Source organism: Citrobacter sp. BIDMC107, assembly GCF_001037575.1.
Classification (GTDB): domain Bacteria; phylum Pseudomonadota; class Gammaproteobacteria; order Enterobacterales; family Enterobacteriaceae; genus Citrobacter; species Citrobacter freundii.
The window spans coordinates 3,005,704-3,236,389 of the sequence record NZ_KQ089848.1 but is presented as its reverse complement, the minus strand read 5'-3'; the positions used below and the strand labels follow the sequence as shown (position 1 = coordinate 3,236,389).

The window sequence follows — 230,686 nt, the reverse complement described above, 5'->3', positions numbered from 1 at the left end:
TATGTTTATTGCTGTTGGTGATAATGAGCGGCGCATGGGCATTGAAACTGGCCAGGGCCAAATAATTTGAGCAAAAATAAAAAAACCGAAGCCTGGAAGATGGCTTCGGTTTTTTATGCTTACCACAACTAACGTGGTAATAGTCTATTAGCTGGCTTTGCGCTCGTGCGCCTGACGATAAGCCACTAAATCTTCGATAGTGACTACAGCCATATTATGCTTGCCAGCAAATTCGATACACTCTGGCGCACGCGCCATGGTGCCATCGTCGTTGGTCAGTTCGCACAGCACGCCTGCCGGTTTAAACCCTGCCAGCGTCATCAGGTCGATGGTCGCTTCAGTATGACCACCGCGGGTCAACACGCCGCCAGCCTGAGCACGCAGCGGGAAAACGTGCCCCGGACGGTTAAGATCGGAAGGTTTGGCGCCATCCTTAATTGCCGCACGCACCGTAGTCACACGGTCCGCAGCGGAAACACCGGTGGTCACGCCCTCTGCTGCTTCAATGGTCACGGTAAAACCGGTGCCGTAAGCGCTGGTATTATTTTCCACCATCATTGGCAGATCGAGCTGTTTGCGTCGGTCTTCAGTGATGCACAGGCATACAATACCGCTACCGTGACGGATGGTCAGCGCCATCTGTTCTACGGTCATGGTCTCTGCCGGGAAAATCATATCGCCTTCGTTTTCGCGATCTTCATCATCAAGCACCATCACACCGCGTCCTTCACGCAGCGCAGACAGCGCATGTTCAACACGTTCGAAAGCCGTACCAAAAGAGGAAAGTAGCGTCTGATTCATGGTAAAAAAACCTCACTAAAATTATGGTTACCAGAATCAGGGCAGTCTTAGGAGTACCGTCTAAGCGGCAAAAAAATAACGTGAGCGGGTCCATGCCCGACTGGATCGTTACTCTCTCCCATCCGGACTCTAACCGTCGGCCCCGGAATTACACCGGATCTGCTGACCTTTTTGCCGTAACAAAAAGCGCTCGCGGGCTTTCAACATCAGTTGATTTACCGCCGGTGGGGAATTTCGCCCCGCCCTGAGAATAAGCGGGTTAACTATAACGCTATTGATTACCTTCATCAACGCCTTTACTCGTCTTAGCTTCACACAATTCTGGTTTATGCCTGTGCCAGTTCGCACTACAATAGGCAGCAACACGTACCAGTTCAGGGAAACCACAATGATTGACCCGAAAAAAATTGAGCAGATTGCTCGTCAGGTTCACGAGTCGATGCCGAAAGGGATCCGCGAGTTTGGCGAAGACGTCGAGAAGAAAATTCGTCAAACGCTGCAGTCACAGCTGACCCGTCTGGATCTGGTAAGCCGTGAAGAATTCGATGTACAGACTCAGGTTTTATTGCGCACACGTGAAAAGCTGGCGCTGCTTGAGCAACGTCTGACTGAGCTGGAATCGCGTGAAAAAACGGCAGAAGTTAAACCTGCCCCCGCGATCCCGTCAGTCGATCCGCAAGAGTAAAACGACAACGGGCCGCAAGGCCCGTTTTTCTGTTAGTGTTCCAGTTCTAGCTTCCTGGCTTCCGTCGCCTGCTGGCAGTACAGCGCATAGCGTTTGCAAAACCAGCTTCGATGTTCTTCATCCATGTTCCCGGTTATCGCCTGGATATCAACGGGATGGCCCTCAGCCTGCATTCTGGCAAAACTACGGGCCAGGAAATCGAAATTGTTCATTGAATACATATTGCTGTTCATGAGCATACCCTCCAGTTATTGAATATCTGCTAAGGCCATATGCTTTTTCTAATTTCAGTATTTCCCTGGATACGAAGTTATTCTGTACATATTGTGCGCAAAAAAACCGCCTGCTTCACAGTTTCCTACGAAATCTAAGAGGGGGATGAGCCCCTTTTCGGATTAAAGACCAGGGTAACGCATGTTATTGTAACGTCATGTAAAAGTAAGAGGTAAAACCATTACTTTTGACACGGACAGGGAACGCAGTAACAGGAGGAAACAACTTGGCATTATTCACGGATTACAACAGCCTCTACCTGTTTGCTATTTCATTTGTACTGTTGATTGGCCTACTGGAAATCATCTCTCTTATTTTTGGCCATTTTCTTTCAGGTGCGCTTGATGCTCACCTCGAACATTACGATGCCCTGACTTCCGGCAATATCGGCCAGGCGCTTCACTATCTCAATATCGGGCGGATCCCGGCACTGATCGTGCTGTGTTTACTCGCTGGCTTCTTTGGACTCTTCGGCATCCTCCTTCAGCATGGCTGGGTCACGCTGTGGCAAGCACCGCTCAGCAACCTGCTGCTTGCTCCGGTGAGTTTTATTCTTGCCGTCTTCGCCGTGCATTACAGCGGAAAAATCATTGCTCCCTGGCTGCCGCGGGATGAAACCACCGCCCTCGCTGAAGATGAATTTATCGGCAGCATGGCGATTATTACCGGACATTCCGCAAGTGCCGGAACCCCCTGCGAAGGCAAATTTACCGATAAGTTCGGGCAGACTCACTATGTGCTGCTGGAGCCTGAAGCGGGCAAAGAATTCAAAAAAGGAGACAAGGTGCTGATTATCTGCCGACTCTCCGCAACGCGTTACCTGGCCGAGCTAAACCCCTGGCCGACTGTTTTATAATTTTATACAGAGGGATCTTATAGATGGATGATGTTTTTGGCATGTTACCTTCATGGATGTTTACCGCCATTGTGGCGGTGGTCGTCTTAGTAATTATCGGGATTATTTTTGCCCGCCTGTATCGCCGCGCATCTGCTGAACAGGCGTTTGTGCGTACCGGCCTTGGTGGACAAAAAGTGGTGATGAGCGGCGGCGCAATTGTCATGCCTATCTTCCACGAAATTATTCCTATCAACATGAACACCCTCAAACTTGAGGTGAGCCGTTCAACTGTCGACAGTCTCATCACCAAAGACCGTATGCGCGTGGATGTCGTCGTCGCCTTTTTCGTGCGTGTAAAACCGTCTGTTGAAGGGATTGCTACCGCCGCACAGACGCTGGGACAGCGAACGCTGTCACCAGAGGATTTACGTGTGCTAATAGAAGATAAGTTTGTTGATGCCCTACGCGCCACTGCGTCGCAGATGACCATGCATGAACTGCAGGATACGCGTGAAAACTTCGTTCAGGGCGTACAAAATACCGTCGCGGAAGACCTGTCCAAAAACGGCCTGGAACTGGAGAGCGTTTCACTCACCAACTTTAACCAGACCGAAAAAGTCCATTTCAACCCGAATAACGCCTTTGATGCCGAGGGTCTGACCAAGCTGACCCAGGAAACAGAACGCCGTCGTCGCGAACGTAACGAAGTCGAGCAGGACGTAGAAGTTGCCGTTCGTGAGAAAAACCGTGATGCGCTGGCACGCAAGCTGGAAATCGAACAGCAGGAAGCCTTCATGACTCTCGAGCAGGAGCAGCAGGTGAAGACCCGCACGGCCGAGCAAAACGCCAAAATTGCCGCCTTCGAAGCCGAACGTCATCGTGAAGCTGAGCAGACGCGCATTCTTGCCGAACGGCAGATTCAGGAAACAGAAATCGAGCGCGAACAGGCGGTGCGATCCAGAAAAGTCGAGGCCGAGCGTGAAGTTCGCATCAAAGAGATCGAACAACAGCAGGTAACGGAGATCGCCAACCAGACCAAGTCCATCGCCATTGCCGCCAAGTCTGAACAGCAGTCTCAGGCTGAAGCACGCGCTAACGATGCGCTAGCCGAAGCGGTTCGCGCCCAGCAGAACGTAGAAACCACCCGCCAGACCGCAGAAGCGGATCGTGCCAAACAGGTGGCGTTGATTGCCGCAGCGCAGGATGCAGAAACCCAGGCGGTTGAACTGACCGTCCGGGCAAAAGCGGAAAAAGAAGCCGCAGAATTGCAGGCGGCGGCAATTGTGGAACTGGCCGAAGCCACGCGGAAAAAAGGTCTGGCGGAAGCCGAAGCCCAGCGTGCGCTGAACGATGCTATCAACGTGCTTTCCGACGAACAGACCAGTCTGAAATTTAAGCTGGCCCTGCTGCAGTCCCTGCCAGCAGTCATTGAGAAATCCGTTGAGCCAATGAAGTCTATCGATGGTATCAAGATTATCCAGGTTGATGGTCTGAATCGTGGCGGCGCCGTCGGTGAAGTGACCGCAGGTAACGTAACCGGAGGGAATCTGGCTGAGCAGGCATTATCCGCCGCCCTTGCCTATCGTACACAAGCGCCGCTGATTGACTCGCTGTTAAATGAAATTGGTTTGTCCGGCGGTTCGCTGTCGGCACTGGCCGATCCGCTGAAAAACAGTCCACAGCCTGTTGAGAAAACGACTGAAGAATAAGAAACAGAAATGCCGGATGGCAACGCTTACGCGTTTTATCCGGCCTACAACCTCGTAGGCCGGGCACCGCCATCCGACAAACATTCCAATTGTTATTTATCGCTGTCTTTCTGGATCTTCTTGATGATATTGGTAGTTGAGCAGCCATCTTCGAAGTTCAGCACCAGCACTTCACCGCCGTTCGCCCATACCTCTTTGCTGCCCGCAATATCTTCTGGCTTATAGTCACCGCCTTTGACCAGCAGATCCGGCAGGATGCCGGCGATCAGACGCTGCGGTGTATCTTCTTCAAAAGAGACCACCCAGTCGACGGATTCCAGCGCGCCCAGCACGATCATGCGCTGTTCCAGCGGGTTGACCGGACGCGTTTCGCCTTTCAGACGTTTGGTCGACGCATCGCTGTTTACCGCCACGATCAGGCGATCGCCCAGCTTGCGCGCATTTGCCAGATAGGAAACGTGGCCCGCATGCAGGATGTCGAACACGCCGTTAGTCATCACCACTTTCTCACCGCGCTTGCGGGCGCTGGCAACGGCCTGTTTCAGCTCAGATTCGCTCATCACGCCAAAACCAGTATCAGCCCGACCACGCACCGCGTTTTCCAGTTCAATCGGAGAAACGGTGGAGGTTCCCAGTTTACCAACCACAACACCGGCTGCAGCGTTGGCAAAATAGCACGCCTCTTCCAGTGTGTTACCCGCCGCCAGCGTCGCCGCCAGCACGCCAATTACCGTATCGCCCGCACCGGTCACGTCATACACTTCCTGCGCCTGCGTCGGCATATGCAGTGGCGATTTGCCCGGTTGCAGCAACGTCATCCCCTGTTCTGAACGGGTAATCAGCAGTGCGGAAAGGTCGAAATCAGCAATCAATTTCATGCCGCGCTCAACCAGTTCATCTTCGCTTTTGCATTTACCCACTACCGCTTCAAACTCAGACAGGTTGGGCGTTAGCAGCGTTGCGCCTCGGTAACGTTCAAAATCGGTCCCTTTCGGATCGATAAGTACCGGCACGCCAGCCTTACGCGCCAACGCAATCATCTGCTGCACGCTTGCCAGCGCGCCTTTGGCGTAGTCGGAAAGCACCAGAGCGCCAATAGAACCCAGCGCCTGATTAATACGCTCGTGCAGCGGCTGCGGATCCACGCCTTCAAAACCTTCTTCAAAATCCAGACGAATCAACTGCTGGTTGCGGGAAAGCACGCGCAGTTTGGTGATTGTCGGATGCGTCGGCACGGAAACGAAGTCGCATTTTACGTTCACATCCGCCAGCGTTTTGCTCAGCGCACGCGCCGCGTCGTCGATACCGGTCAAACCCACCAGACGGGAATTTGCGCCCAGAGAGGCAATGTTCATCGCCACGTTTGCTGCGCCACCGGGACGTTCTTCGATGGTATCGACCTTCACCACCGGAACCGGCGCTTCAGGTGAAATACGGCTGGTAGGGCCGTACCAGTAGCGATCCAGCATCACATCACCGACAACCATGACTCCTGCACGTTCAAACTCTGGCAGCGTTACTTTCATTCCTGTCTCCTGAGAGATTCTCTGAGGGTCTTAAAATTTGCGCGCGATAATAGCACACTTCACTCGGCAACCAGCCACTTCTGCCAGCTGTCACGCACCAGTGTACGTTCAGCGTCAAAGTGCTCCAGCGCCACATAGCCCGGAAGTTCCTGCAACGCAAGATGGTGAAGTTCATCACGCAACGTCGTATAAGCACGGGTAAGCGCCAGCGCTTCCTGCTCGTCCATAATGTCGTTTTGCGCCAGTAATTCCAGAATGCGCACATTATCCGACCAGCGCGTCAGCTTCGGTTTTTCATGCGCATAGCGCAACACCAGATACTGCGTAATAAACTCAATGTCTGTGATGCCACCTTCATCCGCTTTAATATCAAAACGATCCCGATGCTTATTGCCCAAATGGGCGCGCATTTTCTCACGCATTTCACGCACGTCGGTCTGCAAGGTTTTTCCATCACGGACGAGGGTCATGATATCGCGACGAATCGCATCAAACTGAGAGGTCAACTGCGGGTCGCCATATACCACACGAGCACGCACCAGCGCCTGATGCTCCCATGTCCAGGCTTCGTTGCGCTGGTAATCGTCGAAAGCGTCGGTTGATGTCACCAGCATTCCCGCCGCGCCGGATGGACGCAGCCGCGCATCCACTTCGTACAAAATACCGGACGAGGTGCGGGTGCTGAAAAGGTGCATAATGCGCTGCGACAGACGCAGATAGAACTGTCGCCCGTCAATCTCACGCTCACCGTCCGTCATCACATCCATCGGGCAATCATGCAGGAAGATCAAATCAAGATCCGAACTGTAACCCAGTTCCCAGCCACCCAGTTTGCCATAGCCGACGACGGCAAAACCGCGCCCCTCACGTTCGCCAAGATGGGTAGGTTGCCCGTAGCGAGCAACCATCTGCGTCCACGCCTGCTGGACTACCGCATCAATAATCGCTTCCGCCAGCCAGGTTAAATGATCGCTCACCTTCATCACCGGCAGCGTACCGGCGATATCAGCCGCGGCAATACGCAGTAGCTGCGTTTGCTTAAACTGGCGCAGTGCCTCCAGTTGCTGCTCTTCGTCATCTTCCGGCACGCGCAGCAAATACTGGCGCAGCTCATCACGGTAGGCGTCCGTCGCGGTAGGTTGATACAGGGTATTCGGATCCAACAGTTCATCGAGCAACAACGGATACCGCGCCAGTTGGCTGGCGACCATCGGCGAGGCCGCACAGAGCGAAATCAAATGCTTCAGCGCCCCGGGGAATTCGCTCAGCAGTTCCAGATAGGTCGTGCGAGTCACAATACCCACCAGCAGCGGTGTAATGCGTGACAGCGGGACTGAGGCGTCGTCACGCGTACAGACATCGCTCAGCAGATGCGGCATTAAATGATCCAGCACCTGGCGTCCGCGTGGGCCAATAGTGCGTTTATCCAGCTCTTTGCGGAAATCAGCAATCAGAGACAGCACGCGCCGCCGATCGTCATCCGCCAGATGCGTCAGCACTGGCGTGGTGTCATCTTCCTGTAAGGCGTCCTGCCACAATTCGCGCCACTGTTCAGAGAGCGACTCTTCCTGGGTTTCAGCTTCGTCATCGCCAATCAGCTCGTTGAAGACCCGGCGCACATTGTCCATATGATTGGTCAGCACATCGGTTAATTGCTGCCAGCCATCAACGTTCATCCCCCACGCCAGCCGCGCGCGATTCAGTTCATCACCCGGCAGCGTCTGGGTCTGCTCATCATTGATACTTTGCAGCAGGTTTTCCAGGCGGCGTAAATAGAGATAGGCTGCGCGCAGTTGTTCCGCGTCGGTATCAGAAAGCAAGTGCAGCGCATTGATGGCGCTAAGCGTTGGTAACAGCGAGCGGGATTGCAGCGATGGCTCGCGCCCACCGCGAATCAGCTGGAATACCTGCACGATAAATTCGATTTCACGAATGCCGCCCGCCCCCAGCTTGATGTTGTCTTTCAGGCCACGACGACGTACTTCACGCGCAATCATCCCTTTCATGTTACGCAGCGACTGGATCACGCTGAAATCAATATAGCGACGGAAGACAAAAGGCCTCAGCATGGCACGAAGCTCGCTGACGTATGTACCGTCGGCATCGCCCATAATGCGGGCTTTAACCATCGCATAGCGTTCCCAGTCGCGCCCTTGTTCCTGGTAATAATCCTCCAGCGCGGAGAAGCTCAGCACCAGCGGGCCGCTGTCGCCAAACGGGCGTAAACGCATATCCACCCGATAGACAAACCCATCCATTGTGGGCTGATCCAGCACTTTGATAAGCCGCTGGCCCATACGGGTAAAGAACTGCGCGTTATCCAGCTCGCGACGCCCACCCTGTGTGCTGCCGTGTTCCGGCCAGGCAAAAATCAGGTCGATATCGGAGGAAAAATTCAGCTCGCCGCCGCCCAGTTTCCCCATGCCTAAAATCAGCAGCGGCTGCGCCACACCTTCAGGATTACACGGCGTTCCCCATTCGCGACAGCAGGCTGCGTACAACCAGTCGCGCGCGGCAACGATCAACGTTTCAGCCAGATGACTTAGCTGCTGCAAAATACTCTCTTCGGTCACCAGCGACAGCGTCTGTGCCCAGGCGATACGCACCATAATGCGACGACGAAACAGGCGTAACTCACGCATCAGTGTGTTTTCGTCACTAACGTCAGCCAATGCTTGCTGTAACCAGTTGGCATAGTGTTGCCATTCATCCGCCAGGGGTGGAGTGCTTTCCAGCTCAGCCAGCCATTCGGGATGGGCAATAATGCTGTCACGGACAAAATCACTGAATGTAAGTACTGACTTCGCCTGAACGCTAAGCGAGGACTCAGATATTGCTGCTGGCAGCCGCTCAACAACGGTCGGCCAGTACTGCTGTAACGGTGAAGAGAGCTGCTTCATTTACGGGTTATCCTTTGAATGGTGCCGGATGCGTCTTTTCGCCTTATCCGACCTACATGACAGTTACACACATCGCGTAGGCCTGATAAGCGCAGCGCCATCAGGCATCCCGGCCTCGGCCCTGATTATCGTTTTCCGCTGTGCAGCCAGAACGGTTCCAGCGCGATCGCCTCGTTGCGGAAGTGTTCAATTTCAATATATTGGTTGGCCGCAATGGCGCGACGTAAGCCCTGCCAAGTAGCGATCCATTCTGATGCGACATTTTCGTCGTAGTATCCCGCCAGCATCAGCATGCTATCAATGTTGCGCGTCAAACGTGGAAGCTGATCGGCGTACTGATCGCCCAACGGCTGCGCAAAAGCGGTTTTCAGCTCAGCGGCATGGCGTGAAAGATGGGTATCAGAGAAGCGCTTAAAGGAGTCGGCAATTTTGCCCTGCGCCTTCGCATCCAGGAACGGCTGCCATCCTTTGGTCACCAGCCATTCGGTCAGCGCCAGCTTGGCCATTGCCGTTTGCGTACTGTAAACCGCCGAAATAGCAGAAACGTCCGACGCAATGATCGCTTCCGATTGGGTCAGTAAATCACGTAAGTGAGCGCTCGCTTTTCGTGGCACATTACCGCCAAACAACATCAGAATGTGACGCACCAACCCCATTGCCGCCAGCACCTCGGCTTTCGCCCCTTTAACGCCGCGTACCCACAGCTCTTCGTGGTACTGCCACTGTGATAATGCCAGCTCCAGCGCCGCTTCCAACCCCTGCTCAATGCTCGCCTTCGCCGGAACCTTCAAAATCCGCGTCGGTTTGAGTTCGCGCGGCGCATTCCCCTGGGCCAAATGATAACCGCGCGCGGCTTTGCTCAAACTGCCCTGGCGTAAACCGGTTTGCGAAACCAGCTGGTTTGCCAGTTTCAGTACCGCACGGGTATCGCCGCTTAGCAGTTCAAGTTCAAGCTCACAGATAGGTTCTGCAAACTCGCCCGCTTTCACTTCCCCCACATCGAGGGCCATTTCAATCCGGCTGCCATCAACATCAACCAACCATTTCTCACGGAAAAAATCGGTGCTGAACAACGGCTGCACTTGAGAAGCAAGTTCAGCGGGCAGTTTGCCATCAGGCCAGACTTCCGTTGGGAACAAGGCGAGATCCAGCTCAGGCGCGTCCAGCGCAACGTTAAACTCCGGTCGCTGATGCAGGCCGCCCGTTACGCGTCCGGCAATTTTCATGGTCATTTCGTAATGACCGTTTTCACCGCGAATACGCAGCCCCATATCGTGACCACGCAACCACGCATCCGGCGTTTCGTAGTAAATATTCAGCAACTGGCTGGGCGCATGATGCTCTCCCCCCAGCGTATTCAGACGTTCACGTAGCGCATCGACAGCGTCACTATTAACGATAAATTTTAATTCGATTTCCTGGGCCATGGTCTTGTGCTTATGGGTTATGTCACAGTTGAGAAAACTGACTGCGAACTAAGTTCGTTCTTTATGGTCAGTAGATAGTATTTTGCGCCAAATTGCCATGCAACGAGCAATTTGACGGGCGTAAAAGTTTCGAGTGGTGGCAAAAAGGACACAGATGATTCCGATTGATGTCGAATGCTTTGCGTAGAGACACTGATGCCACTACTATCGTTCCACTTTCTATGACAATAACGACAGCCTGATGCCAAAATTACGCCTGATTGGATTAACTTTACTCGCACTTAGCGCCACTGCAGTCTCTCATGCCGAAGAAAAGCGCTATGTCTCTGACGAACTGAACACCTGGGTCCGCAGCGGTCCGGGAGATAATTATCGCCTCGTGGGTACGGTTAACGCCGGCGAGGAAGTCACGCTATTACAGACCGATGCCAATACTAATTACGCCCAGGTGAAAGACAGCACCGGACGTACCGCCTGGATCCCACTGAAAGAGCTGAACAGTACGCCGAGCCTGCGTACCCGCGTTCCCGACCTGGAAAACCAGGTTAAGATTTTGACCGATAAGCTCAATAATATCGATACCACATGGAATCAGCGTACCGCCGACATGCAGCAAAAGGTAGCGCAGAGCGACAGCGTTATTGACGGGCTGAAACAAGAAAACCAGAAGCTGAAGAACGAACTTATCGTGGCGCAAAAGAAGGTGAGCGCAGCCAACCTTCAGCTTGATGACAAGCAGCGTACTATCATCATGCAATGGTTTATGTATGGCGGCGGCGTGCTGGGTCTTGGTCTGCTGCTCGGTCTGGTTCTGCCACACATGATCCCAAGCCGTAAACGCAAAGATCGCTGGATGAACTGAATCGCCTTCTCCGCCACACTGACATATGATTAAGGGATGTTTTTTTCAAAAGGAAAGTGGCGTGAAGATTTATCTGGTCGGTGGTGCTGTTCGGGATGCGTTATTAGGGCTACCGATTAAAGATAAAGATTGGGTCGTTGTCGGCGCCACGCCGCAAGGAATGCTCGACGCGGGTTACCAACAGGTAGGCCGCGATTTTCCCGTGTTTCTGCATCCGCAAACCCGGGAAGAGTATGCGTTGGCGCGTACTGAACGCAAATCAGGTTCGGGATATACCGGATTCACCTGCTACGCCGCGCCAGATGTGACGCTGGAGGCCGATCTTCAGCGACGCGACCTGACCATCAACGCAATGGCCCGCGATGACAACGGGGAGATTATCGACCCGTATAACGGACGCGATGATCTGGAAAACCGCCTGCTGCGTCATGTTTCCCCGGCTTTTAGCGAAGATCCACTGCGCGTGCTGCGCGTAGCGCGCTTTGCTGCCCGCTATGCGCACCTTGGCTTTCGTATTGCCGACGAAACCATGACGCTGATGCGCGATATGAACGCCGCTGGCGAGCTGGAACACTTGACGCCAGAGCGCGTGTGGAAAGAAACGGAAAGCGCCTTAACCACCCGCAACCCACAGGTATTTTTTCAGGTCCTGCGCGACTGCGGCGCACTGCACGTTCTGTTTCCTGAAGTGGATGCTCTGTTCGGCGTTCCCGCGCCCGCGCAGTGGCACCCGGAAATTGATACCGGTATTCACACGCTGATGACGCTGTCGATGGCAGCCATGTTAAGCCCGGAGGTCGACGTGCGTTTTGCCACGCTGTGCCACGATCTTGGCAAAGCATTAACGCCTAAAGCGCTATGGCCGCGCCATCATGGCCACGGTCCGGCGGGTGTTAAGCTGGTCGAGCAACTGTGTCAGCGCCTGCGCGTGCCGAATGACATCCGTGATTTAGCCAAACTGGTGGCCGAGTTCCACGACCTGATTCATACCTTCCCGATCCTGCAACCGAAAACCATCGTTAAGCTGTTTGATTCCATCGATGCATGGCGCAAACCGCAGCGCGTGGAGCAAATCGCCCTCACCAGCGAGGCCGACGTGCGTGGGCGAACCGGTTTTGAAGCGGCGGATTACCCGCAAGGCAGGCTGTTGCGTGAAGCCTGGCTGGTTGCGCAGGCGGTTCCCACGAAAGATGTCGTGGAAGCGGGATTCAAAGGTCAGGCAATTCGTGAAGAACTGACCCGGCGTCGCATTGCGGCGGTGGCCAACTGGAAGGAGAAGCGGTGTCCTAAACCTGCCCATTAAACTGACGTTGCCGGATGGCGGCATAAATGCCTTATCCGGCCTACATATTACGCCCGTAGGCCGGATAAGCGCAGCGCCATCCGGCATTTAGTGGCGATCAGAAAAAAACCACATAGACGGCAGCCGCCACAACAAAGCGGTAAATCGCAAACGGAATGAACGAGATACGCTTAATCAGCTGCAGGAAGGTTTTGATCGCGACCAGCGCCACGATAAACGCCGTCACAAAACCGACTGCAAACATTGGGATATCTGATGCGCTAAGGAACGACCAGCTCTTGTAGAGATCCAGCGCCGTCGCGCCCATCATCATCGGCACCGCCAGCAGGAATGAAAACTCAGAAGCCGCATAACGGCTCACGCCCATCAGCATACCGCCAGAAATCGTCGCCCCTGAGCGAGAAAAACCCGGCCACAGCGCCAGACACTGAAAACAGCCAATCATAAACGCCTGGCGATAGGTCATATCATCCAGACCCGGCGCGCGCGGCTCTTTCGGCTTCAGGCATTCTGCGGCAATCAGCAGTACACCACCCACCACCAGCGCATACATCACGTTGATCGGGTTAAACAGCGACTTGATGGTGTCGTGGAACACCAGTCCCAGTACAACCGCCGGAATCATCCCCAACAGGATATGCCCCAGCGTCAGTCGACCTTTGCCAGTACCTTCATGCGGGGCCTTGCCGAAGTGAATGCCGATCAGGCCAAACAAACGTCGCCAGAACATCACCACCACTGCCAGAATAGACCCCAATTGGATCACCACCTCGAATGTTTTTGCGGTATCACCCTCAAAACCCAACAGGTGGCCAACAATAATCATATGGCCGGTACTGGAAACGGGTAAAAATTCCGTCAATCCTTCGACCACACCCAAAATTGCCGCCACCAGCAGCGAGTGCATATCACTCATTAATAAACCCCTAGATAGAGAAAACACGGCAAAAAAGAGCCGACGAAAGGACTCTTTTATACCCGTTTGATTTAGAAATTATTAAATTAATTATTTTCTTTCAGATTATTGCCACGCTCAATGACGACCCCGACGTTTGCCGCACGGGCTACCGCGCCAGGTTTGCTGAGTTTGATCCGCACCCACGGTGAATTAAAGCGGTTAAGTAGCAAATCCGCCACCTCTTCCGCTACACGTTCTACCAGCGCAAAACGCCCACCTTCCACATGATTAACAACCGTTTGAGCAATATCAGCATAGCTCAGGCAATCAGCCACATCATCGCTTTTAGCTGATTTGCGGTTATCCCATGCCATTTCGATATCGAACACCAACCGTTGTTCGATCGTTTGTTCCCAGTCGTAAACACCAATAGTGGTGATTACAGAAAGTTGCTCTATAAATACAATATCCATCACGACCTGCCTGCTTTTTGGCTAACCCGGATACCACTTCCGGCGAAATATGCGTATTATCCACAGAAGTAGCGTTTTACACGACATTTTCAAAACGGAACAGCTTATGAGTGCAATCGCGCCTGGAATGATTATCTTCGCGTACCTCTGCGGCTCTATTTCCAGTGCCATTCTGGTATGCCGCCTCGCTGGATTGCCGGACCCGCGCGACAGCGGCTCTGGGAATCCGGGCGCGACAAACGTGCTGCGCATCGGTGGCAAGGGAGCCGCCGTCGCGGTACTGATTTTCGACGTCCTGAAAGGTATGTTACCCGTCTGGGGTGCCTATGCGCTAGGCGTCAGCCCCTTCTGGCTGGGGTTGATCGCAATCGCCGCCTGTCTGGGACACATTTGGCCGGTATTTTTCGGCTTTAAAGGTGGAAAAGGCGTTGCCACCGCCTTTGGCGCAATTGCGCCGATTGGCTGGGACTTAACCGGCGTGATGGCCGGAACCTGGCTACTAACCGTCCTGTTAAGCGGCTATTCGTCGTTAGGCGCTATCGTCAGTGCGCTGATCGCCCCTTTTTACGTCTGGTGGTTCAATCCCCAGTTCACTTTCCCGGTGTCCATGTTGTCGTGCTTAATTCTGCTTCGTCACCATGACAACATTCAGCGTCTGTGGCGTCGTCAGGAGCCGAAGATCTGGACCAAGCTAAAGAAAAAACGCGAAAAAGACTCCGAGTGATTTTATTGTCGGATAGCGACGCGTCGGCGTCTTATCCGGCCTCGGGGATGTGATACCCCTCCACCGGTTTGCCTAATCGGTTCTGACACCACGTCGCCAGAAACTCCACGCACACGCGAAGCTTCACGCTGCGATACAGCGGCTCCTGATAAACCGCCCAGATATTAGCGCTCTGCGCATAGTCCGGCAGCACCCGCTCCAGTTCACCGCTGGCCAGAAACGGTTGTACGTCCCATTCAGAACGCAGCATGATCCCTTTTCCCTGTAGCGCCCACTGCAGCACAATCTCACCGCTGTTAGAAGAAAGATGTCCCGCCACCTTAACCGACTTTTTCTCCTGACCGTTATCCAGTTCCCACACCCCGTGAGTCATATCCCGTTCTTTGGTGACCAGACAATCATGCCGAATTAATTCCTGTAACGTCGTCGGCTCACCGTATTTTTGTAAATACGTCGGTGCTGCGCATAATATCCTTTTATTTTTCGTTAACAAATGAGCAATATAATAATCAGGAATTTCATCATTAATACGAATATCCAAATCGATATTATCCTGCGCCAAATCAATTTGCCGATCGTAAAGTTCAAAATGTACCTGTAATTCAGGATAGCTGTGCATCAATTCTGTAATTGCCGGTGCAATATAACTGCGCCCAAAACCAAAGCTACAGCCGATACGAATCATCCCTGCCGGACGCGTTTTGAGTTGCGTAACGTCATCGACCAGATGTTGATAACCTGCGAGGATCGCCTGCGCATGTTCATAGCAACGTTGACCACTCTCCGTTAGCGCCACGCCGCGCGCCGAGCGGCTTAGCAACGTAGCCCCTAGCGTGGACTCGAGGATCTGAATGCGCTTCGTCACAAACGCTGGCGTCTGGCCCAGCGTCGCAGCGGCGGCGCTAAAGCTGCCGCTATGGACAATTTCAACCAGCACCTGTAGGTCTTTCGCCAGGGGATACGTATTCAGCATGATCGGTAATCCGTAATGTGATTAACCGCAGTGTAATTCTCCCATACGTATTAAACCCTGCCCTGGCGCAATTTTTATTGCCTTATCTGGACATCATTCACGAACTGTTAATTAGATATTCACAGTGCCAAATAATATAAAACCACATTTTTAGTGGTAGTTTGTGGCGGAGAATTTATTTCCAGACAAATAAAAGAACTGGAGTTAATAAGATGAGCAATCAAAATAACCAACATGCAATAACTACGCTGACGAACATTGTCGCCGACTTTACCGCCATGATTTCTACCCGCATGCCTGACGATGTTGTGGATAAATTAAAACAGCTGCGTGAAGGCGAAACCTCGCCGATGGGTAAAATCATCTACCACACCATGTTTGACAACATGCAGAAAGCTATCGACCTGAACCGCCCAGCCTGTCAGGACACCGGGGAGATTATGTTCTTCGTGAAGGTCGGTTCCCGTTTTCCGCTACTTGGCGAACTGCAAAGCATTCTGAAACAGGCTGTTGAAGATGCCACGGTAAAAGCGCCGCTGCGCCATAACGCGGTTGAGATTTTTGACGAAGTGAATACCGGAAAAAATACCGGTACCGGTGTGCCGTGGGTCACATGGGACATCATCCCTGATAACGATGACGCGGAAATCGAAGTCTACATGGCAGGCGGCGGCTGTACGCTGCCGGGGCGCTCGAAAGTGTTAATGCCTTCTGAAGGCTACGAAGGCGTGGTGAAATTTGTCTTCGAAAATATCTCCACGCTGGCAGTCAACGCTTGTCCGCCAGTGCTGGTGGGCGTAGGTATTGCCACCTCTGTAGAAACCGCTGCCGTGCTTTCTCGTAAAGCGGTGCTGCGCCCAATCGGATCACGCCATCCAAACCCAAAAGCGGCAGAACTGGAACTGCGCCTGGAAGAAGGACTTAACCGTCTGGGCATTGGGCCGCAAGGGTTGACCGGGAATAGCTCAGTGATGGGCGTGCATATCGAATCCGCCGCGCGCCACCCGTCGACTATCGGCGTTGCCGTCTCTACCGGCTGCTGGGCGCACCGTCGCGGCACGCTGTTGGTTCATGCCGACCTCTCCTTCGAAAACCTGTCTCACACCCGGAGCGCGTTATGAAAAAGATCCTCACAACCCCGATCAAAGCCGAAGATCTGGCAGACATTCGCGTTGGCGATGTCATTTACCTGACCGGCACGCTGGTGACCTGCCGTGACGTTTGCCACCGTCGCCTGATCGAACTGAAGCGCCCGATTCCTTATGACCTGAACGGCAAAGCCATTTTCCATGCGGGCCCGATCGTCCGTAAGAACGGTGAAAAATGGGAGATGGTCTCCGTCGGCCCAACTACCAGCATGCGTATGGAAGCGTTTGAGAAAGACTTTATCGAGCAGACGGGCGTCAAGCTGGTGGTCGGCAAAGGCGGCATGGGGCCGCTGACGGAAGAAGGCTGCAAACAGTTCAAAGCGCTGCACGTCATCTTCCCGGCTGGCTGTGCGGTCGTGGCGGCTACTCAGGTTGAAGAAATTGAAGAGGTACACTGGACCGAACTCGGCATGCCGGAATCTCTGTGGGTATGCCGGGTAAAAGAGTTCGGCCCGCTGATCGTTTCCATCGATACTCACGGTAATAACCTGATTGCCGAAAACAAAAAGCTGTTCGCTGAACGTCGCGATCCTATCGTCGAAGAAATCTGCGAGCACGTGCACTACATCAAATAACCCTCCCGGAGGGGCGTAACGCCTCTCCCTCTTTGCAGGGATACAACAATGGCACCTTTAGCTGGTTGGTGGCGATACCTGGCTCCGCTGGTGGTCATCGCCATTATTGCTGTTCTGCCCGTCCCCACCGGTCTTGAGAGTCACACCTGGCTCTATTTTGCCGTCTTTACCGGTGTGATTGTCGGGCTTATTCTGGAACCTGTACCGGGCGCGGTGGTGGCGATGATTGGCATTTCGATCATCGCCGTCCTTTCACCGTGGCTGCTGTTCAGTCCGGAGCAACTCGCGCAGGACGGTTTTAAATTTACTGCCAAATCGCTGTCGTGGGCGGTATCTGGATTCTCAAACTCGGTCATCTGGCTGATCTTCGCGGCCTTTATGTTTGGTACCGGCTATGAGAAAACCGGCCTTGGTCGGCGAATCGCGCTGATGCTGGTGAAAAAGATGGGGCACCGGACGTTATTTCTCGGCTATGCGGTGATGTTCTCCGAACTTATCCTCGCTCCCGTCACGCCTTCCAACTCCGCGCGCGGAGCCGGAATAATCTACCCGATTATCCGCAACCTGCCGCCGCTGTATAACTCGCAGCCCAATAGCGCCAGTTCACGCTCCATTGGCTCGTACATCATGTGGATGGGCATTGTCGCTGACTGCGTTACCAGCGCTATTTTCTTAACGGCGATGGCACCGAATCTGCTGTTGATCGGCCTGATGAAAGGCGCGTCCCACACGGCGCTGAGCTGGGGCGACTGGTTCTTAGGCATGCTGCCGCTGAGCATTTTACTGGTGCTGATCGTGCCGTGGCTGGCGTACCTGCTGTATCCACCGGTACTGAAATCCGGCGATCAGGTTCCACGTTGGGCGGATACAGAGCTAAAAGCGATGGGACCGCTCTGCGCTCGCGAGAAAAAGATGCTGGTACTGATGGTCGGCGCGTTAGTGCTGTGGATCTTCGGCGGCGACTACATTGACGCCGCAATGGTCGGATACAGCGTGGTGGCGTTGATGCTGGTACTACGCATCATTAGCTGGGATGACATCGTCAGCAATAAAGCCGCATGGAACGTCTTTTTCTGGCTGGCCTCGCTGATAACGCTCGCCACCGGGCTCAATAACACCGGTTTTATTACCTGGTTCGGCAAGCTGCTGGCGGGAGGACTGAGCGGCTATTCGCCGATGATGGTGATGGTGGCGCTGATCGTGGTGTTCTATCTGCTGCGCTACTTCTTTGCCAGCGCCACGGCGTATACCTCTGCCCTCGCGCCGATGATGATTGCCGCCGCGCTGGCAATGCCGGAAATCCCGCTACCGGTCTTCTGCCTGATGGTCGGCGCCGCCATTGGCCTGGGCAGCATTCTGACCCCGTACGCCACCGGTCCTAGCCCTATCTACTACGGCAGCGGTTATTTGCCAACGGTGGATTACTGGCGACTCGGCGCTATTTTTGGCCTGATTTTCCTCGTGCTGCTGGTGATCACCGGTCTGATCTGGATGCCCCTCGTTTTACTGTAATCTCCCTTGGGCGGCATATTGTCGCCCCTTAATCCATAAGCTTCTCATATGATCGATTTCCCGATGCGCTGAGGCATACTTTTTTGTATGCAAACACCCTCATGCTGATAGGGGAAACGCTCTGGACACGGTTGCGCACGAGACACTCACACGAGGCTGGCAGGCCGAACTGGAACTGCATTTTTCCTGCACCGGGCACAAAACGGTGCTCCCCTCGGCGCGTCATCATGGTCCATTGACGGTTCAGCGCCCGTTTTACCCGGAAGGGGACGTCTGCCATCTCTATTTGCTGCATCCACCTGCGGGGATCGTTGGCGGGGATGAGCTCCATATTGCCGTCACGCTCGACGAAAACAGCCATGCGTTAATCACCCAGCCCGGCGCGGGCAAGTTTTATCGCAGCCGAGGGCCACAAGCGTTGCTGCGCCAGCATTTTACCCTCGCCTCGCACGCCACGCTGGAGTGGCTGCCGCAGGATACGATCCTCTTTCCCGGCGCCAACGCCGCTATTCAGACCGTCTTTAATCTGACATCCGCAAGCCGCCTGCTGGCCTGGGATCTGCTGTGTCTTGGCCGACCGGTTATGCAGGAAACTTTCAGCCACGGCATGCTGCAAAATCGCCTGGAAGTGTGGCGAGATGGGCTGCCGCTGCTGATAGAACGCTTGATATTGCAGGAGGGGAATCTGAGCGGTGTCGCGCATCATCCTTGGGTCGGCACGTTGCTGTGTTATCCGGCCAACGAACACATGCTGGAGGGCACGCGGGAGCGGCTTATGGCGCTTGGCGATTACGCCGGGGCAACGCTTAACGACTCGCTGCTGACAATCCGTTTTCTTGCTAACGACAACCTGGTTGTTCAGCGCGTTATGCGTGACATCTGGCAATTTTTGCGCCCGCTGCTGACACATAAAACGCCTGTACTACCGAGAATCTGGCAAACCTAAGAGAACCCTTATGGAACTGACCCCCAGAGAAAAAGATAAGTTGTTGCTGTTTACCGCCGCGCTGGTGGCGGAACGTCGCCTGGCCCGCGGGCTGAAGCTGAACTACCCGGAATCGGTGGCGCTGATTAGCGCTTTCATCATGGAAGGGGCGCGCGACGGGCAAACCGTGGCCGCGCTGATGGAGGACGGGCGTCACGTCCTGCGCCGCGATCAGGTGATGGAAGGCGTACCGGAAATGATCCCGGATATTCAGGTTGAAGCCACGTTTCCGGACGGATCGAAGCTGGTCACTGTCCACAACCCGATCGTCTAAGGAGCGGCAATGATCCCAGGTGAATATCAGATCGCAAAAGGCAGTATCGCACTTAATCAGGGGCGAGAGATCTGCACGATCGTGGTGGAAAATCATGGCGACAGGCCCATCCAGGTGGGATCGCACTATCACTTTTTCGAAGTGAACCCGGCGCTGCACTTTGACAGGCTGGCCGCACGCGGCTTTCGTCTGAACATTGCTGCGGGCACAGCGGTGCGTTTTGAGCCAGGACAAAAACGCGAAGTCGAACTGGTGCGCGTTGCTGGCGCACAAAGGATCGTGGGTTTTCGCAGCGAAGTGATGGGCGCGCTGGAGGCAGATAATGAGTGACATTTCCCGGCAGGCGTACGCCGACATGTTTGGCCCAACCACTGGCGATAAAGTGCGCCTGGCGGATACCGACCTGTGGATCGAAGTGGAAAAAGACTTCACCACCTACGGTGAAGAGGTCAAATTCGGCGGCGGAAAAGTGATCCGCGACGGCATGGGCCAGGGGCAAATGCGCGCCGATGCATGTGTGGATCTGGTGATAACCAACGCGCTGATCGTCGATCACTGGGGGATCGTGAAAGCGGATATTGGTATCAAAGCCGGCAGGATCTTCGCCATCGGAAAGGCAGGTAATCCCGATATTCAGCCCAACGTTACGATCCCGATAGGCGTGGGAACTGAAGTCATCGCCGGGGAAGGCAAGATCGTCACCGCAGGCGGCGTGGATACGCATATTCACTGGATCTGCCCACAGCAGGCGCAAGAGGCGCTGGTTTCCGGCGTGACGACGATGATCGGCGGCGGCACCGGTCCGGCCGCGGGCACTCACGCCACCACCTGTACGCCGGGTCCGTGGTACATCGCACGCATGCTGCAGGCAGCAGACACGTTACCGGTTAACATCGGTTTACTGGGCAAAGGTAACGGCTCAAATCCTGACGCCTTGCGCGAGCAAATCACTGCAGGCGCAATTGGCCTGAAAATCCATGAAGACTGGGGCGCCACACCCGCCGCTATCGACTGCGCGCTGACCGTGGCCGACGAAATGGACATCCAGGTAGCGCTGCACAGCGACACGCTCAATGAGTCCGGTTTCGTGGAAGATACGCTGGCGGCGATTGGCGATCGCACCATTCATACTTTTCACACCGAAGGCGCGGGCGGCGGTCATGCGCCGGATATCATCACCGCCTGCGCGCATCCGAATATCCTGCCCTCCTCTACGAACCCGACGCTGCCCTATACCATCAACACCATCGACGAGCATCTCGACATGCTGATGGTTTGCCACCATCTCGATCCGGATATCGCCGAAGACGTGGCCTTTGCCGAATCACGCATTCGCCGGGAAACGATCGCTGCCGAAGATGTGCTGCATGACATTGGCGCCTTTTCCCTGACCTCGTCCGATTCGCAGGCAATGGGGCGCGTGGGCGAAGTGATCCTGCGTACCTGGCAGGTGGCGCACCGCATGAAGGTTCAGCGTGGCCCGTTGGCAGAAGAAACCGGTGACAACGACAACCTGCGCATTAAACGCTACGTCGCCAAATACACCATCAATCCGGCGCTAACCCACGGTATCGCCCATGAAGTCGGCTCCGTTGAACCTGGCAAACTGGCCGATCTGGTGCTGTGGTCACCGGCCTTCTTTGGCGTAAAACCGGCGACGATCGTTAAAGGCGGGATGATCGTCTGTGCGCCGATGGGCGACATCAATGCCTCGATTCCCACCCCGCAGCCGGTGCATTACCGCATGATGTTCGGCGCACTTGGCGCAGCGCGGCATCACACCCGGCTGACCTTTATTTCGCAGGCCGCTGATGCGCAAAACATCGCGCAGCAGCTCAACCTGCAAAGCGCCATCGCCGTCGTTAAAGGCTGCAGAACAGTGAAAAAGGCCAACATGATCCACAACGACCTGCAACCCAATATCACCGTCGATGCTCAGACCTACGAGGTGCGTATTGATGGCGAACTGATTACCAGCGAACCGGCAAACGTTTTGCCGATGGCACAACGCTATTTTCTGTTCTGAGGAGTGACGATGATCTACCTGACCCAACGCCTTGACCACGCTCACCGCGTCACCGCAAGCGTCACACTACCCATTGATATGCGGGTAAAAAGTCGTGCCAGAGTGGCGCTGAACGACGGTCGCGAAGCCGGGCTGATGCTACCGCGCGGTTTGCTGTTACGCGGTGGCGACCTGCTGACCACCGACGATGGCAGCGAGGTGATCGAAGTGATCGCCGCGCCGGAGTCGGTTTCCGTGGTGCGCTGCTCCGATCCTTTCCTGCTCGCCAAAGCCTGTTATCACCTCGGCAATCGCCACGTTCCGCTACAAATTCTGCCGGATGAACTGCGTTACCACCACGATCATGTGCTGGACGCCATGCTGCGCCAGTTCAACCTCGAGGTGACGTTCGCTCAACTACCGTTTGAACCGGAAGCAGGCGCTTATGCCAGTGAATCGCACGGGCATCATCACGGCCATGCGCACTGATGCATAACACCCAACAGTTGCGTCTGATGCAGCTCGCCAGCAGCGCACTCCCGGTGGGATCGTTTACCTGGTCCCAGGGTCTGGAGTGGGCGGTGGAGATTGGCTGGGTGAAAAGCGTCGATGACTTCTCTGACTGGCAAATTCAACAGATGGAGCAGAACTTTTTTACCGTCGACCTACCGCTGCTGGCGAGACTGTATCGCGCCTGCGAGCAGGACGATCTCGATGCCGCGCGCCGCTGGAGCGCTTACCTGTTGGCCTGCCGGGAAACTCGCGAACTGCGGGATGAAGAACGCAGTCGGGGCGCGGCGTTTACGCGGCTGGTCACCGACTGGGAGGCGGATTGCTCGCGAGAGTGGCGCACTCTCTTCACCGACAGCCAACTCTGCGGCATGGCCTGGCTGGCCGTGCGCTGGAGAATTCCCCTGACCGAACTGGCGTTAAGTCTCGGCTACAGCTGGATTGAGAGCGCTGTGATGGCTGGCGTCAAGCTGGTTCCTTTTGGACAACAGGCGGCCCAGCGTTTGATTATTGCGCTCTGCGATCGCTATGCGCAGGGTCTGGCACAGGCGCTGGCGACGCCTGACGCCAGTCTCGGCTCCGCAACGCCGTTGGCCGCTATCGCGTCTGCCCGGCATGAAACCCAATATTCCCGATTATTCCGCTCCTGAGGAGAAAAAATGAGTAACTACAAGCATCCCCTGCGTGTGGGCGTTGGCGGCCCGGTCGGCTCCGGCAAAACGGCGCTGCTGGAAGCGTTATGCAAAGCCATGCGCAGTAGCTATCAACTGGCGGTAGTCACCAACGATATCTACACCAAAGAAGATCAGCGCATTCTCACCGAGGCGGGCGCACTGGAGCCAGACAGGATCGTCGGTGTGGAAACCGGCGGCTGCCCGCATACTGCTATCCGCGAAGATGCATCGATGAATCTGGCTGCCGTAGAGGCGCTGAGCGAGAAATTCGGCAATCTGGATCTGATTTTTGTGGAAAGCGGTGGCGATAACCTGAGCGCCACCTTCAGTCCGGAATTAGCGGATCTGACGATCTATGTGATCGACGTTGCCGAAGGCGAGAAGATCCCGCGTAAAGGCGGTCCTGGGATCACTAAATCCGATTTTCTGGTTATCAATAAAACCGATCTGGCCCCTTACGTCGGCGCCTCGCTGGAGGTGATGGAACGCGATACCCTGCGTATGCGCGGGGAGCGTCCGTGGACGTTCAGTAATTTAAAATCCGGAGAGGGTCTGGAAAAAATTATCGCGTTTCTGGAAGAGAAAGGAATGCTGCGGATGTAGCGTCTTGCCCGGTAACATTGCGCCACCGGGCAAAAAATCACGCCGCCGGTAATTCCGCCAGCGGCCAGCGTGGGCGCACGGTTACGCCAAGATCCGCCGTTGCGCCCGCTTTAAAACGCACCATGCCCGCGTAGGCGATCATCGCCCCGTTGTCGGTACAAAATTCCGGACGCGCGTAAAATACTTCGCCACGACGTTTTTGCATCATCTCGGCCAGTTTTGCGCGTAGCGTACGGTTAGCGCTCACGCCCCCCGCCATCACCAGACGTTTAAAACCGGTTTGATCCAACGCGCGTTTGCACTTGATCATCAGCGTATCAACTACCGCATCTTCAAAGGCACGGGCGATATCTGCGCGCGTCTGATCGTCATTTTCGTTATTACGAATGGTATTCGCGGCAAAGGTTTTCAGCCCGGAGAAGCTGAAATCCAGCCCCGGACGATCGGTCATCGGGCGCGGGAAGACAAAACGTTTTTCAACGCCTTGCGAGGCCAGCTTTGACAACATTGGACCGCCAGGATAATCCAGCCCCAGCAGCTTGGCGGTTTTGTCGAACGCTTCGCCAGCAGCATCATCAATCGATTCGCCGAGTAATTCATACTGACCGATACCGGTGACGCTGATCAGCTGCGTGTGACCGCCGGAAACCAGCAGCGCGACGAACGGGAACGCAGGGGGATTATCTTCCAGCATTGGCGCCAGCAGATGCCCTTCCATGTGGTGCACAGGAATTGCCGGTACGCCCCAGGCGAACGCCAGCGAACGTCCTACGGTTGCGCCAACCAGCAGCGCGCCAACCAGACCAGGACCTGCGGTATACGCCACCGCATCAATCTCTTTTGCAGTCAGTCCCGCCTCTTTCAGCGCGGCCTGGATCAGCGGTACGGTTTTACGTACGTGATCGCGCGAGGCCAGTTCTGGCACTACGCCGCCGTAGTCAGCGTGTAATTTCACCTGACTATACAATTGGTTGGCTAAAAGACCTTTTTCATCGTCGTAAATGGCGATGCCGGTTTCATCGCAGGATGTTTCAATACCCAGTACACGCATGACTTGTTTTACCTCGCTCTATTACCGCGCAGTGTAGGACCAATGCGGGTTGATGTAAAACTTTGTTCGCCCCAGGAGTTCCGCTCGTGTATACTCCTTGTCCTTATAAAAGTCCCTTTCAAAATCGCGTCGGTGCTTTACAAAGCAGCAGCAATTGCAGTAAAATTCCGCACCATTTTGAAATAAGCTGGCGTTGATGCCAGCGGCAAACCGAATTTATTAAAGGTGAGAGTTACATGCCGGTAATTAAAGTACGTGAAAACGAGCCGTTCGACGTAGCACTGCGTCGCTTCAAGCGTTCATGCGAAAAAGCAGGTGTTCTGGCGGAAGTTCGTCGTCGTGAGTTCTATGAAAAACCGACTACCGAACGTAAGCGCGCTAAAGCTTCTGCTGTGAAACGTCACGCGAAGAAACTGGCTCGCGAAAACGCACGCCGTACTCGTCTGTACTAATCTATTGAGAGCCAAAGCTCTCAATTCAGACTGAGTTGTAGTTGTAAGGCCGTGCTTCCGGAAGGAATGCGCGGCTTATTTTCGTTTATACACGTCATCATTCAAGCTGCCTCAGTGTTGGCTGCAGTCGCTCACCCCAGTCACGTACTGATGTACGCTCCTGAGGATTCGCTTCCTTGCCGCCTTGATGCATCCTGAATGATTTTGTGTATATGAGTCATCAAAAAACAGGGGCTTATGGCTGGACGAATTCCTCGCGTTTTTATCAATGACCTGCTGGCAAGAACCGACATCGTCGATCTCATCGACGCGCGGGTAAAGCTGAAAAAGCAGGGCAAAAATTATCACGCGTGCTGTCCGTTCCATAACGAAAAAACCCCCTCTTTCACCGTAAACGGTGAAAAACAGTTTTATCACTGCTTTGGGTGTGGCGCGCATGGCAACGCCGTCGACTTTCTCATGAACTACGACAAGCTCGAGTTTGTGGAAACCGTCGAAGAACTGGCCGCAATGCACAACCTTGAAGTGCCCTATGAAGCAGGCAGTGGCCCCAGTCAGATAGAGCGCCATCAACGGCAAAGCCTTTATCAATTGATGGATGGCCTGAACACTTTTTATCAACAGTCTTTGATGCAACCCGCCGCTACCCCTGCGCGCCAGTACCTGGAAAAGCGAGGATTAAGTAGCGACGTTATCACCCGTTTTGCTATTGGTTTTGCGCCCCCCGGCTGGGACAACGTCCTGAAACGGTTTGGCGGCAATGCTGAAAATCGCAAATCGCTGGTTGATGCGGGGATGTTGGTCACCAACGATCAGGGACGCAGTTACGATCGCTTCCGCGAACGGGTGATGTTCCCCATCCGCGACAAACGTGGTCGGGTCATTGGTTTTGGTGGACGCGTGCTGGGCGATGCCCTGCCGAAGTATCTGAACTCCCCGGAAACCGATATTTTCCATAAAGGTCGCCAGCTGTATGGTCTTTATGAAGCCCAGCAGGATAACGCCGATCCACAGCGCCTGTTAGTGGTAGAAGGCTATATGGATGTGGTGGCGCTGGCGCAATACGGCATTAACTACGCCGTGGCATCCCTTGGGACGTCAACCACCGCCGATCACATCCAACTGTTGTTCCGCGCGACGAACAACGTAATTTGCTGTTACGACGGCGACCGTGCCGGACGCGACGCAGCATGGCGCGCGCTGGAAACCGCACTGCCCTATATGACAGACGGACGCCAGCTACGCTTTATGTTTTTACCTGACGGCGAAGATCCCGATACGCTAGTGCGCAAAGAAGGGAAAGAGGCCTTTGAAGCGCGGATGGAGCAGGCGCTGCCGCTCTCTGCGTTTTTATTTAACAGCCTGTTGCCGCAGGTGGATTTGAGTACCCCAGACGGACGCGCACAGCTCAGCACGCTGGCATTACCGCTGATTACTCAAGTACCAGGCGAAACGTTGCGCATTTACCTGCGACAGGAGTTGGGAAACAAGCTCGGCATTCTGGATGACAGCCAGCTTGAACGTTTAATGCCAAAACTGGCAGAAAATGGGGCTTCCCGCCCTGTTCCACAGCTAAAACGTACGACCATGCGTATACTTATAGGGTTGCTGGTGCAGAACCCGGAGCTCGCCCCGCTGGTTCCACCGTTAGGGGCACTGGATAGCAATAAGCTGCCTGGACTTGGCTTATTCAGAGAACTGGTCAACACTTGTCTGGCTCAGCCAGGTCTGACCACCGGGCAACTTTTAGAACACTATCGTGGCACAAATGATGCTGCGACCCTTGAAAAACTGTCGATGTGGGACGATATAGCAGATAAAGATATCGCAGAAAAAACCTTCACCGACTCACTCAACCATATGTTTGATTCGATGCTTGAACTGCGCCAGGAAGAGTTGATAGCTCGTGAGCGCACACACGGTTTAAGCAGCGAAGAACGCCGGGAACTCTGGACGCTGAACCAGGAACTGGCCAAGAAATAAGAGAAAGACAAAACAAAGACAAAATCATTCGCGTTGTATCAAGGCAGCAAGTGAACGAACGCCTGGGAGTGTACATAAGTACATGACCAGGATGACAAATCCGCCGGAAGCGGATTTGAACGCTGCTTGCGGCGGCCCCGTAAGGGGCGAGGCTCAGGATGAGCCGAGTAACGAACGCAGCTAACGCAGAGACAACGTGAAAGATGAAGTATTTAACGGCTTAACTGCCGAATATCGATCGGGAAGCCCCCGACAGCCGCACGGAGAGGCAGCGGCAAAATATAAGTATGCCCTCGTTTTGCCGTTGGCGGTTTTACCGCCCAACACCAATCAAACGAATTAAGTGTGGATACCGTCTTATGGAGCAAAACCCGCAGTCACAGCTGAAGCTTCTTGTCCAACGTGGTAAGGAGCAAGGCTATCTGACCTATGCCGAGGTCAATGACCATCTGCCGGAAGATATCGTCGATTCAGATCAAATCGAAGACATCATCCAAATGATCAATGACATGGGTATTCAGGTGATGGAAGAAGCACCTGATGCCGATGATCTGCTGCTTGCTGAAACCTCCAACAGCACCGATGAAGACGCGGAAGAAGCGGCTGCCCAGGTTCTGTCCAGCGTTGAGTCCGAAATCGGTCGTACAACTGACCCGGTCCGCATGTACATGCGTGAAATGGGTACCGTTGAACTGTTAACCCGCGAAGGCGAAATCGACATCGCTAAACGCATCGAAGACGGGATTAACCAGGTTCAATGCTCCGTTGCCGAATACCCGGAAGCTATCACCTACCTGCTTGAGCAGTACGATCGCGTAGAAGCTGAAGAAGCACGTCTTTCCGATCTGATCACTGGCTTTGTCGATCCAAACGCGGAAGAAGACATGGCGCCCACGGCGACCCACGTCGGTTCTGAACTCTCTCAGGAAGAGATGGATGACGATGAAGACGAAGATGAAGAAGATGGCGACGACGACAGCAGCGATGACGACAACAGCATCGACCCTGAGTTAGCGCGTGAAAAATTCGGTGAACTGCGTACTCAGTACGAAATCACTCGCGACACCATCAAAGCGAAAGGCCGCAGCCATGCTGCCGCGCAGGAAGAAATTCAGAAGCTGTCCGAAGTGTTCAAACAGTTCCGCCTGGTGCCGAAGCAGTTCGACTACCTGGTAAACAGCATGCGCGTCATGATGGACCGCGTGCGTACTCAGGAACGTCTGATCATGAAGCTCTGCGTTGAGCAGTGCAAAATGCCGAAGAAAAACTTCATCACCCTGTTCACTGGTAACGAAACCAGCGAAACCTGGTTCAACGCGGCAATCGCGATGAACAAACCGTGGTCTGAAAAACTGCACGATGTGGCAGATGACGTTCACCGCGGCCTGCAGAAACTGCAGCAGATTGAAGAAGAAACCGGCCTGACCATCGAGCAGGTTAAAGATATCAACCGTCGCATGTCCATCGGTGAAGCGAAAGCCCGCCGTGCGAAAAAAGAGATGGTTGAAGCGAACTTACGTCTGGTTATCTCTATCGCTAAAAAATACACCAACCGTGGCCTGCAGTTCCTGGATCTGATTCAGGAAGGTAACATCGGTCTGATGAAAGCGGTTGATAAGTTTGAATACCGTCGTGGTTACAAGTTCTCCACCTATGCAACCTGGTGGATCCGTCAGGCGATCACCCGTTCGATCGCGGATCAGGCGCGTACCATCCGTATCCCGGTACATATGATTGAGACCATTAACAAGCTCAACCGTATCTCCCGTCAGATGCTGCAAGAGATGGGCCGCGAGCCAACGCCGGAAGAACTGGCTGAACGCATGCTGATGCCAGAAGACAAGATCCGTAAAGTGCTGAAGATCGCTAAAGAGCCTATCTCCATGGAAACGCCGATCGGCGACGATGAAGATTCGCATCTGGGTGATTTCATCGAGGATACCACCCTCGAGTTGCCGCTGGACTCTGCGACTACCGAGAGCCTGCGTGCCGCAACGCACGACGTTCTGGCTGGCCTGACCGCCCGTGAAGCGAAAGTTCTGCGTATGCGTTTCGGTATCGATATGAACACCGACCACACGCTGGAAGAAGTCGGTAAACAGTTCGACGTTACCCGCGAACGTATCCGTCAGATCGAAGCGAAAGCGCTGCGTAAACTGCGCCACCCGAGCCGCTCTGAAGTACTGCGTAGCTTCCTCGACGATTAATCGTTTCTGTTATTAAGAAGCTCCCTCCGGGGAGCTTTTTTTTTTTGGGATTTTCCGCAGTGTACAAAAATTGGTAGGGGGCATTGCCTATACACGCAATTGTAAATGATATTTATTTTCATTATCATTTTCTTTTCGTAAACAACTGTAAAGAAAAATGACATGAATTTAAAAACATTAAAAAATCAGTCCCTCTGCGCGCTTGCGATTTCACTGGCACTTTATACCGGTTCAGCCCTGGCAAAAGACTTTACTGAGGATCAGTTCGCCTCTCAGACGCTTGGTCATGGCGTTTACGAACTGGCTTATGACGCCGGACAACAGGCTATCTATGCAGCCTCTGCCCCCTCTTTCGACAAAGATAAAACCGCCGGTGAAGTGTTCCTGTTTTCAACTGAATCATTAAAAGTCGATGAGCGGATCGCCACCGAACGCCGTCCTTTTGCGGTCTCACTGGATGAACCTAACCACATTCTCTGGCTAGGTAATGCGCTGGATGGCTCACTGACCCTGCTGGATACCCGCACCCATAAAGAAGTGAAAATGCTTCAGCTTGCAGACGAAGAAAATAAAGCCCACGTTCGTGAAGTGGTGCTCGACAAGAAGCACCACCGTCTGTATGTCTCCGGTATTGGCAGTGAAAATAAAGGTGTGCTGTGGGTTGTCGACACGCATAACCAGAAACTATTACACGCCCTCAAAGGGATGGATCCGGTCGGTTTCGCCGTTGATGAAGCTGGCGATAAAGTTTACGCCGTCACTGGCAAAGGCGAACTGGTTACCCTGGATGGCAAAACGTCGCAGGTTCTGTCGCGTGTGAAGGTTGACCCCTCCGAGCCGAAGCATTACTTCCTGAACATCGCGTTGAACACGGCCAAAGGCATCGGATTTATCGCCGATACCAACACCGCCGACGTGCTGGTAGTCCAACTGGACAGCGGTAAAATTGTTCACCGCGTTCCCACGCCAAACTCTATCGCTGCGGTCTATAACCCTGCCCGCAACGAAGTGTATGTTACCCATCGCAATGCCCGTCAGATTAGCGTTATCGATGCCAACACTTACAGCCTGAAGCACACCATCAAAACGGCGGCAATGCCAAACAGCATGGTGCTTTCTCCTGACAGCAAAACGCTCTTCGTTAGCGTGAAGCAGGATGAAAAAGCCAACAAGGCTGACTATGTACTCAAGCTCGATTTAACCCAGTTCTGAGGAATGCGTTGTGATTAACCAGACTCGTACCGCGCTGGCGATTTCGCTCGCCCTTGCCAGCCTCCCGGCGACCGTTTTCGCCGAAGAAACCACACCAGATAATGAAGATCAACTGGTGGTCACCGCCACCGGTTTCGCACAGGAACGCCGTGAGGCACCGGCGACCATCTCCGTCGTCGGCGAGAAAGAACTGAACACCCGCTCTAACCAGAACGTCACCGAAGCCCTTCGCGAGATGCCCGGCGTATTGGTGGGTAATGGCAACGGTAGCCTTGCCACAGGCGATGTGCAGATGCGCGGCATGGACTCGACCTATACCTCCTACATGGTCAACGGCATCAAACAAGGCACCCGCGAATCGCGTCCTTACGGACACCATATCGGGACAGAGGCTGCCTTTTTACCGCCGCTTGCTGCTATCGAGCGAATCGAGGTGATTCGCGGACCGATGTCCTCACTGTATGGCTCTGACTCCATCGGCGGCGTGGTCAACGTCATCACCAAAAAAGGCTACAACCTCGATAAATGGACAGGTGTGCTGGAAGATAACTACTTCCTGCAAGAGAAGAGCGAGTACGGTAACACCAACCAGACCAATGTCTTCCTGATGGGGCCAATTATCCCCAGCAAGCTCGGAGTGAGCGTAGCGGCGGATTATCTTGATCGCCGTGATGACGACAGCATCTCCGATGAGCGCTTTGTGAAGCACCAGGCTGGCAATCTGGATGCCACCATCAACATGTCGCCGACCGACACCCAACTGTGGGATTTGAACGTCGTCAAAGGGCATCAGGTAAAATCACACAATGATAAAGCCTGGCAATGGGACTTTGACCGCGATGCCGCTTCACTTGCGCAGCATGCCTGGTACGGCGACGATCTGCTGGAAGTGAAGAACTTCATCAGCTACGAGAACGCTAAAACCGAGTATCGTGTGCCGGGCATGAGTTCGCAGTTCATTAAGCAGAAAAACTATGAAGCCAACAGCGCGAACACCTTTACGCTGGGCGACCACAAGCTGACGCTGGGGATCAACTTCACCCGTAATGAGCTGGACGACACTTTCGGCATCGAAAACAAAGAAGTGCCGGGCATAACGCCGGTCAGCAAGATCACCCGTGACGGCTGGGCCATCTTCGCGGAGGATGCCTGGATGATGGTTCCGGACTTCACCCTCACCACCTCGGCGCGTCTCGATCACGACAGCTACTTTGGCTACCACGTCACGCCAAAACTCTACGGTAACTGGACGATTGACGAAAGCTGGGCGCTGAAGGGCGGCGTATCGGCGGGCTATAAAAAACCGGACCTGCGTGAGAACAATGAAGGCTTCACCAGCGTCTACGGTTCGTATCCGTATTCCTTCATTGGGATCGGTAACGATGACCTGAAACCTGAGCAGAGTGTCAACACCGAGCTGGGCGTCTACTGGCAACAGGACACACTGGCACTGGATGCAACCGTGTTCTTCACCAAATTCAAGGACAAGATCAGCGACTACACCATCTGTACCGCAACGGCCACGCAGAAGTGCATTTACAACGGGTATGAAGCGGAAGAAGTCTCGCAGTATTTCAACGTCAGCGACGCGGAAATCTATGGCCTGGAGCTGAACGGCGACTGGCAGGTCACTACCGCGCTGAAAGCGAACGCGAACTACACCTATACCCACAGCGAGCAAAAGAGCGGTCAGTACAAGGGAGAGGCACTGAACGAGTTCCCGACGAGCATGGCCAACCTGTCTCTGACATGGAATGCACTTAACGATCTTGAACTGTGGAGCAAAGCCAGCTGGCGCAGCAATACGCCTGACATCGGCAAATCAACGTCAACCGACGCCTATGCGCTGGTCGATTTAGGGGCACGCTACCATCTCAACAAGAGCATCACATTGATGGCGGGGGTTTATAACCTGTTCGACGTGAACCCAATCTACAAAACGTCCTATAACCAGTCTTCCATCCTGGAAGGACGCCGCTACAACATGGGCGCACGCTTCGAGTTCTGACAGTGACGCCGGAGCCTAAGGCTCCGGCAGTTACAGGCCGCGCGCCTTCAACACCACATTCACTTCCCGATACGCCTCTACCAGTTTATCCAGCGTGATCCGGCTTAACCCGCTGGGATTCGGCAATACCCATATTTGCGTCGCGCCAATGGTCAGCGTCTGTTTTCCCCACTGCGCCCCACGCTGGCTAAGCCCCTGCTCAAATGCCTGCTTCCCGAGGATAGCGAGCGCGGCCGGCTGATACTCTTCTATTTTCTCAACGAGCAGACGACCGCCGTTGCGCATCTCCAGGAGCTTGACTTCATTGGCTTGTACCGTCGGCCTGTCGACAAATTTCGTTACGCCGCAGCGGAAATCCAGCAGATGCTGTGCCTCTTCAGGTTTAAGCTGGCGATCGGTAAATCCTGCCTGATGAATGACTTTCCAGAAGCGATTAGCGGGATGTGCAAAGGGGAATCCTGTACCTGCGGAAGATAACCCCGGATTGATGCCGCAAAATACCACCCGCAGCCCCGGTGCCAGTATGTCCTTAACCATAATTACTCCGAACAATACATCAGAGGAACAAGTATAACGGACTGAAAATACATTGTTTATAAAAACAGCATCCGTACGCTTATGTCTGGATTGCAACGCGGAGTTACTTTATAATCCACCGCCACGGCCCCTTAGCTCAGTGGTTAGAGCAGGCGACTCATAATCGCTTGGTCGCTGGTTCAAGTCCAGCAGGGGCCACCAAACAAAACAAGGAGTTAGATGAAAAATCGTCTGACTCCTTTTTCGTTTTATACGAATTGGGTCAGGTAATGGGTCAGGTAAGGAATTGCCTCCCTGCCCTCTTCATCTCGCAGCCAGCATCCCCGGATAGTGCTTCGCCACAATATCATTCATCTTTTCTGTCAGATCACACCGCTTAAAAATGATGTGCGCTGTTCCTTTCTGGAAGTAACGTATACTGAAAAAATCATCTTCGTAGACATCCTTCGAAGGGTTGTCCCGAATATGCTCCATCAACCGTGTAGTGACATCGCCACGATTGTCAGGTATCGGTTTACCATCGAGCAGAAACAACATTCTCTCCAGGTCCGCTAGTTGATCTCGTCGCCAACCCCAGTTAAGACTGAATCCCCAGCGATTGTGACTCACCAGATTGTTGACGATGATTTTCTTATTGAAGCTACAAGGACTATTGGTTTTGTAATCCCACGACAGCCCTTTGAAGACATTGATAATGCCACGCTCAAATACATCCATTTTGTTCCGATGTAGTTGCTCAAAAGTACTGAGGATATTCGCCTCACTGATGGCAGGCAGATCCCCTTCCTCCAGGTTCTTATGCCACTGGTCACGAGCCTGAGCATCCATCAATGCCATCATGCCAGACTTCAACATCAAGTCTCGCCAGATACTACGGTCGATATTACGGGTGATAGCAGGCAGTGCTTTATCAGTATTTTCAGTCATCCAACTGTCGTAACGGTGCCCAACTTTCATTGCCCAATCTTGCGCTGTACCACCGCCGATTTCTGAGGTTAGCCGGGAAATGCTGTCAAGCTGCTGGATAAGTTGCTCGATCTGTTTTAGTGCTGTATCACGGCCTGTCACTATGCGTTCAATGCTGGTCGAGCAAATTAGCTCGCTATGATCGGTTAATACTTCAGCTTCTGTTTGCATGATAGTTTGTCCGTAAAAAGCAAACGCGCCCACCAGGTAATGGCAGACGCATTATGCAATAAGTAAACAAGGGAGAAAGATCAGGAATGTAATTCAGGAAGGTTGTACGCAATATTTACCGTACTGCATTGTTACGGCTTTGTCGCAACAAGCCAGTTGCCTGTCGCGCTCGCAGAATATCTACAGCCCGAAGATAAGGCGATTGTTCCTGCCAGCGAAACCCCTTGCGATCGATACGCACCAGTTCATATTTTTCCACCAAAAAATTTACGGCATCGGCCAGCGTGATCCCGGCATCAATGTGTTCCTGAATTACGGTTTCATCACTGAACGGGGTATCGTTTAGCGTCAGGCCATAGTGTTTTTCGAACAATCGGGTCAGCAGCATTTGCCAGACTGTCACGGGTGACAGGCAGGGCTTCACCGCCCGCGAAGTTGTTGCAGGTTGAGGTTTCATGTTTGCTCTCGTGAAGGTAATTAACGCTGAGTGGGGTAAATGGCGATGTATACGTAGCCGCAACTGCCAAAGGTATCGGCTTCGCAGGTAAAACCATTGTGATACAGGGCGACACCGTGGGCATGGCGAGGATTCATTTCACCAGTGGTCAGCATCGATTCCATCTGGCTGATAAAGTGCGGGAATGTTTCATCCAGCTTCCGGCATTCGGCGTCACTGAATTTACCGGTGATACTGGCCCGGTCAGCCAGATAATGCAGTTGGTTCCCCTCCTGTACCAGACGGGCTCCAAGACGCGGCGTGGTATCCCGCTGCAGGCCCCATGTAATGTTGCTCATTTATAACCACCTTTATTGTCAGTTCAGAGTGATACTCATCAGACAGGCATAGGGCCCGTTGCAGTCCTGGCGGCGTTCGGCGTATACCGCCAGCACGCCGGGAATGTCAGGAACTACCTTACCGGTGTAATGACAGACACTGCCGTGCCACTGGTATCTGCCGGTGCAGTATCGAAAAATGCGTGAGGCCGGATGCTGACGGTAAATTGTCATCGCCCGGCGTTTACTGATAATTTTCATGTAATACCTCAAAGCAGACCATGCTCAGCGAACGACAATATCTGCGTACCACCGACGATAAGGTGGTCAGGCACACGGATATCAACGAGCTGAAGCGCCTGCACCAAACGCTGCGTTATGGTCTTATCTGCCTGGCTGGGCGTGGTATCGCCGGAGGGGTGGTTATGTGCCAGTATCACTGCTGCTGCATTGAAATACAGGGCGCGTTTGACCACCTCACGGGGATGTATCTCGGTGCTGCTAATGGAACCGACAAACAGGGTTTCATGGGCAATCAATTGGTTCTGCTGATTCAGGTACAGCACCATAAACTCTTCGCGCTCCAGCCCCGCCATTTTCAGTTTCAGCCAGTCACGGGCAGCCTGAGTGGAGGTAAATGCCACGCCTGTTTCGCGCAGGTGTCGGTCAAGCAGGGTTAAGGCGCGTTTTACCGTACGTTGTGCGGTCAGTGGAAGTGCCGGAGCCTGTGGGATAAGTGACTGTTCCATCATGAATATCCTTAATCAATAATGCGAAAAATGGCGTGGGATTCAGGGTGCTGCAGGGCATAGTCCCGCAGGCGGTAATAGTGCTCCGTCATGGCATCGCATTCGGTGCGACAGGCGTGATGGCTGTATTCAATCAGGCAGACAGCAATACCTGCGGCTTCTGCGCTCATTTCCGCACCATTGCCGTTCATGCCGTTGAACAGATGCCATTTATCGTCACTGTCAGCATCAGGGGTCATAAACGCGCCGCCATTGCTGAGCGTGTAAAAGGACCAGATACCACCGCTGTACTCATCACAGAAGCGGTCCATCCAGGCGAAAATACGGGGTTCCAGCGTTATCCACTGAGGGATAGCGCCAAAGTGCAGCGGCCAGAAATGGATGCGCTGCTCGTCAGGTACTGGTGTTGCAGTGAGGTCAAATTGAGGTTCATTAGCGGACATCAATTCGCATTGCGTTTGTGTCGTCATGGATATTATCCGTCAATAAAAACGCCAGCGACGATGGCTGGCGTATGGGAAATAAAGGACATGCAGGGATGATTAATGGGTGTGGTCAGGAGGAGGATGCTCTGAGGATGCCTGACTTGCGGATATAACGGTTAAGCCCTTCACCGGCATCAGGTTCAAAGCACCACGCCCGCCAGACCATTCGACCTTCAGAGTCTCGAACCACCAGGCGGAAGTGGCTGCGCTGGTCATCTTCAATAGCGATATTTTTATACCGGCTGGTAACCGCTTCAGCCTGCTGTCGGGTGAACGGTCCCGGTGGCAACATATGAGATTCAGACATTCGGTGTACCTTAAAAACAAAAGCCCCTGACGCAGATGCGTCAGGGGCTGTGGGAGTTTGCATGTGTAGGGGGATTGTCAGTAACCGGTTTGCACCTTATACAGCCGCAGGGTTTTACTGCCCCGGACAATTTTCACATACAGGGCATTATCTTTCGTGCCTCGCACAAAACCGGCCTGCACATCGCCCTTACAGTCACCACCATCGTAAGGAATATTGACACCGGTCTGGTGCACCAGGTCGATAACCCCGAAGCTTAAGTCCTCACAGGCCGGGCCCGGCAGGTCCTGAATCAGGGTAAATTTATGATCATCGCTGACACCGGTCAGTGAGCACGTGGAGGTGTTGATGTCGTTTCCCTGGCACCAGTACTCTTGTCCGGGATTGTCTTTATCCATCAGGCTTACCGGAAGCTGAGCGGCACCGGCACTGAATGCGGCAAGTGACAGAATGAGGGCGGGTACAGCAGAGGTCATTATTTTCAGCATGGTTTTCTTCCTGAATTAATCCAGCCCGCTGTCGGGCAAAATGAGGGAGGTTGGTATCGGGTATTATCAGAAGCGCCGGTAGCGAAACAGCTCTTTGCCCTGGTAAAGTGCCACCAGGTCGTCATATTCAGGCTTCTTCTGGTTGGGCTTAAAGGTCACTACTGTGCCCGGACGGCACAGGTCTTTTACGGTGAGACCGAATTTCTTGTCCGGAGTAATGGTGAATCCCTTCGACACATCGTTGCGCATGATAGTTATCCAGCCCCACAGGCCGCCTTCGCAGTCTTTAAAAGGTGCTGAACGCACCGTGACCATCCCGCTCTGACGGTCAACAGACATGGCTTCGCATTTTCCGGTAACCTGACGATGCGCATCACACCAGAAAATATTCCCGTTGTTGTCATTGACGACTGCAGGTAGCGTCCGGTTATAGGGTTGGGCCTGAGCCCCTGCACAAAGCAGAAGGCTGCCGGTAATGCCCAGTATTTTAATCAGTGTTTTCATTACGTTGGTCCTTAACAGAGAAAGTATCAGGTAGCGGTGATTCAGGCCCATACAGTCAGTGCCAGCATCACAAGCCATACCCAGAAGTAAGCCGGTTTCTGACCGAGGTTTTTCGCCCGCCGCCACAGATAGAACGGCACCAGCCAGGCCAGTTTGCCGAACGTGGTGGTGTCCACTCCGGCCTTACGAAGGCGTCGTTCATCGAGATACCCCAGAGCGATATTGAGCAGCAGCGTGATAAACCAGTACTGCCCACCCGAGACGGCATCATATGCCTCGTCAAATGACATCCCGCTCAATCCTGCAGTCCACAACTCCAGCGCGTAGCCAATGAAGGGAGCAAATGCCAGCGTCCACACAACGCCACCCGGAATGCGGTTCCCCGGCAGCGCTGGCGGTGTGGTGCTCCGGAGCAGCGCCGAAGAAAGCGGAGTAGCGGAGACCGGCTGCCACCCTGCCATTCCCTGTCGCCACACCAGAGTGGATGCAGTCAGTTCACCGCGCATAATCAGGCTGGTGATGTCGTCTTCAGTCACATTGTCGTGACGTATGCCATTTTTCTCGTAATGCCAGGTCATTGTTTTTCCTTCTTAACAGAGATTATTAAATCAGTGTGTTGCCCGACTCCTCCTCAGAGGCCCCAGGAGACAGGACTTCGTGGATACAGCTGAAGTGCGGAAGAGCCCGGATAAAGCCCGCCTGTGTGGTTAACTGGCTGAGACGTTTTCGCGGGGTGAACGTGGTGTTGAGGACTGTCACCGCATGGATGGTTGCCAGAGGATGCACGGTGATATACCCGTTAAGTTCACCAGTGAGGTACCAGCAGCCGTCGAGTGATATCAGGCGGTATGGGGCCAGCCCGTCACAGCGCTGTCCCTCTGCCAGCAGCAGTACCCGCTTGCAGGCGGTAATGGCACTGACAAGACGGTAGAACACCAGTGAGATAGAGGGTGATATAGTCTGTGGCGGCTGCCACACCAGGCACGGCATCCCTCCTGCAGTGAGCAGCATGCCCGCCAGACGCCGGTCCAGCCCCGGAAAAATATCGGCCAGTCCGGCCCGGTGCGCGAAGGTCAGCGCATCGAGCTCGCCCTGTACGCCCCCACCGGTGCTGCGCAGGCGGCATTGCCCCCGTCGATACTCAAGGTCGAGGTACATTAGCCGTTCACGAAAATCCCGTCGCAGAGTACGGACTGACACACCAAACTCTGCAGCCAGCCGCGTCATGCTCAGCGTTTCACCGGCAACCAAGCGGCTGATTATCAGTGACAGCCTGACAGCCAGCCGGTCATGACGGCGCTCTGCCTGTGTCATCTTGAATCTCCGTAATAGTTAACTGACTGAATATGAAATGATTCTAAAGAGGGGGGCGGACAGGGTATGGACATGGAATGAACTATTTTTTATCTGCCTCCGGAAGCAGGCCCGACGCGGCACACCGTGAAATGCGGTGTTAAAACACTCAATCCAATGAGAGGGAAACGGACAGGGAGTGTCCTTTGTTAACATGGTGATAACAATCTCAGGACTGAAACCCACTCAGCATAGCTTCCGCCATCACCCAGAGAGCCCGATTGAGCTTCACATCTCCGTCGATACCACGCACGGCGCGGGTAAGTGTTCGCCCGCCCTTTGCACTCCGGCCACTGAGTCCACCCTTAATCAGGTTCTCCTGAATACGCTGGTATGTGGTCCACAGATCATTGCTCTCATCCTGCCAACGGCGTGGGAAGAGTATCTGAGGTGCTTTCACCGGGTGGTGGTCCTCACCAAAACGGTACGTCAGTGCAGCCTGTGCCAGAGCCTGTTGTGCAGGTGGCGGCAGCATCAGCGACTGCATGGCATCCCGCTTCTCTTCCACACGGTCAAAAATTCCCAGCACTTCATACGCCCCTTCAATCACCTGACTCACCACATCCCCTTTGTGCGGCACCCGCACCTCGCCAAACGACTCACAGCAGATGAGTCCGTTCTGGCATACCGCACGAAATAATCCCGGCAGCATCTGATACGAGCTGGAGCCGTCGTGAGAATTGAGCAGAATAATTTCCGGGACCTGCTTGCCGGTAATTTGCCCCTCCCTACGCAGGCGCAGCATGTGCTTTGTATGCTCGCGACGCCCAGGGTCACGGACACGGGTCTGGCAGGCAAAGAAAGGCTGAAAGCCTTCACGCTGCAGATTTTCAAGAACAGTAATGGTTGGTATCCAGGTATACCGTGCGCTGCGTGACGCATGCTTCTCCTCGCTGAAGACACTGGGCACCACACGAAACAGCTCTTCGTGGGTTAACGGACGGTCACGACGGATAAGATTTGCTGCGCCAAAGCGCGAAGCCAGACGGGTCATAAGCAGACTCCTCATGATGGAAAATTAAATACAAAAAGCCCCGCCGCAAAATCGCGGCAGGGCTCAGGAAACTACGGGTTAGAAGGGTTAATGTTCAGAAGAAGAAATTCCAGACTGCACGGGCGACTGATACCACGATGTCGCGCACAGACTGGATGACTGCCCGAACCTGGGCCGGTATCAGGGGCATGGAACTTACTGTATCCAGTACCGAGCCGACCGTTTCACCAAAATCGTCACAGGCTTTTTTATTAATGGCATCGGTACGAAGTGGCGCACTGAGTTGTACTGCCACCTGACTGCTGGCCTGGCGTGGCAGGCAACGAATCATCCGTTCAGCCATCACCCTCAGCCCCCACTGCAAACGTACCGACACCGCACAGACAGGGTTTACAGGTTGGAACAGCTCATGCAGCAGACAGATTTTGCGGCTGATATTTTGTTTCTGCTCTGTAGACAGCTTTTCACCACCGCAGGCGGGTTCAACCTTGTCGGACTGGCTGATAACAAACAGCACCTTATACCGGTATGCCTCGCCAATCACCTTGTGATAAAAGTGCTCATCCACTGCCAGCGCCCGGTCATCAGCCTTGATCAACCACAGTACCAAGTCGAGGCGAGGAAGCTGTTCACGGTAAAGAGCAGCATATTCGGTATCACGTGCGCCACTTTCCCCGACTCCAGGCAAATCCATCAGTGTCATAAACCGCCCTCCAACCTGAAAACGAAAACTCAGTGGTTCACGGGTACAGGCTGCTACATCGCTGACCGGCGATACCTCACCGGCAAACAGGGCATTACATAATGACGATTTTCCCGCCCCGGTTTTGCCCATAATGCCGATCATTGGTTCATAACTGGTTAACTGGCTTACCTGGTGCAAAATGCGTTCAGAAACCCATTGCGGCAAGCCAGAGAGTGAGTTCTGCAGCGGCTGCAGGCCTTCAGAATTGTTCATTACTACTCCTATGAAAAATAAAACAAAAACGGCAGAACCGTGAGGTTCTGCCGTTAATCGGGTATGTTCAGAAGAATGATATATATCCGAAGATTTTTTTAATGCACACAGGTGTGGGAATTGGTAGAACCTTTCAGAGCCCGCGAAGCCGCTTACCGGAAAAAGGCATTATCTAACTTGATTATAGATACAGTCGATAAGAACAAATTGCGATAAAATCGCATCAATAGCCGTAATCAAAAATTAATAACAGGATAAAAATGACTAGTCTTCAACAACGTGCAGAGCTACATCGTCAAATCTGGGCAATTGCCAACGATGTCCGTGGGTCGGTCGATGGTTGGGATTTCAAACAATACGTCCTTGGTGCGCTCTTCTATCGCTTTATCAGTGAAAATTTTTCCAGCTACATTGAGGCCGGTGATGATAGCGTCCACTATGCTGCACTGGATGACAGTATCATTACCGATGACATTAAAGACGATGCCATCAAAACCAAAGGCTATTTCATTTACCCAAGCCAGCTTTTCTGCAATGTTGCCGCTAAAGCGAATACCAACGACAGGTTGAACGCCGATTTAAACAGCATCTTCGTCGCCATTGAAAGCTCAGCATACGGTTATCCGTCTGAAGCAGACATCAAAGGTCTGTTTGCCGATTTCGATACCACCAGCAACCGCTTAGGTAACACCGTCAAAGATAAAAACACCCGCCTTGCCGCCGTGCTAAAAGGCGTTGAAGAGTTAAAGCTCGGTGACTTTAACGACCATCAGATAGATCTTTTCGGTGACGCGTATGAATTCCTGATTTCTAACTATGCTGCTAATGCCGGTAAGTCAGGTGGCGAATTCTTCACGCCACAGCACGTTTCAAAACTGATTGCCCAACTGGCAATGCATGGTCAGAGCCACGTCAACAAAATCTACGACCCGGCGGCAGGTTCCGGCTCGCTGCTGTTACAGGCGAAAAAACATTTCGATAATCACATCATCGAAGAAGGCTTCTTTGGTCAGGAGATTAACCATACGACCTTTAACCTTGCGCGTATGAACATGTTCCTGCACAACATCAACTACGACAAATTTAACATCAAGCTGGGAAATACACTGACTGAGCCGCATTTTAGCGATGAGAAACCCTTTGATGCGATTGTCTCCAACCCGCCTTATTCAGTGAAATGGATTGGTAGTGATGATCCGACACTGATTAACGATGAACGTTTTGCTCCGGCAGGTATGCTGGCTCCGAAATCCAAAGCTGACTTTGCCTTTGTGCTGCATGCATTGAACTATCTCTCTGCGAAAGGACGCGCGGCGATTGTCTGCTTCCCAGGGATTTTCTACCGTGGCGGTGCAGAGCAAAAAATCCGGCAGTATTTGGTCGATAACAATTATGTTGAGACGGTGATTTCACTCGCGCCTAACCTGTTCTTCGGCACCACTATAGCCGTTAACATTCTGGTGTTGTCGAAACACAAAACAGATACCAGAGTTCAATTTATTGATGCCAGCGGGTTGTTTAAAAAAGAAACTAATAACAACATCCTCACCGATAAACATATCAAACAGATTATGCAGGCCTTTGAAAGCAAGGCTGACACCGACCATTTGGCGAAATCTGTGCCGTTTGAGTCTGTTGCCGCCAATGACTATAACCTGTCAGTCAGTAGTTATGTCGAAGCCTTTGATACCCGTGAAATCGTCAATATCACGGAACTAAATGCCGAATTGAAAAATACCGTCAGCAAAATCGATCAGTTACGCAAGGATATTGATTCAATTGTGGCTCAAATCGAAGGTAGTGAGGTGCAGGCATGAGTGAGCTGAATTATCTTGAAAAGCTGCTAGATGGGGCTGAGGTTCAGTGGAGGACGCTAGATGGTGTTGGCCAGTTTCTTCGCGGCAAGAGGTTCGTCAAATCAGACCTTATTTCGGAAGGTGTTCCATGCATCCACTATGGAGAAATGTACACACATTATGGAATATCGGCAGAAGAAACCAAGTCATTCCTAGACGAAGGGGTCGCCGAAAAATTACGTGTTGCTAATCATGGAGACGTAATTATTGTCGCTGCAGGCGAAACAATTGAGGATATTGGAAACGGTACTGCATGGCTTGGAAAAAATGATGTGGTCTTTCACGATGCATGCTTTTCATTCAAAAGCGAATTAAATTCAAAGTATGTATCTTACTTCCTGAGAACGAAATTATTTAAAGAGCAAATAAAAAGAGGCGTTTCATCCGGCAAAATTTCATCAATTAATGCAAAAGGTCTTGGGAGGGCTGAGATCCCAATTCCATGCCCGGATAACCTAGAAAAATCCCTTGCTATCCAGTCTGAAATAGTCCGGATTTTGGATAAATTTTCTGCCCTTACCGCTGAGCTTACCGCTGAGCTTACCGTACGTAAAAAACAGTATGCCTACTATCGCGACCAGTTGCTGAGTTTTGACGAGGGTGAGATTGAATGGAAGATGTTGGAAGAAGTATCTGACATTTATGATTCTCTGCATCAAACCCCCCAATATGCTGAGAATGGCTTGAGCATGATACGCGTTACAGACATAAAGAATGGATATGTTGATTTAAGTAAGACATTGAAAGTCAATAATGAAGTATTTGCAACATTTACAAAAAAATACTCTCCACAAAAAAATGACTTAGTAATGTCAAGAGTTGGCTCATATGGGAATGTGGGCATTATCCCTTTAGATAATTCAGCCTGCATGGGCCAAAATACGGTAGTCATTCACCCCCGAATAAATAGCAGTTACCTTTTTTACATACTGTCCTCCAATATTGGGCAAAATTTTATTGAAAGAAATGTCGGTGGTGGGAGTCAAAAAACGCTAAGTCTGAAATCTATAAAAGCAATACCGATTCCACTTGTAAGTGAAAAAGAACAATTCAGGATTGCTTCTATTTTGGGTAAATTCGACACGTTAACTAACTCGATCAGCGAAGGCCTTCCACGCGAAATCGAGCTACGCCAGAAGCAGTATGAATATTATCGCGATTTACTGTTCACTTTCCCAAAATTAAATGTACAGGTAGAAGTTTGAGATGAGCCAGACACTAACGGAAATAGCCCAAGAGCTAATTGATGCCAATAAAAAAGTGCAACTAATATATGCTTTTAATGGCACAGGAAAAACGCGTTTATCACGTGAGTTCAAGCAGCTTGTTGCCCCTAAAAACATTGATGATCAGGATGGTGCTGAGGCTGAACCTTCTCGAAGTAAAATTCTTTATTACAGTGCTTTTACCGAAGATTTATTTTATTGGGATAACGATTTAAATGCTGACGCTGATCCCAAACTAAAAATCCAACCTAATACATTTACTGGGTGGTTAATTACATTACTACAAGAATTGGGAGAGGATGGTAATATCATTACCAATTTTCAGCGTTATACGAGTAGTAAAGCCACGCCGACATTTAATCCGGAATATGAAAGTAACAGCAAGGATCATAATAACAATGATATTACTGTCACTATCCCAGCTTATTCCGAGGTTACTTTTCAAGTAACTAAAAGTAATCCTACAACACCTGAAATCCCAGGTGAAATAACGGAAGATGCTCTAACTACAGTTCAGGGACAATACGAAAAGATAAAAATATCTAAAGGTGAAGAGAGCAATTTTGTTTGGAGCATTATATATACTTTATTGGAGCAGGTAGTATCCACTCTAAACGAAACTGATGCCACCAACCGTATAACAAATGAATTTGATAAGTTGGAGTATGTATTTATTGATGACCCTGTTAGCTCTTTGGATGACAGTCATCTAATTGAGTTAGCCGTCAACTTGGCAGATTTAATAAAGTCGAGCAAGTCCGATCTTAAATTTATCATTACAACACACAACCCATTGTTTTATAATGTCCTGTATAATGAATTAGGTAACAAAGCTTACGAAAAACAAGCTGATGGGACGTACAACCTAACTTATAACGCAAACAAAGCATTTAAGAAATATCGCCTAGAAAAGCAGGCAGATGGCCTGTATCAGATATTAGGGCAAGGAACCGACTCACCGTTTTCTTACCACCTATATCTTTTATCTGAAATTCAAAGTGCAATAAAAAATAACCAAATTAGAAAATATCATTTTAGTTTTATACGGAATGTACTGGAAAAGATGGCAACTTTTCTGGGTTATAATTATTGGCCTGCGTTATTACCTAAAACAGCTGATGGTAAGCCGGACTCCTTTGCCAACAGAATACTCAACTTATCAAGTCATTCGGCTCATGCGGGTGAAGAAACTGCGGTCGTTGAGGATATAGACAAGGAGAAATTGGAAGCGCTAGTTAACTTTTTGACTCAAACTTATGGTTTCAGAAAGCAGGAAGCAATAAATGACTGAATATAATACTATTGCTGAATCCAACAACTTTATCGTCCTCGATAAATACTCCAAAGCACAGGAAACTGGCGACAGCTATCAGAGTGAAGCAGACCTGGAGCGTGAAGTAATTCAGGATCTTCGCAATCAGGGCTATGAATTCCTTTCCATTAAATCACAGACCGCGATGCTGACCAATGTGCGGGAACGGCTTCAAAGCCTCAATGGTGTGTTATTCAACGAAAGCGAGTGGCGACGCTTCAGTGAGCAGTATCTGGACAGTCCTAGCGACAGCCCCCTCGATAAGACTCGCAAAATTCATATCGACTATGTCTGCGACTTCACGTTCGATGATGGGCAGCTGGAAAATATCTACCTGATCGATAAAAAGAATCTCATGCGTAATAAAGTGCAGGTGATCAAACAGTTCGAGCAAGCCGGGACTCATGCCAATCGCTACGATATCACCATCCTGGTCAATGGTCTGCCACTGGTTCAAATTGAGCTGAAAAAACGCGGCATAGCTATACGTGAAGCCTTTAACCAGATACACCGTTACAGCAAGGAAAGCTTTAACGGTGACAACTCACTGTTTAAATACCTGCAACTGTTTGTCATTTCCAACGGCACCGATACCCGCTACTTTGCCAATACCACAAAGCGGGATAAGAACAGTTTCGACTTCACCATGAACTGGGCGAAGTCCGATAACACGCTGATTAAAGATCTAAAGGACTTTACTGCCACTTTTTTCCAGAAGCGCACTTTGCTCAATGTATTGTTTGACTACAGCGTGTTTGACAGCAGCCAGACGCTGCTGGTGATGCGCCCATATCAGATTGCCGCCACCGAACGGATTTTATGGAAAATTAACAGCTCCTATAAAGCCAGAAACTGGTCAACCCCAGAAAGTGGCGGTTTTATCTGGCACACCACCGGCTCAGGTAAAACCCTGACCAGCTTTAAAGCCGCACGTCTGGCGACCGAACTGGACTTCATTGATAAAGTCTTCTTTGTGGTCGACCGTAAAGACCTCGATTTCCAGACCATGAAGGAGTATCAGCGCTTCTCCCCGGACAGTGTTAATGGTTCTGACAATACTGCAGGCCTCAAAAGGAATCTGGACAAAGACGATAACAAAATTATCGTCACCACCATTCAGAAGCTGAATAACCTGATGAAAGCGGAAGCTGACTTACCGGTCTATCAGCAGCAGGTCGTCTTCATTTTCGATGAGTGCCACCGCAGCCAGTTCGGTGAGGCCCAGAAGAATCTGAAGAAGAAATTCAAACGCTTCTATCAGTTTGGCTTCACCGGTACCCCCATTTTCCCACAAAACGCATTAGGCGCAGAAACCACCGCCAGCGTGTTTGGCCGCGAACTGCATTCTTACGTAATTACGGATGCAATTCGTGATGAGAAGGTGCTGAAGTTCAAGGTGGATTATAACGATGTCCGCCCGCAGTTTAAGGCGCTTGAAAATGAAACTGACGACAAGAAACTCACGGCAGCTGAAAACAATCAGGCGTTTTTACATCCGCGCCGTATTGAGGAAATTACCCGCTATATTCTTGCCAATTACCGTCAGAAAACCCATCGTACTTTCCCTGGGGCGAGAGGGTTCAATGCCATGTTTGCGGTCAGCAGTGTGGATGCGGCTAAAGCCTATTATGAAACCTTTAAGCAGTTACAGCAGGGGCCAGACAATCATACTGACGCCCGTAAGCCACTTAGGGTAGCAACTATCTATTCATTCGCAGCGAACGAAGAACAGAATGCGGTCGGCGACATTACCGATGAAAGTTTCGATGTCAGTGCCATGAACAGCAGCGCCAAAGAATTTCTTGATGCGGCGATTGACGACTATAACCGTCATTTCAAAACCAATTTCAGTACCGACAGCAATGGCTTCCAGAACTATTATCGTGATTTAGCGCAGCGAGTGAAGAATCAGGATATTGACCTGTTAATTGTCGTGGGCATGTTCTTAACCGGCTTCGATGCCCCAACTCTGAATACCCTGTTTGTGGATAAGAATCTGCGCTATCACGGCCTGATGCAGGCATTCTCACGTACCAACCGCATTTATGATGCCACCAAAACCTTCGGCAATATCGTGACCTTCCGTAATCTGGAACACGCGACGATTGACGCTATCACGCTGTTTGGTGATAAAAATACCAAAAACGTGGTGCTGGAAAAGAGCTACGCAGAGTACATGGAAGGCTTTAACGATATCGTCACCGGTGAAGCGAAACGTGGTTTTATGACTGTAGTCTCAGAGCTGGAGCACCGGTTCCCAGACCCGGCGAATATTGACAGCGAGAAAGAGAGAAAATCCTTCGTGAAGCTGTTTGGTGAGTATCTGAGAGCCGAAAACATTCTGCAAAATTATGATGAATTTGCCACGCTAAAAGCGCTCCAGAAGATCGATACCAGCAACGTGGAGGCACTCGAAGCCTTCAAGGCCGAGCATTATCTCGATGATGAGAAGCTCGCTGAATTACAGACCATTCGCCTTCCTGCCGAACGCAAGCTTCAGGACTACCGTTCAGCCTACAATGACATCCGCGACTGGCAACGACGCGAAAAGGCAGCGAATGATAAAGATAACTCAACCACCGACTGGGATGATGTGGTGTTTGAGGTGGATTTGTTGAAGTCTCAGGAGATTAACCTGGATTATATCCTCGGTCTGATATTCGAGCATAACAAACAGAACAAGAGCAAAGACGGGCTGACTGAAGAAGTCAGACGTCTTATCCGCTCAAGCCTGGGCAACCGAGCAAAAGAAGGGCTAGTCATTGATTTTATTCAGCAGACGAACCTGGATGAACTGCCAGATAAGGCCGGGATTATTGATGCGTTCTTCGCTTTTGCTCAGCGCGAGCAGCAGCGTGAGGCAGACGCATTGATAAAAGAAGAAAACCTGAATGAAGAGGCTGCCAAACGCTATATCCGTACGTCACTGAAACGCGAGTATGCCACTGAAAATGGCACTGAGCTAAACGAGACGTTACCAAAACTCAGCCCATTAAATCCTCAATATAAAACGAAAAAGCAGTCCGTTTTCCAGAAAATCGTCGTATTCATTGAGAAATTTAAAGGAGTGGGTGGGCAGATTTAAGCGTGGGTGTTTGAAGGATATTGGCACTGATAACCTGTCTGTGAGCGCAGAACTTCGGACATGGATCCACCTATCACAATAAGGAAATGAGTTAATGACCTTCTGCGATAAACTAAAAATACATCTGGAAAACAGCCAGCAAAACCAACCTCAACTGGCAGTTATGATTGTTGAGCAGGCATTGTAGTCATGGGAACTGTATCCTATCAGGTAAAAAAAACCGGGATGCTGCTAGAGCAGCGCCTCACTATTCCGTCATACCAGCGCCCCTACAAATGGCAACAAAAACACGTCAATCAACTAATTGATGATGTATTAATCCACCAAAATAAACAGAGCTATCGCCTTGGGACTGTGGTGTTGCATCGGGATAAGTTAAATCTCGCTTATGAAGGTGAGCTCGATATCGTTGATGGTCAGCAGCGCCTTCTGACCTTAACCTTGCTTTGCTCAGTGCTCGATCAGAGTGGTGAGTTTTCAACGCCTCTGTTGGAACAATCTTTTGCTTCAAGGACTAGCATCAATAACCTTGAGCACAATGCCAAAGTCATTGAGAACCGCCTTGTGGGACTAAATGATAACGAGCGCAAATCACTACTTCACTTCGTGTGTAACAAGTGTGAACTGATCGAAGTGACGCTCGATGATTTAAGCGAAGCCTTTCAGTTTTTCGACTCACAAAATGCCAGGGGCAAGGTCCTCGCGCCCCATGACTTGCTAAAAGCATACCATTTGCGCGAAATGATGGATGCCACAGAGCAAGCGGAACGACTACATCACGTTAGCCTGTGGGAGCAGGGTGTCAGTCCGGATGATGAATCCGCTAACCTTCACCTCATTATGGGCGAGTATTTGTTCCGCCTGCGCCGATGGCTGGATGGCGATTATGGCGTTCAGTTCAGCCGCCACAATCTTGAGGTGTTCAAAGGCGTCAACCTCTCCACCTCTGATTACCACTATCTGCAGTCTCTGCTCGCCCTGGATTTTGCAGTTGAGCACTACAATAACGACCCTATCAGGAAGTGGGACAAGCAGAAAAAACCTTATCCGTTTCAGGTTAATCAGTTAATAATTAACGGAAAGCGCTTTTTTGAGTATATCCAGCACTACAAATCCCTGCATCACACCCTATTTGAAGGTGACAACGCGCTGCTTGGCAATTTCTTAAAAAAACATACCCGCTACGCTGGCAGTTCACGCAAAGGGGATATGTATATTAAAAATCTCTTTATGTGTGCAGTGATGGCCTATTACGATAAGTTTGGCGATAAAGAATTAATTCAAGCCGCAACAATCTGTTTTTGTTGGAGTTACTACTTGCGCTTGCAATATCAAAAAATCGGCATGGACAGTGTTGATGGCTATGCGCGTGAGCCCCGAGGACTATTGAGAGTGCTCGATAAAGCGATCCACCCACAACAAGTCCTACGCTTTCAGCCAACGCGTTGTATAAACATTCGTTTTCAAAATGCCAAACCCGTAGAAGATTCAATCGCTCAGATGCAGGGAGAAGTACATGCCACTGAGTAACGATTTAGCCTTGCTGACCATCGAACAGTTATTCAGCGCTGATAGCCATTATGTTATCCCTATTTATCAGCGTAACTACGCCTGGGGCGCGCAGGAGATTGAACAGCTTATTCGGGACATTGCCGATGCTGCTGAAGCCCTTAAAAATGCAGAGCAACAGGAAGACCCGAAATACTATCTGGGCAGCTTGGTGGTATATGTCCGAGATGGCGCTGATAGCGCACACCAAGGCGTAATAGTCTATGAAACGATTGATGGGCAGCAAAGGTACACAACGCTGTCGATTTTGCTCGCATACTTAAAAAAAGTTGCTTGCTGCAGCGAACAAGATTTATCCCCGCTTCACCTAAATCTCGACTTTGACAGCCGTCCTAAATCAGCCCGAACGCTACATAACCTGTTTCAACAGGCTCAGAGCAATGATCCTGAAGAACCCTCAATCCGAGCGGCGTTTACTATTATTGAACGCTACTTTGAGAAAGAGAACATAGACACCAACAACTTTTGCCGATATCTACTCCAGCGCGTCACTATTTTGCGGGTTCCGGTGCCAACAGAGACTGATCTCAACCACTACTTTGAGATCATGAATAACCGAGGTGAACAGCTAGAAAAACACGAAGTGTTGAAAGCGAATTTGATGTCAGTTTACAACGGTGAAACTGCCGCAAGAAACGGCTTTTCTGCCATATGGGATGCCTGTGCTGACATGAATCGATATGTGCAATTGGGCTTTAGCTCAGAGGCTCGCAAAGCATTATTTGGTGAGCAGTGGCTTGGATTCCCGGCGAGTTTTGAGGTGATAAAATGCGCGATAGAAACTAATCGTGATACAGACGAAAAGTTGACTATACGGGATATTATCGAAAGACGACGCTTTCATCACACTGATGACAACGATGAAAAAGCAAAAGAGCAGCGTTTTGATTCGATTATCGATTTCTCCAACTTCCTACTTCATGTGCTAAAAGTGACAGTGGATAATGCCGTGTCTTTGGACGATAAAAAGCTACTTCAGGCATTTGAAATCATAAAAAATGACCGAAAAAAAATCACCCAGTTTGCTTTTAACTTGCTGAAGTTTAGAGTCTTGTTTGACCGCTATATCATTAAGCGCGATCAGGCTGAGAAATGGAGCCTGCTGACACTTGAGTACTATGCCAGAGACAGGAATTCGAGCTTTAGCTACAACAACTCTTTCGATCAAGATGAACTGTCTGGTGTAAATAAACAACTAGCGATGATCTTGTCGATGTTCCATGTCTCCCACCCTGCCTATGTTTACAAGCGATGGCTCAATCGCTCGCTGGCCATTTTGAATACTCTGGCTTTGGATCAACTGAACGTTGACGGAGCGGCTTACCTCAGAGAGCTTGAGCAACTCAGCCATGAGTTTTTGGCTGAGATTTGTGGTGAAAAGGAGCAATTCGATTCAGAAGCTCTGCACCGCGGTACCAGCGTACAGAACTTTGTGTTTAATCTGCTCGACTATCGTTTGTGGCGTGATCTTACTACGGGCCAGTCATTCGATGGTAAAGGGCTTAATAATCCAGATATTAAGAGACACTTTGATGGCTTCCAGTTTTCGCCGAGCCGAACATCGGTTGAGCACTACTTTCCTCAAACCGATCCCTCTGGCGCAAACAAAATGGGGGATGATGTCCATCGTTTCGGTAACCTCTGCCTGATCTCACCAAGCAGCAACTCGAGACTTAGTAATTATTCGCCAGCAGACAAGAAAAAATTCTACGTCGAAACAGAGCGAGCAGAGAGCTTAAAACAAGCAATCATGATGAGCTATGAGGAATGGGGACCGGAGGGGCAAGGCTTTAAAAACATAGCAAGCCATGAATACGCGATGCTGATATTGCTCAGAGGACATTGAGATATGCTCCTACCAACCGGGAAATAACGCGGGAAACTGTATTTAATTATATCAAGTGTGATAACAATAGCTGGCAGTCTCAGCCCTGGATAATTTGAAAACCAGAAACTCTCTTAGGGCTGTGTCCACTTTACGTGCGCAGGATCAGTATGTTAAATAATCAAATTAGACGCCATGGCTCCAATGATTTATGGGAGTCTGTAAATTTTGATAACCTCATGCACCTTGTGCCATAAACTGACGTTGATCACAACAGTCTGTGTTAACCAATGAGGAGCAACGTAGTCCATCCAATGGTAACCTGACTTAGATGGTGTAGAGGACTTTCATCTTATCTTCAACTTAATCCAGTTGCCCAGAAATTAAACAAGGCAATCTCTTTATCAGTTGGAAAAGAATGAGGCACGACTTTTCCTGTGATGTTACTTGGGAGCACCCCTGCTTTAAGAGTTGCATAGTCTAGGGATTTCACACAACCAGCTGAATTCTTACCAAAATTAGCAATTTTTCGATCGGTGAGCTCTTCCATAACACTGCAAGTTGAACCGTTTGATATAGTTCCTACAATTAACTTTTCCATGATCAAATATCTACCACTAACACTTATGCCATGAACCTTGGCTAGTGTACTTATAAGATTGGAAAAATTAAGATTCACAGCAGTGAAATAAATAGCAGCTTCATATTCGTTCGGACCATAGTTAAGCACTGTACATTCCTTAAGTACCCAGTCCTTATGTCCTTTCACCTCATACACAATTCGGGACCCGCCTTTAGCGATTATCGGCCCCTGCAGAAAAGCGTAGTCGGCATCTGCAGATCTGTTTCTTGGTAGGGTCATAACAACTCCTGTTCTTAGCTGGATTTCGTTGAGTAAATGGAATTGTAAATAGACCCGTTTTAGATCCATGCATTTTTTGAGATCCCGGCCAAATGATTGTGTTGCCGATATTCCTCCGGCGTCATATTGTTCAGTGATTCATGAGGGCGTTCGCAGTTATATTCTGACACCCATCTTTCCGTGATTTCCCGCACTTCATTCAGCGTTCTGAACAGATAAAAATCGAGTATTTCTGTACGGTATGTTCGGTTAAAGCGCTCAATAAAAGCGTTCTGCGTCGGCTTACCCGGCTGGATAAACTCCAGTTTTACTGCATGTTTCTCTGCCCATTCAGCCAGTGCCAGTGAGATAAATTCCGGACCGTTATCCATACGTAGCATGACCGGATAGCCGCGATTGGCCGCAATCCTGTCGAGTACACGGACCACGCGCAGAGCTGGCAGATTCAGATCGATTTCAATCGACAACGCCTCACGGTTAAAGTCATCAACGACATTGAACGTGCGAAAACGACGGCCACAGACCAGGGCATCATGCATAAAATCGACAGACCAGCTCTGGTTCAGTGTTTCCGGCGTGGCCAGTGGCGAAGGATTACGCACCGGCAACCGCTGTTTGCCCTTTCGGCGAAAATTCAGCTTCAGCAGACAATAAATACGATGGATCCTTTTGTGATTCCACGGGTGTCCCTGCCGCCGCAACACCTGGAAAAGTTTTGGAAAACCGTATCGTGGGTATCGCTCTGCCACTGCCTGTAACGCGACAATAACGGGTTCGTCACGCGTGGGATCCGGGCGGTAATGGTAAACCGTTCTGCTCAGGTTCAGACTCCGGCAGGCCTGACGGATACTGAGTCCGAATGTCGTTATCAGATGAGTGACCAGCTCACGCTTAAAGGCTGGTTTTAAAGCTTTTTTTCGATAACGTCTTTCAGCGCTCGGTTCTCAAGGCTCAGGTCGGCAAACATCTGTTTGAGACGTCGGTTCTCGTCCTCAAGATCTTTGATCTTTCTAATATCAGAAGCCTCCATGCCGCCGTATCTGGACTTCCAGTTGTAGTAGGTGGCTTCAGAAATACCGGCCTCCCGGCAGACATCTTTAACAGTTCGTCCGGTTTCAACCGACTTAATCACAGCGATAATCTGATGCTCAGTAAAACGGGCTTTACGCATAGCGATCTCCTTCGTTGGCAGATTGATTATGCCGGATGATCTCTAAATGTGAATGGCACGATTATGCGGGCTACTTACAGAATGCCCTCCACCACTATAACGTATCTCTTCTGTGATATTCAGGGAAGGTTACATCCGGCAGTAGTTCCTGTGACGCGATGAACTCCATGTAAAACACGAAAAAAACGAACGAGAGATAATAGTGATGCAATGTGATGTTAATTCACGATTAGAATACGCCACATCACCCTGAAAAAACCGTGTGGCCGGGATCGGCCCTCTGAGCAAAGGACTGACTGGTGAGCACATTTTTAAGTTTAAAGATTTTACGCAAAGCAGTTTCCAGGCTGATATTTCGCCTGCTGGCGGACAAACCTCTGCCCACGAACCCCCCCGGCGAAAAACTGCATATTCTTCTGCTTCGCTGGGATGCAAAATTGGGCGACTCCATCGTATCTTCTTTCTTTTTTCGCGAATCACGTAAGCTCAATGCCCGATTGACTGTACTTACGGTTAACGAGTTAGCTGAAATGCATACCAACACCTTCGGTGTGGATGAGGTCATCGTTACGAATCCGCATCCAGGGCTTGGTGAACTACGCAGATTGGTGAACCAACTAAGTAATGTCGATGTCGTTGTTCATCTGGTTGGACGACTGCAACCTGCCGAAATCGTTTTTATGCGGTTACTCCGCCCGGCGAGTATCTATTCCCTTGATGATTCACTGCGCTGTGTGAATCGTAAAATGGGATTTGCTGCAAACTCGCTCAATATCGTGGAGCAGTACAAATATATTCTGCAGGATCTGGGCGCGAAAGTGATCGACACCCAGTACATTGTTCCGTTGCCTGCCGAGCTCCCGCCTGCGGCACTTTCCCCCCAAATACTTTTTAATCCTTATGCCAGCCGAAGAGACAAGGGGCTATCCCCTTCCCGGGCAACCGCAGCTCTACAAGCTATCACCGACGAGTTTCCCGGCCATTCCGTGGGAATTCTTTGCAGCCCTTCAACGCTGTACAGCGCACAGCATCTGGAAAACGCAGTTTCACGCGATAATGTGGCAGTCTTGCACGACGGGCTAACCCCCGAAAAGGTTGCAGGCTATATTCGCCGCGCGCTGGTAGTTGTTAGTGTGGATACAGCCATTGTGCATATGGCTGTTGGCCTGAAAGCTAAGCTGGTGGCGATCTACCCGTTGATTGCAGGTCAACACAACCCATGGTTGCCGCCTCGCTCACCTTTTACACAAGTGATCTACAGCGAGCAACAGCCAGACACACTCCGTCGTACGGGCAAAAAAAATATGGATACTTTTTCGCTAACGTCATTAATGAACGCATTGCAGACTCTCTTAACACTGCCAGCAGAAGCGAAAAACAGCATGTCGCTTAACGCCAGAATCATCCCTGGGCTAGGGGTAGCGACGGGCACGCTGGCGCGACAACTGCCCTTAATCTGTGAAAAATTTCCTGAAGTTTCAGGCTGTTATGCCGGGACGATCAACCTTGAATTCAGCGTTCCTGTCGCAGTCGTGCGGCCCGATCACCGTACCGCACCGCTGGCCTGGACTCCCAGTGGACGCACCACCGAGATATTCGATCTACTGCGCATTGAACTTGAATTCAGCCATTTAACTGAACGAATCCCCGCATGGCTGTATATTGCCCACAGCTCGCCACACCGCCGGACGCCGACCATTCACGAAGCAATCGCGCCGCGCATTAACCTCAATGGCGCCACGCACTGTCGACTCCACTTACCCGCTGAGGCTATCGTACTGGGCGAAAGCGGTACTCAGGCAACGGAAGCTATCAATTTGTCACTTCCATCAACCCAGTAATCCGCATTCGCCTCAATATGCAAAAACAGTTTTGCCAGCAGCGAGCCACCCGCCAGGAATTCAGCCACGGTTTCTCTCCGGGCTTCGGTACGCCGGAAATAGGTGTTGTAAAGTTTGAGAATGGCCACGTCGTTAATCAAAAATGCCCCGACGGCAATATCGGTGCGACGCATCACCTCGCAACCAGCAAAGTTGTAAAGAGGACGGTATCCGGGATCGATGACCTCCCCGCCAATCGGGATGGCAGCATCGGCAGCCTGGGCAATGATATTTTTGATTCTCCCAGGATTACCCCAAGCGTGATTCTCGCTCTCAAGCCCTATAGCTAAGGCTTGCGCAAGTATGGGGTTTCCCGGCAGGGACGCGAAAATACACTCGCTATGCCAGTGCAATTTATCGCTCAGCCCTGTCGGAAATAACTCAACACTCGGATCTCTAAACAGCAACGTATCCGCATCCAACCATGCCCCGCCCCAGCGATGTACAAACGCCATGCGAATGAAATCGCTCTTCGCCACAATAGCTTCAATGCCGTTCGCCAGCGTAAAGCTCAGCGGTTCAAAAGCCCAAGCTTTATTCATGATGTCAGCATCGATGTGCTCGCTTACCGTTCGCGGCGTAAGCAGAAGAAAACGATCGCCCAGAGCTCTGCGCATAGAAACCAGTGCCAGGGCAACATAAGCCGGCATAGTCTGACCCGGTGCGTTTTCCCAGTAACTGACGTAATGGGTAGTGTCGGACGTCATTTCACCAGCACCTTACCTTTCGCACACAACAGCCCATTTTGCATCAGATATGTTCTGAGCATCACCAGTGATGGCGCGCATGCAGGCTGAGCCAAAAACTCATTATTTAACGCTGATTTATACAGATTAAGCCAGGTCAGCACCGGCACATTTGGCAGGAAAGCCGGTAAACTATCCCGGTTGTCTTCGCCAAATAACAGACGCAACGCACGCAGAATGGGCTGATAGCCCGGAGCAGAGAGCAGTTGCGCGACGTTTTCATCCAAATGCTGCTTTACGCTCACGCTGTTCAGCCGATCCTCCACCGACGCATCAGTTAATGCCACCCGGGGATCTAGCGCCACTGGGTAAATGGCACGAAATGATCGGGCGCCGTTACACAGCGATTCATACAACACTTTGTCCGCCGTTGCCCCAGTCACCAGCACGTCATCTCCGAAAATGACATGCACGCCGCTCCAGCGGTAAAAATTCTCCGCTGGAATCACATGATCCTGCACAAGATTGACCCGATCGCGCTCGGCCTGGCTGAGGCTGGCATAATTTTCACACGGAGGCGCAATCCTGGGCAGTTTAACGTTGATAATGGTGGGCAATCCTTTATGCGCCAACGTGAGATTAATATCCTCAACCACGATATCGTAGAGCACATTGGCCGTGGAAGGCACATTACGCCAGCCCGTGGTCATCATCACAACACTCTCTCCCTCCTCTTTGGCCTTGTAAAACAACCCTGACCATGAAGAGGTGGTGTCATCCAGTTCTGTGGCAAGATAGTCGATAACGCACCGTGCCAGATAGCGTATCTCGCTCACTCCGCCATATTTCGCACGGCTATAAATGCCCGCCAATGTTGTCGCGTCAGCACCGGTGCGCATATCGCAAAATGATCCGGTCACATTCGGCGTCAGATAATGCAGCGCCTTACCACCAAAAATAGCGACGTAATCGGACATGTCGATTAAACCGCGCGCCAGCAAATCGGTCGCAAACGCGCGAAAACCGGATTTAACATCCTGCGCATGGATCTGTGCACTGGCCTGGCGAAACATTGCCAACTGGGTTGAGAGCGGTTCGTTGTGCAACGTGTTCCACGCAAGTGAATGCGGGGTTTTTAGTCCAGTCATGGTGAAGCTCCTTAGCGAGACGCTGGCACAGTGTGAAATTGAAGGTCATCCAACAGAACATCAATGCGTTGACGCTGCTGATAATAGCTGATGGATTGAAGCCCTAATGGCCTGAGTGCCTCCACCAACTCGGCGATCCCCGCTCCGGCATCACGAGGATCATGCGCATCAGATCCAATGGTCAATGGAACATTGTTCCTCAGTAATTTCTCCAGCAAAATGCGGGAAGGATAGGACCATCTCCCTGCAATTTCTTTACCCGTCGTAGGATCAAGGCTGGATTTTCGCAGGCCCGAAGCATTCAGTTCATATGCAATACCGCTGCGTACGAGCGGCGCAATCAACGGTTCAAAGCGACGCAAAAACACATCCTCTGGGATTGCGCGCAGTAGCGTGTCAGCGTGCCCAACCGCATCAAACAACCGGCTTTCCAGCAACGCTTCAAGCTGAGCAAAGTACTTGTCCAGAAAGGAGTCTGCCGCTAACCGGGGCAGTTCCCAGACCTTCACCATCGGCTCATCGGCAACAGTGACGTAGTGAATTGAACCGATGACAAAATCCATTGGATAGCGGGCAAGTAATTGCCGGTTATAACGCTCAGTACCCGGCATATAATCGAGTTCTAGACCGCGTAGCAGCGTGATCTCTTCTTTATAGGCCTGCTGCGCCTTATCAATATCGGTGAAATAGCTCTCCAGTTCCGATTCCAGTAAACGGTTCTGCGCATCCACCGGGAACGGAGCATGATCAGTGATGGTGAGTACCGTCACCCCCGCAGCAATCGAGGCACAAACAAGTTCGTCGATGGTACCTACAGCATGTTTCGAGTAGAACGAGTGGCAGTGCGAATCAATCATGCTGCCTTCCATTGTTCAAGCAACCCGGAATGCTTCCCCATCTCTTTGACCAGCCAGTAAGGATTATTGGCGGTCGCGATGATCGCGCGAAGCTGCGGGGTGTCTTCCAGCCGCGCCAGCAGTTCGGTTAACGGCTGGGTATATAACGCGCGCAACAAGGGATTATCCCGCACATGGCTCGCCAGATGTTGCCAGTCGATCGCATCAGAATGGATATTTGCAACACGCTCGGTCTCAATACCGTACAGAAACACATCGCCGTTGGGTTTAATTGTCACATCCATGCCATTGGGCTGGGGTGCACGGTTCAGGCTGCCAAAGGTAAAAGGTTTATCCACTTTGGACTCAATCGCGGCAATATATCCCTGTAAGTCCAGATAACCCTCCGGCGTATCTCTTGCCGGATGAACCAGATTTTTGTAGTCGATGTTAAACGTGTCCGCACCTATTAATAATTTGTCTTCCAGTACGCTGACTGGCTTTATGCTGGCGTTAATTCCCCATGAGGCCAGTTCACTCACCAGATATTCGCGAGTAAAGGCCCGATCGATATCAATTGAGCGAAATGAAAAACTGAGCGATGACGGTTTTTTGCGCTGAACATAATCCAGGCTAAATCCATGTGCCCGCCATTTTACTTTTTCAATATGGTGGCTATCTGAACTCAGGCGAATATTACAGGTATCACCATTGGCGGAGACAAGACGATTAATCTCATCAAAGATCTTTTCCATCTTCTCATGGCGAAAAAAACCACTGGTAATAAACTCAAAGCTGTTGCCCCCTCGGGACAACGCCAGTAAGTCATAAAAGGTATGAATGTTATTGAGCGGTTCACCTTCGCCACTCACGGAAATACGCTTTACAGATGGATCATTAATGAGCGCCGACAGGTTGTCACGTGCCTGCGTTGACAGCACCATACTCTTACCCGTTACGTGCTTATCCGCATACATGCAGAACGCACAGCCGATGCCGCAGATCTGGGTGATATCCACATAAAGCAAATGACCATGTAAATCCATATATAATATTCCGTCATATTTTTGAAAAAAATTCAATTTGGTACAAATCAAACTCTTTTGCAGTGTATGTTTAAAACACCAATTCTCTGCGTATAACTCCTCGGTGTCTTTGATGTATTTAGACAGGTTCCGGGTCCGATCCCAACAAAGCCTGTAAACGCGCATCGGCCTGCGCCCTGCCGTCCTGTAACATCGTTAGTACTGCATTGTCTTCCTGCTGGTGCTGCGCACCAAACAGATCTAATCGATCAAGCATATAGACCGTTAATACGGTACCAAGGCCGGTGACGCACCCCGTCAGCACAGCCACTAGGGTAGTGATCAGCCCACCGGGAAGAACGGTAAACATCGCGCCGAGAGTTTTGCTGAGGTGCTCTTCAAGCAGTACGCCACCAATGACGAATGCGCCGCTGAAGGCAATCTTCAGCCCTGCATCTAGTGCTTCAGCACGGCTTGTACCCTCTGGTCGCATCAGTACGGTTTTGGCTGCGCGGAACAGCGAAAAAACCCCTTCGCGGATCATTCGCACCAGGTTGCGAGCAGTTGTGAAGAAGGTGTTGATCAGCGTTGTCATCAAGTTACTAATGATTCCGCTAATGGCCCCGTCACGAAACGCCGTTAGCACGTTGCGCCAGTTATCGAGACAACTCTTGGCCACCCGCCCAGCACGGATTTTTAATGCCTCCCAGACATGCTCCTGATCCACTCCATCACAAAACCCGTTATGCCAGCTGTCGTGAACTTCCAACAACAGGCCGTCGACAAAATCCGTCAACACCAAGCCAATCGCCTGCTGTAGGCCCATTTTCCCCGCTTCTACAGCGCTGGTTTTCAGTAAATATGCACCGAATTTCGCACTACCGTAGTAGCCCCAACGAAGACTGCTTTCATACTGCTTGCGCGCCACTTCATCCAGCTCGCGCAATTTTTCCTGATCGACGGCGTTCTGCTGTTTGTACTTCTCCAGTGCGTTCTGATCTTTTTTGCTCAGAGGCTCATTTTTGGCTTTCTCTTCCAACCGGGCAATTTTGGAATCGCGATCGGCGCGGTTTTTGTTCAACCAAGCGATGTACTCCTCTGCACTCTTTTGCAACTTCGATTCATTGATCGAGTGGTGCGTCTGATGCAGATTGGTTTTGTGGTTCGCCAGATCAGCTCCATTTGCTTCCGCCAGCCAAACCGCAGGGTCGTTATGGATTGAGGCGGCAGAAATAAGGTGATCCTGCTCCGCATCGGTATTCCTGCTCAGTGCCTGTCCGGTATAGGCATCCACTGCTTCGCCTGCATCCTGTTTTTTACTGTTTTCGGCGTTGGTCTTCTTGTAGTTGTCGTGCTTATGGTATGGATCACTGTTGTACTTACCGCGGCTTTCATAACGCACTTGCTCCTCTTCCGTGGCATACACCCCGGAGCGAACATTATGAATGGTATCGACATTCCCCCCCACCTTGTCCCATGCAGAGACAATACTCCCCAGCCCAAACGGACCAATAATGCTATGCAGAAGACGCTGTCGGCACTCAGCCAGCATCAATGTTGTTTGTTCCGTGCGCCACTTCTGTTGATACTGCCGAACTTGCTGATGTGCCTGCCAAACACTGACATCGGATACTGTAACGACCTCTTTTGTTGGTGATGGTATGAGCTCTCTTGTCTGTCGTTGACGCTGCTGGTTCAGACGCAATAAAAGTGTTTTTCTGTCCATAATCTCCCCTTAAAACACACCTGCACGCTGGCTAAATGCCTCACGAAGCACCGCCATTAGCTCAGCAGCCTCAGTTTCCTGAATACCTAACTCGAACGCCTGTTCAAGCGCAGTGTGGATATCAGGCGGATTGGCAATAAGACGATTAATTGTGGCTTGTAATATCGAGGAAAGATGCCCGCTCATCATCCCCAAGCAGCAGGTTTCGATATCGCTACGCACGTCAGACGGCGCGATACCTTCCTCTTTAGCACAAGCAAAGGCAACAGCCAGCATTGCCTCACAACGTTTTTCAAAACGCTGAACTTCATCCATTTGTTTGAGGACCTTATCTGCATACTCTTCCGTCGTCTGCTGTTGCCCGGCCACTACTCCCTGCTCAAACGCCATATTGCGCTCACGCCTTACACTGGCTGCAGTAGAAAGTCCTACCATACGAAACATGTTCGCCACCCAGCTGTCAGCATCTTTCTCATCCTGCCAGCGATGATACTCCCACCAAACTTTATCGGCTTCCGCCGTAGCGTGAATCCGTTGGCGAAGTAGTGCTACCTGAACCACTGCAGGAATCGTAACGCGAAACGCTGGTCCCGCCAGGTCTAGGGCAGTCCATAGCCCAGTAATCACCCAGCCAATCGGCCCCAAGAAAGAAGCTGCCCCTCGCGCAGCCACAAACGAGGCTGCGGACATCACCACCGTCCGTCCGAGCAGTTGGCTGGCAAAGACGTTGGCAATTAACGATGCCAAGAGCAAGCTTGAGAAGCGGCTAGACTGCAACTGCGTCATTAATTTTGCTTCTGGGAAAAGCATCGTACTACCCTGAGTAAGATCCATTTTTTCAAGCAGATTTTTGCGTTGAGCTTGGTCCATATCCGACCAAGCCTTGCGAGTAATCGCCGCCAGCACAGCCAGTTCGATAAGGTCAACGCCCCAGTCCTTCTCGTACGTCGCGTCAAGCTTGTCCGCCACATCGATCACCACGGTTTTCCACTCAGGGCCACCGCCGCGAAACAGATTGACGACGGTATTTCCGCCAAACTCGCACAGCTCGTGGGCAATCAGATCGGCATACTGACTGTGTGCCGGGCAATGGGTTTTATAACGTGCTTTACTCTCAATGCCGCTGCTGAACGCCTTCGTGATGTATTCCACCAGCGGGGCCAATTCGCTATCCGATGCGTTGCTTAATACTGGCAGCAGTTGACTATCACCTGTACTCATCATTATTTTCCTGTTCTGTACTAACATCGTCTATGTCGCGTTTAATGTTACTGATGGTGTTACCAAAGGTTGCAAGAAAGCCATCGAGCATCGGACTGTCAACAACCGTGACGCTAAAGCGCAGCCGCCCGTCGTCAAGCTCGCTGACCTGTTGGTCGGATGAAAGTGGCGATTCCAGCAAAAGTTGCGCCCGCGCGGTTTCAAGCGTGAAATGAATTCGGATATGTCGCCCTTCGCCGAATCCGAAACGCCCGTCATCGTCGTAACGTTTGAGGTTAAAATCCGTGGGGCGGGAAAAGTGAAAGGTACTGCAGACCGCCGAGGTAATGCGGTTCAGAGCCAGGCTGCGCTCGTTATCGTAGCCTTTAAAGCGGCAGACCAGATACAGCCGCGAGCCCTGTTGAGCCAGCCCGAGGGGCATCACCTCGACCTGACGGCGAGTACCGTGCGCATTGCTGTAATCAATATTCAGCCAGCGGTTGTAGTAAAGCGCTTCACTAACCGCGTCAAACACGCCTTCCTGGATCACTGGCGGTAGGAGTGGCTGGCTGGCAGCGACTACCCGCACCTTCTGCGACCATTCCCGCTCTCGCTGCGCCTGCTCGCTGTGGCTAAGAGTGTGTCCCGCTTGGCTAAAAAATGGCGAAAATGAAGCCGTCAGATGTGCGGGTAGCAGATGCTTTAAATGCGCCTGCGCCATCTGCATCAGCAGCGATTCTGCTGGCGATAACTGCGCCAAGCTCAGGCCTCGCGAACCTACCCGCCATCGCCAGCCATAGGGGCGGCAGCGATCATCACACTCCAGATCGAAGTGTTGGCTCAGGCGTTCAAGCTGGCGCTGAATGGTACGCACATTACGCTCAATACCTGCATCCATGAGTTGTTGATGCAACTCATGGGCAGTAATGCGCTGATTACGCGGAATACGACGCAACAGCTCAAGAGCAAAAAATGTGGTATCAACGCTGTTTGTTCGCTTTGGCATTACGGCTCCTGTAGCAGCACCCTGAATGCGTAACGCATTTATACATATCAGATTTATCGGCAATGGCCGTCAATACTTAACCAATTTATTCCCCACCAGATAATGAGCTGAGTATGCCAGATGCACGCGACAAACTATGTCGCAGTAATAAAAAAATCAGTGGAAAGACACGACACGGTTATTGGCCATTAAGCACGTTTTTGGCTGACATAATGCCATACGATATACTGGTGCTTAAAAATGAGAATATGCGTGCTCTGAGAGAATAATTATTAACCACTAAGATCCGTATCGGCATGTGGAAAGATTTCAGCGAATCACTCATGTCAAGCCTACTTGGCGGGTCAAACACCACCATCCCGACTTGCTGATTGTCGCGAAATAGCCTCTTCGGTCAGGCTTTCGTCCTATATAGTTCGTATCTATACCAAACCCGCTAAAGCAACATTCCTGACTCTGCAACCTACTCTATTGGGTCACAAAGAGAATATTCAGTAGGACAGTAAAAGTCATGGGGAGAGTGATGAGCCCTACCCTGAGACGCTATGGGTTAATCTCAACACTTTCGAATTCTTGGTCGATTAAAATTTATACCGGCGCGATGTTCAAAGTATTAAAAACTTCCTTTTTTGAATAAAAAAAATCAGGCCCTTTCACCATAAAAAAGGCCTGACCTGTAAAAATAAATTATCCTCTACTACAACCGAAGTTCCTGTCACCCTCACCAAAGACTTTGGTATCGAGTTTTGTCATGTAATCCAGTCGGTTAAGAAGATCATAGTAAACCTCAACATAATCAGGATCATTGACCTCCAGCATATACCTGCAGTTGTCAGGAAAATGGACGAGGTGTGGGCAATCTTCAAACGTCAAACCCAGAGCGCTGTACCAGGCTTTCATGATCATCACTCCCAGGCTGTCTTCGTATTTAAAATCACCTAAATGGTAATAGGCATGTTTATTGAACAACAGACAGATATGAAAGTGGCACTTACCCAGCAGCGTAAATTCTCTGACCCAGATATTACGTAATGTATTCGGGTGTATTCTAGGGAAGGTGCGAACAAGTTCCTGATATGAGATCATCATATTCATCCGGAGCGCATCCCAGAGGGACATCATGAGCCATCAACTCACCTTCGCCGATAGTGAATTCAGCACTAAGCGCCGTCAGACCCGAAAAGAGATTTTCCTCTCCCGCATGGAGCAGATTCTGCCATGGCAGAATATGACCGCTGTCATCGAGCCGTTTTATCCCAAGGCGGGCAATGGCCGACGGCCCTATCCGCTGGAGACCATGCTGCGTATTCACTGCATGCAGCATTGGTACAACCTGAGCGACGGTGCCATGGAAGATGCCCTGTACGAAATCGCCTCCATGCGCCTGTTTGCCCGATTATCCCTGGATAGCGCCCTGCCGGATCGCACCACCATCATGAATTTCCGCCACCTGCTCGAGCAGCATCAACTGGCCCGTCAATTGTTCAAGACCATCAATCGCTGGCTGGCCGAAGCAGGCGTCATGATGACCCAAGGCACTTTGGTGGATGCCACCATCATTGAGGCACCCAGCTCTACCAGGAACAAAGAGCAGCAACGCGATCCGGAGATGCATCAGACCAAGAAAGGCAATCAGTGGCACTTTGGCATGAAGGCCCACATTGGTGTCGATGCCAAAAGTGGCCTGACCCACAGCCTGGTCACCACCGCGGCCAACGAGCATGACCTCAATCAGCTGGGTAATCTGCTTCATGGAGAGGAGCAATTTGTCTCAGCCGATGCCGGCTACCAAGGAGCGCCACAGCGCGAGGAGCTGGCCGAGGTGGATGTGGACTGGCTGATCGCCGAGCGTCCCGGCAAGGTAAAAACCTTGAAGCAGCATCCGCGCAAGAACAAAACGGCCATCAACATCGAATACATGAAAGCCAGCATCCGTGCCAGGGTGGAGCACCCGTTTCGCATCATCAAGCGGCAGTTCGGCTTCGTGAAAGCCAGATACAAGGGGCTGCTGAAAAACGATAACCAACTGGCGATGTTATTCACCCTGGCCAACCTGTTTCGGGTGGACCAAATGATACGTCAGTGGGAGAGATCTCAGTAAAAACCGGAAATAACGCCAGAAATGGTGGAAAAAATAGCCTAAATAGGCTGATTCGATGTGTTTGCGGGAAAAAAATCGGCCCAGATCCGCGAAATTTTAATCAGCGAGTCAGCTTGGGAAGAAATGACCTGCTTATTCGCACCTTCCCTAGTACCGTCACGCATTCTGCGCTCCTCACTGGCGCTGAGCGTTGCTTTTAGAGCATTCAGGAAACGGGAGATCGCGCCAGGTTCCTGATTATGAAAGCAGGAGATGGTATCACCTCTATCCAGGATCGGTGGGTAATGAAGATCTACCCGCAATGCCATTGTACGAGGGTATTGCCTGATGGAATTGTTTAAGGTCTGCTCAATTTGAACTTTATAATCAAAAACATGATCACCATGAGTACCATTATATAATTTCATAAAATATCCATTTTTTTAATAGCCCTGCGATAACACAGGGCTATATTAGTGGTTGTTGATTGATGTTCTACTTAAAAGAGATAAATATAATACCTTTCCTACATTTAAATTAAGGCAAAAGCACTCCCCATCAGTAATGGCTGATTAAAAATAACTCTGCAATAATATAATTGAATTGGTGGGGACTATCTGATTTCTACATCTTATTACCTCATTAAGTTACATCTAGTAAATCAACAGGCTGAATAAAAACAGTCTTTCCTTTTTTATAGGTCTTTATTCTACCTTGAGAATAAAGCATACCTAATAACTCTGTCGTTTTTTTGTTATCCCTAAAGCGATTAGGACCATATTGCTGTATGGTGTTTTTCCTGATGTATGGCAAAAGATTTTGGCTGCAGTAATTTTTCACCCACCAGTACAATTCATCAACATCTGTATTTACCATCATCGATTCCTTAGGTTTAGAAAATAGATTAATGTGTTCATTTGCATACCACAGGCTGACCGCTATGGCAGCTTCCACGGCAACAAGGGATATATCTCCTTTATCTTCGTTGAAGTAGTGCAACAAAGCGGCGATTCTTGCCATATTTTCAGCAACCTTGGATGCGTAATCTTTAAATTCTGAAAGATTGCCGATAATCCCCATTTCTGATTCAATTCGATTATAAAATTCAATCCATGCCAGTTCTGCTTCAGAAGAAAAATGCAAACAAATTCGTTCTCCCTGACTAATCATACCTTCATCAACGATCTCCATTAATCGTTTGTGGAACACCGGTAAATGTTCACTTGAAACAGTCGGGTTAGTTATTTTCCTCTGCCCTTGTGTTGAGTAGGGATGACTAATCAGGGTACGAGCAAAAAAACCTATCCCTTTTGCTATCTCACCTTTCTTCTCGATATACCCATCCATGACTATAGGCTGAACCATCAGAGATAGTGTCAGTCGAGCATCTTTTATTAATCTCTCTGGTTCATTTTTCCTTTCTACTGAGTAAGTTGATCCATCCCACATTTTATTAATGAGTGGTAGCTCATTTAACGTATAACCATTAAAAATACTCCCTGCCTCATCTGACATCATGCCAACTGATCTTTTATGCCCACAGAGATGCTCTTTTAGCGCCGCAGGTGTCACATCGTTAAATATCCACTTGTGCCTGACGGGTTGTACAGGACAACTGGCTTGCAGTATTTTCAAAGACTCACGTGTATCTGATGGGTCTTTACCACGGCGAATTTCTGATTTCAGCTTTGACATCAAGGCCTTTTCTTCAGCCGTGAAGATCTTTACGTTATTTTGCCAGTTAATGAACTCCTGCTTATATTGCTCAAAAAGTTGCTCTTCTCGTTGATACAGCGGCTTCATTAAAAGCTTACTAACTGTACTTTTCCTTTCCCCTGACTCCGCAATTGTCACGATAAACAGTGATACAGGGCTACGCAGATTATTCAGCCTGCAGACATCAATCTGGTTCTGACAAACCAGAGAAATCACACCAAGCATCTCTGCTGCAATTAGAGGAAGTGGAGCTTGAGTTTGTTGCTCTGCCTCATAAATTGCATGCCCGATTCTTGCTGGAAACAGATGTATAGGAAATGTTTGGTTCCCTGACATAAAACACCTCATGATCAATTAGTGTCGAAAATACCTTCGCTTAAGTTGCTATTCCGCTATTAATAGTGGAAATAGCAAGATGCATTTCCGACCATTAGATAAAAAACAAAAAAAATGATAAAAAAATTTCAGACTCTTAGCGTTCATTGATCCAACAGAGCAGGTCACTTAATAACCAACCACAGGATTTCAGACCAATTGACTTGCGTTGAGGAAACTTACCTGACCGTTCCAGTTTCCAGGCTGTTGACCGAGAAATGGACGTGATATACTGACGTTCCTTTTCCCGCACCAGGCGGTCACCTTTCTCTCCGTAATCTCGCAATATCTGTAGTCGTTTTTCTGCTGGTGGGGGGGTAAATGTTGTATTCATACTGCCTCCTTTGTTTCAGTGAGTGCAGCATGAATCAGTGCGAGTGTGGAGAAAAGCTGAGGAGCTCTTGCTAAGGCTTTATTAAGCTTTTAGCAAGAGGTATTTTTTACTTTGATTTCATTAGGTTAACAGCCATTTCCGTAGTAAATACAATATTCCATTTTTTAGGTGATGACCTGACAAAATCGTTTAATATTTGGGCTACTCTGGATGATGTTTTAGTAATGTCGTTGTCTTTACAATAAATCGTGATTAAACACGAAGCGATTTTTGAATGCTTAGGATTATTTTTGTAAGGCTTATCCCTTTTTCCTGATGTTTCTTCAAGGACTTGTTTTATGGTTGTTTGCTCAACATTAATTTCATTAGCTGAAAGAATTGTGCAAACATTGGAACAAGTCACATGACCATTGACACTAAACATTTCATTTATCAGCAGCACCATTGCGATTCTGTTATAAGGTGGATCATATTTTTCTATTTTATTTTCTTCATTAGAAGAAAACAGACTCCGTAATATTTGGCATCCTGAATTGGTAATGTAGAACCGCTCAAAAGAAACATAAATATCGTTATTAAAGTTCAGATAATCCTTGTCATCACGACCAAAAACTCTAACCTCTCCCGGGGTTTCACCCCACAATTCATTAGCATTTTTAAGATTATAATTATCCGTTACTAAATGAGTGGTACTCGTAGGTTGTAGTCGCCAAAAGCCACTTGCATATCCATTGTAAATATATTTATAAAATCTACTCCCACTAAAGTTTGGGTGCTCATTTATTTCTGACCGGTCACAAGGTATAAACTTCCTAACGGAAGATTGAGGTTCTTTTTCATTTTGGTAAAAATCCTCAACAGTCCTGATATTATAAGTATCATAGCGATATTCTTTTTTACTAGCATAACGAATTATTCGGCAGTATTCTGAACGAAGATTAACATAGAGGCTGATTTTATCATCCAGCCATGTAGATATAATATCCTCCAAGCTCACTTTAGATTTTTTCGAGAACTCGTCAGCACGAAAAAAAGCATCAGGGATATCGAACTCCTCAGGAATATTAAACAACTCAGAAGCATCAAAAAAATCGGAGTTACTTGTCATTTATCACCACCAATACATTGACCTTATAAATTACAAAGGATTGTATCAAGGTAAAGCGATGAGTTTAAAAGCTATTTAATGACAAGTAAGTATTTTCATCATCTCAAATCAAGAGATGTACAGCGCTACTCTATGAACGATGCAAGTATTCACCGTTGTCCCCCTATTGATAGCAGCCTTGCAGGCAGTTCCCATCCGAACTAGAATCATGGCAGCAAAACGAGGCTTTCACGATGACAAAAAAAACAGTACACAACCAGATCACTAAAACGCAAATCTACCGCGCCGTAGCCAGCTCCACCGCGATCGAAACTGGTGTTTCCGTCCATAAAATAGAGCAACAACTGAAACAAAATCAGGCACAAGCGAAAGCCGTGGGCCTCGCCCGTTAATCTGGCAAGATATCATTCACCAGTTGCATCATAGGGCTGTAGTTCCCTGATACGCCTGCCTGTATTGCCTTGAAGTAAAACTCCTTGTGCTCATCCCACAGGCTGTAGTCAAGTAAGCCCTTCCCCGCCAGAACCGACAGCACATCACAAAGTAGTCGCGACAGACGCCCGTTACCTTCTCTGAATGGGTGGATCAAAATAAACTCCACATGGCATTCAGCCAGATAAGTGACCAGCTCCGAACGAGCCAGAGATTTAAGCTCGCCAGACCGAGCGAGAAACTGCTTCTCGAAACCATCAAGAAGCAGAGGAATCCTGTCGGCAGCAGCAAACTGGAAGCCATCCTTAGTTAGGTTGGCATTACGCAGCCTCCCCGCCCAGTCGTACACATTCCCCAGCCATTGACGATGCCACCTACTGATGTGCTCAAAAGCCAGCGCCTCAGGCGGCTGGCTCTCAATAAATAGCTGTTCATACAGCATCAGCAGCAGGCCAGACTCCAGCGCATCCATTTCCTGCTCATCAATAATCCCCAGCTTATTGGCAAGTACCAGGTCACCAGAACCAGGCTGATAGCGCTCTTCTGCAGAATTAAGCTCATATTTTGACAAGCTATTACCTCCGCCCAAACAAGTTCACAACGTTGTTTTCCTGCTGCCGCTGATAGTTGTTAACCCGATCTTCCCAGATCTCAAGCGCCCTGCGCTTTTCAGTCAGGTAATCATAACGGTCATAGTGTTTCGAGCTAACGTCGTTCAAAGCGTGGTTCTGGATACGATCGCGGATCTCTTTACTGATCCCCGCCTCCCCCATCAGCGTTTTACAGGTGCGACGTAAATCTCGCGCCGTGAAAACTTTAAACTCAGGATTAAAAGCCCGGAAATACATGATGGAACGCGCCAGACTATCGGTACGCACCGGTCGTTCGCCGTTGGTCGAGAGCGGGAAGATATAGGGACTGTTACTTTCCTTAGTCAGTTCTTTCACTGAGGCTAATTCACTTAATGCCGATTCAGTCAGCGGGATCAGGTGCTCCCGTTTGTTTTTCGATACATCGGCAATGACCAGGAGCGTCTTTTGCTGCCAATCAATCGCGCTCCACTGACTGGCAATCATTTCAAACGGACGCTGCCCACCAGCATAAACACAGAAGCGAATCAGATGCTGCATCAGTGGCCCAACGTTAGTTGCCTGAGCGAACTGCTCCATGACAAAACGTAGCTCTTCCAGCGTTAACCATGTATCACCCACTTTTTCCGCCGAAGACTGTTTTGGTATGGCCGATACCGGATTTACTTCAAGACCGAACGTAATACCCACGCTGGTATTCATCGGATCGTTATCGGCTTTTAAGCCGTAGTTAAATGCTGCCATCAGATACGAGCGAATCCGGTTAGCATGCACCACCGCATCACGCTGGATAATGCCCGAGAGGATGGTTTTGATCTGCAAAGGTGTTACATCCTTCGCTTTGGTTTCTCGAGGGATAACCGTGTAGCACTCTTTTTCAAGACGCTTCAGGACATCGGCCCAGGTCCGCTTGTTGTCGAGCTTCATCTTGTTAACGTAGCCATGCACCAGTTCTTCAAACGATCCTTGAGAACGATGGATCTGCATGATGTGCTGTTCGGCCAGGCGCTGTTGCTCAAGCTCTTGCTGGGGCTCTTTTCCTTCAACAAGCCAGGCACCATACTTTTTCGCCAGCTCATTGGCCGTCACCAATTTCATCTCAGGCCAGATGCCCAACTGGATGAACTTCTCTTTCTTCCCTTTCTCAACGTAATAACGAAAATAAAAAACTTTGCTGCCTGAAGGCTGAACTTTAACGCCAAGCCTGCCAGTACCACGTTGAGCGCTGTTACTCCACACGTAGTACGCCGTGCTTTTTGTCTTCAATCCACGTATAGCAGTCTCGGTAAGATTAGCGGCCATGAGTTTACCTTTCTAAGGATAAGCGTTACCTGACCCGATGCCCATTTCGGGTCAGGTAACGGGTCAGGTAAGGATAGTACAATGAGGAAATGAGAGAACCAATCAGAAACAAAAATAACTTCATAACTAATTGATTATAGACAATTAAAAATACGAATAGAGACAATGACGAACAATTAAAAACATGCCAATTTTATGACTCATAATCGCTTGGTCGCTGGTTCAAGTCCAGCAGGGGCCACCAAATTTCAAGGACTTGCGAGAAATCGCAGGTCCTTTTTGTTATTGGAAATATATGCAATTGTTGGCAAAGCCAATAATTGGATGGCTCTGAATGCGTAGCGGGGGATGGCGTGGGAATAAGGATATATCACGCGATACGCCAGCCCATATCGCTGGCATTCCATTTGGACGCCGCCATCCCGAGATGGAAACGTCCGTTAGAGTTTGATTCGATAGTCAGCTCACACTAGCTCTTTGAGCTGCTCCTGCATATAGGTTGAAAAATACTCTGGGTTCTTGATAAGGATGCGGTTACCGGAGGCAACTTTTTCTGCCCATCCGGCCACTTTTTTCGTGAACTCGGGATTCCATCCCTCCTGCTCACCCCGTGCCATCACAACTTCCGGACTCGCTGGCACACCTAAGTCATGCAAATACTTTAAGATTCCCTTAGCGGTGCTTTCATCCATTGAATGGGGTACTGACGCCGAAGTGTTCATACCACCAATAAAATCCAATGCTTTCTCAATTGCTGTTGGCATGCTCTTATCCTTAAAATTAACCACGTGAGAGACACATTTATACTATGTACCCAACTCCGCCGGGATATCAAAGAGAACATCGCCTTTATTTGACTTACCCCGCAGCTAAACGCTTGTGCGGCTGTTTTCTGCGCTATTTTTTTGCATCTCCGGCTAAAACCAGTCCGGTTGCCACCGCATTACGCGGCCCTTCGGTACCTCGAATATTGCCCTGCCCGGCGACAACGCCGTAATGCGCCAGCGCATCGGTGATCATCTGCGGGATTTCGAAATCCAGCGAGGAGCCGCCCACCAGCACTACAAAAGCAATATCGCGAATGGAGCCACTGGGTGAAACCTGAAGCAATGCGCGCAGGCAGTTGGTCACAAAAACCTTCTCTTTGGCCTGTCGGCGCACCAGACGAATTTTTTCCAGCGAGGTGAGGTTATCTACCGGGATCAGCTCCCCCTCTTTCAGATACACCACTTTGGCGAAGACTGTCGGGCTGAGCGGTTCGCGGAAAAACTCTACCGCGCCGTTCTCATGGCGAATACTGAACAGGCTTTCCACTTTTGCCAGCGGGTATTTTTTAATCTCCTCCGCCAGAAACGCATCGTTTAGGCCCAGCTCAGTTTGAATTAACAGGCTGACCATATTTCCTGCACCGGCCAGATGCACCGCTCTCACTACGCCGTCGCTATTGATAATGGCGGCATCGGTAGATCCTGCTCCTAAATCGAGGATCGCCAGCGGTGCGGCGCATCCGGGCGTTGTTAGCGCCCCCGCTACGGCCATGTTGGCCTCCACGCCGCCAACTTCAACCGGCGTGTTTAACCGGGCGCTCAGCTCACTGGCGATGGCCTGCATCTGTAAGCGATCGGCTTTCACCATCGCCGCAATGCCCACGGCGTTCTCCATTGAACACTCTCCGGCGATGCCGCCCTGCACCTTACGCGGAATAAATGTATCGACCGCCAACAGATCCTGAATATGCACCGTGTTCATTTCATGACCGGTCAGCGAGGCCATCACCTTTCGCACCCGCTCCAGCATGCCGCCTGCGTGCGTACCAGCTTCCCCACCAATATCGCGCACGGGCGCGCAGGCGCTCATCGCCTGCATAATGGCCTGCGCGCCTTGCGCTACGTCGGCTTCACCGCCACGCTTTTCACCACGGATAAAGATCTTACCCGCCGGGATCACTCTTGATTGCACATCGCCCTGCGGGGTTTTCAGCACCACGGCGGAACGGTTGCCAATCAGCGCTCTGGCGATGGGGACGATAGTTTGCGTTTCCTCGGGCGTCAGGGCAAAGAAGGTCGCAATGCCGTAAGGGTTCGACAGCACCCGCACCACCTGCCCGGCGGCCGCCACTTCCACCGCCGCCAGAACACCTTCCGGCACCTTCTCCAGCAGAGTGACTTCATCAACCACCGGCATTGGCCGATGCAGGCGATTATTCACCAGCACGCCATCATCTTTTTTCAGGATGGCCGCCACCACATTGACGCCGCGATCCAGCGCTTCATTGATAAACCAAACCGCCTCAAGGAAATCCATCTCCTCACCTACCAACGGGATCCAGCCCTGGGCAAATCGATCCTCGCTCAACGCCGCCAACTTCTCCACGGCGATGGTGGTTCCCATACCCACGCCAACGCCACCGGGCGTTTGCGGGTTATGGCCAATCATCGTCGATTCGGTAATGATGGTTTCAGTGATGGTTTCCATCGCCACATCGCCAATCACCGGTGCGGCCTCGTTGATGCAAATTTTTGCTACGTCCTGCAGCGACCACGGCGTGTTATTCAGCGCCTGCTGCAGGGACGCGACTACCCCGGCGATATTATCCCGCGTGCCTTTCATACCGGTCGTGGCGACAATCCCGCTGCCGATAAACCGGCCATCCTGCGCCAACGCCACTTCGGTGGTGGCGTTGCCGATATCGATCCCTGCAATTAACGGCATGCTGCCTCCGTCACTGGCTGCCTTTACGCAGCTTATTTCTCTGCTGGTATACCTCTGCCGATTCGCGGACAAACCTGGCGTTCACCGTGGCATGCCATGTGTGTTCCAGTTCATCGGCAATGGCCTGCAACTCGGCGAACGAAGAACGAAACGGCCGCAGCGCGTTGTAGACCTCCAGAATGCGGGCATCCGGAATCGCAATCAGCTCAGCCGCACGACGAAAATTGCGCGCCACGGCATGACGCTGCATCTGCTCGGCAATCTGCGCCTGGTACTCCAGCGTTTGCTGAGAAATACGCACATCCTGCGGTCCTACGCGGCCCGCCAGCACATTCTCAAGAGTAATGTCGGTTAGCGGCTTGCCGGTAGGCGTCTGGATTTTCTCCGGGCAGCGGGTCGCTAATGGGTAATCCTGCGCAGTCATGATGTTGTCGTTCATGGTCATTCCCTTACCAGTGCAATGTGCAACGTGACAGGCGCAGCATCCTGCACCACGTGTTTGGTTTCTTTGATATGAAACAGCGCGGCCTTAGCCATAAATTTAGGGCGCACCATCTGGTCATTGACCACTGGCACCGGCGAAGGCGACTCTTTGCGTGCATATCGCGCGGCGTTTTTACCAATCTGACGATAGGTTTCCAGCGTCAGCAGCGGAGCCTGAGAGAACAGCTCGAGGTTGCTTAACGGCAGCAGATCGCGCTGATGAATCACCGTGGTTCCTTTCGACTGGATGCCAATCCCGATGCCTGAGCCACTGAGGTTTGCCGCATCCCATGCCATAAAAGAAACATCCGAGGTGCGCAGGATCCTTACTACCCGCGCATGTAATCCCTCTTCTTCGATGCCAGCAACCAGCTCTTTCAGAATAGCGTTGTGAGGCATATCAATCAGGGTTTTATGCTGGTGCTTGCCAAAGGCCGGGCCGACGCCAATCACCACTTCATCCACGCGTTCATCCGCGTTAGCCGCCTCGCCTTCGCTCACTTGTAAGGTGAAAACCGGCTTACGTTCAGTTGTGCATTCCACAGTGTTCCGCCTTATTCGATCGAGCCGGGCTGAACCACGCCCGCAATATTTTTAATTTCCGCCCAGCGTTCGGCACTGATGCGATAGCCGGTACCAGGTCCCTGATAATCATTGATGTCGTTGACGGCGCTGACGACGTCGAACTGGCGATCCAGAATGGCCGACGTTTGCAGGTAATCACCAGTAACACGCTGTCTCAGCATATTGAGGATATTGCTGGCGATATCTTCAAAACCGCTGCAACTCAACGCGCCGACGATATCCAGCCCGGTGATATTACGCTTCATCATCTCTTCCACGGCCGCCAGATCCTCCACTACATTGCGCGCAGGCATATCTTTGCTGCCGTGAGCATAAGTAGCGGCTTCCACTTCTTCATCGCTAATCAGCGGCAAGCCCAGTTCGCGGAACACCGCCTGAATGGCGCGTGCAGCCTTATTGCGTATAGCGATGGTTTCTTCTTCAGTCACCGGACGCAGACCGCCGTCAACCATCAGATCGCGTTGCAGGATGTTGTAATCATCGAAGTCTTCAGCGTCGAAGTTCGACCCGGCAAACATGTTGTCGTAGTTGGGTACCGCGCTGTAACCAGAGAAAATAAAATCGGTACCCGGCAGCATCTGCATCAGGGTGCGGGCTGTACGGCGAATATCGGAGTGAGAAAAGGTCTGGTCATTGGCGGAGGCCACTTCAAGGTCGAGCATTGAGGCAATCAGGTTTTCCGCCAGCACCGCGCGGATCCCCGAAGGCACAGCGCCGGTCATGCCGATACAGCTGACCGCACCGTTTTGCAGCCCCTGTACGCCCGCGCCTTTAGTGATAAAAATGCAGCGCGACTCCAGATATAGCATCGATTTACTTTCGGAATAGCCCATCAGCGCTTCCGAGCCAGTGCCGGAGGTGTAGCGCATCTTCAACCCACGCGACGCATAAGCCGAGGCGAGAAACGCTTTGGACCACGGCGTGTCATCACCGTCGGTAAACACCGATTCTGTGCCATACACCGACACCGTTTCGGCATAACTGGTTAGCCCACGCATGCCCAGCTCCAGCTCCGTGGCCTCTTCAACAGAACATTGCGTCAGCACACCGGGACGACCGCATTGGGAACCCACCAGCAGCGCCAGGGCGTTAAACGGCGCGTAGCGGGCGATCCCGACCGTCGTTTCTTGCTCGGAAAAGCCGCGGATCCCCGCTTCAGCAGCGTCGGCGGCAATCTGTACCGGGTTATCTTTCAGGTTGGTCACGTGGCACTGGTTGGAGGGCGTGCGTCTGGCACGCATTTTTTGCAGCGCCATCATCATCTCCACCACGTTCATTTGCGCCATCACTTCCACCGCTTTCGCCGGGGTGATGGCGGTGGTAATGGCAATAATATCTTCCCGACTGACGTGGATATCCACCAGCATTCTGGCGATCTCCAGCGCGTCGAGCTGCATGGCGTGCTCGGCCTCAGCCACGTTAATGGCGTAGTCGGCAATGAAACGGTCGATCATGTCGAACTCGGCGCGGCTCTTACCGTCCAGCTCAACAATACGACCATTTTCCACCTTCACCGACGACGCTGGATCGTAGGGGCTTTCCATGGCTATCAGCCCCTCTTCAGGCCATTCGCCAATCAGCCCATCCTGATTTACAGGCCGCTTCGCAAGTACTTCGAATCGTTTTGATCTTCTCATGATTTATTGACTCAAAAGATAAAAAATAGGGACGCCGGGCCGCACTGCCGGGGACACAACACCCGTCATTCGCCTTTCATCAGCAATGGTCGAACTCTAAATGAGCAGAACAATAAAAAAATAAAATTAATTTCGTTCCAATTTGGCACCTAATAAAAACGCATCGTTTCATATTGAAACGCAATTCAGGAATATCCATCGTGAATTGTGACGAGGTTAAATGATCATTATCAATAAACGTAAAACCAGGAAGGTGAATTTAATATCTTTGAAATTTTCGCTCTATTGACTTAATAACGTGCGGCGAGAAAATAAGGTAAAGCCAATGATAAAAATAGCTGTTGCGCGATATGTTTCGTGACCTCAGCCCTACAACATTTTCAGGAGAAACTGTGAATAAGAGCCAACAAATTGCCACCATTACGCTGGCGGCTGCAAAAAAAATGGCGCAGGCCGTTGAGGCTAAAGCGCTTGAGATCAGCGTTCCGGTGGTCTTTTCCGTGGTGGATCGCGGTGGGAATACGCTGCTAATGCAACGCATGGACGATGCGTTTGTCACCAGCTGTGATATCTCTCTTAATAAAGCGTATACCGCCTGCTGTCTGCGCCAGGGTACCCATGAAATTACCGACGCGGTACAACCTGGTGCTTCGCTATATGGTTTGCAGCTTACCAACCAACAGCGCATTGTTATTTTCGGCGGCGGTTTACCTGTCATATTAAACGGTAAATTAATTGGTGCCGTTGGCGTTAGTGGCGGCACCGTGGAACAAGACAGATTATTAGCAGAAACCGCACTGAATTGTTTCTCTGAATTATAATTTAAATCTAAGAAGGTATATTATGAGCTATCGTATGTTTGATTACCTGGTGCCAAATGTGAACTTCTTTGGCCCCAATGCTATTTCCGTTGTCGGCGAACGCTGCAAACTGTTAGGCGGTAAAAAAGCGCTGCTGGTTACTGATAAAGGTCTGCGGGCCATTAAAGACGGCGCGGTAGATAAAACCCTCGCCCATTTACGTGAAGCGGGCATTGACGTGGTGGTTTTTGATGGCGTTGAACCTAACCCCAAAGACACCAACGTGCGTGACGGTCTGGAAGTCTTTCGCAAAGAGCATTGCGATATCATCGTTACCGTCGGTGGCGGTAGCCCGCATGACTGCGGTAAAGGCATCGGTATCGCAGCAACTCACGAAGGCGATCTCTACAGCTATGCCGGGATTGAAACCCTGACCAACCCGCTGCCGCCGATCGTTGCGGTAAATACCACTGCCGGTACCGCCAGCGAAGTCACCCGCCACTGCGTGCTGACCAATACAAAAACCAAAGTGAAGTTTGTGATTGTCAGTTGGCGCAACCTGCCGTCGGTCTCCATTAACGATCCGCTGCTGATGCTCGGCAAACCCGCCCCGCTGACCGCCGCGACGGGTATGGACGCCCTGACCCACGCCGTAGAAGCCTATATTTCCAAAGATGCCAACCCGGTCACCGACGCTGCCGCTATTCAGGCTATTCGCCTGATCGCACGCAACTTGCGTCAGGCCGTAGCGCTGGGCAGCAACCTGAAAGCTCGCGAGAATATGGCCTACGCCTCCCTGCTGGCAGGTATGGCTTTCAACAACGCCAACCTCGGCTACGTTCACGCGATGGCGCATCAACTTGGCGGTCTGTACGACATGCCGCACGGCGTGGCGAATGCCGTACTGCTGCCGCACGTGGCGCGCTATAACCTGATCGCTAACCCGGAAAAATTTGCCGACATTGCAGAGTTTATGGGAGAAAACACTGACGGACTTTCCACCATGGATGCCGCAGAACTGGCCATTCACGCCATTGCTCGTCTCTCTGCTGACATCGGCATTCCGCAGCATCTGCGCGATCTGGGTGTCAAAGAAGCCGATTTCCCGTACATGGCGGAAATGGCGCTGAAGGACGGCAACGCCTTCTCTAACCCGCGCAAAGGAAACGAGAAAGAAATTGCCGAGATCTTCCGTCAGGCATTCTGATAGTACAGGGGGCGCAATGTCACTTTCATCACCGGGCGTACATCTGTTTTATCACTCACGCTGGCAGGATACTCGCGTGCTTGATGAGCTGTGCTGGGGACTGGAAGAGCAAGGCGTCCCTTGTCGGGCAATCTGTTGCAACGAGCATGACTGCGCACTGGCATTGAGCAAACTTGCGGCCAAAAGCTCAACGCTACGTGTCGGTCTGGGTCTTAACGCCACGGGTGATATTGCTTTAACCCACGCCCAGTTGCCCGAGGATCGGGCGCTGATCCGTGGTCATATCACCGCCGGAATTGCGCAGATCCGCACGCTTGGCGCCAATGCTGGTCAACTGGTCAAAGTGCTTCCCTTCAGCGAGATAAAATAAATGTACCGCATCTACACCCGAACCGGCGATAAAGGCACGACCGCACTGTTTGGCGGCAGCCGTATCGACAAAGACGACATCCGCGTTGAGGCCTATGGCACGGTGGATGAACTGATTTCCCAACTTGGCGTCTGCTATGCCAGCACGCGTCAGGCCGGGCTACGCCAGGATCTGCACGCCATACAGAAAATGCTGTTTGTTCTGGGTGCGGAACTCGCCAGCGATGAGAAAGGACTCGCTCGCTTACAACAGCGTATTGGTGAAGAGGATACTCAGGCGCTGGAGCAGCTTATTGACCGTAATATGGCGCAAAGCGGCCCGCTCAAAGAGTTTGTTATTCCGGGGAAAAATCTCGCATCGGCACAGCTACACGTTGCGCGAACCCTGACGCGCCGACTGGAGCGGGTCCTCATCGCGATGAGCAGATCGCTAACGTTACGCGATGAACCCAGGCGTTATATCAACCGACTGTCAGACGCGCTGTTCTCGATGGCGAGAATTGAAGAAACTAGTCCAGATGCTTGCGCTTAAACTGGCTGGCATCAATGTCGTACTGCTTCATCTTGCGCCACAAGGTAGTGCGACCGATATTCAACAGTTGCGACATCTCCTGCACGCGCCCGCTGGTGACGCGGGCAGCATGGATAATCGCCTCTTTTTCAATAGCGGTAAACGTCAGACTAGCAGGCAGCAGTGAAGACGCCGTCTCCAGACCCGGACGTTCGGCAAACAAATAATCCGGTAGATTGCTCAGCCGAATATGGCCGTTATCACTGCTGATGGCGATGTTTTCGATAATGCTGTTCAGCTCAAAGTCATTGCCCGGCCACGAATAAGCCACCAGTTGCGCCAGCGCGTCGTCGTCGATCTTCAAACTGTATGAAAAGCGTTTTTTCAGGCTATTCAGCCGCGTAAAAATCAGCGAGGGAATACTACTGCGCCGCGCCCGCAGCGGTGGGATCACTATCTCAAAAGAATGCAGCGCATAATACAGCTGACGGCTAAAGCGGTTTTGCTCCACCAGATTGGCGAGATCAACCGTGGTGGTGGCGATCACTTTGACATCCACCGGAATCAGCCGACGGGCATCCAGGCGGGTTAATACCCCCTGCTTGATCACCTGTAACAGCGCGGATTGCAGCTCCGGCGCCAGATATTCAATTTTTTCCAGAAACAGCGTGCCGCCGTTCGCCAGTTCAAGACGGCTCAACCGGCCATTTTCATCGTCGGTGGGCGCACTGCCCATAAAATCCTGCCCCAGTACGCTGTTGGCATACAGCTGACAGTTCACGGCGATATACGGCCCGCTGGCGCGCTCGCTTTCATTGTGGATGGCCTGACTCAGCAGCTCTTTACCAACACCCTCTTCCCCGCACAGCAGGATCGGGAAACTCCCCCTCGCTGCCTGGCGTCCAAAATGGATCAAGCGGCGGGTTTCCGGATCGTCAGTCGACATCTGCTCAAAGGTGTGGCTCACCTTGCCGAGCTGGCTGGTCATCAGCTGGCGCATTTGTTCCACCGGATGCAGTAGCAGAATAAAGCTGTTGCCCTGCTCCTCAACAATCGGCTTCAGGGTAATGACTGCATCAACAAACTGATGCTGGCTTTCAAAGGTAACTTCGACGTGATTCAGACCGCGGGCATGTTTGATCGCCCGGCGCAGCAGCATGGGGAGATTGAGCAGATCGTGAATGTTTTTCCCCTGACTGGCCTGCGCATCGAGATGCAAAAGCAGCGCCGCTCGCGCATTGAGGAACTGCAATACGCCCTGTTCATTCCAGGCCATCACACCATCATCCATACTCTCCAGCAGCCCGTACATCTGGTTCAGATGGCGGTTGGATTCAGCCAGCAGGCTGTCGGTCAGCAAAGAGTTGCCGACTTCTCTGGCAATCGCCAGCGTCAGGGATAAATCAGAAACGCACTCATGTTCCACCAGACAACACAGCGAAATGGAGCCGAACAGTCGACCATGGTTATCGAAGACCGGCGTCGAGCAGAACGACCACGGATGTAGCGCCTGTTTAAAATGCTGATCGCCAGAGGTTTTTGTCGGCTGACCCGGCATCGTCGCCAGCGACAGGGCACAACTGCCAATGATGCTTTCCGCACAGTAGCTGCCGTCACGAAACCCAAGCTCCGCCAGCTGTTCTACCGTCTGCGGATCGCCGCAACGGCTGAGAATACAGGCTGATTCATCCAGAATCAGCAGCGCGCACGGGCGGCCGTCCATAAACTCCCAGGCATCTTCCAGCGCAGCCTGAGCAATCGTCAGCAACGCCGTCTTGCGACGACAAATCGACTCAAAGGTCAGTCCCTGCGCCTGATGCGGCGCCTGCCAGGTTTCCCGCTGCATAAACTTGCTGCAACGATGCCATGACTGGGCAATGACTGAAGAGACTTCCTTCCCGATGCTATGCGTGTGCGCCGTCATATCCCTTTCCGCTGTTTAACCATAGACAACCCCTCCGGCAGAAACTGTCAGAGGGAGAGAAGATGCCGGATAACAACCTACCGACGACTGATTAACGCGCCAACCACTGCTGTCCCAGCAGATCTGCCGTCAAGATAGCGGCATGTACGCTTTCAGGCGTTACCGGGAACGGCATATTGTGGATGGTTTCACCTTCTGCGCAGGTCGCTTTCGCCACGGCCATGATCTTGCCGTCAACGTCTTCTTTCACGCCCATTTCCGCTAACGTTACCGGCAGGCCTACTTTCTGACAGAAATTCAGCACGGTTTCGATCTCTTCCATCGGGCTGTTTTGCAGCACCAGTTGCGCCAGCGTACCAAAGGCGACTTTTTCACCGTGGTACAAATGGTGGCACTCTTCCAGAATCGTAAAGCCGTTGTGGATCGCATGCGCCCCTGCAAGACCGCTGCTTTCAAAGCCGATGCCGCTGAGGTAAGTGTTAGCTTCGACAATACGCTCCAGCGCATCGGTCACCACGCCAGCCTGCGCAGCAAAGCGTGCCTTCTCGCCTTCCACCAGCAGGGTATCATAGCACAAGCGCGCCAGGCTCAGCGCCGCCACGGTGGACTGTCCGCCCGCCATGCTGGTCGCTCTGGCGTCATAACAGGCTTTCGCTTCAAACCAGGTCGAGAGCGCATCGCCCATCCCGGCCACCAGCAGACGTACCGGCGCTTTGGCAATGATCGCAGTGTCCATCACCACCATATCCGGGTTTTTCGGGTAGATCAGATACTCTTCAAACTCACCGGCTTCGGTATAGATAACGGACAGCGCGCTGGTTGGCGCATCGGTAGACGCGATAGTCGGGATCACCACCACCGGCAGCTTCTGGTAGTAACCAATCGCTTTGGCGGTATCCAGCGTTTTCCCGCCGCCAATCCCAACCACGCCGCGACAACCGTGCTGTTTCAGAATGGCAATCAGTCGATTAATTTCAACATGGCTACATTCACCGTTAAAGCGTTCCGCATGGCAGCTAATGTCGTGGCTGTGCAGGCCGTTGAGTACTTTCTCTCCCGCCAGCTTCATCACGAAGTCATCCGCAATCACAAAAAAGCTGTCCGCCAGATTTTTAGCGTATTGACCAAACAAGGTGGAAGCGTCAGGACCCTGGAGATATTTGGCTGGAGATTGAATAACTTTTAGCATTCCTTTCATCCTCAAATAAGTACATGTTTTTACATGGTGAGCCCTGGCGTTAACCTGTTTGGCCTGATGCAGACGGCGAAAACGGGAGGTACCGGAGCGATGCAATAACTGTATGGCGAGGCGTGCACAAAAAAATCTTTCGTCTTTTTGTTCTGATATGAAACAGATAAAAACGGAGTACGTTCCATATTGGAACGCTTATCCACAAAAATGATAAGGTTTGCGATCCCGATCCGCTCATTTGCCACCAAATCTCCGGCACAGACGAATCTCACTTTCTTTTTTACCCACTCACTTGCCAAAAAACCGGCAAAAAAAGCCGACAGTGCCGTATCAGCTGCATTCATCGCGAGAGAAAAAAGTCGAGCGAGCTCGCATTGTGATCGTTCCTCGTTCTTTTCAGTTTCATTATGGAACAAAAAACAATGACAACGTTCCGTAATGAAACTCATTTTAACGTTGTTTTTTTCCGCGCTGACTTCGCCAGAATCTCTCTATCGCCTCCGTACCATGACCATGCTTCCGGGGGTTTGTCTTACACTCAACCTCAAGGAGCCGTTATGTCTCAATTCTTTTTTAATCAACGCACCCATCTCGTGAGCGACGTCATCGACGGTACGATTATCGCCAGCCCGTGGAATAACCTGGCGCGTCTGGAAAGCGATCCGGCCATTCGCATCGTGGTCCGTCGTGACCTCAACAAAAATAACGTGGCGGTAATTTCCGGCGGTGGTTCAGGGCACGAACCCGCGCACGTTGGGTTTATCGGTAAAGGTATGCTAACCGCTGCGGTTTGCGGCGACGTTTTCGCCTCCCCGAGCGTGGATGCGGTGCTGACCGCCATTCAGGCGGTGACCGGTGAGGCGGGCTGTTTATTGATCGTGAAAAATTACACCGGTGACCGTCTTAATTTCGGTCTCGCCGCCGAGAAAGCCCGTCGCCTTGGTTACAACGTTGAAATGCTGATTGTTGGCGACGACATCTCCCTGCCTGATAACAAACACCCACGCGGCATTGCGGGAACCATCCTGGTGCATAAAATCGCAGGCTATTTTGCCGAACGCGGCTACAACCTCGCCACCGTCCTGCGTGAAGCGCAGTACGCGGCCAATAACACCTTCAGCCTGGGCGTTGCGCTTTCCAGCTGTCATCTGCCGCAAGAAGCCGACGCCGCCCCGCGTCATCATCCGGGCCACGCGGAACTGGGCATGGGCATTCACGGCGAACCAGGCGCATCGGTTATCGACACCCAGAACAGTGCGCAGGTGGTGAACCTGATGGTGGATAAACTGATGGCAGCCCTGCCTGAAACCGGCCGTCTGGCGGTGATGATTAACAATCTTGGCGGCGTTTCCGTTGCCGAAATGGCCATCATTACCCGCGAACTGGCCAGCAGCCCGCTGCACCCACGTATCGACTGGCTGATTGGCCCGGCCTCACTGGTCACCGCGCTGGATATGAAAGGCTTTTCACTAACTGCTATCGTGCTCGAAGAGAGCATCGAAAAAGCGTTACTCACCGAGGTGGAAACCAGCAACTGGCCGACGCCGGTCCCGCCGCGTGAAATCAGTTGTGTACCGTCATCACAGCGTAGCGCACGCGTGGAATTCCAGCCTTCAGCGAACGCCATGGTGGCCGGGATTGTGGAACTTGTCACCACAACCCTTTCCGATCTGGAGACTCATCTTAATGCGCTGGACGCCAAAGTCGGCGATGGCGATACCGGTTCGACCTTTTCCGCTGGCGCGCGTGAAATTGCCAGTCTGTTGCATCGCCAGCAGTTGCCGCTGGATAACCTTGCCACGCTGTTCGCGCTGATTGGCGAACGTCTGACCGTAGTGATGGGTGGTTCCAGCGGTGTGCTGATGTCTATTTTCTTTACCGCTGCGGGGCAGAAACTGGAACAGGGAGCTAGCGTTGCCGAATCCCTGAATACGGGACTGGCGCAGATGAAGTTCTACGGCGGCGCAGATGAAGGCGATCGCACCATGATAGATGCGCTGCAACCGGCCCTGGCTTCGCTGCTCACGCAGCCGCAAAATCTGCAGGCCGCATTCGACGCCGCGCAAGCGGGAGCCGAACGAACCTGTTTGTCGAGCAAAGCCAATGCCGGTCGCGCATCGTATCTCAGCAGCGAAAGCCTGCTCGGAAATATGGACCCCGGCGCGCACGCCGTAGCGATGGTGTTTAAAGCGCTGGCAGAGAGTGAGTTGGGATAAGCCATAAGTGCCTGATGCGCTGCGCTTATCAGGCCTACGAGTGCAAAGCTTTGTAGGCCGGATAAGGCAACGCCGACATCCGGCGGACGTTAACGATAAACGCGGATCCCACCCTCTACGCCGCGGCTAAACAGCACCTGCCAAAGCTCAATATCTCTGGCGCGGAAAGCCCCTGCGCACGCGCATAAATAGTAATTAAACATTCTTCTGAAGGTGGCGGAATAACGTGATGACAGCTCCGGCCATGCCTGATTAAAGCGCTCATGCCAGGCCATCAGCGTTTTATCGTAATCGCTGCCGAAGTTATGCCAGTCTTCCATCACAAACCGTGATTCGCTGGCCTCGGCAATATGGGAAATCGCCGGTAAGCAGCCATTTGGGAAAATGTATTTATTGATCCACGGATCGACGCTCATCCCTTTTTTATTGCTACCAATGGTATGCAGCAGGAACAGTCCGTCTGGTTTTAAACAACGGTCGGCGATACTGAAATAGGTGTCGTAGTTTTTCGGCCCGACATGTTCAAACATCCCCACGGAGACAATGCGATCGTAGTGTTTATTAAGATCGCGATAATCCTGCAGCAGAATGTTAACGTCCAACCCTTCACAGCGCTGCTGCGCCATTTTCTGCTGCTCTTTGGAAATGGTAACGCCTTCTACTGCCACGCCATAATGACGCGCCGCATATTCCGCCAGCCCGCCCCAGCCACAACCGATATCGAGTAAACGCATACCTGGTTTAAGCTGCAACTTCTCGCAGATCATTTTTAATTTGGCATTTTGCGCATCGTTTAATGTGGTTGCATCTTTCCAGTAACCGCAGGAATATTGCATATGCGGATCAAGCATCAGCGCAAAGAGATCGTTACCAATATCATAATGTTCTTTACCGACGATCCATGCACGGCTACGTGACTGCAAATTAAACAGGCGCGCGCTGGCAATGCGTAAAATATCTTTCAGATTACCTGGCATCTGCTGGTCGAGTTTTGCTTTCAGGATTTTGCAGAACAGAATATCGAGCCGTTCGCAGTCCCACCAGCCTTCCATATAGCTTTCGCCAAGCCCTAATGAGCCTTGCTGCAATACTCGTTTAAAGAAACCGGTATGATGAAGTTGAATGTCCCAAGCGCGTGAGCCATTAATTCTGATATCCGCTTGTGAAAGCAGCTCTTTTCCCATTCGGGTCCAGTTATCATTTGTTTCATTGACGATGACAGCATCTGAACAAAGCGAGTTCATGGTATTTACCAAAAGTGGGCTAAAAATTATTACGCAAGATTATTATGGAAAAAAGAGTGTATGTATTATGATCCGCGGACAAGATCTATCGAGCAGCGGACACATCATCGGGAGTATTGACGATTCATTTATGGAAACTCTGGCGCAAAAACAGTGGAACTCCTTCCCGGATAACTCCATGACCGAACTGCCGCAGGACGTATTCTTTCGCTCTTATGTCCTGGAAGCCAACCACCATGTACCGCAGCATTCACACTCTTTTATGCAATTTCATTTCGCCCGCAAAGGCAGCATGCGCATTGATGTTGCCGGTAAGTGCTGGATAATCCCGGCGCATTATGGCATCTGGATCCCCAATAATACTGAGCATGCAGTTTGGGCATTGGATGATGTGTATTTAGAAAATCTGGATATTAAACCGGGCTTTCTTGAAGAGAGCATCAATGAATGCAAAGTTGTGGCTATCAGTGATTTCGCCAGAGAGTTTATTCATTACGCCACGAATTCAATTTCAGGTCATTATGATAGCCAGTCAAAAGAGGGCAAACTGGTTAGCGTACTGGTCGATATTATTCTGCAACTCCCGGAAGTCGCCTTTGTATTACCCTGGCCGCAGGATCGCGAATTAACCAAAGTATGCCGAACCATACAAGAATCCCCCGCCCTGGAGCATTCAGTTGAATACTGGGCGCATCATCTGGGTATGTCTGCCCGTACCTTTTCACGCCATTTCAAAAAAGAAACCGGATTGCCTTTCAGCGTCTGGAAGCAAAAAATGCGTATTCTGGAATCCGTATTAATGCTGAAAAAAAATAAAAGCGTGACCGCCGTGGCGCTCGACGTAGGATATTCAAGCACCGCGGCATTTAGCTATGCCTTCCGCCAGGCGTTTGGCGTTCCGCCATCTAATTATTAATCTGCCGCTTTACGCTGATGCCAGTAGGCTGCCGCACGCACCCGTTGAGGGTCAAACGCCTCGGTTTCAAAGCGAGCACTCAGGTTTTTTACCACCTTGCCTTCGCCAGTGATCCAGACGTAATAATCATCTGCGGGCACAGTTAGTTGCGAGAAGCGTTCATTCACCGCCTGCGCGTCATGGCCGATAAACCACTCAATAGTAAACCCGTCGAGATGGGCAAGATAATCCTGGTACGCCGCATCCTGCACGCTGACCAGCGCCGTGACGTTTGGACGTACCGCTAAACGGCTGAGCGACTCCAGGCGTCGGCGTAGCGCAGGCATTCCCGACTCATCGCACACATAAACCTGATACGCATAATCCTCTGGCACCACCAAAGAACCGCGCGGCCCGCCGATTGTCAGCTTGTCGCCCTCGCGGGCATTCATCGCCCACGTACTCGCCACGCCGCCATCATGAATATAGAAATCCAGCGCCAGCTCATGGCGCGCTTCGTCATACAACGGCGTGTAGTCACGGGAAAGCGGACGCACACCGTCAGCCCAGACAATGCCTTCATCGGTGACGACAGGCGGCACAAAGTGGCTGCCCGGTTCAGGGAAAAAGACCTTGGTATGGTCGTCAAAGCCGTGTGAGCTAAAACCGTCCAGAGCGTCACCGCCCAGTACAATGCGCTGAAAGCCCGCGCTAATACGCTCTACGCGCAGGACGGTAAGTTCCCGAAAACGCAGTTCATTGCGAACGCGCTGCGGGTAGCGTGAGGTGTTTTTTGTCATGTTTTCGCCTTCGTGAAAATAATAAGATATATCTAAATTCATTTTTAAATGATAATGATTGCTAATCAAGAAGATTGCAAGCACTTTTTTGATATAGTCACCGTCTGATTAAGTAGCTATCAAAAACCAATAAAAATACTAAGTAATCATAGACTTAAACAACATATAATTTGTAGACTTGCAAAATAATAGTTTTTAGATATAAATTAGATATATCTAAATAACATCAGGAGACGATGATGCAAAACCATCATGAAGGTTGCTGCAAAAATACAGAGCACCAACACGAAGGCTGCTGCAAGGGTGAAGGACATCACCACGAAGGCCGCCGCAACGAGCACCATGCAGGCTGCTGCAAAGGTGAAGAACATCGCCATGAAGGCTGTAACAAAGATCACCACCACGAGCACGGCTGCGGGCATCGCCATGGTCGCGGCGGCGGTGGTCGTCGCCAACGCTTCTTCGGTCACGGAGAATTACGCCTGGTCATTCTGGATATCTTGACCCGCGACGCCAGCCACGGCTATGAGCTGATAAAAGCGATTGAAACCCTGACTCAGGGTAACTATACCCCGAGCCCGGGCGTTATCTATCCGACGCTGGATTTCTTGCAGGATCAGGCACTGATCACCGTCAGCGACGAGGAAGGTGGGCGTAAACAGATTGCGATCACGACTCAGGGCCAGCAATGGCTGGATGAAAACCGTGAGCATCTGGGCCATATCCACGAACGGATCAAAGCCCGCTGCGTGGGTTTTGAATTACGCAAAAATCCACAGATGAAACGCGCGCTGGAAAATTTCAAAGCCGTGTTGGATCTACGCGTTAATCATGGTGATACCAGCGATGCGCAGATCAAAAAAATCATCGGTATTATCGATCGCGCTGCGCTGGATATTACTCAGCTGGATTAATCTGCACAGCAGGCGGAACCCGTTTGCCCGACGTTCCGCCTGTATTATTAGTATTAATGCAGCACCGTGACCGCATCTTCCAGACGACCCGCGCGATGTTTCACCATTGCGGAAATCTGCGCACTCTCTTCAACCAGTTCGGCGTTTTTCTGCGTAATGTTGCTCAGCTCATTCACCGCGCGGGTCAGGCTGGAAAGACCATCTGACTGTTCCAGCGTTGAGTGGCTGATTTGGGCGATCAGCTGAGTGACGTTTTGCACCTGCGCCACAATATCGTCCATCGTGCGTCCTGCGGCGTGAACCTGGTCGGATCCGGACTGCACTTTGTCGGCGCTGGCATCAATCAGCTTGCGGATATCATTGGCCGCACTGGCGCTGCGGCTGGCAAGATGACGCACTTCTCCCGCCACCACGGCGAACCCTTTCCCCTGCTCGCCCGCCCGCGCGGCTTCAACAGCGGCGTTCAAAGCCAGAATGTTGGTCTGGAAGGCAATATCGTTAATCAGCGTGGTAATGGTGCCGATCCGCTGGGTGCTGTTGGCGATATCGTCCATGGTTTTGATGACGGTATCCATCGCCTCACCGCCGTGCGTTGCCGCGCTGCTGGCGGCAATAGAGAGCTTATCAGCCGCCGCGGCGGTCTCTGAGTTTTGTTTTACCGATGCCGCCATCTGATTCATGGTGGTCACCGTTTCCTGCACGTTCTCAACGGTCTGCTGCGTATGCTTATTTAAATCATCGCTACCTTTTGCCAGCGTTTCGCTGTCGCTGCGCACGCAACTCACCTGGCTGGAGACGTCATGAATAAGCCAGCGACACATTAATCCCAGTTGGCCCACTGCTCGCAGCATCAGTCCCAGTTCATCGCTGCGGTTAAGATGCGACACGCTGTTCCGCTCACCGGTCGCCACTTTCAGCGCCTGACGGGTGACATTCTCAATAGGACGCACAATCTGCCATTCGAAAATAGCCGTTCCTAAAAGCATCACCAATGCACTCATCAACAGTAACGGCCATTCAGCACCCATTTGCTGCAATGCGACCGCTAGCAGGACAAACATGAATGCCATCACGCTGCGTACCCGCCAGCGAATCGGCATCGCCGGCAGTTTACCCAGCCAGCCTTTGCGTACCACCAACCCCTTATGGATACGCCGGTTGCAACGTCCTTCGTTCAGCGCTTTATATAAAGGCTCTACCGCTGCAATTTCCTCGTCAGTTGCCCGGGTACGAATCGACATATACCCGGTCACGCGTCCTTCCCGCACCATCGGCACCGCATTGGCCCTCACCCAGTAGTGATCGCCATTCTTACGCCGGTTTTTCACAATCCCGCTCCATGGCTCGCCCTGCTTCAGGGTGTACCACATATCCGCAAACGCCGCTTTTGGCATGTCCGGATGACGAACCAGATTGTGCGGCTTTTCGAGCAACTCATTCAGTTGATAGCCGCTGACCTGAACGAAGGTGTCGTTCGCATGGGTGATATAGCTTTGCAAATCGGTGGTCGACATGAGGGTGATATCATCATCCAGCGGTGTATTTTGCTGACTAACGTAGGGATGAGAAGACATGATTGCGTCCTGTGCAGGTTATCTGGTTGTTAACTCTTTCGGCTTATGTTATTTCGGCGATAATTTTTTTATCTTTAGTTGTTAAATTTGATTTAGATCGCAATTTGCGATTAAACCTCAAAAACTGTACGCATTCTAATCCATTGATTTAAAATACTTTCATCCAGTAACTATTCAATATCACTTCTACCAGCGCACTGTCACAGTGCAAATATTGCCCATTTTTAGAGCAAATTTGCGTTTATTCGATCTGTTTTCAGGCTCCTGGCCTGGGCAAAATGCCAGCAAATGTTAAATAATGGCATTAAATGTTGCGTAAATAAGATGTTTCCTGGTGTTTATCCCGATTTTTGCTAAGCGCGCCGGAATGGCGCAATCCCTGCAATACTTAAATCAGTATCATGTGATACGCGAGCTCCGGGAGCATATTTTGAACAGGTTACCTTCCAGCGCATCGGCCCTGGCCTGCAGCGCACACGCACTGAATCTCATCGAAAAGCGCACGCTTGATCATGAGGAAATGAAATCGTTAAACCGAGAGGTGATTGAGTACTTCAAGGAGCATGTCAATCCGGGGTTCTTAGAGTATCGAAAATCTGTAACTGCAGGCGGGGATTACGGAGCCGTAGAGTGGCAAGCGGGAAGCCTGAATACGCTTGTCGACACCCAGGGGCAGGAGTTCGTCGATTGCCTGGGTGGTTTTGGAATTTTCAACGTGGGGCACCGTAATCCAGTCGTGGTTTCCGCCGTACAGAATCAACTCGCGAAACAACCTCTGCACAGCCAGGAGTTACTTGACCCTCTGCGGGCCATGTTGGCAAAAACTCTCGCCGCACTGGCGCCCGGTAAACTGAAATACAGTTTCTTCTGTAACAGCGGGACCGAGTCGGTTGAAGCCGCTCTGAAGCTGGCGAAAGCGTATCAATCACCGCGCGGTAAATTTACGTTTATTGCCACCAGCGGCGCATTCCACGGTAAATCACTGGGCGCGCTGTCCGCCACGGCTAAATCTACCTTCCGCAAACCCTTTATGCCGCTGCTGCCGGGCTTCCGTCATGTGCCGTTTGGCGATGTTAACGCGATGCGCACCATGCTCAGCGAGTGTAAAAAGACCGGTGACGATGTCGCAGCCGTGATCCTCGAACCCATCCAGGGTGAAGGGGGGGTGATCCTGCCGCCACAAGGCTATTTAACCGCTGTTCGTAAACTTTGCGATGAGTTCGGCGCACTGATGATCCTTGACGAAGTGCAGACCGGGATGGGGCGTACCGGCAAGATGTTCGCCTGTGAGCACGAAAATGTGCAGCCCGACATTATGTGTCTGGCCAAAGCGTTAGGCGGCGGCGTGATGCCCATTGGCGCAACCATTGCCACCGAAGAGGTGTTCTCCGTCCTGTTCGACAATCCTTTCCTGCATACCACCACGTTTGGTGGCAACCCGCTCGCTTGTGCGGCTGCGCTGGCCACCATTAACGTCCTGCTGGAGCAAAATTTACCGGCTCAGGCGGAGCAGAAAGGCGATATGTTGCTGGATGGTTTCCGTCAGCTTGCGCGGGAATACCCGGACCTGGTACATGATGTACGCGGCAAAGGCATGCTGATGGCGATTGAGTTTGTCGATAATGAAATCGGCTATAACTTTGCCAGTGAGATGTTCCGCCAGCGGGTGCTGGTCGCTGGGACGCTGAACAATGCCAAGACGATCCGCATCGAACCGCCGCTAACGTTAACGATCGAGCAATGCGATCTGGTGTTGCGATCAACACGCAAAGCCCTGGCAGCATTACGGGTGAGCGTGGAGCAGATGTAACAGATGTCTGTCCGGCCTGCGTGAGCAAACGTAGGCCGGATAAGGCGTAGCCGCCATCCGGCATCAGCACAATTTAAACAATCCGCACGCCTGCAGGCATCACCCGTTCTGGCGTTAACAGCACGCTTTCGCTGCCATCGTCCGTCTCAGCGCACAGCAGCATACACTCTGATGTTTCACCGCGCATTTTGGCCTTTTGCAGATTACACAGCACCACCACCGTTTTCCCCATCAGCTCCTCTTCGCTGTAATAAGGCACCAGGCTGGTCACGGTTTGCAGCGTACGCTCTCCCACATCAACCTGTACGATATACAGCTTATCGGCATTGTCATGGCGCTTAACCTGTGCGATTTTTCCAACACGTATTTCCATGCGGGCAAAATCAGCAAATGCGACAGTATCCATTGTTTTCTCCTTTGGTAAAATTTTACTAAATACTAGCAAACTATTTTCCGGGCATTGTTCTCAAAAGCGGGGAAATGACGTATCCATCACACTCTGCAAGCCCAGTTTTACCCCGAGCATGTCAATTAAACGTGCTTTTTTTACTGAAAACAGATGAATAGATAAGCACTTCATTTACAATGCGCAGGTAACTCAGGGAAAAGGCAAACATGGCAACACTTAAAGACATCGCAATCGAAGCTGGCGTGTCCCTGGCGACAGTGTCCCGGGTTTTAAACGATGACCCCACGCTGAATGTAAAAGAAGAGACCAAGCATCGCATTCTGGAGATCGCGGAAAAGCTGGAGTACAAAACCAGCAGCGCCCGTAAGAACCAGACCAGCGCACTCGGCCCCCAGCATATTCTGGCGCTCTACAGCTATCAGCAGGATTTGGAAATCAACGATCCTTACTATCTCGCGATCCGCCATGGGATTGAAACCCAGTGCGAGAAGCTGGGGATTGAACTGACCAACTGCTATGAGCACAGTGGGTTGCCGGAGAGCAAAAACATTACCGGCATTCTTATTGTCGGCAAGCCTTCTCCTGCGCTGCGCGAGGCGGCAACAGCGCTTACCGACAACATCTGCTTTATCGATTTTCATGAACCCGGCAGTGAATATGACGCTGTCGATATCGATCTGGCCCGCATCAGTAAAGAGAGCATCGACTACTTCATCGCCCAGGGCGTGACCCGCATTGGCTTCATCGGCGGCGAAGATCAGCCTGGCAAGGCTGATATCCGCGAAGCCGCGTTTGTCGAATACGGTCGCCTGCAGCAGGTCGTTTCAGAACAGGATATTTATCGCGGCGGCTTCTCCAGTTCATCAGGCTATGAACTGGCCAAAAAAATGCTGGCGAAAGCCGACTATCCCAGCGCCCTGTTTGTAGCTTCTGACTCGATTGCTATTGGCGTTCTGCGCGCCATTCACGAGCGTGGACTGAACATTCCGCAGGATATTTCGCTGATTAGCGTTAATGATATCCCGACGGCGCGCTTCACCTTTCCTCCGCTTTCCACCGTACGCATCCATTCAGAAATGATGGGCAGTCAGGGCGTCAACCTGCTGTTTGAGAAAGCCCGCGACGGACGTGCACTTCCCCTGCTGGTTTTTGTTCCCAGCAAGCTGAAACTTCGCGGTACCACCCGCTAAAATCCCCCGTTAATCCGTCCGGTTTCTGCTGAAGCCGGGCGCGCATTGTCATGCATTCTTTTCTGCGCCCGAATTATTTTCGTGATCCAGTTAAAGTAAATCACCTCACTCGCTATATTTTAGTAAAATTTTTACTAAAATCACCATCAATTACACTTACTCACCATTAAAATGAATGGTTCCGATTTTTCTCCACCGGGAGGCCTTATGAATCGCTGGGAAAACATTCAGCTCACCCACGAAAATCGACTGGCGCCACGCGCATATTTTTTCTCTTACGACTCCGTTGCGCAAGCTCGCTCGTTTGCCCGCGAAACCAGCAGCCTCTTTCAGTTGCTGAGCGGTCAGTGGAATTTCCAGTTCTTTGAGCATCCGCTGCAGGTGCCGGAAGCCTTTACGTCGCAGTTTATGAGCGACTGGGGCAACATCACCGTACCCGGTATGTGGCAGATGGAAGGGCACGGCAAGCTGCAGTATACCGACGAAGGTTTTCCTTTCCCGATTGATGTCCCCTACGTACCGACCAATAACCCCACCGGAGCCTACCAGCGTATTTTCTCTCTCAGCGAAGGCTGGCAGGGTAAACAGACGCTGATTAAATTTGATGGCGTAGAAACCTACTTCGAAGTTTACGTGAATGGTCAGTACGTTGGCTTCAGCAAAGGCAGTCGCCTGACGGCCGAGTTTGATATCAGCGCGGTGGTGAAAACAGGTGACAACCTGCTGTGCGTTCGCGTCATGCAATGGGCTGATTCCACCTACGTTGAAGACCAGGATATGTGGTGGTCGGCGGGAATTTTCCGCGACGTCTATCTGGTCGGCAAACAGGCGACCCATATCCAGGATTTTACTGTTCGTACCGATTTCGATGATGACTATCGCGATGCCACCCTCTCCTGCGACATCGTGCTGGAAAACATCGCCTCCACGCCAACGATGGCATCGCTCGAATACACTTTGTTTGACGGTGAGCAGACGCTGCATAGCGGCGTGATTAACGCTCTGACAGTGGATAAACTCACCCGCACCGCGTTCAATTTCAAGGTCAGCGCACCACAGCAGTGGTCAGCGGAATCGCCGTATCTCTATCATCTGGTGATGACCCTGAAAGATGCCAGCGGCAACATCCTTGAGGTTGTGCCGCAGCGCGTCGGATTCCGCGATATCAACGTTCGCAACGGTCTGTTTTACATCAATAACCGCTATGTCATGTTGCATGGCGTCAACCGTCATGACAACGATCATCTCAAGGGCCGCGCGGTTGGTATGGATCGCGTAGAAAAAGATCTGCTGTTAATGAAGCAGCACAACATCAACTCCGTACGCACCGCCCATTACCCGAACGATCCACGTTTCTATGAATTGTGCGATATCTACGGTTTGTTCGTCATGGCCGAAACCGACGTTGAATCTCACGGCTTCGCTAATATCGGCGATATCAGCCGGATCACCGACGATCCGCTGTGGGAAAATGTCTACGTTGAGCGCATCGTACGCCACGTCCACGCGCAGAAAAACCACCCGTCGATCGTCATCTGGTCGCTCGGCAATGAATCCGGCTACGGCTGTAATATTCGCGCCATGTACCACGCGGCAAAAGCGCTGGATGACACGCGTCTGATCCACTACGAAGAAGATCGTGACGCCGAAGTGGTGGATATCATTTCCACCATGTACACCCGCGTACCGTTGATGAATGAGTTTGGTGAATACCCACATCCTAAACCGCGCATCATCTGCGAATATGCTCACGCCATGGGCAACGGCCCCGGCGGGCTAACGGAATATCAGAACGTCTTCTATCAGCATGATTGCATTCAGGGACACTATGTCTGGGAGTGGTGCGATCACGGGATTCAGGCCAAAGATGAAGACGGTAACGTCTGGTACAACTATGGCGGTGACTACGGCGACTACCCGAACAACTACAACTTCTGCCTTGATGGCCTAATTTATTCCGATCAAACCCCAGGCCCGGGTCTGCAAGAGTACAAGCAGGTAATTGCACCAGTGAAAGTGCGCGCGCAGGATCTGGCTCGCGGCGAGCTGCGGGTAGAAAACAAACTGTGGTTCACCACGCTTGACGACTACACCTTGCATATTGAGGTTCGCGCCGAAGGAGATACGCTTTCTGCTCAGCAGATAAAACTGCGCGACGTTCCTCCCAACAGCGATACGCTGCTGCAATGCACGCTGCCGGAGCTGGATGCGCGCGAGGCGTTCCTCAACGTCACCGTGACGAAAGATTCCCGCACGTTATACAGCGAAGCCGGGCATCACATCGCGACTTATCAGTTCCCGCTGAAGGCCAGAACGGCGACTGCCGTACCGTTCAGTCTGCAAAACGCCACCCCTTTGACGCTGGAAGAGAACCGCCAGAGCTGCACCGTTCGCGGTTATAACTTCCATCTGATCTTCTCAAAGCTGACCGGTAAACCCATTAGCTGGAACGTCAATGGTGAAGAGCTGATTACCCGCGAGCCGAAGATTAATTTCTTCAAACCAACCATAGATAACCACAAGCAAGAGTTCGAAGGCCTCTGGCAGCCAAATCATATACAGATAATGCAGGAGCATCTGCGCGACTTTACCTTTGAGCAAACCGAAGATGCGCTGCTGATAACCAGCCAGACGATTATCGCCCCGCCGGTATTTGATTTCGGTATGCGCTGCACCTATCGCTGGCGGATTGCCGCAGACGGTCAGTTGAATGTGGAGCTTTCCGGCCAGCCTTACGGCGAGTACCGGGACATTATTCCGTGCATCGGCTTCACGATGGGCATCAGCGGTGATTTGGGACAGGTGGCCTGGTACGGACGTGGTCCTGGTGAAAACTATGCCGATAGTAAGCAGGCCAACATCATCGACATTTGGCGCAGCAGCGTGGATGAGATGTTCGAGAATTATCCGTTCCCGCAAAACAACGGCAATCGTCAGGACGTACGTTGGGCAACGCTAACCAATCGTCACGGTAACGGTCTGCTAGTGATTCCGCAGCGCCCTGTCAACCTGAGCGCCTGGCGCTATACGCCAGAAAATATCTTTGCCGCACAGCACTGTAATGAGCTGCAGCACAGCGATGACATCACCCTCAATCTGGACCATCAGCTACTGGGCTTAGGTTCTAACTCGTGGGGAAGCGAGGTACTTGATTCCTGGCGCGTCTGGTTTACGTCATTCAGCTACGGCTTCACGTTGTTGCCGGTTTCCGGCAGTGAGTCTGGCGCTCAAACCACCGCCAACCGTGCCTTTGGCACCGGGTTCTTTTCCACGAATATGCACAGCGAGAATACAAAATGAGGATCATCGACAACTTAGAGCAGTTCCAGCAACGCTATTCTTCGGGTCGGAAATGGCAACGCTGCGTCGAGGCCATTGAAAATATTGACAATATTAAGCCAGGCGTCGCTCACTCTATCGGTGATTCTCTGAGCTACCGTGTAGAGACAGACTCTGCAACCGATGCGCTGTTTACCGGCCATCGTCGTTATTTTGAGATCCATTACTACCTGCAAGGACAGCAAAAAATAGAGTATGCCGCCAAAGAGGATCTCCAGGTGGTTGAATATTATCGCGATGAAACCGACCGCGAATATTTGAAAGGCTGCGGAAAAACCGTAGAAGTGCACGAAGGACAAATGGTTATTTGTGACAACCATGAAGCCTATCGTTTTATCTGTAATAGCGTAGTGAAGAAAGTCGTACTCAAAGTCACCATCGAAGATGGTTATTTTCATAATAAATAAAAAACACAGGCGGCGCCGACGTTGCGCCGCCAGTACCCTATAATAATCAGGAATCGGAGATGTGCTATGTCTGATACCAAACGTAATACCATCGGCAAGTTCGGCTTACTTTCTCTCACCTTTGCCGCGGTTTATAGTTTTAATAACGTTATCAACAATAATATTGAGCTTGGTCTGGCATCCGCACCGATGTTTTTCCTCGCGACAATTTTCTACTTTATTCCATTCTGCTTAATCATCGCCGAATTTGTTTCGCTGAATAAAAACTCCGAAGCCGGTGTCTACGCATGGGTGAAAAGCTCGCTGGGCGGGCGCTGGGCCTTTATTACCGCCTACACCTACTGGTTCGTTAACCTGTTCTTTTTTACCTCGTTACTCCCGCGCGTTATCGCCTATGCCTCGTACGCATTTTTAGGCTACGAATACATTCTGACGCCGTTCGCCACAACCGTGTTAAGTATGGTGCTGTTTGCCTTCTCGACCTGGGTTTCGACCAACGGCGCAAAAATGCTGGGGCCGATTACCTCCGTCACCTCCACGTTAATGCTGCTGCTGACGCTGTCTTACATTTTACTGGCGGGTACTGCGTTGGTGGGCGGCGTGCAGCCTGCTGACCCCATCACCGTTGATGCAATGATCCCGAATTTTAACTGGGCGTTCCTCGGTATTACCACCTGGATATTCATGGCGGCAGGCGGCGCGGAGTCCGTGGCGGTATATGTCAACGACGTCAAGGGCGGGTCAAAATCGTTCGTGAAGGTCATTATCATTGCCGGGATTTTTATCGGCGTGCTTTATTCCATCTCCTCGGTGCTGATCAACGTCTTCGTCAGCAGCAAAGAGCTGAAGTTTACCGGTGGATCGGTGCAGGTATTCCACGGTCTGGCGGCATACTTTGGTCTGCCGGAACTGATCGTTAACCGCTTTGTCGGCCTGGTCTCCTTTACCGCGATGTTCGGCTCTCTGTTGATGTGGACCGCAACGCCGGTGAAGATCTTCTTCTCTGAAATTCCGGCGGGTATTTTCGGTAAAAAAACCGTCGAACTGAATGAAAACGGCGTACCGGCCCGCGCAGCGTGGATCCAGTTTCTGATCGTTATCCCGCTGATGATTATCCCAACGCTCGGTTCCAATACCGTGCAAGACTTAATGAACACCATCATCAACATGACCGCCGCCGCATCGATGCTGCCGCCGCTGTTTATTATGCTGGCCTACCTGAATCTGCGCGCAAAACTGGACCACTTACCGCGCGACTTCCGTATGGGTTCGCAAAAAACTGGCATTATCGTGGTATCAATGCTGATCGTCCTGTTCACCATCGGATTTATTGCCTCTACCTTCCCGACCGGCGGGAATATCATAACCATTATTTTCTATAACGTCGGTGGGATTGTTATTTTCCTCGGTTTTGCCTGGTGGAAATACAGTAAATACATCAAAGGGCTAACCAAAGAAGAAAAAGCTATTGAGGCTGCTCCCGCTTCAGATATCAATTAATGACTAAAACATAATAACAATAAACAATATTCTCCAAGGCTATAACCAAAATAATTCGAGTTGCATGAAGGCGGCAAGTGAGTGAATTCCCAGGAGCATAGATAACTATGTGACTGGGGTGAACGAACGTAGCTAACGCACATGCAGCTTGAAGTATGAAGGGTATATAACAATAAAAATTATATTTTATTTGCTTAGGATCGAAGCATGAATAACATTAGCCATTGTTGCAGGGCAATTATTGCCCTGCCCTTTTTCTGCGTCTCTTCTGTGGGTGCAGAAGAAGTTCGCCCTGCTGAACACGACGATACGAAAACACCTGCTATAACCTCCCCCTCTTTTCGTTTTTATGGCGAATTGGGCATGGGTGGATATATGGATTTAGAAGGAAAAGATAAGCATAAATACAGCGACGGTACTTACATTGAAGGTGGCCTGGAGATAAAACACGGTTCATGGTTTGGTCTGATCTACGGCGAGGGCTGGACCGTGCAGGCCGACCATCAAGGCAATGCCTGGGTTCCTGACCATAGCTGGGGCGGATTCGAAGGCGGGATCAACCGCTTTTACGGTGGTTACCGTACCGATGCTGGAACAGAGGTGATGCTCAGCCTGCGCCAGGACTCCTCGCTGGATGACCTGCAATGGTGGGGGGATTTCACGCCAGACCTGGGCTACGTTATTCCGAATACCCGAGACATCATGACCGCCATTAAGGTGCAAAACCTGACCGGCCATCTGCGCTATAGCGTGACCGCTACACCCGCCGGACATCACGATGAAAGCAAAGCCTGGTTGCACTTTGGTAAATACGATCGCTACGACGATAAATATACCTATCCGGCCATGATGAACGGTTACATCCAGTACGACCTGACTGAAGGCGTAACCTGGATGAACGGTCTGGAGATAACGGACGGTACCGGACAGCTGTTCCTGACCGGCATCCTCTCGCCCAACTTTGCCGCCCGCGCGTGGCACCACACGGGTCGCGCCGACGGGCTGGATGTATCCGGCACCGAGACCGGCTATATGGTCAGCGCGATGTATGAAGCGCTAAAAGGCGTTTACCTCTCCACCGCATATAGCTACGCCAGACACCGACCGGATCGCGCTGAGGAAGAAACCACGTCCTTTATGCAGTTCGGTATCTGGTATGAATACGGCGGCGGACGTTTCGCTACCGCCTTCGACAGCCGGTTCTATATGCAGAATGCATCTGGTGACCCGAGCGACCAAATCTTCCTGATGCAATATTTCTATTGGTAACAAGGACCGGAACCCATGAATATCAAACCTCTTCTTACGCCGCTGGCCTACCTCCTGCTGATGAACGTCTCTGCGCATGCCGCCAGCGTTAATGACTTCAAAAACATCATTAATCGCACCGGTGCGCCGGACTACATGCATGACTACGATCACGACGACCACCAGCGTTTTAATCCATTTTTCGACCTCGGCTCATGGCACGGGCATCTGTTGCCAGATGGCCCCGCAACAATGGGCGGCTTTCCTGGCGTCGCACTGCTGACCGAAGAGTACATCAACTTTATGGCCAATAATTTTGACCGACTGACGGTGTATCAGCACGGTAAAAAGGTCGATTTCACCCTTGAGGCTTACAGCATTCCCGGGGCGCTGGTACAGAAATTGTCATCAAAAGATGTACAGGTAGAGATGACGCTACGCTTCGCCAGTCCGCGCACTTCGCTGCTGGAAACCAAAATCACTAGCAACTCGCCGCTGGATCTGGTGTGGGACGGCGAACTGCTGGAAAAACTGGAGGCAAAAGAGGGAACAGCCCTGTCGGATAAAACCATTGATGGCGAATTCCCTGGCTATCAGCGCAAAATCACCGCCACGCACGACGGCCTGAAAGTCACCTTCGGCCAAGTGCGTTCAACCTGGGATCTGCTCACCTCCGGCGAGTCGGAGTATCAGGTGCATAAATCTGTCACCATGAAAACCACGGTTAATGGTCATCGCTTCACGGGGAAGACCCATATCAACGGTTCGACGACGATTTACACCACCTGGTCTCATCTGCTTACCGCCGAAGATGTGGCAAAAGAGCAACCGCAGATCCGCGATATTCTGGCGCGTCCTTCTTCTTACATGCTCGCCTCGCAGCAGCGCTGGGACGACTATCTCAAGAAAGGCTTAAACAATCCGGATGCCACGCCAGAACAAACCCGAGTGGCGGTGAAGGCGATCGAAACGCTGAACGGTAACTGGCGCTCGCCGGGTGGCGCGGTAAAACACAATACCGTGACGCCGTCGGTTACCGGCCGTTGGTTCTCCGGCAACCAGACCTGGCCGTGGGATACCTGGAAGCAGGCCTTCGCCATGGCGCACTTTAACCCGGAGATCGCCAAAGAGAACATTCGCGCCGTCTTTTCATGGCAGATTAAACCCGGCGATCCCGTTCGCCCGCAGGACGCCGGATTCATTCCCGACCTGATTGCCTGGAACCTTAGCCCCGAGCGCGGCGGCGACGGCGGCAACTGGAACGAGCGTAACACCAAGCCAAGCCTCGCGGCCTGGTCGGTGATGGAAGTCTACAACGTCACCAAGGATAAGGCCTGGCTCGAAGAGATGTATCCAAAGCTGGTTGCATATCACGACTGGTGGCTGCTAAACCGCGATCATAACGGCAACGGCGTACCGGAATACGGCGCGACCCGCGATAAAGCCCACAATACCGACAGCGGTGAAATGCTGTTTACGGTGAAAAATGGCGACAAGGAAGAAACCCTTTCCGGACTGAAAAACTACGCCAACATCACCAGTAAAGGCCAGTATGACAGCCTCGAGATCCCAGCACAGGTTGCTGCTTCCTGGGAATCCGGGCGTGACGATGCGGCAGTCTTTGGTTTTATCGACAAAGAGCAACTGGATAAATATGTCGCTAACGGAGGGAAACGCAGCGACTGGGTGGTGAAATTTGCCGAAAACCGCAGTAACGACGGTAAGTTGCTGGGTTACTCGCTGCTGCAGGAATCGGTCGATCAGGCCAGCTATATGTACAGCGACAACCATTATCTGGCGGAGATGGCGACCCTGCTCGGTAAACACAAAGAAGCGCAGCGCTACCGCCAGCTGGCGCAAAAACTGGCGGATTACATTAATACCTGCATGTTCGACCCAGACACCCGATTCTTCTATGACGTGAGGATCGAAGATACCCCGTTGACCAACGGCTGTGCGGGTAAACCAATCGTCGAACGTGGCAAAGGGCCGGAAGGCTGGTCGCCGCTGTTTAACGGGGCGGCAACGCAGCCCCATGCGGATGCGGTGGTTAAGGTGATGCTCGATCCCAACGAGTTCAACACCTTTGTCCCACTTGGTACTGCAGCGCTGACCAACCCCGCCTTCGGCGCGGACATCTACTGGCGCGGGCGCGTCTGGGTGGATCAGTTCTGGTTTGGGCTAAAAGGGATGGAGCGTTATGGCTATCGCGATGAAGCGTTAAAACTGGCGGATACCTTCTTCAGCCACGCCAAAGGCCTTACAGCAGATGGTCCGATTCAGGAAAACTATAACCCATTGACCGGTGCGCAGCAGGGCGCGCCAAACTTCTCCTGGAGCGCGGCACATCTCTATATGCTGTACAACGATTTTCTTAAAAAACAGTAATCTGTGACATACCGCCGGATGGCGCTTCGTTTATCCGGTCTACAAAGACACATTTTCACAGGCCGGATTAGGTGCTTGCACCGATATCCGGCATATTCATTCTCTGGCCCCACTCCTTTTTTGAATCCCATCACAATCACGGCATTCCCCTTTTCCCTTTTACGCGGCGACGGCTAAATTAGAACTCATCCGACCACATAACAATAATTTTACATACTGGACACCTTTATGAGCTATCCGTCGCTGTTCGCCCCGCTCGATTTAGGCTTCACCACGCTTAAAAACCGCGTGCTGATGGGTTCAATGCATACCGGGCTGGAGGAGTATCCCGACGGTGCAGAACGACTGGCCGCGTTCTACGCCGAGCGCGCTCGTCACGGGGTCGCGTTAATTGTGAGCGGAGGCATTGCACCTGCGCTTTCCGGCGTGGGGATGGAAGGCGGCGCGATGCTCAACGACAGCAGCCAGCTTGCACACCATCGTGTCATTACCGATGCCGTTCATGACGAAGGCGGCAAAATCGCCCTGCAAATCCTGCACACCGGGCGTTACAGCTACCAGCCGCATCTGGTGGCACCATCTGCTATTCAGGCCCCCATTAACCGCTTTACGCCACATGAGCTGACGCACGATGAAGTGCTGCAGTTGATTGAAGATTTTGCCCATTGCGCCCAACTGGCGCGGGAAGCGGGCTACGATGGCGTAGAAGTGATGGGGTCGGAAGGGTATCTCATCAACGAATTCCTGACTCTGCGTACCAACCAGCGCGATGACCAATGGGGTGGCGAGTATGCCAACCGCATGCGTTTTGCCGTTGAGGTGGTGCGAGCGGTACGTCAGCGTGCCGGTAATGACTTTATTATTATCTTCCGCCTGTCGATGCTCGATCTGGTAGAAAACGGCGGAACCTTCGACGAAACTGTCCAGCTGGCGCAGGCTATAGAAGCCGCCGGGGCCACCATTATTAACACCGGTATTGGCTGGCATGAGGCGCGTATTCCCACTATCGCGACCCCGGTACCGCGCGGCGCGTTTAGTTGGGTGACGCGTAAGCTGAAAGGGCATGTGACGATCCCACTGGTCACCACCAACCGCATTAACGATCCCCAGGTCGCCGATGACATTCTGGCCCGTGGCGATGCCGATATGGTGTCGATGGCCCGTCCGTTCCTCGCCGATGCCGAACTGCTGTCAAAAGCGCAAACCGGACGAGCGGATGAGATCAACACCTGTATCGGCTGTAACCAGGCCTGTCTGGATCAGATCTTTGTCGGCAAAGTCACCTCTTGCCTGGTCAATCCGCGCGCCTGCCATGAAACCAAAATGCCGATCGTTGCGGCAGCTGTGCCAAAGAATCTGGCGGTTGTCGGTGCGGGTCCTGCGGGCCTCGCCTTCGCCATTAATGCCGCCGCACGCGGACATCACGTCACGCTGTTTGACGCACATGGCGAAATTGGCGGGCAGTTTAATATCGCCAAACAGATCCCCGGCAAAGAAGAATTCTATGAAACCCTGCGCTACTACCGCCGGATGATCGACGTGACTGGCGTGACCCTGAAGCTGAATCACTTTGTCAGCGCACACGATCTGCACACTTTCGACGAAGTGATCCTTGCTAGCGGGATCGAGCCACGTATGCCGCCGATCGAGGGGATCGAACATCCAAAAGTGCTGAGCTATCTCGACGTTCTGCGCGATAAAACGCCAGTGGGCAAACGCGTAGCGATCGTTGGCTGCGGCGGGATTGGTTTCGATACAGCCATGTATCTGAGTCAACCCGGTGAAGCCACCAGCCAGAACATTGCGGAGTTCTGCGTGGAATGGGGGATCGACACCAGCCTGCAACAGCCTGGCGGCTTACGCCCGGAAGGTCCGCACTTATCCCGCAGCCCGCGCCAGATAGTGATGTTGCAGCGTAAAGCCAGCAAACCGGGGCAAGGTTTAGGTAAAACGACGGGCTGGATCCATCGCGCCACCCTGCTCTCACGCGGCGTGAAAATGATCCCGGCAGTCAGCTACCAGAAGATTGATGATGATGGGTTACACGTCGTGTTGAACGGCGAACCGGTGATCTTTAACGTGGATAACGTGGTGATTTGCGCCGGACAAGAGCCACGCCGTGAACTGGTCGATCCGCTGCACGCGGCAGGTAAAACGGTGCATCTGATCGGCGGCTGCGATGTGGCGATGGAACTGGATGCCCGACGCGCTATTGCGCAGGGGACCCGCTTAGCGCTGGAGATTTAACACGTTGTATCCCGTAGGTCGGATAAGGCAACTGCGCACATCTTTGCCTGATGGCGCTACGCTTATCAGGCCTACGATGCAGCTCGTGTAGGCCGGATAAGGCGTTAACCGCTATCCGGCACAAGGGCTTAACGACGGCGACCGGTTTTGACCGCTTTTAGCACCACGAATTTATTATTGGTGGCGATGGTTACGCAGTTGCCGAAAATCTTCTTCAACTTGTGGAAGTAGTCGAGGTGACGGTTAGCCACAATGTACAGCTCACCGTTGATTTTCAGGCAGCGGCGGGCGTGGTGGAACATCTCCCAGGCGATATTATCGGTCAGCGCATGCTTCTGGTGGAACGGAGGGTTGCAGAACACCGCGTTGAAGCGGAACGGTTCTACGCCGGAGAGCGCATTATTAATCATAAATTCGCTGCGATCCAGCGCGTCCGGCAGGTTGGTTTCCACGTTCAGACGGCTGGAAGCGACCGCCATCGGTGATTCATCAACAAACACCACGCTGGCTTCTGGGTTCTTCGCCAGCAGCGTCATGCCCAGCACGCCGTTACCACAGCCGAGATCGACAATCTCGCCTTCCAGGTTTTCCGGCAGATGTTCCATAAAGAAACGTGCGCCGATGTCCAGCCCGGTACGGGAGAAGACGTTGGCGTGGTTGTGGATGGTCCAGTCGGTGCCTTCCAGCTTCCAGCTCAGGGTCTGGGCGGTATCGGCCAGCGCCGGTTTGGTAAAGGTGCCGTTGATCAGGCGCGCCTTTTTCCATGCCAGCGTGGTGGTGGTTGGTCCCAGCACTTTCTCAAACAGCTCCAGCGTAGAGGTGTGGATATCACGCGCTTTTGCACCGGCGATGATACGCGTCTGCGGCGTGACCACTTCACGCAGGGCGCGCAGTTGCTGCTCCAGCAGCGCCATGGTTTTTGGCAGCTTAATCAGCACCACGCCCGGCGCCTGCGGATAGTCAGCGGTACTGTCGAGGAACTTGACGCTCGACTCGGCAATATCGTTGTGACGCAGGTTCTCACGTGTGGCAAGCTCGCTGAGATAGGAGTCGCCAATGCTGTACGGCGTATGTTCCGCCAGCGCACAGCCCAGCGCGCCGAAGGTATCATTCAGGATCAGCACCGGGCCGCTAATCTCGGTATCGTCCAGCTGTTGCAGCAGATATTCATCTGCAGCTTCCCACGCCAGCAGCGGGTTAACGTCATCCGTTTCCGGGAAACGTTTAAGTGACAGCGAACGGAAACCGTTGTCTATGTGGCTCATCGGCCCTCCTGAATGGTAAAATTTCGGCGTATCCCTGAAAAGGGTGCGTGAGTATACACTTTTTATACTTTATATGGGGCACTAATGAGTCAGTTGACCTATCTACAAGGATATCCGGAGAATTTACTTTCTCAGGTGAGAACGCTGATTGCTGAGCAACGCCTGGGCGCAGTGCTGGAGAAGCGCTATCCGGGGACGCATGACTTCGCGACCGACAAAGCGCTCTGGCAATATACTCAGGATCTGAAAAATCAGTTTCTGCGTAACGCCCCGCCGCTGAATAAAGTCATGTATGACAGCAAGATCCACGTTCTGAAGAATGCTTTGGGGCTGCATACCGCCGTTTCTCGCGTGCAGGGCGGAAAGCTCAAAGCTAAAGCGGAGATCCGCGTGGCGACCGTTTTTCGCAATGCCCCCGAACCCTTTTTGCGTATGATTGTCGTTCATGAACTGGCGCATCTGAAAGAAAAAGAACACGACAAAGCGTTTTACCAGCTGTGCTGTCATATGGAGCCTCAGTATCACCAACTGGAGTTCGATACCCGCCTGTGGTTAACGCAACAATCGTTAAAGCAAACTGCGTAGTCGCGCACTGGCTTTGTCTTCAGGGCATGCTAAATTGACGAAAGAATCCCTTTTCGCAGCCTGAAGGCCTTTATGATACGTTTCGCAGTAATTGGCACAAACTGGATCACCCGCCAGTTTGTCGATGCCGCCCATGAAACCGGCAAGTATAAGTTAACCGCAGTCTATTCTCGTAGCCTTGAGCAGGCACAGACCTTCGCCAACGATTACCCCGTCGAGCATCTGTTTACTTCGCTGGAAGCGATGGCGCAAAGCGAGGCGATCGACGCCGTCTACATCGCCAGTCCAAACTCCCTGCACTTCCCGCAGACCGAGCTGTTTTTGCGGCACAAAAAGCATGTTATTTGCGAAAAGCCACTGGCCTCCAACCTGGCGCAAGCCGAAGCCGCTATCGCCTGCGCGCGTGAAAACCAGGTCGTGCTGTTTGAAGCGTTTAAAACCGCCAGCCTGCCTAACTTCCTGCTGTTACAGCAATCGCTCCCAAAAGTTGGAAAAATCAGGAAAGCATTTATCAATTACTGCCAGTACTCCTCGCGTTACCAGCGCTATCTGGATGGTGAAAATCCGAACACGTTTAATCCGGCGTTCTCCAATGGCTCGATTATGGATATCGGTTTTTACTGCCTGGCCTCGGCGGTTGCGCTATGGGGCGAACCACAGAGCGTTCAGGCCAGCGCCAGCCTGCTGGAAAGCGGCGTGGATGCTCACGGTGTGGTGGTGCTGAATTACGGTGATTTCAGCGTTACGCTCCAGCACTCAAAAGTAAGCGATTCAGTATTAGCCAGTGAAATTCAGGGCGAGTCGGGATCGCTGGTCATCGAGCATATTTCCGAATGCCAAAAAGTGTGCTTTGTTCCGCGCGGGGGAAAAACGCAGGATCTGACGACGCCTCAACACATCAATACTATGCTGTATGAGGCAGAGGCTTTTGCCCATTTGGTTGAATCCGGCGAAGTGGATCACCCGGCACTGGCCGTCAGCCGTATCACCGCTAAACTGCAAACGGAGATTCGCCGCCAGACCGGCGTGGTTTTCCCGGCAGACGAGACGGTAACCTCGCTGACTGCGTAAAAGTGTGTAAATGGAATGTTGCAGGCCATTGACTGAATGCATGGCCTGTAATATTTTGTAACCCGCAAAGGGGAGTAACTTCGTTGTCGGTTGATCGTCATTACGATGTGTGAAAAACCACATCCGGTCACCGGGCGATAACAAAGGAATACGCCATCGTATTCCTTTGTTGTTGTAAGTGAGACCTTGCCGAATGGCAAGGTCTATGCATAAAAAGCAGCGGCTAACGTCATTCGGCGTTGGCCGTTTTTTTTATGCATGGGGAAATACAATGAATACTGTCGGCACACCGTTGTTATGGGGTGGCTTCGCTGTCGTAGTGGTAATTATGCTGGCCATCGACCTGCTGTTGCAGGGTCGTCGTGGCGCACATACGATGTCGATGAAACAGGCTGCGGCCTGGTCAATCGTCTGGGTAACGCTGTCGCTACTGTTTAACGCCGCCTTCTGGTGGTACCTGGCGGAAACCCAGGGCCGCGCCGTTGCCGACCCACAGGCACTGGCGTTCCTGACCGGCTATCTGATCGAAAAATCGCTGGCAGTAGATAACGTCTTTGTCTGGTTGATGCTCTTCAGCTACTTCTCAGTGCCGCCTGCGTTGCAGCGCCGGGTATTGGTGTATGGCGTGCTGGGAGCAATTGTTCTGCGTACGATCATGATCTTCGCCGGCAGCTGGCTTATCACCCAGTTTGAGTGGTTGCTGTACGTGTTCGGCGCGTTCCTGCTGTTTACCGGCGTGAAGATGGCTCTGGCGAAAGAAGATGCCTCCGGTATCGGCGACAGACCGTTAGTACGCTGGCTGCGCGGCCATTTACGCATGACCGATACCATCGAAGATGAAAAATTCTTCGTGCGTAAAAACGGTCTGCTGTTTGTCACGCCGCTGATGTTGGTGTTGATTCTGGTTGAGCTGAGCGACGTGATTTTCGCCGTCGACAGTATTCCGGCTATCTTTGCCGTTACCACCGACCCGTTCATCGTGTTGACCTCGAACCTGTTTGCTATTTTGGGGCTGCGTGCGATGTACTTCCTGCTGGCGGGCGTGGCAGAGCGTTTCTCCATGCTGAAGTACGGCTTGTCGGTCATTCTGGTGTTTATCGGTATTAAGATGCTGATCGTCGATTTCTACCATATCCCGATCGCTATCTCGTTAGGCGTGGTATTTGGCATTCTGTTTGTGACGCTGATTGTTAACGCATGGGTCAACCACCAGCACGATAAAAAGCAGCAAATACAGTAAGTTTCATCTGCTAGCTGAAAAGCCCGGCAGCACACTGCGTGCGTCGGGCTTTTTGTTTATCATGTCAAAATAATGTTAATTCAAAGTTATAAAATATGATCTCAGCGGGGAATCCAGGATATTTCTCTTCCCGAAGCTTTATCTTTCCTTATACTCAACCACGCAAACACTTTGTTACATCCAGAAAGATGCGTCGTAAGAGCGCACGATGGATGAGCAACAACACAATGAAAGGATCACGACATGACTACGCAACGTTCATCGGGGCTACTCTCGCGTTTGGCGCAAGGGAGCCTGGTTAAACAAATTTTGATTGGCCTGGTACTGGGGATTTTACTCGCACTGGTGTCAAAACCTGCGGCAGAAGCCGTTGGTTTACTGGGTACGCTGTTCGTCGGCGCATTAAAAGCCGTCGCGCCAATTCTGGTTCTGATGCTGGTCATGGCCTCTATCGCCAACCACCAACACGGGCAAAAAACCAATATCCGCCCCATTCTGTTCCTTTACCTGCTCGGAACATTTTCAGCGGCATTAACCGCCGTTGTCTTCAGCTTTGCTTTCCCATCAACACTGCATCTTTCCAGCAGCGCCAGCGATATTGTGCCACCGTCCGGCATCGTTGAAGTAATGCGTAGCCTGCTGATGAGCATGGTTTCTAACCCAATTGATGCCCTGCTTAACGCTAACTATATCGGTATTCTGGTCTGGGCCGTTGGTCTGGGCTTTGCACTGCGCCACGGTAATGAAACGACCAAAAATCTGGTCAATGATATGTCCAACGCCGTCACCTTTATGGTAAAGCTGGTGATTCGTTTCGCGCCAATCGGTATCTTTGGTCTGGTCTCATCCACGCTGGCAACCACCGGTTTCGCAACGCTTTGGGGCTACGCCCAACTGCTGACCGTACTGGTAGGCTGTATGCTGCTGGTGGCGTTTGTGGTCAACCCACTGCTGGTCTTCTGGAAAATTCGCCGTAACCCGTATCCGCTGGTGCTGGCCTGTCTGCGCGAAAGCGGCGTGTACGCTTTCTTTACCCGCAGTTCTGCCGCCAACATTCCGGTGAATATGGCGCTATGTGAGAAGCTGAATCTGGATCGTGATACCTACTCGGTATCTATCCCGCTGGGCGCCACCATCAATATGGCGGGTGCGGCGATCACCATTACCGTGCTGACGCTGGCGGCGGTGAATACGCTGGGTATTCCGGTCGATTTACCGACGGCGCTGTTACTGAGCGTGGTGGCTTCGCTTTGCGCCTGTGGCGCATCTGGCGTGGCGGGTGGATCTCTGCTGCTGATCCCACTGGCGTGTAATATGTTCGGTATCCCGAATGATATCGCCATGCAGGTAGTTGCCGTCGGCTTTATCATCGGCGTATTGCAGGATTCCTGTGAAACGGCGCTGAACTCTTCTACAGATGTCTTGTTTACCGCGGCCGCCTGCCAGGCTGAAGACGAGCGTCTGGCAAATAACGCTCTGCGCGGCTAATCCCTGCGCCCCTCCGTTATCGGGCGGAGGGGCTCTTTTCTTGTACGCTTTTTTCAATTTTGAACGGATCAATTCCGCGTTTTTGCATCCGCCGGAAGCGAATAATGTTCAGGCCATTCATCACCAGAAAACTCCCTTCGATCATCGTCCCGCCAATCGATCCCAGCCAGAAATTATGGATAACCCAACAGGCGGTTGCGCACCACATTACGCAACGCACGGTTAACCCTTTGCAGCGAAACAGCGCCCAGGTGCTGGCCAGCGTGCCAATTATCGGTAACAGCTCCATCGCATGCTGTAATTTCGCCAGACCGAGAACCAGGGTGAGGATAATAAAAACGGCCATCACCCACAGTTTGCGGGTATGCATTGAGACAAGTGTGCGGATGGTGTTGAGTTCTGCGCTCATTCCCGCAGGCCAGGCGCCCATTAGAAAAAAATGCACGCCAATGGTGGCGCTATAGACAGCAAGTTGCAGCCGGAAGCGGCGCTCATCGCGATTGAAAAAGGTGGTAATGCCGATCAGAAAGGCGATGACACCTACGCCCTGGGCCAGCCAATACGCGGTCATGAATGATCCTTGTCAGGTAATGCAAAAACAAACGGCGCTCCATATTATGAAACGCCGTTTTTAGATTCCACCATAAACAAACTTACCCAAAAGATTTTGTGCTACAGCAAGGTGGCAAGTTCGCACATCCCCGAGAGCTTACATGAGTAAGTGACCGGGGTGGGCGAACGCAGCCAACACAGCTGTGGTGCAAAAGATGAAGGGTAATTACAACGTTACGCCGCTTTTAAAGATAGCCAGTTCCCGGAAATCGTTGCGCTCGTTGCAGGTTTGCTTACCGTTGGCGAACTCAACGATCGTATCGACAAACTCGCTCAGCAGTTGAGGCATCGCTTTACCGTGGATCAACTGTCCAGCGTCAAAATCGATCCAGTGCTTTTTCTTCGCTGCCAGCTCGCTGTTGGTGGCAATTTTCACCGTCGGTACAAAACCACCGTACGGCGTACCGCGACCTGTACTGAACAGCACCATATGACAGCCCGCGCCCGCCAGGGCACTGGTGGCGACGGCATCGTTGCCCGGTGCGCTCAGCAGGTTCAGGCCATGCGTCTTCAGGCGTTCGCCGTAGCGCAGTACGTCCACCACCTGACTGGAGCCTGCTTTTTGCGTACAGCCCAGCGATTTATCTTCCAGCGTGGTGATACCGCCCGCTTTGTTGCCCGGCGATGGGTTCTCGTAGATCGGTTGGTCGTGGGCAATGAAGTACTGCTTGAAGTCATTAACCATGGTGACCAGCTTGCCGAACGTTTCTTCATCGCGGCAGTGGTCCATCAGCAGCTGCTCGGCGCCGAACATTTCCGGCACTTCGGTCAGCACTGTAGTTCCGCCGTTAGCAATCACGTAGTCGGAGAAACGGCCCAGCATCGGGTTGGCGGTAATACCGGAGAGGCCGTCAGAGCCGCCGCATTCCAGACCAAACTTCAGCTCGCCCAGCTTACCCGGTTCACGCTTATCGTTACGCATCACGTTGTACAGCTGGTGAAGATGTTCAATCCCCGCTTCCACTTCGTCTTCCTGGTGTTGGCAGACCATGAAGTGAACGCGATCAGGATCGTACTCGCCTAAGGTTTCGCGGAAGGCATCCACCTGATTGTTTTCACAGCCCAGACCAACCACCAGCACCGCACCCGCATTCGGGTGACGCACCATGTTTTGCAGCATGGTGCGGGTATTAATGTGGTCGTCGCCGAGCTGTGAACAGCCGTAGGTGTGGCTGAAGAGATGCACGCCGTCGATTCCTTCGGCGTCGTTAGTCTCTTTCAGAAAACGGTTCTGCATCTGGCGCGCCATGGCGTTAACGCAGCCTACCGTTGGCAGGATCCACAGTTCGTTACGCACCCCAACGTCACCGTTCGCGCGGCGATAAATCTGCACATCGCGATCCGCCGGTTGGGCAACTTCCGCCTGAAAATCAGGTTGGTAGCGATACGTATCCAGGTCGCTCAGATTGGTACGCGTGTTGTGAGCATGAATATGCTCACCCGCCGCAACATCCACCAGCGTATGGCCAATTGGCAAACCGTATTTAATGACGTTTTCGCCTTTCGCAATATCGCATAAGGCGAATTTATGGCCACGAGAGACCGCCTGACGCAGGATTACCGCCTGCCCATCAACGGTGACTTCGTTTCCTTCAGCCAAATCAGCAAGCGCAACCGCGACGTTATCCAGCGCATGGATCTTGATGTATTGCATACCTTCACCCAGGCCTTAGTTCAGTTCAATGGCGAAATAATCGCGCGCATTGTTGAAGCAAATATTTCTGACCATTTCACCCAGCAGCTGGATGTCGGCAGGGGCTTCGCCCGCGGCAACCCAACGGCCAATCATCTGGCACAGAATGCGACGGAAGTATTCGTGACGAGTGTAAGACAGGAAGCTACGGCTATCGGTCAGCATACCGACGAAACGGCTCAGCAGGCCGAGCTGTGCCAGTTGGGTCATCTGACGTTCCATCCCGTCTTTCTGATCGTTGAACCACCAGCCGGAACCGAACTGCATTTTGCCCGGCATACCTTCGCCCTGGAAGTTACCGATCATAGTGCCCAGCACTTCGTTATCGCGCGGGTTCAGGCAGTACAGAATGGTTTTCGGCAGCAGGTTTTGTTCATTCTGCTTGCTCAGCAGTTTGGACAGTTCTTCGGCCATCGGACGATCATTGATGGAGTCGAAACCGACATCCGCGCCCAACAGTTTGAACTGGCGCAGGTTGTTATTACGCAGCGCGCCGATGTGGTACTGCTGTACCCATTCGCGACGGGCGTATTCAGCGCCGAGGAACACCAGAACGGCGGTTTTGAACTGCGCCACTTCATGTTCACTCAGGGTTTCACCCGCCAGGCGACGCGCCAGAATGCTATCCAGTTCAGATTCGTTAGATTCGGCAAACAGCACCACGTCCAGCGCGTGGTCCGAGACTTTACAGCCGTGCGCCGCGAAGTGATCAAGACGTTTGGTCAGTGCAGCTTGCAGGTCGCTGAAGCGGCGGATATCCGTGTCAGACACTTCACCGAGCTTCGCCATGTAGTCATTAAAGGTTGCCAGCTCAATGTTAAAGGCTTTATCCGGACGCCAGCTCGGCAGCACTTTCACATCAAAGCTTCCGTCTTTAGCAACGGCCGCATGGTGCTCCAGAGAGTCGATCGGATCATCGGTAGTGCCGACCATTTTCACATTCATCTGCTGCATGATTCCGCGCGCAGAGAATTTATCCTGCGCCAGCAGCTCGTTGCACTGGTTCCAGATTTCGTCAGCCGTTGCCGGAGACAGCAGCTTACCTGTAATACCAAACGGACGACGTAATTCGAGGTGGGTCCAGTGGTACAGCGGGTTACCGATAGTGTGCGGAACCGTGGCGGCCCATGCGTCAAACTTCTCGCGATCGGACGCATCGCCGGTACACAAGCGCTCAGCGACGCCATTGGTACGCATCGCACGCCATTTGTAGTGATCACCCTTCAGCCAGATGTCATACAGGTTATTAAAACGGTAGTTTTCAGCGATTTGTTGCGGTGGTAAATGGCAGTGGTAATCGAAAATCGGCTGGTCTTTGGCGTAATCATGGTACAGACGGCGGGCAAATTCGGTGTCCAGCAGGAAATCTTCAGTCATAAACGGGGTCATTATCGTCTTCCTCTCAACGAGTGCGTCAGATTGCTTATGTTTTGATGCTGACAAAGTTATCACACCAATTTCTATACGCCGAAGATATTTTCGTGAGTTAGATCAACAAATGGTGACAAAAAAATTACTCTCAAAGAGGTAAATCACGCGTCAAGCCGCGCCAGTTCTGGCTTTGCTGAATCGAAATAATGACCACACGAAGATTCACACTTTTGTGATGGCACTCACCTTTTAAAGCTGTATGACAAGTTATCTTTTGGCCGTCGCGATACATAAGCCGACGGAATGCAAATTACCGATGGATATCCATCGGATTGACCGGTACGGAAACCGAATTAGCACAATTATTGACATGGCAAAGTTCGGGGAGTACCGGCTTTTTTTCGGTCCCCCCTCGTAAAAGAACATCCTCCGCCCTGAACTGGAAGATGACCGCTCGTTCGCGGACATAACAAAACGATGAGGTTTTACATGCGTAAAATTAAAGGGTTACGTTGGTACATGATTGCACTGGTGACACTTGGCACCGTGCTGGGTTACCTGACACGTAACACTGTGGCGGCAGCTGCGCCAACTCTGATGGAAGAGTTACACATCTCCACTCAACAGTATTCCTATATCATCGCAGCGTATTCTGCTGCTTACACCGTAATGCAACCCGTTGCCGGCTACGTGCTCGATGTGCTCGGCACAAAAGTGGGTTATGCGATGTTCGCCGTTCTGTGGGCCGTCTTCTGTGGCGCGACCGCACTGGCTGGCAGTTGGGGTGGACTGGCGCTGGCGCGTGGCGCGGTAGGTGCCGCTGAAGCCGCAATGATCCCTGCGGGTCTGAAAGCCAGTTCTGAATGGTTCCCGGCAAAAGAGCGTTCAATTGCCGTAGGTTACTTTAACGTCGGCTCTTCTATCGGCGCGATGATTGCTCCACCGCTGGTGGTCTGGGCCATCGTCATGCACAGCTGGCAGATGGCATTCATTATTTCCGGTGCGCTGAGCTTCATCTGGGCGATGTGCTGGCTTGTATTCTACAAACACCCGCGCGACCAGAAAAAACTGTCTGATGAGGAACGTGATTACATTCTGAATGGTCAGGAATCACAGCATAAAAACGCGACCTCGAAAAAAATGTCGCTCGGTCAGATCTTGCGTAACCGCCAGTTCTGGGGCATCGCGCTGCCACGTTTCCTGGCAGAGCCGGCCTGGGGTACCTTCAACGCCTGGATCCCGCTGTTCATGTTTAAAGTCTACGGCTTTAACCTGAAAGAAATTGCGATGTTTGCCTGGATGCCGATGCTGTTTGCTGACCTGGGCTGTATCGTTGGGGGTTACTTACCGCCGCTGTTCCAGCGCTGGTTCGGCGTTAACCTGATCGTTTCACGTAAAATGGTCGTCACCATGGGTGCATTGCTGATGATTGGCCCAGGGATGATTGGTCTGTTCACCAGCCCATACATTGCTATCGCCTTGCTGTGCGTCGGTGGCTTTGCTCACCAGGCGCTGTCCGGTGCGCTGATTACACTCTCTTCTGACGTGTTTGGTCGTAATGAAGTGGCAACGGCGAACGGTCTGACCGGTATGTCCGCCTGGCTTGCAAGTACGCTGTTTGCGCTGGTCGTCGGCGCACTGGCTGACACCATCGGCTTTAGCCCACTGTTTGCCGTACTGGCGGTATTCGACCTCCTCGGCGCGTTAGTCATCTGGACAGTATTGCAGAACAAATCGGCCAGCGAGGTAGAGTCAGAGTCGCAAACTGGCGATCCCGCTGCGCAAAGTTAACCGGACAAGATTTAACAAGGTTTTGTCATGCTAAGCCGCCAGTTATCTGGCGGCTTTTTTGACGTCGCGAGTGGAGCCGTAATCGTAAAAGTGGTATAACAAATAGAGTCTGCCGTATCATGCCTGGAGCGCATATGGAAATCACTGAACCACGACGTTTGTACCAACAACTTGCCGCTGATCTGAAAGAACGCATTGAGCAGGGCGTCTATCTGGTGGGTGAAAAACTCCCCGCAGAACGCTTTATCGCCGATGAAAAAAATGTCAGCCGTACCGTGGTTCGTGAAGCGATTATCATGCTCGAAGTTGAGGGCTATGTAGAAGTGCGCAAAGGTTCTGGCATTCATGTCATTTCGAACCAGGCCCGTCACCAGCAGGCCACCGACGAATCGCTTGAATTCGCCAATTATGGTCCTTTCGAGCTGCTTCAGGCTCGTCAGTTGATTGAAAGCAATATCGCTGAATTTGCTGCTACGCAGGTTACCAAGCAAGACATCATGAAACTGATGGACATTCAAGAGCATGCGCGGAATGAAAAATGCTTCCGCGATTCCGAATGGGATCTGCAGTTTCATATTCAGGTCGCGCTAGCCACGCAGAACTCAGCGCTGGCCGCCATTGTGGAAAAAATGTGGACCCAGCGCAGCCACAACCCGTACTGGAAAAAACTGCACGAGCATATCGACGCACGTACCGTCGATAACTGGTGTGATGACCATGATCAAATTCTCAAAGCACTGATCCGTAAAGATCCCAATGCGGCAAAATTGGCGATGTGGCAGCACCTGGAGAATACCAAAATCATGTTATTCAACGAGACCAGCGATGATTTTGAGTTCAACGCCGATCGTTATCTTTTTGCAGAAAATCCGGTCGTTCATCTCGATACGGCAGTTAACAGCGCTAAATAAGCAATCTTTTCGATGCAGGCGCGACAAAGCGCCTGTTTCTCCTGCTTGGTAAGCATTAGGTATAAAGTGTCAGCCTGTGTAAATCCTCTCGCCTCCCTCCATTGCGATAAGCAAAATCACAGTTCAACAACCGTAATTTCTATAACGGACAACGTTGACCTTTGTTACAATTAGATGCTATTTGAATTTTTGTGTTTGAGAGCTTGCTTACTTCACAACTTTACAGGGAATAGTTCAGGCCGTGAATTTGTGTCAGACCGCGATCCATGTAAAAAACACCAATAAAATTGCGGCGTTACAAACTCCAGAAAACCGGCATGACGACAACCGATTCTCCAGGAATATTGAATGGAACTACTGACTCAATTACTGAATGCTTTATGGGCTCAGGATTTTGAAACGCTGGCCAATCCTTCCATGATTGGCATGCTCTATTTCGTACTATTTACCATTTTGTTTCTGGAAAACGGACTGCTGCCAGCGGCCTTTTTACCTGGCGACAGTCTACTGGTGCTGGTCGGCGTACTTATCGCCAAAGGCGCGATGGGTTTCCCGCAAACGGTACTGCTGCTCACTACCGCAGCCAGCCTGGGTTGCTGGCTTAGCTATATCCAGGGGCGATGGCTGGGGAATACCCGCACAGTACAAAACTGGCTATCTCATCTGCCCGCACATTACCATCAGCGCGCGCATCATCTGTTCCATAAGCATGGCTTGTCTGCGCTGCTGGTCGGTCGCTTCATCGCGTTTGTCAGAACATTACTGCCGACCATCGCAGGATTGTCCGGCCTGAACAATGCGCGCTTTCAGTTCTTCAACTGGATGAGTGGACTGCTTTGGGTTTTGATTCTCACAACGCTTGGTTATCTGCTGGGCAAAACGCCGGTGTTTCTCAAGTATGAAGATCAGCTGATGTCTTGTCTGATGCTGCTTCCTGTGGTGTTACTGGTGTTTGGTCTGGCAGGTTCACTGGTTGTTCTTTGGAAGAAGAAATACGGGAACCGAGGGTAAATTATGCTGAAATCATGCATAACGCTCCGACGACTTGCCTGGTCCACCACTTTTATGCTGTTCATTGGCGCGTTGCTCCTGACCTGGTCTGTCATTCGCCAGCAGGAATCAACGCTTGCCATTCGTGCCGTAAACCAGGGAGCCAGCATGCCTGATGGCTTCTCTATCTGGCATCACCTGGATGCCAACGGCATTCGTTTTAAAAGCATCACTCCGCAAAATGACGCACTGCTGATTACCTTTGATTCCAGCGCGCAGAGCGCAGCGGCAAAGGTCGTACTTGATCGAACGTTACCGCACGGTTTCGTTATCGCTCAGCAGGATGATGATAATCAGGCGGTGCAGTGGTTATCCCGCTTACGTGATACTCCACACCGCTTTGGTTAATTTCCAGGAATCTGAATTAGATCACTCACTTTGGTGATTTCACCGTTTAGCGCCTATGATTAATAAACTGGGCTTATGACCCAACGTTTTATTATTCTGGAGCATCGACCCTAAACGACGAGGTCGAATCACAATGGAAGGTTCAAGAATGAAATACCGCATCGCTTTGGCAATTAGCCTTTTCGCTCTAAGTGCCGGCAGCTACGCCAACACCCTCTGTCAGGAAAAAGAACAAGACATTCAGCGGGAGATTAGCTATGCCGAAAAACACAATAATCAGAGCCGCATCAATGGGCTGAACAAAGCGCTGAGCGAAGTCAGGGCAAACTGTACTGACAGCAAACTGCGCGCCAACCATCAGAAAAAAATCGCCGAGCAGAAAAATGAGATTGCCGAGCGTCAACGTGACTTAGCCGAAGCTAAGCAAAAAGGCGATGCGGATAAGGTAGCTAAGCGCGAACACAAGCTTGCTGAAGCTCAGAAAGAGCTAAAAGAACTCGAGACCCGCGATTACTAAGTACGGTAACTAGCCACTCAACTGGAGAAAACTATGTCGAAAGATAATGCTACGGAAAACCTGCGCGCTGAGCTGAAATCTCTTGCGGATACGCTTGAAGAAGTACTTAGCTCTTCTGGCGATAAGTCGAAGGAAGAGATGAGTAAAATTCGCAGCAAAGCCGAACATGCGCTGCGCGAGAGCCGCCATCGTCTGAGTGAAACCAGCGATGTGATTGCCAAACAGACCCGTGAGGCCGCGGCTAAAGCCGATAACTACGTGCGCGAAAACCCATGGACAGGCGTCGGCATTGGCGCTGCAGTCGGTGTGGTGCTTGGTGTACTGCTGTCGCGCCGTTAACAATGGCTGATTCTCAACACGCACAAGGTCCAGGCAAAGGCGTACTGGGTATTGGACAGCGGATCCTGACGATTCTCGTTGAGATCGTAGAGACGCGGCTGCGGCTGGCCGTCGTTGAGCTGGAAGAGGAAAAAGCCAACCTCATCCAGATCCTGCTGATGCTTGGGCTGACTATGCTGTTCGCGGCGTTTGGCCTGATGAGCCTGATGGTACTTATCATCTGGGCCATTGACCCTCAATACCGACTGAACGCCATGATTGCCACCACCGTAGTGCTGTTGCTGTTAGCGCTGATTGGCGGGATATGGACGCTGCGTAAAGCGCGTAAAACAACGCTGCTACGCCATACGCGCAATGAACTCGCGAACGACAGGCGGGCTCTGGAGGATGACGCATAATGAGCAGTAAAGTCGAACGTCAACAACGTAAGGCGCAACTGCTTGGACAGATCCAGCAGCAACGGCTGGATCTGTCTGCTACTCGCCGCGACTGGCTGGAAGCCACCGAGGTCTACGATCGTGGCTGGAAGACGCTGTTGAACCTGCGCGGCTGGGTGTTAGTCGGGAGCAGTATTATGGCAGTTCGCACCATCCGTAACCCAAATCTGCTGGTCCGCTGGGCCAAACGCGGCTTTAGCGTCTGGAGCATCTGGCGTCTGGTGAAATCGACCATCAGACAGCAGCAACTGCGCGGCTAATCCCTTCCCTACCCCCAACCTCAAAATTTTTGAAAAATACTGACAGTTTTCCTTGCTAACAATTCTCATTAGCCACGTTTATTATTCTCTTCATCGACAGCAACGACGCGCTCAGCAGCGTCGTTGCACAAAAAAACACAATAAGCCGCCTGAGTGGTTTCCTGGAGAGTATGATGAAGAAATTAGAAGATGTTGGTGTACTGGTAGCGCGCATTCTGATGCCAATCCTGTTTATTACCGCAGGTTGGGGAAAAATCACCGGATATGCAGGTACCCAACAGTACATGGAAGCCATGGGCGTTCCTGGATTTATGCTGCCGCTGGTGATTCTGCTTGAGTTTGGCGGCGGTCTGGCAATTCTGTTCGGTTTCCTGACCCGTACTACCGCGCTGTTCACCGCAGGCTTCACGCTGCTGACGGCGTTCCTCTTCCACAGTAACTTTGCGGAAGGTGTGAACTCTCTGATGTTTATGAAAAACCTGACCATCGCAGGCGGCTTCCTGCTGCTGGCTATCACCGGTCCGGGCGCATTCAGTATTGACCGCGTACTGAATAAAAAGTGGTAAGCAAACTATACTGAACACATCAAAAAGCGAGGAGATATCTCCTCGCTTTTGCTATCTGAGGAGACGATAAAATGGGACAACTGATTGACGGCGTCTGGCATGACACCTGGTACGATACCAAATCAACCGGTGGGAAATTTCAACGTTCTGCATCGGCTTTCCGTAACTGGCTCACCGCAGATGGCACGCCTGGCCAGACCGGTGAAGGTGGCTTTGCTGCCGAAAAAGACCGTTATCATCTGTACGTTTCTCTGGCCTGTCCGTGGGCGCATCGCACACTGATTTTGCGTAAACTTAAAGGGCTGGAACCGTTTATTTCCGTTTCCGTTGTGCATCCGCTAATGCTGGAAAACGGCTGGACCTTTGACGACAACTTCCCAGCGGCAACCGGCGATACCCTGTATCAGCACGAATTTCTTTATCAGCTCTATTTACACGCCGATCCGCACTACAGCGGTCGGGTGACCGTTCCGGTACTGTGGGACAAAAAAAACCACACTATTGTCAGCAACGAATCTGCAGAAATCATCCGCATGTTTAACACTGCGTTTGATGCGCTGGGTGCGAAAGCCGGGGATTACTATCCACCTGCCCTGCAAAGCAAAATCGACGAGCTGAACGGCTGGATTTATGACAACGTCAATAACGGCGTGTATAAAGCGGGATTTGCCACCAGCCAGGAAGCCTACGACGATGCCGTGGAAAAAGTCTTTCAATCTCTGGCGCGACTGGAGCAGCTCCTGGGTCAGCATCGCTTCCTGACCGGTGACCAGCTAACTGAGGCCGATATTCGCCTGTGGACCACGCTGGTGCGCTTTGATCCGGTTTATGTCACCCACTTCAAGTGCGACAAACACCGCATCAGTGACTACCTGAATCTGTACGGTTTTCTGCGCGATATCTACCAGATGCCGGGCATTGCGGAGACCGTCAACTTTGACCATATCCGTCATCACTACTTCCGTAGCCACAAAACAATCAACCCGACCGGTATTATTTCAATCGGCCCGTGGCAGGATCTCAGCGAACCTCATGGGCGTGACGAGCGTTTCGCCTGATTTACACTGGCCTCCGTTTGGGTAATGCTGTTCAGTTAACGCCTCAGTTTCGAAAGGCATCAACATGTGCTGGCGGAGGTAATGAATATGCTATTTCAGGGAAAGGGTTCCGTTCACCTCATGTTCATCGTTTCTCTGAAGCACCGATTCCTGTGAACGTGTAAAGGGCGTTCTCCGCCACGCCCTTTACAATCCCGGCTCCCGGGTCGGGCGCGAGGAAACGTCCCTGTAAAACGCGCCCTGAACCCGCATCCATGCGGGTTCTCCCGGCCTTACGGAAACACGTCGGCAATTTTCAGCCGGACCAGCCCACACCTAACCATCTGCGTTTTTTTGAATATATCTGAACAGCAAATCAGATTTAACTGGAAGTCAGAGCATTACAGCGATGACCCCGGTCCGGCTGAAAATCGATGAGGCGTTGACGGCTGACCGGGGCTGCCCGCAGGGATGCGGGCAGAGGGGACGGCCTGCATGGACGCAGGCTCGGCCCCGACCCGACAGGCAGACGGAATAAGACGAATACATCGCGCAGCGACGATTTTCCCGCCGGGAGCCTGGGTTGCAAGGGAGGCGGCGGTGAGCCTCCCTTGCCCGTTCACGGGTATAAAGATATCAGAGAAGCAACGCACATGAGGTGAACGGAACCCTGAGCAAGAATCACATGTTCACCATACATGCTTAACTGATCGGCATTGCCCGTTTGGAGGCCAAATAATTAACAACACAAATATTTACCAGCATTCCATTCGCAGCTATTCTTAATTTGATTGCTTTAAAAACAAGTAATTGAACGCAGAACGAGGCAAAAATGGATTGGTATTTAAACGTATTAAAGAATTACTTTGGTTTTGGTGGCCGCGCGCGTCGTAAAGAATACTGGATGTTTGTGCTGGTCAACATCATCTTCACGTTCGTGCTGGGCATTCTGGACAGAATGCTTGGCTGGGAACGCGCCGGAGGAGAAGGCATATTAACGACGATTTACGGGGTTCTGGTCTTTATCCCGTGGTGGGCGGTACAGTTTCGGCGTTTACATGACACCGACCGTTCAGCCTGGTGGCTGCTGGTGCTATTGATCCCGATCGTCGGCTGGTTGGTCATCATCATTTTCAACTGTCAAAACGGCACTCCGGGGAGCAATCGCTTCGGCGCTGACCCCAAACAGCTGTCCTGACGTAGTACGTATAGATGCCTGAAGGCGTTAGCTTATCAGGCCTACAACATATCTCCGTCCTGTAGGCCGGATAAGGTGCAATTGCACCGCATCCGGCGTAACAGTCAGGCTATTTACCCGCAAACAGCTTGGGAATTTCTCGCAGACACCAGGATTTCGCCTCGCCCATGCTGTCACGACGCCAGGCCATAATAATATCTATCTCGCTTGTCGATTCCGGACTAACGACCCGCAGTCGACCAGCTGCAATATCCTCTTCCACCAGCGGGTACGGCATTGTCGCTACGCCCAATCCGGCCAACAGCGCCTGACGTTTATCTTCTATCGTACTCACCGTCAGACGCGGCTGTTTATCCAGCAGTTGAACGGTCAACACCGGACGTTCACGTGCGGTATCCGCCACAGCGATCCCACGGTATTTCACGCGGGTGACTTCCGATAACGGTTCCGGCTCCTGGTGGATAGGATGATCCGGTGCCGCCACATACACGTTCATCAGCGAGTACAGCTTGCGCGAGTTGATTTCGGAAGATGAGCGAAAATGCATATCCGGCGCAATCACGATATCCGCCCGCCCCTGCTCAAGACGCTCCCACGCCCCGGCCAGAACTTCGGTAATGACGGAAAGCTGGGTATTGGCCTTCCCGGCCAGTCTGTCGATCAGCGGGAAAAACGCCGCCGTTGGCACCAGTGCTTCGGTAACGATAGTCAAATGCGTTTCCCATCCGCGAGCCAACGCTTCGGCATCGGTAGTCAGCTTATCCGCAGCTTCCAGCAGTACGCGCCCACGCTCCAGCAGCATACGCCCGACGTTAGTGAATTTTGTACGGTGGCCTGAACGGTCAAACAGTACCACGTCCAGCTCTTCCTCCAGCTTCTGCATGGTATAGCTAAGTGCGGAAGGCACGCGCCCCAGTTCGTCTGCGGCGGCGGCAAAGCTGCCGCGCCTGTCTATTGCGTCCATGACGCGTAACGCCTCAAGCGTTAAAGCCCTTTCTTTAGCCATCTCGTTCTCATTCAGGAAATTTGAACATACCGGGCAGAATATCTGGCTAACAATGCAGCGTCTAGCCATTTAACATAAAAGGAAGTAAAGAGAGGTCAAGAACTATGATTACTACCCGTACAGCCAAACAATGCGGGCAAGCAGACTACGGCTGGCTGCAGGCCCGTTATACCTTCTCCTTTGGACACTATTTTGATCCTAAACTGCTGGGTTATGCCTCGCTGCGTGTTCTGAACCAGGAAGTTCTGGCACCGGGGGCCTCTTTCCAGCCGCGGACCTATCCGAAGGTGGATATCGTCAATCTGATCCTCGAAGGGGAAGCGGAGTACCGAGACAGCGAAGGCAACCATATCAAGGCCAAAGCAGGCGAAGTTTTACTGCTCGCGACACAGCCCGGGATTAGCTATAGCGAACACAATATCAGCAAAGACAAACCGTTAACGCGGATGCAGCTCTGGCTGGACGCCTGCCCGCAGCGTGAAAACGCCTGCGTACAGAAAGCCACGCTGGGTACCGGTAAGCATCAGCTGCTGGCCTCGCCGGACGGTGAACAAGGCAGCCTGCATCTGCGCCAACAGGTATGGGTGCACCACGTTGAACTGCAGCAAGGTGAATCGCTGAGTTTTCAGTTACATGGGCCACGCGCTTATTTACAGTCGATTCACGGCAGATTCCATGCGGTGACATCTGGCGCCGAAAAAGAAGCGCTCACCTGTGGCGATGGGGCATTTATTCGTGACGAAACTAACATAACGTTAGTCGCCGATACCCAGCTGCGCGCTTTGCTGATAGATTTGCCCGTATAGTCAGGGAAAACAATGGAGTACGACTATTGAGCAAGAAATCATCAAAAAAACGCCAGCCGCAGGTTGAGCTGAAAAAACAGGAAACAGTTGCCTTCGGCTATGAAGAAATGCTGACAGAGCTGGAAGCGATTGTGGCCGATGCCGAGCTACGGCTGGAAGACGAAGAAGCCGCCTGAAAAGGCGGCTTAGACTTATGCCGGGTGGCGGCAACGCCTTACCCGACCTGAAGATTAATGCGCCTTACTGGCCATGATCTCAATGATCTGCTTGTCGGTTTCCTGCATCGAACGACACGCCAGCGCACACAGGTTAGCGATAGATTGTTCCACGTTATGCGCCACAATCCCTTCGTTTCCGGTTACGGCAGTATCATCCAGTGCCATCAGTACCGCTTTCCACGCCGCAGATGCGCTGGTTGAGACTTTCATCGCGCAGCTGTTTGAAGCGCCATCGCAAATCATTCCGCTCACGTCGCCAATCATGCTGCTGATCGCCATCGCGATGGTGTTGTAGCGGCCATCCACGATCCATGCCATCCCCGCTGCTGCGCCCATCGCCGCCGTGGTTGCTGCGCACAGCGCAGACAAACGAGGAAGCTGATGATGGATGTAGATAGCGCTCAGGTGAGACAACATTAGCGCACGTGCCAGTTTCTCCTCATCCGCGCCAAAGTGCTCGGCCACCACCATGACCGGAACAGTCGCGGTAATCCCCTGATTGCCGGATCCGGAGTTACTCATGGCCGGCAGCGTCGCCCCACCCATTCGCGCATCCGATGCCGCACTGGTGCGGATCAGAATAGAGGTGGAGAGATCGTTCGCCAGCAGACCACGCGCGCACTGCTTCTCAAGTGTGGTTCCGATGTGCAAGCCCCAGTTACCACGCAGCCCTTCCTGAGACAGCGCACCGTTCAGCTTTGCCGCATCAAGAATAAAGCGGATCGACTCAAACGGTACCGCGTTCACGAACGCCAGAATCTCTTCCAGCGAGGTGTGAGATAATACCGCCAGCGGCGACTCCAGCTCCTCTTCCTGAGCATTCTGTTCTGTGGTGAACACTACACCCTTATTGGTCTCGATGTGGACTATGTTGGTATGACCGCCCACAATCGTCACGCACGCCCATCCTTCAGCGCTGTAAACCTTCGCGCGGGAAAAGAGGATATCCTCGCAAGGCTCCTGCAGCATCACCGCGACCTTGCCAGCGCTCAACATCGCTTTCGCATCAGCGATCGCTTGGGGCGACGCATCTTTCAGTACCTCTAAACCGGCACGGGCATTTCCCCCCAGCGCACCCAGCGCCGCCGCGACAGGTAACCCGACCATTCCGGTACCCGGCACAGTAACGCCCATGCCGTTTTTCATCAGGTTCGGTGAGACCCACGCATCAATACGTTCAACCGCGCCGTCCAGCTCAGAGGATGCGACCGCAGCCGCCAGCGCCAGAGAGATAGGTTCCGTACAACCCAGCGCAGGCTTAACCTCTTCCTGTACCGCGCGGATAAAACTATCCCATAATGGATTCAATGTAGTCTCAAACATAACAACAACCTTTGCTCAGATAACTCAGGAAAATGCCAGGAACGGAGAAACGCACAGCAGCAGGCCCGTGATAATAATCAGATACAGGGAAGCGCCTTTGTATTTGTGCAGTGAAGGAACTTTGTAGACCAGCCAGGCCGGGATCAGACAACCCACCATGCCGAAGATAGGACTACAAATAGAGGTGAAGCTCAGTACCGGCGCATTGAGCACAATTGCACTCCAGGCCAGCAGGATGGCAAAAATCATAATGCCGCGCTGAACCAGGGTTTCGTTGATTTTCTCGGCTGGCATTTTGCGGCGCAGCACGTTCATTACGATCCCCTGAGTCGCTTCACGGAAACCTAAGTAGACGCCGAAGAAAGCGGTCATAACGGCAAAGATGTTCAAAACTACGCTGACGATTTTCACCCAACCAGCACCCGCACCGCTGATAAACTGCGCGGCAATCGCCAGAGCGGAAATATTCTGCTCATAAGCTTTAACCGCTTCGTCATGGCCCATCGCCAACGTGAAGGAAACGGCGTAGAAAAAGACGGTCACGAACAGAATACCGAACGCGATATTCATCGCTCGCAGGGCTTTATGGCGCGCCACTTCAATGGATTTGTTGCGAGAACGATACGAGATAACCATCGGGCTTAATGTCTGAATAAACAGAATTGAGGTCAGCGTAAATGGCAACGTTATGATCGCGTTTTTGATCAGCAGCGCCATCGGCGGCAGTAAACCTACGTTATACAAATGCCACATCCCAACCATCGATACGCCAAGCGCTGCCACTACCAGCAGTTTGGTCAGCACCATGCCGGTGGAGATTTTAAACAGCAGTTTTTCCCCGCGTGACGAGATGGCCACCAGGATGCAAATCAGCACCAGGCCATAGAACGGGCTGTCGGACAGTAAACCTTCAGTAACGCCAAAAGTATGCAGGTAAGAGGCGCTATCGTTGGTGATGGCGGTGGAGTAGACGAACATCCAGATTACCAGCATCACAAAGTACAACGCACCTAACAGGATGCCCCAGTTTTTACCCAGGTAACCGCTGATCACGCTTGGGTAATCTTTACATTCCGGGGACTCAGCCAGCGTATTGATAAACAGACGCTGGAACAGATACATGGCTGGGTAGCCAATGATAGAGGACAGCAAGAACACCCACAGCCCCATTAACCCGACCTGGACAGGAAGAAAAACAATCCCCGCACCAATCGCCATACCGATACTCATAATGACCCAGCCGGTGTCCATGCTGTCGAATTTAATGGCTTCACGCCATTCACTTTCGGTCATCCCCGCCCGACGCGCCGGAGCAGATGCGTCGAGTATTACGCTGTTATTCGTTGCCGTTTCCATAAAAATCTCGCTCAAAATGTAGGGTAAGGTTTTATTATTTTTCCGTTCCGCATCAATGCGATACGCGGTACGAGTCGTGCAGGCGAGTTCGTTAGAATGGAGAAATCATACGCCGAGGGTCAGAGAAAAACTTCACATAAATACCCACTCATTTCATAATGTTTAATAAAGTTTTTCTATTTTATATTTACAAAATGGGATTAATTTCTCTTTTTGAAGCGGATCACAACAAAAAAAAGGGCGCACTCAGGTGCGCCCAAAGGAGAAATAAACACAAATTTAGTTAAGTACAAATCACTTTGATAGCCAGACCACCACGTGACGTTTCACGGTATTTGTCGTTCATGTCTTTGCCCGTTTCATACATGGTCTCGATCACTTTATCGAGCGAAACGCGTGGCTCAGATGTTCGACGTAGCGCCATACGCGCGGCGTTGACGGCTTTTACCGCGTTGATCGCATTGCGCTCAATACACGGTATTTGTACCTGTCCGGCGACCGGATCGCAGGTCAGTCCCAGGTTATGCTCCATGGCGATTTCCGCCGCAATACACACCTGAGACGGGCTACCGCCAAGCAACTCTGTCAACCCGGCTGCTGCCATTGAACAGGCGACGCCAATTTCCCCCTGGCAACCCACTTCGGCACCAGAAATAGAGGCATTCATCTTATACAGCGCGCCTATCGCCCCCGCGGCCAGTAAGTAGCGGGCAATGGAGTTTGCATTCACCGGGCGGCGGAACTTGTCGTAATAGGCCAGGACAGCAGGGATAATCCCACATGCTCCGTTGGTCGGTGCCGTCACAACCCGGCATCCGGCGGCGTTTTCTTCGCTCACGGCCAGCGCGAACATGTTGATCCAGTCGATCACGTTCATCGGGTCGCTGGACAGGTTATCGCTGGAAACCAGCAACCGACGTAATGCCACGGCGCGGCGCGGGACGTTCAGTGGACCCGGCAGAACGCCTTCGGTGTTCATGCCTCGCTCAATTCCAGCGTGCATAACGTCCCAAATGGCAGCAAAGCCAGCATCGATTTCTTCTTTGCTGCGCATCGCCAGTTCGTTTTGCATCATCAGGCCGGAAACAGACAGCCCGTTGCGCTCGCACAGTTTCAGCAGTTCGCTGGCGGAATGAAAATTGTAGGGTACGTGTGCTTCAACATCATGCGCCTGACCAAATTGCTCCTCTTCAACGATAAAACCACCGCCGATGGAGTAATAGGTTTTGCTTAATAGCGTCTCGGTGCCGTTCCATGCGGTGATGCGCATACCATTTTCATGGCGCGGCAGCGTTTCGGTATGAAAGAGAATATTTTCGTCTGGGGAAAAATCGACAACATGCGTGCCCTCTGCAACCGGTAAACGTCCGGTACGGGCCACTTCCTGAGTAAAACCAGCGATAGAATCTATATTAACATTTTGTGGACTGTTACCGGCCAGTCCCATCATGATGGCGACATCTGTCGCATGACCTTTTCCGGTCAAGGAAAGCGATCCATAAAGATCGACCACAATATGCGTAGCTTTGGGGAGTTCCCCGCTGCTGACCAACAGATCGATAAAGCTTTTACCTGCGTTCATTGGCCCCACGGTATGGGAGCTGGAAGGTCCAATGCCAATCTTGAAAATATCGAATGCGCTAATCATATCCACACCCTCGGATTGCCGTTCAGTGAAGACCAGGTTTCACACTCATTAAGGATCGGGGCGATCCTGAGATCGCCCCGCAAGGGATTACAGCGTGTCGCCACGTACGGCGATGGCTTCAATCTCCAGCTTCACATCCTTGGGTAAGCGGGCGACCTGCACGCAGCTGCGCGTAGGGTAGATTGCCTTATGCTCATCAAAGAACTGCTGGTACACCTGATTGATGGTGGCGAAGTCGTTCAGGTCGGAAACGAAAACGGTGGTCTTGACGATATCGCTCACTTTCAAACCTGCAGACTCGACAATCGCTTTCACGTTTTCCAGGCTTTGACGCGCCTGATCGGATACGTTTTCAGCCACTTCACCGGTCTGTGGACACACCGGGATTTGACCTGACGTCAACACCATGCTGCCCAGATCCACACCCTGTACGTAAGGCCCGATAGCCCCTGGCGCACATTCGGTTGCAATAACTTTTCTCATAGTCCCTCCGGCGTCAGAGCGCCTGGGTGAAAGTACGTGAAATAACATCCTGCTGCTGTTCGCGGGTCAGCGCGTTGAAGCGCACCGCATAGCCAGACACGCGGATCGTCAGGTTCGGATAGTTTTCCGGGTGCTCAATGGCATCCATCAACATTTCACGGTTCATAACGTTAACGTTCAGATGCTGACCACCTTCCACATGCGCTTCATGGTGGAAGTAACCGTCCAGCAGACCGACCAGGTTGGTTTTACGCACTCCATCCTCTTTGCCCAGCGCTGCCGGTACAATGGAGAAGGTGTACGAGATACCGTCTTTGGCATAGGTGAACGGCAGTTTGGCGACCGAGGTTAACGACGCCACCGCACCTTTACGATCGCGGCCGTGCATCGGGTTTGCCCCTGGCGCAAACGGCGTACCTGCGCGACGTCCGTCCGGCGTGTTACCAGTTTTCTGTCCGTACACCACGTTGGAGGTGATGGTCAGAATGGACTGCGTCGGCACCGCGTTACGGTAGGTTGGCAACACTTTAATTTTCTTCATAAAGCGCTCGACCAGATCACAGGCAATACTGTCTACGCGCTCGTCGTTGTTGCCGTATTGCGGATAGTCTCCTTCGATTTCAAAATCAATCGCCAGACCGTTTTCATCGCGAATCGGTTTCACGCGAGCATATTTGATAGCCGACAGAGAATCCGCCGCCACGGACAGACCCGCCATACCACAGGCCATCGTGCGATAGACATCACGATCGTGCAGCGCCATCAGCGAAGCTTCGTAGCTGTACTTGTCGTGCATGTAGTGGATGATGTTCAGCGCGCTGATGTACTGCACGGCCAGCCAGTCCATAAAGTGGTCCAGGCTCTCCATCACCGTGTCGTAGTCCAGCACGTCATCCATCAGTGGTGCCGTTTTCGGCCCGACCTGGATTTTCAGCTTCTCATCCACGCCGCCGTTGATTGCGTACAGCAACGTTTTAGCGAGGTTGGCACGCGCCCCGAAGAACTGCATTTGTTTGCCGATAACCATCGGGCTGACGCAGCAGGCAATGGCATAGTCATCGCTGTCAAAGTCGGCACGCATCAAATCGTCGTTTTCATACTGCAAAGACGAGGTGATGATAGACACCTGGGCAGCGTACTTTTTAAAGGCGATTGGTAGCTGTTCAGACCACAGCACCGTCAGGTTCGGCTCTGGTGCCGGGCCCATGGTGTGCAGCGTATGCAGATAGCGGAACGAGTTCTTCGTCACCAGCGTGCGGCCATCAAGCCCCATACCACCGATAACTTCAGTCGCCCAGATAGGGTCGCCTGAGAACAGGGTGTCGAATTCCGGCGTACGCAGGAAGCGCACCATACGGATCTTCATAATGAAGTGGTCGATCAGCTCCTGCGCCTGCTGCTCGTTTAAAATCCCCGCTTTGAAATCGCGCTCAATGTAGATGTCTAGGAACGATGCGGTACGGCCCAGCGACATCGCGCCGCCGTTCTGCGATTTCACCGCAGCCAGGTAAGCAAAGTACACCCACTGCACCGCTTCTTGCGCATTACGCGCCGGGCGGGAGATATCGCAGCCATACTTCGCAGCCATTTCCTGCATTTGCAGCAGAGCGCGACGGTGCTCAGACTGCTCTTCACGCAGACGAATCGTGGCTTCAAGATTCTGGCCCCACTCCAGGTTCGACTGGAGATCGGCAAACTGCAGTTCACGCTCGCGCACCAGGTAGCGGATACCGTACAGTGCGACGCGGCGATAATCACCGATAATACGGCCACGGCCATAGCCATCCGGCAGACCTGTCAGTACGCCGGATTTACGGCAGCGCAGCATATCCGGAGAGTAGGCGTCGAATACGCCCTGGTTATGGGTTTTACGCAGTTCAGTAAACTGGTATTCAAAATCAGCATCCATCTCACGACCATAAGCATCAAAAGAGCTTTTGATCATGTTGATGCCACCAAACGGATGCAGAGCGCGCTTGAGCGGCTTATCCGTTTGCAGACCAACGATTTTTTCCAGTTCTTGTTCAATATAACCCGCATCATGCGCGGTTATCGTGGTAGCAATATTGGTATCGAAATCAACCGGCGCGTGCGTCGAGTTTTCAATACGGATGCCCGCCATCACTTTTTCCCACAATGCAGTGGTCGCAGGCGTTGCTTCGGCGAGGAAAGATTCATCCCCTTCATAAGGCGTATAGTTGTGCTGAATAAAATCACGGACATTAATTTCTTCTTTCCAGTCCGTACCTTTAAAGCCATTCCAGGCTTCGGCATACAGCATATCGCTGGTATCGATATTTACCTTCATGAAAAATAATCTCTCTGCTGAAAATTAATTATGCAAATTCTACTGATGTATTAATTTTGCCTAATGCAATGGCATCACGTGCAATCATTTTCTCTTCGTTTGTGGGAATTACCGCACAAACAACACGAGCATCTTTATTTGAGATAATTCTTTCGCCATGGGAATTTGGCAGACTATTCATTTCGTTGTCGATATTCACGCCTAAAACGGCAAGGTGCTCAATAACCAGACGACGAATTAATACCGAGTTCTCACCTATGCCACCGGTGAAAATAATCCCATCAAGACGATGCAGCGATGCAGCATGGCCGGCGATATGACGCGCGATACGATGCACAAACGTTTTAATCGCCAGCTGCGCACGCTCATGTCCCTCGTGCCAGGCTTTTTCTAACGTACGTAAGTCAGAAGACAAACCGGAAATACCCAGTAAACCGGACTCTTTATTCACTACGCGCTCAAGGTCACTCAGCGTCTGGTTGGTTTCGCTGGCAATCCACGCCATCGCGCCGAAATCAACGTCGCCACTGCGTGTCCCCATCATCAACCCTTCCAGCGGCGTCATGCCCATTGAGGTATCAACGCTCTGGCCGTTACGCACCGCACAGATTGACGCGCCGTTCCCCAGGTGAGCCACAACCAGACCCGAGTCATCACTCTGCAGGTCGAGAAGGTCATGCGCTTGCTGAGAAACATAGCGATGCGACGTACCATGGAAGCCGTAACGACGAACGCCCAACTCTTCGAAATATTTCCACGGTAAACCGTACAAATAGGCTTCAGGGGCCATCGTCTGGTGGAAGCTGGTATCAAATACCGCAACCTGCTGCCGGCCAGGGAAAAGGTGCTGAGCAGATTCGATCCCACTCAGGTTCGCATAATTATGTAACGGTGCTAGCGGCGATACCCGGCGGATATTATCGATAACTTCGTCAGTAATAATTGCTGATTCGGTAAAGATATTTCCGCCGTGGGCAATGCGGTGGCCAATTAAGGCCACGCTGTCCATTAAATTACGTTTCTCTAGTTCAACGGCAATTGCTTTCAATGCGTCTTCGTAGCTGTGGTGAGCCAGCTTAGCTGGCTCTCCTCCATTAATTGCTATGAACGCATTTTCAGAGTTAATACCGTCCGCGATTCCCGCCATTAAAACTTCACAGTTAGCTGCATCCAGCACTGAGAATTTAATGGAAGACGAACCACAGTTAATAACCAGTACTACCGGAAACTCATTCATTTCACTACTCCGCTCATCCTGAGCTTAAGGATTAAAACAGTTTGTAGACAATGTTCAGGATGGTCAGCAGACCAATCACGGTAACAAACACGTTATCCAGACGGCCACGGTATTTCGCCAGTGATGGCGCTTTACGGATGGCATACATCGGCAGCAGGCAGAGCAGAGAGGCAATAATCGGCGCGCCCATTGCTTCAATAAGGTCCAGGATGTTCGGGTTGGCGTAAGCCACAACCCAGGTGGAGCCCATGATGAAGATCATGCTGATGGTGTTCAGTTTGCCGGCGGAAACTTTGGTCTTATCGCCTTTGTAACCAAACTTCAGCACCAGACCGTTCAGACCTTCCAGCGTACCCAGGTAGTGGCCGAAGAACGATTTGAAGATAGCAACCAGGGCGATAATAGAAGCACCGTATTCCAGAACGGTCGCGAAGGTGGACTTCGTCCCGGACAGTGAAGCGAAGTGGTTCGCCAGATAAGACAGTACTGGAATGTTCTGCGCTTTCGCATCCGCCATGTTTGCCGGAGACAGCGTGAACAGGCAGCTAAAGGCGAAGAACATTACCACCGCAACCATCAGCATACTGGCGCGGGAGATGATTTTAGAACATTTCTGCTCGGTAAATTCGCGACCGAAATCTTTCTCATACTCTTCGCGTTTAGAGACCACGAAGGAAGAAACGATTGGCGAGAAGTTGAAAGAGAACACCATGATGGAAATACCCAGCCATACGGTAACCAGGATGCCGTCATGGCCAGTCAGAGCGATATTGCTGATATCAACCTGATCGATAACCGCAGAGTTCCAGTAAGGAATCAGTGACAGAGAGATAAGCACCAGGCTGGCAATGAACGGCCATACCAGGTAGCTCATCACTTTAACCATCAGATCTTTACCAAACCAGATGACGAATGCCATCAGCAGCAACAGGAACAGCGCCACGAAGCCACGGTTCAATGCTGGCATTTGCAGCTGGTTTTCCCAGAAGGTCATAAAGGTGTTGGTAATGGTGACGCCATAAATCCACAGCAGCGGACAAATCGCAAAGAAGTAGAGGAACGTGATAACCACGCCGCCCGTTTTACCAAAGTGCTCTTCAACCGTTTCTGTGATGTTACCGGAAGGATTAGAACCGGAAAGACACAGGCGTGCCAGCGCACGGTGGCAATAGAACGCGATGGGGTATGCTAACACCAGCATGATCAGAATGGGGATCAGTCCGCCAAAACCTGCGCGGATAGGGAAGAACAGCACCCCAGCGCCGATGGCTGTACCAAATAAACCCAGTGTCCAGGTGGTGTCCGATTTGCGCCAGGACGACTGTTTTGTCTGGCTGGATACAATGCTATCAGTAGTACTCATATCCTATCCTCAACGAAGTATATTAAGCGTCAACTAAACCAGTAATTTGAGATACACGAGAAAGGTCGATATTACCGCCAGAAATAATGCTGACTGTTTTTCTGTTCTGGATATAGCTATCTAATTTCCCGCTTAATAATGCTGCGCATGCCAGCGCACCGGCACCTTCAGTTACAACTTTATTTCGCTGAATTAATGCCACCATGCTGTTGCGAATTTCATCTTCGCTGACCAGGACAATGTCATCCACCAACTCACGAACGATTTCATACGTTAAAGTACCCGGGCGAGAGACGTCACAACCATCTGCCAGGGTGCCGGTCGTTCGGTGCGTGGTTATTTCTCCAGCGTGGAAAGAAGCCGCCATGCCGTGAACGTTTTCAGACTGCACGCCAATAATTTTAATGGTCGGGTTAATAGATTTAATTGCCACCGCAATACCCGCAATCAGTCCACCACCGCCAATTGGCACAATCACGTTATCGACATCGTACAGATCTTCCAGAATTTCCAGACCAATAGTGCCCTGACCAGCAATAACTTTCGGGTCATCATATGGTGGAATAAAGATACGGCCTTCCGTTTCCACAATCTCGCTAACCTTAGCGATGGTGTCGTTGAAGTTGTCGCCATGCAGCACAACTTCCGCGGAATAATCGCAGGTTGCCGCTACTTTAGACTTCGGTGCGCCTTTCGGCATCACCACTTTGCCGTCGATACCGAGCATGGCGCAGGAGAGAGAAACCCCTTGCGCATGGTTACCTGCAGAGCAAGCCACCACGCCCTTCATTCTTTCTGCTTCTGTTAAGGAACTGAGCTTGTTAAAAGCGCCACGGATTTTAAATGAACCGGTACGCTGCATGTTTTCAAACTTGAGGAAAATTTCCCCTTTGCAACGTTCACTAAAATAGTTAGAGCGAGGCATTCCCGTTTTATAAATTTTCCCCGCCAGTCTTTTTTTCGCTTCGAGGATATCTTCAATTGCAACTGGGAGATCGTATGTAATGTGCATTAGAACCTCTTACTAGGGTATTAAAGTAAATAGATAGCCGTGACCATTGTCAGATATAGACAGATGGCGTTTATTTTTTGTTAAAACAATTTCAATCTTTAATCAATTTCAATTAATTGCCTTCGTCTCCGACAATTATATGATGAATACTCTTTGGCTAATTCCACCAAAATAGATGCTGCTTTTTTAATTCGATAATTTTTCGACCACACGGCGGCATAACGCGCGACGGGTAAGGTTTCTTGTACCGGGATAGTAATAAACTGGTTTGAGCCAAACGGTGTGGTCATATCGCAGGGAATTACTGTTAAGAAATCAGCATTGAGAACAAGATTATAAATGGTGACGACGGAGTCAGTATTAACAATGTTTTCACTGCTGATGCCATTATTCTGTAACGTGGTAAGAAGTTCGCTGTAGTACCCCATATTCGTTTGTGGCAACACCCACTGTTCGTTTTTCAACGCGCTCAGCGAGGTGATGCCGGTGCATGTTCGGGACTTGCTGGCAACCAGGATAAAGTCTGACTCAAAGAGCGGCTCCACATGCAGATCGTGCAGTTTCATCTCATCGCTCAGCGTACCGATGGCAAAATCCAGACGCCCGTCACGGATTGCCGGTAAGAACGAGGAGAGCTGAGCTTCATACATAGAAACCTGTGCTTTCGGGAATACCTCTTTGAATTTTTTAATCATGCCGGACATGATGGTGAAGGCAATCAGTGAAGGAAAACCAAACGACACATCAACGACCGCATTGCTCGTCATGCTGTTCATCTCATCAACCATGTTTTTCATTTCACGGGTAATTGATTCAGACCATGAGAGCATCACCTGACCTGCCTGAGTCAATGTCACACCAGTATTTTTACGCACAACTAACTCAATACCAAAATAAGCCTCAACATCGTTGATGATTTTACTGACAGCGGGTTGAGTTAAACCTAATTCTTTTGCAGCTGAGCCGATAGAACCGCTTCTAATGACTTCCTGAAAGACCACTAAGTGCTGTGTTTTAGGGAGTGTAATAGTATTCATATCGACCTGCGTTAATTACTTTGTTGACGGCAGGAAGTGTACCAAATTAAGCAAACAAGGATATGTGCTACCCCTCACAAATCCCCTTGACTTACATTTTGTAAGACTATTATAAAAAATGAAACCACTTATGAATCATATAGATATGAAATACATATCTCACTTTACCCTGACTTTAATCAAAAAAAGATGGGGGGATAACGATTTTTTATGGCTATAACATCGCCATTTTATCTGTTATTTCTAAAAACCAGGAAAGGCTATATTTCAATCAATTACAGCGCAATTATCGGGCAGAATGACACTTAAATTTAATGAGTAATTTATCAAATATAATTATATTTTACCGTTTGTGGTGATTAAATAACGCCATGCATCACATTTTTTCGCCATATTTGTTTGTAAAGAAACATTGCGTTTATTAAAATTCAATCTAGACAATACAAATAATCATCATATGCAACATTACATTAACACTAATTTTGCACACTTTATTAGCGCGTAATTTTGTGATGGCGATCGATTGCGTTCGATTATTCTCGATAAAAACGTATCGCGCAGCGTTTTGTGCTAGCCATCACAAAAACGAAAATACCCCACAACGCATTCCCTCAAATAAAAGACGTTCAGCGCATAAATAAAGGTCAAATAAAGAGTAGATGAAGAGAAAATAAACGCCAGAGTCGTGTTAAACCAAGCGTAACGCGACAGGTATAACGTCTGCCGGATGGCGGTGTAAACACCTTATCCGGCCTACAAAACCCGTTCCAGCCATACCTGTAGGCCTGATAAGCGCAGCGCCATCAGGCATAACAACCTGCCCAGAAAGCAAAAAACCCATCAAAGCGGGGTTTCATAAAGAGTGAAGCTGACCGATAAGCCGCGTTCTTTTGAGTATAGCGTCGTGGACAGTCATTCATCTGGCCTATCCGGAAAGCAAAAAACCCATCAAAGCGGGGTTTCATAAAGAGTGAAGCTGACCGATAAGCCGCGTTCTTTTGAGCATAGCGTCGTGGACAGTCATTCATCTGGCCTATACGGAAAGCAAAAAACCCGCCGAAGCGGGGTTTTATAAAGAGTGAAGCTGACCGATAAGCCGGGTTCTGTCGTGGACAGTCATTCATCTAGGCCAGCAATCGCTCACTGGCTCAAGCAGCCTACCCGGGTTCAGTACGGGCCGTACCTTGTGAACCCCTATTTGGCCTTGCTCCGGGTGGAGTTTACCGTGCCACGGACTGTTACCAGCCGCGCGGTGCGCTCTTACCGCACCCTTTCACCCTTACCTGATCCCACTTACGTGGGCCATCGGCGGTTTGCTCTCTGTTGCACTGGTCGTGGGTTTCCCCCCCAGGCGTTACCTGGCACCCTGCCCTATGGAGCCCGGACTTTCCTCCCCTCCGCCCGTCTCCCCCGAAGAGGACGACGACGAAGCGGCGACTGTCTGGTCAGCTTCGGCGCGCAGTATAGAGGGTTTGCGGGGTAATGTCACCCCGCACTGCGCATTCCTATCGCTAACGTGGCGGCGATGTTTCTTGAGGCGCGATAAATATTGTCAAATGCCCCACGGAAGGCCTCTTCCAGCGTACTGATGCTGGTCAATACGCTAAACACCGCATCGATACCATATTGATGCACCACCTCCACATCGCGCGTCAGGCTGCCGCCAATACCAATTACCGGTTTGTGGTATTTCTTCGCAACGCTCGCCACGCCCACCGGCACTTTGCCGTGAATGCTCTGGCTGTCGATGCGTCCTTCCCCGGTCACCACCAGCGTACAGTCGTGAATATGCTCTTCCAGGTTGAGCGCCTGGGTCACAATCTCAATACCACTGCGCAAGTCCGCGCCTAAAAAAGCCATTAACGCAGCGCCCATACCACCGGCAGCCCCCGCCCCGGGAACATCCTTCACGTCTACCCGTAACGATTTTTTAATGATGTCGGCATAGTGAGACAAATTGCGGTCCAGTTCGAGAATGCGTTCTTCCGTCGCCCCTTTCTGTGGGCCGAAGATGCGCGAAGCGCCAGTATCACCTGTGAGCGGATTGGTCACATCGCAGGCCACGCGAATGGAGCAGGTTTTTAATCGCGGATCCAAACCGGAAATGTCGATGCTGTTGAGGCTCATCAGACTGCCGCCCCCGTAGCCAATCTCTGTCCCGTTAGCGTCGCAAAGTTTCGCGCCCAGAGCCTGCACCATACCCGCACCACCATCGTTGGTTGCACTACCGCCAATACCGATAATAATGCTCTGCGCCCCGCTATCCAGCGCCTGCAGAATCAATTCCCCGGTACCACGTGACGTGGTGACTAACGGGTTACGCTTATCAGGAGGTACTAACGCCAGACCACTGGCTGCCGCCATTTCGATAAACGCAGTTTTACCATCTCCGGACATGCCCCAGCAGGCATTCACTTTTTCGCCCAGCGGGCCCGTTACCCACGCGGAATATTCACTCCCTTGCGTGGCGGCAATCATGGCTTCGACCGTTCCTTCGCCGCCGTCGGCCACCGGAACTGAAACATATTGCGCATCGGGAAATATTTCCCGAAATCCTTTTTCTATTGCCTGAGCGACCTCAGTGGCAGATAGACTTTCTTTATAAGAGTCTGGGGCAATTACGATTTTCATAGTTATGTAGCCTGACTGTGCCGCGCAAGGCAAGAAATACAGGGCGCACATCCGCGCCCTTCTTGTTAGCGTGTGACTTCCACTTTCGCCAGTTTTTCGTAGTAGCATGCGAGCGCGCTGTGATCGGCGGTGCCCAGCCCATCTGCGCGAAGCGCCTGCATCATCTCCATGACTGCAGCAGTCAGCGGCAACTGCGCGCCGACCCCATGAGAAGTGTCCAGCGCATTCGCCAGATCTTTGATATGCAGGTCAATACGGAAACCTGGCTTAAAGTTGCGGTCCATGACCATCGGCGCTTTCGCGTCCAGCACGGTGCTTCCGGCCAGTCCGCCACGGATCGCCTGATACACCAGATCCGGGTTCACACCCGCTTTGGTCGCCAGCGTCAGCGCTTCAGACATCGCCGCAATGTTCAGCGCCACAATCACCTGGTTCGCCAGCTTAGTGACGTTACCCGCGCCAATGTCGCCGGTATGTACCACTGAACCAGCCATCGCTTTCAGCAGATCGTAATACTTGTCGAAAATCGCTTTATCGCCACCGACCATCACCGACAACGTGCCATCAATCGCTTTTGGCTCGCCGCCGCTGACCGGCGCATCCAGCATATCCACGCCTTTCGCTTTCAGCGCCTCGCTAATTTCACGGCTGGCCAACGGTGCAATGGAGCTCATGTCGATCAGCACAGTGCCCGGTTTCGCACCTTCAATAATTCCGCCTTCACCCAGCGCCACTTCCTTAACATGCGGCGAGTTCGGCAGCATGGTGATGATCACATCGCACTGCTCGGCAATATCTTTCGCCGTGGCGGCGGTTTCTGCACCAGCGGCAATGACTTCCGCAATGGATTCCGGGTTACGGTCAGCAACCACCAACGAGTAACCTGCCTTGAGGAGGTTTTTACTCATTGGTTTACCCATGATACCGAGGCCAATAAAACCAACTTTCATTGTCATGTCTTTATCTCTCTCTACTGTCGATGGTGGTTATTTCTTAAAAGATTCAGCCAGTTTCTGCGTGGCTGAACGGAACACGCCAAGGTCGCTGCCAACAGCAACAAAGGTCGCGCCCCACTCCAGATAACGACGCGCATCCGCCTCTACCGGCGCCAGAATTCCGCTTGGTTTGCCATGTGCTTTCGCACGGGCAAAAATGTGCTGGATAGCTTTCTGCACATCAGGATGTGACGCATTGCCGAGATGGCCTAGCGCCGCAGCCAGATCGCTTGGGCCGACGAAGACACCGTCTACACCTTCGGTCGCCGCGATGGCGTCAACGTTATCAACGCCCTGCTGACTTTCGATCTGCACGATGATGGTGATGTTCTTATTCGATTGCGCAAAGTAGTCCGGTACGGTGCCAAACATATTGGCGCGATGGGAGACGGACACGCCGCGAATACCTTCCGGCGGATAGCGGGTCGACGCCACGGCGTTCACCGCCTCTTCTTGTGTCTCAACGAACGGAATCAGGAAGTTGTAAAACCCAATATCCAGCAGGCGCTTGATAATCACCGGCTCATTGGTCGGCACGCGTACGACCGGCGCGCTGGCGCTGCCTTTCAGCGCCATCAATTGCGGGATAAACGTCGAGATATCGTTTGGCGCGTGTTCGCCGTCCAGTACCAGCCAGTCAAAACCCGCCAGGCCTAAAACTTCGGTACTGATTGGGCTGGCCAATGCAGACCAGCAGCCAATCTGAATCTGTTGCGCCGCGAGGGCCGCTTTAAACTTATTCGGGAAAATCGTGTTATTCATCGCCTATACCTTTGTTTATTTCTGCAATTCCATACGTTTAATGTCACCGACAATAAACAGGTAGCAAACCATTGCCATTAGCGCCGAACACCCTACAAACATCAGCGCAGCATTAAATGAGTGCAGCTCGCTCACCAGATAACCAATCACCAGCGGGGTGACGATAGAGGCTACGTTGCCAAATACGTTAAATACCCCACCGCACAGACCAACGATTTCTTTCGGCGCGGTATCGGAAATCACCGGCCAACCCAGCGCGCCGAAGCCTTTGCCGAAGAACGCCAGCGCCATCAGCGCAACCACCAGAGTGGTGTTATCGGTGTAGTTACACAGAATAATGGTCGACGCGAGCAACATTCCGAGCACAATCGGCAGCTTACGTGCCAGGGTGATGCTGAAGCCACGTTTAATCAGATAATCAGAGAACACACCGCCGAGCACGCCACCGGCAAATCCGCACAGCGCAGGAATCGACGCCACCAGACCGACTTTCAGGATCGACATGCCTTTTTCCTGTACCAGGTAAATCGGGAACCAGGTAAGGAAAAACCAGGTGATAGTGTTGATAAAATACTGTCCGAAGAACACGCCAAGCATCATGCGGTTTGTCAGCAACTGCTTGATATAATGCAGTTTAGGACCACCTGATTTCACATCGCCGGGCTTTTTATGGTCCATATCCACGACCGCGCCGTTTTCAGAGATAAACTTCAGCTCTTCCTGCGACATACGCGGGTGATCGGTTGGGTTATGAATAAACTTTACCCACAGGCCGGTGAGCACAAAACCGATAACGCCCATCACGGTAAAGACGTGCTCCCAGCCCCAGGCAAAGGTCAGCCAGCCCAGCAGCGGCGAAAACAGCGCCAGAGAGAAATATTGTGCGGAGTTAAAAATCGCAGATGCCGTACCGCGCTCTTTCGTCGGGAACCAGGCCGCCACAATACGGGCGTTCGCCGGGAAGGACGGTGCTTCCGAGAAGCCCAGCATAAAGCGCATGATGAACATTGAAATACCCGCCCAGGCCAGCGGGAACATATCGACAAAACCCTGCAGAAAGGTGAACAGCGACCAGAAGAACAGACTGTAAGTGTAGACTTTCTTCGAACCGAACTTATCCAGCAGCCAGCCGCCAGGGATTTGCATCAACAGGTAAGCCCAACCGAAGGCGGAGAAAATGTAACCCATTGAAATGGCACTGAGCTGCAACTCTTTCGCCACTTCCGTGCCAGCAATAGATAGCGTGGCACGGTCCGCGTAGTTAACGGCGGTAACAATAAATATTATTAGCAATATTAAGTAACGGGTGTGCGTACCTTTCTTTTTCTCGACAACTGTATCCAGTATCATTCTAATTACCTCGGGTACATAAAAGTTTTTATTATTATTTGGCAGATATCCCTGGTGATAAATTACCGATAATAAAAACGTATAATAATTTATCAGACGCTATGAAACCGTGATTTAGTATAATCAGCAGTGCAACGTTAATCATTGTGCAAGCGCTCATTAAATATGCGTTATGAAAATAATGTTTTGGGCATATGCACACATGCATGGGCGCTAATCCACACATTTACGTATTGCTACCCCTGCTGGTGCGGTCTTGCTGAGTTTAAGTGATCATTGTCACATTCTTCACGATAAACTCCTGACATTCTTATTTCACGATACCGAATCTTTATTACTGAAAATGAGATTCGAAATATAAATATCCACACTATTATCACCACTTGTTGGAGAATACTGGACAATGGCCGACATCGAAATTAGACAAGAATCGCCAACGGCGTTTTATATTAAAGTTCACGAAACAGATAATGTGGCGATAATTGTCAATGACAATGGTCTGAAAGCGGGAACGCGTTTTCCGGACGGACTGGAACTCATTGAACATATTCCCCAGGGTCATAAAGTGGCGCTATTGGATATTCCTGCTCATGGCGAAATCGTGCGTTATGGCGAAGTGATAGGCTATGCCGTTCGCGACATCCCCCGCGGCAGTTGGATTGATGAATCAATGGTTGAGCTGCCCAAGGCTCCGCCGCTGGAGACGCTGCCGTTGGCAACTAAAGTGCCTGAGCCGCTGCCGCCTCTCGAGGGTTATACCTTCGAAGGTTACCGCAATGCTGACGGTAGCGTTGGCACCAAGAATCTGCTCGGCATCTCCACCAGCGTGCACTGCGTGGCGGGCGTGGTGGACTATGTGGTGAAAATCATTGAACGCGATCTGCTGCCCAAATACCCGAATGTTGACGGTGTGGTGGGGCTCAATCATCTGTACGGTTGCGGCGTGGCGATTAACGCTCCAGCCGCCATCGTGCCCATTCGAACTATTCATAATATTGCGCTGAACCCTAACTTTGGCGGTGAGGTAATGGTCATTGGCCTCGGCTGTGAAAAACTGCAGCCAGAGCGCCTGCTGGAAGGTACGCACGATGTAAAAAGCATTCCGGTCGACAGCGCCAGCATCGTCAGCCTGCAGGATGAAAAACACGTCGGCTTTCAATCGATGGTTGCCGATATTTTGCAAGTGGCCGAACGCCATCTGGCAAAGCTCAATCAGCGCCAGCGTGAAACCTGCCCGGCATCAGAACTGGTGGTCGGCATGCAGTGCGGCGGCAGCGATGCGTTTTCCGGCGTGACGGCCAACCCAGCGGTAGGTTATGCCTCCGACCTGTTAGTACGCTGCGGCGCGACAGTGATGTTCTCCGAAGTCACCGAAGTACGCGATGCCATCCACCTTCTGACCCCGCGCGCGATTAACGAAGAGGTGGGTAAACGCCTGCTCGAAGAGATGGCCTGGTACGATAACTACCTGGATATGGGCAAGACTGACCGGAGCGCCAACCCATCACCGGGCAACAAGAAAGGCGGTCTGGCAAACGTGGTAGAAAAAGCGCTGGGTTCTATTGCGAAGTCGGGCAAGAGCGCGATTGTCGAAGTCTTGTCGCCGGGCCAGCGTCCAACCAAACGTGGCCTGATTTACGCTGCCACCCCCGCCAGCGATTTTGTCTGCGGTACGCAACAGGTTGCTTCCGGGATCACAGTACAAGTCTTTACCACCGGTCGCGGTACGCCGTATGGCCTGATGGCCGTGCCGGTGATTAAAATGGCGACACGCACCGAGCTGGCCAATCGTTGGTTTGACCTGATGGACATCAACGCCGGTACCATCGCTACCGGAGAAGAAACCATTGAAGACGTGGGTCTGAAACTGTTCGGGTTTATTCTCGACGTCGCCAGCGGACGTAAGAAAACCTTCTCAGATCAGTGGGGACTGCATAACCAGCTGGCGGTGTTTAACCCGGCGCCAGTGACCTGATTATCGAAACGAAAGCCAACGAAAAAACGGGGATTTGTCCCCGTTTTTGATGTCGATGCTTCAACAAATAAAGTGATAACGTTCGCATTTTAAGAGGTTTTTTTAAACATCTATTTTTTTCGATTCAAACCTACCAAATGAACCTAACGACATGAAATTAAAAGAAATAATACCACCATTGTTTTACGTTATATTTTCGTTTTGATAAAAGAGAAACCTACCGAAAGACGACCTTGTTTTAATGCGATAATCCCCTCTTTTTTACTGCTTTGACTTTCTCCGGTGTAAAACAGATTATTCATAGGCTCCTGTAATTTACCTCATAAGCATTCTGACCTGAATAAAGAGGGAAGTTATGTATACCCTGAATAAAAATAATGTCGCATTGGCTTGTCTTATTTCCTGTTTATTGGCAACTCCTGTCTTCGCGAGTGCTGAAGGCCAGTCGGACGCAAAGCCTGTTAAATTACGCTACACGTTATGGGACCGTAATCAACTCCCTGGCGAACAACAGCTCGTTAATGAATTTGAAAAAGACAACCCCGGAATTAAGGTCGAAATTGAACTAACTCCTTATGACCAGTATTTTATCAAACTCAGTTCAGCAGTCGGTGGAAATGTAGCACCGGATGTATTCTGGATGAACATGCCTAATTTCCAGCAATATGTGAAAAATGGCATGCTGGAACCACTGAGTAATTATCTGAAAGATAAATCAGCGCCGAAACTGGATGATTTTGTTAAAAGCTCAGTCGATGCCTACCAATACCAGTCGCAACAATATGCCATCCCAAGGGATATTGATGCAATTGCCGTCTGGTACAACAAAAAAATGTTCGATCAGGCTGGTGTGAGTTATCCCGATAAAAACTGGACGTGGAATGATCTAAAACAAAAATCAGATCAGTTACGTAAAGGGCTGGATAAACAGTCTTATCCACTAGCAATGGAATTCAGCAGCGGACAGGATAGTTACTTTAACCTGCTATTACAGGCCGGGGATAAGATTGTACTACCTGAGGGCAAAACGGATGTTGCCAATGACAAAGCTATCGCCGTCTATGGCGATGTTCAAGGCATGCTGAACGCGGGACTAATCCAACCGCCAGGCGAGATGGAAGCCTCAGACGTCTTCCAGTCAAACCGGGTAGCCATGGTCTACGCAGGCTCATGGTGGGCATTACCCTTCTCTCAAAATGAGTTGATTAAGGATCACATCGGCGTAGTGCCAATGCCAAAAATGGCAGAGCAGGCAGGTGTATCCCATAGTCTGGCATTTGCTATGTCAGCCAAAAGTCAGCATAAAGATGCGGCGTGGAAGTTCATTGAATTCATGAGCTCTGAGCATGCGCAGCAGACTCTGGCTACGGGAAAAGTCGTGATCCCGGCTAACCAAAAAGTGGCCAAAGAGTGGGCTGAAGGCTTTAAGGATATTGATGTTTCAGCCTATATCGATTCGTTGGCTTTCTCACATAAATATCCAACCGCAGGCTCCAATACCGCTAAGTGGAATAGCATCCTGAATGATGGCTTGAAAAAAGTGTGGACGGGTACTGACCCAGAGAAAGTCATGCCTGGTGTTGCTAAACGCGTTGAACGAGAAATGCAGAAATAATCCTGAGGGAGCCATGCTCCCTCTCGCTTTCGCCCGCGCAATATATTTTGGTTGCACAGTGAGCATCCCGGAGTCTGTATGAGCTATTCAGATGAAGCTGCATCCCCACAATTACCGGCCAGAGAGGCGCAAAAAAAATCCCTGACCAAGCTGGAAAAAGAAGAACGCTTCTGGGGATGGATAATGATTATGCCGTTACTGGCGGGGTTAATTGTTTTTTACTTTACTCCATTCTTCCAGAACGTTTTTTATAGTTTCACTGACCTGGGAGAGTTTCAGATCTGGACGACGATCAGCTTAGATAACTATATTAATTTATTCAGCGATGATGAGTTTCGTTCAGCAATATATAACACCTTGGCCTATGTTTTTATTTGCGTACCAATAATCACCGTTTTGTCATTACTGCTCGCAATTGGCCTGAATCAGGCGATTCGCGGTCAGTGGTTGTTTCGCACGCTGTTATTTCTGCCCGCTGTCACTATGCCTGCGGCCATTGCTATGGTCTGGCAGTGGTTGATGAACCGAAACTTCGGCTTAATTAATCAGATCCTGGCCTTTTTCGATCTTCCGGCCATCGGTTGGTTATCCGATCCCGATGTCGTCCGCCTGAGCGCCTCGTTGGTTATCATCTGGTCGGCTATTGCGCTGAAGATGATCATTCTGCTCGCTGGATTACAGGGGATCCCCAAACAAATTTATGAAGCGATGTCGCTGGATGGCATCAGCAAATTGCGTGGATTCTGGTCTATTACCTTACCGCTAATGATCCCCACGCTGTTTTTCGTACTGGTGATCTCTTTTATCGAAACGCTGCAAATTTTCGATGTGGTTTATCTGCTGTTTGGCAGTTCATCCATGGTGGACGATCAGACGATGACTATCGCCTATCTCTTCTATAAATACGCCTTTATCTACCATGAAAAAGGGTATGCCTCAGCGATCGCCGTGGTGATTTTCGTTATCACGATGGTCCTGACGCTGCTGCAAATATGGATTGGTAAACGACTTAAAGCACAGTGAGGCAACCACGATGTTCATGACTAAACGTGAAAAATGGCTAATTTACGGCTTGATGATCCTCGCGACGCTGGTAACTGTGGTTCCCTTCATCTGGATGATCATCACCTCTTTTAAAACCCAGGCAGAAAGCATCGCCTTTCCGCCGATCCTGCTACCTGCCAACCCAGGGTTTCAGGCTTACGGTAAAATCTTGCATGAAATGCCTTTTGGCAGCTTTTACTTTAACTCGATCGTCTCCACGTTGGTCATCGTCATTTTGCAGACGCTGATTGCGGCAATGGCAGCGTACGGTTTCTCCCGACTGCGTTTTAAAGGGCGAGATGTCCTGTTTATGCTGTGTATTTCAATTCTGATGGTGCCCGGTCAGATCTTTTTAATCCCACAGTTTTTAACCGTTGAAAAAATCGGTTTGCTGAACTCAATTCCTGGGCTGGTGCTACCGGGTTTATTCAGCATATATAGCGCCTTTTTATTGCGTCAGTTTTTTCTGTCAGTACCTAAAGAACTGGAAGAGGCAGCCATTATGGATGGGTATAACCATCTGACTATTTTCTTCAAAATTATGCTGCCATTAATTAAACCAGGGCTGATTGCCTGCGTCATTATTAACGGATTGTGGAGCTGGAATAACTTAATGTGGCCGCTGATCGTCAACACCTCCATGGATAAAATGACATTACCGGTGGGGTTAGCCTCACTTTCCGGACGCTCAGGCGTGGAATATCCGATGTTAATGGCGGGCGCATTGCTGGCGATTATCCCGATGTTGTTACTTTATATCTTCTTCCAGCGCTATTTTATTCGCGGCATCGCTGGTGCCGGAATTAAAGGATAAGGGGCAGTGTTATGTCAGGTATTCAATTACAGGCAGTAAGCAAAGTCTATCCCAATGGCTTCCAGGCGATCCATGGCGTTGATCTTGAAATCCACGATGGCGAATTCATGGTGTTTGTCGGGCCATCAGGCTGCGCCAAATCAACGCTGCTGCGCATGATTGCAGGTCTGGAAGATATCACTCATGGTCATATCGCAATCGGAGAGAAGTGCGTCAACGACCTGCTACCAAAGGAGCGAGGCGTTGCCATGGTCTTCCAAAATTATGCCCTCTATCCCCACATGACGATTTATAAAAATATGGCATTCAGTCTGTTAGGGAAAATGAGCAAAGAAGAGATTGATATCCGCGTACGGGAAGCTGCACACAAGCTGGAAATAGAGACATTACTCGATAAAAAGCCCGGCCAACTTTCGGGCGGTCAATGTCAGCGCGTTGCCGTTGGCAGGGCCATCGTGCGTAAGCCAGACGTTTTTTTGTTTGATGAGCCACTTTCCAACCTGGATGCAAAGCTGCGTGTTTCAATGCGCGTGCGGCTGACAGAACTGCATCGACAACTGCGTCACGAAGGCGTGAGCGCAACCATGGTGTACGTCACGCACGATCAGATTGAAGCGATGACGATGGGAGACAGGATTTGCGTTCTTAATGGCGGTCGTATTATGCAGGTGGATACCCCAGGAAATATCTACCATCACCCCAGGAATAAATTTGTTGCTGGTTTTATTGGTAATCCGGCAATGAATATTATGCTGCTTGATATTGAACCCGGCACTCGTGGTCTGCGCCTGGCTGATAATTTAATCCTGCCATTAAATACACGCTTGAGTAACCTACTGGAGCAATATCCGCACTCCAGCGTCTGGTTCGGCATCCGGTCAGAGGCCATTCAGTTAGCCTCGCAGCATGACGTCTCTGCGTTCGATGCGCACATTACCAACGTAGAAAGGATGGGCAACGAAGACCTTCTGCATTTTGATATTGGTGAGCAACATATGATCTTACGTATTAACTCCTCACCCGACTGGGCCCCTCTGCCCGGCGAATCTATCAAAGTGAAATTTAATCTGGAAGCCGCCTTTTTGTTTGATAAAAAAAATGAAGAAAATTTGGCCTAACCGTTATTCAGGCTAAGTGAAAAATGAGAGGTTTATATGTGTGCGAATAAAGTGACCGTATTAGTTGTAGGAGCCGGTGCGCGCGGAGAAATATATGCTCGCTATGCGCTTGAACACCCAGACAGAATGCAGGTAGTAGGCGTTGCTGAGCCCAGAGAGGCGTATCGCCAGCAGTTTGTCGCACAGCATAAGATTGCCCCAAATAACGTATTTTGCGACTGGCAAGAGGCTGCGGCCCAACCCAAAATGGCCGATGTAGTACTTATTTGTACGCAGGATAATATGCACAAAGATCCTGCCGTGGCGTTTGCCAATCTCGGCTATCACATTCTGCTGGAAAAACCGCTCGCCCCTACGCCAGAAGATTGCCGGATCATTATTGATGCGGTTAAACGCAACAACGTATTACTGGCCGTCGCGCACGTCCTGCGGTACACGCGCTATACGCAAAAGCTGAAATCACTGCTTGATGATGGCGTAATTGGCGATATTGTCAGTATGCAGCATCTCGAACCCGTAGGTTACTGGCATCAGGCGCACTCGTTTGTACGTGGTAACTGGCGCAATGAAGCAGAATCGTCATTTATGTTATTACAGAAATCCTGTCATGATTTGGACTGGATCCGCTACATCATGGGCGACAACTGCAAGGACGTAGGATCATTTGGCAGCCTGAGCCACTTTGTGAAAGAGAATCAGCCTGCTGGCGCCGCCGACCGCTGCCTTGATTGTCAGGTTGAAGCAACCTGCCCCTGGTCTGCCTGCAAAATTTATCTGGGTGAAAACCACAAATGCACTCCTCACTTCCGTCGGGTGCTGACTGCAGATCCCAGCGAAGAAAATGTCCGCCAGGCGCTGCGCGATGGGCCTTATGGTCGCTGCGTTTATCGTTGTGATAATGATGTGGTGGATCATCAGGTTGTTAATTTACGTTTTGCCCACCAGCAGACGGTGACCTTTACCATGACCGCATTTACCAAAATGGAAGATCGAAAAACGCGCCTGTTTGGCACCAGAGGTTATCTGGAAGGCGATGGCGAGCAGATCCGGGTGTTTGATTTCCTGACAGACAAAGAAACAGTGCATCAGATCGAGGAGATCGCCGCTGGAACACAAACCCAGATGGGGGGACATGGTGGTGGCGATTACTACCTGATGGATCGTTTTATCCATGCAGTGATGGCCAACGATCAAAATATGATCCTTTCTGGCCCGGATGAGTCACTGGAAAGTCACTTAATGGTCTTTGCCGCAGAACGCGCTCGCAAGGAAAACAGTCTGGTTACGCTGTGAAGCCGGAGGAGATGAGGCATGTTTTACGGTGTTGATATTGGTGGAACCAAAACTGAAATTGTCGCTTTTGATAAGGAAATGCAGGTTTGCTGGCGTAAGCGCGTTGCCACGCCAGTTCAGGATTATGAACTCTTTCTTTCGACCTTTACTTCACTTATTGATACCGCCGACTGGGCGACAGGAACGCAAGGAAAAATTGGCATCGGCATGCCCGGTCTTATGGACAGACATACCGGAAAACTACTGTCATCTAACGTGCCCTGCCTGACCGGACGTCAGGTGATGAACGATTTAGCTAACCGCCTCAATCGTTCGGTTGAGCTGGACAATGACTGCTGCTGCTTTGCGCTCTCGGAAGCTCATACCCAGCAGGCTCGCCAGTTCTCCAGAATTTTTGGTGCCATCATTGGCACCGGCATGGGCGGAGGATTAGTCATTGACGGTCAGTTGTATCGGGGTCGCAACCGGATGGCCAGTGAGTTTGGCCATTTACCGCTTCCAGCAACGTTTATGCGCCGCTATCACTTGCCGGAACTGAAGTGCGGTTGTGGCTTACAAGGGTGTCTGGAACGCTATCAATCCGGCCCCGGTTTACTGTGGCTCCACAAACACTTCAGCGGAGAACAACTCAAAATGGAGACCCTGCTGGAGCATTATCGTCATGGCAATGCCAGCGCCGTTACTACCATGGAAGCATGGATTGATATGTTGGGTTGTACGCTGGCGCAATTGCAGTTGATTCTGGATGTCGATGCTTTTGTTCTCGGCGGTGGGGTTTCCAACATCGAAGAAATTTATACGTTGCTGCCGCAGGCCATGTCACGTTATTTGTTCCCGGGATTAGAACCTGCCCGCGTATTCCCGGCCATCCATGGCGCATCCAGCGGGGTTCGTGGTGCCGCATTGCTGCTGGTTGAACAGGGTACGCAGACCCACTAAAAAACTGCTGGCGGGGGAATCTCGCCAGCAATTTCAGTTATTCATCCGCAATCACCACATCCACCCCAAGCTGGATTAACGTCCGGTGATAATTTTCTGGGATCCCGCTGTCGGTAATCACCCGGTCAATCCCGCTGATTTCGCTAATCATACAGAAACTTTTGCGGCCAAACTTGCTGGAGTCAGCGACTACCGTGACCTCCTGCGCAACTTCACACATTACCTGATTCAGATGTGCTTCTCCCGGATGTGGCGTGGTAATTCCCGCTTCCAGGCAGAATCCGTCAACGCCTAAGAAAAGCTTATCAAACCGGTATTGTCTAAGCTGGTGTTCTGCTGAAGGGCCATACAATGAATAGACGCTTTGCCTGACATTCCCTCCCAGAATCATGACGTCTACGCGCTCAAAATTCGCCAGTTCCCATGCTATGTTGAGCGCATTGGTCATCACCACCAGATCGCGGCGATTTTTTAACATGGGAGGAATGAGCGTGGTGGTCGAACCGGAATCGAGGATTAACGTGTCACCATCTTTCACAAAGCTGGCCGCTTTTTCGGCAATACGCGTTTTCACATCGCGATTCAGCCGGTCCTTATCCTGCAAAGGCCGGTCAAGGGCAAAGTGCTGATTGAGAACCGCCCCGCCGTAGGAGCGCATGACACATCCCTTCTGTTCCAGATAACGTAAGTCGTTGCGGATCGTAACCGATGACACACCAAAATGGACGCTCAGTGGCTCGACACGAACGCTACCCTGATCGCATAGCAGATCAATTATTTGCTCGCGACGTCTTAAGTTATCCAGCATTTCTATTGCTCCATCAAATATTCATGTTGTTTTGTTTTAGCGCTTTAGCACTTTCGTTTTCTTTTGAATATATTACATCAGAAGCAATAAGGTGAATTTGTGCGCACTGGCCCAGCGTTGAATTTAACAAAAATTGACTATTTTCTTTCGTTTTAGCAAATCGAAACGAAGAAAACCGAAAAAATGAAAAGGTCAAAAGCGAGTAAGATGCGAGAAAGAGACGGGAAGCATGCAAAAAAACGAAAGCGAGCTACTAAAAAAGCTCGCTTATGGTTTGTTTTTGTTTAATTGAATGGGATCACATTTTTGAATTTTAGAGCGGGACTACTCAACAATGATCACTTCAACACCGCTGCGGCGTAGTTCCTGCAAGCTCTCCTCTGGGATGCCTTCATCAACAATGATGGTGTGGATCCTCTGGGTATCAATAATCTTATGCAGGCTGGAGCGGTTAAACTTCGTCGAGTCGGTAACGACAATGATACGTTCAGCCACTTCACACATCCGGCGGTTGAGACGCGCCTCATCTTCGTTGTGCGTGCTAACACCACGCTCTAAATCGATAGCATCAACGCCAAGAAACAGCATGTCGAAGTGATAATTTTGTAGCGACTGCTCAGCCTGATCGCCATAAAACGATTGTGACTGACGACGCAAATGACCGCCGGTCATCAGCAGCTCAACCCCTTCGGCTTCCAGTAGCGCATTGGCGACATTCATACCGTTAGTCATAGCAATGACATTGGTATGCTGGCGCATCAGGCGGGCAATTTCATAGGTCGTGGTGCCGGAGTCAAGGATCACGCGGTGTCCCGGTTGAATTAACTCTGCGGCGGCTCTGGCAATACTGCGTTTTACTGCCGTATTAAGTGAACTCTTATCTTCAACAGAAGGCTCCACAACAGGCGCATTGCTCTCGCATATTAGCGCTCCGCCATAGGCACGTACCGCAATCCCCTGCTTTTCCAGAAAGGCGAGGTCGTTGCGAATAGTGACCGTGGAGACGCCAAAAAATAAGGAAAGATCGTTAACCTGAACGCTTCCCTGTTGCCGTAACCGCTGGATGATCTGCTCACGTCTTTCGCTGGTGCCAATAACGCGCTTGTCTGCAGAGGACTCGGTGTTACTCATAAGAAATCCTTTAGTTGAACCTTTCGTTTTATTTCGTTTTGTCTATTAACGCCTTTCTTTTGCGCGAATGCAAGCCCCGCAAGCAGGGAAGAGCCGGACGAACTTACGCTGAAACCTTTCATTGTGTTTCTTTTGTGAAACAGATCGGAAAACTATTATCTTTCGTTTTATTTTTATAACACCATGATGCAGTATTAAATGAAACAAAACGAAAGATTGATGTCGCAGTAATCTGACCTGGAGAGGAAAGTGAAACATCTAACTAAAATGGTCGAGCAGCATAAACGGGGGAAGGCAAACGGGATTTATGCCGTTTGTTCCGCGCATCCAATCGTATTGGAAGCCGCAATACGCTACGCCCATGCAAACCATACACCGCTGTTGATCGAAGCAACCTCTAATCAGGTTGACCAGTTTGGCGGCTATACGGGTATGACACCAGCCGATTTTCGCAGTTTTGTCTGCCGTTTAGCCGACTCGCTTGATTTTTCTCAGGATATGCTGATTCTCGGCGGAGACCATCTCGGGCCAAACCGTTGGCAAAATCTGCCTGCGGAACAGGCAATGGCAAATGCAGACGATCTGATCAAGAGCTATGTCGCCGCAGGCTTTAAAAAAATCCACCTCGATTGCAGCATGTCTTGTGCTAACGACCCGGTTCCACTGACGGATGAAATTGTCGCTGAGCGCGCCGCACGCCTGGCAAAAGTCGCCGAAGAAACCTGTATGGCACATTTTGGCGAGTCGGATCTGGTCTATGTGATTGGCACAGAAGTGCCGGTTCCAGGTGGCGCTCACGAAACGTTAACCGACCTGGCGGTAACAACGCCCGATGCCGCACGCGCAACGCTTCAGGCTCACTATCACGCCTTTGAAAAGCACGGTATGGAAGGTATCTGGCCGCGTATTATCGCCCTGGTGGTGCAACCTGGCGTTGAATTCGACCACACACACATCATTGATTATCAACCACAGAAAGCTGTGGCACTCAGCAAAATGGTGGAAGACTACGACACACTCGTGTTTGAAGCGCATTCTACCGATTACCAAACGCCACAGTCCTTGCGCCAACTGGTGATAGATCACTTCGCTATCCTGAAAGTGGGACCTGCGTTGACCTTCGCTCTGCGTGAAGCACTGTTTTCACTGGCCGCGATTGAAGAAGAATTACTGCCTGCAAAAGCTTGTTCAGGCCTACGACATGTGCTGGAAAGCGTGATGCTTGATCGCCCAGAGTACTGGCAGAGCCACTATCACGGTGATGGCAACGCACGCCGTCTGGCTCGCGGATACAGCTACTCCGATCGGGTTCGTTACTACTGGCCGGACAGCCAGATTGATGAAGCATTCGAACGTCTGGTACGTAACCTGGCGGATGACCCCATTCCACTGCCGCTGATTAGCCAGTATTTACCCTTGCAGTACGTAAAAGTGCGCGAGGGAGATCTCAGCGCCACGCCGCGAGAACTCATCATTAACCATATTCAGGACATACTGCAGCAATATCACTGCGCCTGCCTGGGTGCTCCAGCTCGTAACGCATAACAAAAAAGAGAAAAATACCATGCCAAACATTGTATTAAGTCGCATTGATGAACGTCTGATTCACGGTCAGGTTGGTGTGCAATGGGTCGGGTTTGCGGGGGCAAACCTGGTGCTGGTTGCTAATGATGAGGTGGCTGAAGATCCAGTGCAGCAAAACCTGATGGAAATGGTACTTGCAGAAGGGATCGCCGTACGTTTCTGGTCACTACAAAAGGTGATCGACAATATTCACCGTGCCGCCGATCGCCAGAAAATTCTGCTGGTCTGCAAATCGCCTGCGGATTTCTTCCGTCTGGTCGAAGGCGGTGTTCCTGTTAACCGTATCAACGTTGGCAATATGCACTACGCCAACGGCAAACAACAAATCGCCAAAACGGTTTCTGTAGACGCTGCCGATATTACGGCGTTCAACGGGCTCAAAGCCGCTGGAGTGGAATGCTTCGTTCAGGGCGTTCCAACAGAACCCGCCCAGGACCTCTATAAACTTCTCTGAGGGATTCACAATGGAAATCAGTCTGTTGCAGGCTTTTGCGTTGGGTATTCTCGCCTTTATTGCAGGCCTGGATATGTTCAACGGGTTAACGCACATGCACCGCCCGGTTGTTCTCGGGCCGCTGGTCGGCCTGATTCTGGGCGATCTGCATACCGGTATTTTAACAGGTGGTACGCTGGAACTGGTGTGGATGGGTCTGGCCCCGCTGGCTGGAGCTCAGCCGCCAAACGTGATTATCGGCACTATCGTGGGAACCACGTTTGCCATAACGACCGGAGTGAAACCCGAAGTTGCCGTAGGTGTGGCGGTACCGTTCGCCGTAGCAGTACAAATGGGGATTACTTTCCTGTTCTCTGTGATGTCCGGGGTGATGGCTCGCTGCGATCGCATGGCAGCAAATGCCGATACAGCCGGGATTGAGCGGGTCAACTATCTGGCGTTGCTCGCGCTGGGGACCTTCTACTTTTTATGCGCGTTCCTGCCAATTTACTTTGGCGCGGAACATGCCAAAACCGCGATAGATGTTCTGCCGACGCGTCTGATTGACGGCCTCGGCGTGGCAGGCGGCATCATGCCAGCTATCGGCTTCGCTGTACTGCTGAAAATCATGATGAAAAACGTCTATATCCCCTACTTCATCCTGGGTTTTGTGGCAGCAGCCTGGCTCAAACTCCCGGTGCTAGCGATTGCCGCAGCTGCACTAGCCATGGCGCTGATCGATTTTCTGCGTAAATCACCTGAACCTACAGCTCCCGCAGCACAAAAAGAGGAATTCGAAGATGGCATCTAATCAAACGGCTCTGCCGAACGTTTCCGAAACCGAAGAAACGCTGCTGTCCGGCACCAATGAAAACGTCTACGAAGACCAGAATATCGGTGCCGAGCTGACGAAAAAAGATATCAACCGTGTTGCCTGGCGTTCAATGCTGTTGCAGGCCTCTTTTAACTACGAACGTATGCAGGCATCAGGATGGCTGTACGGCCTGTTACCTGCTCTGAAAAAGATCCACACCAATAAGCGCGATTTGGCGCGTTCGATGAAAGGCCATATGGGCTTCTTCAACACGCACCCATTCCTGGTCACGTTTGTTATCGGGATTATCCTGGCGATGGAACGCTCCAAGCAGGATGTGAACAGTATTCAAAGCACCAAGATTGCCGTGGGTGCGCCACTTGGCGGTATCGGTGATGCCATGTTCTGGTTAACGTTACTGCCTATTTGCGGCGGTATCGGAGCCAGTCTGGCGCTGCAAGGCTCTATTCTTGGCGCTGTTGTCTTTATTGTTATGTTCAACGTGGTTCATCTTGGTCTGCGCTTTGGGCTGGCACACTATGCTTATCGAATGGGCGTTGCTGCCATCCCGCTGATTAAAGCTAACACCAAAAAGGTTGGACATGCAGCATCCATCGTTGGGATGACGGTGATCGGCGCGCTGGTAGCGACCTATGTTCGCCTGAGCACTACGCTGGAAATCACTGCTGGCGATGCAGTGGTGAAACTGCAAACAGATGTGATAGACAAGCTGATGCCTGCTTTTTTACCGCTGGTCTACACATTAACCATGTTCTGGCTGGTCCGCCGTGGCTGGAGTCCTCTGCGTCTTATCGTCATTACCGTGGTGCTCGGCGTCGTAGGTAAGTTCTGTCACTTCCTGTAAACATAAGGGGTTGTAGATGTTAGGTATTATTTTGACGGGTCATGGCGGGTTTGCCAGCGGAATGGAAAAAGCGATGAAACAGATTCTGGGTGAACAATCACAGTTCATCGCCATCGACTTTCCGGAAACCTCAACCACCGCCTTACTCACATCGCAGCTTGAACAGGCGGTGAGTGAACTGGATGCGCAGCAAGACATCGTGTTTCTGACAGACCTGTTAGGCGGGACACCATTTCGCGTCGCTTCCACCCTGGCCATGCAAAGGCAAGGCACCGAGGTGATCACTGGCACTAATCTGCAACTACTGCTGGAAATGGTGCTGGAGCGCGATGGCCTGACCAGCGAAGCATTTCGCTTGCAGGCGCTGGAGTGCGGGCATCGTGGTTTAACTAGCCTGGTGGACGAACTGGGACGCTGTCGTGAGGAAAAGCCCGTTGAGGAAGGGATATGAGACAGCTACTTCGCGCCAGACGTCTACTGACCGAACGGGGCTGGCTGGACGATCATCAAATACACATTGAAGACGGCATCATTGCAGAAATAGAGCCAATCCCCTCTGGCGTTATGGTCCACGATGCAGACCTGCTTTGTCCGGCTTACATTGATATCCACGTGCACGGCGGTGCGGGCGTCGATGTGATGGATGAAGCACCAGATACGCTCGACAAACTGGCGATGCACAAAGCACGTGAAGGGGTAGCCAACTGGCTACCCACTACCGTCACCGCTCCACTACCAGATATTCGCAAGGCGCTTGAGCGTATCGCCCATCGTTACCATTCCGGAGGACCCGGCGCACAGGTGCTGGGCAGTTATCTTGAAGGCCCGTACTTTACGCCGCAGAACAAAGGGGCGCACCCGCCTGAGCTTTTCAGGGAACTGGAACTCAGTGAACTGGATGAACTGATTGCGATTTCCCAGCAAACATTGCGCGTCGTTGCGCTGGCACCAGAAAAACCCGGTGCATTACAGGCCATCGAACATCTGAAGCAGCGCAACGTACGGGTGATGCTGGGACACAGCGCTGCTACCTGGGAACAAACCCGCGCGGCCTTTGACGCCGGTGCTGACGGACTGGTGCACTGCTATAACGGTATGACCGGCTTACATCATCGGGATCCAGGAATGGTTGGCGCAGGGTTAACCGACCCTCGCGCCTGGCTGGAACTTATCGCTGACGGACACCATGTCCACCCAGCGGCCATGAAGCTCTGCTGCTGTTGCGCCAAAGACAGGCTGGTGCTGATCACCGATGCCATGCAAGCTGCAGGAATGCCAGACGGGCGCTATACGCTCTGCGGTGAGGAAGTGGAAATGCACAGTGGTATTGTGCGTACCGCTTCCGGTGGTCTGGCTGGTAGCACGCTCTCGGTTGATGCCGCCGTACGTAATATGGTCGAGCTCACCGGGATAACGGCAGAAGAGGCAATTCATATGGCCTCTCTCCACCCCGCACGTCTGTTGGGTATCGATCGCCACCTGGGATCGTTAGCAGTGGGAAAACGTGCCGACGCGATCGCGCTTAATAGCGGGCTGCATTTACAACAGATCTGGATTCAGGGTCAGGCTCTCCCCCTTTGACCTTTCATTTTGTCTCGTGTTGGCCTGCGATCTTCGATCGCAAGGCCTTTCTTTTCCTTTCGCTTGAGTAAATACCTAACCATCATTCAACAAGCGTACTTCTTATAGATCAATAAGATAATCGCCACTTTCGTTCTCACGATCACAAATTTCGTTTTATTTCATTTTGGATCATTGCTCTTTCGATTTCTTTCCTATAGATTTTAATCAATCGACAAGATGAACAAGTGAAACGAAACGAAAGATAGCGACATTCTCGCCAGCGTCTTATGTGGAATTTACAAGACTAAGGACTTAAGTTATGCCAGAAACCTATACCCCTGTTACCGCGGTAACGGGCACCTGGACCGAAGAAGAGATCCGTCAACAACCTGCCAGTTGGATCCGTTCCCTTACGAATATCGACAACATTCGCTCTGCCATTGACAGCTTTCTCGCACCATTACTGCGCAAAAACGATCTGCGGATCATACTGACTGGGGCCGGAACATCAGCATTCATTGGCGACATCATCGCCCCCTGGCTGGCAAGCTATACCGGTAAAAACATCAGCGCTGTGCCAACCACCGATCTGGTCACTAATCCGATGGATTACCTGAATCCCGCACATCCGCTGCTGCTCATTTCTTTCGCTCGCTCAGGAAACAGCCCTGAAAGCGTTGCGGCAGTGGAACTGGCTAATCAGTTTGTACCTGAGTGCTATCACCTGCCAATCACCTGCAACGAAGCAGGTAGCCTCTATCAAAACGCAGTCGCAAGCGACAATGCCTTTGCTCTGTTGATGCCCGCAGAGACACATGACCGTGGTTTCGCCATGACCAGCAGCATTACCACCATGATGGCCAGCTGCCTGGCGGTATTCGCCCCGGAAAAAATCAACAGTCAGACCTTCCGCGACGTGGCCGATCGGTGCCAGGCGATTCTGACTTCACTGGGTGATTTCAGCGACGGCGTATTTGGCAATGAACCCTGGAAACGGATCGTTTACCTCGGTAGCGGTGGATTACAGGGAGCAGCGCGGGAATCGGCACTGAAAGTCCTGGAACTGACAGCAGGCAAACTGGCCGCATTCTATGACTCCCCTACAGGCTTTCGTCACGGTCCAAAGTCGCTGGTTGATAACGAAACGCTGGTAGTGGTCTTTGTTTCCAGCCATCCCTATACACGTCAATACGATCTCGATCTGCTGGCAGAGTTACGCCGCGATCGGCAGGCATTGCGGGTTGTCGCGATTGCCGCACAAACCCATGAGGCGATTGAAGCTGGCCCACATATTCTGCTGCCACCAGCACGCTCTTTCATCGATATGGAATTGGCATTCTGCTTCCTGATCTACGCCCAGGTCTTTGCTTTGACGCAATCCATCAATATCGGCAATACACCGGATACGCCTTCTGCCAGCGGCACTGTGAACCGCGTTGTACAGGGCGTTGTTATTCATCCCTGGAACGCCTAAAAGGATCGTTTTATGAGCATTATTTCCACGAAATACCTCCTGCTGGATGCCCAAAAAAAGGGTTATGCCGTACCCGCCTTTAACATTCATAACGCCGAGACGATCCAGGCGATCCTTGAGGTGTGCTATGAAATGCAATCGCCGGTGATCCTTGCCGGAACACCGGGCACCTTTAAGCATATCGCGCTGGAAGAGATCTACGCGCTGTGCAGCGCTTATTCCACCAGCTACGGTATACCGCTGGCGCTGCACCTTGATCACCATGAGTCGCTGGACGATATCCGTCGTAAAGTGAATGCAGGAGTGCGCAGCGCAATGATCGACGGCAGCCACTTTCCGTTTGAAGAAAACGTGAAGCTGGTGAAATCCGTTGTGGATTTTTGCCATGCCAAAGATTGCAGCGTGGAAGCTGAGCTGGGTCGCCTCGGTGGCGTAGAAGATGATATGAGCGTGGATGCAGAAAGCGCCTTCCTCACCGATCCACAAGAAGCTAAACGGTTTGTTGAGCGTACTGGCGTAGATAGCCTTGCAGTTGCCATCGGCACAGCACACGGTTTATATACCAAAACGCCCAAGATCGATTTCCAGCGGCTGGGTGAAATTCGTGAGGTCGTCGACGTTCCCCTGGTTTTACATGGCGCAAGCGATGTTCCTGACGAATACGTCCACCGCACGATCGAGCTTGGCGTTTGCAAAGTTAACGTCGCTACTGAACTGAAAATCGCTTTTGCCGATGCGGTCAAGGCGTGGTTTGCGGAGAATCCGCAGGGCAACGATCCTCGCTATTACATGCGGGTCGGTATGGATGCGATGAAAGAAGTGGTGCGTAGCAAAATCACTGTATGCGGGTCAGCAAACCGCTTATTAATCAGTGAAACTGCCGCTCAGTCTTAAGCTCTGTGTTAGCTAATGGCCATACCCTTGTCGGTTTGGCCATCAACAATCGGGCTTACTCTCCCTGTTGTTCCAGTGCGTGCTTATACAGTGCATTCTTTTTCACGCCGTGGATTTCAGCGGCCAGCGCGGCGGCCTTTTTCAGCGGCAGTTCTGCCTGTAATAAAGCCAACGTACGCAGCGCATCGGCAGGGAGATCGTCTTCCTGCGCTTTATGCCCTTCGACAATCAGCACCATTTCACCTTTACGACGGTTTTCATCTTCCTTGACCCACGCAAGCAGTTCGCCGACCGGTGCGCCGTGAATGGTTTCCCAGGTTTTGGTCAGCTCGCGCGCCAGCACCACGTAACGGGATTCGCCCCAGACGGCAACCATGTCTTCCAGGCTATCCAGCAAGCGGTGGGTAGATTCATAAAAAATAAGCGTACGCGGCTCTGCCTCAATGGCTTTCATCGCATCACGACGCCCTTTCGATTTGGCAGGCAGAAAACCTTCATAGCAAAAGCGGTCTGAAGGCAAACCAGCAGCGCTTAGGGCAGCAATCGCCGCGCAAGGGCCCGGCAGAGGAACAACGCGGATCCCCGCTTCGCGACAGGTGCGCACCAGATGGTAGCCAGGATCGTTAATCAGCGGCGTTCCGGCATCGGAAACCAGCGCAATGTTTTGCCCTTCTTTGAGTTTCGCCACCAGCGTTTCCGCTTTTTGTTGCTCATTGTGATCGTGTAACGCGAACAAACGGGCGTTAATCGCGAAGTGTTGTAACAATAATCCTGTATGACGTGTGTCTTCAGCGGCAATCAAATCAACGGCTTGTAAAACTTCGAGCGCTCGTTGGGTAATATCAGCCAAATTTCCTATAGGAGTAGGTACAATAAAGAGTTGGCCTTGAGAATTATCCGCCGATTCGTGTTGTTTCATTGTGTCGTCCGTATTGCCGATTTAATATTGAGCATTGAGTAAAAAAATATCACTGGATACAGTATGGTACCCTCAACATTTTCTCGTTTGAAAGCCGCGCGCGCGCTACCAGTCATTCTGGCAGCACTGATTTTCGCAGGCTGTGGCACCCAGGCGCCAGACCAGAGTGCAGCCCATATGCAGGGCACTGCGCAGGCTGATTCCGGCTTTTATCTGCAACAAATGCAGCAAAGCTCAGATGATAGCAAGACCAACTGGCAATTACTCGCCATTCGTGCACTGCTGAAAGAAGGCAAGAGCCAGCAGGCTAGCGAGCTGTTCAACCAGCTGCCGCAGAAACTAAACGACACTCAGCGTCGTGAGCAGTCTCTGCTGGCCGTCGAGATCAAGCTCGCACAGAAAGATATCGCTGGCGCTCAGGCCCTGCTGGATAAACTCACTCCTGCCGATTTCGATCAAAACCAGCAGGCCAGATACTGGCAGGCGCAAATCGACGTCAACCAGGGTCGCCCATCGTTGACACTACTGCGCGCCCTGATCGCTCAGGAACCGCTGCTGTCCGCGAATGCTAAGCAGAAAAACATCGATGCCACCTGGCAGGCGCTGTCATCCATGACCCAGGAGCAAGCACAGGCACTGGTCATCAATGCGGATGAAAACGTGCTGCAAGGCTGGTTGGATCTCCAGCGCGTCTGGTTCGATAACCGTAACGATCCAGACATGATGAAAGCCGGTATTGCGGACTGGCAGAAACGTTATCCGCAAAACCCGGGCGCAAAAATACTGCCAACGCAGTTGGTTAACGTCCAGAGCTTTAAGCCCGCCTCCACCAGCAAAATTGCGCTGCTGCTGCCGCTGAACGGTCAGGCCGCTGTATTTGGCCGGACTATTCAGCAAGGCTTTGAAGCGGCGAAAAATATGGGTACTCAACCCGTAGCGGCCCCTGCGGTAGCTGCGCCTGCTGCGGATACAACAGCTGCGACGACCACAGAACAGCCGCAAACGACTGACGGCGTTGCCAGCCCTTCTCAGGCGTCAGTAAGCGATCTGACCAACGAGACGCCAGCTCAGCCAGAAACACCTGCTGCGCAGCCCACAGCACCCGCTCAGCCAACAACCGCCAGCGCACCGGCGAATCCATCAGCAGAGCTGAAAATCTACGACACTTCATCACAGCCTCTGAACCAAATCCTGACTCAGGTTCAGCAGGATGGTGCCAGCATCGTGGTTGGTCCGCTGTTGAAAAACAATGTTGAAGAGCTGATGAAAAGCAATACGCCATTAAACGTGCTGGCACTTAATCAGCCGGAGTCGGTGAAAAACCTGCCGAACGTCTGCTACTTCGCTTTGTCGCCAGAAGATGAAGCGCGCGACGCCGCGCGTCACATCCGCGATCAAGGAAAACAGACGCCGCTGTTGTTGATCCCTCGGAGTTCATTAGGCGATCGCGTTGCCAACGCCTTTGCACAGGAATGGCAAAAGCTGGGCGGCGGCGTAGTGTTGCAGCAGAAGTTTGGCTCCACCGCCGAGCTGAAAATGGGCGTCAACGGCGGCTCGGGAATTTCCCTGACGGGCAGCCCGGTGGCCTCCTCTGTACCTGCGCAACCTGGCGTGACGATTGGCGGCCTGACGATTCCGGCTGCGCCCACCGATGCGCAGATCACCGGCGGCAGCGGCCGTGTTGATGCCGTGTATATTCTGGCGACGCCGGAAGAAATTGCCTTTATTAAGCCGATGATCGCTATGCGCAACGGCAGCCAGAGCGGAGCGACGCTGTACGCCAGCTCCCGTAGCGCGCAGGGAACTGCTGGCCCGGATTTCCGTCTGGAGATGGAAGGCTTGCAGTACAGCGAAATACCGATGCTGGCAGGTGCTAACGCTCCTCTCATGCAGCAGGCGCTTGGCGCGGTTCGTAACGACTACTCACTGGCACGTATGTATGCGATGGGCGTCGATGCCTGGTCACTTGCCAACCACTTCTCGCAAATGCGTCAGGTACAGGGTTTCGAAATTAACGGCAACACCGGGGCCTTAACCGCAACGCCGGATTGTGTGATTAACAGGAAGTTATCATGGCTCAAATACCAGCAAGGACAAGTCGTCCCCGCCAGTTAACGAGTAAACAGACCGGTGACGCGTGGGAATCCACCGCGCGTGACTGGCTGCAAAACAAGGGACTGCATTTTATCGCCGCCAACGTGCGTGAACGTGGCGGCGAAATCGACCTGATAATGCGTGAAGGCAGCACCACCGTCTTTGTTGAAGTCCGCTATCGGCGCTCGGCCCAGTTTGGCGGCGCAGCGGCGAGTGTGACCCAGAGCAAACAACACAAATTATTACAGACCGCCCGCTTGTGGCTTGCGCGCCACAATGGGAGTTTTGATACTGTGGATTGCCGGTTCGATGTGTTAGCCTTCACCGGAAATGATGTTGAGTGGTTTAAGGACGCGTTCAACGACCGCTCATAGTTGAAGATTCAGAGCCTGGTTCTTAAGGATTAGCGTGTTAGATAGAATTAAAGTCTGCTTTACAGAAAGCATTCAAACTCAGATAGCTGCGGCTGAAGCACTTCCGGATGCGATCTCCCGTGCCGCCATGACGCTGGTTCAGTCCCTGCTCAATGGCAACAAAATTCTCTGTTGTGGTAATGGGACGTCCGCTGCCAACGCACAGCATTTTGCTGCCAGCATGATCAATCGTTTTGAAACAGAACGCCCAAGTTTACCTGCGATTGCACTAAACACTGATAATGTGGTCTTAACTGCGATTGCCAACGATCGCCTGCACGACGAAGTTTATGCAAAACAAGTCCGTGCGCTGGGACATGCAGGAGATGTTCTGCTGGCAATCTCTACGCGTGGTAATAGCCGCGATATCGTAAAAGCCGTTGAAGCCGCCGTGACACGCGACATGACAATCGTCGCGCTGACCGGGTATGACGGAGGGGAACTGGCCGGATTACTGGGGCCGCAGGATGTTGAAATCCGTATCCCCTCACACCACAGCGCCCGCGTTCAGGAAATGCACATGCTGACGGTCAACTGCCTTTGCGATCTCATCGATAACACGCTTTTCCCTCACCAGGATGATTAAGGAGTACACATGAAGGCATTTTCGCCGCTTGCTGTGATTATCGCTGCACTGCTGCTGCAAGGTTGTGTCGCTGCTGCCGTTGTCGGAACTGCTGCTGTCGGCACCAAAGCCGCGACGGATCCTCGCAGCGTCGGCACCCAGGTAGATGATGGAACCCTGGAATTACGCGTCAATACGGCGTTGTCGAAAGATGCCCAGATCAAGAAAGAAGCGCGAATCAACGTGAGCGCATATCAGGGTAAAGTGCTGCTGGTCGGTCAGTCGCCAAATAGCGAACTGTCTGCACGAGCAAAACAGATTGCGATGGGCGTAGAAGGTACGACTGAGGTCTTTAATGAGATCCGTCAGGGCCAGCCAATCGGTCTGGGCGATGCGTCCAACGATACCTGGATAACCACCAAAGTACGTTCCCAGTTACTGACCAGCGATCAGGTGAAATCCTCTAACGTGAAAGTCACGACCGAGAATGGAGAAGTGTTCCTGTTAGGTCTGGTGACCGAACGCGAAGCGAAGGCGGCGGCAGACATCGCCAGCCGGGTAAGCGGCGTGAAACGCGTCACGACGGCCTTTACGTTTATTAAGTAATACTGATGCCGGATAGCGACGCCTGAGCGTCTTATCCGGCCTACAGGACGTTATCGTTTGTAGGTCGGATAAGCGTCAGCGCCATCCGGCATTTTATTTAGCCCTTTCGCGTAACTCGGAAGAGGTCAGGATCGAAACCCCTTCATGCCCAGGTGCCAGCGCTTCTGCTAACATTGCCCGCGCAACATCACGCGCTTCAATCGACTTCCAGTTACCCGGCAGCAGCCTGAACAACGGCGCTAAAAACATCTCATTCGCCCGCTGTTTGTCCCTATCACCCAGTAGCATTGAAGGCCGGGCAATGGTCAGCCGAGGCCAATTCTGCGCAATCAGCGCCTGCTCCATTTCACCTTTCACCCGGTTATAAAAAAACGGTGAATTGGCATTAGCGCCCATCGAACTCACCACCAGCATATGCTGTGCCCCCAGCCGACGCCCCGTCAGAGCTGTATCCACTACCAGCGTATAGTCAGCGTGGATAAATGCTTCTTTGCTGCCCGCTTCACGTCGGGTCGTTCCCAGACAACAAAAGACAATATCGACCGGATCGGTAACCTGCGCCAGAGCATCGGTTAGCTGCGGATCGTGGGGATTATAGATGCCAACCGTATCAGCCAGCGGTCGACGCGTCGGCGCCGTAATGGCATTGATCCGGGGTTCATTCAGTAGCATCCGCAATAAATGTCCGCCCACCAGACCCGTTGCACCGGTTATTAACACCTGGCTCATCGTTTATTTTCCCCTGACGCTTCAATCACTCTTTTAACTATAGATCACGTAGCCAGTGCATCTTTTTACCGAAGCCCAGCGTGTTGTCCGTGAATTTGACTTCATCCAGTCGAATCTCCCACACGGGCGCTGGCAACATTCTGGCGACAGGGAAACGGCGGTTGTAGGCGTTACGCGCGCCTTCACTCTCCTGCCCTTCAAGACGGCGAATCTCCCCCTTAAACTGCACGCCACGAATCAGGGCGACCGTTTTGGGCTGACCATTTACCGTGCCGGCAATCGGTGCACACGGTCCCGACATCTGCGCATGGCGCGTTTTATCTTCGGTCAGCACATAGAATGCCATCTTCTGCGCATCAAACAGGTAAAACGCATTGGCGCACCACAATTCACCTTCATGGTATACGCACCAGGTCACGACGTGCTGTTTTGCCAGCCAGCGAGACACCGCAGTCAGTGTTTCCATTTCTGTTCTCTTTTATACTGTAGGCCTGAAAATTATCACGTCGATGGTGACAATGACACCCTGGTATCTGTACCTGATCCGTACCGCTGACAACGCCTTATACACCGGAATAACCACCGATGTGCAGCGCCGCTATAAGCAGCATCAAAGTGGGAAAGGCGCGAAGGCGCTACGTGGAAAGGGGGAACTCACGTTGGCATTTGCGGCGCAGATTGGCGACCGTTCGCTGGCCCTGCGCATAGAGTATCGCGTCAAACAGCTCACAAAGCGTCAGAAAGAGCGCCTTGTAGAAGGCGAAGGGCTTGAGGCTCTACTGAGCAGCCTGCAAGCCCCGGATGTTAAAAACGATTGAAGTGGTCGTGGTATTCCACCAGGCCCGTCACGCCCTCCAGCGCATCGTCCGCCAGGCGATGAACCTGGAACGCGCTTTCGGTGCCCGGCCAGCGGCAACGCAGGTCATGATGCGCTGCCAGCTCAAAGCCAAAGCGGCTGTACAGTGCCGGATCGCCCAGCGTAACCACCGCGGCGTAGCCAAACTCGTTCAGGGAATCGAGTCCTTCATAGACCAGTTGACGCGCCAGGCCCTGCCCCCGGTAGTTTTCATCCACCGCGAGCGGCGCCATGCCGACCCATTGCAGATCTTCACCCTGAACATCGACAGGGCTGAACGCGACGTAACCCACTACCTGACCTTCATCATCGGTAGCAACCAAACCCAGCGTTAAGAAACCATCTTCACGCAGGTCGTGCACTAATTTTGCTTCCCCATCGCTCTCAAATGAACGGCGCAGCAACGCATCAATACCAGGGGCATCAATGGGAATCTCAACTCGAATCAGCATGGCTCACCTACCGAGGTCTGTTTGGTTTCTGGCGACGTTTTCATCCCCGCCTCAACAAAATCCGCCAACTGCATCAGCATGACGCGCAACGCTTTAGGCATCTGCTCCAGTTCGATGGCATCCATCAGATTTTTTACGTATAGCCCTAATTCTGTATCACCTTCAATCACCAGGCGACGCTGGAAGAAAAGCGTATCCGGATCCTGCTTGCGGGCCACGATCATCAGGAGATCGCTGGCATCGGCGCTAAAACTCACATCCGCATCTGCATTCTGGCTGACGATAAGTTTATCGTTCTCAACAGAGGTATACCATTTGAGGTCAATGTCACGCACATGAATGCTCAGCCAGCGACCTTCGAGAAACTCCAGCTCCCCATCGGCCAGCGCCTGACTAAACTGCCAGCTCAGGACCTGCTCCAGAACCTGGCGCTTTAGCGCAAAGGGCGTCAGTTTAACCGGTACACTCATCAGAGAAGGACCTAAATGTACTAAGCGTGAACGCAGTTTATCCAACACGAGCTTTACTCCCTGTTTCAATAGTCCTGCTATTTTGCCATATCAAATAAACGACATAGCGGCATAAATCAACAATTCGCTACGAAATTGTTACCTCTTTATTGGTGTCACCAATACGACTTTAACTGCCTCAAATCAAAAATTGTCTCAGCAAGGTTAACTAAAATCCCTCTTCGTTAACATTTCTGCGCCCTACATGGCGCAACGTTCAGGATAAATTATGGAGCTGCTCTGCCCTGCCGGAAACCTCCCGGCGCTTAAGGCGGCCATCGAGAACGGCGCTGATGCTGTCTACATCGGGCTGAAAGATGATACCAACGCCCGTCATTTCGCCGGCCTTAATTTTACCGAGAAAAAATTGCAGGAAGCGGTGAGTTTCGTTCATCAACATCGCCGTAAGCTGCACATTGCGATTAACACCTTTGCGCACCCGGATGGTTACGCACGCTGGCAGCGTGCCGTTGATATGGCAGCGCAACTGGGTGCAGACGCGCTGATCCTCGCCGACCTCGCCATGCTTGAGTATGCCGCAGAGCGCTACCCGCATATTGAGCGCCATGTCTCTGTTCAGGCATCTGCAACCAATGAAGAGGCGATTAATTTCTACCATCGCAACTTTGACGTCGCCCGCGTGGTTCTGCCGCGCGTGCTGTCTATTCATCAGGTGAAGCAACTTGCTCGCGTCACACCAGTTCCCCTGGAAGTGTTCGCCTTTGGCAGCTTGTGCATTATGGCGGAAGGCCGTTGCTATCTTTCGTCTTACCTGACGGGCGAATCTCCTAATACCGTCGGTGCCTGCTCCCCTGCCCGTTTTGTGCGCTGGCAGCAGACCCCACAGGGCCTGGAATCTCGCCTGAACGAAGTGCTGATTGATCGCTACCAGGATGGCGAAAACGCCGGGTATCCAACGCTGTGTAAAGGGCGCTACCTGGTGGATGGCGAGCGCTACCATGCGCTGGAAGAACCCACCAGCCTCAACACGCTCGAACTGCTGCCGGAACTGCTGGCTGCCAATATTGCCTCGGTGAAAATCGAAGGTCGCCAGCGCAGCCCGGCTTACGTCAGCCAGGTGGCGAAAGTGTGGCGTCAGGCAATCGACCGCTGTATGGCCGACCCGCAAAACTACGTCCCGCAGGCCGCGTGGATGGAAACGCTCGGTTCAATGTCCGAAGGCACGCAGACCACGCTTGGCGCGTATCACCGTAAATGGCAGTGAGAAAAGCAATGAAATATTCATTAGGACCCGTGCTCTACTACTGGTCGAAAGAAACGCTGGAAGATTTTTACCAGCAGGCCGCCGCCAGTCATGCTGACGTTATCTATCTTGGCGAAGCGGTATGCAGCAAACGCCGTGCGACCAAAGTGGGCGACTGGCTGGATATGGCGAAGTCTCTCGCCGGTAGCGGTAAGCAGGTGGTGCTGTCGACGCTGGCGCTGGTGCAGGCTTCCTCTGAACTGGGAGAGCTGAAGCGCTATGTCGAAAACGGCGACTTCCTGTTGGAAGCCAGCGATCTCGGCGTGGTGAATATGTGCGCCGAGCGTAAGCTGCCGTTTGTCGCCGGGCACGCGCTCAACTGCTACAACGCCGTCACGCTGCGTATTCTGCTCAAGCAGGGCATGGTGCGCTGGTGTATGCCGGTAGAGTTATCCCGCGACTGGCTGGTAAACCTGCTCAACCAGTGTGATGAGCTGGGTATTCGCAATCAGTTTGAAGTCGAGGTACTGAGCTATGGGCATCTGCCGCTGGCATACTCCGCCCGATGCTTTACCGCACGCTCTGAAGATCGTCCAAAAGACGAATGTGAAACCTGCTGCATCAAATACCCGAACGGACGCGATGTGCTGTCGCAGGAGAATCAGCAGGTCTTTGTGCTCAACGGGATCCAGACCATGAGCGGCTATGTCTACAACCTCGGTAACGAGCTGACATCCATGCAGGGGCTGGTTGATATTGTGCGCCTTTCCCCGCTGGGGACAGAGACATTCGCCATGCTTGACGCCTTCCGTGCCAATGAAAATGGCAGTGCTCCATTACCGCTTGCCGCCCACAGTGACTGCAACGGCTACTGGAAGCGACTGGCTGGTCTGGAGCTGCAGGCCTAGCCGGATGGCGGCAAATTGCCTTATCCGGCCTACAAATAGCGATCCCGTAGGCCCGATAAGCGCAGCGCCATCGGGCATTGTTTTTGCCGTCAGTCTCATAAAGCTCACTTTGTTAACAACGGTAATCAAATTTTAATGCAGTATTAAAAGATTAACCGGTAACAAAGTGAGCCGTTATGACTGACAAAACTATTCCGTTCTCGGTGCTGGATCTGGCGCCGATCCCTGAAGGTTCTTCGGCAAAAGAGGCCTTCACGCACTCGCTTGATCTCTCCCGACTGGCCGAAAAGCGCGGCTACCACCGCTACTGGCTGGCTGAACATCACAACATGACCGGCATCGCCAGCGCCGCAACTTCTGTGCTGATTGGCTATCTGGCTGCCAATACCACCACGCTGCATCTCGGGTCTGGCGGCGTGATGCTGCCCAACCATTCGCCGCTGGTGATCGCCGAACAGTTCGGTACCCTGAATACGCTGTATCCGGGACGCATCGATCTTGGGCTTGGCCGCGCGCCGGGGAGCGATCAGCCAACGATGCGTGCGCTGCGCCGCCATATGAGCGGTGATATAGATAACTTCCCACGCGACGTCGCTGAACTGGTGGACTGGTTCGACGCCCACGATCCTAATCCCCATGTACGCCCGGTTCCCGGCTACGGCGAACAGATCCCGGTCTGGTTATTAGGCTCCAGCCTGTACAGCGCACAGCTGGCGGCCCAGCTCGGCCTGCCGTTTGCCTTCGCCTCGCATTTTGCTCCGGATATGCTGCATCAGGCGCTGCATCTGTATCGCACCCAGTTCAAACCCTCAGCGCGGCTGGCAAAGCCGTATGCAATGGTGTGCATCAACATCATTGCCGCTGACAGCAATCGCGACGCCGAGTTTCTTTTCACCTCGATGCAGCAGGCGTTTATGAAACTGCGTCGTGGCGAAACGGGCCAGCTACCACCGCCGGTAGAGAATATGCATCAGCTGTGGTCCGCTTCAGAACAGTACGGCGTACAACAGGCGCTGAGCATGTCGCTGGTTGGTGATAAGGCAAAAGTGCGTCACGGTCTTGATGCCATTTTGCGTGAAACCCAGGCCGATGAAATTATGGTTAACGGCCAGATTTTTGATCATCAGGCACGTCTTCATTCGTTTGATTTGGCGATGGATGTGAAGCAGGAATTGTTGGGGTAGCGCGCTTTGTGCCGGATGGCGGCTACGCCTTATCCGGCCTACACGGTACTGTAGGCCCGGTAAGCGCAACGCCACCGGGCAACGGTTTTACTGATAGACCGGTAACAGATCCACGCTCGACAGAATATGGATAACCGCATTGCCGATACCGAACACCAGGATCAGCGCAATCATCGGCTTACCGCCCCAGACACGGAATTTCGGGCTACCGAAACGCTCGCGGGATTTACGGGCCAGCAGTGCCGGAACAATGGCAGCCCAGATGGTTGCTGCGAGTCCTGCATAGCCGATGGCGTACAGGAAACCGTTCGGCCATAGCAGGCCACCGATAATTGGCGGGACAAACGTCAGCAATGCCGTTTTGAAACGTCCCATTGCCGAGTCATCAAAGCCAAACAGATCCGCCAGATAGTCAAACAGACCGAGCGTAACGCCGAGGAATGAACTCGCCACCGCAAAGTTGGAGAACACCACCAGCAGCAGATCCAGACTGCGGCTGTTTAGTACGCCGCTCAGCGCCTGTACCAGCACATCAATGTTACCGCCCTGTTGCGCAATACCGATAAACTCTGGACGCGGAATGTTGCCCATTGTTCCCAGCAACCATACGGTATACAGCACCAGCGCCAGCAGCGTGCCGTACACCAGACACTTAACGATGGTCTTCGGATCTTTGCCGTAGTACTTCATCAGGCTCGGGACGTTGCCGTGATAGCCGAATGAAGCCAGACAAAACGGCAGCGTCATCAGCAGGTACGGCGTATACGAAGCGTTGCTCTGCGCCACGTTAAACAGTGTTGCGGGCTGCACGTGCCCCAGCAGACTGCCGAAGGTCAGGAAAAAGGTAATCACCTTTGCGCCCAGCACAATCGCCGTCATGCGGCTAACCGCTTTGGTGCTTAACCACACCACAAATGCCACCAGCAGCGCAAAGCCAAGACCTGCCGCGCGCGCCGGAACATTCAGCGACATCTCGGAGAAGGTGTGATGCAGAATCGACCCGCTCGCTGAGATATAGGCGTAAGTCAGGATATAGAGAACGAAGGCGATCGAGATGCCGTTCACTACGTTCCAGCCTTTACCCAGCAGATCTTTCGTGATGGTGTCAAAACTGGAGCCAATGCGGTAATTGAGGTTAGCTTCAAGGATCATCAGCCCGGAGTGCAGCATGCAGAACCAGGTGAAGATCAGCGCCGCCATTGACCAGAAAAACCACGCCCCGGACATGACCACTGGCAGAGAAAACATCCCCGCGCCAATAATGGTGCCGCCGATAATCACCACGCCGCCGAGCAGCGAAGGTGACGTTTGGGTGGTGGTTAGTGTTGCCATTTAGCCATCTCTCCAGTCATTTATATTGTGACTACATCTCAATGTGCTGCACTGTACCAGTACACGAGTACAAATGAAATAAAAAAAGCCCCGATTGTTGAGATCGGGGCTGTATATATTACTTTACGCAGCGAAACTTATGCGTCACCGCCGAAACGACGACGACCAGCGGAGTCATCACGACGCGGTGCAGAAGAATCGTCACGACGCGGACCACGGTTGCCTTCACGACGTTCGCCGCTAAAACGACGACCATCGCCACGACCGCCTTCACGACGTTCACCGCTAAAGCCACGACCTTCACCGCGACCACCTTCACGACGCTCGCCGCTGAAACGGCCACCACCACGACGCTCACCACCGGTGTGCGGAACTGCATCGCCAACCAGCTGCATGTTCATCGGCTTGTTCAGGATGCGAGTACGGGTAAAGTGCTGCAGCACGTCGCCCGGCATACCTTTCGGCAGCTCGATGGTGGAGTGGGAAGCAAACAGCTTGATGTTACCGATGTAACGGCTGCTGATATCGCCTTCGTTAGCAATCGCGCCAACGATATGACGAACTTCAACACCGTCATCACGGCCCACTTCAATGCGGTACAGCTGCATGTCACCAACGTCACGACGTTCACGACGCGGACGATCTTCACCACCACGGTCATTACGGTCACGAGGGCCACGATCGTTACGATCGCGCGGACCACGGTCATCACGATCGCGGAATTCGCGTTTCGGACGCATTGGTGCATCTGGCGGCAGGATCAGCGGACGTTCGCCCTGAGCCATTTTCAGCAGTGCGGCTGCCAGCGTTTCGATATCCAGCTCTTCTTCCGGCTGCATTTTCGCCAGCAGAGCACGGTACTGATCCAGATCGCTGCTTTCCAGCTGCTGCTGTACTTTAGCGGCGAATTTTTCCAGACGGCGTTTGCCCAGCAGTTCTGCGTTCGGCAGTTCTACTTCCGGAATCGTCAGCTTCATGGTGCGTTCGATGTTACGCAGCAGACGACGCTCACGGTTCTCAACGAACAGCAGCGCACGGCCAGCACGACCCGCACGACCGGTACGGCCGATACGGTGAACGTAAGACTCGGAATCCATCGGGATGTCGTAGTTAACAACCAGGCTGATACGCTCAACGTCCAGGCCACGGGCCGCAACGTCGGTAGCAATCAGGATATCCAGGCGGCCATCTTTCAGACGTTCCAGAGTCTGCTCACGCAGGGACTGGTTCATGTCGCCGTTCAGTGCAGCGCTGCTATAACCGCTACGCTCCAGCGCTTCTGCCACTTCCAGGGTCGCATTTTTGGTACGAACGAAGATAATCGCCGCATCAAAATCTTCTGCTTCCAGGAAACGCACCAGCGCTTCATTTTTACGCATGCCCCACACAGTCCAGTAGCTCTGGCTGATGTCAGGACGCGTGGTAACGCTGGACTGAATGCGTACTTCCTGCGGCTCTTTCATAAAGCGACGGGTAATACGACGAATCGCTTCCGGCATGGTTGCAGAGAACAGAGCGGTCTGATGACCTTCCGGGATCTGCGCCATGATGGTTTCAACGTCTTCGATGAAGCCCATACGCAGCATTTCGTCAGCTTCGTCCAGTACCAGACCGCTCAGTTTGGAGAGGTCCAGAGTACCGCGCTTCAGGTGATCCAGCAGACGGCCCGGCGTACCGACGACGATCTGTGGTCCCTGACGCAGGGCACGTAATTGCACGTCATAACGCTGGCCGCCGTACAGGGCAACCACGTTCACGCCGCGCATGTGTTTAGAGAAATCCGTCATGGCTTCTGCTACCTGAACCGCCAGTTCGCGGGTCGGTGCCAGCACCAGAATCTGAGGTGCCTTCAGCTCAGGATCAAGATTGTTGAGCAGCGGTAAAGAGAACGCTGCAGTTTTGCCGCTACCTGTCTGGGCCATACCCAGAACATCGCGGCCGCCCAGCAGATGCGGAATGCACTCTGCCTGGATTGGAGATGGTTTTTCGTAACCCAGATCGTTAAGGGCTTCAAGGATAGGAGCCTTCAGGCCCAGATCTGCAAAAGTGGTTTCGAATTCAGCCATGTAGTACGTGTGCCTCAAAATTAATGGCGGCCAGTCTACATAACTCATCATGAAATTGATCTGCAATTTTCATTGAAAAGTGTGAACCGGCTCAAAGTAGGTGTATTAACGAACAACAACGCCCTCACCCGTGAAGGTGATGGCAATCAAAAAAGATTACGGGCTGATGTGTACGTCAGCTATTGCTGGTCCGATTCTGCCAGGTCATCTTGGTCCTGGCCCAGGAGCGATAATTCCAACAATGCGTATCGGTGCTCAACAAAGTTATGAACGTTGTTAGCCACCGCCAGTTTGAACAATGCCGTAGCGTTGTCCAAATCCCCCAGACTTAGGTAGTACTTACCTAAATAGAAGTTGGTTTCACTGAGATGCTCAGCGAGCGAGGTGTTATCCGTTGCGTCCGCCTTCAGGCGTTCCATCAGCGTTGCTTCGCTAATGTTGCCCAGGTAGAACTCGACAATGTTCCATCCCCATTGCTCTTTATCCGATTTCTCAAAGCGTTGCTTCAACGCTTCTTTCGCCTGCTTCTCATCGAGCTTCTGCTCGGCAAGATAAAGCCACAGACTACGGAAAGGATCATTGGGATCGTCTTGATAAAACGCTAGCAGATCATCTTGCGCTAACTTGTCGCGACCGCCGTAATACAATGCGATACCGCGATTTAAGTGCGCGTAGTTGTAAGTTGGATCAAGCTCAAGTACAGAATCAAACGCTTCATAGGCAGCATCAAAATTGCCTGCCTGCGTTAAATATATACCTAAGTAATTGAATACTTCAGGCATATCTGGTCGGATTGCCAGCGCTTGTGAAAAATCATTTCGCGCCAGTGCCCTCAGACCGAGACTATCATACAACACTCCGCGCTCATATAAAAGCTGTGCGCGTTCGTCATCGGTTAAAGCCCGACTGGCAAGAATTTGTTCCATACGTGCCAGAATCACTTCCTGCTGCAAAGTCGGTTGCAATGGTACTGCGAGGACTTCACTCTTTCGCCAGGCGGAATTACTGCATCCAGCCAGCGTGAGTGCTGTCGCAACGAAACACCAGCGCAAAAAAGGCTTCATTTCCCACTCCCGAAGACAACGATTGAATGAACGTCCAGGTTCCCCGGTTGCTAACAAGGCATCCTGCCGGGTTAAAGGCCCTCCGCTTTCACGGAGGGCAATGGCAACCTTACTCGCCCTGGCTTGCCGGAGCTTCCGGTTCGCCTGCAGGCTGAGACTGCTCAGTTGCTTCTTTAATGCTCAGACGTACACGGCCCTGGCGATCAACTTCCAGAACTTTGACCGGTACTTCCTGGCCCATCTGCAGGTAGTCGGTCACTTTCTCAACGCGCTTATCAGCGATCTGAGAGATGTGTACCAGACCTTCTTTACCGCCACCGATGGCAACGAATGCGCCAAAGTCAACGATACGGGTCACTTTACCATTGTAGATACGGCCTACTTCGATCTCTGCGGTGATCTCTTCGATACGACGGATAGCATATTTCGCTTTTTCGCCGTCGGTCGCAGCAATCTTCACGGTACCATCATCTTCGATTTCAATGGTGGTGCCGGTTTCTTCGGTCAGAGCACGGATAACAGAACCGCCTTTACCGATAACGTCTTTGATCTTGTCCGGGCTGATCTTGATGGTGTGGATACGCGGAGCAAATTCAGAGATATCGCCACGCGGTGCGTTGATCGCTTGTTCCATCACACCCAGGATGTGCAGACGCGCACCTTTAGCCTGGTTCAGAGCAACCTGCATGATCTCTTTGGTGATACCTTCAATTTTGATATCCATCTGCAGTGCAGAGATACCGTCGCGGGAACCCGCCACTTTGAAGTCCATATCGCCCAGGTGGTCTTCGTCGCCCAGGATGTCAGACAGAACAACAAAGTTGTCGCCTTCTTTCACCAGACCCATCGCGATACCCGCAACAGCGGCTTTGATCGGCACGCCTGCATCCATCAGCGCCAGGGAAGCACCACATACGGAAGCCATGGAAGAAGAACCGTTAGATTCGGTGATTTCAGAAACCACACGCACGGTGTACGGGAATTTATCCAGTTCCGGCATTACTGCCAGTACGCCACGTTTCGCCAGACGGCCGTGACCAATCTCACGACGCTTCGGAGAACCGACCATACCGGTTTCACCTACGCAGTACGGAGGGAAGTTGTAGTGGAACAGGAAGTTGTCAGTGCGCTCGCCCATCAGTTCGTCAAGGTTCTGCGCATCACGAGTGGTGCCCAGGGTCGCAGTAACCAGCGCCTGAGTTTCGCCACGGGTGAACAGTGCGGAACCGTGGGTACGCGGCAGAACGCCAGTACGCACGTCCAGACCACGGATCATGTCTTTTTCACGGCCATCGATGCGCGGCTCGCCTGCCAGTACGCGGCTACGAACAACGTTTTTCTCGATAGCGTGCAGGATTTCACCCAGTTCGTTAGCGTCCAGGGTTTCGTCTTCAGCCACCAGAGTCGCGATGGTTTCAGATTTGATTACGTCAACCTGAGCATAACGCTCTTGTTTGTCGGTGATGCGGTAAGCATCGCTCAGGCGAGCTTCTGCCAGTGCGGCAACGCGTGCGTTCAGCGCTTCGTTGACGGCTTCTGGCTGCCAGTCCCAACGCGGTTTGCCAGCTTCTTTCGCCAGCTCGTTGATAGCCTGAATCACAACCTGCTGCTGTTCGTGACCGAACACAACAGCACCCAGCATCTGATCTTCGCTCAGCAGTTCTGCTTCGGATTCAACCATCAGTACGGCTGCTTCAGTACCCGCAACAACCAGGTCCAGCTTGCTTTCTTTCAGTTCGTCCTGAGTCGGGTTCAGTACGTACTGGTCATTGATGTAACCAACACGTGCAGCACCGATCGGGCCGTTGAATGGAATACCAGACAGAGTCAGCGCAGCAGATGCACCAATCATTGCCACGATGTCCGGGTTAACCTGCGGGTTAACGGAAACAACGGTCGCGATAACCTGAACTTCGTTAACGAAGCCTTCCGGGAACAGCGGGCGAACCGGGCGGTCAATCAGACGCGCGATCAGGGTTTCGCCTTCGCTCGGACGGCCTTCACGACGGAAGAAGCTACCCGGGATACGGCCAGCAGCGTAGGTACGCTCCTGATAGTTAACGGTCAGCGGGAAAAAGTCCTGGCCTGGTTTCGCTTTTTTCTGGCCAACAACGGTAACGAATACCGCGGTGTCATCCATGCTAACCATAACAGCGGCAGTCGCCTGACGCGCCATCATGCCGGTTTCCAGCGTAACGGTATGCTGACCGTACTGGAATTTACGAACGATCGGATTAAGCAAAATAATATCCTTTCTCTATTTTTTTGACGGCACATTTTGCGCCATCGTTAATACCCGATCTTCTGCGCATCCTCGCGACTAATGACAACCCTAACCCATAAGCATGAGTAAAGCCTCTCATTAGCCGCGCGAACCTCTGCAACGGAAGATCATTCATAGCAACAATACATTAGTTTCCAGCGAATTGCTGCCATCTGCTGGAAAAAAGGGGCCATGAAGGCCCCCTCTTTCTGAAACTCGAAAGAATTAGCGACGCAGACCCAGACGCTCGATCAGCGCGGTGTAACGTGCAACATCTTTACGTTTCAGGTAGTCGAGCAGTTTACGACGCTGAGAAACCATGCGCAGCAGACCACGACGGCTGTGGTGATCTTTTTTGTGCTCTGCAAAGTGGCCCTGCAGGTGGTTAATCTGTGCAGTCAACAGTGCAACCTGAACATCGGTAGAACCGGTGTCGTTTGCATCACGACCAAACTCAGAAACGATTTTAGCGGTAGCTTCAGTACTTAGAGACATTTTAAAACTCCAAAGTGTTAAGAATGAAAGGATGCCGATCTCTAATTCAGCTATCCCAGTGTATACACTTTATCCTTCAAACTGACTCTGCGTTGGCTGCGTCCGCTCACCTCAGTCACTTACCTAAGTAAGCTCCTGAGGATTCTCAGACTTGCCGCCTTGATGCAGCTCGAATGATTTTGTGTATACGTCGCGTAGATTGTTAAACAATTTACGCGACGTTAAGCGGCAGTATCCTACTCGCAGCGCCCTTTTATCGCAAGACAGAGAGCGCTATGCAGGATACTCAACCACCAGGCGACGGGGGGCGACACGACCTTCATCGTCCATCTCCCCCATGCCGATAAACTTGCCGTCATCGCCTTCCGTCACGCGGACCAGCCCTTCCAGCGGCGCGCCTGATGTCCGTACCGGGTTACCATTTTTAAAGTAAACCGAGGATGTTAAAGGCAAATTAACAACAGGATAGTCCGATGCTGGACTGTCCATTGGCATCAGCAAAGGATCAAGCAGCTGTGCCGCCGGAATGTTCTGCTGCTCGGCCTGTTCAACCAGCTCACGCAGATGTTCCAGCGTCACCATTCGATCCACCGGATACTTGCTGACCGTCAAACGACGCAGATACGTGACGTGCGCGCCGCAGCCCAACTTCTCACCCAGATCGTCAACAATGGTGCGAATATAGGTGCCTTTGGAACAGTGAACTTCCAGCTCCAGTTCGTTACCTTCGTGACGGATAAACAGCAGCTCATAGACGGTAATCGGTCGCGCTTCACGCGGCACTTCAATACCCTGACGCGCATATTCGTACAGCTTCTTACCCTGATACTTCAGCGCCGAATACATTGACGGGATCTGCTCGATATCGCCGCGGAAAGTTTCCAGCGCGCTCGCCAGTTGTTCTGCGGTGAAGGTTACCGGACGTTCCTGCACGATTTGCCCATCGGCATCGGAAGTGTCTGTACGCTGGCCCAGACGGGCAACCACACGATAGCGTTTGTCAGAATCCAGCAAATACTGTGAAAACTTAGTCGCTTCACCGAGGCAGATTGGCAGCATGCCTGTCGCCAGCGGATCCAGTGCGCCGGTATGTCCCGCGCGATTGGCATTGTAGATGCGTTTTACTTTTTGCAGTACATCATTGCTGGACATGCCCTGCGGCTTATCCAGCAGCAGGACACCGTGAATGTCGCGACCACGACGACGAGGACGACTCATCAGTCCTCCTTGCTGTCGTCCGCTGGGTTCACACGACGCTCATCGTCATGTTTCACCACGCTGGTCACCAGGTTGGACATGCGCATCCCTTCAACCAACGAGTTGTCGTAGAAGAAGGTCAGCTCAGGCACGATACGCAGACGCATTGCTTTACCCAGCAGAGAGCGGATAAAACCAGAGGCTTCCTGCAGTGCTTTGATGCCTTTTTTCACAGCAGCTTCGTCCTGATCGTTGAGGAAAGTCACGAATACTTTGGCATATGCCAGATCACGAGACATCTCAACGCCCGATACGGTGGTCATCATACCAACACGCGGGTCTTTGATTTCGCGTTGCAGGATGAGTGCGATCTCTTTCTGCATCTCTTGCGCGACACGCTGCGGGCGACCAAATTCTTTCGCCATAATAAATTCTCCAGAATAAAGACAAAAAAGGGGCTATCAGCCCCTTTTTAAATTTCTTGCCGGGTGGCGCTTCGCTTACCCGGCCTACACCTAATCATCTTCTAAGGATTTTGGGCTGCAAATTGCGGCCCAAAAGACGACGAAGATTAAGCGATAGTACGTTGGATCTCGATAATCTCGAACACTTCGATCATATCGCCAACGCGAACGTCGTTGTAGTTCTTAACGCCGATACCACATTCCATGCCGTTACGGACTTCGTTAACGTCATCTTTGAAGCGACGCAGGGATTCCAGCTCGCCTTCATAGATAACCACGTTGTCGCGCAGAACGCGGATTGGGTTGTGACGTTTAATCGTGCCTTCGGTAACCATACAACCTGCGATAGCGCCGAATTTCGGTGATTTGAACACATCACGAACTTCAGCCAGACCAATGATCTGCTGTTTCAGCTCCGGAGACAGCATGCCGCTCATCGCTGCTTTCACTTCGTCGATCAGATGATAGATGACGGAGTAGTAACGCAGATCCAGGCTTTCAGATTCGATAACTTTACGTGCAGAGGCATCAGCACGGACGTTGAAGCCAACCAGAATCGCGTTGGATGCCGCAGCCAGGGTCGCGTCGGTTTCGGTGATACCACCTACGCCAGAACCGATGATCTTCACTTTGACTTCGTCGGTAGACAGTTTCAGTAAAGAGTCGGAAATCGCTTCTACAGAACCCTGAACGTCAGCCTTCAGGACGACGTTCACTTCGTGAACTTCGCCTTCGGTCATGTTAGCGAACATGTTCTCGAGTTTAGATTTCTGCTGACGAGCCAGTTTAACTTCACGGAATTTGCCCTGACGATACAGTGCAACTTCACGGGCTTTCTTCTCGTCACGAACGACAGTAACTTCGTCACCTGCAGCCGGAACACCGGACAGACCGAGGATTTCCACCGGAATGGATGGACCTGCTTCCAGTACTTCCTGACCCAGTTCGTTACGCATAGCACGAACGCGACCGTATTCGAAGCCACACAGTACGATGTCGCCTTTGTGCAGCGTACCTTCACGCACCAGTACGGTAGCAACCGGACCACGACCTTTATCCAGGAAGGATTCGATAACCGCACCGCTCGCCATACCTTTACGCACAGCTTTCAGTTCCAGTACTTCGGCCTGCAGCAGGATAGCGTCCAGCAGCTCGTCGATACCGGTACCCGCTTTCGCAGAAACGTGAACGAATTGGCTCTCGCCGCCCCACTCTTCCGGCATGATGCCGTACTGGGACAGTTCGTTTTTAACGCGATCCGGATCCGCTTCCGGCTTATCGATTTTGTTGACTGCAACCACCACCGGCACACCCGCCGCTTTCGCGTGCTGGATAGCTTCGATGGTCTGTGGCATCACGCCGTCGTCTGCTGCAACAACCAGAACAACGATATCCGTTGCCTGAGCACCACGAGCACGCATGGAGGTAAACGCGGCGTGACCCGGGGTATCCAGGAAGGTGATCATACCGTTGTCAGTTTCAACGTGGTACGCACCGATGTGCTGAGTAATGCCGCCCGCTTCACCAGAAGCCACTTTCGTGGAACGAATGTAGTCCAGCAGGGAGGTTTTACCGTGGTCAACGTGACCCATGATGGTCACAACTGGTGCGCGCGGTTCAGCCGCAGCACCGGTGTCACGGTCGCTCATTACCGCTTCTTCCAGCTCGTTTTCACGACGCAGGATAACTTTGTGGCCCATCTCTTCGGCAACCAGCTGTGCGGTTTCCTGGTCGATGACCTGGTTAATGGTAGCCATTGCGCCCAGTTTCATCATCGCTTTGATGACCTGAGAGCCTTTAACTGCCATTTTGTTCGCCAGATCGCCAACGGTGATGGTTTCGCCGATCACAACGTCACGGTTAACGGCCTGAGCTGGCTTCTGGAAGCCCTGCTGCAGAGCGGAACCTTTACGCTGCTTACCGCCTTTACCGCCGCGAACCGCTGCACGCGCTTCTTCACGGTCAGCTTTAGATTCAGCGTGTTTGTTGCCTTTCTTCGCCGGACGCGCTGCTTTAGTGCTGCGAGTACGACCACGACCGCCTTCGACTTCACGATCGTTCTCGTCTTCAGCCTGGCGAGCATGCTGGGAAGTGGTGACGTGATAATCGCTGGTATCTTCAACAGGTTCAGCGTTATTCACACCATTTTTCTCGTTTTCTTCCGCCATACGGCGAGCTTCTTCCGCTACGCGGCGCGCTTCTTCTTCAAGCTTGCGACGTGCTTCTTCTTCCGCTTTACGCTTCAGTTCTGCGGCTTCATTTTCACGGCGGGCTTTTTCGGCCTGGGCGGTTTTAGTCATATCGTCGGTCTGTTGATTGCTCACTTTGTCTTTTTCCGCAGCTTCACGTTTCGCTTTATCAGCGGCTTCACGCTTAGCTTGTTCTGCGGCCTCACGTTCGGCTTTTTGTTGCGCCTCGCGTTTGGCAGCTTCTTCTGCCTCACGACGGGCTTGCTCTTCCGCTTCACGCTGCGCCTGCTCTTCCGCGGCAAGGCGTTCAGCCTCTTGCGGATCGCGTTTCACAAAGGTGCGTGTCTTGCGGACTTCGATTTGTACCGATTTGCTTTTTCCACCGGTACCTGGAATATTGAGAGTACTGCGCGTTTTACGCTGCAATGTCAACTTATCCGGCGCTGAGCCGTTTTCACGGTTCAAATGCGCCAGTAAGGTTTGTTTCTCTTGTGCGGACACAGAGTCGTCAGCAGACTTCGGGATACCGGCATCAGCAAATTGCTGTACCAGGCGATCCACGGAAGTCTGTATCTCTGCAGCCAGCGTTTTTACGGTTACATCTGTCATACTGTTCCTTCCTGCTACAGTTTATTACGCTTCGTCGCCGAACCAGCAAATATTACGGGCAGCCATAATCAGCTCACCGGCTTTTTCGTCGGTCAACCCTTCGATATCAGCCAGATCATCAATGCCCTGTTCAGCGAGATCTTCCAGCGTACAAACACCACGGGCCGCCAGTTTGAAGGCCATCTCACGATCCAATCCTTCCAGATTCAGCAGATCGTCAGCCGGTTTGTTATCACCGAGGCTTTCTTCCTGGGCCAGTGCCAGAGTGGTCAGTGCGTTTTTAGCACGCTCGCGCAGCGCTTCAACGGTCTGTTCATCCAGGCCGTCAATTTCCAGCAGCTCTTTCATTGGCACGTAGGCCAGTTCTTCCAGCGTCGCAAAACCTTCTTCCACCAGAACGGTCGCGAAATCTTCATCGATATCGAGATATTTGGTGAAGGTATCAATGGCTGCATGTGCTTCAGCCTGATGCTTCGCCTGCAGGTCATCAACGGTCATCACGTTGAGTTCCCAACCGCTCAGTTGTGAAGCCAGGCGGACGTTCTGACCATTACGTCCAATCGCCTGAGCCAGGTTACCGGCTTCAACCGCGATATCCATGGTGTGCTTGTCTTCATCCACCACGATAGAAGCAACGTCTGCTGGCGCCATTGCGTTAATCACGAACTGCGCCGGGTTATCATCCCACAGGACGATATCGATACGCTCGCCGCCCAGTTCGGTAGAAACCGCCTGAACGCGCGCACCGCGCATACCAACACAGGCTCCGACCGGATCAATACGCTTGTCGTTGGTCTTAACGGCGATTTTCGCACGCGATCCCGGATCACGGGCAGCCGCTTTAATTTCGATAACTTCTTCGCCAATTTCCGGTACTTCAATGCGGAACAGCTCAATCAGCATTTCCGGTTTGGAACGGGTTACAAACAGCTGCGCACCGCGCGCTTCCGGGCGTACAGAGTACAGAACACCACGAATACGGTCACCTGGGCGGAAGTTTTCACGCGGGAGCATGTCTTCACGCAGGATAACAGCTTCAGCATTGCTGCCCAGATCCAGAGAAATGTTGTCGCGGTTTACTTTCTTTACCACACCGGTGACGATTTCGCCTTCGTGTTCGCGGAACTGATCGACAACCATTGCGCGTTCAGCTTCACGTACTTTCTGTACGATAACCTGTTTCGCGGTCTGGGTGGTGATACGGTCAAAGGTGACAGATTCAATCTGATCTTCAACATATTCGCCCACGTTCAGACTTTCGTCTTCGAAGCGTGCCGCTTCCAGCGTAATTTCTTTGGTCGGCTGAGTAACTTCTTCTACGATTACCCAACGACGGAAGGTATCGAAATCACCGCTTTTACGATCGATTTCTACGCGAACGTCGATCTCTTGCTCATATTTTTTCTTTGTTGCTGTAGCCAGCGCACTTTCCAGTGCTTCAAAAATTTTCTCGCGTGGCAGCGCTTTTTCGTTGGATACGGCTTCAACAACAGCCAAAATTTCTTTGTTCATCGCGGGCTTTTCACCTCAATCCAGACTGTTAAAAGTGGGGAACCAGGTTCGCCTTCTGGATATTACTCAGCGCGAACACTTCATCTTTGCCTTCGACTGTGACCGTGATCATCTCACCGTCCACCGCTTTGATAACGCCCTGCCATTTACGACGGTTTTGTACCGCCATACGAAGAACCAGCGTGACTTCTTCACCCAGGAAACGCACGTAGTGTTCAGCTGTGAACAGAGGACGGTCGAGACCCGGAGAGGAGACTTCCAGGTTATAGGCAACGGTGATTGGGTCTTCGACATCCATCACGGCGCTTACCTGATGGCTCACATCAGCACAATCATCAACATTGATGCCATCTTCACTATCAATATAGATGCGCAGTGTGGATGTGCGACCACGAATAAATTCGATGCCGACCAGTTCGTAGCCCAGGGCTTCAACTGGCGCTGTAATCATCTCTGTTAATTTTTGCTCTAATGTGGACAAGCCCACCCCCAAGACATAAAAAAAGGGCCTAAAGCCCAGTTATTCTGTAGTCAGATAACAAAAAACCCCGATAAATCGGGGCTTTAGATAACTGAACCCTATAACCGCACCTGCGGTTCGGAGAACCTTCCGAAAGAATTTTTTTCAAATCCAGCTACGAAGGCCTAAGTCTTCACAGTATATTTGAAAAAGAACTCTAAGGGAAAGTGGTTGCGGGGGCCGGATTTGAACCGACGACCTTCGGGTTATGAGCCCGACGAGCTACCAGGCTGCTCCACCCCGCGCCTGAAACGTGGCAAATTTTACTCGTTTTGGGTAAAAAATGCAAATACTGCTGGGATTTGGTACCGAGGACGGGACGTAAAATCTGCGCACAGTATATTGATTCACTATGCGTTATGTCAACCTTGTTACGACTATGCAAATCAATGAATGCTGCCCAGCGCTAGCCCAGCAAGATAAATATGCCACCCACGCCGTTATTTAACGAAATTATCACTAAACTCTTCCTGTCATCCAGAAAAGATGATTAAATGAAAACTCATTTATTTTGCATAAAAATGCAATTAGCATAATAAGCGACCTCTTCACCAGTCTATCAAGCAGGGTTTTATTTTATGACGACGATTCTCAAGCATCTCCCGGTAGGTCAACGTATTGGTATCGCTTTTTCCGGCGGCCTGGACACCAGTGCAGCACTGCTGTGGATGCGACAAAAAGGGGCTGTCCCATATGCATATACTGCGAATTTGGGCCAGCCGGATGAGGATGACTATGACGCCATTCCTCGCCGTGCAATGGAATATGGTGCTGAGAATGCTCGCCTGGTAGATTGCCGTAAGCAGCTCGTTGCCGAAGGGATCGCTGCCATTCAGTGCGGTGCATTCCACAACACCACTGGCGGACTGACCTACTTCAATACCACCCCGCTGGGCCGTGCCGTGACCGGCACCATGCTGGTTGCCGCCATGAAAGAAGATGGCGTAAATATCTGGGGTGACGGTAGCACCTATAAAGGTAACGATATTGAACGTTTCTATCGTTACGGTCTGCTGACCAACGCCGAACTGCAGATTTATAAACCATGGCTGGATACCGATTTTATCGATGAACTCGGCGGTCGCCATGAGATGTCCGAATTTATGATTGCCTGTGGTTTCGACTACAAGATGTCCGTTGAGAAAGCGTACTCAACAGACTCCAATATGCTCGGGGCGACCCACGAAGCAAAAGATCTGGAATTCCTGAACTCAAGCGTCAAAATCGTCAACCCAATTATGGGCGTGAAGTTCTGGGATGAGAGCGTGAAGATCCCGGCAGAAGAAGTGACTGTGCGTTTTGAACAGGGTCATCCGGTTGCACTGAACGGTAAAACCTTCAGCGACGACGTTGAGATGATGCTGGAAGCCAACCGTATCGGCGGTCGTCACGGTCTGGGTATGAGCGATCAGATTGAAAACCGCATCATTGAAGCGAAGAGCCGTGGCATCTACGAAGCCCCGGGGATGGCATTGTTACATATCGCATACGAGCGTCTGCTGACCGGTATTCACAACGAGGATACCATCGAGCAGTATCACGCACATGGTCGCCAGCTTGGTCGTCTGCTGTATCAGGGTCGCTGGTTCGACTCTCAGGCGCTGATGCTGCGTGACGGTCTGCAGCGTTGGGTTGCCAGCCAGATTACCGGTGAAGTGACGCTGGAACTGCGCCGTGGTAATGACTACTCGATCCTCAACACCGTATCTGACAATCTGACTTATAAACCAGAACGTCTGACGATGGAAAAAGGCGATTCCGTATTCTCTCCGGACGACCGTATCGGTCAGTTAACCATGCGTAATCTGGATATCACCGATACCCGCGAGAAGCTGTTCGGCTATGCGCAGTCTGGTCTGCTGACCGCTTCTTCCACAACCGGCCTGCCGCAGGTTGAGAATCTGGAAAATAAGGCGAAGTAAAGATACACCATCTTAAGGCCGCGAAAGCGGCCTTTTTTATGTGCGGAATATAGCTCTGCGGCCCTGTAGGTCGGATAAGGCGTTTACGCCGCCATCCGACATTATTACAACGCCTGATGGCGCTATGCTTATCCGACCTACAGGACAGCCACAAATAACAGACGAAAAAAAAGACGCTTTGCAGCGTCTTTTTTTTGGAATTTGGTACCGAGGATGGGACTCGAACCCACAAGCCCGTTAGGGCACTACCACCTCAAGGTAGCGTGTCTACCAATTCCACCACCTCGGTACAGAATACTTAGCGTGGGATATCGCTGGTCGGCTGAGCCGGAGCAGCTGGCTGAGTTTGCTCGGTTTTCGCCGGTGCGCTCAGATTTTCCCACTCACTTCCTTTATTGGTCTTGTTGCTGTTCATGTTACCCAGCACCAGACTGATGATGAAGAACAAGGTTCCCAATACAGCTGTCATACGGGTCATGAAGTTACCAGAACCACTTGAACCAAACAGAGTACCAGAAGCGCCTGCGCCAAAAGAGGCTCCCATATCAGCGCCTTTGCCTTGCTGCAGCATGATCAAGCCTACCAGGCCAATTGCCACAATAAGGAAAACTACTAAAAGAGCTTCGTGCATAATCAACCTGTTCCTTGCGGAGTTGCCGCGTACAATGCTTCGACCATTAAAGCGGGAATATTTACTGTTTCCCACTGAAGCGGGTGTGAATACTAACCAAAGCGAATAACCTTCGCAAGGGCAATTTGTTAGCATTGTATCAACTGCGGAAAAAATCGCCATATCAATCAAAAACGCAGCAACTTCTCCCAGCATCTCTGCATGACGGCGCGTTGATCGTCAAGATTCGCCCATACCACAACAGGGATTTCACAAATCAGGTCTGCATTTTCTGGCCAGCAGTGAATAATTTGCTGATTCACCAACTCTTCCGCCACCATCGATTCAGGTAACCAGGCCATTCCCATATGGCGCAACACCATTTCTCGTATCGTTTCGCTTAAACCACTCTCAAACACTTTTTTCAACCGTGGTCGCACTCGTTGTTCTGCCAGCTCAATAATACGTCTGACAAAGGTATAGTCGCTGTAACATAGCCAGGGGATCGGGGTATGCGGATCGTCCAGCGTATCCACCAACTGTGCAGAAATCACAGGAATAAATCGCTCATACCGCCATAGTGAACGTTTTAACCCTCCGGCAATCTCCAGCCCTGGTTGTGAAGAGGGTAAATCGTAAGTCACCAGCATATCAATTTGCCGGTTTATCAGGGCATTGAAGTGGTTGTCTATCCCCTGGATACTGGCGTTTACCGTAAAGTTTAACTGCGGCTCACTCTGTCGCAGGTAGTTGATCATATCCGGCAGGATATTCACCGACAGCGTATGCAGGCTGACCATCACCAGCGTGTTATCCGTTGCTGGCGTCATCGCCGACAGCTCATGGCGTGCCTCTGTTAACGTACTGAGGACGTGCCGGGCATAAGGTTCAAAGCGTTCACCATAGCGCGTCAGCGTGACGGGGGTCGTTGTCCGATCAAACAAAGGCACGCCCAGCACCTCTTCCAGCGACTTTATACGCCGACTCAGCGCAGGTTGAGTAATATGCCGCTGCGCCGCGGCCTGGGAGTAGTTTCCATGCTGGCTCAAGGCCAGAAAATCTTCCAGCCACTTACAATCCACGTTGTGCTCTCCGCCATGCCATAACCGCATCCTCCAATAACAAATCGGTAATAGTCATAGTTATAGTAATGGCTTTATGGTGGGCATCATAACAACAATATTCCGTTTCACCTGCCGACTCTCACCTTCGACGTTTGACAGGACCGCTATGTTTACTTTATTGACCAATGCCCGTGTTTTTTCTCCTGAGGATTTAGGCCTCTGCTCCCTGCTCATTCATGCCGACCGAATTGTGGCGGTAGAAAAAGATATTTCATTGTTTGATGGCGTCAACGAGGTCATCGATTGTCGGGGTAAATGGGTTATCCCTGGCATCATCGATCAGCATGTTCATCTTACCGGTGGCGGTGGCGAAGCCGGATTTGCCAGTCGGACACCCGCCGTCAAGCTGCGCGATCTGATTCAAGCGGGTATTACCACGGTGGTTGGCGTGTTAGGCACCGATGCCATTTCTCGTTCGCCCAAAGACCTCTACGCTAAAATGCAGTCTCTCAACCTTGAGGGATTACGCGCGTTTATGCATACGGGAGCCTACGCCGTTCCCAGCCCAACCATTACGCGATCCATCCGCGATGATATGGCCTTTATTCCGGCAATTCTTGGTGTAAAAATCGCCCTCGCCGATCACCGCGGCTCTTACCCCTCTTTCCAGGAGTTGCTGAGGATAGTGAGCGATATTCGCGTCGCTTCCCTGCTGGCAGGGAAAAAAGGCTTGCTGCATGTGCACCTGGGGAATCTGCCGGAAGGGATGTCGCAACTTATTGAGTTGTGTGATGCGGGTATTCCGATTCACCATATTTCACCGACCCATGTTGCAAGAACAGAGCCCTTGTTCGAACAGGCTATTGCTTTCGCCCATCGCGGCGGCCATATCGATGTTACGTCCGGTGGCAGTCGTTTTATGCCTCAGGAGCAAGCGATTCTCCACGCACTCGAAGCACAGGTTCCGGCGGAGCGCATCACGATCAGTTCTGACGGCAATGGCAGCGTTCCGCGCTTTAACGCTCAGGGTATCGTTGAAGGTTTAAGCGCGGCACCGGTCGCAGGCAATCTTAACCTACTTCCTCGCCTGATTGATGTCGGTATTCCGGTGCCGCAAGCCATCGCAATGTTGACGGCAAACGTTGCACGCTCGCTGGGTATTTCCGGGGGCATGCTCTGCGCCGGAGAACGTGCCGATATCTGTGTACTCAATGATGACCTCTCGCTGGCCCATCTGTTTGCCGCGGGTAAACCGTTGCTGCGGGATGGAGAGTGCCTGGTTACCGGCAACTTCGAGTAAGGGGGCAAGAATGTCATTACTACTGGCGCTAATCGCCATCATTTTTGCCGGACGTCTGATCCTCAAAAAATATCACCCCCAGTCGGTACTGTTATTGACCGGGATTGTGCTGTTGCTTATCGCGCATTTTAGCGGAATGACCTCACTCAGTGGCCTGGTGAAAAAGAGCACCGGATTCGGCCCCTTTGACGCCTTTGAGTTTATTCGCGATACCCTGAGCGTGCGTCTCGGCGGCCTCGGGCTGCAAATTATGCTGATTGGTGGTTTCGCCACGTACATGTCAGCCATTGGCGCAAGCCAGGTACTGGTTCGGGTAACATCTCGTCCTTTACAACGGCTGAACTCGCCTTATCTGCTGCTGGGACTGGCACTGCTATTAGGCCAATTCCTGTCGCTGTTTATCAGCAGCGCCACCGGATTGGGTCTGCTGTTGATGGCGACGCTTTACCCATTGCTTACCCGTCTTGGCTGTAGCCGCGCCGCAGTTGCCGCAGTTATCGCCAGTACCTGTGCGGTTGAGTTTGGCCCAGGATCCGGCAACTCGGTTCTCGCCGCCAAAACCGCAGGTATTGAGGTGGTGAACTATTTTGTGCAGGATCAGTTGCCGATCGTTGTGCCCGTCATTCTTTTCATCGCCCTGTTGCATATTGTTGTGCAACGCTTTTTTGACCGTCGGGAAAGTGGCGACAATGCAGCTCAGCAGATGCAGACATTAACGGCAACTGATGAAGCCGACGCACCTATCGCCTGGCTGTTTCTGCCTATGCTGCCGCTGGTATTGATGTTGGTGTGTAGCGATTTAGTATTTAGCTCGCTTAAGATTACGCTGGACACCGCCGTACTGATAAGCCTCGCTATTACGCTGGTTTGTGAGTACTGCCGTCATCGCAAAGCGCGCGAGGTGATGGCTGGCGTACAAAAGGTTTTCGACAGCATGGGCAGCGTTTTTGCCACCGTCGTGACGCTGATTATCGCCGGTGAAGTTTTTTCCGCCGGGCTGAAAGCCATTGGTGCCGTCGACGCGCTGCTGTCGCTTTCTGGCGAATTTGGCCTCAGCGCAGCCTCTATTATCCTGCTGATGACCCTAATCACCTTCGCAATTTCAGCGCTGATGGGCTCCGGGAATGCGGCATTTTTCTCCTTCGCCCCCATGGTGCCGGACATCAGCCGTCATATCGGTAGCGATATCGCAGTCATGATGTTGCCTATCCAGATATCGGCGGGTATTGGTCGTACGTTATCGCCGATTGCCGGCGTCATCATTGCTATCGCAGGGATTGCAGGCGTCTCGCCTGTGGATATTGTTAAGCGCACCGCGATTCCGATGCTGGGCGGTTGGCTACTGATGATTGCGCTAACCTTTGCCCGGTCTGGGCATTTGCTGGCGGTTCTGCCGTGGCTGGCAGTCCTTGTACTACTGATGGTCGGTGGTTATTTCTGGCAGCGCCGACGTAAACAGCCGCTTGCCGTATAGTAAAAAAAAGCCGGAGTCTCAGACTCCGGCTCTCACTTTCTTCGGGATTACGCCGCTTTCACAGCATCGGCAATACGGTGGGCGAATTCAGTCACCTGCGCTTCGTCTTCACCTTCAACCATCACACGAATTAACGGTTCGGTACCAGACTTACGCAGCAGGACGCGTCCACGGTTACCAAGTGCCGCTTCCACTTCCGCCATCACCGCTTTCACATTTTCATGTTCCAGCGGATCGCCGCTACCTGCGGTGTAACGTACGTTAACCAGCAGCTGTGGGAACATTTTCATGCCGCTGCACAGGTCGTGCAAACTCATATGGTTGCGCACCATCGCCGCCAGCACCTGCAGGCCCGCCACGATGCCGTCACCAGTGGTGGTTTTGTCCAGCAGGATCACATGACCAGAGTTTTCGGCACCGATACGCCAGCCTTTTTCCTGCATTTTTTCCAGCACATAGCGGTCGCCAACTTTCGCCCGAGCAAAAGGAATACCCAGCTGTTTCAGCGCCAGCTCGAGGCCCATGTTGCTCATCAACGTACCTACCGCACCACCACGCAGCTGTCCCTGACGCAGGGCTTCACGGGCGATGATGTACATGATCTGATCGCCATCGACCTTATTGCCTTCGTGGTCAACCATAATGACGCGGTCGCCATCGCCGTCCAGTGCAATACCCAGATCGGCTTTTTCCGCAATCACGCGCGCCTGCAGGGCACGGACGTCAGTGGCGCCGACTTCTTCATTGATGTTCACACCGTTTGGCTCACAGCCAATGGCAATCACGTTTGCACCCAGCTCACGCAGTACATTTGGTGCAATGTGGTACGTTGCACCGTTAGCGCAATCCACCACAATTTTAAGCTCACTCAGACTCAGTTCGTTCGGGAAGGTGCCTTTGCAAAACTCGATATAGCGACCGGCAGCATCAACGATACGGGTAGCTTTACCCAGTTCAGCCGAGTCCACGCAGGTGATCGCTTTTTCCATTTCGGCTTCGATAGCTTCTTCAACCGCATCCGGCAGTTTGGTCCCATCGATGGAGAAGAATTTAATCCCATTGTCATAGAATGGGTTGTGCGAAGCGGAGATAACAATCCCGGCCTCAGCACGGAAAGCACGCGTCAGATAAGCAACGGCAGGTGTTGGCATTGGCCCTGTGAATGAGGCTGAGAGTCCGGCGGCTGCCAGGCCCGCTTCCAGCGCGGACTCCAGCATATAGCCGGAAATACGCGTATCTTTACCGATAATAATTTTACGTGAACCATGACGAGCCAGCACTTTCCCTGCAGCCCAGCCCAGCTTGAGCACAAAGTCAGGAGTAATTGGGGCATCACCTACGCGACCGCGGATCCCATCAGTGCCAAAATATTTACGATTACTCATAGCGTTTTTTTTCCTTTGCAGACAATGTGGCTTCCACCACACGCATCGCTTCTACGGTTTCTTTGACGTCATGGACACGAACGATCTGCGCCCCCTGCATTGCGGCAATCACCGCGCACGCCAGACTGCCACTCAGGCGTTCGGATGGCCCCACATTCAGCAACTGGCCAACCATTGATTTTCGTGACATCCCAACCAGCAGCGGCAGATTAAAATGATGAAACTCCGCCAGACGTGCCAGTAATGTGTAGTTGTGAGTGAGATTTTTACCGAATCCGAACCCGGGGTCGAGCAACAATTTATCTTTTGTGATTCCAGCCCGCTCGCAACGTGCTATTTGCTCAACAAAGTAACGATCTACCTCAGCAAAAACATCCTCATACTTTGGCGCTTCCTGCATGGTTTTCGGCTGCCCCTGCATATGCATCAGGCAAACCGGCAATCCGGTCTCCGCTGCGGCTTCCAACGCTCCAGGCTCCGAGAGTGAGCGAATGTCATTGATGATATGCGCGCCAACTCTGGCGCATTCGCGGATCACTTCGGGCTTTGAGGTATCAACCGAAATCCACACTTCAAAACGCTGAGCAATCGCCTCCACCACAGGGATCACTCGCTGCAACTCTTCTTCAACACTCACATCAGCCGCGCCCGGACGCGTGGACTCACCACCCACATCAATGATAGTCGCCCCGGCGTTAATCATCAGGTTTGCGTGTTTTACCGCCTCAACCAAAGAGTTGTGCGCTCCACCATCGGAAAATGAGTCTGGCGTGACGTTCAAAATCCCCATGACGTGCGGATGGCTGAGATCCAGTGAAGAACCCTGAGCAAAGAGTTTCATAGTTTTATCCCTGGTAAAATCTTGAATATGCAGATAAGAAAAACCCCGGAGCAAGCCCCAGGGTTTTCAATTAAAACACGGTCATCATCAACGATAACTTATTTGTCGCCCAGTTGCTCTGACATAGTGCCAGAGTCCGGCGCACGCGGTTCATCAACCGGACGCGGTGCACTCGGCTTGCCGGTGCTGCCAGAGTTGTTGTTAGAAGAACCCGGTTCTTCCCAACCCGCAGGCGGACGCACATCGCGGCGAGCCATCAGATCGTCAATCTGCGGCGCATCGATAGTCTCATATTTCATGAGCGCATCTTTCATTGAGTGCAGAATGTCCATGTTTTCGTTCAGCAAACGACGTGCACGGTCATAGTTACGCTCAATCAGCAGTTTAACTTCCTGATCGATAATGCGAGCGGTTTCATCGGACATGTGTTTCGCTTTCGCCACAGAACGTCCCAGGAACACTTCGCCTTCTTCTTCAGCGTACAGCAACGGACCGAGTTTATCGGAGAAGCCCCACTGAGTAACCATGTTACGCGCCAGGTTAGTCGCGACTTTAATGTCGTTCGACGCACCGGTAGAAACATGTTCAGCACCGTAGATGATCTCTTCCGCCAGACGGCCACCGTACAATGTGGAGATCTGACTTTCCAGTTTCTGACGGCTGGCGCTGATTGCATCGCCTTCAGGCAGGAAGAAGGTCACACCCAGCGCACGACCGCGCGGGATAATCGTCACTTTGTGCACCGGATCGTGTTCCGGCACCAGGCGACCGATAATCGCGTGGCCTGCTTCGTGATACGCGGTAGATTCCTTCTGCGCTTCCGTCATCACCATGGAGCGACGTTCCGCACCCATCATGATTTTGTCTTTCGCTTTTTCGAACTCAACCATCGACACTACGCGCTTGTTGCCACGAGCAGCAAACAGCGCCGCTTCGTTGACCAGGTTCGCGAGGTCCGCACCGGAGAAGCCAGGGGTACCACGTGCAATGATTGCCGCATCGATATCCGGAGACAGCGGCACGCGACGCATATGCACTTTCAGGATCTGTTCACGACCGCGAACGTCCGGCAGACCAACCACAACCTGACGGTCAAAACGGCCTGGACGAAGCAGCGCAGGGTCAAGAACGTCCGGACGGTTAGTCGCTGCGATAACGATAATACCTTCGTTACCTTCGAAGCCGTCCATCTCAACCAGCATCTGGTTCAGCGTCTGTTCACGTTCATCGTGACCACCGCCCAGACCTGCGCCACGCTGGCGGCCTACGGCGTCGATTTCATCGATGAAGATGATGCACGGTGCCGCTTTTTTGGCTTGTTCGAACATGTCACGCACACGAGATGCACCGACACCCACGAACATTTCCACGAAATCAGAACCGGAAATTGTGAAGAATGGAACCTTCGCTTCACCTGCGATAGCTTTCGCCAGCAGGGTTTTACCCGTACCCGGAGGACCGACCATCAGGACGCCTTTCGGGATTTTACCGCCCAGTTTCTGGAAACGGCTCGGTTCGCGCAGATACTCAACCAGCTCAGCGACTTCTTCTTTTGCTTCGTCACAACCCGCAACGTCAGCAAAAGTCGTTTTGATCTGATCTTCCGTCAGCATGCGCGCTTTGCTCTTGCCGAACGACATGGCACCTTTGCCACCACCGCCCTGCATCTGACGCATGAAGAAGATCCAGACACCAATCAGCAGCAGCATTGGGAACCAGGAAATGAAGATAGAAGCCAGCAGGCTCGGCTCTTCAGGTGGTTCGCCAACAACCTTGACGTTTTTGGTCAGCAGGTTATCAAGCAACTTCGGATCGTTAACCGGGATGTAGGTCGTGTAACGGTTACTATCTTTCTTGGTAACGTTAATCTCACGTCCGTTGATCTTCGCTTCACGAACCTGGTCCTGATTGACCTCTTGCAGGAAGGTAGAGTAATCAACCTTACGGCCATTAGACTCGCTGGGCCCAAAGCTCTGGAATACTGACATCAGCACAACGGCAATGACCAGCCAGAGAATTAGGTTTTTCGCCATGTCACTCAAGGGATTAACCTCATATTACAACTGTGTTAAAAACAGCGTCAGGATACTCTATATCCAGTTTCTTTCAAACTTTCGTTTGAAATCTGCCGGTTATGGTTTACGCCCGGTCGCTACAATATACACTTCACGCGAACGGGCGCGAGAAGAGTCCGGCTTACGAACTTTGACCTTCGTAAACAGGGAGCGAATCTCTCTTAGATACTCATCGAAGCCTTCGCCCTGGAACACCTTCACTACAAAACTACCACCTGGCGCTAATACATCACGAGCCATTCCAAGCGCCAGCTCTACCAGATACATGGCCCGGGGAATATCCACCGCCGGTGTTCCACACATATTTGGCGCCATATCAGACATGACAACTTGTACTTTACTGTCACCTACGCGTTCAAGTAACGCTTTCAGGACTAATTCATCACGAAAGTCGCCCTGAAGGAAGTCCACACCAACGATTGGATCCATAGGTAAAAGATCGCAAGCGATAATGCGGCCGGTGTTGCCGATCTGCGTAACTGCATATTGCGACCAGCCACCGGGTGCAGCACCGAGATCAACTATCGTCATCCCCGGTTTAAAAATTTTGTCACTTTGCTGTATTTCATCAAGTTTAAACCAGGCACGGGAACGTAACCCCTTTTTCTGCGCCTGTTGAACATATTTATCGCTAAAGTGTTCCTGAAGCCAGCGACTCGAGCTGGCAGAACGCTTTTTACCTGTCATTTCACATTCCCAAAGGGCAGTTCATCGTAACCAATGGTGTAAATTTCTACACAGCTATTTGGTGATATATGGGAGATGGCGGTAGAATGACCCGTTTTCAATCCCAACGTAAGCAAAAATATACGATGAATCTGAGTACTAAACAAAAACAGCACCTGAAAGGTCTGGCACATCCGCTCAAGCCTGTAGTTATGCTTGGCAACAATGGTTTGACCGAAGGGGTACTGGCCGAGATTGAACAAGCGTTAGAGCACCATGAACTTATCAAGGTGAAAATCGCCTCGGAAGATCGCGATACTAAAACCTTGATCGTGGAAGCTATCGTACGCGAAACCGGCGCCTGTAATGTGCAGGTCATCGGCAAAACGCTGGTACTGTATCGCCCGACTAAAGAACGTAAAATCTCGCTGCCACGCTAAGAATATCCCAAAGTTGAACACGAAGTTTGTGTAAAACGCGGGGTTTTCCGCTAGCAGGAGAGCAAAATGCCACGCTCTCTTCGTTGATAAAAGGCCGCTATGCGGCCTTTTTCCTTTCTTTACAATGTATCAACATCTTAACCAAGATGCGAATTACAGGTATTCTACCTTCGTCACTTCATATTCCACTTCGCCGCCCGGCGTTTTGATAACCACGACGTCATCCTGCTCTTTACCGATAAGGCCACGAGCGATAGGCGAGTTCACTGAAATCAGGTTCTGTTTAAAATCGGCTTCATCATCGCCGACAATACGCCAGGTCTGCTCTTCATCGTTATCGAGATTCAACACGGTAACCGTCGCGCCGAAAACAACGCGGCCATTGTTCGGCATTTTAGTAACGTCGATTACCTGCGCGTTGGACAGTTTAGCCTCGATATCTTTAATGCGTCCTTCGCAGAAACCCTGCTGTTCGCGCGCCGCGTGATACTCCGCGTTCTCTTTCAGGTCACCGTGCTCACGCGCTTCAGCGATAGCGGCAATAATTTCAGGACGGCGCACAGATTTCAGAAAATCCAGCTCTTCGCGCAGTTTTTCAGCACCACGTAAGGTCATCGGGATAGCTTGCATTTGTTATACCTCTTGAACATTCCTGTAGGGGGCAGTTGCTCTCACCCCGGCTGCTAAGCCCACCCTGGCGAATGTCATGCCAGAGTCAGAAGCAAAAAAATACCGACCCGGGGCTCAAGGTCCCAGGTCAGCTACAATTCTCTATTTGATGATCATTTTACCCTGGAGTTCCTTATGGGTCATCGTTTACTTTTTGGGGCGTTGCGCCGTAGTATGACGGCCTGTTTCCAGGTTGTTAGCGCGAGATTATGCGATTTTCCAGATTTACCATCGGATTGACTGCCAGTATAGCGTTCAGCGTTCAGGCTGCGAACGTCGACGAGTATATCAATCAGCTCCCTGCCGGGGCCAACCTCGCCCTTATGGTACAGAAGGTTGGCGCACCTGCACCCGCTATTGATTTTCATAGCCAGCAGATGGCGCTGCCGGCCAGTACCCAGAAAGTGATCACCGCGCTGGCGGCATTGATTCAGCTCGGGCCTGACTTTCGTTTTACCACTACGCTTGAGACTAAAGGCAACGTGGAAGGTGGCGTATTGAAAGGTGACTTAGTGGCACGATTTGGTGCTGATCCGACGCTAAAACGCCAGGATATTCGCAATATGGTGGCAACCCTGAAAAAATCAGGCGTGACGCAAATTGCCGGAAATGTCCTGATCGACACCTCTATTTTCGCCAGTCATGATAAAGCGCCCGGTTGGCCCTGGAACGACATGACGCAGTGTTTTAGCGCACCGCCCGCAGCGGCTATTGTCGATAGAAACTGTTTCTCGGTTTCACTCTACAGCGCGCAAAAACCCAACGATCTCGCCTTTATTCGCGTGGCATCTTATTACCCGGTCACCATGTTCAGTCAGGTGCGTACTCTCGCCCGAGGTTCTGCGGAAGCGCAATATTGTGAACTGGATGTGGTTCCCGGCGATCTCAACCGCTATACGCTGACCGGATGCCTGCCCCAACGAGCCGATCCGCTGCCGCTGGCGTTCGCCATTCAGGACGGAGCCAGCTATGCCGGGGCGATTATCAAAGATGAGCTAAAACAAGCAGGTATCACCTACAGCGGTACGCTGCTGCGCCAGACGCTGGTCAACGAGCCGGGAACGGTGGTCGCCAGTAAGCAGTCAGCGCCACTGCATGACCTGCTTAAGATTATGCTGAAAAAATCGGACAACATGATTGCCGATACCGTTTTCCGTATGATTGGTCATGCCCGATTTAACGTGCCAGGCACCTGGCGGGCGGGTTCTGATGCCGTACGCCAGATTTTGCGTCAGCAGGCGGGCGTTGATATCGGCAACACCATTATTGCCGACGGTTCAGGCCTCTCCCGGCATAACCTGATTGCTCCGGCGACCATGATGCAGGTGCTGCAATATATCGCTCAACACGATAACGAGCTGAACTTTATCACTATGCTGCCGCTGGCGGGGCACGACGGCTCCCTGCAATACCGTGCGGGTCTGCATCAGGCTGGTGTGGATGGCAAAGTATCGGCGAAGACAGGCTCGCTGCAAGGAGTCTATAACCTTGCTGGCTTCATTACCACGGCAAGCGGCCAACGCATGGCATTCGTGCAGTATTTGTCTGGTTATGCGGTAGAGCCGGCTGACCAGCGTAATCGCCGTATTCCGTTGGTGCGCTTCGAGAGCCGATTGTACAAGGATATTTATCAGAACAATTAGATTTTGAAGATGCCGGATGGCGCTTACGCTTATCCGGCCTACGCAAACTGGAAACAAAAACCCCGGCAACTTGTCCGGGGTTTTTCATGCGATTAACGCTTGTAGATGAACTCGACGCCTTCGTCGTCTTCTTCGTCCCAATCGTCATCCCAGTCATCTTCCGCTTCGTCTTCGACTTCAGCGAGCTGCTGGCGGTGATAATCATCCCACATGAACTCAACTTTCTCTGGCTGTTTCGCTTCTTCAGCCTGAACAATCGGGTTCTCGATGATAAAGGTCATCACATCCCAGCAAAGATCCTTCACGCCCAGCTGGCTGGCGGCAGAGATCAGGTAATATTTACCTTCCCAGCCCAGCGCTTCGGCGATCGCTTTCGCTTTCTCTTCCGCTTCAGCCTTGTCCATCAAATCAATTTTGTTGAACACTAACCAGCGCGGTTTAGATGCCAGATCCTGACTGTATTTTTCCAGTTCGCCAATAATGATACGTGCGTTTTCTACCGGATCGGAACCGTCAATCGGATCGATATCGATGAGGTGCAGCAACACGCGGCAACGTTCCAGATGTTTCAGGAAGCGGATACCCAGGCCTGCGCCTTCAGCCGCACCTTCAATCAGACCCGGAATGTCGGCAACCACGAAGCTCTTTTCGTTGTCCATACGCACCACGCCCAGGCTCGGCACCAGGGTGGTGAAGGGATAATCAGCGACTTTCGGCTTCGCCGCAGATACTGCACGGATAAACGTCGATTTCCCGGCATTTGGCATACCCAGCATACCCACGTCTGCCAGCAGCATCAGCTCCAGCATCAGATCGCGCTTATCACCCGGCGTACCCATTGTTTTCTGACGTGGAGTACGGTTAACCGATGATTTGAAACGGGTGTTGCCCAGACCATGCCAGCCGCCTTTAGCGACCATCAGACGCTGACCGTGTTTGGTCATGTCGCCCATGGTTTCGCCCGTGCCCTGATCGATAACACGCGTACCAACAGGCACTTTAATCGTGACGTCTTTGCCACGCTTACCGGTGCAATCACGGCTCGCGCCATTCTGACCACGTTCCGCACGGAATGATTTTTCAAAACGGTAATCGATCAGCGTGTTCAGGTTTTCGTCGGCTTCCAGCCAAACGTCACCACCGTCACCACCATCACCACCGTCCGGACCGCCTTTTGGGATGTACTTTTCGCGGCGGAAGCTGACGCAACCATTACCGCCATCACCTGCAACGACCAGAATCGATGCTTCATCAACAAACTTCATTTTACTCTCCGTAAATCATTCGCCTGAGCGGGGTTGCGAAACCACCGTTTCATGCTTACGTAAACCGCCCCAAATTCGATGACCAATGGCGGAATACATCGCGCCCGCAACCACGATAAACGCACCGAGATAACCTAATAGGTTTAGCATCGGTCTGGCGAAGAAATCGGGCCAGGCCAGTGATAATAAATCTGAAAATAACAACGTAAACAGCGGTGTGAGCGTGATAATAGCGCTCACCTGCGCCGCCTGCCAACGCGCCATCGCTTCCGCAAGAGCGCCGTATCCTACCAGCGTATTCAGGCCGCAGAATACCAGGCATGCCAGCTGCCAGTCGCTGAGCTGCGTGATGACACCGGGTTTAGCCAGCGGCAACAACGCTATCGTACATAAAGTGTACAGTAAAAACAGGATCTGCGGTGATGCCAGGCGGCGCAATAACACCTTTTGTGCGACCCCATAGCTCACCCAGACCATCGCCGCACCGACACCAAAGATAACGCCCCAGGTGTAATCGGTGAGTCGGGTAAAAATTTCGATCAGACTGGTATTAAAAAACAGGACCAGGCCGCTCAGAAGCATAATGGCGCCAATCACCTGCGTGCCGCGCATCTTTTCTTTCAGGATAAAGACGCTAGCGATCATCATACCAACCGGTGACAGCTGACCGATAACCTGCGAAGCCGTTGGGCTCAAATACTGCAAGGATGAACTAAACAGAATGAAGTTACCGAACAGCCCACCGGTTGCGATAGCCAGCAACACCAGCCAACGCGCTTTGCGAAAAATACGCAATGGAGGGAGCTTTTTTTTAACCGCAAGAATAGCGCCAAGGCCAACGCTTGCCATTAAAAAACGGTAGAACACCACGGTAGGAGGCTCCATCACCTCCAGCACTTGCTTCATTGCTATTGGCAAAGCCCCCCAACATACTGCCGTTGTGAGTGCTAACAGAATACCAATGCCTGCCTGTTGCTTCATGCCGTATTCCCTGCAAGGGCTCGTTTCCGGGTTGTCACGGCGTGACGAGCGTATTTACCGGCCGTCGAATGTAAAAAGCCCCGCAACGTGTTGCGGGGCTTTTATCCGTTACCGGGACGCGAAAAACTTATTCAGCAACGATGCTGATGAATTTACGGTTTTTCGGGCCTTTCACTTCAAATTTCACTTTACCGTCTGCTTTAGCAAACAGAGTGTGGTCTTTGCCGCAACCAACGTTAGAGCCAGCGTGGAATTTAGTACCACGTTGACGAACGATGATGCTACCAGCCAGAACTGTTTCACCGCCGAAGCGTTTTACGCCCAGACGTTTAGCTTCTGAATCGCGACCGTTACGAGTCGAGCCGCCAGCCTTTTTATGTGCCATTTAATCTGCTCCCCTTAACTTAAGCGCTGATGCCAGTGATTTTCACATCAGTGAACCACTGACGATGGCCCTGCTGCTTACGATAGTGTTTACGACGACGAAACTTAACAATTTTAACTTTCTCGCCACGACCGTGAGCAACAACTTCAGCTTTGATAACGCCGCCATCAACGAAAGGAACGCCGATTTTGACTTCTTCACCGTTTGCGATCATCAGAACTTCTGCGAATTCAACAGATTCGCCAGTTGCGATGTCCAGCTTTTCCAGGCGAACGGTCTGACCTTCGCTTACTCGGTGTTGTTTACCACCACTTTGGAAAACCGCGTACATAAAAAACTCCGCTTCCGCGCACACCTTTTTGATGATTCAGAGTGCGCTATAAATATTCACAATAGGGCGCGAATATTACGCAAAACGCGAGCCTTTGACAAGTGCTACCGTCAATACATGAAGAAAAAAAACACAACACGTACGGTAACGTTTATCTACGGCGTTTTTTCAGTACAATCAGCATATATTTATAACCCTAAACCCGACGTTACCTTCTCATACAGTAAGGTAATCGGGGCGAGAAGCCCGGCTTTTGCGATGAATTTAGAAAAAATCAATGAGTTAACCGCGCAAGATATGGCGGGGGTCAATGCGACAATCCTTGAACAGCTCAATTCTGACGTTCAGTTGATCAATCAACTGGGGTACTACATCGTTAGCGGCGGCGGAAAACGCATTCGCCCAATGATCGCCGTCCTCGCAGCGCGGGCCGTTGGTTACCAGGAAAATGCGCACGTTACGATCGCGGCCCTCATCGAGTTTATCCACACAGCGACCCTGCTGCACGATGATGTTGTGGATGAGTCAGACATGCGCCGTGGGAAAGCTACGGCAAATGCGGCGTTTGGTAATGCGGCCAGCGTGCTGGTTGGCGATTTTATCTATACCCGCGCATTTCAGATGATGACCAGCCTTGGCTCGTTGAAAGTGCTGGAAGTCATGTCGAAAGCAGTCAACGTCATCGCCGAAGGTGAAGTCTTGCAGCTGATGAACGTCAACGACCCAGACATCACCGAAGAAAACTATATGCGCGTCATCTACAGTAAGACGGCGCGGTTGTTTGAAGCGGCAGCCCAATGTTCAGGCATTCTGGCTGGCTGTAGCGAAGAACAAGAAAAAGGGTTGCAGGATTATGGCCGTTATCTCGGCACAGCTTTCCAGTTAATTGACGATTTGCTGGATTACAGCGCAGATGGCGAGCAGTTGGGTAAAAACGTCGGTGATGACCTCAACGAGGGTAAACCTACGCTGCCGCTGCTGCATGCCATGCGCCACGGTACTCCAGAACAAGCGCAAATGATCCGCCAGGCCATTGAGCAAGGTAATGGTCGTCACCTTCTGGAGCCGGTTCTTGAAGCGATGAACGCCTGTGGTTCCCTGGAGTGGACGCGCCAACGTGCAGAAGAAGAGGCAGATAAGGCCATCGCTGCGTTGCAGGTGCTGCCTGATACGCCGTGGAGAGAAGCGCTGATTGGTCTGGCACATATCGCCGTACAGCGCGACCGTTAATTCCCTACAGCATCCTCCCTCATCCCGTGCTCTGCACGGGATTTTTTTATAAGTTCTAGTAACCCCCCCACTCTCCTCCGGATAATCACGCAGAACCTTGGCATATTCTGAATATACAGACACTTTACATGAACATTTTAGAACATTCGTTCTTCGGGAGTTATAGTGTCGCCACAACCGATCGTGGAACCGTAAGTCGTTAACCAAAGGAGAGATGAATTTATGGAAAACAAGCTGATTGACTGGCATCCGGCCGACATCATCGCCGGACTGCGCAAGAAAGGGACCTCAATGGCCGCTGAATCACGTAAAAATGGATTGAGTTCATCAACGCTGGCAAATGCGTTAACGAGACCATGGCCAAAAGGTGAGTTGATTATCGCCCGGGCACTGGGAACTGATCCCTGGGTGATTTGGCCGTCACGCTATCACGATGCCAAAACGCATGAGTTCATCGACAGAACGCGGATGATGAGGAGTCGCAGAGAGAAAAAGAATCCGGAATGAACATTGAGCTGTAACCCCCGGCCAACTGAACTGGGGGTTACAAAAGACGTTGACGATTACTCGCCTTTCACGCGCTCAATGTTTGCGCCCAGCGCACGCAGTTTATCTTCGATGCGCTCATAGCCGCGATCGATGTGATAAATACGATCGACCACTGTTGTACCTTCAGCAATACAACCTGCCAGCACTAAACTTGCAGATGCACGCAGATCGGTCGCCATAACCTGTGCGCCTGAGAGTGTTTCCACGCCGTGGCAAATCACGGTATTGCTTTCGATTTCTGCGTGAGCGCCCATACGGCTCAGCTCAGGCACGTGCATAAAGCGGTTCTCAAACACGGTTTCCGTGATGAAGCCGGTCCCTTCTGCCACCAGGTTCAGCAGCGTGAACTGGGCCTGCATATCGGTAGGGAACGCCGGATGCGGCGCAGTACGCACATTGACCGCTTTCGGACGTTTGCCGTGCATATCAAGGCTGATCCAGTCATCACCCACTTCAATATCCGCACCCGCATCACGCAGCTTCGCCAGAACGGCATCCAGTGTGTCCGGTTGTGCATTACGGCAGATAATTTTGCCACGAGAAATTGCCGCCGCCACCAGGAAGGTACCGGTTTCGATGCGGTCTGGCAGAACGCGATACACACCGCCGCCGAGACGCTCAACGCCTTCGATCGTAATACGATCGGTGCCCTGGCCAGTGATCTTCGCGCCCAGCGCAATCAGGAAGTTCGCGGTATCCACAATCTCCGGCTCGCGCGCGGCGTTTTCGATGATGGTGGTGCCTTCGGCAAGCGTTGCTGCACACATGATGGTGACAGTCGCACCGACGCTCACTTTGTCCATGACAATATGCGCGCCTTTCAGACGGCCATCAACGGACGCTTTCACATAGCCTTCTTCCAGCTTGATAGTCGCGCCTAACTGCTCCAGACCGGTAATGTGCAGGTCAACCGGACGCGCGCCGATAGTGCAGCCGCCCGGCAGTGAAACCTGGCCCTGACCAAAGCGAGCAACCAGCGGCCCGAGCGCCCAAATGGATGCACGCATGGTTTTCACCAGATCGTACGGCGCACAGAAGACGTTCACATCACGCGCATCAATGTGCACGGAACCATTACGCTCAACTTTCGCACCCAGCTGGCTCAACAGCTTCATTGATGTGTCAACGTCCTTCAGTTTCGGGACGTTTTGGATCTCTACAGGTTCTTCAGCCAGCAGCGCCGCAAACAGGATCGGCAGTGCGGCGTTTTTAGCGCCTGAAATTGTGACTTCGCCCTGGAGCTTAGTTGGCCCCTGAACACGAAATTTATCCATTATTCTGTTCTCTGTTAAGAATTTATCTTCGCTACCGGCGCATCACCCGTAGCTCAAAAACCGTTAAGTTTGCGATCGCGCGCCCATTCCGCTGGGGTAAACGCCTTAATCGACACGGCATGAATGCGGTTGTCCGCAATGTACTCCATCAACGGGCCATAGACCGATTGCTGCTTCTTGACCCGGCTCATGCCTTCAAACATCTCACCCACGGCAATAACCTGAAAGTGACTGCCGTCGCCAGAAACGTGGACTTCCTGGAGGGAGAGTGCATTCATCAGCACGCTCTGAATTTCATTATTTTCCATGGGCTCTTCATTCGTCAGATAGTGAAAACAGCCCAACATCTTAGAGCAAAGTGGCGCTGTCATAAATAAGCAAAAAGCCTCGCTGATAAATCAGACAAGGCTTTAGTGGCAGATCCCCCTCGGGGGTTTTGCCGGATAGCGGCACAAGACCTTATCCGGCCTGGAAAAATTAACGCGGAAGGACGTCGTCAGGCAGATTGTAAAGCTGCGCCAGCGTGTACACTTTATCGTTAACACCAGTGAGCGAAACGCTGTTTCCCTGCTGCTTGCCTTGATTAATCAGATGCAACAGTAACGCCAGACCGCCGGTATCTACCCGGGATACCTGGTTCAGATCGATGCAGGATACCCCTTTCATCGCCTCAATTCGCGCATCCCATAAGGGATTTAACACGTCCTGATCCAGCTCTCCCACCAGCACCAGCTTGTCGCCTTCGCGCGTCCAGGTGAGTGACTGCGTCATTATTTTTTCTCTTCCAGCGTGATTTTCTGCTGAGAAATAGATTTCAGCTGTGCCGTCAGGCCATCAATACCTTTGGTACGCAGCAGGTCGCTCCACTCATTTTGTTTGGTGGTGATCATACTTACGCCTTCGGCGATCATGTCATACGCCTGCCAGTTACCGGTCTGGGAGTTTTTACGCCACTGGAAATCCAGACGTACCGGAGGACGACCGTTTGGATCGATGATGGTTACGCGGATAGGTACGATGGTCGCATCACCCAACGGCTGCTCAGGGGCAATCTGATAGGTCTGGCCGTGGTACATCGCCAGTGCCTGGCCGTAAGCCTGCTTCAGATATTCACGGAATGCAGCAAAATAGGCTTCACGTTGGGCAGGAGTCGCATCTTTGTAGTAACGACCCAGTACCAGCGCACCGGCATACTTAACCTGCACATAAGGCAGCAGTTCCTGATCGACGACCTGACGCAGGTAATCGGGGTTGGAACGGATTTTTGGTTGCTCGTTTTTCAGACGGTCAAAGGTCTTTTGCGCCGCCTCATCCATCAGTTTGTACGGGTTAGTCTGGTCTGCTGCGGTTGCCGCGCTAAGTGGAGCAATCACCAGCATAGCCACCATCATCAATCGTTTAAACATACGTCGATTCTCCTGATATTATTTCGTTGCGCCCGCAGGCGTAGTGGCTTCATTATTGCCTTCAGTTGCGGCTGGCGCATCGCCAGAATTCTTATTGTCATCACCTTTACTGTTGCTGTTGTAAAGGAACTGACCAATCATATCTTCCAGCACCATCGCGGATTTCGTGTCCTGAATCGTACCGCCATCTTTGAGGATAGACGTTCCCAGCTCAGGATCTTCAAAACCCACGTTCAATGCCAGATACTGTTCGCCCAGCAGACCGGAAGTACGGATGCTCAGAGAACTGGTGTCAGGAATATGGTTAAAACGCGATTCGATTTCCAGCGTCACGCGCGGCAGGTACGTTTTCGGATCTAACGAGATGTCCGATACGCGTCCAACTACCACCCCGCCAATCCGCACCGGAGAACGCTCTCTCAGGCCGCCGATATTATCAAAGGTCGCATAAATCGTGTAAGTCGGTTCAGTACGCATTGAGGTAACGTTCGCCGCCTTCAGGCAGACAAACAGCGCAGCCAGCAGCGCAACCAGCAGGAATAACCCGACCCAAATTTCATTTTTTTTCGTTTGCATGAACTCAATTCCCAAACATCAGTGCGGTCAGCACAAAATCCAGCCCCAGAACGGCAAGAGAGGCGTGCACAACGGTGCGTGTCGTTGCCCGGCTAATCCCGGCAGAGGTCGGGATCGCATCATAACCATTGAACAATGCAATCCAGGTGACCGTAATGGCGAACACCACGCTCTTAATCAGACAGTTGACCAGGTCCAGACGCCAGTCGACGGCATTTTGCATAGCCGACCAGAAAAAGCCCGCATCAATACCCTTCCAGCTTACGCCAACCAGTGAACCACCCCAGATCCCCACGGCGACAAATATAATCGTTAGCAGCGGCAATGAAATGACACCGGCCCAAAAACGCGGAGAGATCACCCGGCGCAGTGGATCGACGGCCATCATTTCCAGGCTGGAAAGCTGCTCGGTCGCTCTCATCAGACCAATCTCTGCGGTTAAGGCCGATCCGGCTCGCCCGGCAAACAGCAGCGCCGCAACAACCGGCCCCAGCTCACGTAACAATGACAGTGCCACCAGCATACCGAGGCTGGTTTCCGCACTGTAGGTCGTCAGCACCAGGTATCCCTGCAATCCCAACACCATACCGATGAATACGCCTGACACAATAATGATCAGCATCGATAAGACACCGACATTATAAAGCTGGCGTATCAGCAGCGGCGCATGTTTGCGAAACTCCGGTTTGCCGACAACCGCATTGAACAACATTAATCCGGCTCGCCCGAACGTCCTGAGGGTTTTTATTCCTCGATGTCCGAGTGATGCCAGCGCATTTAACAACATGGGTGGCTTAACTCCCTGTTTAGAGTAAATCGATATGGTAGTCACCCGCCGGGTAACGGAACGGAACCGGTCCATCGGCAATGCCGTCAAGGAACTGGCGTACGCGCGGATCGGCATTTTCTTGTAGTGCCTGAGCACTACCGTAGGCCACTATTTTTTTGTCCGCCATTATATAGGCGTAATCCGCAATACTCAGTACTTCAGGCACATCATGGGATACCACCACACAGGTGACACCCAGCGCGCTGTTCAGTTCTGAAATCAACTTCACCAGCACGCCCATGGTGATGGGATCCTGACCGACGAACGGCTCATCAAACATAATGAGGTCAGGCTCCAGCGCGATAGCACGCGCTAACGCAGCGCGGCGCGCCATCCCACCGGATAATTCAGAAGGCATTAATTTGGCCGCACCCCGCAGGCCGACCGCCTCGAGCTTCATCATCACCGTGCTCTTCAGCAACGGCGCTGGCAACGTCGTATGCTCGCGCAGAGGGTACGCAACGTTGTCAAACACATTCATGTCGGTAAATAGCGCACCTGACTGAAACAGCATACTCATGCGCTTACGCACGGTAAATAAACGCGAACGGGACATGGCCGGGACGTTCTCACCGTCAAACAGAATCTCGCCCTTATCCGGTGAGATCTGTCCGCCAATCAGACGCAACAGCGTCGTTTTGCCGATGCCTGATGGCCCCATGATTGCCGTCACTTTACCGCGCGGTACCGTCAGGGAAATATTATCAAAGATGCAGCGGTCACCCCGGGAAAAGCTGACATCGCGCATATCGACTAGATTCGCCACAGACTGCCCCATTGATTCATCCTTTACTATTGCCTTGTTGATCGAAGAGTTTGGCGCTCAATTTAGCCCTGAACTCAACATATTTACAGATTATTGCCTGTCCTGGTTAGCGAAAGCTGGCATTTGTTTTACTTTTTAGCCGCATAAAGTCAAAATTAAGACTTCGTTACGGCTTCCAGAAGATCCTTCAAGAGGACCGGCGAGTATACCTGAAGAAAGGACTTTAGATGCTTTTAGCGACGGCGCTGTTAATAATTGGTTTACTTCTGGTGGTCTACGGTGCCGACCGTCTGGTATTTGCCGCATCCATTTTATGTCGAAACGTCGGTATTCCCCCCATTATCATCGGAATGACCGTGGTCAGCATTGGTACGTCGTTACCCGAGATCATTGTCTCCGTTGCCGCATCGATGAATGGGCAACTCGATCTGGCTGTCGGGACCGCCATAGGTTCTAACATCACCAACATTCTGCTTATTTTAGGCCTGTCGGCGCTGATTCATCCTTTTACCGTGCATTCTGATGTTCTGCGTCGTGAATTACCGCTAATGTTGCTGGTAAGTATTTTAGCTGCATCCGTCCTGTATGACGGGCAGTTGAGCCGCAGCGACGGTTTCTTTCTTCTGCTCCTGGCCGTGCTATGGCTGCTATTCATTGTTAAAATCGCCCGTCTGGCCGAGCGACAAGGCAATGACAGCCTGACACGCGAGCAGATAGCTGAGCTGCCGCGCGAAGGCGGGTTACCCGTCGCATTTTTGTGGTTGGGTATTGCGCTGATTATTATGCCTATGGCTACGCGTATGGTGGTAGATAACGCTACCGTACTGGCGAACTATTTCGCCATGAGCGAACTCACCATCGGGTTGACGGTGGTCGCCATTGGTACCAGCCTGCCGGAACTGGCAACGGCGATTGCGGGTCTGCGTAAAGGTGAAAACGATATTGCCGTCGGTAACATTATCGGCGCGAACATTTTTAATATTGTTATCGTCCTCGGGCTACCGGCGCTGATTACGCCGGGCGAAGTCAATCCTATGGCCTTCGTCCGGGACTACAGCGTCATGCTGCTGGTGAGCGTTATTTTTGCATTACTCTGCTGGCGACGTCCGCGCCAGATTGGTCGCGGCGCGGGCGCGCTGCTGACCGGCGGTTTTATCATATGGCTGGCGATGCTGTATTGGTTATCGCCACTTCTCGTTGGATAACTGGAAACGCATTATGTCGCACTTAGAGTTGCAACCGGGTTTTGACTTTCAGCAAGCAGGCAAGGAAGTCCTGGCAATTGAACGTGAAGGCCTGGCGGAGCTTGATCAGTACATCAACCAAAATTTTACCCTCGCATGCGAGAAAATATTCAGTTGCCCGGGCAAAGTCGTGGTGATGGGAATGGGGAAATCCGGCCATATCGGGCGGAAAATGGCAGCCACATTTGCCAGCACCGGCACCCCCTCATTTTTTGTACACCCAGGCGAAGCTGCACATGGCGATCTGGGTATGGTCTCGCCGCAGGATGTGGTCATCGCCATCTCTAACTCCGGTGAATCCAATGAGATAGCGGCGCTGATCCCGGTATTAAAACGTCTTCATGTACCGCTTATCTGCATGACCGGTCGTCCGGAAAGCAGTATGGCGCGTGCGGCAGATGTGCATCTGTGTGTTAAAGTGCCCAAGGAAGCTTGTCCGTTAGGCCTGGCGCCGACCAGCAGCACGACAGCAACACTGGTGATGGGCGATGCCCTTGCGGTGGCATTATTAAAAGCGCGCGGCTTTACCGCGGAAGATTTTGCGTTGTCTCATCCCGGTGGGGCACTGGGCCGTAAGCTTTTACTGCGCGTTAACGATATTATGCATACGGGCGACGAGATCCCGCATGTAACCAAAAACGCCAGCCTGCGTGACGCCTTAATTGAGATCACGCGTAAAAATCTCGGCATGACCGTCATTTGCGATGATGCCATGAAGATTGACGGTATTTTCACCGATGGTGATTTACGTCGTGTCTTCGATATGGGCGTTGATGTACGCCAGTTAGGCATTGCCGATGTGATGACCCCTGGAGGCATTCGCGTGCGTCCGGGTATTCTTGCCGTCGATGCCCTGAACTTAATGCAGTCCCGCCATATCACCTCGGTAATGGTTGCTGATGGCGACCAGTTACTCGGTGTGTTACATATGCATGATCTGCTACGTGCAGGTGTAGTGTAAGAAACTCAAGGATAACGAAAATGAGTAAAGCAGGTGCGTCGCTTGCGACCTGTTATGGACCCGTCAGCGCAGACGTTATCACCCGGGCAGAAAACATCCGTTTGCTGATCCTGGATGTGGATGGCGTACTGTCTGATGGTCTGATTTATATGGGCAACAACGGTGAAGAGCTGAAGGCTTTTAACGTCCGCGATGGTTACGGAATTCGCTGTGCGCTCACTTCCGGTATTGAGGTTGCCATTATTACCGGACGAAAGGCTAAACTTGTAGAAGATCGCTGTGCCACTTTGGGGATCACCCACCTGTATCAGGGACAGTCAGACAAACTGGTTGCTTTTGGCGATCTCCTTAGCAAACTGGCGATCGCGCCGGAGAATGTCGCCTACGTTGGCGATGACCTGATCGACTGGTCGGTGATGGCACAAGTGGGATTGAGCGTCGCGGTGGCAGATGCCCACCCTTTGCTGATCCCGCGGGCCGATTATGTCACCCGTATTAATGGGGGACGTGGCGCTGTGCGTGAAGTCTGCGATTTATTACTCCTGGCGCAGGGCAAACTGGACGAGGCCAAAGGGCAATCGATATGAGCAAAACCAGACGTTGGGTTATCATTCTACTGTCGCTGGCTGTCCTTGTGATGATTGGTATTAATCTGGCAGACAAAGAGGACACCGCTCAGGTCGTCGTCAATAACAACGAGCCAACCTATAAGAGCGAACATACTGATACCGTCGTGTATAGTCCGGAAGGCGCGCTGAGCTATCACTTGATCGCACAACACGTTGAATATTATTCGGAACAAGCGGTTTCGTGGTTTACTCAACCAGTATTAACCACATTTGATAAGGATAAAGTACCGACCTGGACGATCAAGGCCGATAAAGCCAAATTGACCAACGATCGGATGCTGTATCTGTACGGCCATGTTGAGGTTAACGCCCTGGTGCCTGACTCTCAACTACGCAGAATTACGACCGATAACGCGCAGATTAACCTGGTGACACAAGATGTCACTTCCGATGATCTGGTGACGTTGTATGGCACAACATTTAACTCCAGCGGACTGAAGATGCGCGGCAACTTACGCAGCAAGAACGCCGAGCTGATTGAAAAGGTTAGAACCTCATATGAAATCCAAAACAAACAAACTCAGCCTTAATCTTGTACTTGCCAGCTCACTTCTGGCCGCCAGCATTCCGGCATTTGCCGTCACCGGCGATACCGAGCAGCCGATTCACATTGAGTCGGACCAGCAGTCCCTGGATATGCAGGGCAACGTGGTGACGTTTACTGGCAACGTGATTGTGACTCAGGGCACCATCAAAATTAACGCCGATAAAGTCGTCGTGACCCGTCCTGGCGGCGAAGACGGCAAAGAAGTGATTGACGGCTATGGCAATCCTGCAACGTTTTACCAGATGCAGGACAACGGTAAACCGGTTAAAGGCCGCGCCTCGCAGATGCACTATGAACTGGCGAAAGACTTTGTCGTGCTAACCGGCAAGGCGTATCTGGAACAGCTCGATAGCAACATCACGGGCGATAAGATCACCTATCTGGTAAAAGAGCAGAAAATGCAGGCCTTCAGCGATAAAGGCAAACGCGTCACCACCGTTCTGGTTCCGTCGCAGTTGCAGGACAAAAACAAGGCTCCGGCAGAGAAAAAAGGTAACTGATTCGTTATGGCAACATTAACTGCAAAGAACCTTGCAAAAGCCTATAAAGGCCGTCGTGTGGTGGAAGATGTCAGTCTGACCGTCAACTCCGGGGAGATCGTCGGTCTGCTCGGTCCTAACGGTGCAGGCAAGACAACAACCTTTTACATGGTGGTCGGCATTGTCCCGCGCGATGCGGGTAACATTATCATTGATGACGAAGACATCAGCCTGCTGCCTCTGCATGCGCGCGCGCGTCGCGGCATCGGCTACTTACCGCAGGAAGCATCGATTTTCCGTCGCCTGAGCGTGTTTGATAACCTGATGGCGGTACTGCAAATTCGTGACGATCTGACCAGCGAGCAGCGGGAAGATCGCGCCAACGAGCTGATGGAAGAATTCCACATCGAGCACCTGCGTGACAGTATGGGGCAGTCGCTCTCCGGTGGTGAACGACGCCGCGTGGAGATCGCCCGCGCACTGGCCGCTAATCCGAAATTTATCCTGCTGGATGAACCGTTTGCCGGTGTTGACCCGATTTCCGTTATTGATATCAAACGGATCATCGAACACCTGCGCGACAGCGGCCTTGGCGTGCTGATTACCGACCATAACGTCCGCGAAACGCTGGCAGTGTGTGAGCGCGCCTATATCGTGAGTCAGGGGCACCTGATCGCGCACGGCACGCCAACAGAAATACTGCAGGATGAGCACGTTAAGCGCGTATACCTTGGGGAAGACTTCAGACTCTGATAGGGTAGAAGACTTCACGTCACCGCAGGAGAAAACAACTCTGAACATGAAGCAAGGTTTGCAACTCAGGCTTAGCCAACAACTGGCGATGACGCCTCAGCTACAACAGGCTATCCGTCTGTTGCAGCTGTCCACGCTGGAACTTCAGCAAGAACTTCAGCAAGCGCTGGAAAGTAACCCACTGCTCGAGCAAACCGATCTTCACGACGAAATTGATACCCAGGAAAAACAGGACAGCGAAACCCTCGACACCGCTGATGCTCTCGAACAAAAAGAGATGCCTGAGGAGCTGCCACTCGATGCCAGTTGGGATGAAATTTATACCGCCGGGACGCCTTCGGGCACCAGCGGAGATTACATCGACGACGAGCTGCCTGTGTATCAAGGTGAGACCACGCAATCACTACAGGATTACCTGATGTGGCAAGTGGAACTGACCCCGTTCTCGGATACCGATCGCGCCATTGCGACATCCATTGTGGATGCGGTAGACGAAACCGGTTATCTCACCGTGACCCTGGACGATATTCTCGAAAGCATGGGCGATGACGACGTCGGTATGGACGAAATCGAAGCCGTGCTTAAACGCGTTCAGCGCTTTGATCCCGTAGGCGTGGCCGCCAAAGATCTCCGCGACTGCTTACTGATCCAACTTTCGCAGTTTGATAAAGCCACACCGTGGCTGGAAGAAGCGCGCCTGATCATCAGCGATCATCTCGATCTGTTAGCCAACCATGACTTCCGCACGCTGATGCGCGTGACCCGACTAAAAGAAGACGTGCTAAAAGAAGCCGTCAATCTTATTCAGTCACTGGATCCAAGGCCTGGGCAGTCGATCCAGACTGGTGAACCAGAATACGTTATTCCGGATGTGCTGGTGCGTAAGCATAACGATCGCTGGGTGGTCGAACTCAACAGCGACAGCATCCCACGACTGCAGATCAACCAGCACTACGCCGCTATGTGCAATAGCGCGCGCAACGATGCCGACAGTCAGTTTATACGTAGCAATCTACAGGATGCGAAGTGGCTGATTAAAAGCCTGGAAAGCCGCAATGATACACTGCTGCGCGTAAGTCGCTGCATCGTGGAGCAACAGCAAGCCTTCTTTGAGCAAGGTGAAGAGTTTATGAAACCGATGGTACTGGCGGATATCGCCCAGGCCGTCGAGATGCACGAATCGACCATTTCCCGTGTGACCACGCAAAAGTATCTGCACAGTCCGCGCGGCATTTTTGAATTGAAGTATTTCTTTTCCAGTCACGTTAACACTGAAGGTGGAGGCGAAGCCTCATCCACGGCGATCCGTGCGCTGGTGAAGAAATTAATTGCTGCGGAAAACCCCGCGAAACCACTGAGTGACAGCAAGTTAACCTCTATGCTGTCAGAACAGGGTATCATGGTGGCACGCCGCACCGTTGCGAAGTACCGAGAGTCTTTATCCATTCCGCCGTCTAACCAGCGCAAACAGCTGGTCTGACTCAACCGATAAGGAAGACACTATGCAGCTCAACATCACTGGAAACAACGTCGAAATCACTGAAGCCCTGCGCGATTTTGTTAATACAAAATTTGCCAAGCTTGAACAATATTTCGACCGGATTAATCAGGTCTATATTGTGTTGAAAGTGGAGAAGGTTACACATATCTCGGATGCAACGCTGCATGTGAACGGTGGCGAAATTCATGCCAGCGCGGAAGGTCAGGATATGTACGCCGCCATTGACGGTTTAATTGATAAACTGGCTCGGCAGTTAACAAAACATAAAGATAAACTGAAACAGCACTAACTTGTCCGGGCAGTTAGCGGGTGCAGGACGGCCTGTTGTGTAGCACAACGGGCCATTTGTACAGTTAGCGCTTAGGTGAAATTATGACAAATAACGATACGACTCTACAACTGAGCAATGTTCTTAACCAGGAATGTACACGCGCGGCCGTTCACTGCCAAAGCAAAAAACGCGCACTGGAAATCATCAGTGAACTGGCGGCAAAACAGCTCAGCTTGCCCTCTCAGGTGGTATTTGAAGCCATTCTGACGCGTGAAAAAATGGGCAGTACCGGCATCGGTAATGGTATTGCTATTCCGCACGGAAAGCTGGAAGAAGACACGATGCGCGCGGTTGGCGTGTTTGTGCAACTTGAAACGCCTATCGCCTTCGACGCTATTGATAATCAGCCAGTCGATCTGCTGTTCGCCCTGCTGGTTCCGGCAGACCAAACCAAGACGCATTTGCATACGTTGTCACTGGTCGCAAAACGTCTGGCGGATAAAACCATCTGTCGTCGTCTGCGCGCCGCACAGAGTGACCAGGAGTTGTATCAAATCATCACGGACACCGAAGGTGGACAGGATGAAGCATAACAACCCAATGGCATCCTTTTTTGTCGTTGTGAGGAGAAACAGTACATGGTACTGATGATCGTCAGCGGCCGTTCAGGGTCAGGTAAATCTGTCGCTCTGCGTGCGCTGGAAGATATGGGTTTTTACTGCGTGGATAACCTTCCCGTAGTGCTGTTGCCCGATCTGGCTCGTACTCTGGCCGATCGCCAGATTTCTGCGGCCGTCAGCATTGATGTGCGCAACATGCCTGAGTCCCCGGAGATTTTCGAGCAGGCAATGAACAATCTGCCTGAAGGCTTCTCACCACAGCTGCTGTTCCTTGATGCTGACCGTAACACGCTGATTCGTCGCTACAGTGACACGCGTCGCCTGCACCCACTCTCCAGCAAGAACTTGTCTCTGGAAAGCGCTATCGATAAGGAAAGCGATTTGCTTGAGCCTTTGCGCTCTCGCGCTGACCTGATCGTTGATACCTCCGAAATGTCCGTACACGAACTGGCGGAAATGTTGCGTACCCGACTGTTGGGCAAACGTGAACGTGAATTGACGATGGTTTTCGAATCCTTTGGTTTCAAACACGGTATCCCGATTGACGCGGATTACGTCTTTGACGTGCGCTTCCTGCCTAACCCGCACTGGGATCCGAAGCTGCGCCCGATGACCGGTCTTGACCGCCCCGTCGCTGCCTTCCTCGACAGGCACACAGAAGTACACAATTTTATCTACCAGACGCGCAGCTATCTTGAGCTATGGTTACCCATGCTGGAGACCAACAACCGCAGCTACCTCACCGTAGCCATCGGTTGTACCGGCGGGAAGCACCGTTCGGTGTATATTGCAGAGCAGCTGGCAGACTACTTCCGCTCACGCGGTAAAAACGTGCAGTCACGCCATCGTACGCTGGAAAAACGTAAATCATGACCGTGAAGCAAACCGTTGAAATCACTAATAAGCTGGGCATGCATGCCCGTCCAGCTATGAAACTGTTTGAATTGATGCAGGGTTTCGAAGCAGAAGTTTTGCTGCGTAATGATGAAGGAACGGAAGCCGAGGCCAACAGCGTTATCGCTCTGCTGATGCTGGATTCAGCCAAAGGGCGTCAGATAGAAGTTGAAGCCACGGGTCCGCAGGAAGTTGAAGCCCTTGCCGCAGTGGTTGCCCTGTTTAATTCAGGTTTTGATGAAGATTAGTCAAGTGGTTTTAACACGTAGCCAGTAGGTCGGATAAGGCGTTTACGCCGCATCCGGCAATGCCATTGTGTCGTATTGTGCCTGATGCGCTGCACTTAAATCAGGCCAACAAAAACAGCGACAGTAGCGACTAATACAACTTATTTTCCCGCATAAACGACTCACCGCCTAACTGGCGCATTTGACGCATGATCCACGCCTGGCGGCTACGCACATAACCAGAAGGCGCATTCGCTTTAAAACGCAAAGGATTAGGTAATACCGCCGCCAGCAAGGCCGCTTCAGACAGACTCAACCGACTGGCAGGCTTATGGAAATAGCGCTGCGCCGCCGCCTCCACGCCAAAAATCCCATCGCCAAACTCAGCGATATTCAGGTAAACGGTCAGAATACGTTTCTTGCTCCAGGCGGTTTCCATACCCAGCGTTAGCCCGGCTTCAAGGCCTTTACGTACCCAGCTACGTCCATCCCACAGAAAGAGGTTTTTCGCCGTCTGTTGCGATAACGTCGACGCCCCGCGAATACGGTTTTCATTGCGTTCATTGTGCGCCAGCGCTTTCTCTATGGCGGAGACATCGAATCCCCAGTGCTCGGGAAACTTCTGGTCCTCCGCGGCAATGACGGCCAGTCCCATCCACGGTGAAATCTCGTCCATGCTCACCCAGTCTGAGTGCGCCACATAACCAAAATCACCGGACAGCCATGCGCCCAGTTGCCGTTCAACCATCACCGCAGAGAAAGGCACAGGCATCACGCTGAAAAGTGTGATGCCCCCGCCCCAGAATACGCCGAGGACAATGACCGCCCGCAGAAAGATACGTCGCAGAAAGGCGGTAACTCCTGTTCTCATTCAGCCAGCACCAGCACACGCGATACCAGTTTATCGATGCCACTCGCAGCCTGAGCAATGTCCTGCGCCAGCATATAGGCGGGCGTGGTGACGATTTTATTGTCTTCATCGACGACAATGTCATCAACCGGACAAGGCACATGTTCAGCGCCCATCTCTTCCAGCACCTCTGCCGTATCGATATCAGTACCGATGGTCAGACGCAGCGGGAAATCAAAAATTTTAGGTAACATAGCGGGCGCAATGCACATAAATCCCAGCGGCTTACCCGCCTGATGCATGGCCACCGCCAGCGCGGCTAAGTCGCTATCAACCCGGCATTCGCTGCCCTGACTGGCAAAATTGCTCAGATTTTTGGCCGCACCAAACCCACCCGGCACGATCAACGCATCCAGTTCCGCTGAGACTGCCTGAGCGAGCGGGCGAATTTCACCGCGTGTTAGACGTGCGGCTTCAATCAGTACATTACGCGTTTCCAGCATCGGCTCGCCGGTCAGATGATTAATCACATCCGCTTGCTGTTTATCCGGAGCAAAGCAGACGGCCTGAGCGCCATTGCGGGCAATGGCCAGAAGCGTGAGAACAGTTTCATGGATCTCTGCACCGTCATACACGCCGCATCCACTGAGCACTACACCCACTTTTTTCATCGTGATACTCCTTTCTCAACTGGCTGAAACATATTAGTTATTATGATTTAAATGCTACGCTTCACACATTTAACTGATTCATGTAACAAATTATTTAAGATTTGCTATCTTAACTGCGTGCGGCCTGAAAATTAGGGCTGCGCCCTTGTAAACAATGATAATAATTTACGGCGCAGCCACGATTTCCCTGGTGTTGGCGCAGTATTCGCGCACCCCGGTCAAGCCGGGGTCATTTTTTTTCCACGCTCGCCACCCAGGCTTTTAATACCGCCACGTCGTGCTGCCACTCCTGCTTCATCTCTTCAATCCATTCAGCAACGTTATCTTCCCAGGCGGGAAGGTCCGGAGACTGGATTTGCTGACCTAACTGTTGCAGGTGACGCAGCCCCACAGAACCTGCTGCGCCTTTAATTTTATGACCTTCCTCAACCACGCCTTTTTTATCCCGTGCGGTCAAGTTTGACTCCAGCACGCTCAAATATCCCGGCATCATCTTCTCAAACACCGCCAGCCCGTCGGTAATTAACTTCGGTCCCACCAGCTCGAGGTATTGTTCCAACATAGGAATATCTAACAGCGCTTGCGATTTACTGCTTTCTTCAGATGTCACAGTGCTCTCCTCTTCGTTTCTGGTATCCCAGTATTTTTTGATCATGGCGGTTAGCGCCGGAACCGACAGCGGCTTACTCAGCACGTCATCCATCCCCGCGTCCAAATACTCTTTTTTATCTTTCAGTACGTTGGCGGTGAGTGCAACTAGCGGCGGAAGGTCCTCACGAGCGTATTTTTGCGTGAGCTCCCGCGAGATATCCAGACCGGTCATATCCGGTAGCTGAATATCCAGCAGCACCAGGTCATATTCACCCGGCGTAAACATTTCCAGCGCGGCTTTCCCGGTCATCGCGACATCCACGCTGTTGCCTAATTTTTCCAGCACGGAACGCGCAACAATAACGTTCAGTTCAATGTCTTCCACCAGCAGCACATTCAGGGCTGGCAGCGGCATGTCATCGTCTTCAAAGGCGTCTTCAATCTCTTCCGCTACCGCAGGCGCATGTACGGTCAGCGTAAAGATGGAGCCTTTACCTGCCTGGCTGGAAACCGTAATATCGCCGCCCATATTTTTCGCCAGACGCTTCGACACGGCCAAACCAATCCCGGTTCCTGTGGCCGGTTTACCACCGTTGCTGTCCTTCACCTGATAATACATGGCGAAGATTTTATCCTGCTCATCCTGCGGAATGCCGATCCCAGAATCTTCAACCTCGAAATGCAGCATATCGCCCTGGTCATAGCGCGCCCGCACGGTCACCTGTCCCTGCTGAGTGAACTTCACGGCGTTGCTGATCAGATTCCACAGAATCTGGCGCAAACGCGTGCCGTCGGTAATGACCTTATGCGGTAGCGGTAACGTTGGCTCAAGTACAAAACGCAGCCCTTTTTGCTGCGCCTGCAGGCCAGAAAGGTTTTCCAGATCCGCCATAAAGCTGGTGAAATCAACAGGCTGGTTATCGAGCTGGACTTTACGTCGCTCCATCTTATCCATATCTATGATATCGTTGAAAATATTCCCCAGCGTCACGGCAGAGACATGGATGGTTTTCAGGTATTTTTCCTGCTCAGCGGTCAGGTCTGTATCCAACAGGATGCGGCTTAAGCCGACAATGCCGTTAAGCGGAGTGCGCAGCTCGTGGCTGATGGTGGAAATGAAGGTGGTCTTATCACGGCTGGCACGTTCAAGCGCGTCCTGATAGCGCTTACGCTCGGTAATATCGCGCCCAAAGCCCATCAGGCCATGTCGCTTACCTACGCGGTCATAGTACGGCACTTTACGAATTTCAAAGCAGGCTTTGCGCCCGTCCGGGTAGTCCAGCCACTGTTCGTAGGTGAGTGAGACGTTATGACGGAATACCTTCTCGTCGGTTTCAATTACCTTTTCAGCCGCTTCAGGAGAGTAAACGTCAGCCGGTTTTAAGTTCACCAGCTGCTTTTCGCTTTTGCCAGTCAGCAGCTCCATGGCACGGTTACAGCCGGAAAATTCTTTATCTTCATTGCGATAAAAAACCAGATCCGGCGAGGCATCAAGGAAAGAGCGTAAAAAGGAAGACTGTTGCTCGAGCTGGATCTGCGCTTCTTCGCGCTCTTTGATTTCAACCTTCAGTTGCTCGAACGTTTCCTGGCGCTCCGCTTCGGCTTTTTCGCGCTCAACAATTTCCTGATTGAGCTGGGCTATATTATCTTTCAATTGCACATTGAGCTTGAGATCGCGCTCGCGCATCTCTTCCAGCTTTTGTACCAGTCGTGACAGGCGTTGCCGGGACTCTTCCAGTTGCTCCACCACCACTGACAGGAAATAGACAGCCCAAGGGGTAATTAACAGACCAAAAAAGATAGAACGGATAACATCAATGCTTTCTACCTGGCCATGCAGCACCATGGTGACAGCCATCTGCACCACAATTGCCAACACGACCAGAGCCAGCGCCAACAGCAGCGAAAAGCGCACCAGACCCAACTTCATCATTAGGTCGACGTAATATTGCGCCAGCATACGGATTTGCTTCATAGAGGGTTCCTTCACGACAACTTGGCACAATAATACTCAATTCTTGGCGTGACGTTTGAGAATGTGCAAGAAATGCGGAGGTTATCAGTGAAATGACCGTAGAAGGTTAATCGTAGGCCTAATAAGCGAAGCGCCATCAGGCAAGCAGGCGCAGATTGCCGGATGTCGGTTTTACCTTATCCGGCCTACGGAGGGTTAGATCCCCGGCTGCACCCATGGCGTACCCAGCGCCGAGCCTTGCACGCCGTGCTCGTTAAGGTACTTATCCAGTTCAACCATCCCAGTCCAGCGATTTTCACACCATAGCGGTGCTAACAACGTTGGGCGACGCGCGCTGGCGGATATGCGATGATAAATCACCTCTGGCGGCGTATGGCGGATCATCTCCCCGGCGGTAACCGTATAATCGTCCAGTTCAATTCCGTTCAGCCGCCCAGCCTCCCAGGCTTTCGCCATCGTACTGCCTTTCACAATATGCAGCGGATGCAGCTTAATACCGTCGACACCCGTCTCCACTACACGTTCCATGGTTTGCAGGCATTCTGCCTGCCCTTCTCCCGGCAGACCGACAATCAGGTGCGAACAGACTTTCAGCCCGCGTTCACGCGCCAGTCGCGTGGTGTTCTGGTAGCAGGCAAAATCATGACCGCGGTTAATACGGTGCAGGGTTTTGTCATGTGCGGTTTGCAGACCAAGTTCCAGCCATACCTCATAACCCAGGTCTTTATACTCGCAAAGCAGATCGAGTACCGCATCCGGCACGCAGTCGGGGCGCGTCCCAACGCATAACCCGACAATACTGGCCTGGCTGACCGCCTGCTGATACATCGAACGCAGCACCTGTACTTCAGCAAAGGTGCTGGTATAGGCCTGGAAATAGGCCAGATAGCGTCTGGCGCGATTGACCAACTGCGCCTGATGCTCAAGCTGCTCGGCAATGGAATGATGCTGCTGAGTTTCATCGGCAAACGAGGCGACATTACAGAAAGTACATCCGCCACGTCCGATGGTGCCATCACGATTTGGACAGCTAAAGCCGCCGTGCAGCGTGAGTTTATGAACCTTTTGCCCATAACGGCGAGAAAGATCCCCACCAAACATATTGACTAATTTCTGTAACTGCATAATCTGGTAGACCGCGCCTTGAAAAGAGGCCAAAGCCTGCCATTTTTTGCCCCAGTCGGCGATGACCTGGATCAATCGCCCTGGCGAGCCTTTATTTATTGCATAACAAATCAAAATAATTGAAATTTCATTCACTCAAAATCTAATTACTTTTCCTTATATTCAGCGGTTTTTTTTATCTTCTTATACTCTGAGCGTAAAAACAGTATCTTTAAGACGCCTGAACTCCAAAAACCAGCATAAAATGCCAGTCATCTCGATAAATAAAGGGAGGACGAGGGATATCCAGCCTTTCTTACAGTGAGACAGATCACACTTCCAGTGGGATTCCTCTTAGGTTAAATCAATGTAAAAAATCCTTTTATTTCAATATTTTCATAAAGTTAATTGCCCTATAGCACATTTTTGCATAAATAAGATTGCCATTTGACCTGTGTGTGGATTCCCGATAACTTGGAAATCCGCTGGAAGCTTTCTGGATGAGCAGTCTGCTCATCATATTTATGCAGTAATTGAGATTCCCTCTGAAGCAAGTCCTCAAACTTGTTTGACCTGTGCGAAAAGGATAAAGAGGGCGAATGCGAGGTAAGCGTATGACACGCAAACCCCGTCGCCATGCTCTTGGTGTGCCCGTGCGCAACGGTCCAGATGGGAATCCCTCAGAGCCTGGGGAGGTTCACTGATATGTTGTACGATAAATCCCTTGAGAGGGATAACTGTGGTTTCGGCCTGATCGCCCACATAGAAGGCGAACCTAGCCACAAGGTAGTGCGTACCGCCATACACGCACTGGCCCGTATGCAGCACCGTGGCGCAATTCTTGCCGATGGAAAAACCGGCGATGGTTGCGGCCTGCTGTTACAAAAACCTGACCGCTTTTTCCGCATCGTGGCGCAAGAGCGCGGCTGGCGTTTAGCCAAAAACTACGCCGTCGGCATGATCTTTTTAAATAAAGACCCTGAGCTGGCTGCGGCTTCTCGTCGCATTGTTGAAGAAGAATTACAGCAGGAAACCCTGTCGATTGTCGGCTGGCGCGACGTGCCGACCAACGAAGGTGTTCTCGGTGAAATTGCGCTCTCCTCCCTGCCTCGTATCGAGCAAATTTTTGTTAACGCCCCTGCGGGCTGGCGTCCGCGTGATATGGAGCGTCGCCTGTTCATCGCGCGTCGTCGTATCGAAAAACGCCTCCTGCAAGACAAAGATTTCTACGTCTGTAGCTTGTCGAATCTGGTCAATATCTATAAAGGTCTGTGTATGCCGGCGGATCTGCCGCGCTTCTACCTGGACCTGGCAGACCTGCGTCTGGAATCGGCCATCTGCCTGTTCCATCAGCGCTTCTCCACCAACACCGTACCGCGCTGGCCGCTGGCGCAGCCGTTCCGCTATCTGGCGCACAACGGTGAAATCAACACCATCACCGGCAACCGCCAGTGGGCTCGCGCCCGTACTTATAAGTTCCAGACGCCACTGATCCCTGACCTGCACGACGCCGCGCCGTTTGTTAACGAAACCGGCTCAGACTCCAGTTCGATGGATAACATGCTGGAACTGCTGCTGGCAGGCGGGATGGACATCATCCGTGCCATGCGCTTACTGGTTCCACCGGCATGGCAGAACAACCCGGATATGGATCCGGAGCTGCGCGCGTTCTTTGACTTTAACTCCATGCACATGGAACCGTGGGACGGCCCGGCGGGCATCGTCATGTCCGACGGCCGCTTTGCCGCCTGTAACCTTGACCGTAACGGCTTGCGTCCGGCACGCTACGTCATCACCAAAGACAAGCTGATTACCTGCGCCTCTGAAGTCGGGATCTGGGATTATCAGCCGGATGAAGTGGTAGAGAAAGGCCGCGTCGGCCCTGGCGAGCTGATGGTTATCGATACTCGCAGCGGGCGCATTCTCCACTCCGCCGAAACCGATGATGACCTGAAAAGCCGTCACCCATACAAAGAGTGGATGGAGAAAAACGTCCGCCGTCTGGTGCCGTTCGAAGACCTGGCTGACGATCAGGTCGGCAGCCGTGAACTGGACGATGACACCCTCGCCAGCTATCAGAAACAGTTTAACTACAGCGCTGAAGAGCTGGATTCCGTGATCCGCGTGCTCGGCGAAAATGGCCAGGAAGCGGTCGGTTCAATGGGTGACGATACCCCGTTTGCCGTACTCTCCAGCCAGCCGCGCATCATTTATGACTACTTCCGCCAGCAGTTCGCGCAGGTGACTAACCCGCCGATCGATCCGCTGCGTGAAGCGCACGTTATGTCGCTGGCCACCAGCATCGGTCGTGAGATGAACGTCTTCTGCGAAGCCGAAGGTCAGGCACACCGCCTGAGCTTTAAATCGCCGATCCTGCTGTACTCCGATTTCACCCAGCTCACCACCATGAAAGAGGAGCATTATCGCGCTGACCGTCTGGATATCACCTTCGACGCGACCGAAACTACGCTCGAAGAGACCGTCAAAGCATTGTGCGATAAGGCGGAACAGATGGTGCGCAACGGCACGGTACTGCTGGTACTCTCTGACCGCAACATCGCTAAAAATCGTCTGCCGGTTCCGGCGCCGATGGCCGTGGGCGCAGTGCAAACGCGTCTGGTAGAACAAAGCCTGCGCTGCGACGCCAACATCATCGTTGAAACCGCCAGTGCCCGCGATCCGCACCATTTTGCCGTCCTGCTCGGTTTTGGCGCGACGGCAATCTATCCGTATCTCGCGTATGAAACATTGGGACGTCTGATCGACACTCAGGCGATTGCCAAAGATTACCGGACCGTGATGCTGAACTACCGTAACGGCATCAACAAAGGTCTGTACAAAATCATGTCCAAAATGGGCATCTCGACCATTGCCTCCTACCGCTGCTCGAAGCTGTTTGAAGCCGTTGGTCTGCACGATGATGTGGTTGCGTTGTGCTTCCAGGGCGTGGTCAGCCGTATTAGCGGTGCAGGGTTTACCGACTTCCAGCAGGATCTGCTGAACCTCTCCAAACATGCATGGCTGGCGCGTAAACCTATCAGCCAGGGCGGTTTGCTGAAGTACGTCCACGGCGGCGAATACCACGCCTACAACCCGGACGTGGTACGCACTCTGCAGCAGGCGGTACAAAGCGGCGAGTACAGCGACTATCAGGAATACGCCAAGCTGGTTAATGAGCGTCCGGCGGCCACGCTGCGCGATCTGCTGGCGATTACGCCTGGCGATGAAGCCGTAAGCATTAGCGAAGTAGAACCCGCGACCGAACTGTTTAAACGCTTTGATACCGCCGCCATGTCTATCGGCGCATTAAGCCCCGAAGCACACGAAGCGCTGGCCGAAGCGATGAACAGCATCGGCGGCAACTCGAACTCCGGTGAAGGCGGCGAAGACCCGGCGCGCTACGGCACCAATAAAGTGTCACGCATTAAGCAGGTTGCTTCCGGTCGCTTTGGCGTAACCCCGGCATACCTGGTCAATGCCGATGTCATTCAGATTAAAGTCGCTCAGGGCGCGAAACCTGGCGAAGGCGGTCAGTTACCAGGTGATAAAGTCACCCCGTACATCGCCAAACTACGCTATTCAGTGCCGGGCGTGACGCTGATCTCCCCGCCGCCGCACCACGATATCTACTCTATCGAGGATTTAGCGCAGCTGATTTTCGACCTGAAACAGGTCAACCCGAAGGCGATGATCTCGGTGAAGCTGGTTTCCGAACCAGGCGTTGGTACCATCGCTACTGGCGTAGCGAAAGCCTATGCGGATCTGATCACCATTGCTGGCTACGATGGCGGCACTGGCGCAAGCCCGCTCTCATCAGTGAAATATGCGGGCTGCCCGTGGGAACTCGGCCTGGTGGAAACCCAGCAGGCGCTGGTGGCTAACGGTCTGCGTCACAAGATTCGTCTGCAGGTCGATGGCGGTCTGAAAACCGGCGTCGATATCATTAAAGCGGCAATTCTGGGTGCAGAAAGCTTTGGCTTCGGTACCGGCCCGATGGTGGCGCTGGGCTGTAAATATCTGCGTATTTGCCACCTGAACAACTGCGCAACCGGTGTTGCAACTCAGGATGAGAAACTGCGTAAGAATCACTATCACGGCCTGCCGTTCAAAGTGACCAACTACTTTGAATTTATCGCCCGTGAAGTGCGCGAGCTGATGGCCTCGCTGGGCGTTACCCGCCTGGTGGATCTGATTGGTCGCACCGACCTGCTCAAAGAGCTGGATGGCTTCACTGCCAAGCAACAGAAGCTGGAGCTGTCTCGTCTGCTGGAAACCGCCGAACCGCATCCGGGTAAAGCGCTGCATTGCACCGAGAACAACCCACCGTTTGATAATGGCGTGCTGAACGCCCAGCTGTTGCAGCAGGCGAAGCCGTTCGTCGACGAGCGCCAGAGCAAAACCTTCTGGTTCGATATCCGCAACACCGACCGTTCCGTCGGCGCATCGCTGTCGGGCTATATCGCTCAGACGCATGGCGATCAGGGGCTGGCGTCTGACCCGATCAAAGCGCACTTCAGCGGTACTGCAGGCCAGAGCTTTGGCGTGTGGAACGCGGGCGGCGTGGAGCTGTATCTGACCGGCGATGCCAACGACTATGTCGGTAAAGGCATGGCGGGTGGTCTGCTGGCAGTGCGTCCTCCGGTTGGCTCTGCTTTCCGTAGCCATGAAGCGAGCATCATCGGTAACACCTGCCTGTATGGCGCCACCGGTGGTCGCCTGTTTGCTGCGGGTCGTGCGGGTGAGCGCTTTGCAGTGCGTAACTCTGGCGCAATCACCGTGGTTGAAGGTATTGGCGACAACGGCTGTGAATACATGACCGGCGGCATCGTCTGTATTCTCGGCAAAACCGGCGTTAACTTCGGCGCGGGCATGACCGGCGGATTCGCCTACGTGCTCGACGAAGACGGTGAATTCCGCAAACGCGTAAACCCGGAACTGGTCGAAGTGCTGAGCGTGGACTCGCTGGCGATCCACGAAGAGCACCTGCGTGGCCTGATTACCGAGCACGTACAGCATACCGGCTCTTCTCACGGCGAAGAGATCCTGGCGAACTGGCCAGCATTCTCGGCGAAATTCGCGCTGGTAAAACCAAAATCCAGTGATGTGAAAGCACTGTTGGGTCACCGTAGTCGTAGCGCAGCAGAGCTGCGTGTGCAGGCGCAGTAAGGGGTAGCAGCAATGAGTCAGAACGTATACCAATTTATCGACCTGCAGCGTGTTGATCCGCCGAAGAAGCCGCTGAAGATCCGTAAGATCGAATTTATCGAGATCTACGAGCCGTTTTCTGAAGGTCAGGCCAAAGCACAGGCAGATCGCTGCCTGTCCTGCGGTAACCCGTACTGCGAGTGGAAGTGTCCGGTGCATAACTACATCCCGAACTGGCTGAAGTTGGCGAATGAGGGACGTATTTTTGAAGCGGCAGAGCTTTCGCACCAGACCAACACTCTGCCGGAAGTCTGTGGCCGTGTATGCCCGCAGGATCGACTGTGTGAAGGATCCTGTACGTTGAACGATGAGTTTGGCGCGGTAACCATTGGCAACATCGAGCGCTATATCAACGATAAAGCGTTCGAGATGGGCTGGCGTCCGGATATGACCGGCGTTCGCCAGACGGACAAGCGCGTGGCGATTATCGGTGCGGGGCCAGCGGGCCTGGCCTGTGCTGATGTGCTGACCCGCAACGGCGTAAAGGCGGTGGTATTTGACCGTCACCCGGAAATCGGCGGCTTGCTGACCTTCGGTATCCCGGCCTTCAAGCTGGAAAAAGAGGTCATGACCCGTCGCCGTGAAATCTTCACCGGCATGGGCATTGAGTTCAAACTGAACGTGGAAGTAGGCCGTGACGTACAGCTCAACGATTTGCTGAAGGATTACGACGCCGTGTTCCTTGGCGTAGGAACCTATCAGTCGATGCGCGGCGGGCTGGAAAACGAAGACGCTGATGGCGTATTTGATGCCCTGCCGTTCCTGATTGCCAATACCAAACAGTTGATGGGCTTTGGCGAAAGCAGCAATGAGCCATACATCAGCATGGAAGGCAAACGTGTCGTCGTGCTCGGCGGTGGCGATACCGCGATGGACTGCGTGCGCACCTCCGTACGTCAGGAAGCATCGCACGTTATCTGCGCCTATCGTCGCGATGAAGAGAACATGCCGGGTTCGAAACGCGAAGTGAAAAACGCGCGCGAAGAAGGCGTCGAGTTCCAGTTCAACGTCCAGCCTTTAGGTGTGGAAGTGAATGCCAACGGGAAAGTGTGCGGCGTGAAAATGGCGCGCACTGAAATGGGCGAACCGGATGCGAAGGGACGTCGCCGTGCGGAGATCGTCGCTGGCTCCGAGCACGTTGTTCCGGCTGATGCCGTGGTCCTGGCGTTTGGTTTCCGCCCACACAGCATGGAATGGTTGAAAGAGCACAGCGTCGAGCTGGATTCACAGGGGCGCATTATTGCCCCGGAACGTAGCGACAACGCTTTCCAGACCAGCAACCCGAAAATCTTCGCCGGTGGCGACATCGTGCGCGGTTCGGATCTGGTGGTCACCGCGATTGCCGAAGGTCGTAAAGCGGCAGACGGGATTCTGAATTACCTGGAAGTGTAAAAGAGCCTTCTCTGGCCCCTGTTCACGTTTGTCGACAGGGGCTTTTTTTCTCCGTATTTCTCCACCATTCTTTGAAAGCTACTCGCAATTAAGACTGCAAGTCTTTGTAATTAGTAGAATGTGGATTGACCACTTCAGCACCCGGGCGTATTGATCGCGGAATATTTTTACACCGTAACTTTCACGAAAGGGATGAAGTATGACCACGCCGACGTCACTTCAGGATGCAGATGACTATCAGCAAATCCATAACGGAATTGTTCGACTACTGGACACCGCGCGGACAGAAACTGTCCGTAGTATCAATGCACTAATGACGGCGACCTACTGGGAAATTGGTCGACGAATTGTTGAATTTGAGCAAGGTGGTGAATCCCGGGCAGCCTATGGCGCTCAGCTTATTGAACGGTTGTCAGTGGATCTAAACCAACGCTATAAACGGGGGTTTTCCATGGTAAACATACGGCAAATGCGTATGTTTTATCTTTATTTTCAACAAATTGAGATTCAGCAGACACTGTCTGGTGAATCTCAAAATCTCATACAACTCGCCAAAACATTCCCACTACCCTGGTCGGCGTATGTCCGCCTCTTGTCTGTTAAAAATGCCGATGCCCGCACTTTTTATGAGAAAGAGACTCTCCGTAACGGCTGGTCAGTACGGCAGCTCAATCGACAAATTGCCACTCAGTTTTATGAGCGGACGCTGTTGTCCCGCGACAAATCCGCCATGTTGCAGAAGGCAGTCCCGACGGAGCCTGAAGTCTTGCCTGAAAAGGCCATCCGCGATCCGTTCATTCTGGAGTTTCTTGGCCTCAAGGATGAGTATTCAGAATCGGATCTTGAAGAGGCGCTGATCAATCACCTGATGGACTTTATGCTGGAGCTCGGCGACGATTTTGCTTTTGTTGGCCGTCAGCGTCGATTGCGCATTGACGATAACTGGTTCCGCGTCGATCTGCTGTTCTTTCATCGTCGTTTACGCTGCCTGTTGCTCGTTGATCTAAAAGTAGGCAAATTCAGCTATGCGGATGCCGGGCAGATGAATATGTATCTGAACTATGCCAAAGAACATTGGACGATACAGGGGGAAAATCCGCCAGTCGGGCTGATTCTGTGCGCAGGAAAAGGGGCGGGGGAAGCGCACTACGCGTTGAACGGCCTACCGAATACCATCCAGGCGAGCGAGTACAAAGTACAGCTACCTGATGAAAAATTACTTGCAGACGAGCTCATTCGTTCACAAACCATGCTGGGAACTCAACTCACAGACGCGGGTTAACTGTCGACCAAGGAAAATCAACGCAATCATCAACACCATAAATAATAACCATGTAAAGATTATACGTAATCGTTTGCTTTATTCTGAGAACTGTATATTATGCGGCGGATTTTTTGGGCAAAATTCATGGAGGCGTTGTGTCGCAGGACAACAATTATAGCCAGGGCCCCGTCCCTCTGGCGGCGCGGAAAGGCGTGGTTCCACTAACATTTGTCATGTTGGGGCTTACATTTTTTTCCGCCAGTATGTGGACCGGTGGCACACTCGGTACCGGTCTTTCCTATAATGATTTCTTCCTGGCAGTTCTCTTCGGTAATCTTCTCCTCGGTATTTACACTGCATTTCTCGGTTTTATCGGCGCAAAAACAGGGCTCTCAACCCACCTTCTGGCGCGTTACTCATTTGGTTTGAAAGGTTCATGGCTTCCCTCACTGTTGTTAGGCGGTACGCAGGTAGGCTGGTTTGGCGTGGGTGTGGCTATGTTTGCTATCCCGGTGGGCAAAGCGACGGGAATTGACGTCAATATCCTGATTGCGGTTTCTGGTCTGTTGATGACCCTGACCATCTTTTTTGGCATCTCGGCGCTGACCGTTTTATCTATCATCGCCGTGCCTGCCATCGTCGTTCTTGGCAGCTACTCCGTCTGGCTGGCGGTGAGTGATGTCGGCGGTTTAGACCATTTAAAAGCGATAGTGCCGCAGACGCCGCTGAATTTCTCCACCGCCCTGGCGCTGGTGGTCGGTTCGTTTGTCAGCGCAGGAACATTAACCGCCGACTTCGTTCGCTTTGGTCGCAACGCCAAAGGCGCGGTGCTGATTGCCATGGTGGCGTTTTTCCTTGGCAACTCCTTGATGTTCATCTTCGGCGCTGCGGGCGCGGCTGCGGTTGGACAGGCGGATATCTCTGACGTGATGATTGCCCAGGGACTGCTGCTGCCCGCGATTGTAGTGCTCGGTCTGAACATCTGGACGACTAACGACAATGCGCTGTATGCCTCAGGTCTGGGATTTGCCAATATTACCGGCCTTTCCAGCCGTACACTGTCGGTGGCTAACGGTATTATCGGCACATTGTGCGCGCTATGGCTTTACAATAACTTTGTCGGTTGGCTGACTTTTCTGTCGGCAGCAATTCCCCCGATCGGCGGGGTGAT

General features: G+C 51.9%; 217 protein-coding genes, 3 tRNA genes, 1 other RNA gene, 1 pseudogene and 1 riboswitch (2 of these 223 running past the window's edge). Of the genes and pseudogenes, 110 read left to right on the top strand and 112 right to left on the bottom strand.

Going from position 1 to position 230,686, the window contains the following annotated elements:
* Positions 1-65: the 3' portion of a protein-disulfide oxidoreductase DsbI gene (dsbI, locus tag SK39_RS15145; protein WP_003838131.1), read on the top strand. The gene continues 607 nt to the left of window position 1, outside the view; only the last 65 of its 672 coding nucleotides appear in the window; the start codon falls outside the window, past its left edge; the stop codon is at positions 63-65.
* 82 nt (positions 66-147) lie between these two features.
* Here the strand turns inward: dsbI and ribB are convergent, their stop codons facing one another.
* Positions 148-801, bottom strand: coding sequence for a 3,4-dihydroxy-2-butanone-4-phosphate synthase (ribB, locus tag SK39_RS15140; protein WP_003838130.1), 654 nt, complete (start codon positions 799-801; stop codon positions 148-150).
* Positions 802-907: 106 nt separating this feature from the next.
* A riboswitch (FMN riboswitch) is annotated at positions 908-1,057 on the bottom strand.
* Positions 1,058-1,189: 132 nt separating this feature from the next.
* On the opposite strand from ribB, the gene ubiK reads away from it, so the two are divergent.
* Positions 1,190-1,486, top strand: coding sequence for a ubiquinone biosynthesis accessory factor UbiK (ubiK, locus tag SK39_RS15135; RefSeq protein WP_003024618.1), 297 nt, complete (start codon positions 1,190-1,192; stop codon positions 1,484-1,486).
* A 32-nt stretch (positions 1,487-1,518) separates the two neighbouring features.
* On the opposite strand, the gene glgS is transcribed toward ubiK, so the two are convergent.
* A complete protein-coding gene (gene glgS / locus SK39_RS15130) occupies positions 1,519-1,725 on the bottom strand; it encodes a cell surface composition regulator GlgS (protein WP_019077704.1) in 207 nt (68 codons plus the stop codon).
* Positions 1,726-1,985: 260 nt separating this feature from the next.
* Between glgS and SK39_RS15125 the strand changes: the two genes are divergently transcribed.
* Complete coding sequence (locus SK39_RS15125; protein WP_032937366.1) at positions 1,986-2,615, top strand: OB-fold-containig protein; 630 nt, start codon at positions 1,986-1,988, stop codon at positions 2,613-2,615.
* Positions 2,616-2,638: 23 nt separating this feature from the next.
* Positions 2,639-4,306 (top strand): flotillin family protein, encoded by a 1,668-nt coding sequence (locus SK39_RS15120; protein WP_003838127.1) that lies wholly within the window; start codon positions 2,639-2,641, stop codon positions 4,304-4,306.
* A 92-nt stretch (positions 4,307-4,398) separates the two neighbouring features.
* Here SK39_RS15120 and hldE read toward each other — a convergent pair whose 3' ends face one another.
* The 3 genes from hldE to SK39_RS15105 all read right to left on the bottom strand — a co-directional run bounded on the left by hldE (position 4,399) and on the right by SK39_RS15105 (position 10,159).
* On the bottom strand, positions 4,399-5,832 hold the full coding sequence (hldE, locus tag SK39_RS15115) for a bifunctional D-glycero-beta-D-manno-heptose-7-phosphate kinase/D-glycero-beta-D-manno-heptose 1-phosphate adenylyltransferase HldE (protein ID WP_003838125.1): 1,434 nt from the start codon (positions 5,830-5,832) through the stop codon (positions 4,399-4,401).
* A 59-nt stretch (positions 5,833-5,891) separates the two neighbouring features.
* Complete coding sequence (gene glnE, locus SK39_RS15110; protein ID WP_048217156.1) at positions 5,892-8,732, bottom strand: bifunctional [glutamate--ammonia ligase]-adenylyl-L-tyrosine phosphorylase/[glutamate--ammonia-ligase] adenylyltransferase; 2,841 nt, start codon at positions 8,730-8,732, stop codon at positions 5,892-5,894.
* A gap of 125 nt (positions 8,733-8,857) precedes the next feature.
* Positions 8,858-10,159, bottom strand: a complete 1,302-nt coding sequence (locus SK39_RS15105; RefSeq protein WP_048217155.1) for a CYTH domain-containing protein — start codon at positions 10,157-10,159, stop codon at positions 8,858-8,860.
* A gap of 241 nt (positions 10,160-10,400) precedes the next feature.
* Here SK39_RS15105 and SK39_RS15100 point away from each other — a divergent pair, with 241 nt between their 5' ends.
* Both SK39_RS15100 and SK39_RS15095 read left to right on the top strand, forming a co-directional pair.
* Positions 10,401-11,021 carry a TIGR04211 family SH3 domain-containing protein gene (locus SK39_RS15100; RefSeq protein WP_003024650.1) on the top strand — a complete coding sequence of 207 codons (621 nt, stop codon included), beginning with the start codon at positions 10,401-10,403 and terminating at the stop codon, positions 11,019-11,021.
* 61 nt (positions 11,022-11,082) lie between these two features.
* Positions 11,083-12,324, top strand: a complete 1,242-nt coding sequence (locus tag SK39_RS15095; protein WP_016150993.1) for a multifunctional CCA addition/repair protein — start codon at positions 11,083-11,085, stop codon at positions 12,322-12,324.
* Positions 12,325-12,421: 97 nt separating this feature from the next.
* Here the strand turns inward: SK39_RS15095 and bacA are convergent, their stop codons facing one another.
* Together bacA and folB are read right to left on the bottom strand one after the other, a co-directional pair.
* Positions 12,422-13,240, bottom strand: a complete 819-nt coding sequence (bacA, locus tag SK39_RS15090) for an undecaprenyl-diphosphate phosphatase (RefSeq protein ID WP_003846297.1) — start codon at positions 13,238-13,240, stop codon at positions 12,422-12,424.
* Positions 13,241-13,326: 86 nt separating this feature from the next.
* Positions 13,327-13,695, bottom strand: a complete 369-nt coding sequence (gene folB, locus SK39_RS15085) for a bifunctional dihydroneopterin aldolase/7,8-dihydroneopterin epimerase (RefSeq protein ID WP_003838117.1) — start codon at positions 13,693-13,695, stop codon at positions 13,327-13,329.
* Positions 13,696-13,801: 106 nt separating this feature from the next.
* Here folB and plsY point away from each other — a divergent pair, with 106 nt between their 5' ends.
* Positions 13,802-14,419: a glycerol-3-phosphate 1-O-acyltransferase PlsY gene (plsY, locus tag SK39_RS15080; RefSeq protein ID WP_032937472.1), complete on the top strand. Its 618-nt coding sequence runs from the start codon at positions 13,802-13,804 to the stop codon at positions 14,417-14,419.
* 31 nt (positions 14,420-14,450) lie between these two features.
* Here the strand turns inward: plsY and ttdR are convergent, their stop codons facing one another.
* Positions 14,451-15,392: an L-tartrate utilization transcriptional activator TtdR gene (gene ttdR / locus SK39_RS15075; RefSeq protein WP_016150994.1), complete on the bottom strand. Its 942-nt coding sequence runs from the start codon at positions 15,390-15,392 to the stop codon at positions 14,451-14,453.
* Between the two features lie 212 nt (positions 15,393-15,604).
* On the opposite strand from ttdR, the gene ttdA reads away from it, so the two are divergent.
* The 10 genes from ttdA (at position 15,605) to ureG (ending at position 23,678) form a co-directional block, all read left to right on the top strand.
* Positions 15,605-16,513, top strand: a complete 909-nt coding sequence (gene ttdA / locus SK39_RS15070; protein WP_016150995.1) for a L(+)-tartrate dehydratase subunit alpha — start codon at positions 15,605-15,607, stop codon at positions 16,511-16,513.
* Positions 16,510-17,115 carry a L(+)-tartrate dehydratase subunit beta gene (ttdB, locus tag SK39_RS15065; protein ID WP_032937359.1) on the top strand — a complete coding sequence of 202 codons (606 nt, stop codon included), beginning with the start codon at positions 16,510-16,512 and terminating at the stop codon, positions 17,113-17,115. The genes ttdA and ttdB overlap by 4 nt, the downstream gene beginning before the upstream one ends.
* A 48-nt stretch (positions 17,116-17,163) precedes the next feature.
* On the top strand, positions 17,164-18,627 hold the full coding sequence (locus SK39_RS15060; RefSeq protein ID WP_032937357.1) for an anion permease: 1,464 nt from the start codon (positions 17,164-17,166) through the stop codon (positions 18,625-18,627).
* 121 nt (positions 18,628-18,748) lie between these two features.
* The gene (locus tag SK39_RS15055) at positions 18,749-19,573 is read left to right on the top strand and encodes an urease accessory protein UreD (protein WP_197090007.1); all 825 of its coding nucleotides are present in this window, start codon (positions 18,749-18,751) and stop codon (positions 19,571-19,573) included.
* Positions 19,574-19,583: 10 nt separating this feature from the next.
* Positions 19,584-19,886: an urease subunit gamma gene (locus tag SK39_RS15050; protein ID WP_003024678.1), complete on the top strand. Its 303-nt coding sequence runs from the start codon at positions 19,584-19,586 to the stop codon at positions 19,884-19,886.
* Between the two features lie 9 nt (positions 19,887-19,895).
* A complete protein-coding gene (locus tag SK39_RS15045) occupies positions 19,896-20,216 on the top strand; it encodes an urease subunit beta (RefSeq protein WP_003024680.1) in 321 nt (106 codons plus the stop codon).
* A complete protein-coding gene (gene ureC, locus SK39_RS15040) occupies positions 20,209-21,912 on the top strand; it encodes an urease subunit alpha (RefSeq protein ID WP_032937350.1) in 1,704 nt (567 codons plus the stop codon). Before SK39_RS15045 ends, ureC begins: the two co-directional genes overlap by 8 nt.
* A gap of 9 nt (positions 21,913-21,921) precedes the next feature.
* Positions 21,922-22,380 carry an urease accessory protein UreE gene (ureE, locus tag SK39_RS15035; protein WP_032937349.1) on the top strand — a complete coding sequence of 153 codons (459 nt, stop codon included), beginning with the start codon at positions 21,922-21,924 and terminating at the stop codon, positions 22,378-22,380.
* Positions 22,380-23,051, top strand: coding sequence for an urease accessory protein UreF (locus tag SK39_RS15030; protein WP_032937347.1), 672 nt, complete (start codon positions 22,380-22,382; stop codon positions 23,049-23,051). The genes ureE and SK39_RS15030 overlap by 1 nt, the downstream gene beginning before the upstream one ends.
* 9 nt (positions 23,052-23,060) lie before the next feature.
* Positions 23,061-23,678: an urease accessory protein UreG gene (gene ureG, locus SK39_RS15025; RefSeq protein WP_003838095.1), complete on the top strand. Its 618-nt coding sequence runs from the start codon at positions 23,061-23,063 to the stop codon at positions 23,676-23,678.
* Between the two features lie 37 nt (positions 23,679-23,715).
* On the opposite strand, the gene tsaD is transcribed toward ureG, so the two are convergent.
* Positions 23,716-24,729 (bottom strand): tRNA (adenosine(37)-N6)-threonylcarbamoyltransferase complex transferase subunit TsaD, encoded by a 1,014-nt coding sequence (gene tsaD, locus SK39_RS15020; RefSeq protein WP_003024694.1) that lies wholly within the window; start codon positions 24,727-24,729, stop codon positions 23,716-23,718.
* 236 nt (positions 24,730-24,965) lie between these two features.
* Between tsaD and rpsU the strand changes: the two genes are divergently transcribed.
* The 5 genes from rpsU (at position 24,966) to SK39_RS14995 (ending at position 32,591) form a co-directional block, all read left to right on the top strand.
* The gene (rpsU, locus tag SK39_RS15015; protein ID WP_001144069.1) at positions 24,966-25,181 is read left to right on the top strand and encodes a 30S ribosomal protein S21; all 216 of its coding nucleotides are present in this window, start codon (positions 24,966-24,968) and stop codon (positions 25,179-25,181) included.
* A gap of 237 nt (positions 25,182-25,418) precedes the next feature.
* On the top strand, positions 25,419-27,164 hold the full coding sequence (dnaG, locus tag SK39_RS15010; RefSeq protein ID WP_003024697.1) for a DNA primase: 1,746 nt from the start codon (positions 25,419-25,421) through the stop codon (positions 27,162-27,164).
* Between the two features lie 359 nt (positions 27,165-27,523).
* Positions 27,524-29,371, top strand: coding sequence for an RNA polymerase sigma factor RpoD (gene rpoD, locus SK39_RS15005; protein WP_003024699.1), 1,848 nt, complete (start codon positions 27,524-27,526; stop codon positions 29,369-29,371).
* Positions 29,372-29,533: 162 nt separating this feature from the next.
* Positions 29,534-30,583 (top strand): 7-bladed beta-propeller protein YncE, encoded by a 1,050-nt coding sequence (gene yncE / locus SK39_RS15000; protein ID WP_003846277.1) that lies wholly within the window; start codon positions 29,534-29,536, stop codon positions 30,581-30,583.
* Positions 30,584-30,593: 10 nt separating this feature from the next.
* Complete coding sequence (locus SK39_RS14995) at positions 30,594-32,591, top strand: TonB-dependent receptor domain-containing protein (RefSeq protein WP_003838090.1); 1,998 nt, start codon at positions 30,594-30,596, stop codon at positions 32,589-32,591.
* A gap of 30 nt (positions 32,592-32,621) precedes the next feature.
* On the opposite strand, the gene mug is transcribed toward SK39_RS14995, so the two are convergent.
* The gene (gene mug, locus SK39_RS14990; protein ID WP_046670279.1) at positions 32,622-33,128 is read right to left on the bottom strand and encodes a G/U mismatch-specific DNA glycosylase; all 507 of its coding nucleotides are present in this window, start codon (positions 33,126-33,128) and stop codon (positions 32,622-32,624) included.
* Between the two features lie 125 nt (positions 33,129-33,253).
* Between mug and SK39_RS14985 the strand changes: the two genes are divergently transcribed.
* Positions 33,254-33,329 (top strand) — tRNA-Ile (locus tag SK39_RS14985).
* A 102-nt stretch (positions 33,330-33,431) separates the two neighbouring features.
* Here SK39_RS14985 and SK39_RS14980 read toward each other — a convergent pair.
* The 13 genes from SK39_RS14980 to SK39_RS14920 all read right to left on the bottom strand — a co-directional run bounded on the left by SK39_RS14980 (position 33,432) and on the right by SK39_RS14920 (position 40,877).
* Positions 33,432-34,265, bottom strand: coding sequence for a DUF4942 domain-containing protein (locus SK39_RS14980; RefSeq protein WP_048217154.1), 834 nt, complete (start codon positions 34,263-34,265; stop codon positions 33,432-33,434).
* A gap of 115 nt (positions 34,266-34,380) precedes the next feature.
* Positions 34,381-34,722 carry a TA system toxin CbtA family protein gene (locus SK39_RS14975; protein WP_048217153.1) on the bottom strand — a complete coding sequence of 114 codons (342 nt, stop codon included), beginning with the start codon at positions 34,720-34,722 and terminating at the stop codon, positions 34,381-34,383.
* A 20-nt stretch (positions 34,723-34,742) separates the two neighbouring features.
* Positions 34,743-35,060, bottom strand: coding sequence for a type IV toxin-antitoxin system YeeU family antitoxin (locus SK39_RS14970; protein WP_048217152.1), 318 nt, complete (start codon positions 35,058-35,060; stop codon positions 34,743-34,745).
* Between the two features lie 18 nt (positions 35,061-35,078).
* Positions 35,079-35,300 carry a DUF987 domain-containing protein gene (locus SK39_RS14965; RefSeq protein ID WP_047062281.1) on the bottom strand — a complete coding sequence of 74 codons (222 nt, stop codon included), beginning with the start codon at positions 35,298-35,300 and terminating at the stop codon, positions 35,079-35,081.
* An 8-nt stretch (positions 35,301-35,308) separates the two neighbouring features.
* Entirely contained in the window at positions 35,309-35,791 is a 483-nt protein-coding gene (gene radC, locus SK39_RS14960; RefSeq protein ID WP_048217151.1) for a RadC family protein, read from the bottom strand.
* Between the two features lie 8 nt (positions 35,792-35,799).
* Positions 35,800-36,258: an antirestriction protein gene (locus SK39_RS14955; protein WP_048217150.1), complete on the bottom strand. Its 459-nt coding sequence runs from the start codon at positions 36,256-36,258 to the stop codon at positions 35,800-35,802.
* 85 nt (positions 36,259-36,343) lie between these two features.
* Entirely contained in the window at positions 36,344-36,580 is a 237-nt protein-coding gene (locus SK39_RS14950) for a DUF905 domain-containing protein (RefSeq protein WP_048217149.1), read from the bottom strand.
* 77 nt (positions 36,581-36,657) lie between these two features.
* Positions 36,658-37,068, bottom strand: a complete 411-nt coding sequence (locus tag SK39_RS14945; RefSeq protein WP_048217148.1) for a hypothetical protein — start codon at positions 37,066-37,068, stop codon at positions 36,658-36,660.
* Between the two features lie 66 nt (positions 37,069-37,134).
* Positions 37,135-37,572, bottom strand: a complete 438-nt coding sequence (locus tag SK39_RS14940; RefSeq protein WP_048217420.1) for a hypothetical protein — start codon at positions 37,570-37,572, stop codon at positions 37,135-37,137.
* 41 nt (positions 37,573-37,613) lie between these two features.
* Positions 37,614-38,150, bottom strand: a complete 537-nt coding sequence (locus SK39_RS14935; RefSeq protein WP_048217147.1) for a DUF4339 domain-containing protein — start codon at positions 38,148-38,150, stop codon at positions 37,614-37,616.
* Between the two features lie 25 nt (positions 38,151-38,175).
* The gene (locus SK39_RS14930) at positions 38,176-38,886 is read right to left on the bottom strand and encodes a DeoR family transcriptional regulator (RefSeq protein WP_048217146.1); all 711 of its coding nucleotides are present in this window, start codon (positions 38,884-38,886) and stop codon (positions 38,176-38,178) included.
* 208 nt (positions 38,887-39,094) lie between these two features.
* The gene (locus SK39_RS14925) at positions 39,095-39,919 is read right to left on the bottom strand and encodes a DUF932 domain-containing protein (RefSeq protein WP_048217145.1); all 825 of its coding nucleotides are present in this window, start codon (positions 39,917-39,919) and stop codon (positions 39,095-39,097) included.
* A 94-nt stretch (positions 39,920-40,013) separates the two neighbouring features.
* Positions 40,014-40,877, bottom strand: coding sequence for a GTPase family protein (locus tag SK39_RS14920; protein ID WP_048217144.1), 864 nt, complete (start codon positions 40,875-40,877; stop codon positions 40,014-40,016).
* A 260-nt stretch (positions 40,878-41,137) separates the two neighbouring features.
* Between SK39_RS14920 and SK39_RS14915 the strand changes: the two genes are divergently transcribed.
* The 6 genes from SK39_RS14915 to SK39_RS14890 all read left to right on the top strand — a co-directional run bounded on the left by SK39_RS14915 (position 41,138) and on the right by SK39_RS14890 (position 51,771).
* Positions 41,138-42,694 (top strand): type I restriction-modification system subunit M, encoded by a 1,557-nt coding sequence (locus SK39_RS14915; RefSeq protein ID WP_048217143.1) that lies wholly within the window; start codon positions 41,138-41,140, stop codon positions 42,692-42,694.
* Entirely contained in the window at positions 42,691-43,938 is a 1,248-nt protein-coding gene (locus SK39_RS14910) for a restriction endonuclease subunit S (protein ID WP_048217142.1), read from the top strand. The genes SK39_RS14915 and SK39_RS14910 overlap by 4 nt, the downstream gene beginning before the upstream one ends.
* A gap of 1 nt (position 43,939) precedes the next feature.
* Complete coding sequence (locus SK39_RS14905) at positions 43,940-45,250, top strand: AAA family ATPase (RefSeq protein ID WP_048217141.1); 1,311 nt, start codon at positions 43,940-43,942, stop codon at positions 45,248-45,250.
* Entirely contained in the window at positions 45,243-48,356 is a 3,114-nt protein-coding gene (locus SK39_RS14900) for an HsdR family type I site-specific deoxyribonuclease (RefSeq protein WP_048217140.1), read from the top strand. The genes SK39_RS14905 and SK39_RS14900 overlap by 8 nt, the downstream gene beginning before the upstream one ends.
* A 189-nt stretch (positions 48,357-48,545) precedes the next feature.
* Entirely contained in the window at positions 48,546-49,886 is a 1,341-nt protein-coding gene (locus SK39_RS14895; protein WP_048217139.1) for a DUF262 domain-containing protein, read from the top strand.
* The gene (locus SK39_RS14890) at positions 49,873-51,771 is read left to right on the top strand and encodes a GmrSD restriction endonuclease domain-containing protein (RefSeq protein ID WP_048217138.1); all 1,899 of its coding nucleotides are present in this window, start codon (positions 49,873-49,875) and stop codon (positions 51,769-51,771) included. The genes SK39_RS14895 and SK39_RS14890 overlap by 14 nt, the downstream gene beginning before the upstream one ends.
* A gap of 337 nt (positions 51,772-52,108) precedes the next feature.
* Here SK39_RS14890 and SK39_RS14885 read toward each other — a convergent pair whose 3' ends face one another.
* Together SK39_RS14885 and SK39_RS26865 are read right to left on the bottom strand one after the other, a co-directional pair.
* Complete coding sequence (locus SK39_RS14885) at positions 52,109-52,612, bottom strand: hypothetical protein (protein WP_048217137.1); 504 nt, start codon at positions 52,610-52,612, stop codon at positions 52,109-52,111.
* 59 nt (positions 52,613-52,671) lie between these two features.
* Positions 52,672-53,783, bottom strand: a protein-coding gene (locus SK39_RS26865) for an IS3 family transposase (protein WP_129622533.1) whose coding sequence is annotated in 2 segments (ribosomal slippage) — positions 52,672-53,522 and positions 53,522-53,783 — 1,113 coding nt in all. Because the reading frame shifts where the segments join, the coding sequence is not laid out codon by codon here.
* 299 nt (positions 53,784-54,082) lie between these two features.
* Here SK39_RS26865 and SK39_RS14870 point away from each other — a divergent pair.
* Complete coding sequence (locus SK39_RS14870) at positions 54,083-55,624, top strand: glycosyltransferase family 9 protein (protein WP_231593819.1); 1,542 nt, start codon at positions 54,083-54,085, stop codon at positions 55,622-55,624.
* Here the strand turns inward: SK39_RS14870 and SK39_RS14865 are convergent.
* The 8 genes from SK39_RS14865 to SK39_RS14830 all read right to left on the bottom strand — a co-directional run bounded on the left by SK39_RS14865 (position 55,579) and on the right by SK39_RS14830 (position 64,412).
* Entirely contained in the window at positions 55,579-56,370 is a 792-nt protein-coding gene (locus SK39_RS14865) for a glycosyltransferase family 32 protein (RefSeq protein ID WP_048217133.1), read from the bottom strand. The two genes, SK39_RS14870 and SK39_RS14865, sit on opposite strands and share 46 nt — an antisense overlap.
* Positions 56,367-57,497, bottom strand: a complete 1,131-nt coding sequence (locus tag SK39_RS14860) for a hypothetical protein (protein ID WP_048217132.1) — start codon at positions 57,495-57,497, stop codon at positions 56,367-56,369. The genes SK39_RS14865 and SK39_RS14860 overlap by 4 nt, the downstream gene beginning before the upstream one ends.
* Before the next feature lie 11 nt (positions 57,498-57,508).
* Positions 57,509-58,354 carry a histidinol-phosphatase gene (locus SK39_RS14855; protein WP_048217131.1) on the bottom strand — a complete coding sequence of 282 codons (846 nt, stop codon included), beginning with the start codon at positions 58,352-58,354 and terminating at the stop codon, positions 57,509-57,511.
* A complete protein-coding gene (locus SK39_RS14850) occupies positions 58,351-59,379 on the bottom strand; it encodes a radical SAM family protein (RefSeq protein ID WP_048217130.1) in 1,029 nt (342 codons plus the stop codon). The genes SK39_RS14855 and SK39_RS14850 overlap by 4 nt, the downstream gene beginning before the upstream one ends.
* A 118-nt stretch (positions 59,380-59,497) precedes the next feature.
* A complete protein-coding gene (locus SK39_RS14845; protein WP_048217129.1) occupies positions 59,498-61,084 on the bottom strand; it encodes a membrane protein in 1,587 nt (528 codons plus the stop codon).
* Between the two features lie 9 nt (positions 61,085-61,093).
* Positions 61,094-62,308, bottom strand: a complete 1,215-nt coding sequence (locus SK39_RS14840; RefSeq protein WP_048217128.1) for a YaaW family protein — start codon at positions 62,306-62,308, stop codon at positions 61,094-61,096.
* Positions 62,292-63,290 carry a helix-turn-helix transcriptional regulator gene (locus tag SK39_RS14835; protein ID WP_048217127.1) on the bottom strand — a complete coding sequence of 333 codons (999 nt, stop codon included), beginning with the start codon at positions 63,288-63,290 and terminating at the stop codon, positions 62,292-62,294. Before SK39_RS14835 ends, SK39_RS14840 begins: the two co-directional genes overlap by 17 nt.
* Positions 63,291-63,977: 687 nt before the next feature.
* A complete protein-coding gene (locus SK39_RS14830) occupies positions 63,978-64,412 on the bottom strand; it encodes an inovirus Gp2 family protein (protein WP_053069597.1) in 435 nt (144 codons plus the stop codon).
* On the opposite strand from SK39_RS14830, the gene SK39_RS14825 reads away from it, so the two are divergent.
* Entirely contained in the window at positions 64,411-65,391 is a 981-nt protein-coding gene (locus SK39_RS14825) for an IS5-like element ISKpn26 family transposase (protein WP_032637327.1), read from the top strand. The genes SK39_RS14830 and SK39_RS14825 overlap by 2 nt on opposite strands.
* Complete coding sequence (locus SK39_RS27875; protein ID WP_476578684.1) at positions 65,373-65,591, top strand: hypothetical protein; 219 nt, start codon at positions 65,373-65,375, stop codon at positions 65,589-65,591. The genes SK39_RS14825 and SK39_RS27875 overlap by 19 nt, the downstream gene beginning before the upstream one ends.
* Positions 65,592-65,600: 9 nt before the next feature.
* On the opposite strand, the pseudogene SK39_RS27870 reads toward SK39_RS27875, so the two are convergent.
* The 4 genes and pseudogenes from SK39_RS27870 to SK39_RS14810 form a co-directional block, all read right to left on the bottom strand.
* Positions 65,601-65,699: pseudogene (locus tag SK39_RS27870) on the bottom strand (inovirus Gp2 family protein); the annotation flags it as partial.
* A 313-nt stretch (positions 65,700-66,012) separates the two neighbouring features.
* Positions 66,013-67,422 carry a YfjI family protein gene (locus SK39_RS14815; RefSeq protein ID WP_048217126.1) on the bottom strand — a complete coding sequence of 470 codons (1,410 nt, stop codon included), beginning with the start codon at positions 67,420-67,422 and terminating at the stop codon, positions 66,013-66,015.
* Positions 67,423-67,558: 136 nt separating this feature from the next.
* On the bottom strand, positions 67,559-67,795 hold the full coding sequence (locus SK39_RS26010; RefSeq protein ID WP_048225626.1) for a helix-turn-helix transcriptional regulator: 237 nt from the start codon (positions 67,793-67,795) through the stop codon (positions 67,559-67,561).
* Positions 67,796-67,901: 106 nt separating this feature from the next.
* Positions 67,902-68,903, bottom strand: a complete 1,002-nt coding sequence (locus SK39_RS14810; protein WP_048217125.1) for a hypothetical protein — start codon at positions 68,901-68,903, stop codon at positions 67,902-67,904.
* Positions 68,904-69,136: 233 nt separating this feature from the next.
* On the opposite strand from SK39_RS14810, the gene SK39_RS27155 reads away from it, so the two are divergent.
* Positions 69,137-69,295 (top strand): hypothetical protein, encoded by a 159-nt coding sequence (locus SK39_RS27155; RefSeq protein WP_121540470.1) that lies wholly within the window; start codon positions 69,137-69,139, stop codon positions 69,293-69,295.
* On the opposite strand, the gene SK39_RS14805 is transcribed toward SK39_RS27155, so the two are convergent.
* From SK39_RS14805 to SK39_RS14775, 7 genes are all read right to left on the bottom strand, one after another.
* On the bottom strand, positions 69,292-69,906 hold the full coding sequence (locus SK39_RS14805) for a Fic/DOC family protein (protein WP_048217417.1): 615 nt from the start codon (positions 69,904-69,906) through the stop codon (positions 69,292-69,294). The genes SK39_RS27155 and SK39_RS14805 overlap by 4 nt on opposite strands.
* Positions 69,907-69,910: 4 nt before the next feature.
* On the bottom strand, positions 69,911-71,227 hold the full coding sequence (locus tag SK39_RS14800; protein ID WP_048217124.1) for a tyrosine-type recombinase/integrase: 1,317 nt from the start codon (positions 71,225-71,227) through the stop codon (positions 69,911-69,913).
* Between the two features lie 464 nt (positions 71,228-71,691).
* Positions 71,692-72,015: a DUF1889 family protein gene (locus tag SK39_RS14795; protein WP_001573898.1), complete on the bottom strand. Its 324-nt coding sequence runs from the start codon at positions 72,013-72,015 to the stop codon at positions 71,692-71,694.
* Positions 72,016-72,124: 109 nt separating this feature from the next.
* Positions 72,125-73,939 carry a diol dehydratase reactivase subunit alpha gene (locus SK39_RS14790; RefSeq protein ID WP_048217123.1) on the bottom strand — a complete coding sequence of 605 codons (1,815 nt, stop codon included), beginning with the start codon at positions 73,937-73,939 and terminating at the stop codon, positions 72,125-72,127.
* A gap of 10 nt (positions 73,940-73,949) precedes the next feature.
* Positions 73,950-74,378 carry a diol dehydratase small subunit gene (locus SK39_RS14785; RefSeq protein ID WP_048217122.1) on the bottom strand — a complete coding sequence of 143 codons (429 nt, stop codon included), beginning with the start codon at positions 74,376-74,378 and terminating at the stop codon, positions 73,950-73,952.
* 2 nt (positions 74,379-74,380) lie between these two features.
* Positions 74,381-74,965, bottom strand: coding sequence for a propanediol/glycerol family dehydratase medium subunit (locus tag SK39_RS14780; protein WP_003024724.1), 585 nt, complete (start codon positions 74,963-74,965; stop codon positions 74,381-74,383).
* Between the two features lie 11 nt (positions 74,966-74,976).
* Entirely contained in the window at positions 74,977-76,644 is a 1,668-nt protein-coding gene (locus tag SK39_RS14775; RefSeq protein WP_048217121.1) for a propanediol/glycerol family dehydratase large subunit, read from the bottom strand.
* A 392-nt stretch (positions 76,645-77,036) separates the two neighbouring features.
* On the opposite strand from SK39_RS14775, the gene SK39_RS14770 reads away from it, so the two are divergent.
* Genes SK39_RS14770 through SK39_RS14755 form a run of 4 tightly spaced genes read left to right on the top strand, consistent with a single transcriptional unit; the run spans position 77,037 to position 79,552 of the window.
* The gene (locus tag SK39_RS14770; RefSeq protein WP_003024730.1) at positions 77,037-77,465 is read left to right on the top strand and encodes a GlcG/HbpS family heme-binding protein; all 429 of its coding nucleotides are present in this window, start codon (positions 77,037-77,039) and stop codon (positions 77,463-77,465) included.
* 22 nt (positions 77,466-77,487) lie between these two features.
* Positions 77,488-78,651 carry a 1,3-propanediol dehydrogenase gene (gene dhaT, locus SK39_RS14765; RefSeq protein ID WP_003024734.1) on the top strand — a complete coding sequence of 388 codons (1,164 nt, stop codon included), beginning with the start codon at positions 77,488-77,490 and terminating at the stop codon, positions 78,649-78,651.
* A gap of 16 nt (positions 78,652-78,667) precedes the next feature.
* Complete coding sequence (locus tag SK39_RS14760) at positions 78,668-79,021, top strand: glycerol dehydratase reactivase beta/small subunit family protein (protein ID WP_003841450.1); 354 nt, start codon at positions 78,668-78,670, stop codon at positions 79,019-79,021.
* A complete protein-coding gene (locus SK39_RS14755) occupies positions 79,022-79,552 on the top strand; it encodes a cob(I)yrinic acid a,c-diamide adenosyltransferase (protein WP_003841452.1) in 531 nt (176 codons plus the stop codon).
* On the opposite strand, the gene dhaR is transcribed toward SK39_RS14755, so the two are convergent.
* The 3 genes from dhaR to SK39_RS27585 form a co-directional block, all read right to left on the bottom strand.
* The gene (gene dhaR / locus SK39_RS14750) at positions 79,530-81,455 is read right to left on the bottom strand and encodes a dihydroxyacetone kinase operon transcriptional regulator DhaR (RefSeq protein ID WP_003841455.1); all 1,926 of its coding nucleotides are present in this window, start codon (positions 81,453-81,455) and stop codon (positions 79,530-79,532) included. The genes SK39_RS14755 and dhaR overlap by 23 nt on opposite strands.
* A gap of 91 nt (positions 81,456-81,546) precedes the next feature.
* The gene (locus tag SK39_RS14745; protein ID WP_048217120.1) at positions 81,547-82,644 is read right to left on the bottom strand and encodes a glycerol dehydrogenase; all 1,098 of its coding nucleotides are present in this window, start codon (positions 82,642-82,644) and stop codon (positions 81,547-81,549) included.
* A 29-nt stretch (positions 82,645-82,673) separates the two neighbouring features.
* Complete coding sequence (locus SK39_RS27585) at positions 82,674-83,096, bottom strand: hypothetical protein (protein ID WP_231385724.1); 423 nt, start codon at positions 83,094-83,096, stop codon at positions 82,674-82,676.
* A 108-nt stretch (positions 83,097-83,204) separates the two neighbouring features.
* Between SK39_RS27585 and SK39_RS14735 the strand changes: the two genes are divergently transcribed.
* Positions 83,205-84,863: a glycerone kinase gene (locus tag SK39_RS14735; RefSeq protein WP_003846233.1), complete on the top strand. Its 1,659-nt coding sequence runs from the start codon at positions 83,205-83,207 to the stop codon at positions 84,861-84,863.
* A gap of 89 nt (positions 84,864-84,952) precedes the next feature.
* Here the strand turns inward: SK39_RS14735 and cfa are convergent, their stop codons facing one another.
* Positions 84,953-86,107 (bottom strand): cyclopropane fatty acyl phospholipid synthase, encoded by a 1,155-nt coding sequence (gene cfa / locus SK39_RS14730; protein WP_003846231.1) that lies wholly within the window; start codon positions 86,105-86,107, stop codon positions 84,953-84,955.
* 67 nt (positions 86,108-86,174) lie between these two features.
* On the opposite strand from cfa, the gene SK39_RS14725 reads away from it, so the two are divergent.
* Positions 86,175-87,023: a helix-turn-helix domain-containing protein gene (locus SK39_RS14725; protein WP_003024755.1), complete on the top strand. Its 849-nt coding sequence runs from the start codon at positions 86,175-86,177 to the stop codon at positions 87,021-87,023.
* Here SK39_RS14725 and SK39_RS14720 read toward each other — a convergent pair.
* Positions 87,020-87,802 (bottom strand): siderophore-interacting protein, encoded by a 783-nt coding sequence (locus SK39_RS14720; protein WP_032937334.1) that lies wholly within the window; start codon positions 87,800-87,802, stop codon positions 87,020-87,022. The genes SK39_RS14725 and SK39_RS14720 overlap by 4 nt on opposite strands.
* A 239-nt stretch (positions 87,803-88,041) precedes the next feature.
* On the opposite strand from SK39_RS14720, the gene SK39_RS14715 reads away from it, so the two are divergent.
* Positions 88,042-88,716: a PadR family transcriptional regulator gene (locus tag SK39_RS14715; RefSeq protein ID WP_032937333.1), complete on the top strand. Its 675-nt coding sequence runs from the start codon at positions 88,042-88,044 to the stop codon at positions 88,714-88,716.
* Positions 88,717-88,769: 53 nt separating this feature from the next.
* On the opposite strand, the gene SK39_RS14710 is transcribed toward SK39_RS14715, so the two are convergent.
* Positions 88,770-90,290: a methyl-accepting chemotaxis protein gene (locus SK39_RS14710; RefSeq protein ID WP_003841468.1), complete on the bottom strand. Its 1,521-nt coding sequence runs from the start codon at positions 90,288-90,290 to the stop codon at positions 88,770-88,772.
* 430 nt (positions 90,291-90,720) lie between these two features.
* Between SK39_RS14710 and ygjG the strand changes: the two genes are divergently transcribed.
* A complete protein-coding gene (gene ygjG / locus SK39_RS14705; RefSeq protein ID WP_168150126.1) occupies positions 90,721-92,100 on the top strand; it encodes a putrescine aminotransferase in 1,380 nt (459 codons plus the stop codon).
* A gap of 73 nt (positions 92,101-92,173) precedes the next feature.
* Here ygjG and SK39_RS14700 read toward each other — a convergent pair whose 3' ends face one another.
* Entirely contained in the window at positions 92,174-92,506 is a 333-nt protein-coding gene (locus tag SK39_RS14700) for a tRNA-binding protein (protein WP_003024768.1), read from the bottom strand.
* A gap of 209 nt (positions 92,507-92,715) precedes the next feature.
* On the opposite strand from SK39_RS14700, the gene ebgR reads away from it, so the two are divergent.
* From ebgR to SK39_RS14665, 7 genes are all read left to right on the top strand, one after another.
* A complete protein-coding gene (gene ebgR, locus SK39_RS14695) occupies positions 92,716-93,699 on the top strand; it encodes a transcriptional regulator EbgR (protein WP_003024771.1) in 984 nt (327 codons plus the stop codon).
* Positions 93,700-93,906: 207 nt separating this feature from the next.
* Complete coding sequence (gene ebgA / locus SK39_RS14690) at positions 93,907-96,999, top strand: beta-galactosidase subunit alpha (protein ID WP_048217119.1); 3,093 nt, start codon at positions 93,907-93,909, stop codon at positions 96,997-96,999.
* Positions 96,996-97,445 carry a beta-galactosidase subunit beta gene (locus tag SK39_RS14685; protein WP_032937328.1) on the top strand — a complete coding sequence of 150 codons (450 nt, stop codon included), beginning with the start codon at positions 96,996-96,998 and terminating at the stop codon, positions 97,443-97,445. The genes ebgA and SK39_RS14685 overlap by 4 nt, the downstream gene beginning before the upstream one ends.
* Before the next feature lie 66 nt (positions 97,446-97,511).
* Entirely contained in the window at positions 97,512-98,945 is a 1,434-nt protein-coding gene (locus tag SK39_RS14680; protein ID WP_016151017.1) for an amino acid permease, read from the top strand.
* 207 nt (positions 98,946-99,152) lie between these two features.
* On the top strand, positions 99,153-100,214 hold the full coding sequence (ygjJ, locus tag SK39_RS14675) for a protein YgjJ (RefSeq protein WP_032937326.1): 1,062 nt from the start codon (positions 99,153-99,155) through the stop codon (positions 100,212-100,214).
* Between the two features lie 15 nt (positions 100,215-100,229).
* Positions 100,230-102,581: an alpha-glucosidase gene (gene ygjK, locus SK39_RS14670; protein ID WP_032937324.1), complete on the top strand. Its 2,352-nt coding sequence runs from the start codon at positions 100,230-100,232 to the stop codon at positions 102,579-102,581.
* A 228-nt stretch (positions 102,582-102,809) separates the two neighbouring features.
* A complete protein-coding gene (locus SK39_RS14665; RefSeq protein ID WP_016151020.1) occupies positions 102,810-104,828 on the top strand; it encodes an oxidoreductase in 2,019 nt (672 codons plus the stop codon).
* A gap of 128 nt (positions 104,829-104,956) precedes the next feature.
* Here SK39_RS14665 and rlmG read toward each other — a convergent pair whose 3' ends face one another.
* Positions 104,957-106,093, bottom strand: a complete 1,137-nt coding sequence (rlmG, locus tag SK39_RS14660; RefSeq protein WP_003024789.1) for a 23S rRNA (guanine(1835)-N(2))-methyltransferase RlmG — start codon at positions 106,091-106,093, stop codon at positions 104,957-104,959.
* Positions 106,094-106,177: 84 nt separating this feature from the next.
* Between rlmG and SK39_RS14655 the strand changes: the two genes are divergently transcribed.
* From SK39_RS14655 to sstT, 4 genes are all read left to right on the top strand, one after another.
* Positions 106,178-106,678 (top strand): M48 metallopeptidase family protein, encoded by a 501-nt coding sequence (locus SK39_RS14655; protein WP_044700945.1) that lies wholly within the window; start codon positions 106,178-106,180, stop codon positions 106,676-106,678.
* A gap of 72 nt (positions 106,679-106,750) precedes the next feature.
* Positions 106,751-107,749 carry a Gfo/Idh/MocA family protein gene (locus tag SK39_RS14650; protein ID WP_003846207.1) on the top strand — a complete coding sequence of 333 codons (999 nt, stop codon included), beginning with the start codon at positions 106,751-106,753 and terminating at the stop codon, positions 107,747-107,749.
* Positions 107,750-108,020: 271 nt separating this feature from the next.
* Positions 108,021-108,989 carry a TerC family protein gene (locus SK39_RS14645; protein WP_003828551.1) on the top strand — a complete coding sequence of 323 codons (969 nt, stop codon included), beginning with the start codon at positions 108,021-108,023 and terminating at the stop codon, positions 108,987-108,989.
* Between the two features lie 243 nt (positions 108,990-109,232).
* Entirely contained in the window at positions 109,233-110,477 is a 1,245-nt protein-coding gene (gene sstT / locus SK39_RS14640) for a serine/threonine transporter SstT (protein WP_048217118.1), read from the top strand.
* A 16-nt stretch (positions 110,478-110,493) separates the two neighbouring features.
* On the opposite strand, the gene SK39_RS14635 is transcribed toward sstT, so the two are convergent.
* The 3 genes from SK39_RS14635 to uxaC all read right to left on the bottom strand — a co-directional run bounded on the left by SK39_RS14635 (position 110,494) and on the right by uxaC (position 114,171).
* Entirely contained in the window at positions 110,494-111,048 is a 555-nt protein-coding gene (locus tag SK39_RS14635; RefSeq protein WP_048217117.1) for a YgjV family protein, read from the bottom strand.
* Positions 111,049-111,255: 207 nt separating this feature from the next.
* Complete coding sequence (locus SK39_RS14630; protein ID WP_003024809.1) at positions 111,256-112,743, bottom strand: UxaA family hydrolase; 1,488 nt, start codon at positions 112,741-112,743, stop codon at positions 111,256-111,258.
* A 15-nt stretch (positions 112,744-112,758) separates the two neighbouring features.
* Positions 112,759-114,171: a glucuronate isomerase gene (gene uxaC / locus SK39_RS14625; RefSeq protein WP_003024811.1), complete on the bottom strand. Its 1,413-nt coding sequence runs from the start codon at positions 114,169-114,171 to the stop codon at positions 112,759-112,761.
* A gap of 471 nt (positions 114,172-114,642) precedes the next feature.
* Between uxaC and SK39_RS14620 the strand changes: the two genes are divergently transcribed.
* From SK39_RS14620 to SK39_RS14570, 11 genes are all read left to right on the top strand, one after another.
* Positions 114,643-115,944: an MFS transporter gene (locus tag SK39_RS14620; protein WP_003024814.1), complete on the top strand. Its 1,302-nt coding sequence runs from the start codon at positions 114,643-114,645 to the stop codon at positions 115,942-115,944.
* Between the two features lie 134 nt (positions 115,945-116,078).
* A complete protein-coding gene (gene exuR, locus SK39_RS14615) occupies positions 116,079-116,855 on the top strand; it encodes a transcriptional regulator ExuR (protein ID WP_003024817.1) in 777 nt (258 codons plus the stop codon).
* Positions 116,856-117,203: 348 nt separating this feature from the next.
* Positions 117,204-117,866 carry a DedA family general envelope maintenance protein YqjA gene (yqjA, locus tag SK39_RS14610; RefSeq protein WP_003024820.1) on the top strand — a complete coding sequence of 221 codons (663 nt, stop codon included), beginning with the start codon at positions 117,204-117,206 and terminating at the stop codon, positions 117,864-117,866.
* An 18-nt stretch (positions 117,867-117,884) separates the two neighbouring features.
* Positions 117,885-118,253 (top strand): EnvZ/OmpR regulon moderator MzrA, encoded by a 369-nt coding sequence (gene mzrA, locus SK39_RS14605; RefSeq protein ID WP_162838710.1) that lies wholly within the window; start codon positions 117,885-117,887, stop codon positions 118,251-118,253.
* Positions 118,254-118,401: 148 nt separating this feature from the next.
* Positions 118,402-118,770, top strand: coding sequence for a DUF1090 domain-containing protein (locus SK39_RS14600; protein ID WP_003024825.1), 369 nt, complete (start codon positions 118,402-118,404; stop codon positions 118,768-118,770).
* 33 nt (positions 118,771-118,803) lie between these two features.
* Positions 118,804-119,109 carry an ElaB/YgaM/YqjD family protein gene (locus SK39_RS14595; RefSeq protein WP_003024832.1) on the top strand — a complete coding sequence of 102 codons (306 nt, stop codon included), beginning with the start codon at positions 118,804-118,806 and terminating at the stop codon, positions 119,107-119,109.
* A gap of 2 nt (positions 119,110-119,111) precedes the next feature.
* Complete coding sequence (locus SK39_RS14590) at positions 119,112-119,507, top strand: phage holin family protein (RefSeq protein WP_003024834.1); 396 nt, start codon at positions 119,112-119,114, stop codon at positions 119,505-119,507.
* Positions 119,507-119,806: a YqjK-like family protein gene (locus SK39_RS14585; RefSeq protein WP_003024845.1), complete on the top strand. Its 300-nt coding sequence runs from the start codon at positions 119,507-119,509 to the stop codon at positions 119,804-119,806. The genes SK39_RS14590 and SK39_RS14585 overlap by 1 nt, the downstream gene beginning before the upstream one ends.
* A 173-nt stretch (positions 119,807-119,979) precedes the next feature.
* Positions 119,980-120,372: a DoxX family protein gene (locus SK39_RS14580; protein WP_003024847.1), complete on the top strand. Its 393-nt coding sequence runs from the start codon at positions 119,980-119,982 to the stop codon at positions 120,370-120,372.
* A 71-nt stretch (positions 120,373-120,443) separates the two neighbouring features.
* Positions 120,444-121,430, top strand: a complete 987-nt coding sequence (locus tag SK39_RS14575; RefSeq protein ID WP_048217116.1) for a glutathione S-transferase family protein — start codon at positions 120,444-120,446, stop codon at positions 121,428-121,430.
* 811 nt (positions 121,431-122,241) lie between these two features.
* Positions 122,242-122,607 (top strand): DUF805 domain-containing protein, encoded by a 366-nt coding sequence (locus SK39_RS14570; RefSeq protein WP_003024853.1) that lies wholly within the window; start codon positions 122,242-122,244, stop codon positions 122,605-122,607.
* Positions 122,608-122,716: 109 nt separating this feature from the next.
* Here SK39_RS14570 and yhaJ read toward each other — a convergent pair whose 3' ends face one another.
* Positions 122,717-123,613: a DNA-binding transcriptional regulator YhaJ gene (yhaJ, locus tag SK39_RS14565; protein WP_003024855.1), complete on the bottom strand. Its 897-nt coding sequence runs from the start codon at positions 123,611-123,613 to the stop codon at positions 122,717-122,719.
* A gap of 104 nt (positions 123,614-123,717) precedes the next feature.
* Here yhaJ and SK39_RS14560 point away from each other — a divergent pair, with 104 nt between their 5' ends.
* Both SK39_RS14560 and SK39_RS27150 read left to right on the top strand, forming a co-directional pair.
* Positions 123,718-124,419: a pirin family protein gene (locus tag SK39_RS14560; protein WP_032937309.1), complete on the top strand. Its 702-nt coding sequence runs from the start codon at positions 123,718-123,720 to the stop codon at positions 124,417-124,419.
* A gap of 26 nt (positions 124,420-124,445) precedes the next feature.
* On the top strand, positions 124,446-124,595 hold the full coding sequence (locus SK39_RS27150; RefSeq protein WP_003841507.1) for a hypothetical protein: 150 nt from the start codon (positions 124,446-124,448) through the stop codon (positions 124,593-124,595).
* Between the two features lie 54 nt (positions 124,596-124,649).
* On the opposite strand, the gene SK39_RS14555 is transcribed toward SK39_RS27150, so the two are convergent.
* The 14 genes from SK39_RS14555 to garP form a co-directional block, all read right to left on the bottom strand.
* Positions 124,650-125,960: an L-cysteine desulfidase family protein gene (locus SK39_RS14555; protein WP_003841509.1), complete on the bottom strand. Its 1,311-nt coding sequence runs from the start codon at positions 125,958-125,960 to the stop codon at positions 124,650-124,652.
* 24 nt (positions 125,961-125,984) lie between these two features.
* Positions 125,985-127,316, bottom strand: a complete 1,332-nt coding sequence (locus tag SK39_RS14550) for an SLC5/6 family protein (protein ID WP_016151027.1) — start codon at positions 127,314-127,316, stop codon at positions 125,985-125,987.
* Between the two features lie 283 nt (positions 127,317-127,599).
* Positions 127,600-128,964, bottom strand: coding sequence for an L-serine ammonia-lyase (gene tdcG / locus SK39_RS14545; protein ID WP_032950286.1), 1,365 nt, complete (start codon positions 128,962-128,964; stop codon positions 127,600-127,602).
* Positions 128,965-129,051: 87 nt separating this feature from the next.
* The gene (locus SK39_RS14540) at positions 129,052-129,447 is read right to left on the bottom strand and encodes an enamine/imine deaminase (protein WP_003024870.1); all 396 of its coding nucleotides are present in this window, start codon (positions 129,445-129,447) and stop codon (positions 129,052-129,054) included.
* Positions 129,448-129,460: 13 nt separating this feature from the next.
* On the bottom strand, positions 129,461-131,755 hold the full coding sequence (gene pflB / locus SK39_RS14535) for a formate C-acetyltransferase (RefSeq protein ID WP_048217115.1): 2,295 nt from the start codon (positions 131,753-131,755) through the stop codon (positions 129,461-129,463).
* A gap of 28 nt (positions 131,756-131,783) precedes the next feature.
* On the bottom strand, positions 131,784-132,992 hold the full coding sequence (gene tdcD / locus SK39_RS14530) for a propionate kinase (RefSeq protein ID WP_032950289.1): 1,209 nt from the start codon (positions 132,990-132,992) through the stop codon (positions 131,784-131,786).
* Positions 132,993-133,023: 31 nt separating this feature from the next.
* Complete coding sequence (gene tdcC / locus SK39_RS14525) at positions 133,024-134,355, bottom strand: threonine/serine transporter TdcC (protein ID WP_003024875.1); 1,332 nt, start codon at positions 134,353-134,355, stop codon at positions 133,024-133,026.
* 22 nt (positions 134,356-134,377) lie between these two features.
* Positions 134,378-135,367 carry a bifunctional threonine ammonia-lyase/L-serine ammonia-lyase TdcB gene (tdcB, locus tag SK39_RS14520; protein ID WP_003024877.1) on the bottom strand — a complete coding sequence of 330 codons (990 nt, stop codon included), beginning with the start codon at positions 135,365-135,367 and terminating at the stop codon, positions 134,378-134,380.
* Between the two features lie 98 nt (positions 135,368-135,465).
* Positions 135,466-136,404, bottom strand: a complete 939-nt coding sequence (tdcA, locus tag SK39_RS14515; protein ID WP_003024882.1) for a transcriptional regulator TdcA — start codon at positions 136,402-136,404, stop codon at positions 135,466-135,468.
* 1,076 nt (positions 136,405-137,480) lie between these two features.
* Positions 137,481-137,857, bottom strand: an RNA gene (gene rnpB / locus SK39_RS25145) — RNase P RNA component class A.
* 32 nt (positions 137,858-137,889) lie between these two features.
* Positions 137,890-139,035, bottom strand: a complete 1,146-nt coding sequence (garK, locus tag SK39_RS14510) for a glycerate 2-kinase (RefSeq protein ID WP_048217114.1) — start codon at positions 139,033-139,035, stop codon at positions 137,890-137,892.
* A 65-nt stretch (positions 139,036-139,100) separates the two neighbouring features.
* Positions 139,101-139,991, bottom strand: a complete 891-nt coding sequence (garR, locus tag SK39_RS14505; protein WP_003024889.1) for a 2-hydroxy-3-oxopropionate reductase — start codon at positions 139,989-139,991, stop codon at positions 139,101-139,103.
* A gap of 30 nt (positions 139,992-140,021) precedes the next feature.
* Positions 140,022-140,792 carry a 2-dehydro-3-deoxyglucarate aldolase gene (gene garL / locus SK39_RS14500; RefSeq protein WP_048217113.1) on the bottom strand — a complete coding sequence of 257 codons (771 nt, stop codon included), beginning with the start codon at positions 140,790-140,792 and terminating at the stop codon, positions 140,022-140,024.
* A gap of 15 nt (positions 140,793-140,807) precedes the next feature.
* Positions 140,808-142,142 (bottom strand): galactarate/glucarate/glycerate transporter GarP, encoded by a 1,335-nt coding sequence (garP, locus tag SK39_RS14495; RefSeq protein WP_003024898.1) that lies wholly within the window; start codon positions 142,140-142,142, stop codon positions 140,808-140,810.
* Between the two features lie 403 nt (positions 142,143-142,545).
* Between garP and garD the strand changes: the two genes are divergently transcribed.
* The 7 genes from garD (at position 142,546) to SK39_RS14460 (ending at position 150,940) form a co-directional block, all read left to right on the top strand.
* Positions 142,546-144,117: a galactarate dehydratase gene (gene garD / locus SK39_RS14490; RefSeq protein WP_048217112.1), complete on the top strand. Its 1,572-nt coding sequence runs from the start codon at positions 142,546-142,548 to the stop codon at positions 144,115-144,117.
* 355 nt (positions 144,118-144,472) lie between these two features.
* Positions 144,473-145,732 (top strand): ABC transporter substrate-binding protein, encoded by a 1,260-nt coding sequence (locus SK39_RS14485; protein WP_048217111.1) that lies wholly within the window; start codon positions 144,473-144,475, stop codon positions 145,730-145,732.
* A gap of 78 nt (positions 145,733-145,810) precedes the next feature.
* A complete protein-coding gene (locus SK39_RS14480; RefSeq protein ID WP_003840012.1) occupies positions 145,811-146,755 on the top strand; it encodes a carbohydrate ABC transporter permease in 945 nt (314 codons plus the stop codon).
* Between the two features lie 10 nt (positions 146,756-146,765).
* Positions 146,766-147,590, top strand: coding sequence for a carbohydrate ABC transporter permease (locus SK39_RS14475; RefSeq protein ID WP_003024907.1), 825 nt, complete (start codon positions 146,766-146,768; stop codon positions 147,588-147,590).
* A gap of 11 nt (positions 147,591-147,601) precedes the next feature.
* Positions 147,602-148,708, top strand: a complete 1,107-nt coding sequence (locus SK39_RS14470) for an ABC transporter ATP-binding protein (protein ID WP_032938308.1) — start codon at positions 147,602-147,604, stop codon at positions 148,706-148,708.
* Between the two features lie 36 nt (positions 148,709-148,744).
* A complete protein-coding gene (locus SK39_RS14465) occupies positions 148,745-150,001 on the top strand; it encodes a Gfo/Idh/MocA family protein (RefSeq protein ID WP_003840006.1) in 1,257 nt (418 codons plus the stop codon).
* An 18-nt stretch (positions 150,002-150,019) separates the two neighbouring features.
* The gene (locus tag SK39_RS14460) at positions 150,020-150,940 is read left to right on the top strand and encodes an ROK family protein (RefSeq protein ID WP_003844861.1); all 921 of its coding nucleotides are present in this window, start codon (positions 150,020-150,022) and stop codon (positions 150,938-150,940) included.
* A gap of 37 nt (positions 150,941-150,977) precedes the next feature.
* Here SK39_RS14460 and agaR read toward each other — a convergent pair whose 3' ends face one another.
* A complete protein-coding gene (gene agaR, locus SK39_RS14455) occupies positions 150,978-151,748 on the bottom strand; it encodes a transcriptional repressor AgaR (RefSeq protein ID WP_003024920.1) in 771 nt (256 codons plus the stop codon).
* Between the two features lie 324 nt (positions 151,749-152,072).
* On the bottom strand, positions 152,073-152,879 hold the full coding sequence (locus SK39_RS14450) for a DeoR family transcriptional regulator (RefSeq protein ID WP_003024922.1): 807 nt from the start codon (positions 152,877-152,879) through the stop codon (positions 152,073-152,075).
* A gap of 249 nt (positions 152,880-153,128) precedes the next feature.
* On the opposite strand from SK39_RS14450, the gene kbaZ reads away from it, so the two are divergent.
* The 8 genes from kbaZ to kbaY all read left to right on the top strand — a co-directional run bounded on the left by kbaZ (position 153,129) and on the right by kbaY (position 160,506).
* Positions 153,129-154,424 carry a tagatose-bisphosphate aldolase subunit KbaZ gene (gene kbaZ, locus SK39_RS14445; protein WP_071701141.1) on the top strand — a complete coding sequence of 432 codons (1,296 nt, stop codon included), beginning with the start codon at positions 153,129-153,131 and terminating at the stop codon, positions 154,422-154,424.
* Positions 154,425-154,443: 19 nt separating this feature from the next.
* Entirely contained in the window at positions 154,444-154,917 is a 474-nt protein-coding gene (gene agaV, locus SK39_RS14440; protein ID WP_003024925.1) for a PTS N-acetylgalactosamine transporter subunit IIB, read from the top strand.
* A 10-nt stretch (positions 154,918-154,927) separates the two neighbouring features.
* The gene (agaW, locus tag SK39_RS14435; RefSeq protein WP_003839998.1) at positions 154,928-155,707 is read left to right on the top strand and encodes a PTS N-acetylgalactosamine transporter subunit IIC; all 780 of its coding nucleotides are present in this window, start codon (positions 154,928-154,930) and stop codon (positions 155,705-155,707) included.
* Positions 155,697-156,575 (top strand): PTS N-acetylgalactosamine transporter subunit IID, encoded by an 879-nt coding sequence (agaE, locus tag SK39_RS14430; RefSeq protein WP_048217110.1) that lies wholly within the window; start codon positions 155,697-155,699, stop codon positions 156,573-156,575. Before agaW ends, agaE begins: the two co-directional genes overlap by 11 nt.
* 16 nt (positions 156,576-156,591) lie before the next feature.
* Positions 156,592-157,026 (top strand): PTS galactosamine/N-acetylgalactosamine transporter subunit IIA, encoded by a 435-nt coding sequence (gene agaF / locus SK39_RS14425; protein WP_003024930.1) that lies wholly within the window; start codon positions 156,592-156,594, stop codon positions 157,024-157,026.
* A complete protein-coding gene (gene nagA / locus SK39_RS14420; RefSeq protein ID WP_016151041.1) occupies positions 157,023-158,156 on the top strand; it encodes an N-acetylglucosamine-6-phosphate deacetylase in 1,134 nt (377 codons plus the stop codon). Before agaF ends, nagA begins: the two co-directional genes overlap by 4 nt.
* A gap of 301 nt (positions 158,157-158,457) precedes the next feature.
* A complete protein-coding gene (locus tag SK39_RS14415) occupies positions 158,458-159,612 on the top strand; it encodes an AgaS family sugar isomerase (RefSeq protein WP_003839993.1) in 1,155 nt (384 codons plus the stop codon).
* Between the two features lie 12 nt (positions 159,613-159,624).
* A complete protein-coding gene (gene kbaY / locus SK39_RS14410; RefSeq protein WP_048217109.1) occupies positions 159,625-160,506 on the top strand; it encodes a tagatose-bisphosphate aldolase subunit KbaY in 882 nt (293 codons plus the stop codon).
* Positions 160,507-160,561: 55 nt separating this feature from the next.
* Here the strand turns inward: kbaY and rsmI are convergent, their stop codons facing one another.
* Entirely contained in the window at positions 160,562-161,425 is an 864-nt protein-coding gene (gene rsmI / locus SK39_RS14405; RefSeq protein ID WP_003024942.1) for a 16S rRNA (cytidine(1402)-2'-O)-methyltransferase, read from the bottom strand.
* Positions 161,426-161,488: 63 nt separating this feature from the next.
* Between rsmI and SK39_RS14400 the strand changes: the two genes are divergently transcribed.
* Genes SK39_RS14400 through dolP form a run of 4 tightly spaced genes read left to right on the top strand, consistent with a single transcriptional unit; the run spans position 161,489 to position 165,103 of the window.
* Positions 161,489-163,540, top strand: coding sequence for a penicillin-binding protein activator (locus SK39_RS14400; RefSeq protein WP_016151043.1), 2,052 nt, complete (start codon positions 161,489-161,491; stop codon positions 163,538-163,540).
* The gene (locus SK39_RS14395; protein WP_032938303.1) at positions 163,498-163,893 is read left to right on the top strand and encodes a YraN family protein; all 396 of its coding nucleotides are present in this window, start codon (positions 163,498-163,500) and stop codon (positions 163,891-163,893) included. The genes SK39_RS14400 and SK39_RS14395 overlap by 43 nt, the downstream gene beginning before the upstream one ends.
* Positions 163,894-163,927: 34 nt before the next feature.
* A complete protein-coding gene (gene diaA / locus SK39_RS14390; protein WP_003024948.1) occupies positions 163,928-164,518 on the top strand; it encodes a DnaA initiator-associating protein DiaA in 591 nt (196 codons plus the stop codon).
* A 9-nt stretch (positions 164,519-164,527) separates the two neighbouring features.
* Positions 164,528-165,103 (top strand): division/outer membrane stress-associated lipid-binding lipoprotein, encoded by a 576-nt coding sequence (gene dolP / locus SK39_RS14385; RefSeq protein ID WP_003024954.1) that lies wholly within the window; start codon positions 164,528-164,530, stop codon positions 165,101-165,103.
* Between the two features lie 93 nt (positions 165,104-165,196).
* Here the strand turns inward: dolP and SK39_RS14380 are convergent, their stop codons facing one another.
* Positions 165,197-165,832, bottom strand: coding sequence for an NAD(P)H-binding protein (locus SK39_RS14380; protein ID WP_003024957.1), 636 nt, complete (start codon positions 165,830-165,832; stop codon positions 165,197-165,199).
* Positions 165,833-165,869: 37 nt separating this feature from the next.
* Positions 165,870-166,298: a YhbP family protein gene (locus tag SK39_RS14375; protein ID WP_032938301.1), complete on the bottom strand. Its 429-nt coding sequence runs from the start codon at positions 166,296-166,298 to the stop codon at positions 165,870-165,872.
* Between the two features lie 43 nt (positions 166,299-166,341).
* Here SK39_RS14375 and SK39_RS14370 point away from each other — a divergent pair, with 43 nt between their 5' ends.
* On the top strand, positions 166,342-166,650 hold the full coding sequence (locus SK39_RS14370; RefSeq protein ID WP_085952534.1) for a GIY-YIG nuclease family protein: 309 nt from the start codon (positions 166,342-166,344) through the stop codon (positions 166,648-166,650).
* Here SK39_RS14370 and SK39_RS14365 read toward each other — a convergent pair.
* Complete coding sequence (locus tag SK39_RS14365; RefSeq protein ID WP_048217108.1) at positions 166,637-167,140, bottom strand: GNAT family N-acetyltransferase; 504 nt, start codon at positions 167,138-167,140, stop codon at positions 166,637-166,639. The two genes, SK39_RS14370 and SK39_RS14365, sit on opposite strands and share 14 nt — an antisense overlap.
* Positions 167,134-167,658, bottom strand: coding sequence for a ubiquinone anaerobic biosynthesis accessory factor UbiT (gene ubiT, locus SK39_RS14360; protein WP_003024968.1), 525 nt, complete (start codon positions 167,656-167,658; stop codon positions 167,134-167,136). Before ubiT ends, SK39_RS14365 begins: the two co-directional genes overlap by 7 nt.
* 220 nt (positions 167,659-167,878) lie before the next feature.
* Here ubiT and ubiU point away from each other — a divergent pair, with 220 nt between their 5' ends.
* The 3 genes from ubiU to SK39_RS14345 all read left to right on the top strand — a co-directional run bounded on the left by ubiU (position 167,879) and on the right by SK39_RS14345 (position 170,945).
* Positions 167,879-168,874, top strand: coding sequence for a ubiquinone anaerobic biosynthesis protein UbiU (gene ubiU, locus SK39_RS14355; protein WP_003839981.1), 996 nt, complete (start codon positions 167,879-167,881; stop codon positions 168,872-168,874).
* A gap of 8 nt (positions 168,875-168,882) precedes the next feature.
* On the top strand, positions 168,883-169,761 hold the full coding sequence (locus SK39_RS14350; RefSeq protein WP_049015916.1) for a U32 family peptidase: 879 nt from the start codon (positions 168,883-168,885) through the stop codon (positions 169,759-169,761).
* Between the two features lie 176 nt (positions 169,762-169,937).
* Positions 169,938-170,945: a luciferase-like monooxygenase gene (locus tag SK39_RS14345; RefSeq protein WP_048217107.1), complete on the top strand. Its 1,008-nt coding sequence runs from the start codon at positions 169,938-169,940 to the stop codon at positions 170,943-170,945.
* Positions 170,946-171,032: 87 nt separating this feature from the next.
* Here SK39_RS14345 and mtr read toward each other — a convergent pair whose 3' ends face one another.
* The 12 genes from mtr to SK39_RS14290 form a co-directional block, all read right to left on the bottom strand.
* Complete coding sequence (gene mtr / locus SK39_RS14340) at positions 171,033-172,277, bottom strand: tryptophan permease (RefSeq protein ID WP_032950309.1); 1,245 nt, start codon at positions 172,275-172,277, stop codon at positions 171,033-171,035.
* Positions 172,278-172,414: 137 nt separating this feature from the next.
* Positions 172,415-174,343, bottom strand: a complete 1,929-nt coding sequence (locus SK39_RS14335; RefSeq protein WP_003839970.1) for a DEAD/DEAH family ATP-dependent RNA helicase — start codon at positions 174,341-174,343, stop codon at positions 172,415-172,417.
* Complete coding sequence (yrbN, locus tag SK39_RS27145; protein ID WP_010723222.1) at positions 174,336-174,416, bottom strand: protein YrbN; 81 nt, start codon at positions 174,414-174,416, stop codon at positions 174,336-174,338. Before yrbN ends, SK39_RS14335 begins: the two co-directional genes overlap by 8 nt.
* 106 nt (positions 174,417-174,522) lie before the next feature.
* Positions 174,523-175,407, bottom strand: a complete 885-nt coding sequence (gene nlpI / locus SK39_RS14330; protein ID WP_003024982.1) for a lipoprotein NlpI — start codon at positions 175,405-175,407, stop codon at positions 174,523-174,525.
* Positions 175,408-175,516: 109 nt separating this feature from the next.
* Complete coding sequence (gene pnp / locus SK39_RS14325; protein ID WP_003024984.1) at positions 175,517-177,649, bottom strand: polyribonucleotide nucleotidyltransferase; 2,133 nt, start codon at positions 177,647-177,649, stop codon at positions 175,517-175,519.
* A gap of 246 nt (positions 177,650-177,895) precedes the next feature.
* Positions 177,896-178,165 (bottom strand): 30S ribosomal protein S15, encoded by a 270-nt coding sequence (rpsO, locus tag SK39_RS14320; protein WP_000059465.1) that lies wholly within the window; start codon positions 178,163-178,165, stop codon positions 177,896-177,898.
* A gap of 273 nt (positions 178,166-178,438) precedes the next feature.
* On the bottom strand, positions 178,439-179,383 hold the full coding sequence (gene truB / locus SK39_RS14315) for a tRNA pseudouridine(55) synthase TruB (RefSeq protein WP_003024986.1): 945 nt from the start codon (positions 179,381-179,383) through the stop codon (positions 178,439-178,441).
* The gene (rbfA, locus tag SK39_RS14310) at positions 179,383-179,787 is read right to left on the bottom strand and encodes a 30S ribosome-binding factor RbfA (RefSeq protein WP_048217106.1); all 405 of its coding nucleotides are present in this window, start codon (positions 179,785-179,787) and stop codon (positions 179,383-179,385) included. The genes truB and rbfA overlap by 1 nt, the downstream gene beginning before the upstream one ends.
* Positions 179,788-179,933: 146 nt before the next feature.
* Positions 179,934-182,624: a translation initiation factor IF-2 gene (gene infB / locus SK39_RS14305; RefSeq protein ID WP_003024990.1), complete on the bottom strand. Its 2,691-nt coding sequence runs from the start codon at positions 182,622-182,624 to the stop codon at positions 179,934-179,936.
* 24 nt (positions 182,625-182,648) lie between these two features.
* Complete coding sequence (nusA, locus tag SK39_RS14300) at positions 182,649-184,136, bottom strand: transcription termination factor NusA (protein WP_003024992.1); 1,488 nt, start codon at positions 184,134-184,136, stop codon at positions 182,649-182,651.
* Between the two features lie 28 nt (positions 184,137-184,164).
* Entirely contained in the window at positions 184,165-184,617 is a 453-nt protein-coding gene (rimP, locus tag SK39_RS14295; RefSeq protein ID WP_003024996.1) for a ribosome maturation factor RimP, read from the bottom strand.
* A 207-nt stretch (positions 184,618-184,824) separates the two neighbouring features.
* A tRNA-Met gene (locus SK39_RS14290) sits at positions 184,825-184,901 on the bottom strand.
* A 333-nt stretch (positions 184,902-185,234) separates the two neighbouring features.
* On the opposite strand from SK39_RS14290, the gene argG reads away from it, so the two are divergent.
* Positions 185,235-186,578 (top strand): argininosuccinate synthase, encoded by a 1,344-nt coding sequence (argG, locus tag SK39_RS14285; RefSeq protein WP_003024998.1) that lies wholly within the window; start codon positions 185,235-185,237, stop codon positions 186,576-186,578.
* 202 nt (positions 186,579-186,780) lie between these two features.
* Here the strand turns inward: argG and SK39_RS14280 are convergent.
* The 3 genes from SK39_RS14280 to SK39_RS14270 form a co-directional block, all read right to left on the bottom strand.
* Positions 186,781-186,867 (bottom strand) — tRNA-Leu (locus SK39_RS14280).
* A gap of 9 nt (positions 186,868-186,876) precedes the next feature.
* Complete coding sequence (gene secG / locus SK39_RS14275) at positions 186,877-187,209, bottom strand: preprotein translocase subunit SecG (protein ID WP_003025000.1); 333 nt, start codon at positions 187,207-187,209, stop codon at positions 186,877-186,879.
* Between the two features lie 167 nt (positions 187,210-187,376).
* Entirely contained in the window at positions 187,377-188,270 is an 894-nt protein-coding gene (locus SK39_RS14270) for a LysR family transcriptional regulator (protein WP_003844846.1), read from the bottom strand.
* A 148-nt stretch (positions 188,271-188,418) separates the two neighbouring features.
* Between SK39_RS14270 and iadA the strand changes: the two genes are divergently transcribed.
* A complete protein-coding gene (iadA, locus tag SK39_RS14265; protein ID WP_048217105.1) occupies positions 188,419-189,552 on the top strand; it encodes a beta-aspartyl-peptidase in 1,134 nt (377 codons plus the stop codon).
* A gap of 10 nt (positions 189,553-189,562) precedes the next feature.
* Positions 189,563-191,026, top strand: coding sequence for a C4-dicarboxylate transporter DcuC (dcuC, locus tag SK39_RS14260; RefSeq protein WP_048217104.1), 1,464 nt, complete (start codon positions 189,563-189,565; stop codon positions 191,024-191,026).
* Positions 191,027-191,073: 47 nt separating this feature from the next.
* Here the strand turns inward: dcuC and glmM are convergent, their stop codons facing one another.
* From glmM to rlmE, 4 genes are all read right to left on the bottom strand, one after another.
* A complete protein-coding gene (gene glmM / locus SK39_RS14255) occupies positions 191,074-192,411 on the bottom strand; it encodes a phosphoglucosamine mutase (RefSeq protein WP_003025008.1) in 1,338 nt (445 codons plus the stop codon).
* Positions 192,404-193,252 (bottom strand): dihydropteroate synthase, encoded by an 849-nt coding sequence (gene folP, locus SK39_RS14250; protein ID WP_003025010.1) that lies wholly within the window; start codon positions 193,250-193,252, stop codon positions 192,404-192,406. Before folP ends, glmM begins: the two co-directional genes overlap by 8 nt.
* Before the next feature lie 98 nt (positions 193,253-193,350).
* Positions 193,351-195,285, bottom strand: coding sequence for an ATP-dependent zinc metalloprotease FtsH (ftsH, locus tag SK39_RS14245; protein ID WP_003025013.1), 1,935 nt, complete (start codon positions 195,283-195,285; stop codon positions 193,351-193,353).
* A gap of 99 nt (positions 195,286-195,384) precedes the next feature.
* On the bottom strand, positions 195,385-196,014 hold the full coding sequence (gene rlmE / locus SK39_RS14240; protein ID WP_003025015.1) for a 23S rRNA (uridine(2552)-2'-O)-methyltransferase RlmE: 630 nt from the start codon (positions 196,012-196,014) through the stop codon (positions 195,385-195,387).
* Between the two features lie 125 nt (positions 196,015-196,139).
* Between rlmE and yhbY the strand changes: the two genes are divergently transcribed.
* Positions 196,140-196,433, top strand: a complete 294-nt coding sequence (yhbY, locus tag SK39_RS14235; RefSeq protein WP_003025016.1) for a ribosome assembly RNA-binding protein YhbY — start codon at positions 196,140-196,142, stop codon at positions 196,431-196,433.
* A 153-nt stretch (positions 196,434-196,586) separates the two neighbouring features.
* On the opposite strand, the gene greA is transcribed toward yhbY, so the two are convergent.
* Positions 196,587-197,063 carry a transcription elongation factor GreA gene (greA, locus tag SK39_RS14230; protein WP_003025019.1) on the bottom strand — a complete coding sequence of 159 codons (477 nt, stop codon included), beginning with the start codon at positions 197,061-197,063 and terminating at the stop codon, positions 196,587-196,589.
* 248 nt (positions 197,064-197,311) lie between these two features.
* Between greA and dacB the strand changes: the two genes are divergently transcribed.
* A complete protein-coding gene (dacB, locus tag SK39_RS14225; RefSeq protein ID WP_003025021.1) occupies positions 197,312-198,745 on the top strand; it encodes a serine-type D-Ala-D-Ala carboxypeptidase in 1,434 nt (477 codons plus the stop codon).
* A gap of 92 nt (positions 198,746-198,837) precedes the next feature.
* On the opposite strand, the gene cgtA is transcribed toward dacB, so the two are convergent.
* The 4 genes from cgtA to rplU form a co-directional block, all read right to left on the bottom strand.
* Entirely contained in the window at positions 198,838-200,010 is a 1,173-nt protein-coding gene (gene cgtA, locus SK39_RS14220) for an Obg family GTPase CgtA (protein ID WP_003025024.1), read from the bottom strand.
* 15 nt (positions 200,011-200,025) lie between these two features.
* Positions 200,026-200,991, bottom strand: coding sequence for a DMT family transporter (locus tag SK39_RS14215; protein ID WP_003844844.1), 966 nt, complete (start codon positions 200,989-200,991; stop codon positions 200,026-200,028).
* A 127-nt stretch (positions 200,992-201,118) separates the two neighbouring features.
* On the bottom strand, positions 201,119-201,376 hold the full coding sequence (gene rpmA / locus SK39_RS14210) for a 50S ribosomal protein L27 (protein WP_003025030.1): 258 nt from the start codon (positions 201,374-201,376) through the stop codon (positions 201,119-201,121).
* Positions 201,377-201,395: 19 nt separating this feature from the next.
* Complete coding sequence (gene rplU, locus SK39_RS14205; RefSeq protein WP_003025032.1) at positions 201,396-201,707, bottom strand: 50S ribosomal protein L21; 312 nt, start codon at positions 201,705-201,707, stop codon at positions 201,396-201,398.
* 258 nt (positions 201,708-201,965) lie between these two features.
* On the opposite strand from rplU, the gene ispB reads away from it, so the two are divergent.
* Together ispB and sfsB are read left to right on the top strand one after the other, a co-directional pair.
* Positions 201,966-202,937 (top strand): octaprenyl diphosphate synthase, encoded by a 972-nt coding sequence (ispB, locus tag SK39_RS14200; protein WP_003025033.1) that lies wholly within the window; start codon positions 201,966-201,968, stop codon positions 202,935-202,937.
* Between the two features lie 222 nt (positions 202,938-203,159).
* Positions 203,160-203,444 carry a DNA-binding transcriptional regulator SfsB gene (gene sfsB / locus SK39_RS14195; protein ID WP_003839952.1) on the top strand — a complete coding sequence of 95 codons (285 nt, stop codon included), beginning with the start codon at positions 203,160-203,162 and terminating at the stop codon, positions 203,442-203,444.
* Between the two features lie 56 nt (positions 203,445-203,500).
* Here the strand turns inward: sfsB and murA are convergent, their stop codons facing one another.
* The 7 genes from murA to mlaF all read right to left on the bottom strand — a co-directional run bounded on the left by murA (position 203,501) and on the right by mlaF (position 208,349).
* Positions 203,501-204,760 carry a UDP-N-acetylglucosamine 1-carboxyvinyltransferase gene (murA, locus tag SK39_RS14190; RefSeq protein WP_003839949.1) on the bottom strand — a complete coding sequence of 420 codons (1,260 nt, stop codon included), beginning with the start codon at positions 204,758-204,760 and terminating at the stop codon, positions 203,501-203,503.
* Positions 204,761-204,813: 53 nt separating this feature from the next.
* Positions 204,814-205,068, bottom strand: coding sequence for a BolA family iron metabolism protein IbaG (ibaG, locus tag SK39_RS14185; RefSeq protein ID WP_003025040.1), 255 nt, complete (start codon positions 205,066-205,068; stop codon positions 204,814-204,816).
* 169 nt (positions 205,069-205,237) lie between these two features.
* Positions 205,238-205,531 carry a lipid asymmetry maintenance protein MlaB gene (mlaB, locus tag SK39_RS14180; RefSeq protein WP_003025045.1) on the bottom strand — a complete coding sequence of 98 codons (294 nt, stop codon included), beginning with the start codon at positions 205,529-205,531 and terminating at the stop codon, positions 205,238-205,240.
* Positions 205,531-206,166: a phospholipid-binding protein MlaC gene (gene mlaC / locus SK39_RS14175; protein WP_003025047.1), complete on the bottom strand. Its 636-nt coding sequence runs from the start codon at positions 206,164-206,166 to the stop codon at positions 205,531-205,533. Before mlaC ends, mlaB begins: the two co-directional genes overlap by 1 nt.
* 18 nt (positions 206,167-206,184) lie before the next feature.
* Positions 206,185-206,742 (bottom strand): outer membrane lipid asymmetry maintenance protein MlaD, encoded by a 558-nt coding sequence (gene mlaD / locus SK39_RS14170; protein ID WP_003025050.1) that lies wholly within the window; start codon positions 206,740-206,742, stop codon positions 206,185-206,187.
* Positions 206,743-206,746: 4 nt separating this feature from the next.
* On the bottom strand, positions 206,747-207,529 hold the full coding sequence (mlaE, locus tag SK39_RS14165) for a lipid asymmetry maintenance ABC transporter permease subunit MlaE (RefSeq protein ID WP_003025053.1): 783 nt from the start codon (positions 207,527-207,529) through the stop codon (positions 206,747-206,749).
* Between the two features lie 19 nt (positions 207,530-207,548).
* Positions 207,549-208,349: a phospholipid ABC transporter ATP-binding protein MlaF gene (mlaF, locus tag SK39_RS14160; protein ID WP_003025057.1), complete on the bottom strand. Its 801-nt coding sequence runs from the start codon at positions 208,347-208,349 to the stop codon at positions 207,549-207,551.
* 215 nt (positions 208,350-208,564) lie between these two features.
* On the opposite strand from mlaF, the gene SK39_RS14155 reads away from it, so the two are divergent.
* The 11 genes from SK39_RS14155 (at position 208,565) to npr (ending at position 216,484) form a co-directional block, all read left to right on the top strand.
* The gene (locus SK39_RS14155; RefSeq protein ID WP_003839941.1) at positions 208,565-209,542 is read left to right on the top strand and encodes a calcium/sodium antiporter; all 978 of its coding nucleotides are present in this window, start codon (positions 208,565-208,567) and stop codon (positions 209,540-209,542) included.
* Positions 209,543-209,555: 13 nt separating this feature from the next.
* Entirely contained in the window at positions 209,556-210,542 is a 987-nt protein-coding gene (gene kdsD, locus SK39_RS14150; RefSeq protein ID WP_003025063.1) for an arabinose-5-phosphate isomerase KdsD, read from the top strand.
* 20 nt (positions 210,543-210,562) lie between these two features.
* Positions 210,563-211,129 carry a 3-deoxy-manno-octulosonate-8-phosphatase KdsC gene (kdsC, locus tag SK39_RS14145; RefSeq protein ID WP_048217103.1) on the top strand — a complete coding sequence of 189 codons (567 nt, stop codon included), beginning with the start codon at positions 210,563-210,565 and terminating at the stop codon, positions 211,127-211,129.
* Entirely contained in the window at positions 211,126-211,701 is a 576-nt protein-coding gene (gene lptC / locus SK39_RS14140) for an LPS export ABC transporter periplasmic protein LptC (protein ID WP_003025068.1), read from the top strand. The genes kdsC and lptC overlap by 4 nt, the downstream gene beginning before the upstream one ends.
* Positions 211,670-212,218 (top strand): lipopolysaccharide ABC transporter substrate-binding protein LptA, encoded by a 549-nt coding sequence (lptA, locus tag SK39_RS14135; protein ID WP_003025070.1) that lies wholly within the window; start codon positions 211,670-211,672, stop codon positions 212,216-212,218. Before lptC ends, lptA begins: the two co-directional genes overlap by 32 nt.
* Before the next feature lie 6 nt (positions 212,219-212,224).
* Positions 212,225-212,950, top strand: coding sequence for an LPS export ABC transporter ATP-binding protein (gene lptB / locus SK39_RS14130; protein WP_003025073.1), 726 nt, complete (start codon positions 212,225-212,227; stop codon positions 212,948-212,950).
* 46 nt (positions 212,951-212,996) lie between these two features.
* A complete protein-coding gene (rpoN, locus tag SK39_RS14125; RefSeq protein ID WP_003025074.1) occupies positions 212,997-214,430 on the top strand; it encodes an RNA polymerase factor sigma-54 in 1,434 nt (477 codons plus the stop codon).
* A gap of 22 nt (positions 214,431-214,452) precedes the next feature.
* Positions 214,453-214,740, top strand: a complete 288-nt coding sequence (hpf, locus tag SK39_RS14120; protein ID WP_003025078.1) for a ribosome hibernation promoting factor — start codon at positions 214,453-214,455, stop codon at positions 214,738-214,740.
* Positions 214,741-214,823: 83 nt separating this feature from the next.
* Positions 214,824-215,315 (top strand): PTS IIA-like nitrogen regulatory protein PtsN, encoded by a 492-nt coding sequence (gene ptsN, locus SK39_RS14115; protein WP_006687857.1) that lies wholly within the window; start codon positions 214,824-214,826, stop codon positions 215,313-215,315.
* Between the two features lie 45 nt (positions 215,316-215,360).
* Entirely contained in the window at positions 215,361-216,215 is an 855-nt protein-coding gene (gene rapZ / locus SK39_RS14110; protein ID WP_003025085.1) for an RNase adapter RapZ, read from the top strand.
* Positions 216,212-216,484: a PTS phosphocarrier protein NPr gene (npr, locus tag SK39_RS14105; RefSeq protein WP_003025086.1), complete on the top strand. Its 273-nt coding sequence runs from the start codon at positions 216,212-216,214 to the stop codon at positions 216,482-216,484. Before rapZ ends, npr begins: the two co-directional genes overlap by 4 nt.
* Positions 216,485-216,614: 130 nt before the next feature.
* On the opposite strand, the gene mtgA is transcribed toward npr, so the two are convergent.
* From mtgA to mnmL, 4 genes are all read right to left on the bottom strand, one after another.
* The gene (gene mtgA, locus SK39_RS14100; RefSeq protein ID WP_048217102.1) at positions 216,615-217,334 is read right to left on the bottom strand and encodes a monofunctional biosynthetic peptidoglycan transglycosylase; all 720 of its coding nucleotides are present in this window, start codon (positions 217,332-217,334) and stop codon (positions 216,615-216,617) included.
* Positions 217,331-217,984, bottom strand: a complete 654-nt coding sequence (gene elbB, locus SK39_RS14095; protein WP_016151059.1) for an isoprenoid biosynthesis glyoxalase ElbB — start codon at positions 217,982-217,984, stop codon at positions 217,331-217,333. Before elbB ends, mtgA begins: the two co-directional genes overlap by 4 nt.
* Before the next feature lie 229 nt (positions 217,985-218,213).
* Positions 218,214-220,550 (bottom strand): aerobic respiration two-component sensor histidine kinase ArcB, encoded by a 2,337-nt coding sequence (gene arcB, locus SK39_RS14090; RefSeq protein ID WP_003025089.1) that lies wholly within the window; start codon positions 220,548-220,550, stop codon positions 218,214-218,216.
* A gap of 195 nt (positions 220,551-220,745) precedes the next feature.
* On the bottom strand, positions 220,746-221,675 hold the full coding sequence (mnmL, locus tag SK39_RS14085) for a tRNA modification radical SAM protein MnmL/YtqA (protein ID WP_003839924.1): 930 nt from the start codon (positions 221,673-221,675) through the stop codon (positions 220,746-220,748).
* Positions 221,676-222,359: 684 nt separating this feature from the next.
* Here mnmL and gltB point away from each other — a divergent pair.
* The 4 genes from gltB to codB all read left to right on the top strand — a co-directional run.
* Positions 222,360-226,820: a glutamate synthase large subunit gene (gene gltB, locus SK39_RS14075; RefSeq protein WP_016151061.1), complete on the top strand. Its 4,461-nt coding sequence runs from the start codon at positions 222,360-222,362 to the stop codon at positions 226,818-226,820.
* A gap of 12 nt (positions 226,821-226,832) precedes the next feature.
* Positions 226,833-228,251, top strand: coding sequence for a glutamate synthase small subunit (locus tag SK39_RS14070; protein WP_003025096.1), 1,419 nt, complete (start codon positions 226,833-226,835; stop codon positions 228,249-228,251).
* 199 nt (positions 228,252-228,450) lie between these two features.
* Positions 228,451-229,533, top strand: coding sequence for a PDDEXK nuclease domain-containing protein (locus SK39_RS14065; RefSeq protein ID WP_044701329.1), 1,083 nt, complete (start codon positions 228,451-228,453; stop codon positions 229,531-229,533).
* A 137-nt stretch (positions 229,534-229,670) separates the two neighbouring features.
* Positions 229,671-230,686: the 5' portion of a cytosine permease gene (codB, locus tag SK39_RS14060; RefSeq protein WP_003844832.1), read on the top strand. Its footprint extends 235 nt past the window's final position; 1,016 of the gene's 1,251 nt are visible here — the first part of the coding sequence; its start codon is at positions 229,671-229,673; its stop codon lies off the right edge, out of view.

What these genes read in the sequence shown, in the direction of transcription:
- SK39_RS14925 (WP_048217145.1), bottom strand. Translation starts at nt 39,919, where the DNA reads ATGACCCGTCTGGCTTCGCGCTTTGGCGCAGCAAATCTTATCCGTCGT.
- SK39_RS14335 (WP_003839970.1), bottom strand. Translation starts at nt 174,343, where the DNA reads ATGGCTGAATTCGAAACCACTTTTGCAGATCTGGGCCTGAAGGCTCCT.
- SK39_RS14755 (WP_003841452.1), top strand. Translation starts at nt 79,022, where the DNA reads ATGTACCGCATCTACACCCGAACCGGCGATAAAGGCACGACCGCACTG.
- garK (WP_048217114.1), bottom strand. Translation starts at nt 139,035, where the DNA reads ATGAAAATCGTAATTGCCCCAGACTCTTATAAAGAAAGTCTATCTGCC.
- iadA (WP_048217105.1), top strand. Translation starts at nt 188,419, where the DNA reads ATGTTTACTTTATTGACCAATGCCCGTGTTTTTTCTCCTGAGGATTTA.
- SK39_RS14065 (WP_044701329.1), top strand. Translation starts at nt 228,451, where the DNA reads ATGACCACGCCGACGTCACTTCAGGATGCAGATGACTATCAGCAAATC.
- ureG (WP_003838095.1), top strand. Translation starts at nt 23,061, where the DNA reads ATGAGTAACTACAAGCATCCCCTGCGTGTGGGCGTTGGCGGCCCGGTC.
- SK39_RS14810 (WP_048217125.1), bottom strand. Translation starts at nt 68,903, where the DNA reads ATGACAAGTAACTCCGATTTTTTTGATGCTTCTGAGTTGTTTAATATT.
- agaF (WP_003024930.1), top strand. Translation starts at nt 156,592, where the DNA reads ATGTTAGGTATTATTTTGACGGGTCATGGCGGGTTTGCCAGCGGAATG.
- agaW (WP_003839998.1), top strand. Translation starts at nt 154,928, where the DNA reads ATGGAAATCAGTCTGTTGCAGGCTTTTGCGTTGGGTATTCTCGCCTTT.
- SK39_RS14370 (WP_085952534.1), top strand. Translation starts at nt 166,342, where the DNA reads ATGGTGACAATGACACCCTGGTATCTGTACCTGATCCGTACCGCTGAC.
- SK39_RS14955 (WP_048217150.1), bottom strand. Translation starts at nt 36,258, where the DNA reads ATGACGACACAAACGCAATGCGAATTGATGTCCGCTAATGAACCTCAA.
- rpsU (WP_001144069.1), top strand. Translation starts at nt 24,966, where the DNA reads ATGCCGGTAATTAAAGTACGTGAAAACGAGCCGTTCGACGTAGCACTG.
- folB (WP_003838117.1), bottom strand. Translation starts at nt 13,695, where the DNA reads ATGGATATTGTATTTATAGAGCAACTTTCTGTAATCACCACTATTGGT.
- ygjJ (WP_032937326.1), top strand. Translation starts at nt 99,153, where the DNA reads ATGAATAACATTAGCCATTGTTGCAGGGCAATTATTGCCCTGCCCTTT.
- SK39_RS27155 (WP_121540470.1), top strand. Translation starts at nt 69,137, where the DNA reads ATGACAAAAAAAACAGTACACAACCAGATCACTAAAACGCAAATCTAC.
- agaV (WP_003024925.1), top strand. Translation starts at nt 154,444, where the DNA reads ATGCCAAACATTGTATTAAGTCGCATTGATGAACGTCTGATTCACGGT.
- SK39_RS14700 (WP_003024768.1), bottom strand. Translation starts at nt 92,506, where the DNA reads ATGGATACTGTCGCATTTGCTGATTTTGCCCGCATGGAAATACGTGTT.
- mtgA (WP_048217102.1), bottom strand. Translation starts at nt 217,334, where the DNA reads ATGAGAACAGGAGTTACCGCCTTTCTGCGACGTATCTTTCTGCGGGCG.
- ttdR (WP_016150994.1), bottom strand. Translation starts at nt 15,392, where the DNA reads ATGCTGAATACGTATCCCCTGGCGAAAGACCTACAGGTGCTGGTTGAA.
- SK39_RS14590 (WP_003024834.1), top strand. Translation starts at nt 119,112, where the DNA reads ATGGCTGATTCTCAACACGCACAAGGTCCAGGCAAAGGCGTACTGGGT.
- yhbY (WP_003025016.1), top strand. Translation starts at nt 196,140, where the DNA reads ATGAATCTGAGTACTAAACAAAAACAGCACCTGAAAGGTCTGGCACAT.
- mlaB (WP_003025045.1), bottom strand. Translation starts at nt 205,531, where the DNA reads ATGACGCAGTCACTCACCTGGACGCGCGAAGGCGACAAGCTGGTGCTG.
- SK39_RS14945 (WP_048217148.1), bottom strand. Translation starts at nt 37,068, where the DNA reads ATGCTGAAAATAATGACCTCTGCTGTACCCGCCCTCATTCTGTCACTT.
- tsaD (WP_003024694.1), bottom strand. Translation starts at nt 24,729, where the DNA reads ATGCGTGTACTGGGTATTGAAACATCCTGCGATGAAACCGGCATCGCC.
- tdcG (WP_032950286.1), bottom strand. Translation starts at nt 128,964, where the DNA reads ATGATTAGCGCATTCGATATTTTCAAGATTGGCATTGGACCTTCCAGC.
- ygjK (WP_032937324.1), top strand. Translation starts at nt 100,230, where the DNA reads ATGAATATCAAACCTCTTCTTACGCCGCTGGCCTACCTCCTGCTGATG.
- SK39_RS14980 (WP_048217154.1), bottom strand. Translation starts at nt 34,265, where the DNA reads ATGCAAACAGAAGCTGAAGTATTAACCGATCATAGCGAGCTAATTTGC.
- mlaF (WP_003025057.1), bottom strand. Translation starts at nt 208,349, where the DNA reads ATGGGGCAGTCTGTGGCGAATCTAGTCGATATGCGCGATGTCAGCTTT.
- SK39_RS14965 (WP_047062281.1), bottom strand. Translation starts at nt 35,300, where the DNA reads ATGAAAATTATCAGTAAACGCCGGGCGATGACAATTTACCGTCAGCAT.
- plsY (WP_032937472.1), top strand. Translation starts at nt 13,802, where the DNA reads ATGAGTGCAATCGCGCCTGGAATGATTATCTTCGCGTACCTCTGCGGC.
- cfa (WP_003846231.1), bottom strand. Translation starts at nt 86,107, where the DNA reads ATGAACTCGCTTTGTTCAGATGCTGTCATCGTCAATGAAACAAATGAT.
- SK39_RS14915 (WP_048217143.1), top strand. Translation starts at nt 41,138, where the DNA reads ATGACTAGTCTTCAACAACGTGCAGAGCTACATCGTCAAATCTGGGCA.
- SK39_RS14555 (WP_003841509.1), bottom strand. Translation starts at nt 125,960, where the DNA reads ATGTTTGAGACTACATTGAATCCATTATGGGATAGTTTTATCCGCGCG.
- ebgA (WP_048217119.1), top strand. Translation starts at nt 93,907, where the DNA reads ATGAATCGCTGGGAAAACATTCAGCTCACCCACGAAAATCGACTGGCG.
- ttdB (WP_032937359.1), top strand. Translation starts at nt 16,510, where the DNA reads ATGAAAAAGATCCTCACAACCCCGATCAAAGCCGAAGATCTGGCAGAC.
- SK39_RS15100 (WP_003024650.1), top strand. Translation starts at nt 10,401, where the DNA reads ATGCCAAAATTACGCCTGATTGGATTAACTTTACTCGCACTTAGCGCC.
- SK39_RS14815 (WP_048217126.1), bottom strand. Translation starts at nt 67,422, where the DNA reads ATGTCAGGGAACCAAACATTTCCTATACATCTGTTTCCAGCAAGAATC.
- SK39_RS14630 (WP_003024809.1), bottom strand. Translation starts at nt 112,743, where the DNA reads ATGCAATACATCAAGATCCATGCGCTGGATAACGTCGCGGTTGCGCTT.
- rlmE (WP_003025015.1), bottom strand. Translation starts at nt 196,014, where the DNA reads ATGACAGGTAAAAAGCGTTCTGCCAGCTCGAGTCGCTGGCTTCAGGAA.
- rbfA (WP_048217106.1), bottom strand. Translation starts at nt 179,787, where the DNA reads ATGGCGAAAGAATTTGGTCGCCCGCAGCGTGTCGCGCAAGAGATGCAG.
- SK39_RS14155 (WP_003839941.1), top strand. Translation starts at nt 208,565, where the DNA reads ATGCTTTTAGCGACGGCGCTGTTAATAATTGGTTTACTTCTGGTGGTC.
- mug (WP_046670279.1), bottom strand. Translation starts at nt 33,128, where the DNA reads ATGGTTAAGGACATACTGGCACCGGGGCTGCGGGTGGTATTTTGCGGC.
- ureC (WP_032937350.1), top strand. Translation starts at nt 20,209, where the DNA reads ATGAGTGACATTTCCCGGCAGGCGTACGCCGACATGTTTGGCCCAACC.
- ribB (WP_003838130.1), bottom strand. Translation starts at nt 801, where the DNA reads ATGAATCAGACGCTACTTTCCTCTTTTGGTACGGCTTTCGAACGTGTT.
- SK39_RS14480 (WP_003840012.1), top strand. Translation starts at nt 145,811, where the DNA reads ATGAGCTATTCAGATGAAGCTGCATCCCCACAATTACCGGCCAGAGAG.
- lptA (WP_003025070.1), top strand. Translation starts at nt 211,670, where the DNA reads ATGAAATCCAAAACAAACAAACTCAGCCTTAATCTTGTACTTGCCAGC.
- SK39_RS14885 (WP_048217137.1), bottom strand. Translation starts at nt 52,612, where the DNA reads ATGACCCTACCAAGAAACAGATCTGCAGATGCCGACTACGCTTTTCTG.
- kbaY (WP_048217109.1), top strand. Translation starts at nt 159,625, where the DNA reads ATGAGCATTATTTCCACGAAATACCTCCTGCTGGATGCCCAAAAAAAG.
- greA (WP_003025019.1), bottom strand. Translation starts at nt 197,063, where the DNA reads ATGCAAGCTATCCCGATGACCTTACGTGGTGCTGAAAAACTGCGCGAA.
- nlpI (WP_003024982.1), bottom strand. Translation starts at nt 175,407, where the DNA reads ATGAAGCCTTTTTTGCGCTGGTGTTTCGTTGCGACAGCACTCACGCTG.
- SK39_RS14975 (WP_048217153.1), bottom strand. Translation starts at nt 34,722, where the DNA reads ATGAAACCTCAACCTGCAACAACTTCGCGGGCGGTGAAGCCCTGCCTG.
- SK39_RS14920 (WP_048217144.1), bottom strand. Translation starts at nt 40,877, where the DNA reads ATGAACAATTCTGAAGGCCTGCAGCCGCTGCAGAACTCACTCTCTGGC.
- dacB (WP_003025021.1), top strand. Translation starts at nt 197,312, where the DNA reads ATGCGATTTTCCAGATTTACCATCGGATTGACTGCCAGTATAGCGTTC.
- rpoN (WP_003025074.1), top strand. Translation starts at nt 212,997, where the DNA reads ATGAAGCAAGGTTTGCAACTCAGGCTTAGCCAACAACTGGCGATGACG.
- SK39_RS14905 (WP_048217141.1), top strand. Translation starts at nt 43,940, where the DNA reads ATGAGCCAGACACTAACGGAAATAGCCCAAGAGCTAATTGATGCCAAT.
- garL (WP_048217113.1), bottom strand. Translation starts at nt 140,792, where the DNA reads ATGAATAACACGATTTTCCCGAATAAGTTTAAAGCGGCCCTCGCGGCG.
- uxaC (WP_003024811.1), bottom strand. Translation starts at nt 114,171, where the DNA reads ATGACCCCGTTTATGACTGAAGATTTCCTGCTGGACACCGAATTTGCC.
- SK39_RS15030 (WP_032937347.1), top strand. Translation starts at nt 22,380, where the DNA reads ATGCATAACACCCAACAGTTGCGTCTGATGCAGCTCGCCAGCAGCGCA.
- SK39_RS14620 (WP_003024814.1), top strand. Translation starts at nt 114,643, where the DNA reads ATGCGTAAAATTAAAGGGTTACGTTGGTACATGATTGCACTGGTGACA.
- tdcB (WP_003024877.1), bottom strand. Translation starts at nt 135,367, where the DNA reads ATGCACATTACATACGATCTCCCAGTTGCAATTGAAGATATCCTCGAA.
- agaR (WP_003024920.1), bottom strand. Translation starts at nt 151,748, where the DNA reads ATGCTGGATAACTTAAGACGTCGCGAGCAAATAATTGATCTGCTATGC.
- yrbN (WP_010723222.1), bottom strand. Translation starts at nt 174,416, where the DNA reads ATGAAAATTGCAGATCAATTTCATGATGAGTTATGTAGACTGGCCGCC.
- SK39_RS14215 (WP_003844844.1), bottom strand. Translation starts at nt 200,991, where the DNA reads ATGAAGCAACAGGCAGGCATTGGTATTCTGTTAGCACTCACAACGGCA.
- SK39_RS14345 (WP_048217107.1), top strand. Translation starts at nt 169,938, where the DNA reads ATGACTGACAAAACTATTCCGTTCTCGGTGCTGGATCTGGCGCCGATC.
- dnaG (WP_003024697.1), top strand. Translation starts at nt 25,419, where the DNA reads ATGGCTGGACGAATTCCTCGCGTTTTTATCAATGACCTGCTGGCAAGA.
- ibaG (WP_003025040.1), bottom strand. Translation starts at nt 205,068, where the DNA reads ATGGAAAATAATGAAATTCAGAGCGTGCTGATGAATGCACTCTCCCTC.
- SK39_RS14845 (WP_048217129.1), bottom strand. Translation starts at nt 61,084, where the DNA reads ATGGACAGAAAAACACTTTTATTGCGTCTGAACCAGCAGCGTCAACGA.
- agaE (WP_048217110.1), top strand. Translation starts at nt 155,697, where the DNA reads ATGGCATCTAATCAAACGGCTCTGCCGAACGTTTCCGAAACCGAAGAA.
- exuR (WP_003024817.1), top strand. Translation starts at nt 116,079, where the DNA reads ATGGAAATCACTGAACCACGACGTTTGTACCAACAACTTGCCGCTGAT.
- SK39_RS14415 (WP_003839993.1), top strand. Translation starts at nt 158,458, where the DNA reads ATGCCAGAAACCTATACCCCTGTTACCGCGGTAACGGGCACCTGGACC.
- glnE (WP_048217156.1), bottom strand. Translation starts at nt 8,732, where the DNA reads ATGAAGCAGCTCTCTTCACCGTTACAGCAGTACTGGCCGACCGTTGTT.
- garP (WP_003024898.1), bottom strand. Translation starts at nt 142,142, where the DNA reads ATGATACTGGATACAGTTGTCGAGAAAAAGAAAGGTACGCACACCCGT.
- SK39_RS14450 (WP_003024922.1), bottom strand. Translation starts at nt 152,879, where the DNA reads ATGAGTAACACCGAGTCCTCTGCAGACAAGCGCGTTATTGGCACCAGC.
- SK39_RS15045 (WP_003024680.1), top strand. Translation starts at nt 19,896, where the DNA reads ATGATCCCAGGTGAATATCAGATCGCAAAAGGCAGTATCGCACTTAAT.
- ispB (WP_003025033.1), top strand. Translation starts at nt 201,966, where the DNA reads ATGAATTTAGAAAAAATCAATGAGTTAACCGCGCAAGATATGGCGGGG.
- SK39_RS14465 (WP_003840006.1), top strand. Translation starts at nt 148,745, where the DNA reads ATGTGTGCGAATAAAGTGACCGTATTAGTTGTAGGAGCCGGTGCGCGC.
- SK39_RS15105 (WP_048217155.1), bottom strand. Translation starts at nt 10,159, where the DNA reads ATGGCCCAGGAAATCGAATTAAAATTTATCGTTAATAGTGACGCTGTC.
- bacA (WP_003846297.1), bottom strand. Translation starts at nt 13,240, where the DNA reads ATGAGTGATATGCACTCGCTGCTGGTGGCGGCAATTTTGGGTGTGGTC.
- SK39_RS27585 (WP_231385724.1), bottom strand. Translation starts at nt 83,096, where the DNA reads ATGAGTTTCATTACGGAACGTTGTCATTGTTTTTTGTTCCATAATGAA.
- SK39_RS14860 (WP_048217132.1), bottom strand. Translation starts at nt 57,497, where the DNA reads ATGACTGGACTAAAAACCCCGCATTCACTTGCGTGGAACACGTTGCAC.
- garR (WP_003024889.1), bottom strand. Translation starts at nt 139,991, where the DNA reads ATGACAATGAAAGTTGGTTTTATTGGCCTCGGTATCATGGGTAAACCA.
- sfsB (WP_003839952.1), top strand. Translation starts at nt 203,160, where the DNA reads ATGGAAAACAAGCTGATTGACTGGCATCCGGCCGACATCATCGCCGGA.
- rpsO (WP_000059465.1), bottom strand. Translation starts at nt 178,165, where the DNA reads ATGTCTCTAAGTACTGAAGCTACCGCTAAAATCGTTTCTGAGTTTGGT.
- ubiK (WP_003024618.1), top strand. Translation starts at nt 1,190, where the DNA reads ATGATTGACCCGAAAAAAATTGAGCAGATTGCTCGTCAGGTTCACGAG.
- SK39_RS14570 (WP_003024853.1), top strand. Translation starts at nt 122,242, where the DNA reads ATGGATTGGTATTTAAACGTATTAAAGAATTACTTTGGTTTTGGTGGC.
- rlmG (WP_003024789.1), bottom strand. Translation starts at nt 106,093, where the DNA reads ATGAGCCACATAGACAACGGTTTCCGTTCGCTGTCACTTAAACGTTTC.
- kdsC (WP_048217103.1), top strand. Translation starts at nt 210,563, where the DNA reads ATGAGTAAAGCAGGTGCGTCGCTTGCGACCTGTTATGGACCCGTCAGC.
- SK39_RS14470 (WP_032938308.1), top strand. Translation starts at nt 147,602, where the DNA reads ATGTCAGGTATTCAATTACAGGCAGTAAGCAAAGTCTATCCCAATGGC.
- yhaJ (WP_003024855.1), bottom strand. Translation starts at nt 123,613, where the DNA reads ATGGCTAAAGAAAGGGCTTTAACGCTTGAGGCGTTACGCGTCATGGAC.
- ureE (WP_032937349.1), top strand. Translation starts at nt 21,922, where the DNA reads ATGATCTACCTGACCCAACGCCTTGACCACGCTCACCGCGTCACCGCA.
- SK39_RS14825 (WP_032637327.1), top strand. Translation starts at nt 64,411, where the DNA reads ATGAGCCATCAACTCACCTTCGCCGATAGTGAATTCAGCACTAAGCGC.
- SK39_RS14790 (WP_048217123.1), bottom strand. Translation starts at nt 73,939, where the DNA reads ATGCCGTTAATTGCAGGGATCGATATCGGCAACGCCACCACCGAAGTG.
- gltB (WP_016151061.1), top strand. Translation starts at nt 222,360, where the DNA reads ATGTTGTACGATAAATCCCTTGAGAGGGATAACTGTGGTTTCGGCCTG.
- rapZ (WP_003025085.1), top strand. Translation starts at nt 215,361, where the DNA reads ATGGTACTGATGATCGTCAGCGGCCGTTCAGGGTCAGGTAAATCTGTC.
- SK39_RS14745 (WP_048217120.1), bottom strand. Translation starts at nt 82,644, where the DNA reads ATGCTAAAAGTTATTCAATCTCCAGCCAAATATCTCCAGGGTCCTGAC.
- SK39_RS26010 (WP_048225626.1), bottom strand. Translation starts at nt 67,795, where the DNA reads ATGAATACAACATTTACCCCCCCACCAGCAGAAAAACGACTACAGATA.
- SK39_RS14380 (WP_003024957.1), bottom strand. Translation starts at nt 165,832, where the DNA reads ATGAGCCAGGTGTTAATAACCGGTGCAACGGGTCTGGTGGGCGGACAT.
- tdcC (WP_003024875.1), bottom strand. Translation starts at nt 134,355, where the DNA reads ATGAGTACTACTGATAGCATTGTATCCAGCCAGACAAAACAGTCGTCC.
- mnmL (WP_003839924.1), bottom strand. Translation starts at nt 221,675, where the DNA reads ATGCAGTTACAGAAATTAGTCAATATGTTTGGTGGGGATCTTTCTCGC.
- SK39_RS14900 (WP_048217140.1), top strand. Translation starts at nt 45,243, where the DNA reads ATGACTGAATATAATACTATTGCTGAATCCAACAACTTTATCGTCCTC.
- SK39_RS14460 (WP_003844861.1), top strand. Translation starts at nt 150,020, where the DNA reads ATGTTTTACGGTGTTGATATTGGTGGAACCAAAACTGAAATTGTCGCT.
- ftsH (WP_003025013.1), bottom strand. Translation starts at nt 195,285, where the DNA reads ATGGCGAAAAACCTAATTCTCTGGCTGGTCATTGCCGTTGTGCTGATG.
- rpmA (WP_003025030.1), bottom strand. Translation starts at nt 201,376, where the DNA reads ATGGCACATAAAAAGGCTGGCGGCTCGACTCGTAACGGTCGCGATTCA.
- SK39_RS14725 (WP_003024755.1), top strand. Translation starts at nt 86,175, where the DNA reads ATGATCCGCGGACAAGATCTATCGAGCAGCGGACACATCATCGGGAGT.
- SK39_RS14595 (WP_003024832.1), top strand. Translation starts at nt 118,804, where the DNA reads ATGTCGAAAGATAATGCTACGGAAAACCTGCGCGCTGAGCTGAAATCT.
- dcuC (WP_048217104.1), top strand. Translation starts at nt 189,563, where the DNA reads ATGTCATTACTACTGGCGCTAATCGCCATCATTTTTGCCGGACGTCTG.
- rplU (WP_003025032.1), bottom strand. Translation starts at nt 201,707, where the DNA reads ATGTACGCGGTTTTCCAAAGTGGTGGTAAACAACACCGAGTAAGCGAA.
- mtr (WP_032950309.1), bottom strand. Translation starts at nt 172,277, where the DNA reads ATGGCAACACTAACCACCACCCAAACGTCACCTTCGCTGCTCGGCGGC.
- kdsD (WP_003025063.1), top strand. Translation starts at nt 209,556, where the DNA reads ATGTCGCACTTAGAGTTGCAACCGGGTTTTGACTTTCAGCAAGCAGGC.
- ttdA (WP_016150995.1), top strand. Translation starts at nt 15,605, where the DNA reads ATGAGCAATCAAAATAACCAACATGCAATAACTACGCTGACGAACATT.
- SK39_RS14635 (WP_048217117.1), bottom strand. Translation starts at nt 111,048, where the DNA reads ATGACCGCGTATTGGCTGGCCCAGGGCGTAGGTGTCATCGCCTTTCTG.
- SK39_RS14720 (WP_032937334.1), bottom strand. Translation starts at nt 87,802, where the DNA reads ATGACAAAAAACACCTCACGCTACCCGCAGCGCGTTCGCAATGAACTG.
- SK39_RS14970 (WP_048217152.1), bottom strand. Translation starts at nt 35,060, where the DNA reads ATGAGCAACATTACATGGGGCCTGCAGCGGGATACCACGCCGCGTCTT.
- SK39_RS14350 (WP_049015916.1), top strand. Translation starts at nt 168,883, where the DNA reads ATGAAATATTCATTAGGACCCGTGCTCTACTACTGGTCGAAAGAAACG.
- SK39_RS14930 (WP_048217146.1), bottom strand. Translation starts at nt 38,886, where the DNA reads ATGACACAGGCAGAGCGCCGTCATGACCGGCTGGCTGTCAGGCTGTCA.
- tdcD (WP_032950289.1), bottom strand. Translation starts at nt 132,992, where the DNA reads ATGAATGAGTTTCCGGTAGTACTGGTTATTAACTGTGGTTCGTCTTCC.
- lptC (WP_003025068.1), top strand. Translation starts at nt 211,126, where the DNA reads ATGAGCAAAACCAGACGTTGGGTTATCATTCTACTGTCGCTGGCTGTC.
- SK39_RS14600 (WP_003024825.1), top strand. Translation starts at nt 118,402, where the DNA reads ATGAAATACCGCATCGCTTTGGCAATTAGCCTTTTCGCTCTAAGTGCC.
- yqjA (WP_003024820.1), top strand. Translation starts at nt 117,204, where the DNA reads ATGGAACTACTGACTCAATTACTGAATGCTTTATGGGCTCAGGATTTT.
- pflB (WP_048217115.1), bottom strand. Translation starts at nt 131,755, where the DNA reads ATGAAGGTAAATATCGATACCAGCGATATGCTGTATGCCGAAGCCTGG.
- nagA (WP_016151041.1), top strand. Translation starts at nt 157,023, where the DNA reads ATGAGACAGCTACTTCGCGCCAGACGTCTACTGACCGAACGGGGCTGG.
- dolP (WP_003024954.1), top strand. Translation starts at nt 164,528, where the DNA reads ATGAAGGCATTTTCGCCGCTTGCTGTGATTATCGCTGCACTGCTGCTG.
- SK39_RS14475 (WP_003024907.1), top strand. Translation starts at nt 146,766, where the DNA reads ATGTTCATGACTAAACGTGAAAAATGGCTAATTTACGGCTTGATGATC.
- tdcA (WP_003024882.1), bottom strand. Translation starts at nt 136,404, where the DNA reads ATGAATACTATTACACTCCCTAAAACACAGCACTTAGTGGTCTTTCAG.
- SK39_RS14890 (WP_048217138.1), top strand. Translation starts at nt 49,873, where the DNA reads ATGCCACTGAGTAACGATTTAGCCTTGCTGACCATCGAACAGTTATTC.
- rpoD (WP_003024699.1), top strand. Translation starts at nt 27,524, where the DNA reads ATGGAGCAAAACCCGCAGTCACAGCTGAAGCTTCTTGTCCAACGTGGT.
- ebgR (WP_003024771.1), top strand. Translation starts at nt 92,716, where the DNA reads ATGGCAACACTTAAAGACATCGCAATCGAAGCTGGCGTGTCCCTGGCG.
- SK39_RS14910 (WP_048217142.1), top strand. Translation starts at nt 42,691, where the DNA reads ATGAGTGAGCTGAATTATCTTGAAAAGCTGCTAGATGGGGCTGAGGTT.
- ptsN (WP_006687857.1), top strand. Translation starts at nt 214,824, where the DNA reads ATGACAAATAACGATACGACTCTACAACTGAGCAATGTTCTTAACCAG.
- cgtA (WP_003025024.1), bottom strand. Translation starts at nt 200,010, where the DNA reads ATGAAGTTTGTTGATGAAGCATCGATTCTGGTCGTTGCAGGTGATGGC.
- SK39_RS14070 (WP_003025096.1), top strand. Translation starts at nt 226,833, where the DNA reads ATGAGTCAGAACGTATACCAATTTATCGACCTGCAGCGTGTTGATCCG.
- SK39_RS14645 (WP_003828551.1), top strand. Translation starts at nt 108,021, where the DNA reads ATGAATACTGTCGGCACACCGTTGTTATGGGGTGGCTTCGCTGTCGTA.
- hpf (WP_003025078.1), top strand. Translation starts at nt 214,453, where the DNA reads ATGCAGCTCAACATCACTGGAAACAACGTCGAAATCACTGAAGCCCTG.
- infB (WP_003024990.1), bottom strand. Translation starts at nt 182,624, where the DNA reads ATGACAGATGTAACCGTAAAAACGCTGGCTGCAGAGATACAGACTTCC.
- SK39_RS14575 (WP_048217116.1), top strand. Translation starts at nt 120,444, where the DNA reads ATGGGACAACTGATTGACGGCGTCTGGCATGACACCTGGTACGATACC.
- sstT (WP_048217118.1), top strand. Translation starts at nt 109,233, where the DNA reads ATGACTACGCAACGTTCATCGGGGCTACTCTCGCGTTTGGCGCAAGGG.
- ubiU (WP_003839981.1), top strand. Translation starts at nt 167,879, where the DNA reads ATGGAGCTGCTCTGCCCTGCCGGAAACCTCCCGGCGCTTAAGGCGGCC.
- argG (WP_003024998.1), top strand. Translation starts at nt 185,235, where the DNA reads ATGACGACGATTCTCAAGCATCTCCCGGTAGGTCAACGTATTGGTATC.
- SK39_RS14735 (WP_003846233.1), top strand. Translation starts at nt 83,205, where the DNA reads ATGTCTCAATTCTTTTTTAATCAACGCACCCATCTCGTGAGCGACGTC.
- folP (WP_003025010.1), bottom strand. Translation starts at nt 193,252, where the DNA reads ATGAAACTCTTTGCTCAGGGTTCTTCACTGGATCTCAGCCATCCGCAC.
- glgS (WP_019077704.1), bottom strand. Translation starts at nt 1,725, where the DNA reads ATGCTCATGAACAGCAATATGTATTCAATGAACAATTTCGATTTCCTG.
- SK39_RS14830 (WP_053069597.1), bottom strand. Translation starts at nt 64,412, where the DNA reads ATGATGTCCCTCTGGGATGCGCTCCGGATGAATATGATGATCTCATAT.
- SK39_RS14850 (WP_048217130.1), bottom strand. Translation starts at nt 59,379, where the DNA reads ATGGATTTACATGGTCATTTGCTTTATGTGGATATCACCCAGATCTGC.
- radC (WP_048217151.1), bottom strand. Translation starts at nt 35,791, where the DNA reads ATGATGGAACAGTCACTTATCCCACAGGCTCCGGCACTTCCACTGACC.
- SK39_RS14785 (WP_048217122.1), bottom strand. Translation starts at nt 74,378, where the DNA reads ATGAACGACAACATCATGACTGCGCAGGATTACCCATTAGCGACCCGC.
- SK39_RS14400 (WP_016151043.1), top strand. Translation starts at nt 161,489, where the DNA reads ATGGTACCCTCAACATTTTCTCGTTTGAAAGCCGCGCGCGCGCTACCA.
- SK39_RS14540 (WP_003024870.1), bottom strand. Translation starts at nt 129,447, where the DNA reads ATGAGAAAAGTTATTGCAACCGAATGTGCGCCAGGGGCTATCGGGCCT.
- SK39_RS14855 (WP_048217131.1), bottom strand. Translation starts at nt 58,354, where the DNA reads ATGATTGATTCGCACTGCCACTCGTTCTACTCGAAACATGCTGTAGGT.
- SK39_RS14680 (WP_016151017.1), top strand. Translation starts at nt 97,512, where the DNA reads ATGTCTGATACCAAACGTAATACCATCGGCAAGTTCGGCTTACTTTCT.
- SK39_RS14665 (WP_016151020.1), top strand. Translation starts at nt 102,810, where the DNA reads ATGAGCTATCCGTCGCTGTTCGCCCCGCTCGATTTAGGCTTCACCACG.
- dhaT (WP_003024734.1), top strand. Translation starts at nt 77,488, where the DNA reads ATGAGCTATCGTATGTTTGATTACCTGGTGCCAAATGTGAACTTCTTT.
- SK39_RS15120 (WP_003838127.1), top strand. Translation starts at nt 2,639, where the DNA reads ATGGATGATGTTTTTGGCATGTTACCTTCATGGATGTTTACCGCCATT.
- mlaC (WP_003025047.1), bottom strand. Translation starts at nt 206,166, where the DNA reads ATGTTTAAACGATTGATGATGGTGGCTATGCTGGTGATTGCTCCACTT.
- SK39_RS14650 (WP_003846207.1), top strand. Translation starts at nt 106,751, where the DNA reads ATGATACGTTTCGCAGTAATTGGCACAAACTGGATCACCCGCCAGTTT.
- SK39_RS14375 (WP_032938301.1), bottom strand. Translation starts at nt 166,298, where the DNA reads ATGGAAACACTGACTGCGGTGTCTCGCTGGCTGGCAAAACAGCACGTC.
- SK39_RS14865 (WP_048217133.1), bottom strand. Translation starts at nt 56,370, where the DNA reads ATGACGTCCGACACTACCCATTACGTCAGTTACTGGGAAAACGCACCG.
- SK39_RS14485 (WP_048217111.1), top strand. Translation starts at nt 144,473, where the DNA reads ATGTATACCCTGAATAAAAATAATGTCGCATTGGCTTGTCTTATTTCC.
- elbB (WP_016151059.1), bottom strand. Translation starts at nt 217,984, where the DNA reads ATGAAAAAAGTGGGTGTAGTGCTCAGTGGATGCGGCGTGTATGACGGT.
- SK39_RS14775 (WP_048217121.1), bottom strand. Translation starts at nt 76,644, where the DNA reads ATGAGAAGATCAAAACGATTCGAAGTACTTGCGAAGCGGCCTGTAAAT.
- SK39_RS14585 (WP_003024845.1), top strand. Translation starts at nt 119,507, where the DNA reads ATGAGCAGTAAAGTCGAACGTCAACAACGTAAGGCGCAACTGCTTGGA.
- garD (WP_048217112.1), top strand. Translation starts at nt 142,546, where the DNA reads ATGGCCGACATCGAAATTAGACAAGAATCGCCAACGGCGTTTTATATT.
- SK39_RS14655 (WP_044700945.1), top strand. Translation starts at nt 106,178, where the DNA reads ATGAGTCAGTTGACCTATCTACAAGGATATCCGGAGAATTTACTTTCT.
- hldE (WP_003838125.1), bottom strand. Translation starts at nt 5,832, where the DNA reads ATGAAAGTAACGCTGCCAGAGTTTGAACGTGCAGGAGTCATGGTTGTC.
- yncE (WP_003846277.1), top strand. Translation starts at nt 29,534, where the DNA reads ATGAATTTAAAAACATTAAAAAATCAGTCCCTCTGCGCGCTTGCGATT.
- lptB (WP_003025073.1), top strand. Translation starts at nt 212,225, where the DNA reads ATGGCAACATTAACTGCAAAGAACCTTGCAAAAGCCTATAAAGGCCGT.
- arcB (WP_003025089.1), bottom strand. Translation starts at nt 220,550, where the DNA reads ATGAAGCAAATCCGTATGCTGGCGCAATATTACGTCGACCTAATGATG.
- murA (WP_003839949.1), bottom strand. Translation starts at nt 204,760, where the DNA reads ATGGATAAATTTCGTGTTCAGGGGCCAACTAAGCTCCAGGGCGAAGTC.
- SK39_RS14835 (WP_048217127.1), bottom strand. Translation starts at nt 63,290, where the DNA reads ATGCCAAAGCGAACAAACAGCGTTGATACCACATTTTTTGCTCTTGAG.
- SK39_RS14395 (WP_032938303.1), top strand. Translation starts at nt 163,498, where the DNA reads ATGGCTCAAATACCAGCAAGGACAAGTCGTCCCCGCCAGTTAACGAGT.
- SK39_RS14365 (WP_048217108.1), bottom strand. Translation starts at nt 167,140, where the DNA reads ATGCTGATTCGAGTTGAGATTCCCATTGATGCCCCTGGTATTGATGCG.
- secG (WP_003025000.1), bottom strand. Translation starts at nt 187,209, where the DNA reads ATGCACGAAGCTCTTTTAGTAGTTTTCCTTATTGTGGCAATTGGCCTG.
- truB (WP_003024986.1), bottom strand. Translation starts at nt 179,383, where the DNA reads ATGAGTCGTCCTCGTCGTCGTGGTCGCGACATTCACGGTGTCCTGCTG.
- rsmI (WP_003024942.1), bottom strand. Translation starts at nt 161,425, where the DNA reads ATGAAACAACACGAATCGGCGGATAATTCTCAAGGCCAACTCTTTATT.
- dhaR (WP_003841455.1), bottom strand. Translation starts at nt 81,455, where the DNA reads ATGACGGCGCACACGCATAGCATCGGGAAGGAAGTCTCTTCAGTCATT.
- SK39_RS15050 (WP_003024678.1), top strand. Translation starts at nt 19,584, where the DNA reads ATGGAACTGACCCCCAGAGAAAAAGATAAGTTGTTGCTGTTTACCGCC.
- SK39_RS14840 (WP_048217128.1), bottom strand. Translation starts at nt 62,308, where the DNA reads ATGATGAGTACAGGTGATAGTCAACTGCTGCCAGTATTAAGCAACGCA.
- SK39_RS14760 (WP_003841450.1), top strand. Translation starts at nt 78,668, where the DNA reads ATGTCACTTTCATCACCGGGCGTACATCTGTTTTATCACTCACGCTGG.
- SK39_RS14715 (WP_032937333.1), top strand. Translation starts at nt 88,042, where the DNA reads ATGCAAAACCATCATGAAGGTTGCTGCAAAAATACAGAGCACCAACAC.
- mlaE (WP_003025053.1), bottom strand. Translation starts at nt 207,529, where the DNA reads ATGTTGTTAAATGCGCTGGCATCACTCGGACATCGAGGAATAAAAACC.
- SK39_RS14950 (WP_048217149.1), bottom strand. Translation starts at nt 36,580, where the DNA reads ATGTCTGAATCTCATATGTTGCCACCGGGACCGTTCACCCGACAGCAG.
- SK39_RS14560 (WP_032937309.1), top strand. Translation starts at nt 123,718, where the DNA reads ATGATTACTACCCGTACAGCCAAACAATGCGGGCAAGCAGACTACGGC.
- nusA (WP_003024992.1), bottom strand. Translation starts at nt 184,136, where the DNA reads ATGAACAAAGAAATTTTGGCTGTTGTTGAAGCCGTATCCAACGAAAAA.
- SK39_RS14710 (WP_003841468.1), bottom strand. Translation starts at nt 90,290, where the DNA reads ATGTCTTCTCATCCCTACGTTAGTCAGCAAAATACACCGCTGGATGAT.
- SK39_RS14800 (WP_048217124.1), bottom strand. Translation starts at nt 71,227, where the DNA reads ATGGCCGCTAATCTTACCGAGACTGCTATACGTGGATTGAAGACAAAA.
- SK39_RS14550 (WP_016151027.1), bottom strand. Translation starts at nt 127,316, where the DNA reads ATGGAAACGGCAACGAATAACAGCGTAATACTCGACGCATCTGCTCCG.
- SK39_RS14895 (WP_048217139.1), top strand. Translation starts at nt 48,546, where the DNA reads ATGGGAACTGTATCCTATCAGGTAAAAAAAACCGGGATGCTGCTAGAG.
- mlaD (WP_003025050.1), bottom strand. Translation starts at nt 206,742, where the DNA reads ATGCAAACGAAAAAAAATGAAATTTGGGTCGGGTTATTCCTGCTGGTT.
- npr (WP_003025086.1), top strand. Translation starts at nt 216,212, where the DNA reads ATGACCGTGAAGCAAACCGTTGAAATCACTAATAAGCTGGGCATGCAT.
- SK39_RS15060 (WP_032937357.1), top strand. Translation starts at nt 17,164, where the DNA reads ATGGCACCTTTAGCTGGTTGGTGGCGATACCTGGCTCCGCTGGTGGTC.
- SK39_RS14580 (WP_003024847.1), top strand. Translation starts at nt 119,980, where the DNA reads ATGAAGAAATTAGAAGATGTTGGTGTACTGGTAGCGCGCATTCTGATG.
- SK39_RS14940 (WP_048217420.1), bottom strand. Translation starts at nt 37,572, where the DNA reads ATGAAAACACTGATTAAAATACTGGGCATTACCGGCAGCCTTCTGCTT.
- SK39_RS14685 (WP_032937328.1), top strand. Translation starts at nt 96,996, where the DNA reads ATGAGGATCATCGACAACTTAGAGCAGTTCCAGCAACGCTATTCTTCG.
- glmM (WP_003025008.1), bottom strand. Translation starts at nt 192,411, where the DNA reads ATGAGTAATCGTAAATATTTTGGCACTGATGGGATCCGCGGTCGCGTA.
- SK39_RS14935 (WP_048217147.1), bottom strand. Translation starts at nt 38,150, where the DNA reads ATGACCTGGCATTACGAGAAAAATGGCATACGTCACGACAATGTGACT.